We start from the raw sequence: 230,686 nt of genomic DNA on the forward strand, positions 1-230,686 counted from the left end.
TACGTCAAGCCGCCGTTCGAGCCGCACCGCAAACTGGCGGTCGGCCAGTTCGTCGACGTGCGCATCACCGCCGCCGACGCCCACGACCTGTGGGGCGCCGCCGAGTGATGTCGTCCGTGCTGATCCGGCGCGCGCTGGCAGCCGCGCCGCTGTTGCTGGCCCTGCATGCCGCATCGGCCGCCACCCTGCAGCAGGAGCTGATGACGCGCGCCATGGTGCTGCGCGGGGACATTGACGGTCGCACGATCCAGCTGACGCTGCAGCCGAAAAAGAATGAAGACGGGCTGGAAGGCCGTTATTTCTTCTTCGGTGGTTCGCCCGACATCCTGGTGGCGGGCGAGGTCGAAGGCGACGACCTGGTGATGGAAGAATCGGTCAACGGCCGGGATGTGTCGGGCCAGTGGGAAGGACATCGCCAGGGCAATGCCATTACCGGAACCTGGTCCAGCGCCGACGGTTCGGTGACCAAGCCGTTTTCTCTGCAGATCCCCTGAGCGACTTCCTGCGCCCGGCGCGCATCGATGCCAGACGCGGCTGCAGAAACGGCTGCAGAAGCGGCGACCTCCCGGTCGCCGTTTTTCATTTTCCCCTCTCAACTGAACGCTGCGCGGGCATTGCTGTGCGCGTATAGTGATGTTTTTTCGCGGCGGCGGCATCGGCGCATATCGCGCGCGGTGCCCTTGCCGGTCCTACGTCTTCAGAGGCAGATTCGTGTCAGAACAAAAGAATACCCCGCAGACTTCCCTGGTCCACAGCGCCTATCGCGCCCCCGATGGTTTCGAGGCTTTTCCGGTCGGGATCCATCATGCTTCCACCGTGCTGTTTCCCAATGTCGAAGCGATGCGCTCGCGCGACTGGCGCGAGAAGCTGGGCTATACCTACGGCCTGCACGGCACGCCGACCAGCTTCGTGCTGGAAGCGCGCCTGGCCGAGATCGAGGGCGGCACTTATTGCCGCGTCACGCCCAGCGGACTGGCGGCGATCGCCATGGTCAACTTCGCCTTCCTCAAGACCGGCGACGATGTGCTGTTGCCCGACAACGTCTACGGTCCCAGCAAGGACCTGGGGCAGTGGCTGCAGCGCGACTTCAATATCACGGCGCGCTTCTATGACCCGATGATCGGCGCCGGCATCGCCGACCTGATCGAGCCCAATACCCGCCTGATCTGGACCGAGGCGCCGGGGTCGGTGTCGATGGAAGTGCCGGACATCCCGGCCATCTGCCGCGCGGCGCACGACAAGAACGTGCTGGTGGCGATCGACAATACCTGGGCCGCGGGCTTGGCGTTCAAGGCGTTCGAGCATGGCGTGGACATCGTCATGCAGGCGGTCACCAAGTACCAGTCCGGCGGTTCGGACGTGCTGATGGGCGCGGTGATCGTGCGCGAGCAGGCGCTCAACGAACAGCTGGAACTGGCGCACATGCGCCTGGGATTCGGCGTCGGCATGGATGACGTCTACCTGGTGCTGCGCAGCCTGTCGTCGATGCGGCTGCGCTTCGATGCGCACGATGCGGGGGCGCGCAAGCTCGCGGCCTGGCTCAAGGGGCGCCCGGAGATCGCGGCGGTGCTGCATCCGGCGTTCGAGGACTGTCCCGGACATGAATTCTGGAAGCGCGATTTCACCGGAGCCGGCGGTTTGTTCTCGGTGATCTTCGATGCTCGCTTCAGCGAAGAACAGACCGACCGATTCGTCGACAGCCTGCAGCTGTTCAAGATCGGCTACAGCTGGGGCGGCGCGCACAGCCTGTGCGTGCCTTACCGCATGCGCGGCATGCGCAGGCAGTGGATGAGGGAAGGGCAGCTGGTGCGCTTCAACGTCGGCCTGGAGTCACCTGAGGACCTGATACGCGATATCGAGCAGGCGCTTGCCCGCATGTGATGGAAGGGTGTGGTGGCGAAGGAGGCGCGAGAAATTCCGCAATTTTCTTGTCTGCAATTGAATTGAAGGAAATGTTGCCTCTTCTTTGCCGCTTTGGCCCAGGCTTGCCTGCTCTACAATTGCAGTTGTCATGATCCTGTTGCGCAAACGGTGTAAGCGTTTGTAAAAAGATGCAAGTTTCCGTCCCCGTTTTCAGCAAAGAACTACATTGCTGGCTGCGGGCCTTGATGCGGTTTGCGGATGAGCTAGTCGTCCGGCAGCAACATCGGGGCAAGTTATGCGGATAATTTACATCTGCGTTTATTGAGGAAAAGATAATTTTTCCGAGGGGTTTCGCAGCGGAAATTTTTTTTAGCGAAAATTTGATTTCGACCTCGAAAGTCTTTCCCCGCCTGCCTTTGTTTTTTTATTTCTTAATTTTTTTGAAATAAAATTGAGATTTTGTAAGACAAAAACCTACAAATGACTCGGTGTCGTCTCTGACGAAAAATACCGATCAAGTCTAATTTCCCGCCTTTCGCCCCCCCCTCAGAATTGGCTTGCAGTCAAGTAAATGTAACTGACTGTAAGTAGTTTCCTATTGAGGCGGGGTGCAAATGAATACCAACGACATGATGGCGGAAATCCGCGATGCCAACCTGAGCTATCTCATGCTGGCGCAGCAGATGATCCGATCCGACAAGCCGACCGCGATTTTCCGTCTCGGCATCAGCGCGGAAATCGCCGACCTGATCGAAGGTCTCTCCAACGCGCAGATCATGAAGCTGGCCGCCACCAATATGATGCTGACGCGCTTTCGTTTCGACGACGGCGCCATTCTCGGCATGCTGACGAACTACAACAAGGACAAAAGCCTGGCCCAGTCGCATGCGGCCATACTGATGGCTTGTCAGCCCAGCGAACAAATTTCGTAAAACAACAAGACGAGCAGGACCGGCGTTGCAGTACGCAGTCAACGCGCCGGAGGGGAAGACGTTGAGCACTACATAAGTTGGTCTTGGAAGTTTGAAGCCTGATTCCCGCCTACAGGTGGATGGCGGGATGGGGTCAGGCAAGAGTCATTACGAAATCATCGGGGGTAGTAACATGGCTAAGAAAAGCGTTGTGACAGAGGCGCAGGAAATTCAGTTGGCCATAGAGCTGATCAATCTGGGGGCACGCCTCCAGTTGCTGGAGTCCGAAACTTCGCTGTCGCGCGAGCGGCTGCTGAAGCTGTACAAGGAGTTGAAGGGCGTTTCGCCGCCGAAGGGCATGCTGCCGTTCTCGACGGACTGGTTCATCACCTGGCAGCCGAACATTCATTCTTCGCTGTTCATCAACATCCACAAGTACCTGATCGAGCATGCCCGCATCAGCGGCATCGAAGCGGTCATGAAGGCCTACAAGCTCTATCTGGAGCAGGTCGGCCAGACCGATTCGGGCGAGCCGGTGCTGTCGCTGACCCGCGCCTGGACCCTGGTGCGCTTCTTCGAAAGCAAGATGCTGATGACCACGCCCTGCTGCAAGTGCAGCGGCCACTTCGTCGTGCACCGCCTGGACCTGCATCAGGATTACCTGTGCGGCCTGTGCCACATGCCCTCGCGCGCCGGCAAGACCAAGAAGGCCAAGGATGCCGTGGTGGTGCCGATGCACGAGCCTGCGATGCTGCCGGTGGCCGCCTCGGCGCCGCTGGCCGCTGTGGCCTGAGGATCGTCTTGTACGCTTTTGCAGCAGGCGCCGAGCATGGACCCGCATGAGGCCGGTTGCATAGATGTCTGAAGACCAGAACGACACCGGAGCCCGCCGCAGGCCACTGCTGCAGGCTCCGGCGATCCAGGCGCTGTTCCTTTTCTTCATCGGCCTCGTGGCCGCCAATGTGGTGGACGTGCTCGCCCAGCGCGCCGGCCTTTCTCCTTTCTCCCCGCTCCAGACGTCCCTGCTGCACGGCGTGATCGCCGCGCTGCTGGCCCGCCTGCGCCGCATGGCCGCGTGGTGGTGGTTCATCCTGCTGGTGTTCCCGGCTGCGGCGCTGGGCGTGGGCCGGCTGCAGCTGCCTCCCTGGCTGTTCCTGGCCGTATTCCTGTTCATGCTGGTCTTGTTCTGGTCCACCTTCCGCAGCCAGGTGCCGTTCTACCCGTCCGGCCTGCCGGCCTGGAACGCGGTGGCGGAGCTGCTGCCGCAAGGGCGGCCGGTGCGCTTCATGGATATCGGCAGCGGCCTGGGCGGCGCGGTGCTGAACCTCTCCAGGCGCCGTCCGGAGAGCGAATTCACCGGCATCGAGATCGCGCCGCTGCCTTGGCTGGTCAGCCGCGCGCGCGCGGCCCTGGCCGGCAACCACTGCCGCTTCGTGCGCGGGGACTACCTGCTGCTCGATTTTGCCGACTACGACGTGGTGTTCGCCTATCTGTCGCCGGCGGCGATGGTGGCGCTGTGGCAGAAGGCCAGGGCGGAGATGCGCCCGGGTTCGCTGTTGCTCAGTTATGAATTTCACATCCCCGGCGCGCCGCCGGACGTGGTGGTCCAGCCCGAGGGGGGCGGCCCGGTGCTGCACGGCTGGCGCATGTGAGCCAGGGCGGCAAATGGGGGCCGCGATACGCCGGCGATACGCAACGTATTAAGTTTGCGCAAATTCAGCCGTAAATCGAAAAGGAAGGACGTTTTTCGGATATGTATTCCCTCATTTGCTTGATTGGAATACATGTAATCTGACGAACGTGAAAATACACTCAACGCCACTGGGACGGGAGTAGGCACTTGTTAGTCATTATTGGATATTTAGTGGTCTGCGGATCCGTCTTCGGCGGGTTCGTGATGTCTGGGGGCCACCTGGCGGCGCTGATGCAGCCGCTCGAACTGCTGATGATCGGTGGCGCCGCGCTTGGCGCTTTCCTGGTCGGCAACAATAACAAGGCCATCAAGGCGACCATGAAGGCGCTGCCTACGGTGCTCAAGGGATCGACCTACACCAAGGCGCTCTACATGGAGCTGATGTCGCTGCTGTTCGAAATCCTTACCAAGTCCCGTAAGGAAGGCCTGATGTCGATCGAAGGCGACATCGAAGAGCCCGAGAACAGCCCGATCTTCAGCAAGTACCCCGGCGTGCTGGCCGACCATCACCTGATCGAATTCATGACCGACTACCTGCGCCTGATGGTGTCGGGCAACATGGATGCGTTCCAGATCGAAAACCTGATGGACAACGAAATCGAGACCCACCACCACGAAGGCGAGATCCCGGTGCATTGCATCGCCAAGCTGGGCGACGGCATGCCGGCGTTCGGTATCGTGGCCGCGGTGATGGGCGTGGTGCACACCATGGAATCGGTGGGCATTCCTCCTTCCGAACTGGGTATGCTGATTGCGCACGCGCTGGTGGGTACCTTCCTGGGTATTCTGCTGGCCTACGGTTTCGTGGGCCCGCTGTCCAGCCTGCTGGAACAGAAGTTGCACGAATCGACCAAGATTTACCAATGCGTCAAGGTCACCTTGCTGGCGAGCTTGAACGGCTACGCTCCGGCGCTCTCGATCGAATTCGGCCGCAAGGTCCTGTTCTCGACCGAACGTCCGACCTTCCTGGAACTGGAAGAGCACGTCAAGCAGGCCAAGAGCAAGTAAGCCGAGCCGGTGACGCATACCGATTCGAACCGCAACCACCAGTATTGAAGCAGGAGTAGAGACATGGCCGACGAAGGGCTACGTCCCATTATCGTAAAACGGATCAAGAAGGGCGGCGGCGGTCACCACGGCGGCGCCTGGAAGATCGCATACGCCGACTTCGTGACCGCGATGATGGCGTTCTTCCTGCTGATGTGGCTGCTGGGCTCGACCGCCAAGGGCGACCTCAACGGCATCGCCGAATACTTCAAGACCCCCCTGAAAGTCGCCATGGCCGGCGGTTCCGGCAGCGGCGACGCCAACACCGTGATCCCCGGCGGCGGCAAGGACCTGACCCGTCAGGACGGCCAGCTGCGCAAGGGCGAGAACGAAGTGGTCACCCGCAAGCAGACGCTCAAGCAGGCCCAGCAGGAGCTGGAGCGCGCCGAACGCGCCCGCCTGGAAGACCTCAAGTCGCGCATCGAAAAGGCGATCGACTCCAATCCGACGCTCAAGCAGTTCAAGAACCAGCTGCTCATCGACATCACCTCCGAAGGCCTGCGCATCCAGATCGTGGACGAGAAGAACCGTCCGATGTTCTCGCTGGCCAGCGCGCAGCTGCAGCCCTATACCAAGGACATCCTGCACGAGATCGGCAAGACCTTGAACGACGTGCCCAACAAGATCAGCCTGTCCGGCCACACCGACGCCACGCCGTATTCGAGCGGCGAGAAGGGCTACAGCAACTGGGAACTGTCCGCCGACCGCGCCAACGCCTCGCGCCGCGAGCTGATCCTGGGCGGCATGGATGAATCCAAGGTGCTGCGCGTGGTGGGCCTGTCGTCCGCCGTGCTGCTGGACAAGGAAGACCCGTTCAACCCCATCAACCGCCGTATCAGCATCATCGTGATGAACAAGAAGGCCGAGGAGCTGGTGGAGAAGGACAGCGGTTCGCTCAATGTGCCCACCGACGCCAGCGATGACGATGTGCAGCAGGGCCTGAGCGCTCCGGCCAAGAATTGATGCCGAAGTGTTTTAACTGACCAGGGGAAGAGAGCCGGATATGCCGACCAAGACAATGCTGCATGAGTTGAAGCGTTTGCTGCTCGACACGGCAAGCGGCGGCAGTCGCCAGTTGACGGAAGTGGAGTCGGACCTGGTCCAGACCAACATCCTGCTGGGCGAAGCCATCGGCAAGCTGGGCACCAGTTTCATGGACCTGCACCGCTCGGTGCAGACCCAGCAGGACATCCTCGAAGCGCTGATGAACGGGCATGAAGAACTCAATGCCGACAGCATCGCCAAGCTCAAGGAAACCCAGAACCAGGTCAGCCAGTATGTCAATGCGGCGGTGACCGGCCTGCAATTCCAAGACATGACCAGCCAGCTGCTGGAGCGTATCGTGCGCCGCGTGATCGGTCTGCGCGAGGCGCTGGGCGTGCTGAGCGCCAACAGTTTCGAGATTGTGCCTGAACAGGACCAGAGCGATGTCGAACTCGAAGCACTCCTGGCCAGTACGGTGAAATCCATCGAAGAACGCCTGACCGTGTTGGACAACGGCCTGTGGAAAGCGGTGCGCCAGACCCGGATGGAAAGCGGCGATATCGAGTTGTTCTGATGGAGGGGACGGCATGCAGTTGCAGGCCGACGGAGTGGGGCAAGGTTGAACTAGGTCATCCCGCCTGCCCGAAGCTCTGCGGTTGACGGCAATGCTGCGGCATAATTCGGTATCTCGATAGATGCCTTTTGAAGAAACAGGGAGTAACAATGTCCAAAACGATTCTCGCAGTAGATGATTCCGGATCTCTGCGTCAGATGGTGGTATTCAGTCTGAAGGCTGCGGGTTACAGCGTCACCGAAGCGGTGGACGGGGTGGATGCGCTTGAAAAAGCCAAGGTGCAGACTTTCGACCTGGTGCTGACCGACCAGAACATGCCGCGCATGGATGGCCTGACGCTGATCCGTTCGCTGCGCGAACTGACCAGCTATGCGCGCGTGCCCATCCTGATGCTGACCACCGAGTTCAGCGACGAAATGAAGGCCAAGGGCAAGGCCGCGGGCGCCAACGGTTGGCTGGTCAAGCCCTTCGACCCGCAGCGCCTGACCGAAGTCGTCAAGAAAGTGATTGGCTGACTCCAGCAAGAATAATAACGACACGTACCGCATTCATGACGGAGCCCAGGCATGAGCATTGATATGAGCCAGTTTTTCCAGGTCTTTTTCGACGAGGCCGAGGAAGGGCTCGCCGAGATGGAAAAGCTGCTGTTGGCCGTCAATGTGGCGTCGCCGGATCCTGAGGATCTGAACGCGATTTTCCGCGCCGCCCATTCGATCAAGGGCGGTTCTTCGACCTTCGGTTTGAGCGACATCGCCGGCGTCACGCACGTGCTGGAGTCGCTGCTGGACCGTATCCGCCAGGGTCAGATGGCCCTGACGGGCGAACATGTGGATGCCTTCCTGGCCGCCAAGGACGTGCTCAAGTCCATGCTCGACGGCCACAAGCACGGCGCTGAAGTGGACCAGGATGCGGTCGGCGACGTGCGCATGCTGCTGCAGTCGCTGTCCGAAGGCAAGAGCTCCGCGCCCGCCAAGGCCGCGGCGCCCGCCGGCGCGCAGCCGGCCGGTGCGATGGTCGGCCCGGGCGGCGTGCGCCGCTACCGCATCGAGATGCCGGTCATCACCGACAAGGATGCTGAAGCGCTGGCCGACGAGCTGGCCATGCTGGGCAAGATCGAGAAGTCCAAGTCGCCGGAAGGGCGCTGGGTGTTCATTCTCGACACGGCCGAACCGATCGATGACGTGGTCGCCATCTGCGCCTTCATCGTCAACGTGGCCGACCTCAAGATTTCGCAGGCCGTCGACCCCGTCCGTTCCAAGGAAGAGGAACAGGGTTACGGCTTCTTCGACAATTTCACGACCCAGGAAGAGCGCGAGAAGGCGCAGGGCTACGGCTTCTTCGACAGCCACACCGCCATCGAAGACAAGGAGCGCGAGCAGGGCTACGGCTTCTTCGCCCCCTTCGTGCCGCTGGACATCACCGCCAGGAAGGCGGAGGCCGAGAGCGAGCACCAGCATCCGGACGAGGCGCCGCTGCCGGTCACCGAGCAGGCCACCACCGAGAAAAAGGCCGCCAAGGCGGGCGGCGCGGCTGCCGCGGGTCACGAGTCCTCTTCCATCCGCGTCAGCGTGGAAAAGGTCGACCAGCTGATCAACCTGGTCGGCGAGCTGGTGATCACCCAGGCCATGATCGAGCAGCGCGTCGGCAAGCTCGACCCGATGCAGCATGAGCACCTGCTCAACAGCGTGAGCCAGTTGAGCCGCAACACGCGCGACCTGCAGGAATCGGTCATGTCGATCCGCATGATGCCGATGGACTACGTGTTCTCCCGCTTTCCGCGCATGGTGCGCGACCTGGCGCACAAGCTGGGCAAGCAGGTGGAGTTCGTCACCCACGGCGCCGCCACCGAACTGGACAAGGGCCTGATCGAACGCATCGTCGACCCGCTGACGCACCTGGTGCGCAACAGCATCGACCACGGCATCGAACTGCCCGACGCCCGCCGCGAAGCCGGCAAGAGCGAGGCGGGCACGCTGTCGTTGTCGGCCGAGCACCAGGGCGGCAACATCATCATCGAGGTCACCGACGACGGCGGCGGCTTGAACCGCGACAAGATCCTGGCCAAGGCCAAGTCGCAGGGCATGCCGGTATCCGACAACATTACCGACGCCGACGTCTGGCAGCTCATCTTTGAGCCCGGTTTCTCGACGGCCGAACAGGTGACCGACGTGTCCGGCCGCGGCGTGGGCATGGATGTGGTCAAACGCAACATTCTGGCCATGGGCGGCGCGGTGGATATCCGCTCCAGCAAGGGCTTCGGCACCACGATTTCGATCTCGCTGCCGCTGACGCTGGCGATCCTGGACGGCATGTCCATCCGCATCGGCGAGGAAGTTTATATATTGCCGCTGGGATATGTAGTTGAATCTTTGCAGCCGTTGGCGCAAGATATCAAGGAAATCAGCGGGCAGGGCCAAGTGCTGCGCGTTCGCGGGGAATACCTGCCGTTGATACCGCTTTATCAGATTTTCAACATCGTCCCTTCGTTCACCGACCCGTCCCAGGGACTGGTGGTGATTCTCGAATCGGACGGCAAGAAGGCGGCGCTGTTTGTGGACGACTTGATCGGACAACAACAAATTGTCGTCAAGAATCTTGAATCGAATTATCGCAAGGTAGCCGGCATTTCAGGTGCTACCATTCTGGGTGACGGCGGCGTTGCCCTGATTGTCGATGTGGCAGCCTTGCTGCGTTCCAGCCGCCAACTGAATGACGAATCTGTATTTTCCTGATTTTTAAAGGGCCTCAACATGTCTGACACTGCATCCAAGAATCTTTCCGGCTTCGGCGAAAAGACCGACAGCAACGGGAATGAATTTCTCGCCTTCACCCTGGGCAAGGAAGAATACGGCATCGATATTCTGAAGGTTCAGGAAATCCGCGGCTACGAAGCCGTGACCCGCATCGCCAACTCGCCCGACTTCATCAAGGGCGTGGTGAACCTGCGCGGCATCATCGTGCCGATCGTGGACATGCGCATCAAGTTCCAGCTGGGCGAGCCGACCTATGACCAGTTCACGGTCGTGATCATCCTGAACATCGGCGGCCGCGTGGTCGGCATGGTGGTCGACAGCGTGTCCGACGTGATCACCCTGACCCAGGAACAGATCAAGCCGGCCCCGGAAATGGGCACCACCTTCGACTCCGACTACCTGATCGGCCTGGGTACCCTGGAACAGCGCATGCTGATCCTGGTCGACATCGACAAGCTGATGTCGAGCGCCGAGATGGGCCTGATCGAAAAGCTGGCAGCCTAAGAGGCGACCGGCCCCGGCACTTCCGGATTCGGAGGAGACGAAGGCCGGATGAGGCGCCAGCCTTATTCGGGAAAAAGGGCGTGTCACGACATGCGCCCGATACAGAAAAGGAAAAGGCATCTGCCGTCATACGGCAGATGCCTTTTTTATTGCGCCGGCGGCAGGTGAGCTGCGCGCCGGGCGGCGGGCATCAGTGGAAGTGTCCGGCCGCAGGCGGCGTGTCTTCCGGCATCTCGGCATGCACCAGTTCGCCCTCCCGGTCCGGGAACAGCGGGGCGCCGCAGTCGTCGCAGAACTCCATCGTGAAGCGCTCCTCATGGTGCTTGATGTGCACGATGCCGGACTCCCGCAGCACGCCCAGGATCTCCTGCAGCGGATTGGCGGGCACGCCGGGGACGGTGGGCATCAACGTGATGTCCTCGCCGCTTTCCTGCTCGTACAGCGGCCAGACCGTGCCGTAGACCACGGTCGGGTCGCCGCCGATGGAAAAACCGATGCGGTACTCGTCGACCTGGCCGTTGATGTCTTCCGAGAAGCCGCCGATGCTGGCGTGCAGCTCCGAGGAGGAGATGTCCAGCGTCTGGGTCAGGAAATAGTCCGCCGCGCGGATGGAGGCGGGGCGAATGCGCTTGTCGGCTTCGCGGCAGCCGAAGTAATACGCCTGGGGCAGCAGCAGTTCGACGTTGCAGCCCGGCAGGATGCGCGTGAAGAGCGGGGTGACCTGCTGCTTCCAGGCGTCGAAGGCGGCCGTCTTGTTGGTGGAGAAATGGCTCTGCTGCTCGCTTTCCTGCCAGTGGAACAGGGCGCTGCCGGCGGGCACTACCACGGCGGCGATCACATAGCGGGTGTCGGCCAGGAAGGCTGCGGTGGGCTGCTGGTCGCCGCGCAGCTGCACCGGCGTGTTCTTCAGCGCCGCCTGGCCCATCTGGCGGGTCAGCGCGAAGACGTCGGTGTGGTAGCGCGGCAGCTGCTCGATGGCGAACAGCGAAGGCGCCAGCGCCAGTTTGGTGTCCTTGGCCAGCACGTGGGCGTGCAGGTGGGCGGCGATGGCCGCTTGCATGTCGCCGGCGATGGCGCCGGAGCCGATGGCAAAGCGGGTCCAGGCCATCACCGGCAGCACCAGCAGCTGGACGTCGTATTCACCGCCGTCGATCTCCAGCGTGGTCGATTCGCTGCCGGCTTCGACCGCCTCGATCAGGATGTCGTAGGCGTCCAGGTCGGCCTTGAAGAGATGGTCCAGGGCGGCGTCGATCAGGGGCTGGTGGCCGGTGCGCAGCAGCTTGTTGAGCAGGGCGTCCAGCGGCTTGAGCCAGGCCCGTTCCTCGAGCCGGCTGGAGGCCTGCGCGATGGCTTGCGCGAAGGTGACCAGATGCTGGCTGTCGGAAGAGAGCTTGGAAGAAGAACGTTTGGCGGGACGACGCATGGATGGGATTCTGTAGGAACGAAACTTTGTATTGTAGATGATTTGGCAGCAAATCCGGCCCGATAAGGCGAAGCTGCCCGGACACGGCGATCGGGCCGCAAGCGCCGGGTGAAAGAGCAATAAAAAAACGCCGGACGAATCCGGCGTTTTTCATTGCCGGCGACGCCCGCAGGCATCGCCGTGACGTCGCTGCTTAGGCTGCCAGCAGTTGACGCAGCACGAACGGCAGGATGCCGCCATGCTTGTAGTAGTCCACCTCGATCGGGGTGTCGATACGCAGCAGGACCTTGACTTCCTTGGTCTCGCCGTTCTTGCGGTGGATCACCAGGGTGGCGTCCTGTTGCGGCTTGATTTCGCCGTCCAGGCCCTTCAGGTCGAAGGTTTCGTCGCCGGTGATGCCCAGCGACTGCACGCTGTCGCTGCCCTTGAACTGCAGGGGCAGCACGCCCATGCCGACCAGGTTGGAGCGGTGGATGCGCTCGAACGAACGGGCGATCACGGCCTTCACACCCAGCAGCTGGGTGCCCTTGGCCGCCCAGTCGCGCGAGGAGCCGGTGCCGTACTCTTCGCCGCCGAACACCATGGTCGGGGTTTCTGCGGCGACGTACTTCATCGCTGCGTCGTAGATCGACATTTCTTCACCGGTCGGCTGGTGCAGGGTGATGCCGCCTTCCACGCGCGAACCGTCCGGCTTGGCCGGGATCATCAGGTTCTTGATGCGCACGTTGGCGAAGGTGCCGCGCATCATGATCTCGTGGTTGCCGCGGCGCGAGCCGTAGGAGTTGAAGTCCGCCTTCAGCACGCCGTTGGCTTGCAGCCACTTGCCGGCCGGGCTGGATTCCTTGATCGAACCGGCCGGGGAGATGTGGTCGGTGGTGATCGAGTCGCCGAACACGCCCAGCGCGCGGGCGCCGGTGATGCCGGCCGAGGTGATCTTCGGCTCTTCGGTGAAGTTCTCGAAGAACGGCGGCTCGGCGATGTAGGTGGAACCCGGCCAGTTGTAGACCTCGCCCTTGGCCACGCCCTTGATGGCTTCCCACAGCTTGCCCGGGGCACCCTTCACGTCAGCGTAGTTGTCCTTGAAGGTCTTGGCGTTCATCGCGAACTTAAGCAGCTTTTCGATCTCTTGCGAGGTCGGCCAGATGTCGCCCAGGAAGATGTCCTTGCCACCCTTGCCCTTGCCGACCGGTTCGGTCATCAGGTCGCGGGTGACGTTGCCGGCGATGGCGTATGCCACCACCAGCGGGGGCGATGCCAGGAAGTTGGCGCGGATGTTCGGGTGGATACGCGCTTCGAAGTTACGGTTGCCCGAGAGGACGGCCGCGGCCACCACGTCGTTCTTGACGATGGCTTCGTTCATGGCCGGGGTCAGGTCGCCAGCGTTGCCGATGCAGGTGGTGCAACCGTAAGCGGTCACGCCGAAGCCCAGCTTTTCCAGGTACGGCAGCAGGCCGGCGGCTTCCAGGTACTTGGTCACCACGCGCGAGCCGGGGGCCAGCGACGTCTTGATGTGCGGTGCGACCTTCAGGCCGGCTTCCACCGCCTTCTTGGCCAGCAGGCCGGCGGCCAGCAGCACGCTCGGGTTGGAGGTGTTGGTGCACGAGGTGATGGCGGCGATCAGCACGTCGCCGTTGTGCACGTCCACGCCGTCGGCGTTCTTGTAGGCCGCAGGCAGGTCTTCGGCCTTCTTGTTGAAGCCGTTTTCTGCGGTCGGCTTGGTGAACAGGTCGGAGAAGGTCGACTTGACGTTGCCGATTTCGATACGGTCTTGCGGACGCTTCGGACCGGCCAGCGACGGGGCGACCGAGCCCAGGTCCAGCGAGACTTCCTGGGTGTAGTCGATCTGGCCTGCCTTGGGCACGCCGTACAGTTCCTGTGCCTTGAAGTAGGCTTCGAAGGCGTCGATCTCGGCCTTGGTGCGGCCGGTGCCCTTGAAGTACTCGATGGTGGCGTCGTCAACCGGGAAGAAGCCCATGGTGGCGCCGTATTCCGGCGCCATGTTGGCAATGGTGGCGCGGTCGGTCAGCGACAGCGATTCGGTGCCTTCGCCGAAGAATTCGACGAACTTGCCCACGACCTTGGTCTTGCGCAGCAGTTCGGTGATGGTCAGCACCAGGTCGGTGGCGGTGACGCCTTCGCGCAGCGCGCCGGTCAGGTTCACGCCGACCACGTCCGGGGTCAGGAAGTAGACCGGCTGGCCCAGCATGCCGGCTTCCGCCTCGATGCCGCCCACGCCCCAGCCGACCACGCCGATGCCGTTGATCATGGTGGTGTGGGAGTCGGTGCCCACCAGGGTGTCAGGGTAGTACACGCCGGTCTTGTTGTGCACGCCGCGCGCCAGGTATTCCAGGTTCACCTGGTGGACGATGCCGAAGCCCGGGGGCACGACGCCGAAGGTGTCGAATGCCTGCATGCCCCACTTCATGAACTGGTAGCGCTCGTTGTTGCGCTGGAATTCCAGCTTCATGTTCAGGTCCAGCGCCTTCTTCTCGCGGAAGTGGTCGATCTGCACCGAGTGGTCGACCACCAGGTCCACGGGGACCAGCGGTTCGATGTTCTTGGGGTTCTTGCCCAGCTTGCTGGCGACGTTGCGCATGGCGGCCAGGTCGGCCAGCAGCGGCACGCCGGTGAAGTCCTGCAGCACCACGCGGGCGACCACGAACGGGATCTCGTCGACGCGGGCAGCCTTGGCGCCCCAGTTGGCCAGCTGCTTGACGTGCTCTTCGGTGACCTTCTGGCCGTCGCAGTTACGCAGGACCGATTCCAGCACGATGCGGATGGAAACCGGCAGGCGCGAGACGTTCACACCCAGCGATTTTTGCAGCGCGGGCAGGGAGTAGAACTTGCCTTTCTTGGAACCGGAAATCTTGAATTCCTTTAGGGTGTTCAATGTGTTGCGAGACATGGCCTCTTCTCCTTAGGTATGGCAATTAGTGATGTTAGCTAGTCGAATCCGGTTTGCGTTGCAATGGTCAAACTGCTGGGTGCTGCCTGATTCTGCTCTGTCCGTCTTCCTGCCACTGTTACGGCAGGAACGGGTAAATCCTGATGCTTGGTGTTAATTCTTGGGTGCTGCTGCCACGGCAGGCGCCTGGGCAGCGGCCGCGGCGTGCTGCTGTTCCGCGTTCTTGCATTCGTTGGCCAACTGCTGGCCCTTCTTCGAATCCAGCAGCAGGCCCTTGGCCGGGATGCCGATCCAAACCAGGCCAACCTTGCGGTTCTCGAAGCGGTTGGCGCCGGTGGTGGTTTCCACGCGGGTCAGGCGGTTGATCTTCTTGTTCCAGCGGATGGCGATGTGCTTGTCATCGGCTTCGTTCTTCCAGATGGTCAGCTTCTGGCCCAGTTCGCAGTTGAAGTCCGCGGACAGGGTGCCGCCCAGTTCGGGCTCGCTGTCGTCGTCTTCGGCGTCGGAGGAGAAGGGCATCTTGGCGGCCGGCGCTGCAGCGGCGGCAGCGGCTGCCTTCTTTGCCGGAGCCTTTTTCTTGGGCGCAGCCTTCTTTGCCGCCGGCTTGGCGGGAGTGGTGGTTTCGGCCTGCGCGGACGAGATGCCGGCTGCGGCGAACAGGGCGCCCAGCAGGGCAATGGCGGTCAGTTGCTTTTTCATGAACGGTAAATCGTTACGGTGAGGTTGAAGGGGAATCGCTGCCGGCGAACCAGCTGGCCGCCTCCGGCGGCAACGCCACGCCGGTGGCGTGGGCGCGCTGCAGGATGCTCCAGAAATAGCGATAGCTGGCCCGGTCGTGCAGATTCCCCTGGTGCTGGATCGGTCCCCATTGCACTGCCTGAGCCTTGAGCAAAATCTGTGCCGCTTGGTCTGCCTCCTCGGTGGAAGGCGACATGGACCGCACAATCGGCCGGATCTGGTCCGGATGTATGCTCCACATCCGGGTATAGCCGAATTCCTGTGCCGCGCGGCGGGCATCGTCGGCCACCGCTGCGGGATTCTTGATGTCGGTGGTCACGTTGTGCGACGGCACCTTGCCGTGCGCATGGCAAGCGGCGGAAATTTCCAGCTTGGCGCGGCGCACCAGCGGATGGTCGAACTGTCCGGGGGAGCGCATCGCGGCGCTCGGGATGGCGCCATAGTGCGCCGATACGAAGTCCATCACCCCGAAGGAAAGCGATTCGACCTGCGGCAAGGCCGCGATCTTCCAGACGTCGGCCAGCGCGCCGTGGGTCTCGATCAGCACGTGCAGCGGCAGCGCATGACGCCCGGCCGCAAGGCAAACGCGATTGATCGATTCCAGCGCGCGCACCACATCGTTGACGCCCTCCGGCTTGGGCAGCATGACGAAGGCCAGCTCGCGCGCCGCGGAGGAACAGATAATGGAGACGTCCTGCTCGAAGTGGGGGCTGCCGACGTCATGCACGCGCGCGCCGATGCGGCGGTGGCGGTTGTCGGGGCCGTTGACCAGGGAGGCGGCCAGCTGCGCGTGTTCGGCTTCATTGCCGGCCGCGGCGCCATCCTCGCAATCGAGCGTGATGTCGAATACCGGTCCGAGCTCCTGCTGCAGGGCGATCGACTTGCGCATCAGCTTTTCCGAGCCGGCGTAGTGATCGCAGACCGGAAGCGAAGCCGGCTGCTGTGCACCTGGGAACAAGACCTGGGAGGGATGCATTGCTGCTGAATGAGTGATTGTCGATTCAGTCGAAAATTCGGAACCGCGCGGCGGCGGTCGCCCGCCGCCGCGCACTGGTCAATTAGCCGACCAGGTGTTTGACGCCTTCGCGCTCTTCCATCAGCTCTTTGAGCGTGATGTTGATGCGCTCTTGCGAAAACGCGTCGATCTCCAGACCCTGGACGATCTTGTACTCGCCGTTTTCGGTGGTCACCGGGAAGCCGAACATGGTGCCTTCGGGGATGCCGTAGGAACCGTCGGACGGGATGCCCATGGTGGTCCACTTGCCGTTGGTGCCCAGCACCCAGTCACGCACGTGGTCGATCGCGGCGTTGGCGGCCGACGCTGCAGAGGACAGGCCGCGCGCTTCGATGATCGCAGCGCCGCGCTTGCCCACGGTCGGCAGGAACACGTTGGCGTTCCATTCCTGGTCGTTGATGGTGTCCTTGACCGATGCGCCGTCAGCGGTGGCGAAGCGGTAGTCGGCATACATGGTCGGCGAGTGGTTGCCCCACACGCACAGCTTCTCGATGGCCGAGACCGGCTTGCCGATCTTGGCGGCCACTTGCGACAGGGCGCGGTTGTGGTCCAGGCGCAGCATGGCGGTGAAGTTCTTGGCCGGCAGGTTCGGGGCCGACTTCATGGCGATGTAGGCGTTGGTGTTGGCCGGGTTGCCGACCACCAGCACCTTCACGTCACGCGAGGCCACGGCGTCCAGCGCACGGCCTTGCACGGTGAAGATCTGGGCGTTGGCTTCCAGCAGGTCCTTGCGCTCCATGCCGGGGCCGCGGGGACGGGCGCCGACCAGCAGGGCGACGTCGGCGTCCTTGAACGCGGTCATCGGATCGCTGTGGGCAGTCACGCCGGCCAGCAGCGGGAAGGCACAGTCGTCGATCTCCATGATCACGCCCTTCAGCGCCTTCTGGGCCTTCTCATCGGGGATTTCCAGCAGTTGCAGGATGACCGGCTGGTCTTTGCCGAGCAGGTCGCCGTTGGCGATGCGGAACAGCAGGGAGTAACCGATCTGACCGGCGGCGCCGGTGACGGCAACACGCTTGGGGGCTTTAGCCATGTTGAATCTCCAAAAGAGGTGATGAAAAAAAGCATTCCAGACTGCATCGGAAGCGCACGTTGCGGTCACGTCGCGCAAGGCGCGGCAGGGCCGTCTGCGGTTGCTTCTGGTTTGCGCAAATTGAATTGCGCGACTTCCTCGAATTCTTGTTAGACCGCCATGATACCGTCGAAAACGCAGTGAGTCAGTTGCTTTCGCGGAGTGTCGTGCCGGCGGCCCGAAAACCTGTCACACTCATGTTCAGCCGACATAAAAACGCGACGTGCAAACGGTCTAAATGCAATCGATTCTCGTTATCGTTGACCGGCCGGAAGTTCGCGTCACGCCTGCGTTGCGGCTTTTCAGGTTGCTCGCGAGTGTAGGCCTGCGAACGGCGGCTGTCAATCAATATCTTATGTCTTATATAAGACATATTATTGCATAGTTTTTGCTGGACGCCGGAAGGGGTTTTGTGGTGAAATTCGGGGTTATGAGCTCGATCCTGCCCAATTCAAACAGCGTCGACGCGCAAGGCGCGGGGACGGGTGTCGCCAGTCCGGCGCCCACCTTCAGTCCGCTGTACCAGCAGATCAAGGCGCTCATCATGCAGCGCCTTGAGGCCGGCGAGTGGAAGCCGGGCGAACTCATCCCCAGCGAAGTCGAGCTGGGCGGCCGGTTCAAGGTCAGTCAGGGTACGGTGCGCAAGGCCATCGACGAGCTGGCGGCCGAAAACCTGGTGGTGCGCCGCCAGGGCAAGGGCACCTTCGTCGCCACCCATCACGAGACCCAGGCGCAATTCCGCTTCCTGCGCCTGATGGCCGATAGCGACGAGCCGCAGCGTCCCGAGAACAAGATCGTCGAAGTCAAGCGCGTGCGCGCGTCCGCCGAAGTGGCGCGGCAGCTGGACATGAAGTCCGGCGACTCGGTCATCTTCATCCGGCGCGTGAAATCATTCAATGGCACTCCCATCATCCTCGAAGACATCTGGCTGCCCGGCGCCATCTTCAAGGGGCTGACGGCTGAGCGCCTGGTGGAATACAAAGGCCCGCTGTACGGCCTGTTCGAGTCGGAATTCGGAACGCGCATGATCCGCGCCGAGGAGCGCATTCGTGCCGTGGGAGCGGATCCGGAGTCCGCGGAGTTTCTGGGGGTGTTGCCCCAAACGCCGTTGCTGAGTGTGGAGCGCGCGTCATTTACCTACGGCGACAAGCCGGTGGAAATGCGTCGCGGCCTGTACTTGACGACGAATCACCATTATCAGAGCGAGTTGAGCTGACGCCCTTCCGGGGAATCGCAGGCGCGGCGCAGTGTGGCCGGCAGGCGGGGAAGGGCGGTGTCAAGCCTTTTTGGCATGTTGCGAAGCGCAATAATTGTTGATGGCAATTTGCAAAATCGGCGAAAATTGCAGGATTGTTTTAATCTGAGGAGAACCTTGTATGTCTGAAGCCGCTAAACCACAACGGCCGCAATTTCGTAACATACACCTTACCCAAATTGCTGGTTACCGCATGCCCCTGGCAGCACTGGTGTCGATCATGCACCGCATCAGCGGGCTATTCCTGTTCCTGATGCTGCCCTTCATCCTGTTCCTGCTGGACAGCAGCCTGCTCTCCGAAGGCACCTTCGAATACCTCAAAGGCTTCGCCTCCAACTGGTTCGTCAAACTGGTCATCCTCGCCCTGTCCTGGGCCTATCTCCACCACTTCTGCGCCGGCATCCGCCACCTGATCATGGACAACCACGTTGGCCTGGACAAGGACAGCGCGCGCAAGTCGTCGGCTACGGTCCTGGTCGTCAGCATCGCGCTGATGGTGGTGGTCGCATTGAAACTGTTCGGAGCATTCTAAAAATGGCTGATAACAATATCGGATCCAAGCGCCTCGTCGTCGGCGCCCACTACGGTCTGCGCGACTGGCTCGCGCAACGCGCCACCGCCGTCGTCATGGCGGTCTACACCATCATCCTGCTGGCAGTGTTCTTCACCTCGGTCGGCTTCAGCTACCAGGGTTGGGCTGCGCTGTTCTCGCACCAGTGGTTCAAGGTCGCGACCTTCGCGGTGTTCGCGGCGCTGTTCTTCCACGCCTGGATCGGCGTGCGCGACATCTGGATGGATTACGTCAAGCCGGTCGCCCTGCGCCTGGTACTGCAAGTTGCCACGATTCTGTGGCTGGTTGGTTGCGCTGGTTATGCCGCGCAGATTCTGTGGAGAAATTAAATCGTGGCTGCCATCAAATCCGCAATCACTACCCGTCGCTTTGACGCGGTCATCGTCGGCGCCGGCGGTTCCGGCATGCGCGCGTCGCTGCAACTGGCCGAAGCCGGCCTGAACGTCGCCGTCCTGTCCAAGGTCTTCCCGACCCGCTCGCACACCGTGGCTGCCCAGGGCGGCATCGGCGCTTCGCTGGGCAACATGTCGGAAGACAACTGGTACTGGCACATGTTCGACACCGTCAAGGGCTCGGACTACCTGGGCGACCAGGACGCCATCGAATTCATGTGCCGCGAAGCACCGAAGGCCGTCTACGAGCTGGAACACTTCGGCATGCCGTTCGACCGCAATCCCGACGGCACCATCTACCAGCGTCCGTTCGGCGGCCACACCGCCAACCTGGGCGAGAAGCCGGTGCAGCGCGCCTGTGCCGCCGCTGACCGTACCGGTCACGCGCTGCTGCACACGCTGTACCAGCGCAATGTGCGCGCCAAGACCCACTTCTTCGTCGAATGGATGGCGCTGGACATCATCCGCAACGAAGAGGGCGACGTCCTCGGCGTGACCGCGCTGGAAATGGAAACCGGCGAAATCATGATGCTGCACGCCAAGACCACCCTGTTCGCCACCGGCGGCGCGGGTCGTATCTGGGCCGCATCGACCAATGCCTTCATCAACACCGGCGACGGCATGGGCATGGCGGCACGCGCCGGCCTGCCGCTGCAGGACATGGAGTTCTGGCAGTTCCACCCGACCGGCGTGGCCGGCGCGGGCGTGCTGATCACCGAAGGCGTGCGCGGCGAAGGCGGCATCCTGATCAACAGCAACGGCGAACGCTTCATGGAGCGCTATGCGCCGACCCTGAAGGATCTGGCGCCGCGCGACTTCGTGTCGCGCTCGATGGACCAGGAAATCAAGGAAGGCCGCGGCGTCGGCCAGCACCAGGACCACGTGCTGCTGGACCTGCGCCACATCGGCGCCGACACCATCAAGAAGCGCCTGCCGTCGATCCTGGAAATCGCCCACAAGTTCGCCAACGTCGACGCCACCAAGGAACCGATCCCCGTCGTGCCGACCATCCACTACCAGATGGGCGGTATCCCGACCAACGTGTACGGCCAGGTGGTCGCACCCAAGGGCGGTTCGCAAAAGGAAGTGGTGCAGGGCATGTACGCCATCGGCGAATGCGCCTGCGTGTCGGTGCACGGCGCCAACCGCCTGGGCACCAACTCGCTGCTGGACCTGGTGGTGTTCGGCCGCGCGGCCGGCAACCACATCGTCGGCAGCAAGCTGCAGGACCAGAGCCACAAGCCGATTCCGGCCGGCGCCCTGGACCGCTCGCTGGAGCGCATCGCCCGCCTGGAAAGCAGCACCGGTTCCGAGCGCGTGCAAGATGTCGCCAACACCATCCGCGCCACCATGCAGAAGTACTGCGGCGTGTTCCGTACCGATGCGCTGCTGCAAGAAGGCTACAAGCAGATCATGGAGCTGGACGAGCGCCGCAAGCATGTCTCGTTCAAGGACAAGTCCAAGGTGTTCAACACCGCGCGCCAGGAAGCCCTGGAGCTGGACAACCTGATCGAAACCGCCAAGGCCACCATCACGTCGGCCGCCGCCCGCAAGGAATCGCGCGGCGCCCACGCGCACAGCGACTACGAGCAGCGCGATGACGTGAACTGGCTCAAGCACACGCTGTGGTTCTCCGAGGGGAATCGTCTCGACTACAAGCCGGTCAACATGCAGCCGCTGACCGTCGAGACATTTAAACCTAAAGCACGTACTTTCTAAGAGGTCGCAACATGACTCGCACTTTGAAATTCAAAATCTACCGTTACGATCCGGACAAGGACGAGAAGCCGTACATGCAGGATCTGACGGTCGAACTGAAGCCGACCGACAAAATGTTGCTCGACGCTCTGCAACGCATCAAGTCCGACGTGGATGACTCGCTGTCGCTGCGCCGCTCCTGCCGCGAAGGCGTGTGCGGCTCCGACGCGATGAACATCAACGGCAAGAACGGCCTGGCCTGCATCACCAACCTGAACGAGCTGACCGAACCCATCGTTCTGAAGCCGCTGCCGGGCCTGCCGGTCATCCGCGACCTGATCGTCGACATGACCAACTTCTTCAAGCAGTACGATTCGATCAAGCCTTACCTGATCAACGACAGCATCCCTCCTGAAAAGGAGCGCCTGCAGTCGCCCGAGCAGCGTGAAGAGCTGGACGGCGTGTACGAGTGCATCCTGTGCGCCTGCTGCTCGACTTCCTGCCCGTCGTTCTGGTGGAACCCGGACAAGTTCGTCGGCCCGGCCGGCCTGCTGCAAGCCTACCGCTTCATCGCCGACAGCCGCGACGAAGCCACCGGCGCGCGCCTGGACAACCTGGAAGACCCGTACCGCCTGTTCCGTTGCCGTTCGATCATGAACTGCGTCGACGTCTGCCCGAAGGGATTGAACCCGAACGCAGCCATCGGCAAGATCAAGGAACTGATGGTTCGCCGCGCGGTGTAAGCGCAAGCAAGGCTGCGGATCCGCCCGTACGAGGCCAACGGCCGCGGGTGTGGTCCGAAGCGGGAGGCAGGGCAGTGGGGCCTCCCGCCGCCGGTCCCGGAGCGAAAGCCCGGGATCCGGTAGTATCGAAGATGAATAAGTAAAAAAGTGAGCGAGTTCATGACTGAACGTCACCAGGAAGATCCGGCGAAACGGGCGCGTCTGCGCTGGCGCGCGCGCCGCGGCCTGCTGGAGAACGACCTGATCCTGACGCGCTATCTCGACGCCAATGAGGCGCAGATGAGCGACGAAGAGGTCGATGCGTTTTCGCGGCTGATGGACCTGTCCGATATCGACCTGATGGACTTGCTGTTGGCCCGCAAGGAGCCTGAGGCGGCGGTCGACCTGCCGCAGGTCCATGCGCTGCTGAAGAAGCTGCGTACGGCCTGATTTTTGCGCCTGGCCACAAGCCAGACGGATTTTGCTCGAACGCGGCCTGTTTTTATGCCACCCAGCGCATCGCAACCAGGATGTCGTCAGGCAGTGCTGCCGCGGTTTTGATTAACGGTTTCACCATCCCAGCAAAAGGAAAAGCTATGTCCAATACCGATATCAAAGCTACCCTGTCGTTCTCCGACGGGTCTCCGTCCGTAGATTTTCCTGTCTACAAGGGCACCATCGGCCCTGACGTGATCGACATCCGCAAGCTGTACGCCGGCACCGGCAAGTTCACCTATGACCCGGGCTTCATGTCCACCGCAGCCTGCAACTCGTCGATCACCTACATCGACGGCGACAAGGGCGAGCTGCTGTACCGCGGCTATCCGATCGAACAGCTGGCCGTGAACTGCGACTTCCTGGAGTCCTGCTACCTGCTGCTGCACGGCGAACTGCCGACCGCAGCCCAGAAGGAAGAGTTCACCGACACCGTGACCAAGCACACCATGGTGCACGAGCAGATGAACTTCTTCTTCCGCGGTTTCCGTCGCGACGCGCACCCGATGGCGGTGCTGACCGGCTCGGTGGGCGCGCTGTCGGCGTTCTACCACGACTCGCTGGACATCTCCAACGCCAATCACCGCGAAGTGTCGGCCATCCGCATGATCGCCAAGCTGCCGACCCTGGTGGCCATGGCCTACAAGTACAGCATCGGCCAGCCGTTCGTGTATCCGCGCAACGACTTGTCGTACACCGCCAACTTCATGCGCATGATGTTCGCCAATCCGTGCGAAGAGTATCAAGTCAATGAAGTGCTGGTGCGCGCCCTGGACCGCATCCTGATCCTGCACGCCGACCACGAGCAGAACGCCTCGACCTCGACCGTCCGCCTGGCCGGTTCCTCGGGCGCCAACCCGTTCGCATGTATCGCCGCCGGCATCGCCTGCCTGTGGGGCCCCGCTCACGGCGGCGCCAACGAAGCTGCACTGAACATGCTGGAAGAAATCGGCTCGGCCGACAAGATCCCCGAGTTCATCAAGCAGGTCAAGGACAAGAACTCGGGCGTGAAGCTGATGGGCTTCGGTCACCGCGTCTACAAGAACCACGACCCGCGCGCCAAGCTGATGCGCGAAACCTGCCACGAAGTGCTGAACGAACTGGGCCTGCACGACGACCCGCTGTTCAAGCTGGCCATGGAACTGGAAAAGGTCGCGCTGGAAGACGAATACTTCGTCTCCCGCAAGCTGTACCCGAACGTCGACTTCTACTCGGGCATCGTCCAGCGCGCGCTGGGCATCCCGACCTCGATGTTCACCTGCATCTTCGCCATGGCCCGTACCGTCGGCTGGATCGCCCAGTGGAACGAAATGATCTCCGATCCGGAACAAAAGATCGGTCGTCCCCGCCAGCTGTTCGTCGGTTCCGCACGTCGCGACGTGCCTGCCATCGACAAGCGCTAAGCACTTCCCGATGCCCGCAGGTCGATGTTGACCGGCGGGCAACAAAGCACGTTCGTGCGCTTGCTCTTTCTCATCCGCGAGGATCTGAGGGGAGGGGCTGGAGCCCCGTGCGGCGCGGCTTTGCGGGCGGATGTTGGTGGTTTGAAACGTCCGTTGCGAACGGCAGCAAATAAAAAAGCGAATCCCTCGGGATTCGCTTTTTTATTGGAAATAAGGATATATAATTCCGGAGCGCTGACTGGATGACGTACAGAATACAGAAGTTCAGGTAGACAAAAGTCCTTCCCCACAACTTGATGCAATCCGCTAACCGGTCAGGCCGTGTCGCGGAAGGTGTAGAAACCCGCTAATCTCGCGAAACGCGAAGAAAGGTGAGCAAATGACAAAGCTCTACGAGCAATACAACATCAACTCCTACCTCTTCGGTGGGAATGCTCCGTACATCGAGGAATTGTACGAAGCCTATCTGAACAATCCCGGATCCGTCCCCGACAACTGGCGCGCCTACTTCGACGCCGTCCAGCACGTTCCCGCCACCGATGGCTCGAACCGTCCCGACGTCGCCCACGCTCCCGTGGTTGCCTCCTTCGCCGAGCGCGCCAAGCAAGGCCCGATCCGCACCGTCATCGCTTCCGCCGACTCCGACATGGGCCGCAAGCGCGTCGCTGTTACCCAGCTGATCGCCGGCTACCGTGACCTCGGCTCCCGCTTCGCCAACCTGGACCCGCTGCAACGCCAGGAACGCCCCAGCATCCCTGAACTCGATCCGGCCTTCTACGGCTTCACCGATGCCGACCTGGACATCGTGTTCAACATCAACAACACCTACTTCGGCCCGGAAACCGCATCGCTGCGCGACCTGCTGCAGATGCTGCGCGACACCTACACGCGCACCATCGGCGCCGAATTCACCTACGTGTCGGACATGACCGAAGTGCGCTGGCTGGAAGAGCGCCTGGAGCCGACCCGTGCCGCACCCAGCTTCTCCGCCGAGAAGAAGAAGCACATCCTGGAGCGCCTGACCGCGGCCGAAGGCCTGGAACGCTACCTCCACACCAAGTACGTCGGCCAGAAGCGCTTCTCGCTGGAAGGCGGCGAGTCCTTCATCGCCTCCCTGGATGAAACCATCCAGCGCGCCGGCGAAAACGGCGTGCAGGAAATCGTCATCGGCATGGCCCACCGCGGCCGCCTGAACGTGCTGGTCAACATCCTGGGCAAGACCCCGCAAGAGCTGTTCTCCGAGTTCGAAGGCCGTCACGCCGACGACCTGCCGGCCGGCGACGTCAAGTACCACCAGGGCTTCTCGTCCGACGTCTCCACCCCTGGCGGCCCGGTCCACCTGTCGCTGGCGTTCAACCCGTCGCACCTGGAAATCGTCAATCCCGTGGTTGAAGGTTCGGTCAAGGCGCGTATGGACCGCCGCGGCGACAAGGACGGCTCGCAAGTGCTGCCGATCCTGGTCCACGGCGACGCCGCCTTCGCAGGCCAGGGCGTCGTGATGGAAACCCTGAACCTGGCGCAGACCCGTGGCTACGGTACCGGCGGCACGGTTCACATCGTCATCAACAACCAGATCGGCTTCACCACCTCCGACCCGCGCGACTCCCGTTCGACGCTGTACTGCTCGGACGTGGTCAAGATGATCGAAGCGCCGGTGCTGCACGTCAACGGCGATGATCCGGAAGCCGTCGTGTTCGCGACCCAGATCGCCGTCGACTACCGCATGAAGTTCAAGAAGGACATCGTCGTCGACATCATCTGCTTCCGCAAGCTGGGCCACAACGAGCAGGACACCCCGGCGCTGACCCAGCCGCTGATGTACAAGAAGATCGCCCAGCACCCGGGCACCCGCAAGCTGTACGCCGACAAGCTGGCTGCGCAGAAGACCATCGCCGCCGACGGCGGCGAAGAGCTGGTCAAGGCCTTCCGTACCGCCATGGACGCCGGCAAGCACACCATCGATCCGGTGCTGACCAACTTCAAGAGCAAGTACGCCGTCGACTGGCTGCCGTTCCTGAACCGCAAGTGGACCGACGCGGCCGAAACCGCCGTGCCGCTGGCTGAACTGAAGCGCCTGGGTTCCAAGATCACCACCATCCCGGAAGGCTTCAAGGCCCACTCGCTGGTGGAGAAGGTCATCAACGACCGCGCCGCCATGGCGCGCGGCGAAATGAACCTGGACTGGGGCATGGGCGAACACCTGGCCTACGCCTCGCTGGTGTCGTCGGGCTACGCAGTGCGCCTGACCGGCCAGGATGCCGGTCGCGGCACCTTCGTGCACCGTCACGCCGTGCTGCACGACCAGAACCGTGAGCGTTGGGACGCCGGCACCTACGTGCCGCTGCAAAACGTCGCCGAGAACCAGTCGACCTTCACCGTCATCGACTCCGTGCTGTCGGAAGAAGCGGTGCTGGGCTTCGAATACGGCTACTCGACCGCCGAGCCGAACACCCTGACCATCTGGGAAGCCCAGTTCGGCGACTTCGCCAACGGCGCCCAGGTCGTGATGGACCAGTTCATCAGCTCCGGCGAAGTGAAGTGGGGCCGCGCCTCGGGTCTGGTGCAGATGCTGCCGCACGGCTACGAAGGCCAGGGTCCGGAGCACTCCTCGGCTCGCCTGGAGCGTTACCTGCAGCTGTGCGCGGACAACAACATGCAAGTGGTGCAACCGACCACCGCCGCGCAGATCTTCCACGTGCTGCGTCGCCAGATGATCCGCCTGTTCCGCAAGCCGCTGATCATCCTGACGCCGAAGTCGCTGCTGCGCAACAAGGACGCCGGTTCGCCGCTGGCCGACCTGGCCAAGGGTTCGTTCCAGACCGTGATCCCGGAAGTCGACGAAACCATCGACGCCAAGAAGGTCAAGCGCATCATCGCCTGCTCGGGCAAGGTGTACTACGACCTGGTCAACGCCCGCAAGGAACGCGGCCAGACCGACACCGCCATCATCCGTGTCGAGCAGCTGTATCCGTTCCCGCACAAGACGTTCGCCGCTGCCCTCAAGCAGTTCCCGAACTTCAACGAACTGGTGTGGGCGCAGGACGAGCCGCAGAACCAGGGCGCATGGCTGCAGATCCAGCACAACATCTTCGAGAACCTGTCCGAAGGTCAGAAGCTGGCCTATGCAGGTCGTCCGGCCAGCGCCTCCCCGGCCGTCGGCTACTACGACAAGCACTACGCGCAACAGAAGGCGCTGATCGAAACCGCCTTCTCGAAGCTCAAGGGCTTTGTGCTGACCAAATAATCACTGTTGAGAACCGGACGCGCCGCGAGGGCGGCGCGTCCGTGTTTGATTGAACGAATTACCCGAAATCGGAGAATCATAAATGGCTCAAATCGAAGTTGTAGTCCCACAATTATCGGAATCCGTCGCTGAAGCGACCCTGCTGCAATGGCACAAGAAAGTGGGCGAAAAGGTCGTCCGTGACGAAAACCTGATCGATATCGAGACCGACAAGGTCGTGCTGGAACTGCCGGCTCCGGCCGACGGCGTGATCACCCAAATCATCTCCGCCGATGGCGCCACCGTGGTTGCCGGTCAAGTGATCGCCATCCTCGACACCGACGCATCGGCCCAGGTCGAGCCGGGTGAAGTCAAGGCCGCGCCGGCCCCGCAACCGGGCAACGAGCCGACTCCGGTCGCCGCTCCCGAACTGGCCAACAAGGGCGACGTCGCCATGCCGGCCGCTGCCAAGCTGCTGGCCGACAACAACCTGTCGACCTCGCAAGTCACCGGCACCGGCAAAGATGGCCGCGTGACCAAGGGCGATGTGCTGGGCGCGCTGTCGGCTCCCGCCGCCGCTCCTGCCGCAGCTGCCAAGCCGGCGCTGGCCGCCGTTGCCGCACCGGTCAAGGCCGGCCTGGAAAGCCGTCCGGAACAGCGCGTGCCGATGAGCCGCCTGCGCGCCCGCGTGGCCGAGCGTCTGGTGCAGTCGCAGTCGACCAACGCCATCCTGACCACCTTCAACGAAATCAACATGCAGCCGGTCATCGACCTGCGCAACAAGTACAAGGACAAGTTCGAGAAGGAACACGGCGTGAAGCTGGGCTTCATGTCCTTCTTCGTCAAGGCGGTGGTTCACGCCCTGAAGAAGTACCCGATCGTCAACGCCTCGGTCGACGGCAACGACATCGTCTACCACGGCTACTTCGACATCGGCGTGGCAGTCGGTTCGCCGCGCGGCCTGGTGGTGCCCATCCTGCGTGATGCGGACCAGATGTCCATCGCCGACATCGAGAAGAAGATCGGTGAATTCGGCCAGAAGGCCAAGGACGGCAAGCTGTCGATCGAAGAACTGTCGGGCGGCACCTTCACCGTGTCCAACGGCGGCACCTTCGGTTCCATGCTGTCGACCCCGATCATCAACCCGCCGCAATCGGCGATCCTGGGCATTCACGCCACCAAGGATCGCGCCGTGGTCGAAAACGGCCAGGTCGTGGTGCGTCCGATGAACTACTTCGCGCTGTCCTATGACCACCGCATCATCGACGGCCGCGAAGCCGTCCTGAGCCTGGTGGCCATCAAGGAAGCGCTGGAAGATCCGGCCCGCCTGCTGCTGGACCTGTAATGACCGCCGGAGGGGCTACTGCGCAACCCGATCTCGCTGCTGCGATGCTCGCCGTACGACAGTACGGCTGCGCTTCTCGCAGCGACCTCGGGCTGCTCGCTACGCCCCTCCGACGGCCCACAGAGTCAACTAGGCGCTGAAAAGCTCAAAGCGTTCAGCGCTTTTTTGTATCCGCGGATAGCTTGTCCGCGACAAACAGAATTGGAAATAACATGAGCAAGAATTTTGACGTAGTCGTCATCGGTGGCGGCCCCGGCGGCTACATCGCCGCCATCCGCGCAGCCCAGCTGGGTTTCAACACCGCCTGCATCGACGAGTGGAAGAACGAAAAGGGCGGCCCCGCACCGGGCGGCACCTGCACCAACGTCGGTTGCATCCCGTCCAAGGCGCTGCTGCAATCGTCCGAGCACTATGAGCACGCCAGCCACGGCTTCGCCGAGCACGGCATCGAAGTCAAGGGTCTGGGCCTGAACCTGGAAAAGATGCTGGGTCGCAAGAACACCGTGGTCAAGCAGAACAACGACGGCATCCTGTACCTGTTCAAGAAGAACAAGGTCACCTTCTTCCACGGCCGCGGCTCCTTCACCAAGGGTGACGCCAACGGCTACGAGATCAAGGTCGCCGGCGCCGCTGAAGAAAGCATCACCGCCAAGCACGTGATCATCGCCACCGGCTCCAATGCCCGCGCACTGCCGGGCGTGCCGTTCGACGAACAACTGATCCTGTCCAACACCGGCGCGCTGGCCATCACCGAAGTGCCGAAGAAGCTGGGCGTGATCGGCGCCGGCGTGATCGGCCTGGAAATGGGCTCGGTGTGGCGTCGTCTGGGCGCGGAAGTGACCGTGCTGGAAGCGCTGCCCGCCTTCCTGGGCGCGGTTGACGAACAGATCGCCAAGGAAGCGCAGAAGCTGCTGACCAAGCAGGGCCTGAACGTGAGCCTGGGCGTGAAGATCGGCGAGATCAAGACCGGCAAGAAGAGCGTGACCGTCGAGTACACCGATGCCAAGGGCGATGCGCAAAAGGGCGAGTTCGACAAGCTGATCGTCTCCATCGGCCGCACCCCCAACACCATCGGCCTGAACGCCGAAGGCGTGGGCCTGAAGCTGGACGAGCGCGGCTTCATCGCCGTCGACGGCGACTGCAAGACCAACCTGCCCAACGTGTGGGCGGTGGGCGACGTCGTGCGCGGCCCGATGCTGGCGCACAAGGCGGAAGAAGAAGGCGTCGCGGTTGCCGAGCGCATCGCCGGCCAGCACGGCCACGTCAACTTCAACACCATCCCCTGGGTCATCTACACCTCGCCGGAAATCGCATGGGTGGGCAAGACCGAACAGCAACTGAAGGCCGACGGCGTGCAGTACAAGGCCGGCACCTTCCCGTTCCTGGCCAACGGCCGCGCACGCGCGCTGGGCGATACCTCGGGCATGGTCAAGTTCCTGGCCGATGCCAAGACCGATGAGATCCTGGGCGTGCACATCGTCGGCCCGATGGCCTCCGAGCTGATCTCGGAAGCCGTGGTCGCCATGGAGTTCCGCGCATCGTCGGAAGACATCGCCCGCATCTGCCACGCTCACCCGTCGCTGTCCGAAGCGACCAAGGAAGCGGCCCTGGCGGTCGACAAGCGCTCCCTGAACTTCTGATGCGCGATCAATGCGACAATACGCGTCGCCCATGCCAGTCATGCAATACGCGTATTGAGCATTGATGAAGCTTTACCGATGGGCGAGCCTGGCTCGCCCATTTTTGTTTTGACGATTTGCAGATTTGAACACCGGTTCCCGTCGCGTCGGGAACAGAGGCAGCGGCCGCAAGGCGAGGGGAGAACCCGCTGTCCGCACACAGAATAAAGACCACACCATGGATGTCCGCCAATTCTACGAGCACTCGCTGAGCGAGCGCGGCTACCAATCCGACGAGGCGCAACTGCGCGCCATCGACCGCCTGCAGCGCGCGTACGAGGAATGGGTCGCCTACAAGGCGCAGCGCGCTTCCACCTTCAAGCGCCTGATCAGCCGACCGGCCGTGCCGCGCGGCGTCTACATGTGGGGCGGCGTGGGCCGCGGCAAGTCCTTCCTGATGGACAGCTTCTATTCGGTAGTGCCGGTGGTGCGCAAGACGCGCCTGCACTTCCATGAATTCATGCGCGACGTGCACCGCCAGCTCGATGAGTTGAAGGGCATCGCCGATCCGCTGGACGAGGTCGCCAAGCGCATCGCCAAGAAGTACCGCCTGATCTGCTTCGACGAATTCCACGTCTCCGACATCGCCGACGCGATGATCCTCTACAACCTGTTGAAGGGCCTGTTCGACAACGGCGTGTCCTTCGTCATGACGTCCAACTACGAGCCCGGCACGCTGTATCCGGAGGGCCTGCACCGCGACCGCATGCTGCCCACCATCGCGCTGCTGAAGGAAAAGCTCGACGTCATGAACATCGACGCCGGCATCGACTACCGCAAGCGGGTGCTGGAGCAGGTCAAGGTCTACCACACGCCGCTCAACGCCAAGACCGATGAAGAGTTGCGCGCCGCTTTCAGCGCCGTCGCCGAGGCCGCCGATGAAGACCCCCGCGTGCACATCGAAGCGCGCGAGATCCGTTCCCTGCGCCGCGCCGGCAGCGCCATCTGGTTCGACTTCGCCACGCTGTGCGGCGGCCCGCGCTCGCAGAACGACTATCTGGAGCTGGCCAGCCGTTTCCAGACGGTAATTCTGTCGGGCATCCCGCGCATGTCGGCCGCGATGTCCTCGGAGGCGCGCCGTTTCACCTGGTTGATCGACGTTTTCTACGACCACAAGGTCAAGCTGATCATGTCGGCCGAGGTCGAGCCGGACGAGCTTTACACTGTCGGCACCCTGTCGAACGAATTCCACCGCACCGTTTCACGTATCATTGAAATGCAGTCGAAGGAATATCTGGATGCGGACCGCCGCACCATCGCCGACCGGCTGTCATGAACAACAACCAGATGGACAAGAACTACATGCAAGGTTTTTTCGCTGACGCCAATGCCGTTTCCCGACTTTCCTGTGCGCTGATGCTGGCATGGGCCGCAGGCGCGGCCTCGGCCCAGAGCAGCCAGCCGGCCGGCGTGCCGGCCGCGCAGCCGGCGGCTTCCGCCACCCAGGCGGCGCCCGCCGTCCAGGGCCCGGCGCCCATGACCAAGGCGCGCCTGGATGAGCTCGAGGAGCGCGCGCCGTTGAGCCAGCGCTATCCGACCGGCTCCATCAAGTCGGACGAGGCCGCGCAGAAGGCGCTGGACGAGGCGAAGGAAGACCGCCATGCTGCGGAAGTGCGTTATGTCATCGACCAGCGCGCCTGCTACAAGAAATTCCTGGTGGCCAGCTGCCTGGAACAGGCCAAGGAGCGCAAGCGCGTCGCCGAGAAGGGCATCAAGCAGGTCGAGAACGAGGCCAACGTCTACCAGCGCCAGGCCACGGTGGACGAGCGCGACCGCTCGCTGGCCGAGCAAAAGGTGAAGGACGACCAGGACGCCGCGCGCCGCCTGGAAGAGCAGAAGCAGAAAGAAGCCGATGCCGCGCGCAAGGTGAAGGAAAGCAACGCCAAGAACCGCCAAGTCCAGCAGCGCATCGACCAGAACAAGGATGTGCCGCCCGACTTGCGCATCCGCGAACATGAGGCGAAGGTGCGCCAGCAGCAGGCCGAGGAGGCCGCCAAGGCGCCCGAGCGCGCCGCCAATGCCGCCGCCCGCGAGCAGCGCATCAAGGACGCCGAAGCCCATCGCCTGGACGTCGAGCGCAAGAAGGCCGAGAACGAGCGCGAGCGCGCCGAGCGCAAGAAGAACCAGGAGCAGTCCGGCGCCGCGCCTGTCGTCAAGTAATCCGTTCGCGGTGGGGCGACCCGGCCCCGGAGTGTCGGGTTGCCGCCACCGGCGGCGTGCGCCGGAGTACGGCGCCGGTTGGCGCGCCGCCGCCGCTGGATTACACTAGCACCATTCCCGAGAGGCAAGTTCCGGCGGCAGCCGGGCCCATCGATTCGGACCCGAAGCCAGACACGCAACCAGCCATCCACCATGACCAGCACGCATCGCGAAGACATCCAGCGCCGCATCATCGAACTCGAAGTCGAGCACCGCGACCTCGACAACGTGATCGATCTGCTCCTGCGGGATGAGCGCTCGGAAGACCTGCAGATCCGCCGCCTGAAGAAGCGCAAGCTGCAGCTCAAGGACCACATCGCGCTGCTGAAGATGCAGCTGGTGCCTGATATTCCCGCTTGAGTCGCGCCGAATCGCACTGAATCACGCTGAATTGCGCCGGATCACAAGCATTCATCGCGCCCGTTTCATGCGCCTGCGCGGCGCGCCGGACCCCGAACCGGCGGGCATCTGCGAGCCCCGGGCAGACTGCGCGTAAAATAGCGTTTTTCCCGACATGTTCGACCGTCCGGAACCAGCCGCAAGGCGCCGGTTCCGCCGTCCATTTTCCCTTCCTACAGGTTTGCCGCAGTGAGCGTTCCCGAAGATACCGCCGTTCCCGAAACACCAGGTATCCATGATGCCGAGATCGACGAGCTGTTCGGCCCCGGCGGACCGCTGGGCGGCGCCGTGGGCAGCTACAAGCCGCGCCATTCGCAGACCGCCATGGCCAAGGCGATCGCCTCGGCCATCGACAGCCAGGGCACCCTGATCGCCGAAGCCGGCACCGGCACCGGCAAGACCTTCGCTTATCTGGTGCCGGCGCTGTTGTGGGGCGGCAAGGTGATCGTCTCGACCGGCACCAAGACCCTGCAGGACCAGCTCTACAACCGCGACATCCCCACCGTGCGCCGCGCGCTGCACGCGCCGGTATCGGTGGCGCTGCTCAAGGGGCGCAGCAACTATGTCTGCCATTTCCATCTCGAGCGCACGCTGCAGAACGGCCGGCTGACGTCGCGCGAGGATGTCGGTTACCTGCGCGAGATCTCGCGCTTCGTGAAGACCACGTCGTCGGGCGACAAGGCCGAGCTGACCAAGGTGCCCGAGACGGCGTCGGTGTGGAATCTCGTGACGTCCACGCGCGATACCTGCTTCGGTTCCGAATGCCAGTACTACCAGGACTGCTTCGTGATGAAGGCGCGCAAGGAGGCGCAGCAGGCCGATGTGGTGGTGGTGAACCATCACCTGTTCTTCGCCGATGTGGCCTTGAAGGACACCGGCATCGCCGAGCTGCTGCCGTCGGCCAATACCGTGATCTTCGATGAGGCGCACCAGCTGCCGGAAACCGCCACGCTGTTCTTCGGCGAGACCGTCTCCACCTCGCAGGTGCTTGAGCTGTGCCGCGATGTGCTGGCCGAAGGCCTGTCGCACGCCCGCGACGGCGCCGACTGGGCGCGCGTGGTGGCGCCGGTGGAGCGCGCCGCGCGCGACCTGCGGCTGGCGTTTCCCGAGGATTCGGTGCGGCTGGCGCTGAACCAGATTGCCCCGTCCGCCGCCTTCTTCCCGGCGCTGGACACGCTCAAGGACTGCATGGACGACATGATCACCGTGCTGGAGAAGCAGGCCGAACGCGCCGAGACGATCCAGCAGTGCCGCGATCGCGCCAACGAAATCCTGCGCCAGCTGGAGACCTGGAACGCGCCCGAAGCGCCCGCCGCCAAGCAGCCTTCCAAACCGCCCGCCAAGACACCGGCGCCGGCTCCTGCGGCCGACGCCGAAGGGCAGGCGCCGGCGCCCGAAGAAAAACCGTTCTACGTGCTGTGGGTGGAGGCGTTCTCCTCCTCGCTGCAATTGCACCGCACGCCGCTGTCGATCGCGCCGATCTTCAACAAACAGCGCGAAGGCACGCCGCGCTCGTGGATCTTCACCTCCGCCACGCTGGCAGTGAAGCGGGACTTCAACCACTATGCCGCCCAGATGGGTTTGTGGAACGCGCCCGCGCAATCCTGGCCGAGCCCGTTCAACTACGGCGAGCAGGGCCTGCTCTACGTGCCGCAGAACCTGCCCCAGCCCAACTCTTTCGAGTACACCGACGCCGTCATCGATGCCGCGCTGCCGACCATCGAGGCCGCCGGCGGCCGTTGCTTCTTCCTGTGCACCACGCTGCGCGCCGTCAACCGCGCCGCCGAACGCCTGCGCGCGGAGTTCGAGGCGCGCGGCCTGGCTTTCCCGCTGTTCGTGCAGGGCGAGGCGGGGCGCACCGAATTGCTGGATCGCTTCCGCGCCGCCGGCAACGGCGTGCTGATCGGCAGCCAGAGCTTCTGGGAAGGCGTGGACGTGCGCGGCGATGCGCTGTCGCTGGTGATCATCGACAAGCTGCCGTTCTCGCCGCCGGATGACCCGGTGCTGGCCGCGCGCATTGCGGAGATGGAAAAGCAGGGCCTGAACGGCTTCGTGCATCACCAGCTGCCGTCGGCCATCATCAACCTCAAGCAGGGCGCGGGCCGCCTGATCCGCGACGAGGGCGACCGCGGCGTGCTGATGATCTGCGACCCGCGCATCATCACCAAGAACTACGGCCGCCGCATCTGGCAGAGCCTGCCGCCGTTCAAGCGCACGCGCGAGCTCTCCATGGTGCAGGATTTCTTCCGCGAGCAGGATGAGCGCCGCGCCCAGGCCGCTCAGGCGAGCGCTCCCGCAGCAGTCCAGCCGGAGCCGGATCTGGCCTGAGCGCGCGCAGCGGCCAGTTCATGCAAATGCTGCATGAAACTGGATTTTTGGTTAATGTAGTGGCTATTCCAACAACAATGCATTCGCCGGCCCGCCGCATGGCCGCGAGGGAAACGACATGTCCAGTTCGACTTCACTGGTGCCGGTACGGGCTTCCGAACTGATGCTGGGAAAGGCCGCCCCCTGGCCCATCTACAACGAAGCGGGCAAGCTGCTGCTGGCCCGCGGCACCGTCATCGAAACCCAGGACCAGCTGGAAGGCCTGGTTGAAAACGGCCTCTACCGCAACGCCAATTGGGTCAGCGAGCCGGATACCGAGTCGGTGCCGCTGCCCAAGGCGCGCGACGTGCTGCGCAAGAAACTGGGCGACAAGAAGCCGCTGCGTCCGCCGGCCTCGGTGCGCGGCACGGAGAGCGTGATCACGATCGACGAGGTGCGCTGGCAGATCGGCGACACCTTGTGGCTGCAGTTCGCCGACGACGCCAGCCAGCGCTATGCGGTGAACCTGGTCGGCAGCCTGCCCAACCGCAGCATCCTGGTGACGGCGCCGGTCAAGGAGGGCAAGCAGCTGTTCGTGCGCGACGGCCAGAGCTTCGTGGTGCGCGCGCTGGCCGGCAAGCGCGCCTACGCTTTCGGCGCCCAGCTCATCAAGTACCAGCAGACGCCTTTCGTCTACATGCATCTCTCCATTCCGCGCGAAGTGCGCAGCACGGTGATCCGCCAGGATGCGCGGGTGCCGGTCGGCGCCGAGGGTTTTCTGGCGCTGGGCGGCGCCAGTCCGCTGCCGGCCAGCGTGATCGACCTCAGCATGGGCGGCGCCTCGCTGGTGGCGCCGCCGTTGCCGGGCAAGGTGGCAGCGCAGAAGGGCGCGACCGGCCAGCTGCGTTTCGTGGCGTCGGTGGCCGACCAGCAACTGAGCCTGGATCTGCCGCTGGTGCTGCGCACGGTGGAAGCCATCGGCGACCCCAACTACCTCAAGTACGGCGTCGAGTTCGCCGGGCTGCCGGCGCGCGACCGGCTGGTGCTGTCGGCCTACGTCTACCAGGAACTGAGCGTGCAGGAGTAATCGCGCGCACCGTCATGACGGCGCTTTCCGCGGGCTTCATTTTGTCTTGCGGGCGGCGGATTTTTGGACCTTGGCTTCGGTTAAAATGCAGGCCATGAAAATCCTGATCAGCAACGACGACGGCTACCTCGCTCCCGGCATCATGGCCCTGGCCGAGGCGCTTGCGCCCATCGCAGACATTACCGTCGTCGCCCCGGACAGCAACCGTTCGGGCAGCTCCAATTCCCTGACGCTGGATCGCCCGTTGTGGGTGGAGCAGGCGGCCAACGGTTTCTACTATCTCAACGGCACGCCGTCGGATTGTGTCCACGTGGCATTGACCGGCTTGCTGAAGGAGCGCCCCGACCTGATCGTCTCCGGGATCAACCAGGGACAGAACATGGGCGACGACACGCTGTATTCGGGCACCGTCGCCGCCGCGACCGAGGGTTTCCTGTTCGGGATCCCGTCGATCGCCTTCTCGCAACTGCACAAGGGCTGGGCCGAGCTGAAGTCGGCCGCGCGCATCGCGCGTGAAGTGGTGGAGCGCCAGTTCGATGCGCTGCCCAAGCCTTACCTGCTCAACGTCAATATTCCCAACTTGCCCTATGACGAGCTCAAGGGGGGCGTGGCGACCCGCCTGGGCAAGCGCCACATGTCGGAGCCGGTCCACAAGCTGACCGATCCGCACGGCCGCGACCTGTATTGGATCGGCCCCGCCGGCGCGGCCAAGGACGCGGGCGAGGGCACCGATTTCCATGCCACCTCGAACGGCTACGTATCGATCACGCCGTTGCAGATCGACCTGACCCACAACGCCCAGCTGGACAACCTGAAGAAAGCGCTTGCATGAGCGACAAGCCGAGCCGCTTTCCGTTGAGCCTGTCTTCGGTGGTGGACAAGAAGAAAGCCGGCGCCGGCCAAGGCAGCGCCGGCGGACGGGCGCAGGCCACCACGCAGACGGCGGCCAAGAACGCGGCGCAGTCGTCGCAGAATGTGCCGCGCGCGCCGCTCAAGCCGGTGCAGCAGGGTTTGTCGCAGGCCTTGCGCGCCCAGCCGGCGCCGCTGCCGGCGGCCAATCGCCCCGTGGCGCTGAGCCAGCCGCTGCTGAGCGCGGCGCCGGCGCCCAGGACTGCAATCAAGAACGTGATGACGGTCACCCAGACCAACAATTCCAGCCACGCCTCGCCGCTGGCCTCGGAAGCGGTGCGCCGCGCCATGGTGGCGCGCGTGGCCAAGCAGGGCGTGGCGGACGCCAAGGTGCTGGCGGCGCTGGAGGCGGTGCCGCGCCATATGTTCGTGGAGCCGGGGCTGGCCAGCCAGGCCTATATCGACGCCTCGCTGCCGATCGGTCATCACCAGACCATTTCACAGCCGTATATCGTGGCGCGGATGATAGAAATCATGCGCCAGAACAACAAGGGCGGAAAACTGGAGCGGGTGCTGGAGATCGGCACCGGATGCGGTTACCAGGCGGCGGTGCTGTCGCGCGTGGCGGGCGAGGTGTATTCGATCGAACGCATCAAGCCCTTGCACGAACTGGCCAAGACCAACCTGCGTCCGCTGCGCATCGCAAATATCCGCTTGCATTACGGAGATGGTATGCTTGGTTTGCCGCAGGTGGCGCCGTTCGACGGCATCATTCTGGCCGCTGCGGGCCTTGAAGTGCCGCAGGCGCTGCTGGAGCAGCTTGCCGTCGGCGGAAGGCTGGTGGCGCCGGTTGGCGGGCGCCAGCAGATGCTGGAACTGATCGAGCGCGTCGGCCAGCGTGACTGGCGCAGCACGACCATGGAGCAATGCCATTTCGTGCCGTTGCGGCCCGGAACGGTCTGATCGGGCGGCGCGTGCCGCCTACTGGCTCGTTATAGGTCGGAATCGCTCAGGTATCAAGATCTGTTGCGAATTGTCGAAACAGGGAAGCAGGCGGTCATCGAGAACGCGTCATTGCGACCGCTGCGACTGAAAGAAGATGCCGCAATGGCAATGGCGGACACACAAGGGCGCCGGGTTTCCCTGATGAACTCTCACGCTGGCTGCGGGTCAACTAGCGTTGTACAAAATTTAACGTAAGAGCATGAAGAAAATTCGTTTGGCCGTGTTGGGGAGCGTAGTAGGTATGCTGGCTGCTTGCAGCTCGACACCAAATCAGCAGGCGCCCGTCGTGGAGCGCACGACCAGCACCGTCAAGCCGGCTGAGGTGGCGTCGGCGGCGCCGGCCGCTCCCGCGCCGTCGGGACGCGGCTACTACACGGTCAAGAAGGGCGACACCCTTTACCGGATCGCGCTGGAAGTGGGGCAGAGCTACCGCGACATCGTCGCATGGAACAACCTGACCAATCCGAACGACATCAAGGTCGACCAGGTGCTGCGCGTGGCGCCGCCGGGTGCGCCGGGCACGGCGCAGACCGCGACCGTGGCGGCCACGCCCGCCACCGGCATCGAGGTCAAGCAGCTGGGCGCCCCGGGCGCGGCTGCGGCGCCGTCCGCTGCTGCGGGCGCAACGAACAAGACCGGTCCGCGTGGCGACAAGCGCGCCTATTCGGAAGGCGCGCTGGCCGAACTGGAAAAGCCTGACTCGGCCAGCAATTCGGCGCCGGCGGCCGTGGCCGCAGCGCCTGCCGCGCCGGCCAAGGCCGAGCCCGCGCATCCGGCCGACAAGCCTGTCGCTGCTGCGGCAACGCCGTCGGACGACGAGGGCGTTTCGTGGATGTGGCCGGCCGAAGGCAAGGTGGTCGGCACCTTCGACGGCGGCAAGAAGGGCCTGGACATCTCCGGTAAGTCCGGACAGCCGGTGATGGCGGCCGGCGCCGGCAAGGTGATGTATGCGGGCAGCGGCATCCGCGGCTACGGCAACCTGGTGATTATCAAGCACACCAACAACCTGCTGTCGGCCTATGCGCACAACAAGACCATACTGGTGAAGGAAGGCCAGAGCGTTACCAAGGGACAGAAGATCGCTGAAATGGGCAATTCGGACAGCGACAGCGTCAAGCTTCACTTCGAGATTCGCCAGCAGGGCAAGCCTGTCGATCCGTCCAAATACTTGCCGCCACGCTAAGCGTGTCATGAGTTGTTCCAGCCACCGGGTTCGAATGAGAAGGGAAGCCATGCAAGCGCAGCAGCGTCGCAATGCGCCGTTCTCGTCCGGGCCTTCGGGGCCGTTGCGGGAAGGTGCCGTCTGTCGTATTGCTCCTCCTTGCCGTAGCGCCGCTACGGCACGTCGTCGTGCCTTGCATCCGGCCCCATCCCGGGGCTGCGCGGGGGATGAAATCACTCATAACGCGCTCTTATGACAAGCAATCACCGTGATCACTTGCCAGACCAGGACCCTCGCAACGAGGATGTTGACGATCCCATTGATGAGATCGAAGAACCGGAAGTGATCGACGGTGATTCCGCCGCCGAGCAGCAGCAGGAGCCGGCAGCGACGGAAGGCGTGGACGAGCTCAAGAAGGTGCTCGCCGCCGAGCTCTCCACCGACACCACCCAGCATTACCTCAACAAGATCGGCGCCAAGCCGCTGCTGACTGCGGCCGAAGAGCTGCATTTCGCCACGCTGGCCAAGCAGGGCGAGTTCAATGCGCGCCAGAAGATGATCGAGCACAACCTGCGGCTGGTGGTGTCGATCGCCAAGCATTACATCAACCGTGGCGTCGCCTTGCTGGACCTGATCGAAGAGGGCAACTTGGGCCTGATGCGCGCCATCGACAAGTTCGAGCCTGAGCGCGGTTTCCGGTTTTCCACGTATGCCACCTGGTGGATACGCCAGAGCATCGAGCGCGCCATCATGAACCAGGCGCGTACGGTGCGCCTGCCGGTGCACATGGTGCGCGAACTGAACCAGATCCTGCGCGCCAAGTACCACATCGAGGCGCAGCAGCGCGACGGCCGCGACGCCAGCGCCGAAGACATCGCCCACCTGGTCGAGCGCCCGGTGGAAGAGGTGCAGGATGTGCTGGCCCTCTCCGAGCACGCCGCCTCGCTGGACACGCCGCTGGACAACGATCCGCAGGCCAGCCTGATGGACCTGTTGCCCAGCGCGGTCGAAGAGCATCCCGATACCCGCGCCGAGAGCCACGAGATGGCGATCCTGATCCGCGAATGGCTCAAGAGCCTGTCCGAAAAGCAGCGCGTGGTGGTGGCGCGCCGTTTCGGCCTGGACAATGACGACCCGTCCACGCTGGAGCAACTGGCCGGCGAGATGGGCATCACCCGCGAGCGCGTGCGCCAGGTGCAGCAGGAGGCGCTGGTCAAGCTGAAGCGCCTGCTGACTTCGCGCGGCGTGGGACGCGACGCCCTGTTCTGAACCGGCGCCGCCGCGGCTGCGGCGGCGCATTTCCCGCCTGTTTTGCCTGCCCGCGTTGCGCCGAGTGCGCAACGCGCTTCCCTCCGGCTGCCGGATCGCGGACAATACCGCTTCTTTTGTTCTTCGGCAGCGGACAAATGACGCACAAGCGTCCTGGTCCCACCCTGCGGTTTCCCTCATGCAACAAGACATCACTATCGAAATCAAGTCGCTCGACATGGACGGGCGCGGCGTCGGCCACCTCGAAAACGAGGACGGCACGCAAGGCAAGGTCATCTTCGTCGAGGGCGCGCTGCCCGGCGAGCGCGTCAGCTTCCAGTCCTATCGCAAGAAGCCCAAGTGGGAAGCCGGCGTCATGACCGCGCTGCACAGCGAGTCCTCGCTGCGCGTGAAGCCGCGTTGCGACTACTTCGGCACCTGCGGCGGCTGCGCCATGCAGCACCTGGAGCCGTCGGCGCAGGTGGCGATGAAGCAGCGTGTGCTGGAAGACAATCTGTGGCATCTCGGCAAGACCAAGGCCGAGGTGATGCTGCGCCCGATCTACGGTCCGACCTGGGGTTACCGCTACCGTGCGCGGATCTCGGTGCGCCATGTGGCCAAGAAGGGTGGCGTGCTGGTCGGCTTCCATGAAAAACGCTCGTCCTTCATCGCCGACATGAAGACCTGTGAAATCCTGCCGCCCAATGTGTCGGCCATGCTGGTGCCGCTGCGTGAGCTGGTGGCAGGCCTGTCGATCCGCGACCGCATGCCGCAGATCGAGCTGGCCGTGGGCGAGGGCGACGACGGCGCCAAGATCACGGTGCTGGTCCTGCGCATCATGGATCCGCTGAGCCCGGCCGACGAGGAATTGGTGAAGGCCTTCGCCGATCAATGGAAGGTCGAGTGGTGGCTGCAGACCAAGGGGCCTGACACCGCCGCTCCCTACTATCCGGCGCAGTCGAAGCTGCAGTACACGCTGCCGGAGTTCGGCATCCGCATGCCGTTCAAGCCGACCGACTTCACCCAGGTGAACCACCAGATCAACCGCGTGCTGGTCGCGCGCGCGCTGCGCCTGCTGGATGTGCAGCCGCAAGACCGCGTGGCCGACCTGTTCTGCGGCCTGGGCAACTTCACGCTGCCGCTGGCCACGCAGGCGCGCGAAGTGGTGGGCATCGAGGGCAGCACCGCGCTGACCGAGCGCGCGCTGGAGAATGCCAAGGTCAACGGCGTGGATGCCAAGACCACGTTCTACTGCCGCAACCTGTTCGAAGCCAAGCCCGAGGATTTTGTCGCGCTGGGCAAGTTCGATCGCATGCTGATCGACCCGCCGCGCGAAGGCGCGATGGAAGTCTGCAAGGCGCTGGTCGAGCTGCCACCCGAGCAGCAACATCTGAAGCCCAAACGCATCGTCTATGTTTCGTGCAACCCGGCGACCCTGGCGCGCGACGCCGGCGTGCTGGTGCATCTTGGCGGCTACGCGCTGAAGTACGCGGGCGTGGTCAACATGTTCCCGCACACCGCCCACGTCGAGTCGATCGCCGTGTTCGATCTGCCTGAGTGAAGTTGTTGCCTGGAAAGCAAAAAAGCCGGCTTGCGCCGGCTTTTTTGTTGTATCAATATAAACGTCAGTCGCGATTGCCGCCGACGATGCCCAGGATCGACAGCAGGTTGACGAACACGTTGTAGACGTCCAGGTAGATTGCCAGGGTGGCCGAGATGTAGTTGGTCTCGCCGCCGTTGACCACCTGCTGCACGTCGAACAGGATGTAGGCCGAGAAAATCGCGATGGCGACCACCGAGATGGTCAGCTGCAGGGCGGGCAGGTGCAGGAAGATGTTGGCCAGCGAGGCCACCAGGATCACCAGCACGCCGGCGAACAGCCATTTGCCCAGGCCCGAGAAGTCGCGCTTGGAGACGGTGGCGATGGTCGCCATGCCGCTGAAGATGATGGCGGTGCCGCCGAAGGCTGTCATGATCAGCCCGGCGCCGTTGGAAAAGCCCAGCGTGAACTCGATCAGGCGCGACAGCATCAGGCCCATGAAGAAGGTGAAGCCCAGCAGCACGGCGACGCCGAGGCCGGAGTTCTTGGTCTTCTCGATGGCATAGAAGAAGCCGAAGGCGATCGCCAGGAACAGCACGAAGCCGATCATCGGGCTGCCCGAGAACAGGCTGAAATGCAGCTGCACGCCCAGCCAGGCGCCCAGCACGGTCGGGATCATCGACAGCGCCAGCAGCCAGTAGGTGTTGCGCAGCACGCGGTTGCGAGCGGCCGTGTTCACGTTCGAGTGGCCGAAAGTCGTGTCCAGATGTTGATTCATTTGTCCTCCGATTGCGTTGAAATGCGAGTGAGAGCATAGCACGGCAAGCCACGGCTAAGACAAGTTGCCGGGCGGTCAAGTTCGAGCGGGAACGGTAATATGAGCGATATCAAGCGTAAAGGCCGTCCTTGTGTCTCGAATTGCCATGTTATTTGATGGTTTCATGCTAAAATACAAGGTTCATTGGATTATCAATTCTTGGCTTTAAGCCATTATTTTTATTGGAGTTTTTCTCATGGCAATTGAACGCACCCTGTCGATTATCAAGCCGGACGCAGTGGCCAAGAACGTGATCGGCCAAATCTACACCCGTTTCGAAAACGCCGGCCTGAAGATCATCGCTTCGCGCATGACCCAACTGTCCCGCGCTGAAGCCGAAGGCTTCTACGCCGTGCACCGCGAGCGTCCTTTCTTCAAGGACCTGGTGGACTTCATGGTTTCCGGCCCGGTCGTGATCCAGGTGCTGGAAGGCGAAGGCGCGATCCTGAAGAACCGCGACCTGATGGGCGCTACCGACCCGAAGAAGGCTGAGAAGGGCACCATCCGCGCCGACTTCGCCGACTCCATCGACGCCAACGCCGTGCACGGCTCGGACGCCGAAGAGACTGCCAAGGTCGAGATCTCCTACTTCTTCCCGGCACTGAACGTCTATTCGCGTTAATCTGTACCTGTTTTTATCGGTTGCCATGGCCAGAGCAGGAACCGGCGCGGCGTTCATGCCATACCTTCCTGCCCTGACCACACCGACAGCATCATGACTACAGCTCTCACCAATCTGCTGGATCTGGATCCCGCGCAACTCGTCGCTTACTGTGGCGAGTTGGGTGAGAAGCCGTTTCGCGCCAAGCAGTTGCAGCGTTGGATACACCAGTTCGGCGTCGCTGATTTCGATCAGATGACCGACCTGGCCAAATCGCTGCGCGAAAAGCTGAAGACCCGCGCCGAAGTTCGCGCGCCGGCCATCATCAGCGACCATACCTCCACCGACGGCACGCGCAAGTGGCTGGTCGACGTGGGGCAGGGCAACGCGGTGGAAACCGTGTTCATCCCCGAAGAAAACCGCGGCACGCTGTGCATTTCCACGCAAGCGGGCTGCGCCGTCAATTGCCGTTTCTGCTCGACCGGCAAGCAGGGCTTCAACCGCAACCTCAGCGTGGCCGAAATCATCGGCCAGCTGTGGATGGCGGAATTCGAGTTGCGCAAGACCAAGGGCATCGAAGGCGGCCCCAAGGGCGAGCGCCAGATCACCAACGTGGTGATGATGGGCATGGGCGAGCCGCTGCTCAATTTCGAGCCGACCGTCACCGCGCTGCGCCTGATGCTCGACGACAATGCCTACGGCCTGTCGCGCCGCCGCGTCACGCTGTCCACCAGCGGCGTGGTGCCGATGATCGACAAGCTGTCGCAGGAATGCCCGGTGGCGCTGGCCGTGTCGCTGCACGCGTCCAACGACGCGCTGCGCGACGCGCTCATTCCGCTGAACCGCAAGCATCCGCTGCGCGAGCTGATGGCGGCCTGCAAGCGCTATCTCGAGTTCGCGCCGCGCGACTTCATCACCTTCGAATATTGCATGCTGGATGGCGTCAACGACAGCGACGACAACGCCCGCGAACTCATCGAACTGGTGACCCGGGGCGATACCGCCATTCCCTGCAAATTCAACCTGATTCCGTTCAATCCCTTCCCCGAATCGGGTTTGAAGCGCTCGCACAATCCGCGCATCAAGGCGTTCGCGCAGATCCTGATGGATGCCGGCATCGTCACCACCGTGCGCAAGACGCGCGGCGACGATATCGACGCCGCCTGCGGCCAGCTGGCCGGCGAGGTGAAGGATCGTACCCGCGTGCAGGAGCGCATGCAGAAGATGGCGGAGTACCAGAACAAGTTCGGCAAGGATTTCGGCCGCATCGTGGAGATCTCCGGGTGACGGCAAGTTTGCTGAATACTCCTGCCGGTGTCGTCGCCCAGGTCCTCGCCAGAGGCACCCGGGCCTGCCCGGCAAGAACCGCAGTCCAGATTTCAGAAGTACCCGCGAGGATGCCGGCGACGCGCTTTTCCGCCGTTGCCATGCGTCCTCTTTGTGTTTTTGTTGAATGTTTCCTCGCTGTCGCGGTTGTGGTGCGGCAGCTGAAGTTGTCGAATTTCCCGGGAGGGGCGCGGCAGGCGTCGCGCCGGGACGCTCCAGAAGAATCCGGCCTGGTCCGGTTTAAAAAAAGCTTTTCCATGTGGAGCATTTGATGAGTGATCAACAAATGAACGAAGTGTCTTCGCAGCAACCGCAAGAGGGCGGGCAGCCTGCCCAGCCGCCCGCTGCGGCGCTGCCGGGCGCTGCGTTGGCCGCTCAGCGGCAGAAGAAGGGCTGGTCGGTGGAGCAGGTGGCCAGTCTGGTGAAGTTGTCGCCGCGCCAGATTCAGGCGATTGAAGCGGACAATTATTCGGCCTTGCCGGGCCTGGCGGTGGCGCGTGGTTTCGTGCGCAGCTACGCCAAGGCCCTGGGCCTGGACGCCAATGCGTTGACTGCGGCCATGCCGCAGGAGTCGCCGGTGGCGCAGCGCGACCACATCGTGCCGCATCATTCGCTGTCGACGCCGTTCTCCGAAGGCCCGTTGCCGGCCATGATGATGAGCACCCGCGGCAATACCTCGCCGATGGCGGTGATCGCCGGCGTGGTGGTCATTGCGCTGGTGGCGGGCGCCGCCGCCGTGCGCTGGACCGAGCTGGGCGACAACGTGCCGCAGCTGGCCTGGCTGAAGGCGCACAAGGGCGACGCTGCGGCCGCTCCCGACACTGCCGCCGACGGCGCTGCCGCGTCTGCCGACGGGGCTGCCTCGACCGATACGCCGGTGAATGCCCGCGTTGAAACGATCACGCCGAACGCGGCCGACGATGCCGCCAAGCTGGCCGGCCCGGCTGCGTCGGAACCCGCGCCCGCCGCGCCCACGCCGGTGACTGAAGCGCCTGCGGTCGTCAAGGCCGCGCCGCCGGCCGCCGCCGTGCCTGCGCCTGCCCCCGCTGCTGCAGCGCCTGCTGCGCAGCCTTCCGCGGCATCAGCGCCCAGCGGCCTGAACATCGTCAACAGCAAGGACCTGCTGCGCCTGACCTTCCGCGAAGATTCGTGGGTGGAGATTCGCCGCGCCGACAAGACCACCATCATTTCGCGCCTGCTGAAGGCGGGAACCACCGAGGCCTTTGACGTATCGGACGCCTCGGTCCTGGTGATCGGCAATGCGGCCGGCGTGGACGCCACGCTGCGCGGCCAGCCGCTGGACCTGAAAGCCCCCGGTGGCAGCAATGTCGCCCGCCTGAACCTGAACTGAGCAGTTAACTGAACCGAACGAACGCCATGTCTTCCTCTCCGATCGCTTCCGGGCCGCTGGTCCGCCGCAACAGCCGCCGCGTGGTGATCAGCCAGGGCGCGCGCGAGATCGTGGTGGGCGGCGGCGCGCCGGTGATGGTGCAGTCGATGACCAACACCGACACCGCCGACGCCATCGGCACCGCGATCCAGATCAAGGATCTCGCCCGCGCCGGTTCCGAAGTGGTGCGCCTGACGGTCAATACGCCTGAAGCCGCAGCGGCCGTGCCGGCCATTCGCGAACAGCTCGACCGCATGGGCGTGGATGTGCCGCTGGTGGGCGACTTCCACTACAACGGCCATACGCTGCTGACCGAATATCCGGACTGCGCCATGGCGCTGGCCAAGTACCGCATCAACCCGGGCAACGTCGGCAAGGGCGCCAAGCGCGACACGCAGTTCGCGCAGATGATCGAGGTCGCCTGCAAGTACGACAAGCCGGTACGCATCGGCGTCAACTGGGGCAGCCTGGACCAGGCGCTGCTGGCGCGCATCATGGATGAGAACGCCGGCCGTGCCGAACCGTGGTCGGCGCAGGCCGTGATGTACGAGGCATTGGTGACCTCGGCCATCGAGAACGCCCAGCGCGCCGAAGAACTGGGCATGGCGGGCGACAAGATCATCCTCTCGTGCAAGGTCTCGGGCGTGCAGGACCTGATCGCGGTATATCGCGAACTGGCCCGCCGCTGCGACTACCCGTTGCACCTGGGCCTGACCGAGGCCGGCATGGGCAGCAAGGGCATCGTCGCCTCGACGGCGGCGCTGTCCGTGCTGCTGCAGGAAGGCATCGGCGACACCATCCGTATTTCGCTCACTCCGGAACCGGGCGGCGACCGTACCAAGGAAGTCGTGGTCGGCCAGGAAATCCTGCAGACCATGGGCCTGCGCAAGTTCACCCCGATGGTGATCGCCTGCCCGGGTTGCGGCCGCACCACCTCGACCGTGTTCCAGGACCTGGCCGACAAGATCCAGACCTACCTGCGCGACCAGATGCCGGTATGGAAGGGCAAGTACCCCGGCGTGGAAGGCATGAACGTCGCCGTCATGGGGTGCATCGTCAACGGTCCCGGCGAATCCAAGCATGCCAACATCGGCATCAGCCTGCCTGGCACCGGCGAATCGCCGGCCGCTCCGGTGTTCATCGACGGCGAAAAGAAGATGACCCTGCGCGGCGAGCGTATCGCCGAAGAATTCCAGAGCGTGGTGCTGGACTACGTGCAGACGCGCTACGGCCAGGGCAGCCAGGCCTGAGTCTCGAATTTCCTTCCGGCGGAGCGCCGGATGCGATGCAGTACACTTGCGCCTGCCGCGCGTGTTCAACGCGGGGCAGGCCTGCCATTTTGAATTGAGTACAACACTATCCGGTATCGGTATGTCAGAGCAAAAGAAAGTCGAAAAGATCGTTGGCGTGAAAGGGATGAACGACATCCTGCCCGCCGATGCGCCGCTGTGGGAGCTGTTCGAGAACACCGTGCATTCGGTGCTCAAGAGCTACGGTTTCCAGCAGATCCGCACGCCCATCGTCGAGCCGACCGCGCTGTTCGCGCGTGGCCTGGGCGAGGTGACGGACATCGTCGAGAAGGAGATGTACTCCTTCACCGATTCCATGAACGGCGACAACCTGACGCTGCGTCCGGAAAACACCGCCGGCGTGGTGCGCGCCGCGCTGGAGCACAACCTCACCTATGACGGTCCGAAGCGCCTCTGGTACGTCGGCCCGATGTTCCGCCACGAGCGTCCGCAGCGCGGTCGCTATCGCCAGTTCCACCAGGTCGGCGCCGAAGCCGTGGGCTTCACCGGTCCGGACATCGACGCCGAGCTGATCATGATGTGCCAGCGCCTGTGGGATGACCTCGGCCTGTCGGACATCCGCCTGGAACTGAACTCCATCGGCAATGCCGAAGAGCGCAACAAGCACCGCGCCGACCTGATCGCCTACTTCGAGCAGCACAAGGAGATCCTGGACACCGACGCCCAGCGCCGCCTGCACTCGAACCCGCTGCGCATCCTGGATACCAAGAATCCGGCGATGCAGGCAATGGTCAATGCCGCGCCGCAGCTGCTGGACTACCTGGGCGAGGAGTCGCGCGCGCACTTCGAGGGCGTGCAGAAGATCCTGCGCCACAACAACGTGCCGTTCACGATCAACCCGCGCCTGGTGCGCGGCATGGATTACTACAACCGCACCGTGTTCGAATGGGTGACCGACCAGCTCGGCTCCCAGGGCACGGTCTGCGGCGGTGGTCGCTACGATCCGCTGGTCGAGATGTTCGGCGGCAAGCCGACCCCGGCCTGCGGTTTCGCCATGGGCGTTGAGCGCCTGCTGGAGCTGATGAAGGCCAGCGGCGAGCAATATGCCCCGAACCAGTGCGACGTCTACCTGGTGCATCAAGGCGAAGATGCGCAGATGCAATCTTTCGTATTGGCGGAGCGTTTGCGGTCTGCCGGGCTCGATGTTGTGCTACATTGCGCATCGTCGAACGGCGGCGGCAGCTTCAAGGCGCAGATGAAGCGCGCCGACGGCAGCGGCGCCGCCTTCGCGGTGATCATCGGCGAAGACGAAGTCAAGGCCGGCACCGCCACCGTCAAGCACATGCGCGAGGGCGATGCCGAAGAGGGCAAGGCCAACCAGAGCAACATGGCGTTCGATGCGGTGGTCGACTACATCGTGGACCAGATCGTGGGCGATCACGATCATGACCACGATCACGTGCACTACCATCCTTAATAGTTACGTTTTTTCTGAGTTACATGGCATACGATCTCGAAGAACAAGAACAGCTCGACTCCATCAAGGCATGGTGGGCGAAATACGGCAATCTGGTTACCTGGCTGGTGATCATCGCGCTGGCGGCCTACGCCGGCTGGACCGGCTGGAACACCTGGCAGGGCCGCCAGGCCGGCCAGGCCTCGGTGTTGTACGAAGAACAGCAGAAGGCGCTGGCCGGCAAGGACAACGCCAAGGTGCAGCGCGCCGCCGGCGACATCCAGGACAAGTTCGGCGGCACCGCCTATGCCGAGATGAGCGCGCTGGTGGCCGCCAAGTCGGCCTTCGACGCCAATGACGGCGAGACCGCGAAGAAGCAGCTGCAATGGGTGATCGACAACGGTCGCGGCAAGGAGTACAAGGCGATCGCCGCCGTGCGCCTGGCCGGCGTGCTGCTGGACGCCAAGGCTTACGACGAAGCCCTGAAGGTACTGTCGGGCGACTACCCGGCCCAGTTTGCCGGTGCCATCGCCGATCGCAAGGGCGATGTCTTGCTGGCCCAGGGCAAGCGTGACGACGCCCGCGCAGCCTACAAGCTGGCGCTGGAAAAGACCGAAGCCAAGGACCCGGGCCGCCAGCTGATCCAGATCAAGCTGGACGCCATCGGCGGCGAAGCGCCCAAGGCCTGAAAAGAATAATGCATGCGCATCCGGCCGGTCCGGATGCGTTCCATCCGCAGGCAGGCGCGGATGCGCATCGCACAGCGATGCAACGGCCGTTTGTGCGGCCAGGAATTCAACCGCAATCCCACCGCGAACCTATCCATCGCTTAGAGGAACAACAATATGCGTAGTGTGACAGCGACTGCTGCCAAGGCAACATCCTTTGCTCGATCCCAGTCCGCCGGCAAGCTGGCGCTGAAGCTGGCCGCCGCAGCGGCGATCGTGACCCTGTCGGGCTGCTCGTGGTTTTCCAGCAAGAAAGATCCGAACCCGCCGGCGCCGCTGGTCGAGTTCGCACAGAAGCTGCGCGTGCAGACCGCATGGTCGGTGTCGGTCGGCAAGGCCGGCAACTTCACCTTCACCCCGGCTTATGCGGCCGGCAGCGTGTTCGCCGCAGCCAATGACGGCACCGTCATGCGCATCAACGCCCAGAACGGCCAGACCGTCTGGCGCATACGCACCGATACGCCGCTGACCGCGGGCGTGGGCACCGACGGCAGCACCGTGGTCGTGGTGGGCGAGAAGGGCAAGATCCAGGCCTTCGACGCCTCCGGCAAGCCGACCTGGAACGCGCAGGCGCCCAGCGAAGTGCTGTCTTCCCCGGCCGTGGGCGAAGGCCTGGTCGTGATCCGCAGCATCGACAACCGCGTGACGGCCTATGACGCCGACAACGGCAGCCAGCGCTGGATGGTCCAGCGCAATGTGCCGTCCCTGACCCTGCGCAATGCGCCGGGCATCGTGGTCGGTTCGCAGACCGCGTTCGTGGCGCTGCCGGGCGGCCGCCTGTCGGCGCTGGCGCTCAACAACGGCGGTCCGCGCTGGGAGGTGCCGGTCGGCGATCCGCGCGGCACCACCGAGCTGGAACGCATCTCCGATGTGTCGGGCGTTCCCGCCCTGGGTTCGCGCGACATCTGCGCGGTGGCTTATCAGGGCCGCATCGGCTGCTTCGATTTGCTCAACGGCAATGTGCGCTGGATCAAGGAGTTTTCCAGCGACGTGGGCGTGACGCTGGATGACAGCTACGTCTATGCCGCCGACGTCGGCGGCGTCGTCACCGAGTTCGCGCGCGACACCGGCGCGGCCGTGTGGCGCAACGACAAGCTGAAGAACCGCATGCTCTCGAGCCCGATCAGCGCCGGTCGCGCGGTGGCGGTGGGCGACTACCAGGGGTATATTCATTTCCTGTCGCGTGAAGATGGCTCCTTCGTGGCGCGTCTGTCCAGCGACGGCAGTCCCATCCAGGCTCCGCCGGTTTCTGCCGGCCAGTCTGTCGTTTTCCAAACCAAATCAGGAACCGTGGTCTCTGTCGTGACAGAGTGACCCGAAGAATCAATCGAAATGAAACCGGTAATTGCACTTGTAGGCCGTCCCAACGTCGGCAAATCGACGTTGTTCAACAGGCTCACCCGCAGCCGTGATGCGCTGGTGGCGGACCTGCCCGGCCTGACGCGCGATCGTCACTACGGCGAAGGCCGGGTCGGCGAACGCCCGTTCCTGGTGATCGATACCGGTGGTTTCGAGCCCGTCGCCAAGGACGGCATCATGTACGAGATGGCCAAGCAGACCAAGCAGGCGGTGGTCGAGGCCGATGTCGTGGTGTTCATCGTCGACGGTCGCCAGGGCCTGACGCCGCACGACAAGACCATCACCGACTTCCTGCGCAAATGCGGTCGTCCGGTGCTGCTGGTGGTCAACAAGTCCGAGGGCATGAAGTACACCTCGGTGACGGCCGACTTCTATGAGCTGGGCATGGGCGATCCCTACGTGATCTCCGCGGCCCACGGCGACGGCGTGGCCGATCTGGTGCAGGAAGCGCTGGATGTGGCCGAGGCGCAGCGTGCGCCCGAGCCGGAGCCGGAAGACCCCGCCGTGCGCGGCACCAAGATCGCCATCGTCGGCCGCCCCAACGTGGGCAAGTCGACGCTGGTCAATACGCTGCTGGGCGAAGAGCGCGTGATCGCCTTCGACATGCCGGGCACCACGCGCGACTCGATCGAGATTCCCTTCGAGCGCGAAGGCCGTCATTACACCCTGATCGACACCGCCGGCATCCGCCGCCGCGGCAAGGTGTTCGAAGCCATCGAGAAATTCTCGGTGGTCAAGACGCTCAAATCGATCTCGGACGCCAATGTCGTGCTGCTGCTGCTGGATGCCCAGCAGGATATTTCGGAGCAGGACGCCCACATCGCCGGCTTCGTGCTGGAATCCGGCCGCGCGCTGGTGGTGGGCGTGAACAAGTGGGACGGCATGCAGAGCGACCAGCGCGACCAGATCAAGATGGATCTGGAGCGCAAGCTCAACTTCCTGTCGTTCGCCAAATTCCATTTCATCTCGGCGCTCAAGTCGACCGGCATCGGCCCGCTGATGAAGTCGATCGATTCCGCCTACGCGGCGGCCATGGCCAAGCTCAGCACGCCACGCCTGACCCGTGCGCTGGAAGAGGCGCTGGAGCACCAGCAGCCGCGCCGCAAGGGCTCGATCCGCCCCAAGATGCGCTACGCGCACCAGGGCGGGCAGAATCCGCCGGTGGTGGTTATCCACGGCAATGCGCTGGATGCCATCGATGACAACTACAAACGCTATCTGGAAAAGCACTTCCGGGAAACTTTCTCCCTGGTTGGCACTCCACTGCGTATCGAGTTCCGTTCTGGCAAGAATCCGTTTGCCCGACAAGAGAAATAAGTCGAAATAATGCTGTAATTTAGTTAATGATTTTTTGCGTTATAGGGAAAATCGTTTAAATTGATAAAGCATAATTGGTAAAGCACTTGATATTCATTAAAGTGCCTCCAAGTCCTAATCACAACAACACCGTGGAGCTGCCATGAGCAACAAAGGGCAATTGTTACAAGACCCATTTCTGAACGCATTGAGAAAAGAGCACGTTCCCGTCTCTATCTATCTGGTCAACGGCATCAAGCTGCAAGGCCATGTGGAGTCTTTCGATCAATACGTGGTCCTGCTGCGTAACACCGTTACGCAAATGGTTTACAAACACGCCATTTCCACCGTCGTGCCTGCACGTGCGGTCAACCTGAGTCTCGAATCCTCGTCCGACAACGAATAATGGTCTACCAAGCCGGCTCTACGCCGTGTGCATCTTGATATGCGTGCCGCGCTAGTCGGCCTGGACTTCGGCAAGAACGACTTCGCCGCAAGTCTGGATGAATTATTCCTGTTGGCAAAATCGGCCGGCGCGGAACCGGTGATCACCATCACCGGGCGTCGCGCCAGTCCTGATGCAGCTCTTTTTGTCGGCTCCGGCAAGGCACAAGAAGTCGCCGACGCCGTTGCCGATCTTCAGCTCGAACTCGTCATCTTCAATCACGCCTTGTCGCCCGCCCAGCAGCGCAACCTTGAGCGCGTGCTGAAAGCGCGTGTGCTCGACCGTACCAGCCTGATCCTCGATATCTTCGCCCAGCGTGCCAAAAGCCACGAGGGCAAGGTTCAGGTCGAACTGGCGCAGTTGCAGCACCTGTCCACCCGTCTGATTCGCGGCTGGACTCACCTTGAGCGGCAGAAGGGCGGTATCGGCCTGCGCGGTCCCGGCGAAACACAGCTGGAAACCGACCGACGCCTGCTCGGGGAGCGGGTCAAGGCATTGCGGGCGGTGCTGGCCAAGCTGCGACGCCAGCATGCCACGCAGCGACGCGCGAGAGGGCGCAGCGAGACTTTCTCGGTCTCGCTGGTCGGCTATACCAACGCCGGCAAATCGACCATTTTCAACACGCTGACGAAAGCCGGCGTGTACGCCGCCAACCAGCTCTTCGCGACCTTGGACACCACCTCGCGCCGGGTCTACCTGGGCGAGGTCGGGCATGTCGTCATCTCGGACACCGTCGGCTTCATCCGCGAACTGCCCCACCAGCTGGTGGACGCATTCCGGGCCACGCTGGAAGAGACCATCCATGCAGACCTGCTGTTGCATGTGGTCGACGCCGCCAGCCCGGTGCGCATGGAGCAGATCGAGCAGGTCAACGAGGTCTTGCGCGAGATCGGCGCCGACCACGTGCCGCAGATCCTGGTCTGGAACAAGATCGATTCGGCCGGGCTGGAACCGGCGGTCGAGCATGACGAGTATGGTAAAATCCAGCGGGTTTTCGTCAGTGCGAAGTCTGGTGCTGGCTTGGATCTGCTGCGCGAGGCGATCGCCGCTTCGCTGAAGGCCGCCTTGGAGGCCCGGGGTCGCAGCCGTTCCGAGCCTGTCGATTCCGAAGACATGCACGCCTGAGCTGTTTCGAGGGAACGGCTCCGTACGTTCCTGGCGCGCATTCCTCCTTGATTCTCTTAATCAATAACTACAGCCGGATCGCAAACGCATGCTTGTGTCTTTATTCAAGAAAATCGGTGTGAAGTTTTCGTTGAACGATCCCCAATGGGGGCGTGGTTCGCAAGACGACAACCGCGAGAATCAGAATAACGGAAGTAACGGCGACAACCGACCCGACAAGCGACCTGAAAAGCCGTCCGGCGGCAACGACGGTCCGCCGGATCTCGACCAGCTCTGGCGCGACTTCAACCAGCGCCTGTCCGGCATGTTCGGGCGCAAGGGCGGCGGCTCTTCCGACGGCGGCGGTGGCGGTTTCAATCGCGGCGACGTCAAGGGCGCCGGCATCGGCGTGGGCGTGATCGCCATCATCGTCGCTTTCCTCTGGCTGGCCAGCGGCTTCTTCATCGTGCAGGAAGGCCAGACCGCCGTGGTCACCACCTTCGGCCGCTACAGCCACACCACGCTGCCGGGTTTCAACTGGCGCTGGCCGTACCCGATCCAGGGCCATGAGATCGTCAACATGTCGCAGGTGCGTACCGCCGAGATCGGCTACCGCGGCAACGTGCGCAACAAGCAGCTCAAAGAGTCGCTGATGCTGACCGACGACGAGAACATCATCGACATCCAGTTCGCCGTCCAGTACAAGCTCAAGAACGCCGCCGAATGGCTGTTCAACAACCGCGACCAGGACGACTCCGTGCGCCAGGTCGCCGAGACCGCCATCCGCGAGATCGTCGGCCGCAGCAAGATGGACTTCGTGCTCTACGAGGGCCGCGAGAAGGTCGCCCTGGACGTGAGCCAGCGCATGCAGCAGATCCTGGATCGCTACAAGTCCGGCGTGCAGATCACCAACGTCACCATGCAGGGCGTGCAGCCGCCGGAGCAGGTGCAGGCAGCCTTTGACGACGCAGTCAAGGCCGGCCAGGATCGCGAGCGCCTGAAGAACGAAGGCCAGGCTTACGCCAACGACGTCATCCCGCGCGCATCCGGCGCCGCATCGCGCCTGCTGGAAGAAGCCGAGGCCTACCGCTCGCGTGTGGTGGCCAACGCCGAAGGCGACGCCGCGCGCTTCCGCCAGGTGCTGGACGAATACCAGAAGGCCCCGGCCGTGACGCGCGACCGCATGTACATCGAAACCATGCAGCAGATCTTCGCCAACACCACCAAGGTGATGGTGGACGCCAAGACCGGCAGCAACCTGCTGTACCTGCCGCTGGACAAGCTGATCCAGCAGACCGACGGCGCGGCTCCGGCCGCCAAGCAGCCGGCCCAGTCTTCGGGGGCGCCGGCCTCCGGCGCGGCGGCATCGAACAACTCGACCTCTGGAACTGACACTGTGTATTCCTCTGACGTGATGCGCGATATGAGAACCCGGGATCCGCGCGAGTCGCGTGAAAGGGAGGTGCGCTGATGGGCCGCCTCGTCACATCCGTCATCGTCGCCGTCGTGGCGATCTGGCTGGCTTCCTCGACCATCTTCGTGGTCGACCAGCGCTCCTCCGCCATCGTGTTCGCACTGGGCGAAGTCAAGCAGGTCATCAGCGAACCGGGGCTGCACTTCAAGCTGCCGCCGCCGTTCCAGAACGTGATGTACCTCGACAAGCGCATCCAGACCCTGGATACGCCTGACGCCGACCGCTTCATCACCGCCGAGAAGATGAACGTGCTGGTCGATGCCTACGTCAAGTGGCGCATCGTCGACCCGCGCCTGTACTTCGTCAGCTTCGGCGCCGACGAGCGTCGCACCCAGGACCGCCTGTCGCAGATCGTCAAGGCCGCGCTGAACGACGAGATCACCAAGCGCACCGTGCGTGAAGTGATTTCCAGCCAGCGCAACGCCGTCATGGATGCGATCCAGGCGCGTACCGCGGCCGAGGCCAAGCAGATCGGCGTCGAGGTGATCGACGTGCGCCTGCGTCGCGTGGATTACGTCGACCAGATCAACAACTCCGTCTTCGAGCGCATGAAGTCCGAGCGGGTGCGCGTGGCCAACGAGCTGCGTTCCACCGGCGGCGCCGAATCCGAGAAGATCCGTGCCGATGCCGATCGCCAGCGTGTGGTGATCCTGGCCGAAGCCTACCGCGAGTCCGAGAAGGTGCGCGGCGCGGGCGACGCCAAGGCTTCGCAGATCTATGCCCAGGCTTTCGGCCAGAACCCGGATTTCTACAAGTTCTACCGCAGTCTCGAGGCCTACCGTGCCAGCTTCAAGAATCGCCACGATGTGATGGTGGTCGATCCGAGCTCGGAGTTCTTTAAATATTTCAAAGGTGTCGGCAACAGCAACAGCTCTTCCAAGAAGTAAACCGACAACGAGGACAGGCCCGCGCCGCTGAAGCAACAAGGCGAAGCGGGCGCAAGGAGGGATGCCGCTGGTAAAGGGCATCTTTCCTTTTTGTCCGGCGCATTGTTCCGGATCGGCAAGTTTCCCGGAGCATGAGATTGGGGCGGCGATAATTTTCCGGCTGCCCCGGTTTTTCGTCCGGACCCTGTGTGATGTTGTAGGATGCGCCGATTGCCGGACCGAACGTCCTGATTTTTCCCTGCTTATCTTTTTGTCTATGCCTAACTGGCTTCTTCCTGAAAACATTGCCGACGTCTTGCCGTCCGAAGCGCGCAAGATCGAGGAACTGCGCCGCCGGCTGCTCGATAATTTCCGCCTCTACGGCTACGAAATGGTCATGCCGCCGCTGTTGGAATACCTGGAGTCGCTGCTCACCGGCGCCGGCCAGGATACCGACCTGCGCACCTTCAAGCTGGTGGACCAGCTGTCCGGCCGCACGCTGGGCGTACGCGCCGACATGACCACCCAGGTGGCGCGCATCGACGCCCACCTGCTGAATCGCGCCTCGGTGACCCGCCTGTGCTATGCCGGCAGCGTGCTGCATACCCGTCCCACCGGCCTGCATGCGACCCGCGAGCCGATCCAGATCGGCGCCGAGATCTACGGCCATGCCGGCATCGAAGCCGACGCCGAGATCCAGGAACTGGCGTTGAATTCGCTGGCCCTGGCCGGCATGAGCACCATCCGCCTGGACCTGTGCCACGTCGGCGTGCTGCGCGCCATCATCGCCAACGATCCGGCCGCCAAGCGCCAGGAAGCCCAGCTGTTCGGCCTCCTGGAAGCCAAGGACGTGCCTGGCCTGCAGGAGATCACCGCCGGCTACCAGGAAAACACCCGCAAGGCGCTGCTGGCGCTGCCCAACCTGTACGGCGACATTGCCGTCATCGCACGCGCGCGCATCACGCTGCCGGCCTTGCCGGGCATCGCCCAGGCGTTAGACGAGCTGCAGGCCCTGGTCGAACTGGCCGCCGGCCACGAAGGCGCGGCCGTGACCATCGATCTGGCCGACCTGCGCGGTTATCATTACCACAGCGGCGTGATGTTCTCCGCCTATGTTCCCGGCCTGCCCAATGCGGTGGTGCGCGGCGGACGCTACGACCACGTGGGCGAGGCCTTTGGCCGCGCCCGTCCGGCCACCGGCTTCTCGATGGACCTGCGCGAGCTGGCCCGCCTGATGCCGGGCGCCGAAAGAAAGCGCGCAATCCGCGCGCCATGGGGCACCGAAGCCGGTCTGCGTGAGAAAATAGCGCAATTGCGGCAGGCGGGAGAAATCGTGATCCAAAGCCTGCCGGGCCACGAAAACGATCAGGATGAGTTCGATTGCGACCGCGCCGTCGAATTCAGCAACGGAAACTGGATTATCAAAAACTTGGGTTGAGTCATGTTACAAAACAGCAATGCAAAGAACGTCGTCGTTATCGGTACCCAGTGGGGCGATGAAGGCAAGGGCAAGATCGTCGACTGGCTGACCGATCACGCGCAAGGCGTGGTGCGCTTCCAGGGCGGCCACAACGCCGGCCACACGCTGGTCATCGGCGGCAAGAAGACTGCGCTGCAGCTGATCCCCTCGGGCATCATGCGCGAAGGCGTGGCCTGCTACATCGGCAACGGCGTGGTGCTGTCGGTGCCCGACCTGCTGCGCGAGATCGACAAGCTGGAAGCGGCCGGCGTGGAAGTGTGCTCGCGCCTGAAGATCTCCGACGCCTGCCCGCTGATCCTGCCTTACCACGTCGCACTGGACGTGGCCCGTGAAGCCGCCCGCGGCGACGCCAAGATCGGCACCACAGGCAAGGGCATCGGTCCGGCCTACGAAGACAAGGTGGCGCGCCGCGCCATCCGCGTGGCCGACCTGCTGAATGAAAAGCGCTTCGCCGAGAAGCTGCTGGCCAACCTGGACTACCACAACTTCGTCCTGACCAACTATCTGAAGACCCAACCGGTCGACTACCAGAAGACCCTGGACGAAGCGCTGGCCAACGTGCCGCGCATCAAGCCCATGGTCACCGACGTCTCCAGCGACCTGTACGCCGTGCACAATGCCGGCGGCAAGATCCTGTTCGAAGGCGCGCAGGGCAGCCTGCTGGACGTCGACCACGGCACCTATCCGTTCGTCACCTCGAGCAACTGCGTGGCCGGTAACGCCGCCGCAGGCGCCGGCGTGGGCCCGGGCATGCTGCACTACATCATGGGCATCACCAAGGCCTACACCACCCGCGTCGGTTCCGGCCCGTTCCCGGCCGAACTGCCGACAGATGCAGGCGTGGGCAAGCACCTGGCCTCCGTCGGTCACGAATTCGGCACCGTCACCGGCCGTGCGCGCCGCTGCGGCTGGTTCGACGCCGCGCTGCTGAAGCGCTCGGTGCAGATCAATGGCGTCTCCGGCATGTGCCTGACCAAGCTGGACGTGCTGGACGGCATCGAGTCGCTCAAGCTGTGCACCGGCTACAAGCTCAACGGCAAGACCGTCGACATCTTCCCGGTCGGCGCCGAAGAAGCCGCCGCCTGCGAGCCGATCTACGAAGAAATGCCGGGCTGGTCCGAGACCACCGTCGGCGCCAAGTCGCTGGACGCGCTGCCGGCCAATGCACGCGCCTACATCAAGCGCATCGAAGAGCTGGTGGGCGTGCCCATCGACATGATCTCCACCGGTCCTGACCGCGAAGAGACCATCGTCCTGCGCCACCCGTTCAAGTAATCCACGTACCAAGCAACACGAGCAACACGAAGCAAGAAACACAACATGAAGATCTCCGATGACAAAGACCTGTGGGTCTCCTGGGAAGACTACAACCGCCTGATCGAACGTCTGGCGCTGAAGGTCTATGAATCCGGCTACCAGTTCGACCAGGTGCTGTGCCTGGCGCGCGGCGGCCTGCGTCCGGGCGACGTGATGTCGCGCATTTTCGACGTCCCGCTGGCGATCCTGTCGACCAGCTCCTATCGCGAAGCCGCCGGCACCATCCGCAGCTCGCTGGACATCGCCAAGTACATCACCATCACCAAGGGCACCCTGGGTGGCCGCATCCTGCTGGTGGACGACCTGGTCGATTCCGGCGTGACGCTGCAGAAGGTGATGGTGCACTTGAAGGAGCATTACCCGGCCGTCACCGAGATCAAGAGCGCCGTCGTGTGGTGGAAGGCTTGCTCGATCGTGGAGCCGGATTATCACGTCGACTACCTGGCGACCAACCCGTGGATCCACCAGCCGTTCGAAGACTACGACGGCCTGGGCCCGCACCAGTTGGCGGCATGGATCAAGAAGGGCGGCGGCGCCTGAGCGGTTTCCGGCGTTTTCGCTTTCCTGCGTTCCAATGAAAAAGAGCTTGCTGCGGCAAGCTCTTTTTTTTGTGTCGGCGCGCCGGCCCAAGGCGCAGGACTCAGGACCAGGGAATCACCTTGCGTTCCCTGAACTCGTCGAACAGGCGATAGAACATCTGTTCCGTCTCCACGTACTCATGAAAGCCGTAGCGCCGCGCCTTGGAGCCGTCGCCGAACATGTCGTAGTCCCAGGAGAACACGAAGTCGGCGAAGCCCCAGGACGACAGCGATTCATAGGAATGCGCTTCCAGCCCGTGCGCCTCGGCGATGCGTTGCCACAGCGGCGCCTTGTCGCTCATCACGTCGGCCAGCGCCAGCGGCAACGGCGGGCCGACCTCCATGCCGAAGTACTGCGCGATCCTGGGCCACATCTCGCTCCAGCGGAAGATGTCGCCGTTGCCGATGTTGAACGCCTGGCCGGCGCCGTTTTCGCTGGTGGCGGCCCAGACCGTGGCGCGGGCCAGCAGGCCGGCGTCGGTCATCTCCACCAGCTTGTCGTAGGCGCCCGGCTTGCCCGGAAAGCGCAGCGGCAGGCCCAGCGTCTTGGAAATCGTCGCGTACACGGCGATAGCCAGCGCCAGGTTCATCGGATTGCCCAACGCCGCCCCGCCGACCACCGCCGGGCGGATCGCCGACCAGCTCCAGCGCTCGCCGGATTCGGCCTGGCGCTGTTCCAGCCAGCGCTGCTGGTCGAACATGAACTCCGGCGGCATGAACTGGGCATCGGTTTCGCGCGCCGGCGTCTTGAACGGGCCGAGATGGCCGCCGTAGACCTTGTAGCCCTGCATCAGGCTGACGTGTCGCAGCCCGGGGGCGATGGCGTCGACGGCTTCCACCGTATTGCGCAGCATCGCCAGGTTGGGCGCGACCAGTTCGCTCCAGCTGGGGCGATGCTGGTAGGCCGCGTAGAAGAGGTGGGTAACATGCTCCAGCGGCGCCAGCTTCTTGCGGGTATCGGCGGCGTCCAGCAGGTCGACCGCGACATGGCGCAGCCGGCCGTCCCGGCTGTCCTGTCCGCCGCGGCGCGAGAGGCCGATGACCTTCCATTCGGGCCGGGTGGCAAGGTGGGCGATCAGCTGGCTGCCGATGACGCCGTTGGCGCCGACGACCAGGGCGGTCTGTGGGGTGAGGCTTGAAGTGGACATGCTTGTCTCCGGTTAGGTCCAGGATGTGCGGTCCCGGCGCGGAGCCGGGACCATCGCTTGCTGCAAAAGCCCGGTTCAGCAGGCTTCGACGCCTTGCGCGGCACGCGCGCCGGCGCTCTTGCCATCCATCTTCCAGCTCACCAGCGCCACCGCGATGCCGGCGATCGGCAGCAGGGCGGCCACATAGGGCACCGCGTGCAGGCCGGGGCCATGGTCGATGGTCAGGCCGCCCAGCCAGGCGCCGGCGGCGTTGCCCAGGTTGAAGGCGGCGATATTGGCCGAGGACGCCAGGTTGGGCGCGCCGGTGGCCTTTTCCAGCACGCGCATCTGCAGCGGCGGCACGGTGGCGAAGGCGGCCATGCCCATCAGGCCGACGCCGATGATGGAGGCGATCTTGTGTTCGTTGGTCAGGCCGAACAGCACCAGCACCGCGGCCAGCGCCACCATGCTGCCGATCAGCGTGGCCATGAGCTTCTTGTCGGCCAGCTTGCCGCCCAGCAGATTGCCGATCACCAGGCCCAGGCCGAACAGCAGCAGGATGGGCGAGACCGCGGCCGGCGGGAAGCCGCTGATGTCGGTCAGGATGGGGGCGATATAGGTGAAGGCCGCGAATACGCCGCCAAAGCCCAGCACCGTCATCGCCAGGCCCAGCATCACCTGCGGGCGGGCCAGCACGCGCAGCTCGCGGCCGAAGTCGGCTTCTTCGCCGCCCTGCGAGCGCGGCACCAGCAGGCCGGTTGCCGCCAGCGCGACCACGCCGATGGCGGTCACCGCCCAGAACGTGGCGCGCCAGCCGTACATCTGGCCCAGCCAGGTGCCGAAAGGCACGCCCAGCACGTTGGCCACCGTCAGGCCGGTAAACATCAGGGCGATGGCGGAGGCCTGCTTGTCCTTGGGCACCAGGCTGGTGGCGACCACCGAGCCGACGCCGAAGAACGCGCCGTGGGCGAAGGACGCGACCACCCGGCCGATCATCAGCGTGGCATAGCCCGGCGCCACCGCACAGGCGAGGTTGCCGATCACGAACACCACCATCAGCGCCATCAGCAAAGTCTTGCGCGGCAGGCGGCCGGTGGTGGCGGTGACCAGCGGCGCGCCGACGAACACGCCCAGCGCATAGCCGGTCACCAGCAGGCCGGCCGAAGAGAGGCTCACGCCCAGGTTGGCCGCCACTTCAGGCAGCAGCCCCATGATCACGAACTCGGTGGTTCCGATCGCGAATGCGCTGATGGTCAGCGCCCAGAGTGCAATTGGCATTTCTATCCTTCCCCGATGCCCGAGGCGGGCATGCGTCATAAAAAGTTGATGAACCGGCAAGCGTTCGAAAAAATCGCTCTGCCAGCGATGGGAAGGATTGTGCCTCGGGCTTTTGTTGAGAAAAATACCGTTAGAATCAAAGAATATTTGATCTGGAGTCAAAGATGACGATTCAATCGGAAGAACTGCGCACCTTCGTCGCGGTGGTGGAGGCCGGCACGCTGTCGGCCGCCGCCGAAGTGCTGGAGCAGACTACCTCGGGCGTGAGCCGCGCGCTGTCGCGGCTAGAGGAGAAGCTGGGCGCCAGCCTGCTGACCCGCACCACGCGGCGCATGGACCTGACCGAAGAAGGCCAGGCCTTTCTCGAGCAGGCGCGCAGCATCCTGGCGGCCATGGAGGCGGCCGAGGAAACCGTGCGCATGCGCACGCAAAAGCCGGTCGGCAAGCTGCGGGTGGACGCCGCCGTGCCGTTCATGATCCATTGCGTGGTGCCGCACGTGGGCGCCTTCCGCGAGGCCTATCCGGACATCGAGCTGGAGCTGACCACCAACGACCGCTTCATCGACCTGGTGGAGCAGCGTACCGACATCGCCATCCGCATCGGCGAGCTGCAGGATTCGACGCTGCACGCCAAGCCGCTCAGTTCGGCGCGCTTGAACATCATCGCCAGTCCCGGCTACGTCGCCCGCCATGGCGAGCCGACATCGGTGGAAGACCTGGAGCATCATCGCCTGATCGGTTTTTCCCAGCCCGAGTCGCTGAACCACTGGCCCTTGCTGCATGCCGGCGGCGACCGTTATCCGACCAGGCCCGCCATCCGCGCCTCCAGCGGCGAGACCATCCGCCAGCTGGCGCTGCACGGGCAGGGCATCGCCTGCCTGTCCAACTTCATGTCGGACGCCGACATCGCCACCGGGCGCCTGGTCAAGCTGCTCGAGCCGGCCTACAGCGGCTACCAGCAAAAGATCTCGGCGGTCTACTATCGCAACACCCAGCTGTCGAGGCGCATCAGCTGTTTCCTCGATTTCTTGCAATGCAAGCTGTAGTCGCGCAACGTTTTGCCGTAAATCAGGTCTGAGCGCCAGCGATGCCGCAAGGGGGAAAACCTGTGGCCGCCCATACAACAAGATCAGCAGGATATCTTCCGGAGAACAAGATGAATCAAACGGAGGCCGGCATGGCCGCAGGCTGGAGCGCGACGCGCCAACAATATCAATCCCCCCGGCTTGAATCCGGCATTGCCGCCAAGGCATGGCGCGTCGCCGGGCTGTGGCTGGCGGCCGTCATGGCGCTGCCGATGTCTACGGCGCAGGCGGCCAATGTCACCGTCACCGGCTTCTCGCCGCAGGGCGAGGTGGCGAAGATCCGGCAGGTGCGGGCGCGCTTTTCCGAATCCATGATCAAGTTCGGCGATCCCAAGGCGGCTTCGCCGTTCGATGTCGATTGCCCGGTGGCCGGCGTCTCGCGCTGGGCCGACGACAAGAACTGGATCTTTGACTTCGAACGCGACCTGCCACCCGGCACCAGCTGCAGCTTCAGCGTGCGCACCGGCGTGAAGTCCGTCGCCGGCAACGCCATGGGCGGCAAGGGCCGCTTCCAGTTCAGCACCGGCGGCCCGGCGGTGACGCGGGTGCAGCCCTATGCCGATTCGCGCATCGCCGAGGACCAGGCTTTCATCCTGTTCCAGAACGGCGCCGCGACCGAAGCCTCGGTGCGCGAGCATCTGTATTGCGAGGCCGAAGGCATCAACGAGCGCATTCCCGCCAAGGCCGTCGGCGACAGCGACCGCAAGGCCTTGCTGCAGGAATTCGCCAAGGGCGTGGATCCGGCCGCCGTGACCATCGTGCAATGCCAGCAACGCCTGCCCAACGACGCGCATGTGAAGCTGGTGTGGGACCGCGGCATCGCCGCCGCCAACGCGCCGGCCGTGCTCAGTTCACAGCCGCAGGTGTTCAAGTTCCAGGTGCGCAGCGAATTCGTCGCCGGCTTCTCCTGTCAGCGCGAGAACGCCAATGCCGCCTGCTCGCCGATCCTGCCGGTGACCCTGTCGTTCTCCTCGCCGGTGCCGCGCAAGCTGGCCGAGCAGGTGATGCTCAACGCCACCACCGGCAAGATCAAGCCGACGCTGGACAGCAACCAGAGCGAGTCGGTCAGCGACATCACGTTCAAGCCGCCTTTCCCCGAGAAATCCGAGTTCACCATCACGCTGCCCTCCGGCTTCAAGGATGAGGACGGCCGCACGCTGGGCAACGCCTCGTCGTTCCCGCTGAAATCCGCGCTGGCCGATTTCCCGCCGCTGGCCAAATTCCCGGCCGCGCCGTTCGGCATCATCGAGCTGAACGCCGACCCGACCCTGCCGGTCACGCTGCGCCGGGTCGAGGCCGGCCTGCAGGTGCGCGGCACGGACGGCCGCGCCATGCCGGGCAAGGTGGCCGACCTCAAGGTCGACGCCGGCCGGGGCGACCAGGGCGTCATCGCCTGGCTCACGCGCCTGAACAAGTATCACGAGAAATGGGGCGACCCGAAGAAGGTCGACTCGCGCAGCGTCAGCCTGCTGGCTAAAGAACCGGGCGCCAAGAAGCTCGATCTGCCGGCGCTGAAGGATGCGAAGGAGGGCGAATGGCCGTTCGAAGTGATCGGCATTCCGTTGAAAGACCCGGGCTTCTACGTGGTCGAGCTGGAGTCGCAGAAGCTGGGCGCGTCGCTGCTGGGCAAGCCGCAGCCGATGTACGTGCGCACCAGCGCGCTGGTGACCAACCTGGCGGTGCACGTGAAGCTGGGCCGCGCCAACGGCGCCGTGTGGGTCACCCGGCTGGACAACGCCAAACCGGTGGCCGAGGCCGAGGTGCGGGTTTCCAATTGCGACGGCACGCAGATCTGGCAGGGCAAGACCGACGCCCGCGGCGTGGCGGTGCTGCCGGCGCTGGAAGACGCCTGCGCCAATCGTCCTTACAGCCAGGACAACGCCGACAAGATCAACGGCCTCTTCGTCAGCGCCCGCAAGGCCGACGAGAAGGGGCGCGCCGACATGGCCTTCGCGCTGACCTCGTGGAACGACGGCATCGAATCCTGGCGCTTCAACGTGCCGACCGATACCGACCGCGCCGCCACCATGCGCGCCACGACCGTGTTCGACCGCACGCTGTTGCGCGCCGGCGAGACCGTCTCGATGAAGCATGTGATGCGCACCGAGACCATGCAGGGCTTCGGCCTGATGAAGAAGGAAGACCTGCCCACGCGCGTGCGCATCACGCACCAGGGCAGCGGCCAGGAGTATCAGTTTCCGCTGAACTGGCGCGGCGGCAAGAGCGCCGAGACCACGTTCAACCTGCCCAGGGAAGCCAAGCTCGGCAGCTATGAAGTGGTGCTCGACCAGGGCCGGGTGAACGCCAACAGCCAGGCTGCCGACAACAATGGCAACGACGAAGAGCGCGGCTGGTATGGCCGCGGCACGTATTACACCGGCAGCTTCCGGGTCGAGGAATTCCGCCTGCCGCTGATGCAGGGCCGCATCACGCCGCCCAAGGGGGCGCAGGTGGCGATCAAGGAACTGCCGCTGGACCTGCAGCTGAACTACATCAACGGCGGCGGCGCGGCCAACCAGCAGGTGCGCGTGTCCAGCCTGCTGCGTTCGCGCCCGGTCAACGTGCCCGGCTATGACGGCTTCTCGTTCAGCACGCCGCGCAGCGATGACGACAGCAATGCCGAGGATCAGAAGATCGTCGCCGACAAGCTGGCCGTCACGCTGGACAAGAACGGTGCCGGCAAGACCGTCATCGCCAAGCTGCCGCCGGCGCAGCGCGCGCAGGAGCTGCTGACCGAGATGACCTACAGCGACCCCAACGGCGAAGTGCAGACGGTCTCCACCGTCACGCCCTTGTGGCCGTCGGGCGTGGTGGTCGGCCTGCGCGCCGGCAACTGGATCTCGGTGAAGAAAAAGCTCACGCTCACCGCCGTCACGCTCGATACCGCGGGCAAGCCGCAGGCTGGCGTGCCGGTCGAGATCCGCGCCACCGCGCGCAAGACCAATTCGCACCGCAAGCGCATGGTCGGCGGCTTCTACGCCTATGAAAACGACCAGAGCACCCAGGACCTCGGCAAGCTGTGCTCGGGCAAGAGCGACGAGCACGGCATGTTCATGTGCGACACCGAGCTGTCCGAGGCGGGCAACGTGGAGCTCACCGCCAGCGCCAAGGACGCGCGCGGCAATGCGTCCTCGGCCTATTCCTCGGTGTGGGTGACGGGGCGCGACGAACTGTGGTTCGACGGCGAGAACCAGGACCGCATCGACATCCTGGCCGAAAAGAAGAACTACCAGCCCGGCGAGACGGCCAAGTTCCAGGTGCGCATGCCGTTCCGCTACGCCACCGCGCTGGTGGCGGTGGAGCGCGAAGGCGTGATCGATACGCAGGTGATGCAGCTGTCGGGACGCGATCCCACCATCAGCGTGCCGGTGAAGGCGGAGTACGGACCGAACGTCTATGTGTCGGTGCTGGCCGTGCGCGGTCGCATGCGCGAGGTGCCGTGGTATTCCTTCTTCGTCTGGGGCTGGAAGGAGCCGGTCAACTGGTGGCACGAGTTCCGCGAATACCAGGCGCCGGGCCCGATCGTCGATCTCTCCAAGCCGGCCTGGAAATACGGCATCGCCGAGATCAATGTCGGCGACGCCGGCCACAAGCTGCAGGTGGCCGTGACGGCCGACAAGTCCGCGTACCCGATCCGCGCCACCGCCAAGGTGCAGGTGCAGGTCAGGCTGCCTGACGGCAAGCCCGCCGCCGGCGGCGAGTTCGCGCTGGCGGCGGTGGACGAGGCGCTGCTGGAGCTGCAGCCCAACGGCAGCTGGGACGTGTTGCGCGCCATGCTGCAGCGGCGCAGCTACGGCGTCGAGACGTCGACGGCGCAGATGCAGGTGGTCGGCAAGCGCCACTACGGCAAGAAGGCCACGCCGGCCGGCGGCGGCGGCGGTCGCGCGCCCACGCGCGAGCTGTTCGACACGCTGCTGCTGTGGAAGCCCAGCGTGGTGCTCGACGCCGACGGCCGCGCCACGCTGGAGGTGCCGTTGAACGACGCGTTGACGTCGTTCCGCATCGTCGCCGTGGCCGAGAGCGGCGCCAACTACTTCGGCACCGGCAGCGTGAGCATCCGCTCGACGCAGGACGTGCAGCTGATCTCCGGCCTGCCGCCGCTGGTGCGCGAAGGCGACAGCTTCAATGCCGCGGTCACGGTGCGCAACACCACCACGCACGACATGAAGATCCGCGTGGCGGCGCGCGCGCAGGGCGGCACGCCGGCCGCACCGCTGAGTCTGCCGGAGCGCGACGTCACTGTCGCCGCGGGACAGTCGGCCGAAGTCGTCTGGCCGGTGCAGGCGCCGGAAGGCGTGACGCAGCTGGCCTGGGACATCAGCGCCCAGGAGCAGGGCGCCCAGGGCGCGAAGGACGCGATGAAATTCAGCCAGCGGGTGGCGCCCGCCGTACCGGTGACGGTGCAGCAGGCCACGCTGTTCCAGCTGGACAAGAGCGCCTCGCTGCCGGTCTCCCAGCCGCCGGGCAACCTGCCGGGACGCGGCGGCCTGGCCGTGGCCTTGAAGCCCAGCCTGGCCGGCGGCAGCGAGGCGCTGACGCGCTACTTCGCCGACTATCCCTTCTCCTGCCTGGAGCAGAAAACCTCGAAGTCCATCGGCCTGCGCGATGAAGCGGCGTGGCAGAAGGTCGCGGCGGAGTTGCCGACCTATCTCGACGGCGACGGCCTGGCGTATTACTTCCCGCCGGCCGACAGCGGCGCGCGGCGCGGCAGCGACACGCTGACGGCCTACCTGCTGGCGGCCACCAGCGAAGCCGGCTATGCGATTCCCCAGGCCAGCCGCGACAAGATGCTGGACGGCCTGGCCGGTTTCGTCGAAGGCCGCATCACCCGCGACTTCTGGTCGCCGCAGAGGGATCTCGACGTGCGCAAGCTGGCCGCGCTGGAAGCGCTGTCGCGCTACGGCCGCGTGCAGCCGTCCATGCTCGGGTCGCTGCAGGTCAATCCCAACCAGTGGCCGACCTCGGGCCTGCTGGACTGGATCGCCGTCCTGCAGCGCGTGACGGCCATTCCGGAGCGCCAGAAGAAGCTGGACGAGGCCGACCAGATCCTGCGCGCCCGCCTGAACTTCCAGGGCACGCGCATGGGCTTCTCCAACGAGGAGGGCGACTACTGGTGGTGGCTGATGAGCAGCGGCGACGCCAACGCCAATCGCCTGATCCTGCTGCAGCTGAACAACCCGGCCTGGCGCGACGACATGCCGCACCTGGTGGCCGGCGCCATCAGCCGCCAGCAGCGCGGCCATTGGGGCACCACCACGGCCAACGTCTGGGGCAGCCTGGCGCTGGAGAAATTCGCGCGCAAGTTCGAGTCCGAGCCGGTGACCGGCAGCACGCGCGCAACGGTGGAGCAGGGCGGCGCCACCGTCGGCAGCCAGAGCCTGGCGTGGAGCGGCGCGGCCGGCGGCGGCAAGCTGCAGCTGCCGTGGCCCAAGGCTGACGGCGCCGCCGCCACGATGCGCTTTGCGCAAGAGGGCAGCGGCAAGCCCTGGGTGACGCTGCAAAGCCTGGCTGCGGTGCCGCTGAAGCAAGCGTTCTCCAGCGGTTATCGCATCACGCGCAAGATCGAGGCGGTCGAGCAGAAGCAGGCCGGCGTCTACACGCGCGGCGATGTGTTGCGCATCACGCTGGACATCGACGCCCAGACCGACATGACCTGGGTGGTGGTCAGCGATCCGGTGCCGGGCGGCGCCACCTTGCTGGGTTCCGGCCTGGGCCGCGATTCCGTGATCGCCCAGGGCAACCAGGACAGGTCGCGCGACCGAGACCGCGGCCTGGGCTGGCTGGCCTACGAGGAGCGCAGCTTCGAGGCCTATCGCGCCTACTACGAGTCCATGCCCAAGGGCCGCACCAGCATCAGCTACACGGTGCGCCTGAACAACGTCGGCGAGTTCAACCTGCCGCCGACGCGGGTGGAGGCGATGTATGCGCCGGAGATGTTCGGCGAGATCCCCAACGCCAGGCTCGTCGTCAAGGCGGCGCAGTAAGTGATGCGGAGCGATCGATGAACGCAGGCATGAAGTCCCCGGGCAGGCTGGCCGCCGCGTTGCGGGCGCTGGCCCTGGGCGCCGCGCTGCTGTTGCCCGCGGCGGCCGGCGCGGTGCCCTCGTTCGCCGAGGTGCAGCGCGATTTCCTGCCGTCGGAGGCCAGCCTCTATGACCGTTACGGCGAGCTGCTGCAGCGCATGCGCCTGAACATGGACGAGCGCAAGCTGTCCTGGGTCAAGCTGGAGGACGTGTCGCCGGCGTTGCGCAGCGCGCTGGTGGCGTCCGAGGACCGGCGTTTCTACCAGCACAGCGGCGTGGACTGGAACGCGGTGGCGGCTTCCGCCTGGGGCAACCTGTGGCATACGCGCACGCGCGGCGCGTCCACCATCACCATGCAGCTGGCCGGCCTGATCTATGACGACCTGCGTCGCAAGTCCGGCGCACGCTCCTTCACGCAGAAAGTGTCGCAGGCCTTCATCGCCCAGGCGCTGGAGCGCTCCTGGCGCAAGGACCAGATCCTCGAGGCCTATCTCAACATGGTGGCTTTCCGCGGCGAACTGGTCGGTGTGCACGCGTTGTCGCGCGTGATGTTCGGCAAGCATCCCAGCGGCCTGAACCAGGGCGAAGCGGCGATCGCCGTGGCGCTGATCCGCGCGCCCAACGCCGCGCCGCGCCGCGTGGCCGAGCGCGCCTGCGCGATCCTGAAGGAAGAGGGCGTGCCGCAGCAGTGCAACGGAATGGACGGCGCGACGGAACTGGCGCTGGCGCGCGCGGCCGCCCGCCGCGACCTGCCGGGCGCCAGCGATGCGCCGCAGCTGGCGCCGCACCTGGCGCGCAAGCTGCTCAGCCGCCCCGGCCAGCAATTGCGCTCCACCCTGGACGCCCCGCTGCAGCGCTTCGCGGCGCAGACGCTGCGCCACCAGCTGGCCGGCCTGGCGGAGCGCAATATCGAGGACGGCGCGGTGATCGTGATCGACAACGCCAGCGGCGACGTGCTGGCCTGGGTCGGCTCCAGCGGCAGCCTGTCGGCCGCCGCCAATGTCGACGGCGTGGTGGCGCAGCGCCAGGCCGGCTCCACGCTCAAGCCCTTTCTCTACGAACTGGCGATCGAGAAGAAATGGCTGACCGCCGCGTCACTGCTGGACGACTCGCCGGTCAACCTGGCCACCTCGGCCGGACTCTACATTCCGCAGAACTACGACAAGCAGTTCAAGGGCCTGGTGAGCCTGCGCACCGCGCTGGGTTCCTCGCTCAACATCCCGGCGGTACGCACGCTGGTGATGGTGTCGCCGGAGCGCTTTTTCCAGCGCCTGCAGGCGCTGGGAATGAACCTGCGCGAGAGCGGCGACTATTACGGCTACAGCCTGGCCCTGGGCAGCGCCGACGTCACGCTGGCCAATCTGGCCAACGCCTACCGCGCGCTGGCCAACCAGGGACGTTATTCGCCGCTGCGCACGCGCTTCGATGAGGCCGGCGCGCCGCCCCGCTTCAGCCGGGCGATGGATCCGGATGCGTCCTTCATCATCGGCGACATTCTCTCCGACCGCAGCGCACGCGCGCGCACCTTCGGCCTCGAGAACGCCTTGTCCACCCGCATGTGGACGGCGGTGAAGACGGGCACTTCCAAGGACATGCGCGACAACTGGTGCGTCGGCTATTCGGCGCGCTACACGGTCGGCGTGTGGGTCGGCAATGCGTCGGGCGCGCCGATGTGGGACGTCTCCGGCGTCACCGGCGCCGCGCCCGTGTGGCAGGAGCTGATGCAGTACCTGCATGCGCGACGGCCGGACGCCGCGCCGCAAAAGCCGGCCGCCGTCGAGGCGCGCGCGATCCGCTACGAAGACGAGGTCGAAGCGGCGCGCACAGAATACTTCCTGCCCGGCACCGCGCAACCGGAGATCCGCATCGTGCGCGCACGCGAGATTCGTCCGTCGATTTCCTATCCGACGGCAGGCATGCTGACCGCGCTCGACCCGGACATTCCTCCGGCGCGCCAGCGCATCCGTTTTCGCGCGCAGGGCGTGTCAGCCGGAAGCCGCTGGGTACTGGACGGAAAAGCGATGCCGGACGCCATTCTGAAAGGGGGCCAGCCCCGGATGCAGCGCATCGCCGCGAACGCCAGCGACGACCTGGCCTACGACTGGATGCCGTGGCCGGGCAGGCATGTGCTGGTGTTGCAGGATGCGGCGGGGCAGGAGCTGGACCGCGTGCGGTTCGAAGTGCGCGGCGCGGTGGAACGGCCGCGCGCGGATGCGAAGAAGAAATGAGGTCGTGAGCGCATTGCTTGCGCGAAGCCGAATCCCCAAAACCGGATCTGCAAAAAGAAAAAAGCCGGCAGTGCATCTTGCGCTGCCGGCTTTCATTTTTTGTGGTTCCGGATCGGGATCCGGAAACGTAAAAGGTCGCCAAAAACGCAAAAGGCCGATTAACTTTCGTTAATCGACCTTTTATGTTTTGGTGCCCACGGAGGGACTCGGTCACGTACCTCGACCCCGCCCGGCCTTGCAAGGCCGGGCTTTCGAGTCCCACCCGCAAAGCGCGCAGGCGCTTTGCTCGTGTACCCCAAAACGCAAAAGGCCGATTAACTTTCGTTAATCGACCTTTTATGTTTTGGTGCCCACGGAGGGACTCGAACCCCCACACCTCGCGGCACATGGACCTGAACCATGCGCGTCTACCAATTCCGCCACGTGGGCCTTCTGCACTGCGTTGCTGCTTTGTTGCCGTGCTTGAAAGAGGCTGCATATTAAGGGTAATTCTGCAGGTGGTCAACAGCTAATTTGAATTTTTTACGGATTTTTTTTCGAGTGGTTCAGATCAGCTGTTTTCACTCTGGTTTTTGCCGCTGCGCCACCGCCGGGAAGCGCGAGATTCGGTGGTGCTGGTGGCGTGTCGATATCAGCGCAGCGACGCCGGATCCTGGCTATCGCAAAGACGGCAAGACGCGATAGCCGCCACCTCTGCACGCGTTGCTCGCCTCAGCACCCGTCGTCCCCGCGAAGGCGGGGACCCAGTGACGTTTGTTGCGCGTAAAGAGCCGCAGAGCGATCCAGACAACCGGCACAAAGAAAAACGGCGACCGCCAGGGTCGCCGTTGTCCATTGCACCTGGCAGGCGTGCAGATCAACCGCCCAGATAAGCCTCGACCACCTTGGGATTGCCCAGCAGGTTGGCGCCGCTGTCTTCCAGCACGATCTTGCCGGTCTCCAGCACGTAGCCGCGTTGCGCGATGCGCAGCGCCTGGCGCACGTTCTGTTCCACCAGCAGCACCGTCATGCCGGTCTTGTTGATCTCCTGCACGATGCGGAAGATCTCCTGGATGATCAGCGGGGCCAGCCCCATCGACGGTTCGTCCAGCAGCAGGACCTTGGGCTTGGCCATCAGCGCGCGGCCGATCGCCAGCATCTGCTGCTCGCCGCCGGAGAGGTTGCCGGCGAGACCCGCGGCGCGGTTCTTCAGCACCGGGAAGAGGGAATACACCCACTCCAGGTCGCGCGCCACGCCGTCCTTGTCGCGACGGGTGTAGGCGCCCAGCGCGAGGTTTTCCTCGACGGTGAGCGTGGTCAGTGTGGCGCGGCCTTCGGCCACCTGCACCACGCCGGATTCGACGATGCGGTGCGGCGACAACCTGGTCAGGTCTTCGCCGTTGAACAGCACCTTGCCGCGGGCCGCCTTCACCAGTCCGGAAATGGCCAGCAGCGAGGTGCTCTTGCCGGCGCCGTTGGCGCCGACCAGCGCGGTGATCTCGCCTTCGTTCAATGTCAGGCTGATGCCCTTGACCGCTTCGATGTGGCCGTAGGCGACGGCCAGGTCCTCGACCTGCAGGATGGGTTTGGTGGCGCCTGTCATGCTTCTTCCTTGCCGAGGTAGGCCTCGATCACTTCCTGGTTGTTCTTGATCTGGTCCGGCGTGCCTTCGGCGATGATCTTGCCGAAGTTGAGCACGGCGATGCGCTCGCACAGGCCCATCACGAAGCGCATGTCGTGCTCGATCATGAAGATCGAGAAACCGCGCTGCTTGATGTTGACGATCTCGGCCATCAGTTCGGTCTTCTCCGACGGATTCATGCCGGCCACCGGTTCGTCCAGCAACAGCAGCTTGGGCTTGGTGGCCAGCGCGCGGGCGAACTCCAGCTTGCGCTGCTCGCCGTAGGAGAGGCTGTCGGCCAGCATGTGCGCCTTGTGATCCAGGCGCACCCACGACAGCAGCTCCAGCGCGCGCTCGCGCGCTTCTTTCTCTACCTTGCGGAAGCCGCCCAGGTTGAACAGCATGCTGGCCACGCCGTAGTTCAGGTGGTCGTGCATGCCGACCACGACGTTTTCCAGCAGCGTCATTTCCTTGAACACGCGGATGTTCTGGAAGGTGCGCGCGATGCCGCGTTCAGTGATCTTGTGCGGGGCGACTTCGCCGATGTCTTCGCCGTTGAAGCTGATGCTGCCCGAAGAGGCGCGCAAAAGGCCCGTGATGAGGTTGAAGACCGTGGTCTTGCCGGCGCCGTTGGGGCCGATCAGGCCGAAGATCTCGCCTTCGTTGACGTTGAAGTTCACGCCCTGCAGCACCTGCAGGCCGCCGAAGTTCTTGCTGATTTGCTTGAGTTCTAACAGCATCACTTCACCTTCTTTCCTGCTTGGTCAGCAGCGTTGCGGCCCAGGAACGCGCGGATGCGGCGCGGGTCCCAGATGCCCTTGGGCAGGTAGAGCACCACCAGGATCAGGATCAGGCCGTTGATGGCCAGGCGGAAGTCCTTGAAGTGACGCAGCACTTCCGGCAACAGCGACAGGATGGTCGAGCCGATCATCGGGCCGATCAGGTTGCTGGTGCCGCCGAAGACCGCCATGGTCAGGATGTCGACCGCGTTCTCGAAGCCGTAGTTGTTGGGGCCGATGGTGAACGTGAAGTGCGCGTTCAGGCCGCCGGCCACGCCGGCAATGGCCGCCCCGATGACGAAGGCCAGCAGCTTATAGCCGGCCACGTTCACGCCCATCAGGCGCGCCGCCACTTCGTCTTCCTTGATCGCCTCGAAGGCGCGGCCGGTCTTGGAGCGGCGCAGGCGCGCCAGCGCGTAGATGGTCACGCCCAAGAGCAGCACGATATGCCACCACTCGGTCAGCGGCGGCACGCCGTTCAGGCCCATGGGGCCGCCGGTGATGTCGAGGTTGAGCACGATCACGCGCACCACTTCGCCGAAGCCCAGCGTGGCCATGGCCAGGTAGACTCCGGACAGGCGCAGCGTCGGGATGCCGATCACCAGCGCCACCAGCGAGGGCAGCACGCCGCCGGCGGCCAGCGCGATGGGCAGCGGCAGGTCGTATTGCATCGTCAACAGCGACGCGGTGTAGGCGCCGATGCCCATGAACGCCGCGTTGGCCAGCGACAGCAGGCCGCACGAGAGCGTCACGTAGATGGAGAGGGCCAGCATGGCGTTGACGCCGATGCTGAAAATGACGGTGTTGTAGGTGGCCCAGAAGCCATCCCACCATTCCATAAAGCTCATGGTCTTATGCCTTTCTTTCCAGCACTTTGCCAAACATGCCGGACGGCTTGACCAGCAGGATCAGGAACAGGAGGCCAAAGGCCACCGCGTCGCGGAAGTCGCTCGAGATGTAAGCCACGGTCAGCACCTCGGCGAAACCGAGGAACAGCCCGCCGATCATCGCGCCGCGGATGTCGCCCATGCCGCCCAGGATGATCACGGCGATGCCCTTGTGCAGCATCGGCTGGCCCATGAAGGGCGAGATCGCGTTGAAGGACACGCCCACCAGCACGCCGGCAGCTCCCCCGAGCGCCGCTGCGGCAAACGAGGTCAGAAGGAACAGGCCCTCGACGTTGATGCCCAGCAGGTAGGCCGCCTTGGGCGACTCGGCGATGGCGCGCAGCGCGCGGCCGAGCTGCGTCTTGCGCATCACGCCCAAGAGCACCACCATCAGCACGAAGGCGATCACCACGATCGCCACCTGCACCGCGGTGATGTGCAGGTTGCCCAGGCTCACGCTCTCCTCGGGGATGGTGCCCACCGGGAAGCGCTTGTTCTCGGCACCGAAGATGCCCTGCGAAATGTTGGTGATCATGATGGCCACGCCGATGGTGGCGATCATGGGAATCAGGTGGGGCGCATTGCGTTTGCGCAAAGGCTTCAACACCAGCACGTCGACGATCAGGCCGATCAGGCCGGTGGCGATCATGGCCAGGATCAGCGCCAGCCAGAGCGGCAGCGCCATTTGCTCGACCAGCAAGAGGGCGGCGTAGCTGCCCAGCATGAAGATCGCGCCGTGCGAAAGATTGATCACGCCCAACACGCCGAAGACCAGCGTGAAACCGAGCGCGAAGAGCGCGTACACGCTGCCCAGCGAAAGGGCATTGATGAGCTGTTGTTCTAACATAGGGCCTGCATTAGGTGGTGGGTTCGCTCCCGCGCATGACGTATCCCTCGGCAGGCGGGCGATGTATCCCTCGTTACATCGTCGGAACTGCGGCCTTTGAAGAGCCGCCGGCAAAACGTCGCGGCGCTTCCCGCGTGCGGCGTTTTGTCGGCCACTCTTGGTGAGTCTTCAGGCCTGTTCTGTATTCCGTACTTTTAGGAACCGGATTGGCAGCCGGTGATGCTTGCGCGCCTTCGGGTGCGGCACGACCGCCCGGAGGGCGGCCGCGCCGTACTTGCGGAGGAGAGCTTCGCTGCGTAGCCGAATCGCTTCGGCGATTACTTCAGCAGGACGAACTTGCCGCCCTTGGCGATGTTGACGATCGCTTCCTGGTCGGCGTCGAAACCGACCTGCTTGCCCGCAACCGGGGGCGCAGCGCGGAAGGCGAACTTGCCGGTGGCGCCGTCGATCTTCACGGCCGGCAGCGCTTCACGCAGGGCGTCGCGGTCCTTGGCCAGGTTGCCGGACAGCTTCACGTTCTTCAGCGCTTCGGCCACGATGTACAGGGCGTCATACGCTTGCGCGGCGAACTGGTCGGGATCGGAACCGAACTTGGTCTTGAAGGCCGCGATGAACGCCTTGTTGGCCGGGGTCAGGTTTTCCGACGACCAGGGGCTGCCCATCAGGGTGTTGTCGCCGGCGTCCTTGGCGATCTCGAACAGCTTCGGCGAGTTCAGGCCGTTGCCGCCGATGAACGGCTGCTTCATGCCCAGCGCGCGGGTCTGCAGGATGATGTTGGCGGCTTCCTCGGCCAGGCAGGAGCAGACGATGGCGTCCGGGTTGCCGGCCTTGATCTTGGTCAGCTGGGCCTTGAAGTCGACGTCGCCCTTGGCATAGGCCTCGGTGGTGGTGGTCGGGATCTTCTGCTGTTCCAGGGTGGCCTTGAAGACGTCGTAGCCGGACTTGGTGAAGGCGTCGTCGTTACCGTAGATCACGGCGACCTTCTTGATGCCGAAGTGCTTCACGGCGGCCTTGACGGTGACGGGCAGCACGTCGGCTTCCATCACGGAGTTGCGGAAGGTGAAGGGGCCCATCGCGGTGATGCCGTCAGCGGTGTTGCTGGTGCCGAAGGCCACGACCTTGGCGGCGTTGGCGATCGGGTCGGCGGCGAAGGCCGAGTTCGACAGGGTGGGGCCGAACACTGCCAGCACCTTGTCCTGGAAGATCAGTTTCTTGAAGACGTTGATGGCTTCTTCTTTTTTGCCTTGTTCGTCTTCGACGACCAGGGCCAGCTTGTTGCCGTTGACGCCGCCCTTGGCGTTGATCTCTTCGGCGGCCAGCGTGAAGCCGTTCTTGATGGCCACGCCGTACTTGGCGGCCGGGCCGGTCAGCGCTTCGGCGACGCCCAGCTTGATGTCGGCGGCGACGGCGCCGTGCGCCAGGGTTGCGCCCAGCAGCAGCGCGGGAATGGTCTTGAGCATGGTATTGATTTGCATCGAGTTCTCTCCTCAGTTAGATATTTTGGAACCGGACGTCCACGCCCGCGCAGCCCGGCGCGAGTGTCTACGGCGATTCCTTCATCGAGGATGATGCAAAAGGCGCCCGGGATAACGGGACTTGTGCTCCATCCTCTGAAGGCCGTTTTGCGGCCCCTTTCGATACAGCCGGCACAGCATACCTCAAAAAGAGGCGCCGGACCGGCTTCTACAACCCGCGGCAGGGCTCCCGGGTAGGGAACCATGCCGCGGCATGCGAATGACCGTTCCCGAGGGAACGGCGGGTGGTGCTTATTTCAGTTCGTTGCGGATATGCGCGATGGCCGCACGCACCTGGTTGGGCGCGGTGCCGCCGATGTGGTCGCGCGCGGCGACCGAGCCTTCCAGCGTCAATACCTCGAACACGTCTTCGCCGACCAGCGACGAGAACGCGCGCAGTTCATCCAGCGACAGGTCGGCCAGGTCGCAGCCGCGGTCCACGCAGGTACGCACCGCGTGCGCGACGGCTTCGTGGGCGTCGCGGAAGGGCAGGCCCTTCTTGACCAGGTAGTCGGCCAGGTCGGTGGCGGTGGCGTAGCCCTGCAGCGCGGCGGCGCGCATGGCTTCAGGCTTGACGCTGATGCCGCGCGCCATGTCGGCGAAGATGCGCAGCGTGTCGGTCAGGGTGTCGACGGTGTCGAACAGCGGTTCCTTGTCTTCCTGGTTGTCCTTGTTGTAGGCCAGCGGCTGGCCTTTCATCAGGGTCAGCAGCGAGATCAGGTGGCCGTTGACGCGGCCGGTCTTGCCGCGGGCAAGTTCGGGCACGTCCGGGTTCTTTTTCTGCGGCATGATCGACGAGCCGGTGCAGAAGCGGTCGGCGATGTCGATGAAGCCCACGCGCGGGCTCATCCAGATCACCAGCTCCTCGGACATGCGCGAGATGTGGGTCATCACCAGCGCGGCGCTAGCGCAGAATTCGATGGCGAAGTCGCGGTCAGAGACGGCGTCCAGCGAGTTGCGGCAGACGTCGTCGAAGCCCAGGGTCTTGGCCACGCGCAGGCGGTCGATCGGGAAGGTGGTGCCGGCCAGCGCGGCGGCGCCCAGCGGCAGGCGGTTGATGCGCTTCCTGGCGTCGGCCATGCGTTCGGCGTCGCGGCCGAACATCTCGACATAGGCCAGCACGTGGTGGCCGAAGGTGATCGGCTGCGCCACCTGCATGTGGGTGAAGCCCGGCAGGATGGTGTCGGCGTGCTGCTCGGCCAGGTCCAGCAGGGCGCTGCGCAGTTCGCGCAGCAGGCCGATGATGTCGTCGACCGCGCCGCGCATGTAGAGGCGGATGTCGGTGGCGACCTGGTCGTTGCGCGAGCGGCCGGTGTGCAGGCGCTTGCCGGCGTCGCCGACCAGTTCGGTCAGGCGCTTCTCGACGTTGAGGTGGACGTCTTCCAGGTCCAGCAGCCACTCGAACTTGCCGGCGTCGATTTCGCCCTTGATCTGCGCCATGCCGCGCTGGATCTCGGCGTAATCGGCGGCGCTGATGATGCCCTGGTGCGCGAGCATCTCGGCGTGGGCCAGCGAGCCCTGGATGTCGACCTGGGCCAGGCGGTTGTCGAAGAAGACCGATGCGGTGTAGCGCTTGACGAGGTCGGAAACGGGTTCAGAAAAGCGAGCCGACCAGGCTTCGCTCTTTTTCGAAAATTGGTCTGTCATATTGGGAATTCCGGAGAATGGGCGATTATAGCAAGCGCTGCCGCGCCAAGCCACGCCGCCGCAGTGGGAAATGCTGATCAATGCGGTTTTTTCGCATCCGCCGCGCTGTCTTGCGCACGCTTTTTCCATGTCCCGGGAAGCCGTTTTTCCATCAGTGATGAGCTGAGAATTTGTGATGTTTCCGCATGGCATTGTTTGTGCTTGTTGTTTCGGCGCAGTCTCTCCCGTAAAGCACAAAAAGCTTGCCCGAGTGGCAAATTTGGCCGCTATACTCGAATCGCGATGACTAACTTGGCAGTTAAGCGAGGAAGTTAAGAAGCGCTGAAGAAAGCAAGATGTTTGGGGGTCGTCTTACAGGTCTTACAGGAGAGAAGGTCATGAATTTGGAAGCACTGTTTCAGCAGCAAACCGCATTGCCCAGCATTCCCAAGGTGGTGCAGGAAGTCATCGAGAGCTTCAACAACGAATCGGTCTCCATCGAGGAGATCGGCAAGAAACTGGCGGCAGATCAGGTGCTGAGCGCGAAGATCCTGCGCCTGGCCAATTCCTCGTATTACCACGTCTCGCGCACCATCGGCACCGTCGAAGACGCCGTGCTGATGCTCGGTTTCATGACCGTGCGCACGCTGGTGGTGTCCACCGGCATGGCGGGCAGCTTCAAGAAGCTGCCGGGCGTGGACCTGAAGCTGTTCTGGCGCTACAGCCTGGATACGGCCGTCGTGGCCAAATGGCTGGCCAAGCGCATCAAGGTCAATTCCGATTTCGCCTTCACCGTCGGCCTGATGCACGCCATCGGCCAGCTGGTGATGCACGCCGGCATGCCCGAGCAGGCGCTGCAGGTGGACAAGGTCGCAGGCCCACTGGATGCGCGCCGCCTGGATGTGGAGCGCAAGTCCTTCGGTTACGACTTCTCCGACGTCGGCGCCGAGCTGGCCAAGCGCTGGCGCTTCCCGGACGAGTTCTCGCAGGTCATCAAGTCTTTCCCGCAGCCGCTGGAAGGCAAGTTCGACCAGTTCGCCGCGATCGTCCACCTGGCTGCCTGGCGCGCCCGCGCCGAGGAGAACAAGTATTCCGCCGATGAACTGGAGTCGACCTTCCCGGCCGACGTGGCCGAGAAGCTGGGCCTGAAGTTCGACGTCTTCACCGAAGAAATGCCGCCGCTGGCCGAGCTGAGCGAGGGCATGCAGGAACTGATCAACTGAAGCGAGTGATGCGGGCTCGCCGTTGCGGCGGGCCTTGCAAGCAAAAATGCCGGCGCACGCAAGTGGCCGGCATTTTTTATTGGCGCGTCCGATCAGTGACCGGCGGTCAGTAGTTCAGCTTGGCGTCCAGGAAGTTCAGCATCGAACGATAAGCCAGGGCCCGGGCATCCGGGTTGGCGCCGCTGGTCACGCCTTCGCCGGGCTTGCCCACGCCGGCGATGTCCATGCGCACGTGCACCGGCATGCCGGGCGCGTCGAAGTCATGGTAGGTGTCCGGATAGAGGCGCAGCGCGATCTCGGTGTCGGCGCCCTGCATCTTCTTCTGCATCGCCTCGCAGGCCTGCGGCGGCGTCCAGTCGTCGTTCTCGCCCATCAGGATCAGCAGCGGCGAGGCCGGTTTGAACGGTTCGCTGGGCTTGGCGTAGGGGCGGCAGTCCGGATAGAAGGCCACGGCCGCACGCGGCTGGATCTTGCGCACGGCCACATCGGTGTCGGCCAGGTTCAGCGACGCGAGGATGGTGGAGGCGCCATGCGACCAGCCCAGCAGGGCCAGGCGGGTGGTGTCCACATCCTTTTGCTGCGACACCCAGTGCAGGGCGGCTTGCACGTCGTAGCGGCGGTTCTGGGCGCTGGCTTCGCGCTGGGACAGGCTGTCCTGGCAGGTCGAACGGCGGCCGCGCGGCGTGAAGCTGTCCGGGAACAGGACGTTGTAACCGGCGTCCGTGAGCACGCGCGCCATCGCCAGGTGGCGCGGCGTGAATTCGCCCTTGCCGTCGCGCACCATGCTGTAGAGGCCGCCGCAGCCGTGCATGGCGATGACGGTCGGGAACTTGCCGTTCTTGTCGGTGGCAAGCGAGGTGCGGGCCTTGATCCATACGCCGTACAGCGAGGTGGCGCGGCCGCCCTTGCCGTCGACGCTGGTCAGCGAGACGCGCTGGGCCACCAGCGGCGGAGGCGGCGCCGAATTGGGCGCGGCGTGGACGAGCGTGGAGGCGGCTGCGAAAAAGAGAGCGCCGAAGCAAAGCGAGACGAGAGATTTTCCCCGGATACGCATGTTTGTGTGATTCCCCGTGTCGATACCCGCGCCGCCGTTCTCGATGCGTCCCCATGCGCCGTGAGGTTGATTCTTCGATAAAGAATCCACGTCCGGCTGCGGCGGCTGCGGTTTGATCCTTGTTGAGGTTCTATTTTACAAAATGAAGCCCGTTCGTGTCGGGCCAACCGTGTTTTTGCAACGCAAAAAAACTGATCCAGCTCAGGAAGCGGCGTCGCCTGTCCGGCCCGCGCAACACAGTTGCCGGGGCGTCAAATGCCATCCTGATCATAGGTTATCGGCATGCTAACGCGGTTCTTGAGACGCAGCGTTTCATCCATTTCCTGAATTGTCCGCGGGCAATGAAAAAAGCCCCGCCGAGTGGTCCTCGACGGGGCTTGCCGGACGGCTCGGCCATCGGCCGTGGCGGCGTGCTGTCGGCGTCAGCCGGTGTTGCGCAGGCCGGCGGCGACGCCGTTGATGGTGAGGTGGATGCCGCGCTGCACGCGTTCTTCCGGCGTGCGTTTGGCGGCCACGGTGGCGCGGTGGCGCTTGATCAGTTCGACCTGCAGGTGGTTCAGCGGGTCGAGGTAGGCGAAGCGGTTCTTGATCGAGCGCGCCAGTAGCGGGTTGGCCGACAGGCGTTCCTTGCTGCCGGTGATCGAGGACAGCAGGGCGCTGGTGCGCTCGTGCTCGTCGGTGATGCGGCCGAAGATCGTGTTGCGCAGCTTGCGGTCGGCCACCAGTCCCGCGTAGCGCGAGGCCACGGCGAGGTCGGTCTTGGACAGCACCATGTCCATGTTGGACAGCAGCGCCGCGAAGAACGGCCATTCCTTGCACATGGCGCGCAGCGTGGCCAGGCGCCTGGCGTTTTCCTTGGCGTTGCCGGCGTCTTCCAGCCAGCCCGAGACCGCGCTGCCGAAGCCGTACCAGCCCGGGAACAGCAGGCGACACTGGCCCCAGGAGAAGCCCCAGGGAATCGCGCGCAGGTCTTCGATGCGCTGGGTCGCCTTGCGCGAGGCCGGGCGCGAGCCGATGTTGAGCTGCGCGATTTCGGCGATCGGCGTGGCGGCGAAGAAGTAGTCGGTGAAGCCCGGGGTCTCGTAGACCAGGTTGCGGTAGGCGCGGTAGGCGCGTTCGGACAACTCTTCCATCACGCGCTCGAACTCGGCCAGCTTCCTGGCCTCCTTGCCGTCGGCCGCATGCGGCATCAGGCTGGCTTCCAGGGTCGCGGCGACCAGCAGTTCCAGATTGCGGCGGCCGATTTCCGGATTGGAGAACTTGGAGGCGATGATCTCGCCCTGTTCGGTCAGGCGGATCTGGCCGTTCACGGTGCCCGGCGGCTGCGCCAGGATGGCCTGGTAGCTCGGGCCGCCGCCGCGGCCGACGGTGCCGCCGCGGCCGTGGAACAGGCGCAGCTTGACGCCTGCCTCGTTGAACAGCTCGACCAGCTGGTTCTCGGCCTTGTAGAGCTCCCAGTTGGAGGTCAGGAAGCCGCCGTCCTTGTTGGAATCCGAATAGCCCAGCATCACTTCCTGCAGCTTGCCCTGCTTGGTGATCAGCGGCTTGACCTGCGGCAGCGTCAGCCAGCCGCGCATGATCTCGGCGGCGCAGCGCAGGTCGGGGATGGTCTCGAACAGCGGGATGACCATCAGCTCCAGTTCCTTCAGCTGGTTGCCTTCGATGTGCAGCAGGCCCGTCTCCTTCTGCAGCAGCAGCACTTCCAGCAGGTCGGACAGGGTCTCGGTGTGCGAGATGATGTAGTTGCGGATGGCGCGCTCGCCGTAACGGCGGCGGATCTCGCGCGCGGTGCGCAGGATGGCGAGCTCGGAATTGGTTTCGTCGGCGTAGTCCAGGTAGGGCGAATACAGCAGGCGCGGCCTGGACAGTTCGCCCAGCAGCAGCGCGACCTTGCGTTCCTCGCTCAGCGCCGCGTAGTCGTTTTCCACCTGCGCCTTGGCGAACAGCTCGGCCAGCACGCGCTCGTGGATGTCGGAGCTCTGGCGCATGTCCAGCGTGGCCAGGTGGAAGCCGAAGATCTCGACAGCGCGCTTCAAGCCCGCCAGGCGCGGCTTGACCAGCGCGGCGCCGTGGTTGGCCTGCAGCGAGGCCACCAGCACCTCCAGCTCGGCCACGCAGTCGGCCGGCGCGGCATAGGGCGCTGCGGCGCCCACTTCCTGGCGCAGGATGTTGACCACGCCCAGCGCGCGGGCGGTGGCGGCCAGGCGCGCGTACACGCCGATCAGGGCGCGGCGGTAGGGCTCGTCGGCGCGGTGGTCGGAATGGTCGGGCGAGGCGTCGGCCAGCTTTTGCAGCTCGGCGCTGGCGTCCACCATCAGGGTCGAGATCGAGAGCTCGGCGCCCAGCGTGTGCACCTCTTCCAGGTAGTAGTCGAAGATGGTGGCCGACTGGCGCTTCAGCGCATGCTGCATGGTGCCGGCGTTGACGTTGGGATTGCCGTCGCGGTCGCCGCCGATCCAGCTGCCCATCTGCAGGTAGGGCGGCAGTTCGGCCGCCGCGCGGGATTTGCCGCGCGAGGGGAACTGGCTGTCGATCTCGGCTTCGACGTCGTCGTACAGCGCCGGCAATTCGCGCAGGAAGGTGATGCGGTAGTAGGAGAGGGCGTTTTCGATCTCGTCGGCCACCGTCAGCTTGGTATAGCGCAGCATGCGCGTCTGCCACAGCGTGGCGATGCGCGCGCGCAGCAGCTCGGTGTTGTGGCGCAGCTCCTTGGGCGTGAGCGGATTGTCGCGCTCGGCCACCAGGCGGGCGATCTCGCGCTCGGCGTCCAGGATGCTCTTGCGCTGCACTTCGGTCGGGTGGGCGGTCAGCACCGGCGAGACCAGCGCATCCTTGAGGAAGTTGCGCACCTGGGCGCCGGACACGCCGGCGTCATCCAGGCGCGACAGCGCATACGCCACGCTGCTGGGCTGCGGCGCGGAACCCGCCAGCAGGTGCGCGCGGCGGCGGCGGTTGTGGTGCTGGTCCTCGGCGATGTTGGCCAGGTGCGAGAAATACGAGAAGGCGCGCACCACCGAATTGGTCTGGTCGCGGGTCAATTTCTTCAGCAGCTTGTCGAGCTCGGCGCCGGCCTTGGCGTCCGACTCGCGGCGAAAGCGCACGGCGGTCTGGCGGATGGTCTCGACGACCTCGAAGACTTCGTCGCCTTCCTGTTCGCGCACGACCTCGCCCAGCAGGCGGCCGAGCAGGCGGATGTCTTCTTTGAGCGGCGCGTCCTTGTCGACGCCGCGAACGGTCTTGCTGGCGGCGGGTGTGGATTTTGCGTCGCCGGAACGGGAGTTGGAGGAAGCGGAGCGGGCACTGCGTTTAGTTGGATTTGTAGTTGCCATGATCAACGTTTGCTGCGGTTTTCGAGGGAGAAAGTCGTGCTTGTGGATCGGTGCTGCATGCTAGAATTTGCGTCGATATTTTTGTCTCTGTCTAATTATTTTCAGTCTGAAATCACCGGCCGCCTGCTTTCCCTGTCTCCTCTGCCGCGGGTGCCACGACTGAATCGGAAAGCCCGTCTTGAAAGAATTCCCTCCTTCCAAAATCGTCATCGTCTCGCGTGAGAGCCGCCTTGCCATGTGGCAGGCCGAGCACGTGCGGGACCGGATCCAGGCATTATATCCGCAGTGCAGCATAAGTATCCTCGGAACCACCACCCGCGGCGACCAGATCCTCGATCGCACGCTGTCCAAGGTGGGCGGCAAGGGCCTGTTCGTCAAGGAGCTGGAGGTGGCCATGGCCGAAGGGCGCGCCGATCTCGCGGTGCATTGCCTGAAGGACATGCCGATGGAGCTGCCGGAAGGATTCGAGCTGGCCGTCATCATGGAGCGCGAGGATCCGCGCGACGCCTTCGTCTCCAACGACTACGCCTCGCTGGACGCGCTGCCGGCCGGCGCCGTCGTCGGCACCAGCAGCCTGCGCCGCCAGGCGATGATTGCCGCGCGCTACCCGCATCTGGTGGTCAAGCCGCTGCGCGGCAACCTCGACACCCGCCTCTCCAAGCTCGACCGCGGCGACTACGCGGCCATCATCCTGGCCGTGGCCGGGCTGAACCGCCTGGGCCTGAAGCAGCGTATCCGCTTCTACCTCGAGCCGGAGCAGAGCCTGCCGTCGCCCGGCCAGGGCACGCTGGCCATCGAGATCCCGGCCGGTCGCGAAGAGCTGCGCCGCTTCCTGGCGCCGCTGCATGACGAGGCCGCCGCCGTGGCCTCGGCCGCCGAGCGCTCGGTGTCGCGCATCTTCGGCGCCAGCTGCCAGATCCCGCTGGCGGCCTACGCCACCGTGGACGGCGCGCGCGTGCGCCTGCGCGCGATGATCGCCACGCCCGACGGCAGCCGCAGCGCCGCCGCCGAGGCCGAAGGTTCCGCCGACGCGCCGGAAGCGCTGGGCGAACAGGTCGCGGCCCTGCTCAAGGCCAAGGACGCCGACGCCATCCTTGCCGCCTGCAAGGCGCAGGCCGATGCCGAATCGTCCTGATAGCGGCCGGGCTGCGCCGGTCGTGGTGACGCGGCCGCTGCAGCAGGCGCAGGCTTTCGCATCCCGCGTCGAGGCGCTGGGGCGGCAGGCCGAGATATTTCCCTTGCTGGCCATCGAGCCGGTCGACGACCCCTCCGAACTGCAGGCCGTGCTCGGCCGGCTGGAAGACTTCGCGCTGGCCGTGTTCGTCAGTCCCAACGCCATCGATGCGGCTTTTCGCTGCCTCGGCACTTGGCCTGCCGGCGTGCCGATCGGCATCGTCGGCGAAGGCAGCCGCGCAGCCTTGCGCGCGCATGGCGTCGACGAGCGCAATGCCGTCATCTTCGCGCCGCAGGGCGACGGCAAGATGGATTCCGAGGAGCTGCTCAAGGCGCTGCCGCTTGCGCGCCTGCGCGGCGGGCGGGTGCTGGTGGTGCGCGGCCAGAGCGGCCGCGACTTCCTCACCGAGGCCTTGCAAGAGCAGGGCGTGACGGTCGAGCACGTGACCGCCTACCGCCGCCTGGCGCCCGCGCTGGACGAGCGCAATCGCGCGCGCTTGCTGGCTTTGGCCGACCACGGCGCGGACTGGGTGGTGACCAGTTCCGAGGCATTACGCAATTTGATCGAGATGACAAGACTAGCCGGAGGCGATGATCGTGTGGTAAAACTGCAACGACAACGGATCATCGTCTCGCACCACAGGATCGCGCAGACCGCCCAGTCGCTGGGCTTTTGCGCAGTGATCCTGGCCGGTTCGGGCGACGAACGACTACTTGCCGCGTTACAATCCAGCCCATGAACGAACAGCAATCCACCCCAGAGTCCAATCTGCCGGAGACCAAGCCGGAGGCGAGCTACAACAACGCATCCGCGTCTTCCGCATCCTCCTATTATTCCTCGGCTCCCGACGGCACCGCGCCGCTGCGCCGGCGCCAGCGCGTGCTGACCATCCTGCTGCTGCTGGTCATCATCGCCCTGGGCGCCCAGTGGTGGCTGTCGCGCACCGAGCTGCGCGACCTGCGCAGCGAAGTCGCGCAGCGCCTGCAGACCGGCGACAACAGCAACAACGAGCTCAAGGGCGTGCTCAAGTCGGTTCAGGAAAACACCAAGGAACTGCAATCCAAGGTCAGCGTGCTCGACAGCAAGCAGGCCGAGTCCCAGAGCCAGCAGCTGGCGCTGGAGCAGATGTACCAGGACCTCAACAAGAACCGCGACGACTGGGCGCTCTCCGAGATCGAGGAAGTGCTGTCCACCGCCGACCAGCAGCTGGAGCTGGCCGGCAACGTGCAGGGCGCGCTGATCGCCCTGCAGAACGCCGACAAGAGCCTGTCGCGTTCGGACAAGCCGCAGTTCATCGCCATCCGCCGCGCGATCGCGCGCGACATCGACCGCTTGAAGGCGCTGCCCACCGTGGATATCGCCGGCATCGCCGTGCGCCTGGACAGCGCCATCGGCCAGATCGACAACATGCCGCTGCTGGTGGACGAGAAGCCGGTCGAATCGGCCAACGAACCCAAGCCGCGCATGGCGCCGCAACCGGCCGCCAAGCCGGCGGCAAAGGCCGCGGCCAAGAACGGCAAGGCGCAGGCGGCCGACGCCCCGGCCGAACCGTCGGCCTGGTCGCAATGGCTGGCCGGCGCCCAGGACAAATGGCAGAGCATGAGCACCGAGATGTGGGCCGAGCTGCGCCAGCTGGTGCGCATCCGCGAAGTGCAGACGCCCGAGGCGATCCTGCTGTCGCCGGGCCAGGCCTACTTCGTGCGCGAGAACCTGAAGCTGCGCCTGCTCAACGCCCGCCTGGCGCTGCTGTCGCGCAATGAGTTCGCCTTCCGCAACGACCTGTCGGCAGCGCAAGACAGCATCGCCAAGTATTTCGACACGCGCGCCAAGCAGGTGCAGACCACCCAGGCGCTGTTGAAGCAGGTGCAGGGCAGCAACCTGGCGATCCAGATGCCGACGCTGGCCGAGAGCCTGAACGCGGTGCGCAACTACAAAGCGCGCCACTGAGCGGGACAGGACAATCGATATGAAAATCCTGCTCTGGCTTCTCACCCTGTTCGCGTCCGCCATCGGCCTGGCCGTGCTGGCGCGCTTCAATCCGGGCAACGTGGTGCTGTTCTACCCGCCGTACCGGATCGATCTTTCGCTGAATTTCTTCATCTTCGCGATCCTGGCGATCTTCCTCGCCATCTACGTGGTCATCCGCGCCGTGCGCCTGACGCAGAAGCTGCCCGGCCGCGTGATCGCCTATCGCCGCGCCAAGCGCGAGAATGAGAGCAACAAGGCCCTGCGCGACTCCCTCAAGGCCTATTTCGAAGGCCGTTTCGGCCAGGCCGAGAAGTCTGCCACGCGCGCCTCCGACCTGCCGGACAACGCCGGCATCGCCGCGCTGATCGGCGCGCGCGCCGCGCACCGCATGCGCCAGGGCGACCGCCGCGATATCTGGCTGGCCAGCACCGAAGTCGATCCGACCCTGAAGGCGGCGCGCCTGATGACGGCGCTGGAGCTGCAGGTCGACGAGCATCACTTCAAGCAGGCGTTGGAAACGGTCGAAGAGCTCAACGCCAACGGCACCCGCCACATCCAGGCGCTGCAATGGGCCCTGAAGGCCAACCAGCAAGCCAAGAACTGGCCCGAGGTGCTGCGCCTGGTGCAGACGCTGGACAAGCGCAATGCGCTGCATCCGGCGCTGTCGAACCGCCTGCGCGAGATGTCTTACGATGCGCTGATGTCGGACCGCGCGCACGACGCCGAGTCGATCCGCCTGCTTTGGTCGGGCGTGCCCAGCGCGGACAAGCTCAAGCCCTTCATCGCGGCCCGCGCGGCGCATGCCTTCTCGACCCGCGGCCTGCACGACGAGGCGCGCACCTTGCTGGAACGCGCGCTGGCCGCCGACTGGGACATCCGCCTGCTGCGCGCCTACCGCGAGTCGACCGCGGAAGCCGGTTCGGCCGCGTTGCTGGCGCAGATCGAGCATTGCGAGGCCTGGCTGGCCAAGAACCCGACCGACGCCGAGCTGGCCCTGACCCTGGGCATGTTCTGCCTGCGCCAGAAGCTGTGGGGCAAGGCCCAGCGTCATCTGGAGCAGGCCCTGTCGGACGCCATCGAGCCGCGCACCGTGCGCGAGTCGCACCTGGCGCTGGCGCAATTGCACGAAGCACTGGACCAGCCCGAACAAGCCAGCGCGCACTACAAGCAATGCGCGCTGGCTACGGCGATCCGCTGAACCAATTCGCCGGTATCGGAACAAAGGCGGAAGCGGCTGCGGCCCTTCCGCCTTTTTTCATGCCTGCCGGCGCTGTCATGCTGGCGTAAGTTGCCGCCGCTAAGGTGGCGCCAGGCCTGAGCCCGTTGGCCGCGCGCATGCAGGTTGGCGCGCGGAAACGGTCCGGCAGAGCTTTTCCGGGCGTACGAGGTCGGAAGCTTGGCAGAATGCCGCTATAATTGCGGCTTTCTGCGATTTCCGCGCTTTATGCGCGGATTGGCGCCGATCCAGAATTCCGCTTTTTCGTTTTCTTTCCCCCTTAGTGAGAATCCCATGAGCCTGAACAACGTTCCCTCCGGCCGCGACCTGCCGAATGATTTCAACGTGATCATCGAGATCCCGATGAACGCCGATCCGATCAAGTACGAAGTGGACAAGGATACCGGCGCGATCTTCGTCGACCGTTTCATGGGCACCGCCATGCACTATCCGTGCAACTACGGCTACATCCCCCAGACCCTGTCGCAAGACGGCGACCCGGTCGACGTGCTGGTGATCACCCCGTTCCCGCTGATCCCGGGCGTGGTGGTGCGCTGCCGTCCGATCGGCGTGCTGAAGATGTCCGATGAGTCGGGCATCGACGCCAAGCTGCTGGCCGTGCCGGTCGACAAGATCCTGCCGATCTACACCCACTGGCAAAAGCCGGAAGACCTGAACGAACTGCGCCTGAGCCAGATCAAGCACTTCTTCGAGCACTACAAGGACCTGGAAAAGGGCAAGTGGGTCAAGGTCGAAGGCTGGGAAGGCCCGGACGCGGCCCGCGAAGAAATCCTGGCAGGCGTGGAAGCCTACAAGAAGGCTGCCAAGTAAGCTGCAGTTGCTTTGCGAAGGCAAAAAGCCGGCCCTGCGCCGGCTTTTTGCTTTTTTGATGTGTTGTTTTGGTGGATGCCGATGCCGGTACAGGAAAACGTCGCTGGATCCCGGCCTGCGCCGTGATCACACGTAGGCGGTCATTCACACGCGAGGCGCTTCAAGTTGCTTTCGACGATGAAGCTCCGGCCCTAAGTGGTCGGAATCGCCTCCCCGGTGTCGTCCTGACGAAAGTCAGGACCCAGTGTCGTTCGTCGCGCGCGAAGGTCGGCATTGACTGCGCAGCCAACGCCACTGGATCCCGGCCTGCATCGGGATGGCGGAGGAGATGTGGCAGCGCCGATATCCCGGCATGTGCGGCAAAAACAAAGACGCCCTGTCAGGCGGCCTGACAGGGCGTTTTTCAGTACATGGCGACGAAATTCAATCCAGCTTCGCTGCATGCTCCCGCGTCGCATGGAACACCACCTCCGGCCAGCGCTCCTGCGTCAGGCGCAGGTTCACGCCCGAGCTGGCAAGGTAGGCCAGGTTGCCGGCGGCGTCGACCGCCAGGTTGGCGCCGGCCGAGGATTTCTCGAAGTCGGCCAGTTTCTTCTTGTCCTCGCAGGTGATCCAGCGCGCGCTGCTGATGCTGGTGCCTTCGAAGACTGCGTCCACGCCGTACTCGTTGAGCAGGCGGCTGGCCACCACTTCGAACTGCAGCACGCCCACCGCGCCCAGGATCAGGTCGCTGCCGGTGACCGGCTTGAACACCTGCACTGCGCCTTCTTCACCCAGCTGCTGCAGGCCCTTGTGCAATTGCTTGATCTTCAGCGGATTGCGGATGCGCGCCACGCGGAAGAAGTCCGGCGCGAAGTAGGGGATGCCGGTGAACTGCAGCATCTCGCCTTCGGAGAAGCTGTCGCCGATCTGCATGTTGCCGTGGTTGGGCAGGCCGATGATGTCGCCGGCGTAGGCTTCTTCCACCTGTTCGCGGCTCGAGGCCATGAAGGTCACCACCGAAGACACCTTGATGTCGCGGTTCAGGCGCAGGTGCTTCAATTTCATGCCGCGCTCGAAGCGGCCCGAGCACACGCGCAGGAAGGCGATGCGGTCGCGGTGCGCCGGGTCCATGTTGGCCTGGATCTTGAACACGAAACCGGAGAACGGTTCTTCCACCGGCTTGACTTCGCGCACCGTCGCATCGCGGCCGCCCGGGCCCGGGGCCCAGTCCAGCAGCGCGTCGAGAATCTCGCGCACGCCGAAGTTGTTGACCGCCGAGCCGAAGAACACCGGGGTCTGCACGCCGGCCAGGAAGTCCTCCAGGCTGAAGGGATGCGAGGCGCCATGCACCAGCTCCACTTCCATCTTCAGTTGCTCGATTTCCATCGGGAACATCTCGGCCAGCTTGGGATTGTCGATGCCCTTGATGATTTCCACGTTGCCGTTGGCGCGCTCTTCGCCGGCCTTGAACAGCATGATCTCGTCGCGCAGCAGGTGATACACGCCGCGGAAGTTCTTGCCCATGCCGATGGGCCAGGTCACCGGCGCGCACTGGATCTTCAGCACCGATTCCAGCTCGTCCAGCAGTTCCAGCGGATCGCGGGTTTCGCGGTCCAGCTTGTTCATGAAGGTGATGATCGGGGTGTTGCGCATGCGGCAGACGTTGAGCAGCTTGATGGTCTGCTCTTCCACGCCCTTGGCCGCGTCGATCACCATCAGCGCGGAGTCGACCGCGGTCAGCACGCGGTAGGTGTCTTCCGAGAAGTCCTGGTGGCCCGGGGTGTCGAGCAGGTTCACCACGTGGTCGCGGTATTCGAACTGCATCACCGAGCTGGCCACCGAGATGCCGCGCTGCTTTTCGATCTCCATCCAGTCCGAGGTCGCATGGCGCGCGCTCTTGCGCGCCTTCACGGTACCCGCCATCTGGATCGCGCCGGAGAACAGCAGCAGCTTTTCGGTCAGCGTGGTCTTGCCGGCGTCGGGGTGGGAAATGATGCCGAAGGTGCGGCGGCGCTTTACTTCGCGCGCGATCAGGTCGGTCGAGACTTTACGCTCGCCGGAATCGGCGGCGCCTGCAGTAGCGTCGATGTCGGCGCCATTGATGTCGTTGCTGGGTTCTTGCATGTCGGATCTGTCGGTTCGGGGCAAAGCGCCGTCACATGGCCCGGGGAAGGCCAATGAAAAAAGGGCTGGAAAATCCAACCCTTGATGGCCTCGCATGCGCGACCTTGCGGGCGCGCGCGGCATGTTCGGAAAACTCTGGAAAGTGCAGGATTATACCCGATCCGGATCGCGCCAAGCCCGGTTTTCCGGCGGGCAACAGGTCCCGCCGGAAACGCCAGGAAGCCGCTCGCCTGGCCGCTCACTTGCCATCGTCGCGACGGTCGTTGCGCGACTGTTGCTCGCGCCTGGCTTGCTCTTGCTGGTGCCGGCCCTGTTCCTGCTGCTGGCGTGCCTGCTCCTGTTGCTGGCGCTGCTGCTGCTGCTGCTGCTGCTGCTGCGCCTGGCGTTGCTGGTCCCGCGCCTGCTCGGCCTGGCGCGCCTGCGTATCGTGCATCTGCTGCTGGCGCTGCTGCACCTGGCGCTCCTGGGCCTGCTGCTGTTGGCGCTGTTCGCGCACCATCTGTTCCCGCTGGCGCTGCTGGTCGTTGGCTATCTGCTCGCGCTGGCGTTGCTGATCATGCGCCTGCTGCTCACGTTGATGCTGCTGGGCCTGGGCTTCGCGCGTCTGGGCAGCCTGTTGCTCCCTGGCCTGGCGCTGGCGCTCCTGATCCTGCTGGATCACGCGCTGCTGCGGGCCGGGCGCTGCAGCCGGCGGTGGCGGCAGGGCAGCGGCCGGGCGCGCCTGCGGAGCCGACGGCACTTGTGCCTGCGCCTGTTGCGGGGCCGGCGAGCGCGGCGGCTCGGCCCGGCCATTGTTGGCCTGCGGCGGGTTCGGGTGCTGCTGGTAACGCTGGCCGCCATAGCGCGCGTCGTGGTGCCATGCCACCGGGCGCTGGTTCACGGTGACGTTGCGGTTGACCGTGACATTGTTGGTTACGTTGTTGTTGGTGACGTTGGTGATGCGCGTCTGCGTCACCATCACCTGGCGCTGGCGCCAGTCGGGACGCGCATCGCCGAAGGCCGCGCGCATCACACCGATGCCGCTGCTGAAACTGATGCTGGCCGTCACGCCCGGGCTGTAGTGCGGCGGGCGATAGCGCGGCGGCGGCGTCCACACCACCGGCGGCGCCGAAGGCCACCACCAGCTGCCGTAGACCACCACCGGATTGTAGTAGGGCACATAGACCACCTGCGGATCGACCGGCTCGATCATGATCAGCCCGTCATCGGCCAGCACGCGCTGCTGCGGGCTGGACTGCAGGCTGCCGGCAACCTGTGCGCGTTCGCGCAGGTTCTGCACCGTATCCATCACCGGGCCCTGCTGCGCGAGGAAGGCCTGGCCCAGCTGCTGCATCCAGTCCAGCCGGTCATTCATCATCGCCAGCACCGAGGGGAACTGCACCAGCGACTTCACGCTGGGATCCCAGGGCATCGGCGCCACCGCGCGCGCCAGGCCGTCGCCCTGCAGGCCGGGGCGCGCCTCGACGAAGCGCTGCGCCTGCACCACTTCCAGCGGATAGGTGGCCGCCATCAGCACCTGCGCCAGCAGGGAGTCGGGGTAGAGCGCCACCGGCGCCAGCATCTGGTCCAGCTGCTCCTGGGAGTAAGACGCCGGCGGCGGCGGATAGGCGGATTGCGCCTGCGCTGCGGGCATGCCCGATACCAGCGAGAATACGAGGCAGGCGGCCCAGGCCAGAGTTTTCTTGTTCACGTTGCCCTCCTGAATTGTTGTGCCGCGCCGGGGAGGGATACACAAGCGAACCCCGGCGCATGAACGGTGATCCTATGTTCGGCCAGTAGCGCTGAAGGAGGTGTAACGGAATTGCAAGCGGTGTTTCAAGCCTTGGACGCCGCGCGCGATGTTGCCGGCTTGGCAAGTGATGTCGCCGGCCGACCGGCTTTGTGCTGGCGCAGCATTGGCGCAAAAGCTAAACTGTTTCTACTACAACATTCCAATCATTCATTGAAGCAAGGGAAGAGCATGAGCCAACACCTGATCTGGCGGCGGGATGATTTCCTCATCGATACCGATCCCGACCGGCTGGACATCCCATTGATCCATAGCGTGCTGACCGCTTCCAGCTGGTCGCCCGGCATCGACCTCAATACCGTACGCACGGCCATCGCCAACAGCCTGTGCTTCGGCGTCTATCGCGGCAGCCAGCAGATCGGCTTCGCCCGCGTCGTGACCGACCACGCCACCTTCGGCTACCTGTGCGACGTCTTCATGATCGAAGACCTGCGCGGTCACGGCCTGGGCCGCTGGCTGATCGAATCCTGCAACCAGCATCCGACGCTGCTCAAGTTGCGTCGCGTGATGCTGACCACCTCGACCGCGCCGTGGCTGTATGCGCGCTGTGGTTTCGAGGCGATCAACCGCGGCGATTTCGTCTGGCACATTTCGCGGCCGGATATCTATACCTCGCAGGGCCAGTGATTCCCTCCTGAAAGCGGCCTGCTCAGGCCGCCACGTCGAAGGCTTCAGCCGGCAGCCCGGCCGCGCGCCGCTGGTGCATGTGGACATACGCGTGCTCCAGGTGGCGGGTGAACAGGCTGCTGTCGAACAGCGGCGACGACAGGCGCTGCTGGTCCAGCCGGTGCCTGAATGCCGCCAGCTTTTCACGGTCGCGCGCCAGTTCCAGCGCCAGCGCCTGATACTCCTCGTTGCTGTGGGTGATGAGTTCCGGTACGCCCGCAGCGCTCAACAGGCTGGCCGCCACCCGGCCGGCGAATGAATGGCCGGCCCGGGTAACGACCGGCAATCCCATCCAGAGCGCATCGCTGGCATTGGTGTGGGCGTTGTAGCTGAAGGTGTCGAGGAACAGGTCAGCCATCCGGTAGCGCGCCAGGTGTTGCGACGGTTCGATGAAGGGGGCGAACACCAGCCGCTCGGCAGCCACGCCCCGGCGCCGCGCCTCTTCGCGCAGCCTGTCGCAGGCGTCGGAATCCGTATGCAGCAGCCACAGCACGCTGCCGGGCACTTCATGCAAAAGGCGCATCCAGATGTCGAAGCTCTCCGGCGCCAGCTTGTAGCCGTTGTTGAAGCTGGCGAAGACGAAGCCGTCTTCCGGCAGGCCCAGTTCGGTTCTCGAGAAGCGTTTGTCGCTGATCGTGCGCGCGCGGTCGTTGACCTGGTAGGAATGCGGCAGTCGCACCACCTGTTCCGCGTAGTGCGCCTCCGAGCCCGCCGGGATGACAACGCCGTCGCCGATGATGTAGTCCATATAGGGCACGCCGAGCGTGCCGGGGTAGCCCAGGTAGCTGACCTGCACCGGCGCCGCGCCGCGCGCGAAGATGCCGATGCGGTGCTCGCCCGTATAACCCTTCAGGTCAACGGCGATATCGATGCCCGCGGCGCGCGCCATCGCGGCGATCTCCTGGTCATTCTTTTCGCGCACGTCGATGAAGCTGTCCATTGCCGCCACCGCGCGCTTGCGCATCGCATCCTCGACCGGCGGACCGTACGAAAAGCCGACGATCTCGAAGCGCGACTTGTCGTGCTTCTCGAACAACTCCGCCATGAGGTGCATGGTCGCGTGGTTGTGGAAGTCGGCGGAAAAATAACCGATCTTGATGCGTTCGCCTGCGGCCGGCAGCGGCCAGGCTGCGCCGTCGCGCCGATCCGGGAAGAGGGCGGCGGCATACAGTCCGGCGCCCAGCAGCTCCAGTCGGGGATCGTCGAAGGCGGCGACTACAGGGAACGGATCGGTGCCGGGACGGCCCTGTTCGATGGTGGCTTGCACCCTGGCCAGCGCATCCTCCAGCCCCGACCAGTCCCACGCGCTCAACTTGCTCAGCAGCCAATGGCCGAGGGCATAGAGCGCGCCCGGCTCCTCGCCCTGCGCCATGGTTGCCTCATAGACGGAAGCGGCCTCGGCAAAGCGCTTCTGGCTGAACAGGCACATGCCCTTGCACAGCAAGGCCAGCGTGAAATCCGGACGCAGCGCAAGGGCCCGATCAAATGCCTCCAGCGCTTCCGCATGACGCTGCAGGTCCGCCAGGATCTCGCCCTTGATGCTCCACACTTGCGCATCGTCGGGGCGCAGGTCGATCGCGCGCTGGACGGCATCGAGCGCCGGCGCGTTCCAGCGCAATTCGCGGAAGGTGAGGCAGGTCTGCAGCCAGACGTCGGCATTCGACGGATCGATTCCGAAGGCCTGGTTGTAGGCTTGCAGCGCTTCCTGGAAACGGTCCTGCTTGCGCAGCACGGCGCCCTTGTTGACCCAGGCTTCGATCAGTTGCGGGTTGAGCGACAAGGCCTTGTCCAGCGCCTGCAGCGCCTCCTCGTAGCGCTCCAGCTTGTGCAGCACCAGGCCGAGATTGGACCAGGCCTGGAAGTAATCGGGGTGGAAGCCGATCAGCCTTTCGTAGCAAGCCGCCGCATCGGCCGGCCGGTCAAGCGCGCTGAGCGACACCCCGTAGTTCAGCCATGCATCGGCATGCTGGGGCGCCAGCTGCACCGCTTTCTTGTGGTGGGGAATGGCCTCTTCGTCCTTGCCGGTTTCAGACAGGGCCTTGGCCAGGTTGAATTGCGCCCAGTTGTTGTTGGGCTCGGCGACGACCGCTTTGCGGAACAAGCGGATGGCTTCCTGCTGCTCGCCCTTGATGCCCTTGATCACGCCCAGGATCAGCAGCGCGTCGAAATTCTTGGCGTGCATCTGCAGCACCTTGTTGAGGAGCTGTTCGGCCGCATCAAGATTGCCCTGATCGAAATACTGGACGGCTTGAGGCAGCAGCGATTGAATCTGGGGCGTCATGGTTCGTGTCGGAAAAGAAGGGCCGCGGCGCGAAGCGCACAGGGCGTGACGAAACCGGTGATTGTAAAGGAGATCGGCTATGCCCCGGAAACTGGGGGCTGTCAGATCAGAGCGCGACTACTACACGTTATTACCTTTATTGGACAGCGGAACGGATCTTAGTCTTTAAACTTCCAGATGGGACCGAATATGCCTTGTTCCGTCACCTTTCAGATGCACGTTTTGAATATCTGCGAGATGGGCTGCGATTCGTGATTGTTTCAGCCGAGAAAAGAGACGGCAGTACCCCCACGGATATTGAACGATGCGGATGCACGATAAAACCGGGGCGTTGTTGCACGAAGTTTCCTATTTTTCGCAACGATATCTGCAGCTCTACATGATGGATATCACACCTTTTACGGATAGAGATCTTGGAACATGGGATTTCTTTGTTGCGCTCAAAGAGGCTGTCGAGAAAATAAGCGAGAAATTCTCAAGCGAGCCGAACGAAAATCAGCTTGCAGCCAGGATCCGAGCTAGAACTGGAGATATCTGCCCGCTAGATGGTTTTTGGTTGGTAGCCAATTCCGTGGATTACCGGATAGAGGCCAAACAGGGGGGAATGCCATCCAGTTAAGGTCGCAATGTGAGTTGGGAATGGATTTCTCGTGAACTAATTCCTGCCGCCCTTTTCGCCGACTAAAAAATGGGGACGCTCACCACAATAAAGCTCCCCTGGGAATCATTGAGGGAAGTAACAATAATGCGCAATTTTCAGCACCACACGGCTTGTGAAATCATTGATTTTGAAGCAGATGGTCAGCATAACGAACCGAGGAACGGTGAAGATGGAGCGCCCGGCAGATCCAACATTCAGCGAGGCTCAAACTTATTCTGATATGGGCCACTGCTTGGCGGCGACGTGCCAGGCTCAAACGTTTCCCCGACCGACCTCGCGTAATATCTGGTCACCGATGATGGCATCCGAAAGATCCCCGTAAGATCTGTCACGCCGTATCGCGTGGTGCGCGTCACCGTAACTACTCAGACTGCCGTTACAGGCCGCCGGCATAGAGCCGTCGCTCCAGAAAGACGGAATTCATCGCGCGCAGCGATTGCCGGACTACTTGTCCAGGCTTCCGAAACACTGTCCATCTAGTTTCGATCTGAGTGTCCAGCTCAGACCGAACCCGATGTTCAGAAGCATCCGAAATATGCAAGGAAAATTACAAAAAGCGCCAATCCGCTTTTTATCTGGCTGTCCTCACATTCACTCCTGACGGTGTTTTCCATGGATTCCTCTGAAGTACCTCAGTCCAAGACCATCCCAGAGCGCATTCGCAGCGGCTCGGTTGTGCTTTTCGTGTCGGGCCTGCTGCTATGGGCGCCATTTCCACTGGCGTTCCTGGCTGTGTCGTCGGCCAGCTTCAGTGCCAGCGGCATGGCCGGCCTAGGTGCTGTCTACTTGTTACAGGGGCTATCCGCCATTATTTGGCACTGCGCTTTTGTCAGTGCGCTACTGCTAGTGGCCTACGTTTTTATCCAGAAACCTTGGAAAAGGAAGCCAATATCGATTCTGTTCGTATTGCAATTGCTTTCCCTAGGGGGAATGGCGGTCATGGCAGACAAGGCGGGCCTGGCGATCTTCGGTCCTGCAACAACCTTCGTTGACTATGCTACCGACACATCCCATCGCTGGAGTGATCCCTCGTCGCGGTTCATGCAAGCCCTGGGTACGCCCGATTGGAGCGTGTCGCCACTGCATCAACCCAGTGACGTTGCAGTAGCGCGCAGGCTATACAAGTCCAGCACATCGCTGCGCCGACAGTTACAAGAAAATGGCAATATGTTCTGCAAATTGGCGCTATATATCGACCCGCAGGGCCTGGAGTTCCTTACCAAGGAGGTGTGGACCACACCGCCGCCTTCTTGCTCTTTAGCCGATGCGGCGGAAAATGCGATGAGGTATAACAACTATCCGGCTGCAACCTGGCTGGTCGAGCGGGTTGACGTGGCTGATTTACCTCGACTGGCTGAGGCACTGCAAGAATCTACGAAACACATTACTTCGATGAACGGGGATACAGCCAATGTCGACAATGAATCACGCGTCTTGCCGGTGTTCGAACTGATGTTCAAGCGTGGATTGCGTGCTGATTCCAAGCCAAATGGACGTTCGCTGCTCTCAAGAGCCACGCAGGACAGGAAAGCGAAAATTGTCGCGATGCTGCTGGCACATGGCGCAGACCCCAATGAAGTGGTAGGAAAGACACCGCTATTGCATAAAGCCATTAGCTTGGGATCCGCCTTTACCAAGGCCTTTCTGGCCGCGCCAAGCGTGCGCGTGAACGTGTCTGGTTACGATGGGGGCTCCACCATGTATGTCGCCATGCTCTATGCCAATCCCGACACCATCGCGGCACTCCTGGATGCGGGCGCTTCTCTATCGGCGTCGTCCGAAGAGCTGGTGATGGCCGAGGATGCGAAAGTCCTGCAATTGTTGCTTGATCATGGGGCCAATCCGCGCTGGCGCGACCAGGAGGGTAATACCCTGTTGGCTTACTTGTACATGAAGGAGAATTTCTCTGAGATGGCCGCCATCCTGGTCAAGGCAGGCTTGCCATTGAATGCGCGCAACAGGTATGGGGCCACGATCTTGAATTACCTGCGCAGCGCCAACAAGCTTGAAGGCGATGCACGAAAAGCATTGATCGATCTGGGCGCGCAGCAGGGTAAGGCGGACCGGAGACTGACGCTGATCTATGACGGAGGACAGCTGATCGTGAACGCCAATTATGTAATTCGCTTGCACAGTGGAAAGGAGATCATCGGCAGTACGGATCTGTTTGGCAAGACAAACTGGGTCCCTGACGGCACCCCCTATGAAGTCGAGCTTGCCGGCCGTCCGCCGTTGTAGCCCCGGGCGGGGACGACAAGCTGATGATCGCCGCGCTCGCTGTGGCAATCGCAGCCAATAAGGAAAGCCCTTCCGACGGCACGACCGACGATGACGCCGCATATGACCAGCACCGTCGGCGTCATCACGCGTCTGTGACCATCGTGGCGTTGCGGGCCGATTAGTGACCTGAGACGAATTTTGTAGCCACCGGGTAAGTGAGTTCTTTATGCTAACGTCAAGGAGAACTCAATGAAGAAGCGATTTGCGGAGGAACAGATCATCAGCATCTTGCGGAAAACAGAGAGCAAAGAGATTGCGACGGTAGATCCGTGCAAGCGCCACAACATTACGGAGCAAACCTTTTCCGCTGGAGAAATAAGTTTGGCGGTATGGATGTATCGGATGCCCGGCGGCTCAGAGAGCTTGAATCCGAGAACGACAAGCTCAAACGCATGATGGCGGAACAGTTGCTGGTGATTGATGGCTTGAAGGAGCTAAGCCGAAAAAAATGATGACCTCCGCGGGCCGGCGCGAAGCGCTGGAAGTCCTTACTCGTCGGGGGCTGTCGCAACGCAAGGCATGTCGTTATCTGGAACTGAGCCGGCGGGTAGCGGGTTATCAGTTGCTACAACCTGAAAAGGACCGGAGTCTGACGCAGCAGCTCATCGCGGCATCGCAAGAGGTCCCTCGCTTCGGCTATCTACGTATGTCTGCTTAGCTGGCCTTGGGCGAGTCCCGAGTGCGATGGCTCTGGAGCGAGCTCAAACTGGGCATTCCACGAAAGCGGCCTTGGAGGCGTCGATGCGGCAATGATATTCGGCTACCTGGAGCAACCAAGCCTAATTCGGTCTGGAGCTACGACTTTGTTCATGACCAGATGGTAGACGGGCGCCCGTTGAAGATGCTGTGCGTGATCAATGAATACACCCGGGAATGCCTGGCCATCGAAGTTGCCGCGCAGTTTGCGCTCCCAGGATGTCATCCTAACGCTATCGCGGTTGGTGCGGTTACATGGAAAGCCAGCCTATGTAAGGTCGGACAACGGAGCCGAATTCACAGCGGCCAAGGTCATGCGATGGCTACGGGATGCCTCCGTTGGACCTGCCTTCATCGCACCAGGCAGTCCATGGCAGAACGGATTCGTGGAAAGCTTCAATGGCAAGTTACGTGACGAACTGCTTAACAGGGAGTGGTTTCGCAGCCGGGCCGAGGCGAAAGTGCTGATCGAAAGATGGCGTCAGTTCTACAACGAACGCAGGCCGCATAGTGCACATCAGTACCAACCTCCAGCTACGGTCCGTCGAGCCTGGCTGGAATCGAATATGATCGACAACCGACTCACTGCCTAACTGGATGCAAATTGCCGACGCAGGTCAGCGCAGTTTACATTCTGCCCTAATTCTCGTTAATACCCCAATATCACACCGAAATGGACGTGGTAGGTTTGGTGCAGTGATCCTGTAAAATTCCGCTTTCATCTTGGCGAAAGCGTCCCGCCGGATAATGTCCTAAGTGCCTGATCTGCAAGGGGAAACTGTCAGAAGAATTGGCCTGCCCTAAGGGAATCGAACCCCTAACCTACGGCTTAGAAGGCCGTTGCTCTATCCGGTTGAGCTAAGGGCAGAGACGGAAGCGTTTTTGAACCGCGGGAACGAAAAACGATTCCGGAAAAGAAAACGGGCTGTCATCGACAGCCCGTTTAATGTGTGGTCGGAGTACAAGGATTCGAACCTTGGACCCCCTGGTCCCAAACCAGGTGCGCTACCGGGCTGCGCTACACTCCGAGAGGCGAGATAATAGCCCGATGCGGCGCTCAGGTCAACTTTCTTGTTGATTCTATTGCTTTGCGCCGGTTTCCGGGCTCAAGACGGCCTGGCCGTTCGTGCCTCCACCGGCTACTGGCTTGCATCCTTTGGCCGATATTCGCGCGCCGCGTCTTGCTTCTGCCGCCGGATGAATGCCGAATCGAAACACCCTCCGTCAATCTTGCTCCCCAGGAAAGCCGCGGCATTGCATGCGGCCATTTCTCCGAACGCTTCGCCCCGCGAGACGGATGGCATCAGGCGCGGGAAGGGCGCTGCCGGCAGGTCCTTGCTTTGCTCGGCAAAATCGCGCAGCGGGACGCCATTGGTCCATCTTGCTGTGTCGCTGCCGAGGCTCGTTTCGGCGCGGACCTGCGACGGCGCTTCGGCGAGCGCGAGGTTCGCGAGGCTGCCGAGCAGGAAGAGGACGATGGGGTAAAAGGAAGTTGGCATGCCGTGCTCCGAGTGATGTGGAGGCTTAGGTGCGGACGGCGAGGGTTTGTTTGGTAGGTTCCAAATAAAGATTGAAAAATCGAATAAATTCTAGATAAGTCCAATAATCAAACGGAGGTCGTCACCCGGACTTCTACCAGCAGCTTCTTGATCTCCGGCACGCAGGAGCCGCAGTTGCCGCCGGCCTTCAGGCAGGCGGTGACCTCGCCGACTTCCTTCAGGCCTTTTTCGCGGATCGCGTTGCAGATGGTGTTGCGGCCCACGCCGAAGCACGAGCACACCGTCGGGCCGGTGTCGGCGCCTTTTTCGATCGGCTGGCCGACCAGCAGGCCGACGCGGTCGGCTTCTTCCAGCCGGTCCTTGGCGAACAGGCCCGACAGCCACGAGCGCGAGGGCAGGTCGGGGCGGGCCGACATGAACAGGCACATGTCGATGCGGTCGTCCACCACATGCACGGCGCGATAGCTGCCGTCGGTCAGGTCTTCATATTCCAGCCAGTCGGCGTCCAGGTCGCTGACGCCCAGCAGCTTGCGCGCCCATCCAGAGTGATCGGCGATGTGGCTGCGGCCGGCCAGCTCATAGCGGGTGAAGTCGCGGCCCTGCACGCGCGTCCAGTGCGTGATGTCGTCCAGCGCCAGCGCGTGCCGGGTCAGGATGAAGCCGTGCCAGGACACGCGGAATTCTTCGATCGCCACCGGCGTGTGCTTGAACTCGGGCTCGCCCGACACCGGATCCACCACCGGATTGACCAGCGCGCCCACCCGCGCGTCGGAAGCCGACTGGTTGTTCCAGTGGATAGGCACGAACACGCTGCCGCGCGGGATGCCGCCGCCGTGCTGCACCCGCGCCACCATGGCGCCCCAGCGGCTGGATACACGCGCCAGCCCGCCTTCGCGCACGCCATACAACAGGGCGTCCTGCGGATGGATGTCGATGAAGGCTTCCGGGATGTGGCTGGCCAGCGTGGCCGACTTGCCGGTGCGCGTCATGGTGTGCCAGTGGTCGCGCACACGGCCGGTGTTGAGCACCAGCGGGAATTCTTCGCAGGCCAGGTTGGCCGGGCCGCGCGGCGCGGTCGGCACGAAGCGGGCGCGGCCGTCGGCGTGGGTGAAGCGCAGGTCTTCCAGCACGCGCGCGGTGCCGGCCGCGCTGCCGTCGGACAGGCGCTGCACCGGCCACTGGATCGGCTGCATGGCGTCGTAGCCCTTCTTGTCCATGCGGGTCAGTCCCGACAGGTTCAGCACGCGGCGCGCCTTGGTGGGGTCCGCATCGCCGTTGCGATGGGCGCTCAGGCGGGCATGCTCGTCGAAGATCTGGTGCGGTCCGTCGAAGTCGAAGCCGTTAAAGCCCATGCGCTGCGCCACGTCGCAGATGATGCGCCAGTCCGCGCGCGCCTCGCCCGGCGCCGTGAGGAAGGCGCGCTGGCGCGAGATGCGGCGCTCGGAATTGGTCACGGTGCCGTCCTTCTCGCCCCAGGCCAGCGCCGGCAGCAGCACATGGGCGAAGGCGTTGGTGTCGGTCTGCTCGATCACGTCCGACGACACCACCAGTTCGCATCGTTGCAGCGCGCGCTGCACCAGGTCGGCGTCCGGCAGGCTGACCATGGGGTTGGTGGCCATCACCCACACCGCCTTGACGCGGCCGGCCTCGATCTCGTGGAACAGGTCGACCGCCTTCAGGCCGACCTTGTCGGCCATGCGCGGCGATGCCCAGAAGCCTTGCACGATGTCGCGGTGCAGGGCGTTGTCCAGGTCCATGTGCGCGGCCAGCATGTTGGCCAGGCCGCCCACTTCGCGCCCGCCCATCGCATTGGGTTGTCCGGTGATGGAGAAGGGCCCCATGCCGGGCTTGCCGATGCGGCCCGTGAGCAGGTGGCAGTTGATGATGCTGTTGACCTTGTCGGTGCCGGCCGAGGACTGGTTCACGCCCATCGAGAAGCCGGTGACGACTTTCTCCGTTTCGGCGAAGGCCTGGTAGAAGGCCAGCAGGTCCTCAAGGTCGACCTTGCAGATGCGCGCCACCGTGGCAGGATCGGCGCAATCGGCGTCGGCCACCGCCAGCGCCTCGTTCAAGCCGTTGGTGTGGGCGTCGATGAAGGCGTTGTCGCGCGCGCCGCGATGCGCCAGGTAGCTCATCAAGCCGTTGAACAGCCAGACGTCGGTGCCGGCCTTGACCGGCAGGTGCAGGTCGGCCAGCTCGCAGGTGGCGGTGCGGCGCGGGTCGATCACCACCAGCCTGGCGTGGGGGCGCGTCTCCTTGATCTTCGCGATGCGCTGGAACAGGATGGGATGGCACCAGGCCGCGTTCGACCCGACCAGCACCACCATGTCGGCCAGTTCCAGGTCCTCATAACAGACCGGCACCAGGTCTTCGCCGAAGGCGCGCTTGTGGCCGGCCACCGCCGAGGACATGCACAGTCGCGAATTGGTGTCGATGTTGGCGCTGCCGACGTAACCCTTCATCAGCTTGTTGGCGATGTAGTAGTCCTCGGTCAGCAGTTGGCCGGAGACGTACAGCGCGACCGCGTCGGGGCCGTGCTCGGCGATGATGGACGAGAACTTCGACGCCACCGCGTCGAGCGCATCGTTCCACGCCACGCGGCGCATCTGGCCGTCGGCGCCGCGCATCTTCGGATGCAGCAGGCGGCCGTCGAGGTCGACCGTCTCGCCCAGCGCCGAACCTTTCACGCACAGGCGTCCCTTGTTGGCGGGATGCAGCTCGTCGCCCTTGACGGCGATGTTGCCGTCGTCCTTCATCGAGGCCGACACGCCGCAGCCCACGCCGCAGTAGGGGCAGGTGGTCTGGGTGGTGGCGACGGCGATCGCGATCGGGGTCTGGGACAAATTCACGTGGGCTATCCTTTAATGCGGCTTATGCTGCTTGCTTGCACATCGCTTCGCCGAAGGGCAGCTCGCGGCGGAAGGCGGAGACGTCGCGCCCGGTCTGGATCAGGTCGAAGTACCAGGGGCCGTCCTTGACGTCGCCGTACAGCACCGCGCCTACCAGCCGGCTGCCGCGCAGCACCAGGCGCTTGTAGACGCCGCGCCGCGGGTCGCGTACCACCAGGTCTTCGGTATCTTCGCCGCCGATGAAGTCGCCCGCCGAGTACAGGTCGACGCCGGTGACCTTCAGCTTGGTCGCCGTGGCCTGTTGTACATAGCGGCGATGGCCGGCGCCGGCCAGGTGGGCGCCGCACACGCGCGCCTGGTCCCAGATCGGCGCCACCAGGCCGAAGGTGGCCTTGCGGTGCTGCACGCATTCGCCCACGGCATAGACGCGCGGGTCGTAGGTCTGCAGCGTGTCGTCGACGATGATGGCGCGCTCGCAGTGCAGGCCGGCCGCCTTGGCCAGGCCGATGTTGGGCCGCACGCCGGCGGTCATCACCACCAGGTCGGCGGGGATCTCGGTGCCGTCCTTGAAACGCACCACCGTCACGCGCTCCGGTCCGACGATCTCGGCGGTATTGGCGTTGAGCAGAAAGCGCAGTCCCTTGGCTTCCAGCGCCTTTTTCAGCAGGGCGGCGGCGGGTTTGTCCAGCTGCTGGTTCATCAGCGTGTCCGAGACATGCACCACGGTCACATCCATGCCCTGGCGCATCAGGCCGTTGGCCGCCTCCAGGCCGAGCAGGCCGCCGCCGATCACCACCGCGTGGCGATGCGTGCGCGCCGCCTCCAGCATGGCGTCGACGTCCTGGATGTCGCGAAACGCGATCACGCCCGGCAGCTCATGGCCGGGCACCGGAATGATGAAGGGCGTGGAGCCGGTGGCCAGCAGCAGGCGGTCGTATCGCACCTCGACGCCGCTTCTTGCGCGCACCGTGCGGCGGCGGCGGTCGATCTGCTCGACCGGATCGCCGGCGTGCAGGGTGATGCCGTTCTCGGCATACCACTCGCGGGTGTTGAGCATGATGTCGGCGATGCTCTTGTCGCCGGCCAGCACCGGCGAGAGCATGATGCGGTTGTAGTTGCCGTGGGGCTCGGCGCCGAACACCGTGATGTCGTACAGCTCCGGAGCGAGCTTGAGCAATTCCTCGACCGTGCGCATGCCGGCCATGCCGTTGCCGATGACTACCAGCGACGGCTTGCCTGCCTTGTTGGCCGGGGCGCTCATGTCAGGCGCCGATCCAGACCTGGCCCGCCTCGATGCGCGCCGGCCAGGCCGGGACCGAGTTGGCCGGTTCTTCCAGGCACTCGCCGGTCTGCAGGTCGAAGTGCTGCTTGTAGATCGGCGAGGCAACCACGATGCGCTCGCCCAGGTTGCCCACCAGGCCGCGCGACAGCACGGCCGCTTCCGAGTTCGGATCGTAGTTGCCGATGGCGAACACGCGCGTTTCGTGCGCGCCGCCGGTGCTGTCGATGACGTGGAACACCGCCACCTGCTCGCCGTTCACCAGCGCGCAGACGCCGGTGTTGGGCACGATGTCGGCCAGGTCGCAGATGGGGGTCCAGTGCTGGATTTGTTGGTCGCTGTGCATGCTGACTCCTGTTGCTGTTTGCTTAGGCCGGTTCGGCCACCACCGGGATTTCCAGCAGCTTCTTCTCCGCCGTCGTCGCCGGGCGGATCTGGCCGCGTTCTTCCACGAACCTGATGTTGCCGTCGGCGGCGCGGCTGTTGACGAAGTGGCGGAAGCGCTTGCGCGTTTCAGGATCGGTCACGGCCTTCTTCCATTCGCACTCGTAGGTGTCGACCACGTGCTGCATGTCGGCTTCCAGTTCGGCGGCGATGCCGAGGCGGTCGTCGATGACCACGCTCTTGAGGTACTCGATGCCGCCTTCCAGGTTTTCGCGCCAGGTGCTGGTGCGCTGCAGGCGGTCGGCCGTGCGCACGTAGAACATCAGGAAGCGGTCGACATAGCGGGTCAGCGTTGCTTCATCGAGGTCGGAGGCGATCAGCTCGGCGTGGCGCGGCTTCATGCCGCCGTTGCCGCATACGTAGAGGTTCCAGCCTTTCTCGGTGGCGATGATGCCCACGTCCTTGCCTTGCGCTTCGGCGCATTCGCGGGTGCAGCCGGAGACGCCGAACTTGATCTTGTGCGGCGAGCGCAGGCCCTTGTAACGGTTCTCCAGGCGCACCGCGAAGCCCACGCTGTCGCCCACGCCGTAGCGGCACCAGGTCGAGCCCACGCAGGACTTCACCGTGCGCAGCGACTTGCCGTAGGCGTGGCCGGTCTCGAAGCCGGCGGCGATCAGCTCTTCCCAGATGTCGGGCAACTGGTCTACGCGCGCGCCGAACAGGTCCACCCGCTGGCCGCCGGTGATCTTGGTGTACAGGCCGTACTTCTTGGCGATGCCGCCGACGGCGATCAGTCCGTCCGGCGTCACCTCGCCGCCGGCCATGCGCGGCACCACCGAATAGGTGCCGTCCTTCTGGATGTTGCCGAGGAAGTAGTCGTTGGAGTCCTGCAGGCCGGCGTGTTCCTTCTTCAGCACGAAGTCGTTCCACACCGAGGCCAGGATGTTGGCCGCCATCGGTTTGCAGATGTCGCAGCCCAGGCCGCGGCCGTGTTTTTGCAGCAGCTCCTCGAAGCTCTTGATCTTGCCCACGCGCACCAGGTGGTGGACTTCCTGGCGCGAATAGGGGAAGTGCTCGCACACGTGGTTGTTCACGGCCAGGCCCTGCTTCTTCATCTCGGCCTTCATCACCTGCGTGACCAGCGGCACGCAGCCGCCGCAGGCGGTGCCGGCCTTGGTGCAGGACTTCAGTTCGCCGATGGTGGTCACGCCCGAGGCCACGGCCGCGCACAGCTGGCCCTTGGAGACGTTGTTGCAGGAGCAGATCTGCGCCGAGTCGGGCAGGGCGTCCACGCCCAGGCCGGGTTTCGCCTTGCCGTCGGATTGCGGCAGGATCAGGAACTCGGGCGACTCCGGCAGCTCGATCTTGTTCAACATCATCTGCAGCAGCGTGCCGTACTCGGCGGCGTCGCCCACCATCACCGCGCCCAGCAGGTGCTTGCCGGATTCGGAGACCACGATCTTCTTGTAGATCTGGCGACGCTCGTCGGTGAACTGGAAGGAGCGGCTGCCGGCTTCCTTGCCGTGGGCGTCGCCGATGCTGGCCACGTCCACGCCCATGAGCTTCAACTTGGTGCTCATGTCGGCGCCGTTGAACTGCGGCACCTCGGCGGCATCGTCCAGGTGCGACAGCAAGTGCCTGGCGGCGATGCGCGCCATGTCGTAGCCGGGCGCCACCAGGCCGAAGATCTTGCCGTTCCACAGCGCGCATTCGCCGACGGCGTAGATGCTGGGGTCCGAGGTCAGGCAGGCGTTGTCGATCACGATGCCGCCGCGGTCGCCCACCTTCAGGCCGGCCTCGCGCGCCAGTTCGTCGCGCGGGCGGATGCCGGCGGAGAACACGATCATGTCGGTCTCGAGATGGGAGCCGTCCTCGAAGTTCATGCGGTGAGTATGGGTCTTGCCGTCGACGATCTCGAGCGTGTTCTTTTGCGTGTGGGCGGTCACGCCGAGGTCGGCCATTTTCTGGCGCAGGATGCGGCCGCCGCTCTCGTCGATCTGCACCGCCATCAGGCGCGGGGCGAACTCCACCACGTGGGTGTCGAGCTTCATGTCGCGCAGGGCCTTGGCGCATTCCAGCCCCAGGAGGCCGCCGCCGATGACCACGCCGCTCCTGGCGCGGCTGCCGCATTCCAGCATCGCCTCCAGATCTTCGATGGTGCGGTAGACGAAGCAGTCACGACGCTGGTTGCCTGCCACCGTCGGCACAAAAGGGTAGGAACCGGTGGCCAGGATCAGCTTGTCGTAGGACAGCGTTTCTTCCACACCGCCGACGTTGACCACTACGCTCTTGGCCACGCAGTCGATGCGCTGGGCCTTGGCGTTGAGCTTAAGGTCGAACTCGACCGGGCTGCGGCCGGCGTCGAAGAAGCCCGGCGCCACCAGCGACAGGTCTTGGGCGCTCTTGCCGGAGAAGAATTCGGAGAGGTGCACGCGGTCGTAGGCCGGGCGCGGCTCCTCGCACAGGATGGTGACCTTGAGATGAAGGCCCGGCGTGCCGCTCTCGGCCATGCATTCCAGGAACTTGTGGCCGACCATGCCGTGGCCGATGACGATGATGTTCATTGCGCTCATTTGGGTTGCTCCTCAGTCCTCAGGCTGCCACTTTGTTGTCGACCAGCGCCGGCTCGTCGTTCTTGTCCGATGCCGTGAAGCGCACCGCCACCGCGCACAGCGCCGAGATGGTGACCAGCACGCCCAGCATCGACAGCGTCTGTTGCGTGTTGCCGAGGCCTTTCATCAGGAAGCCCGCCGCCACCGCGCCGACGTTGCCGCCGGCGCCGATGATGCCGGCCACGCCGCCCAGGGCGCGACGGTCGATGAAGGGCACCAGCGCGTAGGTCGCGCCGCAGGCCATGTGGGTGAACAGGCCGAAGCACAGCATCGCGATCACCGCGCCGGCGACGCTGCCGGCATGGGCGAACCACAGCAGGCCCAGGCCTTCGCCCAGCATCATCACGAACAACAATGTGGCGCGGCGGTTCAGGCCGCCGGAGAGCGCCACCTTGTCGGAGATGAAGCCGCCCAGCGCGCGCGCGAACAGGGCCAGGAGACCGAAGCTGGCGGCGGCGATGCCGGCCGCTTCCAGCGACAGCTTGAAGTGCTCCACGTAATAGATGGCGGCGATGTTGTGGATGAAGATCTCCACGCCGAAGCAGGCGCCGTAGGTGACGAACAGCATCCACACGCGGTAGTTGCCGGCGGCCATCCTGAAGCTGGCCCAGCCGCCTTTCTTGCCGCTTTCGATGCTCACGCCGGCGGCGCGCAGTTCATCGAAATTGCCTTCCGGGCAGTCCTGGGTGTAGCGCCAGTAGAGCGCGGCCATGACGATCATCAGCACGCCCGGCACCAGCAACGCGACGCGCCAGCCCCAGCCGTGCGACACGCCCAGCATGATCAGCGCCGCCATCAGCAGCGGCATCAGGCCCTGCGCCACGCCGCCGCCGGCATTGCCCCAGCCGGCGGTGGCCGCGTTGGCGGTGCCCACCACGTTGGGGGCGAACATCACCGAGGTGTGGTACTGCGTGATCACGAAGCTGGCGCCGACCGCGCCGATCAGCAGGCGGAAGAACAGGAAGCTTTCATAGCTCTGCGCGAAGGCCACGCCGATGACCGGCACGGCGCCCGCCAGCAGCAGGCCGGTATAGGCCTTGCGCGGGCCGAAGCGGTCGCACATCGGGCCGATGACCAGGCGCACCAGGATGGTCACGGCCACGGCGGCGATATTAATGTTGGCGATCTGTCCGGCGCTGAGGTTGAACTCGCCCTTGATGACAGGCATCAGCGGCGCGCAGGCGAACCACGCGAAAAAGCAGATGAAGAAGGCCATCCACGTCAGGTGGAAGGCGCGCATCTGGGGCGTGCCCAGCGAAAACAACGCGATGCGGTTGGCTTTGGTCATTTCCCGTCCCTTGAAAGCAAAAAGGCGCCCGCCTGATTCCGGGCATTGCCTCGGGTCAAGCGGACGCCATTGTCCTTGTGCGTTGCGGATCCATCGTTAGACCAGCATCAGTAATTGGTGGGATCGCCTTTGATCCTGATGTCGTATGAGCAAAGCCCGTGCCAGCGACGCGGATATGCCGCAAAGCGCCGTCCGGAAAGGGTTTTCAGAGGAGAGCGGGGATCAGGAAGATGCCGCGCAGGGAAGAGCGATGCGCCGGATATATATCATTTCATGATGTATTGCGGTGCGGGGTGCGCGCAGATGGTGCACTGCATTGCACCAGCGCAGGCAGCAGCATGGGCGGAAATGATGCGCCGCTTTCTTGCTCCCGTTTCTTGCCGGAAAGGCAATGCAGGGGAGTGTATGGGAGGGCGGCGTACTTCAGCGCGGCTGGAAGGCGATGATGCCCATGCCCGCCAGCGCCACCGCCATGCCGGCCACATCCCATGCCGAAGGGCGCACGCCGTCCACCAGCCACAGCCAGACGATGGCCACGGCGATATAGACCCCGCCATAGGCCGCATAGACCCGCCCGGACGCGGCCTCATGCAAGCTCAGCAGCCAGGCGAACAGCGCCAGGCTGGCGGCGCCCGGCAGCAGCAGCCAGACCGAGCGGTCCTGCCTGAGCCACAGCCAGGGAAGATAGCAGCCGACGATCTCGGCCAGGGCGGTGCAAAGATAGAGCAGCAGCGTTTTCATCGGCGGGGCGGCTCAGTCTTCTTCGCGCGAACTGATGTCGGCGCGTTCGACGTCGCTCTTGCGCATCCATTGCCGGTGCAGGAAATGCTCGACCCGGCGGCCCACGGTAAACAGCAGCAGGATCAGTGCCGTGGCCATCAGCGCCACGCGCCACCAGCCCACGCCGCAGACGATGCCCACCGCCGCGGTGACCCAGATCGAGGCCGCCGTGGTCAGGCCGCGCACCTTTTCGGAAGACTGCTCATGGATGATCACGCCCGCACCCAGGAAACCGATGCCGGTGATCACGCCCTGGATCGCGCGGCTGACCGCGTCATGGTAGCCGTCGGCGTCGAGCGCGAAATTCATCGCCGCCATGGTGACCAGCGCCGAGCCCAGCGCCACCAGGCCCAGGGTTTTCATGCCGGTGGGCTTGCCGCGCAGGTTGCGGTCGATGCCGATGGCGCAGCCGATCAGCATGGCGATGAGGAGGCGGTAAAAGATTTCCAGGTGGTCGGTCATGGCCTTGGCGAAGAGATCCCGGCGCGCTCGCCGTGGTGAGGCCAGATTGTAACCTTGCGCGCCGTGCAGGCCGACGCAAAAAAGCCCCGCCAGTCAGGGCGGGGCAATCAGGCATGGCGGGACTAGGTGGAGGCTACGCCATGCCTCGCTCAAGCAAATGTCGCGCGGGCGCCGGGTTCACGATGCCCTCGCAGTTCATTGGTTGCCGGCGGCCTTACTGGCTGCCCGAACCGGACGCGCCCGAGGTGCCGCTGTTGCCGCCCGGCGCGGTGCCCAGCGGGCCGTCCTTCATGTCCTTGGCATTCGGATTGGCCTTGGAGCTGTTGTCCTTTTCCGCCTTGTGCTTGCGCATGCCCTTGTGGGTGGACTTGCTGCCGCTGTCGCTGTTGGCGGCAGCGCCGGAAGTCGGCGCGCCGTTGTCAGGGGCCGCGCCCGGTGCGCTGGAGGCCTGGGCCATGGCGCCGGTGCTGAAGGCGGCCGCCACGATGGCCGCGCCGAGGAATTTCAAAGTCGCTTGCGATGACATATGGGTCTCTCCTTGTCTGGTTGCAGGCGTCCCGCGTTGTGCGAGCCGTTGAGACCATGCTAGACCTCGTGGCCCCGCGTGGCAGTCGGACGCACATCGAAAGCGGTGTCGGCGCTTTCGTACCTGGATGACGGCGCTTGCTGCTGAGCCTGCGCGCGTGCGTCGCGTGGGCGGCTCATCCGTGGGGGCTCATCATTGCCCGCTGTTCTTGGCCGGCGATGTGCGGTGAACGTGCAGTGCGCGCGCGTTGAGGGCGCGGATCGTGCGGATCGTGCGCGTTCATGGATGCGCTTGCCCGGATTGCGGGCAGGCGAAACGGCGGCGCGGCGCCTGCCCCGGACCGTGCCTGGTTGCCCGATAGCCGCAGCCGGCGCGGATTGCCGGCCAGCGGGCGAGGGTGGGGGTAGTCGCTGCAGATGGCTGGCATGGCTCGTGCTTATGAATGCATTATGCATTATGCATAATCTGATCGGGCCATCACTTCGACTCGCCGCCAGGCCGGGCCGGCATCTTCGGGAGCACATGTTGGAGAACCGTCTTGAAGTCAGCAACCTCAGCCATGCCTTCATCAAGAGCAACGATGAAGAGATCCGCATATTCCAGAACCTCAATTTCAGCGTCGGCAAGGCCGAGATCGTGGCCATCGTCGGCCGCAGCGGCGCCGGCAAGAGCACGCTGTTCAACCTGATCTCGGGCCTGCTCAAGCCCACCGCCGGCAAGATATCCCTGGGCGCGCGCGAGGACGGCCGTCCCGGCGCCATCGCCTACATGCTGCAGAAGGACCTGCTGCTGCCCTGGCGCACCATCCTCGACAACGCCGTGCTGGGCATCGAGCTGCAGCGCGACGTGACCGACGCCGACCGCAGCCGCGCCCGCGCCATGCTGGCGCGCTACGGGCTGGAATCGGTGGCCGGCGCCTATCCCCATTCGCTCTCGGGCGGCATGAAGCAGCGCGTGGCGCTATGCCGCACGCTGCTGGCCGATCCGACCGTGGTGCTGCTCGACGAACCGTTTTCCGCGCTCGACTACGAGACCCGCCTGATGCTGGAGAACGACGTCATCAGCCTGACGCGCAGCGAGGGCACCAGCGTCATCCTGGTGACGCACGACATCGACGAGGCCATCGCCATGAGCAACCGCATCGTGGTGCTGGGCGGCCGTCCGGCCAAAATCATGCGCGAGGAGCACATCGTGCTGACGGTGGAGGGCAGCAACGGCGCGCGCGATGCCGTCACCGCGCGCGGGGCGCCGGAGTTTCCGCGCTATCACAAGGAAATCTGGAACGCGCTGCGCGCCAGCGACGTCGCCAACGCGGCGGTCCAACCGGCCGTGAACGCCTGAGCGGGGGAAGCATGAAAAGCAAAAACACCGGCGCCACCGCCATCGTCTCCACCATCCTGGTGGTGGCGGTCGTACTGTGGCAGATGGCCGCGCAGGCCAACCTGATCAACGGCCAGCTGCTGGGCTCGCCGCTGGGCATCTACAAGTCGGCGGTGATCGGCTTCACCCAGGGCCAGCTGCTCTACGACACCTGGGTCACGCTGTGGGAAACCCTGCTCGGCCTGCTTGTGGGCAGCGGCCTGGGGATCGTGCTGGGACTGGTGCTGTGGTTCTATCCGCGCACCTCGGCCATCGTCGAGCAGTTCTCCATCCTGTTGAACAGCATCCCCAAGATCGCGCTGGGTCCGCTGATCATCATCTGGTTCGGCTCCGGCATGATTTCCAAGATCTGGCTGGCCGGCATCTCCACCTTCGCGGTGGCGATCATCTCCTCGTGCGCGGCGGCGCAGGAGGTCGACCGCGACCTGCTCAATCTCTTCAAGTCGTTCAAGGCGCAGCGCGCCAAGGTCTTCAAGAAACTGATCCTGCCGGCCTCGGTGCCGTGGATCTTCTCCATCTTCCGCATCAACATCGGTTTCGCGCTCATCGGCGCGGTCGTGGGCGAATTCATCGCCTCCGAGAACGGCCTCGGACACGCAGTGTTCGTCGCCGGCTCGCTGTTTGACCTCAATACCGTCTGGCTCGGGGTGATCATCCTCACGCTGATGGCGGCCTTGCTCACCTGGGTTGTACAACTGACAGAAGAAAGGGTTATTTCATGGAAAGGCGAACAATGAAGTCCATCCGCAATGCCGCCGCCGGCGCGCTGCTGGTTCTCGGCTGCGCCGCGTCGCTGCCGTCGATGGCGGCCGAGAAGGCGGTGATCTACCAGGCGTTCCAGTCGATCCAGTACCTGCCGCTGTACGTGGCGATGAATGAGGGCCTGTTCGCCAAGCGCGGCCTGGAGGTGCAGAAGGTCACCGCCGGCGGCGGCGCGCAGGGCGTGGCGGCGGTCATCGGCGGCCATGCCGATTTCTCGCTGCAGGATCCCATGACCGCGGTGCTGGCCAACCTCAAGGGCGCCTCGCTGATCAACGTCGCCATGGTGGTGTCGGGCGTGCCGGTGTGGACGGTGGCACCGGGCAATTCGACGGTGAAGTCGATCACCGACCTCAAGGACCAGACCATCTCCACCGCGATCCCGCCCACCACCAGCACCTACCTGCTGCAGGCGCTGCTCAAGCAGAAGGGCATCGATGGCGCGGTCAAGCTCAACACGGTCGCCATCGGCACCGAGATTGCGCCGGTGACGGCCGGCCGCGCGGCGGCGGCGACGCTGTACCAGCCGCAGGTCGAGCAGGCGCTGGCCAGCGGCTACAAGATCGTGCACGACTTCGCCAAGCAGTATGACGGCGTGTACGCCTTCTCCACCATCGACACCCTGAAGTCGACCATCGAGAAAAAGCCGCAGATGGTGCAAAGCTTCGTCTCGGCCATCGCCGACGCCGAGAAGCTGATGCAGACCACGCCCGAGGTCGCCTACAAGGTGGCCATCGCCGAATTCCCGCAGCTCGAGCAAAGCGTGGTGCGCGCGGCGGTGAAGCGCATGCTGGACCAGAAGATCTACCCGGCCACGCCGTCGATTTCCAAGGAAGCCTTCCAGGCCGGTCTCGACCTGCAGATTTCCATCGGCAATATCAAGCAGGGCCAGGTAAGCTACGACAGCGCGGTCGACAACAGCTTTGCCGAGAAGGCCGGCAAGTAAGCAAGCAAGCGCGACGCATGCCATGGCGGACCTGCTCAGGCGAGCGGTTCGCCATGCATTCATCCGAGACATTCGGGAACAGGAAACAACATGAGCTCATCCCAGACAGATACGCCAGCGGTCTCGCCGCTGGCCGCCGCCATCGCCGCCGCCGACAGGATCGACGGCAGCCTCAAGGCCTTCATCCATCGCCCGTCTTCCTATGCGGCGCCGGCCGGCGGCGACGGCCCGCTGGCCGGCATCCCGGTCGCAGTCAAGGACCTGATCGACACCGCCGACATGCCGACCTGCTACGGCTCCAGGGTGTTCGAAGGCCATCGCCCGCAACAGGATGCCTGGATCGTCGCCAGGCTGCGCGCCGCCGGCGCCGTCATCTTCGGCAAGACGGTGACCACCGAATTCGCCTGGCGCGACCCCGGCGCCACGGTCAATCCCTGGAACCCGGCGCATACGCCTGGCGGTTCCTCCAGCGGATCGGCGGCGGCGGTCGGCGCCGGCATCGTCGACATCGCGCTGGGCACGCAGACGGTCGGCTCCATCATCCGCCCGGCCTCGTATTGCGGCGCCTGCGGCTACAAGCCCACCTACGGCCTGATCCCCACCGAGGGCGCGCACGAGCTGGCCGGCTCGCTGGACCATCTGGGCTTCATCACTTCCAGCGTCTACTGGGCCGCCGTGGCCCATGCCGTGATCGCGCGCGACGGCAAGCTCGCGCCGCCGGCCTCGCCCCAGGCCTTCGCTGCGGGCGTCAAGCCGCGCAAGCTGGGCGTCTATCGTTCGTCGAAATGGTCCGGCGTGCAGCCCGAGGTACAGCAGAACTTCGATGGTGTTTTGCGTCGCCTGGAGGCGCAGGGCGTGCAATGCGTGCCGGTCGAACTGGGCGCTGACATCGCCGAACTGCACGAGCTGACCAACGGCATCCTCGCCTACGAGGCGCGCGCGGCGATCGCCGCCGACATCGCCGGCAAGGAGGCCCTGGCCGGACCCAATATCCGCGACCTGATCGCCCTGGGCGCGGGCATCAGCCAGCAGCAGCATGCCGCCATGCTGGCCCGGCTGGCGGCACTGCGCGTGGCGCGCGACACGGCGTTCGGCGAACTCGACGCGATCCTCACCATCACCTCGCCGACCACTGCATTGCCCGGTTTCGAGAAGACCGGCGACGCCATCTTCTGCTCGCCGGCCACCCTGCTGGGCCTGCCGGCGGTGACGGTGCCGTCCGGTTTCTCGGCCGACTTCCTGCCGTTCGGCCTGCAGATGATCGGGCGCGGCGACCAGGACCAGGCCCTGCTGCAGACCGCGCAATGGGTCAGCACCATCCTGCCCCGGTCGCGTCCGGCGCCGCTGGGCTGAGCCCGACGGCAGGCTTGCACGGCAACCCCATGCACGCCACAATATCGGCACAGGCCCGGCCAGCCGGGCGCCAGAGCGGGCGGGGCGGATAGCGTGAAGCTGCCGCCCTAGCCCGCCGACCGAGACAACTCCCGATAGCCGCGCATGCCAAAAGCCTTCAAAACGATAGAGCAGCAGGTCCTGAGCCTGTTGCGCAACGACATCCTCTCGGGCAAGTACCGCCCCGGCGACAAGTTGCGGCAGGACGAAGTGGCGCGCCGCTTCGAGGTCAGCACCACCCCGGTGCGCGAAGCCTTCCGCGGGCTGCGCTCGGAAGGCCTGGTCACCATCGACGCCAACAAGGGCGTGGTGGTCAAGGGCCTGTCGGTGGAAGACGTGGCCGAGATCTACGAACTGCGCATCCTGCTCGAACCCCTGCTGGCCAAGAAATCGGTGGCCTCCATCACCGACGAGTCGCTGCACGCCGCAGCCGGCATCCACGAGCAGATGTGCGCCGCCAGCGACCCGCACGAATGGGCCGGGCTGAACTGCGACTTCCACATCAAGCTGATGAGAAGCGAGGAGCAGTCGCGGCTCTACGAGATGGTGAAGAACCTGCTGGTCGTGGCCGCGCCCTATGTTTCGCTGTCCATCTACATGCATCCCCAGATCCAGCAGACCGACAACGAAGAACACGCCATGATCCTCGACGGCTACCGCAAGAAGAACGGCAAGCTGGTTGAGAAGATCGTGCGCCAGCACCTGCAACAGACGCTGGAGACGATCGAAGACTCGGTCAACGAGAAGACGCTGGGGCAGGCGTATTCCTGAATCCCCATGCGCCATGCAAACGGGCCCCGCAAGGAGGCCCGTTTTGCTTTTCACCACGGCCGCATCAGCGTGGATCAGCGGCATTCGTTGAGGTACTGCGACTCCAGTCGGCCGGCTTCGCCATAGGGCGAGTTGCGCGGAATGCCGGAGGTGTAGCCGCCTTCGCGGGAGAGGCGCGGCGCGAAATTGTTCTGCGTCGGCTCCGCGGTGCGGGCGCGATCCATCTGGATGCGCAGCGAGCGGCAGGCCGACGACTCGCGGTTCAGGTCCATCACCTTCACCGCCGCCGGGGCGGCCGTGCCGGGCGCATCCGCCAGCGCCATCTTCACTGCCGAAGAGTAGGGCGACATGGCGCGGTCCAGCTCGCTTTGCGAGGAAGCGGCGTGGGCGGTGGAAGTGGAAATCCAGGCGAAGGCGAGGACGAAACAGGTCAGGAAGAATGAACGCATGGCAGCTCCGAATCATCAGGTATCGACATGAGGGCAAGGCTTGGGGATCGTGGCCGGCTTTGCCGTTCGCCCATCGGTGTCTGGGCTTGGGATGAAGTTTGGGCTGGCTGCGTTAGCGGGATATTGCAGAATCGGCGCCGCAGGTTTCAATTGAAACAATCTCGGCGCAGGCGCTGGGCACAAGGCGCGCGGCATCGCGCACCGGGGCGCGCCTTCACTTGCGTGTGTTGATCTCCCGGATCGCCGCCTCCAGGCTGGCGACATAGTCGGCCCTGGCCTTGGCGGCCAGCGCCGGCCATTCGCCGTGCGGCAGGCTTTGCGGGGCATTGCCGGCGGCACCGGCATCGGTCTCGTCGCCGTGGAGGTTGATCCAGCGCTGATCGTAGTTGTGCGGCGTTGCCTCGTCCCAACGCACGACCTCGTCGACGATCCTGCGCAGCTTCTGCAGATCGTCGAACTGCGTTCGCAGCAGCTCGCGCGGAACGACGCTCATGATCGCCCGCGCCGCAGGCCTTGCGCTCGCATCGGCGCAGCGCAGCGCATCGTAGTTCGCGCGCAGCCGCGCGGCGCTCAGCCAAAAGATCGCCTCATCGGTCTTACCCTGCTGATACAGCACCAGCGTCAGCGCGACCAGGGCGGGCGGCTGGTAATCGCCGGCGTTCTTCTGGATCTCGGCGATCAGCGCGTCATTTTCGTGACCGGTGGTCGAAGCCAGCTTTTCGAGAACCCGCGCGGTGCGTGCCGTGTCGATCGCTGAAAACTCGTCCTGCCCGGAGACTGGAGCAGGAGCAGGAGCAGGAGCAGGAGCAGGAGCAGGTGCAGTTGCAGTTGCAGTTGCAGTTGCAGTTGCAGGGCTCACGGGGGGCGCCGCTTCCGGGACGTTCGCCGGGCAAGGATAGCTTTCGCCGAAGGCCGCGAGCGCGCTCTGGCCGCCGATGACGCCTTCCAGTTCGGGATGGGCCTGCTTGTACCGTGCGATCACATTGGCGTAGTCCTCGAACTGCGCACCGGCGGGCACGCAGAAGTCCCGCCCGTTATGGACGCGCACGAAGTTCCTGAGCCAGCCGAGTTGTTCGCCGGCGCCCTGGGCCATCGATGCCGACGCCGGCCAGGCAAGCGCAAGCGACAGGCAGGTGAGTTGCAACGGCTTGAAAGCGGCGAGATGGCGCACGATACGTCCCCGGATTTTTTTATGGATGGCGCTCAGGGAGCGCGGCTCCGCCTTGTCTTGTGCGGGGGCGTCCTGAGGCTTGTTGTCAGCATGCGCAGATTAGCAAATCTTGCCGCGGAGGGCGAGTGTGCCGGACACTGCCACGCCGGCTCGTTTGTCGCGGGAAGACATGCGTCGCTAGCATGAAAAACGGGCCCTCGTCGGGGCCCGTTCATATGGTGTTCTGGCGGAGGCTGTGAGATTCGAACTCACGGACGGATCACTCCGTCGGCAGTTTTCAAGACTGCTGGTTTAAACCGCTCACCCAAACCTCCTTGGTCGGCGATGCCTGCAGTCGCAGGCATCGCGAGGGGCGCATTATACATCACTTCGCGACTTGCTCTACGCCCAACTCTTGCCGGGTTGAAAGTTTCCCGGTGCGACGGCCATGCGGTGCGCGCTTAGAAGGTGCCCGGGTAGGCGCCGCCGTCCATCAGCAGGTTCTGGCCGGTGATGAAGCCGGCCTGGGCGCTGCACAGGTAGGCGCAGGCGTCGCCGAACTCGGCCGGCTGGCCGAAGCGGCCGGACGGGTTTTGCTTGCGGCGCTCGGCCAGCACGTCGTCCACGCTCCTGCCGCTGTCGTTGGCCGCGCCCACGGCGGTGGCGCGCAGGCGGTCGGTTTCGAAAGGGCCGGGCAGCAGGTTGTTGATGGTGACGTTGTGGGCCACGGTCTTGCGCGAGAGGCCGGCGACGAAGCCGGTCAGGCCCGAGCGGGCGCCGTTGGACAGGCCGAGGATGTCGATCGGCGCGCGCACCGCGCTGGAGGTGATGTTGACGATGCGGCCGAAGCCGCGGGCGATCATGCCGTCGACCGTGGCCTTGATGAGCTCGATCGGGGTCAGCATGTTGGCGTCGACGGCGGCGATCCAGTCGTCGCGCGACCAGTCGCGGAAGTCGCCCGGCTTGGGGCCGCCGGCGTTGGTCACCAGGATGTCCGGGCTGGGGCAGGCGGCCAGCGCCAGCGCGCGGCCTTCGGGAGTGGTGATGTCGCAGGCCACGGTGGTGATCGTTGCGCCGGTCTCGGCGCGGATTTCCGCTGCGGCCGCTTCCAGCGCCTCGGCGCCGCGCGCCAGCATGGTCACGGCCACGCCTTCGCGCGCCAGCGAGAGCGCGCAGGCGCGGCCCAGGCCCTTGCTCGATGCGCATACCAGCGCGGTTTTACCTTTGAGTCCCAGATCCATTGTTGTCTTTCCTTTGCATGAGGTGGTTGGCGGTTTTGCGATGCCGCTTGTTGTGCTTGTGCTGTCGTTTTTGCTACGTCATGCATGCCATTGCACTGAGGAGATCTGTCGCGAGGCGGCGCGGGCATTGCCCCGGCTTGTGACAGCAGGGGGCGGGCTGCGCTACACTGGCGGGCTTGGCGGAGCCTGCGGGACGATGGGATATCCCGGCCGGCCTACTTCTTGACCACCATGTAGACAGCGATCGCGATGATGGCGACCACGCCCATTTCCAACGCGAATACGATGGCGCCGCTCATGACAGTCTCCTTTTCTGATTTGATCGCCGCACGGCTCAGCAAATGAGCCATGCGGCAGACGCATAACTTTACACCGATGATGGATTCCTTGTTTTTGTCGAGCCTGCTCAACTTTTTGCTGGGAGGGTTGCTGGGCGCGATGGGCGGCTTGTTCGGCATCGGCGGCGGGCTGATCGCCATTCCGGTGCTGGGCTATCTCTACGGGATGGACCAGCAGCTGGCGCAGGGCACCTCGCTGGTGATGATCGTGCCCAACGTGGTGATCGCCTTCTGGCGCTACAAGCAGCGCAACAGGATCGAATGGAGTTCGGCCGCGATGATGTGCGTGCCGGCGGTGATCACGAGCTACTTCTCGGCGCGCGTGGCCACCAGCATCGACGCGCGCAGCCTGCATTTCTGCTTCGCCGCCTTCATGGGCCTGCTGGCGCTGTACTACCTCTGGACCCTGCTGCGCAACAAGCGCAGCGCGCAGACCACGATCGTGCTGCCGCGCAAGTACATCTTCGCGGTGGGCATGTCGGCGGGAGCGTCGGCGGGATTCTTCAGCGTCGGCGGCGCCATCGTCGCCGTGCCGATGCTGACCGCCTTCTTCGGCGCCACGCAGACGGCGGCGCAGGGGCTGGGCCTGGCGATGGTGACGCCCGGCACGCTGGTGGCGCTGTGGACCTATGCGCAGGCCGGCCACGTGAACTGGGCGGTGGGGATTCCGATGGCGCTGGGCGGGGTGCTCAGCATCTCGTGGGGCGTGGCGCTGGCGCACCATCTGCCGGAGCGACGCTTGCGCATCCTGTTCTGCGGGGCGCTGCTGGTGCTGTCGTTGTGGATGATGATCGAGGGTTGACCCGCCGCGCAGGTCCCTTATCAGGCGCCTGACATGTTCAGGCGCTTTTCTTTTCCCGCACGCCTTTCTTCTTCACCGCATCGGCAATGGCGCTGACCTTGCCGTCGTCCGCCGCCGGCTGCGCCATCTGCTCGCGGATGAAGTCCACCAGGCCGCGCGCATGCGGCGACAGGGTGTCGATATCCTGGAACACCATGCTGCGCTCGCGCACGCTCCACGGATCGCTCAATTCCACGATCGCCAGCTGCATCGTCTGCTGGTGGCGCTGCGCCGCCGAGAGCGGCACGATGCCGATGCCCACGTTGGTCTCGATCATGCGGCACATCGCTTCGAAGCTGCGTACCTGGATGCGCAGCTTCAGGCGCTGGCCGCCTTCGGAGACGATGCGGTTGAGGAAGTGGTGCAGCGTGCTGCCCTCGTGCAGGCCGACGTGCTCGTACTCCAGCGTGTCGACGAAGGGCAGGCTGCCGGCGCCGGCCAGCGGATGTTCCAGCGCGGTCGCCAGCACCAGGCGGTCGGTCGAGAAATTGAGGATCTCCAGCCCGTCGCCCTGCACCGGGCCTGCGACGATGCCGATGTCGGCCGTGCCTTCCTGGATGCCGCGCATGATGTCGTGGTTCAGGCGCTCCTCCAGCGCGACGTTGACCTGCGGATGCTGCGCCAGGAACTTGCCCAGGATCTCCGGCATGAATTCGGTCACCGCCGTGGTGTTGGCGAAGATGCGGATGTAGCCCTTGATGCCGTTGTTGTACTGCTGCATGTCGCTCTTGAGGTGCTCGACCTGCTGCATGAACAGCTGCGCATGATGCAGCAGCGTCTGGCCGGCCGGCGTCAGCTGCACGCCCTTGCTCTCGCGATAGAGCAGCCGCGTGCCGAAGCGCGTCTCCAGTTCCTTGATGCGGTTGCTGGTGGCGGCCAGCGACAGGTTCATGCGCTCGGCGCTGCGCGTCAGGCTGTTGAGTTCGGCGATCAGGATGAAAAGCCGCAGGTCGGTGAGGTCGAAGAGCATGTCGTGGTCCGGCTGAGGTTGCAGGGTTGCCGATGATGCCGATGTCGGCGAGGCGGGGAGGGCGTTTGCGTCGCGCGGCTTGATGCGCTGCGCGGAAATTCTTGTCGTGGGCGTCTCCCTGATGGGTCTTCATGTTACGCCGATTCTTTGGTCCTTACCCGCGCTTTGCTTGCTGCGCCGCCGCATCCGCATGCGTTCCGCGAGGCGGAACATTCGTGCGCTGACTTCACTCTCGCGAAAGCCCCCCTTCAAAAAATACAGATTGTTCTGCAGCCAATGCGGGAACAGACTTGCCTCCGATCAAAACGACAAGAACCAAGAGGAGCGCATGTCCAATCCCGACCTCGACCTGTCCATGTTGCGGCAATGGGTCGACAAGACCGAGAGCCGCGACGACCACATCAACCCCGCCTTCGCCGCCGCGCTGGCCGCCACCATCGACGGCCCGCAGCAGCCGCTGGCGGGCGATGCGCTGCCGCCGCTGTGGCACTGGATCTATTTCTGGACCGTCTGCAAGCAGTCCGAAGTCGGCGACGACGGCCATCCCAAGCGCGGCGGGTTCCTGCCGCCGGTGCCGCTGCCGCGTCGCATGTGGGCCGGCGGTCGCCTGCGTTTCGACGCGCCCCTGCCGGTTGGCAGCGCGGCGCAGAAGACTTCCCGCATCGCCAGCGTGGACGTGAAGCACGGGCGCACCGGCGCGCTGGCTTTCGTCACCGTCAAGCATGAGATCGGCCATGGCGGCCAGGTCTGCATCCACGAAGAACACGACATCGTCTATCGCGAGATGCCGCAGCCGGGCGCCGCGCCCGTTGCGCCCAAGGCCGCGCCGGCCGACGCGCAGTGGAAGCGCCGCGTCGATCCCGATCCGGTGCTGCTGTTCCGTTACTCGGCGCTGACCTTCAACGGCCATCGCATCCATTACGACCGCAGCTACGTCACCGGCGTGGAGGGCTATCCCGGCCTGATCGTGCACGGCCCGCTGATCGCCACCTTGCTGGCCGACCTGCTGGCGCGCGAGATGCCGCGCGCGGTGCTGCGCGAATTCAACTTCCGCGCCGTCGGCAGCCTGTTCGACATCGAAGGCTTCGAGCTGTGCGGCAAGCCGGCCGCCGACGGCAAGTCGGTCCAGCTGTGGGCCCAGAACCTGCGCGGCGAGCTGGCGATGCAGGCCGAGGCCATCCTGGGCTGACCCGATTTTCATCATTCATCCATTACGTTTCGGAGATTCAATATGTCGTATCAGGCGCCCAATGACGCTTATGGCGATCTGCGCGATGCAGTGCGCGATCTGTGCAATACCTTCCCGCCGGAGTACTGGCGCAAGGTCGACGAAGCCCGCGGCTATCCCGAGGAGTTCGTCGACGCGCTGACCAAGGCCGGCTGGCTGGCCGCGCTGATCCCGCAAGACTACGGCGGCTCCGGCCTGGGCCTGACCGAGGCCTCGGTGATCATGGAAGAGATCAACCGCACCGGCGGCAACTCCGGCGCCTGCCACGGCCAGATGTACAACATGGGCACGCTGCTGCGCCACGGCTCCGAGCAGCAGAAGCAGCTCTACCTGCCCAAGATCGCCAGCGGCGAGCTGCGCCTGCAGTCCATGGGCGTGACCGAGCCGACCACCGGCACCGACACCACCAAGATCAAGACCGTGGCGGTGAAGAAGGGCGACCGCTATGTGGTGAACGGCCAGAAGGTGTGGATCTCGCGCATCCAGCACTCGGACCTGATGATCCTGCTGGCGCGCACCACGCCGCTGGACCAGGTGAAGAAGAAGTCCGAGGGCATGTCGATCTTCATCGTCGACCTGAAGGAGGCGATCGGTCGCGGCATGGAAGTGCGCCCCATCCTGAACATGGTCAACCACGAGACCAATGAACTGTTCTTCGACAACCTCGAGATCCCGGCCGAGAACCTGATCGGCGAAGAGGGCAAGGGTTTCAAGTACATCCTCGACGGCCTGAACGCCGAGCGCACCCTGATCGCCGCCGAGTGCATCGGCGACGGCTACTGGTTCATCGACAAGGCCGCGCAGTACGCCAAGGAGCGCGTGGTGTTCGACCGTCCGATCGGCATGAACCAGGGCGTGCAGTTCCCCATCGCCGACAGCTTCATCGAGCTGGAAGCCGCCAACCTGATGCGCTACAAGGCCTGCGAACTGTTCGACGCGCACCAGCCCTGCGGCGCCCAGGCCAACATGGCCAAGTTCCTGGCGGCCAAGGCCTCGTGGGAGGCGGCCAACGTTTGCCTGCAGACGCACGGCGGCTTCGGTTTCGCCTGCGAATACGACGTCGAGCGCAAGTTCCGCGAGACGCGCCTGTACCAGGTCGCGCCGATCTCGACCAACCTGATCTATTCCTACGTGGCCGAACACATCCTCGGCCTGCCGCGTTCCTTCTGAACCGGCGCACAACAACAAGGAGACGCCCGTGAGCCCGACCACCGATTCGCCATCCCGCACCCTGGCCGCCTTCCTGGCCGGCCTGCGCTATCAGGACATCCCGCCGGCGGTGATCGCCCGCACCGAAGACCTGTTCCTCGACTGGTTCGCCTCGGCGCTGGCCGGCAAGGGCGCGCGCCAGATCGAGATCATCGAGCGCTACGCCGCGACGATGGGGCCGAAGGAGGGCAGCGCCACCATCCTCACCAGCCGCAAGTCCAGCTCGCCGTATTTCGCGGCGCTGGTCAACGGCGCCTCTTCGCACCTGGTGGAGCAGGACGACGTGCACAACGGCTCGGTGTTCCACCCGGCGGCGGTGGTGTTCCCGGCGGCGCTGGCGGCTGCGCAGGATCTCGGCAAGTCCGGCGCCGACCTGCTGGTGGCGGCGGTGGCGGGCTACGAGGCGGGCATCCGCATCGGCGAATTCATGGGCCGTTCGCACTACCGCGTGTTCCATACCACCGGCACCGTCGGCACGCTGGCCGCTGCCGTCGCGGTGGGCAAGCTGATGGACTTCGACACCGGGCAATTCCTGCACGCGCTGGGTTCGGCCGGCACGCAGGCGGCCGGCCTGTGGGAGTTCCTGCGCGACGCCGCCGACTCCAAACAGCTGCACACCGGCAAGGCCGCCGCCGACGGTTTGCTGGCCGCGTATTTGACGCGCGACGGCTTCACCGGCGCGCAGCGCATCCTGGAAGGGGCGCAGGGCATGGCCGCCGGTATGTCGTCCGACGCCGATCCGGCCAAGCTGACCGACGGCCTGGGTTCGCGCTGGGCGACCGCCGAGACTTCATTCAAATTCCACGCCTCTTGCCGCCACACCCATCCGGCGGCCGACGCGCTGCAGGTGCTGATGCAGCGCGAGGGCCTGCGCCACGACCAGATCGCCGCCGTCAACACGCGCGTGCACCAGGGCGCCATCGACGTGCTGGGTCCGGTGGTCAATCCGCAGACGGTGCACCAGGCCAAGTTCTCCATGGGCACGGTGCTGGGCCTGATCGCGGTGCACCAGCAGGCCGGCCTGACCGAGTTCGAGCAACAGGCATTGCAGGATCCGCGCGTGGCGCAGTTCCGCGAGAAGGTGAAGATGACGCTGGACCGCGAAGTCGACGGCGCCTATCCGGCGCGCTGGCTGGGCCGGGTCGAGGTCGAGACCACCGACGGCCGCAAGTTCTCCGCCGCCGTGGACGTGCCCAAGGGCGACCCCGACAACACGCTCTCGCGCCCCGAGCTGGAGCACAAGGCGGCCAAGCTGATCGCTTTCTCCAGCGCCGCCAGCGATGCCGAAATCAGCAACATCATCGCCCGTGCCTGGCGCCTGCATGAAGAGCGCGAGCTGAGCGAACTGTTCTGACGCAATAGCAATAGCAATAGCAATAGCAAGCCATATAGGAACCGACATGCTGCAATCCACCCGGCCCCTGGAGGGCATTACCGTCATCAGCCTCGAGCACGCCATCGCCGCGCCGTTCTGCACCCGCCAGCTGGCCGACCTCGGCGCGCGCGTGATCAAGATCGAGCGCCCCGGCGTGGGCGATTTCGCGCGCGGCTACGACACCCGCGTCTCGGGACTCTCCTCGCACTTCGTCTGGACCAACCGCTCCAAGGAAAGCCTGACGCTGAACCTGAAGGACGAAGACGGCAAGAAGATCATCGCCAAGCTGCTGGAAGAAGCCGACGTGCTGGTGCAGAACCTGGCGCCGGGCGCGGCCGCCGGCCTGGGCCTGTCGGCCGCGGTGCTGCACAAGAAGCACCCGCGCCTGATCGTGTGCGACATCTCCGGATATGGCGAAGACGGCCCCTATCGCGACAAGAAAGCCTACGACCTGCTGATCCAGAGCGAGGGCGGTTTCCTGTCGGTGACCGGCACCCGTGACGACATGGCCAAGGCCGGCTGCTCGATCGCCGACATCGCCGCCGGCATGTATGCCTACTCCAACATCCTGGCTGCGCTGATCAAGCGCGGGCGCGACGGCAAAGGCAGCCATATCGACCTCTCCATGCTGGAGGCGCTGACCGAGTGGATGAGCTTCCCGATGTACTACGCCTACCAGGGCGCGTCGCAGCCGGTGCGTTCCGGCGCCGAGCACGCCACCATCTATCCCTACGGCCCGTTCACCGCCGGCGACGGCAAGGTGGTGATGCTGGGCCTGCAGAACGAGCGCGAGTGGAAGGTGTTCTGCGAGGTGGTGCTGCAGGACCCGGCGCTGGCGGCCGACGAGCGTTTCTCCAACAACTCGCGCCGCCATGAGAACCGCGACGCGCTGCGCGCACTGATCCTGAAGATGTTCGCCGACATGACGGCCGAGCAGGTGGTGGCGCGGCTGGACGAGGCGCAGATCGCCAACGCCCATGTCTCCACCATGCAGGACATCTGGGACCATCCGCAGCTGGCCGCGCGCGGCCGCTGGACCGAGGTCGGCTCGCCGGCCGGCGCGCTGCCGGCATTGCTGCCGCCGGGCGTCAACGACAGCTACGACTACCGCATGGATGCGGTGCCGGCGCTGGGCCAGCACACCGACGGCATCCTGGCCTCGCTGGGCTACGGCGCCGAGCAGATCGCGGCGATGCGCGAACGGGGCGCGGTGTGATGGCCTCGCGCGTGGCCGCCGCCAGCGCCTACCTGTTCGTGCCGGCGAACCGGCCGGACCGCTACGCCAAGGCGCTCGACAGCGGCGCCGACGCCGTCATCGTCGATCTTGAAGATGCGGTGGCGCTGCCGCTGAAGGAACAGGCGCGCGCCACCCTGGCGCAGTGGATACGCGACAACGGCCCGCAGCCGCGGCTGTGGGTGCGGGTCAACGCGGCCGACACGGTCTGGCATGCCGACGACGTGGCCGCTTTCGCCGCGCTGCCGCTGGCCGGCATCGTGCTGCCCAAGGCCGAAGATCCGAAGGCGGTCGGCGCCATCGCCGCAAGGCTGCCGGAAGGCTCGGGCGTGATCGCGCTGATCGAGACCGCCACCGGCCTGGCCGACATGCGCCAGATCGCGCGCGTGCCCGGCGTCGCGCGGCTGGCGTTCGGCTCCATCGATGCCCAGGTCGACCTGGGCATGCAGTGCGGGCCGGAAGAAGAAGAGCTGCTGCACCTGCGCGTGGAAATGGTGCTGGCGTCGCGCCTGGCGGGCATCGCGCCGCCGGTGGACGGTGTGACCACCGCCTTCGATGACGAGGCCTTCCTGGCGAAGATGGTGCTGCGCGCGCGCAGGCTGGGGTTCGGCGCCAAGCTGTGCATCCACCCGAAGCAGGTGGCGGGCGTGAAGCAGGGATTCATGCCCACGCCGGCCGAACTGGCCTGGGCGCGCGAAGTGATGACCGCGGTGCGCGCCAGCGACGGCGGCGCCATCTCGCTGAACGGAAAGATGGTCGACAGGCCAGTGATCATGCAGGCCGAGAAGTTCCTGCACCAGGCCGGCGAATTGCAGGACTGATCCGAGGGAAGAAGACGCAGAAAGAAGACGAAGAAAGAAGACGAAGAAAACAGCAGGTCGAGAACAGAGCGCCGGCGCCATGCCGGCCGATACGCCAGATCGGGGCGCCGCTTGCGGGTATGAACGCGCGTGCCGACACGAAATGCCATGCGGTAAAGCTGAACAGAAGCAGAACAACAAAGCAGTAGCGCCCCGGGCCGGTCAGCCGGCCGGGGCGCGGATTTGCAGTCGCAGCAGGGCAGTGCGGCGATCCGGGAGAGACACCGGGCGCCGGTTCAACCAGCAAAAACAAGAGCGCAAGCAGCGGATGCCGTCGGGGATGGGCCCGGGGCGGATGCATCCAACCATCTGGAGGAGACATGTTCAAGAAAAAACTTATCGGCACGATGCTGGCCGCGGTATCCGCGTTCGCTTTCTCGCAAGGCGCGCTGGCGCAATCCAAGCCCGCCGAACTGAAGATCGGCATCACCACCTTCACTTCCGGCCCGGCCTCGGTGTTCGGCGTGCCGGCCAAGCAGGCGGCGGAACTCTACCTCGAAGACCTCAACGCCAAGGGCGGCATCAACGGCGTGAAGGTCGTCCCCACCTTCATCGACGAAGGCGTGGGCGGCGACAAGCTGCTCTCCGAATATCGCCGCGTGGTGCAGGAGCAGAACGTGCACGTGATGCTGGGCTCGATCTCCAGCGGCAGCTGCAACACGCTGGCGCCGGTGGCCGAAGACCTGAAGGTCCTGAACATCCTGTGGGACTGCGGCACCGAGAAGGTGCTGGAGGAGCGCCGCTACAAGTACGTCGTGCGCACCCAGGCCAACGCCACCACCGAGATGGTGGCCAGCGTGCTCTACCTGCTGCGCCAGAAGCCCAACTTCAAGACCATCGCCGTGGTGAATCAGGACTACGCCTGGGGTCGCGACTCCTGGGAGCTGTTCTCGCAGACCCTGAAGATCCTCAAGCCGGACGTCAAGGTGGTGGCCGAGCTGTTCCCCAAGTTCGGCGCCTCTGACTTCTCGACCGAGATCAGCCGCCTGCAGGCGCTGCGCCCGGACGTGATCCTGTCGACTTCGTGGGGCGGCGACCTGGACACCTTCGTGCGCCAGTCGGCCCAGCGCGGCCTGATCAAGAACTCGCAGTTCGTGCTGCCGCTGGCGGAAAGCTCGCTGGAGCGCCTGGGCACGACCCTGCCTGACGGCGTCATCATCGGCGCGCGCGGCGACCACTACTTCCTGCACCCGGTGCTCAAGGACGATCCCAAGCTCAAGGGCTTCGTCGACAAGTTCAAGGCCAAGACCGGCGCCTATCCGATCTACTCGGTCTACCACATGATCCAGGCGCTGGACGGCCTGGTGGCGGGGTATGACAAGGCGATCAAGGCCAACAAGGGCCAGTGGCCGAGCACCGAGCAATTGGCCTCGGCCATGCACGGCCTGAAGTTCCGCGGCCTGACCGACGAGGTGACCATCCGCGACGACGGCCAGGGCCTGGAAGACCAGCTGCTGGGCACGACCAGGAAGACCGCCGGCTATCCTTTCCCCATCCTGGACAAGATCGAGATCTACCCGGCTGAAATGGCCATCGCCCCGGTCGGCCAGAAGTCGGTGGACTGGGTGAAGACGATCAAGCCCGAGATCCTGAAAGACCCGCGCATCAAGACGTTCCCTCCGGTGAAGTGAGCGGACGACGGCCATGAATCAGGAACTATTCCTGCTGGCGGTGCTTGACGGCATCTCCTACGCGGCGCTGCTGTTTCTGGTGGCGCTGGGTATGACGCTGGTGTTCGGCGTCATGCGCATCCTCAACATGGCGCACGGCAGCCTCTATGCGTTCGGCGGCTATTTCGCCGCCACGCTGGGGCTGTGGGCGGTGGCCAAAGGGCTGTCGCCGGCGTGGTCCTTCCTGTGGCTGGTGCTGGCCGCGCTGGTGATCGGCGCGGTGCTAGGCACCGTCATGGAAGTGCTGCTGCTGCGTCGCATCTATCACAAGGAGCAGATCCTGCAACTGCTGGTGACGTTTGCGGCCTTCATGATCTTCGAAGACCTGCAACGCATGATCTGGGGCGCCCAGCCTTATTTCGTCTCCGACATCGTCAACTATCTCGGCGTGGCCGAGGTGCTGGGCATCACCTATACCCGCTACCAGCTGATGGTGCTGCCGGGCGTGGCGCTGGTGGTGTTCTTCGGGCTGCGCTGGTTCCTCAAGTCCAGCCGCACCGGACGCCAGATCGTGGCCGTGGCGCACAACCGCGAGGTGGCGACCGCCATGGGCATCGACGCCAAGCGCATCTGCCTGCTGACCTTCGTGGCCGGCTCCATGCTGGGCGCGCTGGGCGGGGCCCTGGCGTCGCCCACGACCTCGCTGGTGCCGGGCATCGGCGCCGAGATGATCGTGCTGTCGTTCGCCGTGGTGGCGACCGCCGGGCTGGGGCAGATCGAGGGCACGCTGGTGACGGCGTTGCTGATCGGCCTGGCGCGCTCGTTCGCGGTCTACCTGCAACCCGAGATGGAGGTGCTGGTGCCTTACCTGATCATGGTGGCGGTGCTGCTGTTCCGTCCGCAGGGACTGTTTTCCGTGGCGCAAGCGAGGAGGGTGTGATGACGCGAGCCAATCTTGCCGGCCTGGCGCTGGCCCTGATCGCGCTGGCGGCGCCCCTGGCCTGGCCATGGCTGAAGACGCCGGTGGTGATCGCGGCCAGCTTCGGCGTCGCCGCGCTGGGCGTATCCATTTTGATCCGCGCCGGCCAGCTGTCGTTCGGCCATGCGATGTTCTCCTGCGCGGCCGGTTATGCCGCGGCCTTCCTGGCGCGCGCCATGCCGCAGCTCGACAGCGCCTTGCTGCTGCTGGTGGGCATGGCGTGCGGAGCGGTGATGGGCATGGTGATCGGCCTGTTCGTGGTGCGCTACCGGGCGATCTTCTTCGGCATGCTCAACCTGGCGCTGTCGATGGTGCTGTTCTCCATCCTCGGCAAGTTCTACAGCTGGACCGGCGGCACCGACGGCATCCGCCTGGCGCGCTCGACCTTCTTCGGCATGCAGCTCGACCGCGACGGTTTCGAGACGGCGTTGCTGGTGGTGGCGGTGCTGTGCTCCATCGTGCTGGCGCTGGTGGTGCAACGCTACCAGCAATCCATCGCCGGACAGGCGCTGGCCGCGGTCAAGACCAACGAGACGCGGCTGGAATACATCGGCCTGTCGGCCAACAAGGCGCTGTGGATCGGCTATGTGATCTCGGCTTCCCTGTGCGGCCTGTCGGGCGCGATGTTCGCGCTGATGCAGGGGCTGGTGACGCCGGAGATGGGGTATTGGGTGCGCTCGGGCGAGATCGTCTTCATCTCCATCCTGGGCGGCGTCGGCCATCCGGTCGGGGCGTTCCTGGGGGCGGTGGTGTTCGAGTTCGTCAAGCTGTATTCGGCAGCGCTGTTTACCGGCGCCTGGCAGATGGTGCTGGGCTTCGTGCTGATCGGCCTGGTGTTCTTCGTGCCCAGCGGCCTGTCGGGATTGCTGTTTCGCAAGAGCAAGCCGGTGGCCGAGACGCCGGCAGCGGACAAGAACGACAAGGGCGCGGCCATTGCGTCCGCCATCGAGGAGGTGCGTTCATGAGCGCCCTGTTACAGACCCGCGGCCTGCAACTTGCCTTCGGCGGCGTGGTGGTGGCCGACAGCATCGACTTCGCGCTGGAGCAGGGCGAGCGGCTGGCGGTGATCGGCCAGAACGGCGCCGGCAAGACCACCTTCATCAACATCTGCACCGGCTTCATCCGGCCCACCGGCGGCAGCGTGCATTTCGACGGCAAGGAGATCACCAGGATGGCGCCGCGCGCCATCGTCCAGCGCGGCATCGGACGCTCCTTCCAGCTGCCGCAGCTGTTCCTGGAGCACACGGTGCGCGACTGCATCCGCCTGGCGGCGGCCGGGCGCACCGGCGTGCTGCGCATGTGGACGCCGCTGTCGCGCGTGCTGCCGGAGTCCGAGATCGAGCGGATCCTGGAGCTGGTGGGCCTGCGCCAGCGCGCCGACGATCCCTGCTCGCTGCTGCCCGAAGGCCAGCGCAAGCTGCTCGACATCGCCATGGCGCTGGTGCTGCAACCCAAGCTGCTGATCATGGACGAGCCCACCAGCGGCGTTTCCACCGAGGAGAAGCACGGGCTGATGGCGATCATCATGCGCGTGCTGGACGAGCAGAAGATCACCTCGATCTTCGTCGAGCACGACGTCGACATCGTCACCCGCTACGCCACCCGCGTGGCGGCGTGGATCTCGGGCCGCATCGCCGCCGACGGCAAGCCGCAGGACGTGCTCGGCAATCCGGACATCCGCCGCAACGTGATAGGGGAGTGAGATGCTGAAGATCAACAGGATCAGCGCGCGCATCGCCGGCATCACGGTGCTGCGCAAGATCGACACCGAGTTCCCGGCCGGCAGCCTGCTGGCCGTGGTGGGGCGCAACGGCGCCGGCAAGACCACCTTGCTGCGCGCCGTGATGGGGCTGATGCCGCTGCAGGAGGGCAGCATCAGCTTCGACGGCCGCGACCTGGCGTCGGTGCCGGCGCACGGCAGGGCGGCGCTGGGCATCGGTTACGCCCCGGAAGACCGGGTGATGTTCCCGACCTTCACCGTGGAAGAAAACCTGCGCCTGCCGTGCGACGTGCTCAAGCTGCCGCGTGCGGAGATCGACCGTCGCCTGGAAAAGGCGGTGGCCGTGGTGCCGCAACTCAAGGACATGCTGCCGCGTTCCGGCGCGGCGCTGTCCGGCGGCCAGGGCAAGATCGCCGCGCTCGGACGGGCGCTGATGGCCGGCACGCGGCTGGTGCTGCTGGACGAGCCTTTCCAGGGACTGGCGCCGGTGCTGGCGTCGCAATACGGCGAATCGCTGCGCCGCCTGCGCGAGATGGACAGCGAGGTATGCGTGGTGGTGACCGAATCCAACCGCAGCCTGCTGCGCGACCTGCCCGACGCCACCCTCACGCTGGAGCGCGGCGAGCTGGCGGTGGGCGAGCCGGCCGCGGCCCACTGAAGCGCAATGCATTTTTCCGATTTCCTTTTCCCCCACAGGACAAGCACATGACATCCCCCAAGACCCTGCTGATCGACGGCCGCTGGCAAGCGGCCCAGGACGGCCAGGCGATCGACGTGATCGATCCCAGCAACGCCAAGGTATTCACCCAGATCTCGCGCGGCGGCAAGGCCGACATCGACCTCGCCGTGGCGGCGGCACGCCGGGCGCTGTCCGGCGAGTGGGGGCGGCTGACCGCCACCGAGCGCGGCCGCCTGCTGGTCAAGCTGGGCGACCTGATCCTCGCCAACGCCGAAGAGATCGCCCAGCTGGAAGCGCGCGACACCGGCAAGCCCATCACCGTGGCGCGCAACGACGTCAAGGTGGTGGCGCGCTACTTCGAGTTCTACGGCAGCGCCGCCGACAAGATCCACGGCGAGACCATTCCCTATCTCGACGGCTACAACGTCAGCCTGGTGCGGGTGCCGCACGGCGTGACCGCGCACATCATTCCGTGGAACTACCCGGCGCAGATGTTCGGCCGCTCGCTGGCGCCGGCGCTGGCCATGGGCAACGCCACGGTGATGAAGCCGTCCGAAGACGCCTGCCTGTCCGGCATCAAGCTGGGCGAGCTGGCGCTGGAGGCGGGGTTCCCGCCGGGTGCGCTCAATGTCGTGACCGGCTATGGCCATGAGGCCGGGGCGGCGTTGACGGCGCATCCCGGCATCGATTTCGCTACCTTCACCGGCTCGCCGGAGGTGGGCGTGATGGTGCAGGAGGCCACCGCCAAGAACCATATTCCCTGCGTGCTGGAGCTGGGCGGCAAGTCGCCGCAGATCGTGTTCGACGACGTCGATGTCGAGAAGGCGCTGCCGGTGATCGTCAAAGCCATCACCCAGAACGCCGGCCAGACCTGCTCGGCCGGCAGCCGCCTGCTGGTGCAGGAGAGCATCTACGACAGCTTCGTGGCCAAGGTGGCGGAGCGCTTTGCCCAGGTGCGCGTGGGCACGCCGGAGATGGACCTGGATTGCGGCCCCATCGTCAACCGCAAGCAGCGCGATCGCGTGCAGGGCTTCATCGACGAGGCGGCGGCATCGGGGATCCCGGTGCTGGCGCAGGGATCGCTGGGCGCGGGCGTGTCGGCCGAGGGCTACTTCGTCCGGCCGACGCTGTTCGGCCGCGTGCCGCGCGACCACAAGCTGGCTTGCCGCGAGGTGTTCGGCCCGGTGCTGTCGGCGATGTCCTTCAAGGACGAGGAAGACGCCATCGCATTGGCCAATGCCACCGAGTACGGCCTGGCCGCCGGCATCTGGACCGAGAACGGCGGCCGTCAGGCGCGGCTGGCGCAGCGCGTGCTGTCGGGCCAGGTGTTCATCAACTGCTACGGCGCCGGCGGTGGCGTGGAGCTGCCGTTCGGCGGCGTCAAGAAGAGCGGCCACGGCCGCGAGAAGGGCTTGCTGGCGCTGGAGGAAATGAGCACCACCAAGACCATCGTCCACCACTACAAATAAGGAGAACGCGATGCCGCAACTGGAAGGCAAGGTCGCCATCGTCACCGGCGCGGCCGGCGGATTCGGGGCCGAGATCGCCCGCGCTTATGTGCGCGAAGGCGCCCGCGTGCTGATCGCCGACATCAACGCCGCAGGCGCGCAGGCGCTGGCTGGCGAGCTCGGGCCGCAGGCCGCGGCCGCCGCCTGCGACGTCACCAGCGCCGATCAGGTCAATGCCGCCGTGCGCCTGTGCGTGGAGCGCTTCGGCATTCCCGACATCGTGGTCAACAACGCCGGCGCCACCCACAAGAACCAGCCCATGCTGCAGGTCGACGAGAAGACCTTCGACCGCGTCTTCGCCATCAACGTCAAGTCGATCTTCCACATGACGCACGCGGTGGTGCCGCTGATGCGCGAGCGCAACCAGGCCGAGCCAGGACGCGGCGGCGTGATCCTCAACGTCGGCTCGGTGGCCGGCATTCGTCCCCGGCCCGGGCTGACCTGGTACAACAGCTCCAAGGGCGCGGTCAACATGCTGTCCAAGTCGATGGCCGTGGAGCTGGCGCCGGACCGCATTCGCGTCAACGCGATCTGTCCGGTGATGGGCGCCACCGGTTTGCTGGAGCAGTTCATGGGCATGCCCGACACGCCGGAGAACCGCGCCCGCTTCATTTCCACCATTCCGCTGGGGCGCATGTGCGAGGGCACCGACGTGGCCAACGTGGCGCTGTTCCTGGCCACCGACGCCTCGCATTTCCTGACCGGGATGGAAGTGCCGGTGGATGGCGGTCGTGTAATCTAGGCGTTCCTGACATTTGACCCACACACCAAGGAGCGAGACATGAAAATCCAGGCCGCCGTATTGCGCGAGATGACCGACGTCCACCCGTTTGCGCAGAGCCAGCCGCTGAAGATAGAAGAACTGGAACTGGACCCGCCCGGCCCGGGCGAAGTGCTGGTGAAGATGAAGGCCGCCGGCCTGTGCCATTCGGACCTGTCGGTGATCACCGGCGTGCGACCGCGCCCGGTGCCGATGGCGCTGGGCCACGAGGCCTCGGCCGAAGTGGTGCAGGTGGGCAGCGGCGTGACCGACCTGCGCGCCGGCGACCTGGTGGTGCTGGTGTTCGTGCCCAGCTGCGGCCACTGCATGCCCTGCATGGAGGGCCGGCCGGCGCTGTGCGAACCGGGCGCCGCCACCAACACGCTGGGCGAGCTGCTCTCGGGCCAGCGCCGCCTGCACAAGCAGGGCGGGCATGTGAACCATCACATGGGCGTCTCGGCCTTCGCCGACCATGCGGTGGTGTCGCGCCGCTCCTGCGTCAAGGTGGAAGCCGACATCGATCCGGTGGAAGCGGCCCTGTTCGGCTGCGCGGTGCTGACCGGCGTGGGCGCGGCGGTCAACACGGCCGAAGTCAAGGCGGGCACCAGCGCCGTGGTGCTGGGCCTGGGCGGCGTCGGCCTGTGCACCATGCTGGGGGCGCTGGCCTCCGGCGCGCGCGAGGTGATCGCGGTCGACCTGCACGACAGCAAGCTGGAAGTGGCGAAGTCGCTGGGCGCCACCGCCACCGTGAACGCGCGCGACCCGGATGCGGTAGAGAAGGTCAAGGCCTTGACCCGCGGCGGCGTCGACTACGCGTTCGAGATGGCAGGTTCGGTGCAGGCGATGGAGATGGCCTACCGCATGACGCGCCGCGGCGGCATGACGGTGACCGCCGGCCTGCCGCCGCCGGACGCGCGCTGGCCGCTGCAGCAGGTCAGCCTGGTGGCCGAGGAACGTACCGTCAAGGGCAGCTACATCGGCTCCTGCGTGCCGCTGCGCGACATCCCGCGCTACATCGGGTTGTACCAGGCCGGGCGCCTGCCGATCGACAAACTGATGGGCGAGCGCATGGCGCTGGCCGATATCAACCGTGGCTTCGACCGCCTGCACAGCGGCGAGGGACTACGGGACCTGATCGTGTTTTAACGCCTTCGCAAGGAGGCATCACAAGGAGGAGACCCAAGCATGACCATAAAAACATTCAGCAGCACGAGAAGGGCCATCCAGGCCGCCATCGCCATGGCCGGCCTGGGCACCCTGGCGCTGCACTCGCCATTGAGCTACGCGCAGCAGCAGATCGTCATCAAGTTCAGCCACGTGGTGGCCAACGACACGCCCAAGGGCAAGGGCGCGGAGCGCTTCAAGGAGCTGGCCGAGAAGGCCACCAAGGGCCGCGTGAAGGTGGAGGTCTATCCCAACAGCACGCTGTACAAGGACAAGGAAGAACTGGAGGCGCTGCAGCTGGGCTCGGTGCAGATGCTGGCGCCGTCGCTGGCCAAGTTCGGCCCGCTGGGCGTGAAGGAGTACGAGGTCTTCGACTTGCCGTATATCTTCCCCAACACCACGGTGCTCAAGCGCGTCACCGAGGGGCCGGTCGGCCAGAGCCTGTTCCAGAAGCTGGAATCCAAGGGCATCAAGGGCCTGGCCTACTGGGACAACGGCATGAAGGTGATGACCGCCAACAAGCCGCTGCACAAGGTCTCGGACTTTCGCGCGCTGAAGATGCGCATCCAGTCTTCCAAGGTGCTGGACGAGCAGTTCCGCGCCTTGAAGGCCAACCCGCAGGTGCTGGCCTTCTCCGAGGTCTATACGGCCATGCAGACCGGCGTGGTGGACGGCAGCGAGAACACGCCTTCCAATGTCTACACGCAGAAGATGCATGAGGTGCAGTCCAACCTGACCGTGTCCGACCACGGCTACATCGGCTACGCGGTGATCGTGAACAAGAAGTTCTGGGACTCGCTGCCGGCCGACGTGCGCACCCAGCTCGAAGGCGCGATGAAGGAAGCCACGGTCTACGCCAACACCATCGCGCAGAAGGAGAACGACGACGCGCTGGCGGCCATCAAGGCCTCGGGCAAGACCAAGGTCTATTACCTGAGCGACGAGGAAAAGACCGAATGGCGCAAGGCGCTCATGACGGTGCACAAGAGCATGGCGCCGCGCGTGGGCAAGGACCTGATCGACGCGATCTACAAGGAAAGCGAGGCCGCAGGCGTGAAGATGAACTGATGCCGGCATGACGCCGCACCCGCAACGGCCCGCAGCGATGCGGGCCGTTTTCGTTTCTCATTGCGCCGGGCTGCTGCCCCTGTCTGTGCCAGCGCTGGCAGCGGCAGGCCGGCGCATCATCCGCCACAGCAGCGCCGCCGCCAACGCGATGGCCAGCGCGCATGCCGCCGACAGCCACAGGCCGGCGCGCTCGCCCGCCGCATCCATCAGCCACGCGTACAGGACTGGCGCCGCGGCCGACAGAAGGAATCCCGGCGCCACCAGCCGCCCGACCAGCCGGCCGTAGCTGCGATGGTCGAACAGCAGCAGCGGCAGGGTGCCGCGGGTGATCGAAAGCAGGCCGTTGCCGGCGCCGTAGAGCAGGGAAAAGGCCAGTCCCGCCGCCGGCGAGTCCCCGGCTGCCAGCGCGATGGCGAAGGCCGGCGGCAGCAGCAGGCAGGCCGCCAGATTGAGCGCGACCGGGTCCAGCCTGGCGCCTAACAGGACTTCCGCCATGCGCGCCGCCGACTGGCCGACGCCGCGCATGGCCGCGATCCAGACGGCCGCTACGCCGCCGATGCCCAGCGCGGCGAGGATGGGGATCATGTGCGCCGACATGCCGGCATTGACGAAATTGGCCAGCGTGGTCAGCAGCGCGAAGAGCAGGCCGGACAGCATCAGTTGCCTGCGCCCTTGCGCGGGAATTGACGGCACGGGCGGCTGCGGTGACAGCACCGCTTCCGCCTGCCGCGGTACAGGCGCACGGCCCGCGCCGGCCGGGAGCGTCCCGTGCAGCGGCAGCGTGCACAAGGCCAGCGCGGCATAGGTCCACAATGCGCCGCGCCAGCCGGCAGCGTCGCTCAAGGCCTGTCCCAGCGGCCAGAACAGCGTGGCCGAGAGACCGCCCGGCAGCGTGATCTGCGACATCGCGCGGCGCGCCCCGGCGCCGGCGGCGCCGGCCAGCGCGGCAAAGGCGGCGTCGTACAGCGTGCAGCGCATGCCCAGTCCCAGCAGCAGCCAGCCGGCGTAGTACAGCGGCGCCCCTTGGCTCATGGCCAGCAGAGAGCAGCCGGCCGCGTTGAGCAGCGATCCCGCGCACATCACCGCGCGTCCGCCGTGGCGGTCGCTCATGGCGCCGATCCAAGGCGAACACAGTCCCGTCGCCAGCAGGGCGAGCGCGAAGCCGCCCTGAATCGCCGCGCTGCTCCAGCCCAGGCCTGCACTCATGGCCCGGCCCAGCGCACCGACCAGGTAATAGGTGATGCCCCAGCTGATCATCTGCCCCAGGCCCAGGCAGAGGACGATCTTTCTCATGCGGCGCCGGGCGCCATGGCCGCACCCGGTCCCAGCGGGCGTTGCATCAGCACGGTGTCGATCCAGCGGCCGTGCTTGTAGCCGACGTGCTTCAGCAGGCCCGCCCGTTCAAAGCCGAACTTGCTGTGCAGCGCCATCGACGCCGCGTTGCCGGTCTCGTTCGGCATGGCGATGACTGCCAGCATCTGCCGCCACGGCCCGCGTTCGCAGCGCTCGAGCAGGGCCTGCATCAGCAGGCTGCCGATGCCCAGTCCGCCCGAGCCGCGCGCCAGGTAGACCGATTCCTCAATGGTGTGGCGATAGGCCGGGCGCGGGCGGTAGGGCGTGGCGTAGCAGTAGCCGGCGAGCGCGCCGGCATGCTCGGCCACCAGCCATGGCAGGCCCGCCTGCAGCACCGCGCTGCGGCGCGCGGCCATGTCGGCGGCCGAGGGAGGCTCCAGTTCGAAGGTGGCCAGCTCGTGCAGCACGTAATGGGCGTAGATGGCCTGGATGGCGGGCAGGTCGGCGTCGGTGGCGTCGCGGACGATGACGGGGGCGTCGGCAGCTTGCATGGTGTTTTCCGTGGTGGGGGACGACCATGATGCTGCGCCGGATGGTATAAAAGAAGCCTTGCCTGCTTATGCGATGCATAAGCAATTATTTGAGTTGGGAATAGCGCAGATGAAGAACTTCAATCTCGATCACCTGCAGACCTTCGTTGCGGTCATCCGCCACGGCAGTTTTTCCGCCGCGGCCGACAGCATGGACATTTCACAACCGGCGGTGAGCCAGCAGGTCCGCCAGCTGGAGCGCACGCTGGGAACGCCGCTGGTGGAGCGCGTCGGCCGCCGCGCGCGGGCCACTGCGGCGGGGCAGGAGTTGCTGGGCCATGCGGCGCAGATCGAGGCTGCCGTCGATGCCGCGGTGGAGGCGGTGTCGCGCCGCGCCGGCAGCGCCGCCGGGCGCGTGCGCCTGGGCACCGGGGCGACGGCCTGCATCTTCCTGCTGCCGGCGGTGCTGAAGGATTTGCGCCGGCGCTTCCCGGCGCTGGAGATCACGGTATCGACCGGCAACACCGCCGACATCGCCAAGGCGGTGGAAGACAACCTGCTCGATGTGGGCCTGGTCACCATGCCGGTGTCGGGGCGCATGTTCGAGATCACGCCGGTGCTGGACGACGAGTTCGTGCTGCTGGCGCCGCCGGGCATGGCGCTGCCGGCGCGGGTCACGGCGGCGGCGCTGGCGGACCAGCCGGTGCTGCTGTTCGAGCCCGGCGGCAACACCCGCCGTATCACCGACGAATGGTTCGCGCGCGCCGGCGTACGGCTGGCGCCGGTGATGTCGCTGGGCAGCGTGGAGGCGATCAAGGAGCTGGTGTCGGCCGGGCTGGGATGCGCGATCTTGCCTGCGATGGCGGTGCCGCAGGCAAAGCCGAAGGGCGGGATGACGGTGCACCCCTTGTCGCCGCGCCTGCAGCGCCGGCTGGCGGTGGTGATACGGCGCGACAAGCGGCTGCACGCCGGACTGGCCGACGTGGTGCGCAGCCTGGAGCAGCTGGGACGAAAACCGGGGCGATAAGACGCAGGGGCCGGGCGGGCCGGACAGGATTATTTCTTGCGCGCGGCGACGTATTGCTCGGCGGCACTGACCGCATTCTGCAGCGCCTCGACCTTGGTCTTGCCGGGCTGGAAATCGCCGAAGTCGTGCGTGGTGCGGTCGGGAAAATCGATGTGCACGAAGGCCGACCATTTGCCGTCGGTGCGCAGTACGGGAGTGAGGTTGATGGTGGCGCCCATGTAGCTTTGGGCGACTTTGCCTAACGGTCCGTTCATGTTGCCTGATGGAATGTTGCTGGGAGAATGTAACTGGAATTCAAGCTCATGCTTGAGTCAACGCGCGGTCATGCGAAGCATGCGAACGGCGATGATGCCACAGCCCGCAAGTTCTTGCAGGTTCTCGTTTCCATGGATGAGCCCCGATTTGCGAGTGATCAAGAAAGGGCGCCGCGCTGAGCGGCGCCCTGGTCTTTTTTGCGCGGGATGTCAGGCCTTGAGCGCGTCGCGCACCGACGCGAGCCACAGTCCGACGGCATGCGCGCCCGGATCCGGATGGCCCAGCGCGCGCTGGCCGATGTAGCTGGAGCGCCCGCGGCGCGGCGTCATGGCGGAGGTGGCGGCCGCGCCCTGTTCGGCTGCCGACACCGCGGCGTCGAGCGCAACGGCGGTGGTCTCGCCGGCGTCAAGCGACGCCTGCAGCGCCTGCGCCGCCGGCAGCAGCGCATCGACCATGGTGCGGTCGCCGCCCTTGGCGCCGCCCAGCTCCATGACGCCCTTGACCGCTTCGGAAAACGCCGCGGCCCAGGCCGGGGCGTTGGCGTGCCACTGTTCTTCGAGGCTGGCCGCCGCGCGCATGAGCAGGATGGCGTAGAGCGGACCGGAGGTGCCGCCGACCACGCGGCGCACGGTGGCCGACATCGCGCGCAGCACCGCCGCCGGCTGCTGCTCCGAAGGCCAGCCGGCAAGGTCTTCCCGTATGCCTTGCGCGGCGCGCGCCATGCTGATGCCGAGGTCGCCGTCGCCGACCTTCTGGTCCATGTCGGTGAGCAGCGCTTCGGCCTGCTGCAGGCGCGCGCATACCGCTTCGATCACGCGGCGCAGCGGCGCATCGGCCGACATGCGCGCGCCATCCTGCGCGGTGGGCGTGACCGGCGCGGCCGCCGCTGCATGCACCGATTGCGTCCCGGCGGCGATGCGGCCGTCCCCGGCCGGCCAGGCCGGCGCCTGCGTGGCCGCGTCCAGCAGGGCCAGGCGACGCTCGTCCACGCGCAGCAGCGTGAGCGAGATGCCGGCCATTTCCAGCGCCGACAGGAAAGTGCCGGCCCAGGCGCGCTCGACCTTGATGTTCTGTTTCGCCAGCTGCGCCAGCGCCGATCCGGCGACGATGTCCAGTTCGCTGGCCGGCGTGCCGCCCAGGTTGTTGACCAGCAGCGCGACGTGCTCGCCCGCTTGCAGCGCCAGGTCGCCGGCGATCTGCTTGAGCAGGCGGGCCGCGACATCGGCCGCCGGCACCAGCGTGCCGCGTTCCACGCCGGCTTCGCCGTGGATGCCTAGGCCCCATTCGATTTCGGCCTCGTCCAGCGTGAAGCCCGGCTTGCCGGCCGCCGGCACGGTGCAGGGCGTGAGGGCGACACCCATGGTGCCCAGCGCGGCCGCAGCATCGCGCGCGGCCTGTGCGACTTCGGCCAGCGGGGCGCCGCCGGATGCTGCCGCGCCCGCGATCTTGTGGACCAGCACGGTGCCGGCCAGGCCGCGGCGTCCGGCATGGTCGCCGTTGGCCGACAGCGCGACGTCGTCGGCCACCACCACCATCTCCACGGCGATGCCTTCGGCGCGCGCGATCTCGGCTGCGAGGCCGAAGTTGAGGCGGTCGCCGGTGTAGTTCTTGACGATCAGCAGCACGCCGGCCCGGCCTGCGACGGCGCGGATGGCTTCCAGCACGGCGTCGGTGGAGGGCGAGGTGAAGACTTCGCCGGCCACGGCGGCGCTGAGCATGCCCGCGCCGACATAGCCGCCGTGCGCCGGTTCATGGCCTGCGCCGCCGCCGGAGATGAGCGCCACCTCGCCGCGCGCGGCGGCTTCGCGGGCGTCGGCGCGCAGCACGATGTTCTGGCCCTGCAGCAGGGCCAGTTGCGGATGCAGCGCGGCCAGGCCGGCCAGCATGTCGGGCACGACGTGCGCGACTTCGTTGATGAGCTTTTTCATGCGTCTCCTTCCTCGTGGCGGGGAAGCGGCGCGCATGGGATTGGAAAGCCTGTTGTGATGAGGCGCGCCGCGATGCGGAGATTCTAGACCATCCGCAGCGCGTGTTCAGGAGGACAGCTGCGCATGGTTGGCCGACATGGCGCGCAGCGCTTCGGCGGTGCCACCGTCGGCCGGCAGGAAGGTCTCCACGGCCAGCTCGGAGAGCGTGATGTCCTGGGGTGTTCCGAACACCATGGTGGTGCTGATCAGCGACAGCTGCTCGCCGGGCGCGCCGGGCGCGTGCAGCTGCAGCGGCACGGCGATGGCGTCGATCTCGCCATGCGCGGGCTGGCCGGCGCTGAAGCCGTTTTCATCCGGGTAGGCGGAAAGTTCATCCAGCAGCGCCGACAGGAAAGGGTCGGCGGTCTGTTGCGCCTGGTGCGCCAGCCGGTGCAGCAGGTGTGCGCGCCATTGCTTCAGGTTGACGATGGCCGGCGCCACGCCGCGCGGATGCAGCGACAGGCGCAGGACATTGACCGGGCCTTGCAGCAATCCGGGATCGACGCCCTGCAGTAGCGGCGCCAGCGCGCGGTTGGCCATCAGCATGTGCCAATGACCGTCGACCGCCAGCGCGGGATACGGCTCGTGCGCATGCAGGATGGCTTCGATCGCGTTGCGCGTCTGTTGCAGGGCCTGGTCGTCCAGGGCCCTTTCGCGATAGCGCGGCGCATAGCCGGCCGCCAGCAGCAGGCTGTTGCGGTTGCGCAGCGGGATCTCCAGTTGCTCGGCCAGGCGCAGCAGCAGATCGGCGCTGGGCTGCGCGCGCCCGGTTTCGATGAAGCTGAGATGGCGGGTGGAAATGCCGGCGTCGCAGGCCAGGTCCAGCTGGCTCAGGCGGCGCTGCCGGCGCCAGTGGCGCAGGTGGTCGCCGATGGTGGAGGGAGAGGTGTCCATGCCGCGCAGGATAGCGCAGCGCCGGGAAGGCAGTCCATTACCTGCGAGGTAAGGCGGGTCAGCGCCTCAGGATTCCCCTGATGGAGGCGCCGGGCCGGGCGGACTATGCTGCTCTACAGTAGGGGGGAGAACATCATGTGTACAAATGCGCAAAGCATTGCCGGCCGGCATGTGCAGATCGTCCGGCGGCTGGGGGAAATGGCTGAAAACGGCGAGCAGGTGGACCAGCTCGTGCGGGCGACCATCAGGAACTGCTTCACGGCGATGCGAACGGCGGGCACGGACGCCACCGAAGCGGTGGAGATCATCTGCGGCCTCCTGGAGGCGGAGCTGGCTGCGCCCGGCGCCGAGCGGGCCGGATGCAGGAACGTGCTGGAGTCGGCTGAAATGCACGCCGAATACCTGCTCTTCACCGAGCAGAGATCCTTGCACTGAGGGCTGGCGGGAATGGCGGGACTTTTTCCGGGCAGGCGGCCCGGGGAGTCGGCATTTGGCAATCGGAAATTGGAAATTGGAAATTGGAAATTGGAAATTGGAAAGCAGGATGCGGCGGCTTTCATTACCTCGCAGGTAATCGACCGGCCTCGCGAATGCGGCGATAGTTCACTCACCGTGACCAACGGCAGCAGTTTGAAACGAGCCTATCCATCCCAAGCCAAGGAGCATGACATGAGCAACGCCGCCACCACTTCCACCAACGCCGCCATCATCGCCCACAGCTACCTGGACACCTGGAACGCCGCCGATCCGCAACAGCGTCGCGCCTTGCTGGAGTCCGCCTGGAGCGAGGAGCCCCGCTACGTCGACCCGATGATGAGCGGCGCCGGCCGCGAGCAGATCGACGGTTTGATCTCGGCCGTGCAAAATCGCTTCCCGGAATGGAAGTTCAGCCTGCTGGGCACGCCCGACCTGCACGGATCCTATCTGCGCTTCTCGTGGTCGCTGGGGCCGGCGGGCGCGGACGGCCCGGTCAAGGGCACCGATTTCGTGGTGCTGGAGGACGGGCGCATCAAGGACGTGACGGGCTTCCTCGACCAGATCCCCGAGCACGCCTGAGCGCATCGGCGATCGCCCGAAACGACAATGCCGCCGGCAGGACGCCGGCGGCATTTTTTATTGCCGATGCCCGCGCGCGGACATCACGCGCCCCGCAGCATGAGGTCCAGGTTTTGCACCGCCGCGCCGGAAGCGCCCTTGCCCAGGTTGTCGAACACCGCGCACAGCAGCAGATGGCCGTCGTCGTCGTTGCCGAACACGCCCAGCGTCATGTCGTTGCTGTTGTTGTGGATGGTGGGATCGAGCCTGTCGGTGGCGGCGGCCTGTTCGGCCGACAACACGCTGACGTGGCGCGCGCCTTCGTAGTGGCGTTGCAGCGCCGCGCGCAGGGCTTCCTTGTTCGCGCCGGCGGGCAGCAGGCGGGCCTGCAGCGCGATGGAGACCACGATGCCCTGGCGGAAGGCGCCGTAGGACGGCACGAACACGGGGCGTTGCGACAGGCCGGCGTGCAATTGCATCTCCGGCGGATGCTTGTGCTTGAGCGCCAGGCCGTAGACGGTGAACGGCGCGGCCTGGGCGGCATCGGGGCCTTCGTATTGTTCGACCTGGGCGCGGCCGCCGCCCGAATAGCCGGACACCGCGTTGATCGTCAGCGGATAGTCGGCCGGCACCAGGCCGGCTTTCACCAGCGGGCGCAGCAGCGCGATGGCGCCGGTGGGGTAGCAGCCGGGATTGGTCACGCGCAGCGCGTTGGCGATGCGCTCGGACTGGCTGGGCGACATTTCCGGGAAACCATAGATCCATTCGGCGTCGGTGCGGTGCGCCGAACTGGCGTCGATCACGCGTACTTTGGGGTTCTCGATCAGCGACACCGCTTCGCGCGCGGCCGCGTCGGGCAGGCACAGCAGGGCGATGTCGGCGGAGTTGATGGCTTCGGCGCGGCGCAGCGCGTCCTTGCGCTCGGCCGCCGGCAACGTCAGCAGGCGCAGGTCCTTGCGGCCGCGCAGGCGTTCATGGATCTGCAGGCCGGTGGTGCCCTGGTCGCCATCGATGAAAATCAGCGGAAGATTGCTCACGGTAGTTCTCCTGTCGCTGCGCCGGTGAAGAAGTGAGCCGCAGCGGCGCGATCTTGCCGGCTCGGAAGCAATGTTGCGACAAATCGTATAATCGTAAAAGTTGAATATCGCAAAGGCCTGATTCAGTTTTTCTGAATCAGGCAGATTTCAATATCCGCCAGTCAATATTTCCCCGGAGCCAAGCCCATGCGCGAACTCAGCCTCGACCGCCTGCGCACCCTGGTCGTCATCGCCGACCTGGGATCCTTCGCCGCCGCCGCGCGGGCGCTGAACCTGGCGCCGCCCACGGTGAGCCTGCACATCAGCGAACTGGAGAGCCGGGTCGGCGCCACCTTGCTGCTGCGCCAGCGCGGCCAGGTCCGGCCGTCGGGCGTGGGCGAGACGCTGATCGCGCGTTCGCGCCAGCTGCTGGCCGATGCCGAGCAGGCGCTCGATGAAGTGAAGCGGCAGGTGCTGGGGCTGGAGGGGCGGGTGCGGCTGGGCGCGTCGACCGGCGCCATCGCCTATCTGCTGCCGCAGGCGCTGGAGAAGGTGGGCCAGAGCCATCCCGGCATCGATGTGCAGGTGATGGTGCTGACCTCGGAGGAGACCTTGTCGCGCCTGTCCGGCGGTGCGCTGGACATCGGCCTGGTGGCGTTGCCGCAGGCCTCGGTGGACGGCCTGTCGGTCAAGCCGTGGCGGCGCGATCCTGTCATGGCTTTTCTGCCTGCGGGCTGGGCCGCGCCGCGCGTGGTCACGCCGCAATGGCTGGCGGCGCAACCGCTGATCCTGAACGCGCCCAACACGCGGCTTTCGCGCCTGACCGCGGAGTGGTTCGGCGCCGCCGGCGAACATCCGGCGGCGCGCATCCAGCTCAACTTCAACGATGCGGTGAAGAGCCTGGTGGCGGCCGGTTACGGCGCCACGCTGTTGCCGCACGAGGCGGGCGAACAATCGGGCGTGCCGCCTGCCGATCCGCGCATCGTCATGCGGCCGTTGCGGCCCCGGTTGTGGCGTCCGCTGGGCATCGCGCATCGCGCCGGCCAGCCGGAGCCGGCCACGCAGTATGTGCTGGACGCCCTGTGGGCGCTCAAGCAGCTAAAGCCGTCCTGAACGCCTGCAGCGACTGGCGTTGCCGGCCTTCGGCGTCGAAGTTGCCGGGCTCCAGCCAGCGCTCGAAGGCGCCGCGCAGCACCGGCCATTCGCCGTCGATGATGGAGAACCACGCGGTGTCGCGATTGCGGCCGCGGTAGACGATGGCCTGGCGGAAGATGCCTTCGAAACTGAAGCCCAGGCGCAGCGCGGCGTTGCGCGAGGGGGCGTTGAGGCTGTCGCATTTCCACTCGTAGCGGCGGTAGCCCAGCGTCTCGACGGCATAGCGCATCAGCAGGAATTGCGCCTCGGTGGCCACGCGGGTGCGCTTGAGCCGGCGCGAGAGCGCGATGTGGCCGACTTCGATGACGCCATGTCTGGGTTCGATGCGCATCAGCGACATGGTGCCCACGGCGCGGCCGCTGGCGCGCTCGATGACGGCGTAGTGCAGCGGATCCTCGCTTTTCTGCAGCGCCTCGGCGTAAGCCCGGTAGGACGCGAGGTCGGGAAAGGGGCCGCTCATCATGTAGGTCCAGTCGCTGCCGTCGGGCGCGGCGGCGTAGGCTTCGTAGAGGTCGGCGCTGTGGCGCGCGGCGTCCACCGGCTCCAGCCGGCAGTAGCGTCCTTCCAGGGCGATGCGCTGCGGGCGCGGTCGTTCCTGCCAGTCCGGCAGGGGAAATCCGACCGGCTGTTTCCATTCGTTGGCGGTGGGCTTGTGCGGTTCTGTCATGGCGTCCGGGCTTTTGTTCAGGTTGGAATAGCCAGACGATAGCGTTTTCGTGGCATCATAAAAAGCGCCACATGATGACATTCTCATGGGGCCACGATTTTCCCCTCATGGTGCCATGACCCATTCCCTGATCTTCTCTCCACTGGCCACCGGCCCCGGCGCGCCGTCGCGCCAGCAGCAGCTGCTGGCGCGCTTCAAGCAGGCGATACTCGGCGGCCAGCTGGCCGCCGGCGGCAGGCTGCCGTCCTCGCGCGCGCTGTGCGAGGAGCTGCAGGTATCGCGCAATACCGTGCTGGCGGTCTATGAGCAACTGGTGGCCGAGGGCTATGCCCTGGCCGACCGCCAGGGCACACGGGTGGCGCCCCTGGCCCATGCCTCGGGCGCGGCGCCGGCGTCGCACGCGCTGAAGACATTGCACCCAGCGCCTGCGGCGCAGGTTGCGCCCGGCGCTGCGAAGCAGCGTGTCGGCGCTACCGGCGCATCCGGCCGCCAGTCGCGCCGCGTGTCGACGATGACGCCCACGCGCGACGCCGGCGACCGTTCGCTGCCGCTCACGCCGGGCATGCCGGCCCTGAACCGCTTTCCCGTCAACGCCTGGCTGCGTGCACAGGAGCGCGCGCTCAAGCAGGCGCCTTCGCATGTGCTGGGCTATGGCGACCCGCTGGGCGAGCCGGCGCTGCGCGAGGCCATCGCCCAGTACTTGCGCGTGGCGCGCGGCGTGCGCTGCGAGGCTTCGCAGGTGGTGGTGACCGAGGGCGCGCAGGGCGCCTTGTCGCTATGCGTGCGGCTGTTTTCCAATCCGGGAGAAACGGCCTGGATGGAAGATCCGGGTTATGGCGGCGTGCGCGCGGCCTTTCATTCGGGCGACCTCAAGATGGTGTCGATGCCGGTCGACGGCGACGGCATCGTCATTCCCGAGCGGCTGTGGCGTACGCGTCCGGCGCGGCTGGTGCACGTGACGCCGTCGCACCAGTATCCGACCGGGGCGGTGCTGTCGCTGGCGCGGCGGCTGGAGCTGATCGCGCGGGCGCGCGAGGCGGGCAGCTGGATCATCGAGGACGACTACGACAGCGAGTTCCGCCATCGCGGCCATCCGGTGCCGGCCATGCAGGGCTTGCTGCCGGACGCGCCGGTGCTGTATGTGGGGACCTTCAGCAAGACCATGTTCCCGGCCCTGCGCATCGGATTCCTGGTGTTGCCCGAATCGGCGGGTGAGGGCGCATGGCCGGCGCTGGCCGAGATGCTGCGAGGCGGCCATCGGCTGGAGCAGCTGGCGCTGGCGGAGTTCATCGCGTGCGGGCAGTTCTCGCGTCACCTGGGCCGCATGCGGCGCCTGTATCGCGATCGCCAGCAGGCCTTGCGCGAGGCGCTGGCGCAGAACCTGGACGTGCCGCATGAAGTGCTGGGCGGCGATGGCGGCCTGCACCTGACGGCGCGTCTGCCGCTGCGCTACGAGGATACGGTGATCAGCGCCGCGGCGCGCGCGGCAGGGATGAACGTGGGGGCGCTGTCTTCGTTTTCGTCGGCGCGCCGGCAGGCCGCCAGCAACGGGCTGGTGATCGGCTACGGCAATACGCAGGAAGAACAGTTCGCGGGGCTCGTGCGCCGCCTGGCGAAGATCGTGCGCGGGCTCGGCTGAGCCGGCCTCAGTGCACCGGCTCGTAGAGGCGCGAGCGCACGCAGCGGGTGATTTCGCGCATGTAGTCGGCCGGGTCTGCGGACTTGGCGGCGTACCAGATGCGGCTGTCCTGGTCGATGCTGAAGTCGCTGCTCAGCGGCGACGAAGTGAACAGCACCAGCGGGATATGGGAAACGGCTTCATAGATGCACAGCGTGCGCAGCAGCTCGTAGCCTTCGGCGCCGGGGAAGTTGCGCGGATCCAGCAGGATCAGCGCCGGCAGGTCCTTGGAGCGGCACAGCGCGTGGGTGAGCAGCGAGGCGTTGGCCAGCTCGGCATCGTCGAACCATTCGAAACGGCAGGCCAGGTCGCTGCGCCAGAGGGCGAAACGGGCCAGTTCGATGGCATCCAGGTTGGAATCGATGACCAGGACTTTCGGTGTGATGTAGGGCATGACGGCCTCCTTGCTGTGTTGAATCCATCTTGGCAGACGGACCACAGGCGGGCTATCAGGAGCTTCCTGATGTGGCGTCCGTGTCCTGGATTTTGCGGGAGGCGGAAATGAAAAGGGCGCCGTGGAAGGCGCCCTTGGGGTCATGCGGTCTCGCCGGGAGACGGGTTCTCGAACTGGCTGGCATACTCGGCCCGGCGCGCCTGGTCGGATTCGATCAGCAGCCGGTAGCGGGTCTCGGAAACCCGTTGCTGCAGCACCGCGGCATAGCGTTCGCGCTGCAGCCATTCGATGATCAGCGAGGCGGTGGTGATGATGATGGTGTAGACCAGGATCATGAAGATGTCCTTGTCGTTCAGGCCGTCCATCGTATAAAAGGGTTTGCGGAAGAAGAACATCGCGGTGGGGATGCTGATGGCCAGCAGGGTCAGCGAATACACGTAGCCGAACAGGTAGCTGATGATGATGCAGTTGACGGCGAAGAACAGCATCGACAGCGATTCGTCGACGAAGGGCGCCAGCGCATAGCGCAGGCCGAAGGCGGCGATGAAGCCCAGCGCGCTGATGTAGATCGGGCGGAAGCCCTGAGGTCGCCAGCTCTTCGCATTTTTAAGTTTGATCAGGCTCATGATGGCTCTGGAAGGGGATCGTGTCGAATCCATCTTTGCTTGCATTGCGCAAAAGCGCAATTCCCTCATGTTAAGAATGCAGTCTGTCAAAACACTTACGGAAGAGCTTCAATCGTCCGCAGTGTTGTATTTCCATGCCGCGCGGCTTACTGGCGGCGGTCCTTCAGCGGCGACGAATGCGCCAGGTACTTGCGCGACAGTTCGTTGCCGTGGATCTCGATGCTGCGCTTGATGAACATCACGGTCTCGTTGGTAACGATTTCGCGCTCGTTGTCGACGGTGATGATGTGGTAGCAGTCGCCCAGCCAGATCACCTTGCGCACTTCCGAGCCGATGCGTTGCAGGATCACCTCGGCATTGCGCGGCGAAGCGGTCTCGTCGTCGATGGAATGGATGATCAGGGTATCGGCCCGCACCAGCGGCAGCGCGTCCCGCACATAGGAGATCATGCGCAGCGCGGCGCGCAGGTGGCGGGCGGGGATCGACGCCGCGCCGACGGCGGCCACGCCGTCCTTTTCGAGCGCGCTGGCCACGCGGCGGCGCATGTCGAAGTTCTTGATGCCGTAGGGTTCGCTCTCCTTGTAGGACCAGTTGCGGATGCCCAGGTCGTAGACCACGGTCAGCAGCTTCTGGTACCAAGGGACCGACCAGCCGTCGTACTGCAGCACCGGTGACAGCAGCACCACCGACAGCAGTTCGCTGCTGCGCGCGGCCACCGCCAGCGCCAGCGTGGCGCCCATCGACAGGCCGCAGATCGAGACGGTCTTGAACTCTTCCTTCAGGCGGGCGATCTTGCTCTCGACCACCGAGCACCATTGCTCCCAGTCCGGCGAGACGCGCGGGTTGGTCAGCGAAGCCGAGTAGTTGTCGATCGTCATCGGGATGACGGTGCAACCGGCCTTTTTCAATTGCTTGGGAATGGAGCCCATTTCGAGCTGGGAGCCGCACAGGCCGTGCAGCAGGATGACCGCATGGTCCTTGTGGGGACCTCCCTGGCGCGCCTCTGCGGAAGCGCCAGTAATGAGGTCGATGGTGTCAGTGGATGACAGTGAGTCCATAAATCGATAAAACTGCATTCGAGCCGGCAAGCTCATCTTGGCGAACCGTTCGCCCCCCGTTGCATGGCAGGCCGGCGGCGTCCTTCGCGCGCACTCTGTTTCCCGGATGCATCCAAACGCGCCGCTGATCGCGTGCGTGCTTTTTTGTAAAGTCTAACTGCGCGGCAGAAATGTTGCCAGCGCTAACCGTTTCCATTTACCAGATGGGAGTGATTTCATACTCCGGAGTTTCATTGGCCGGGAATTCCGGCGTCGTTGTGTCAATAACGCGGTACAACAAGCTTTGGTGTACGTATTGGAAATATTTCTTCTGGTTAATCCTTCGCCAGACTCGCGGCACCAAGCAAAAAAGCCCTTCGAGGCGACTCGAAGGGCTTTCCAGGGGAAGGTGGGGCCGGATTTAACCGCGGCCCTCCAGGCGACCGTTGACCACGCGCACCTGATCGCCGACACGCCATTGTTCGGACGTTTGCGGGAAGCTGCGCGACTTGCCGTTTTCCATGCGCACATCGACCACGTAGCTGGTGGTGGTGCGGGCGCGCTTCTCGACTTCGTTGCCGGCATAGCCGCCGCCGACGGCGCCGGCGATGGTGGCCAGGGTGCGGCCGGTGCCGCCGCCCACCTGGTTGCCCAGCAGGCCGCCGACCACGGCGCCGCCGGCGATGCCTACGCCGCTGGTGTTGGGCGTGTGCTGCACGGCGCGCACGGCGACCACTTCACCGCAGCTGCTGCAGATGGCGGGGGCGTGCTGGGCCGGGGCCGCCGATTGTGCCGGATAGGCTTGCGCCGGTTGCCGGGTCGGGACTTGCTGTGCGGCAGCCTGCTGCTGTTGGGCCGCATTGGCATCCATGGCCGCCATTTGCTGTTGCGGCGAATTGGAGCTGTTCGAACTGGGCAGCAAACCGGTCATGGCCGCCACGCCGATCAGGCTGACCAGCATGACCGCGATGGCGGCGCCGGCGACCAGGGGATGAATACGAGTGGATGACGATTTAGCGACGGTGTTTTCCATGATGGCCTCTCCGTTATTGGTGTTGATGTTGGAGTGATTATGGAGTGGCGAAACGCGAAAAAAAATCCCGATAATGTGTCAGTTGTAAGTTCTTGTAATGACGATCGCATGCTCTTTTGCGCTTGCGGACATCGTTGCCGCAGGCGGCGCGGACATGTCGTCTTGCGCCGCCGTGGCATTGGGAGTCAGAGCAATTCTTGTGAAAATCTCAATATGATGAATTCGGCGGGCCTGCTTGCGGCCAGTTTGATTTGCGCAATCATCCGGCCGGCGGCTATGTCGTCGTCGTCCATTGTTTCGTCCTTGCCGAGCGCGACTTGATATCCTTGTTCCGGGCGGCTTCCCTTGAGGCCGCCCTGGCTCCAGATGTCGTGAAGATATGCGTCGACGATCGACTTCGCCCGCGTCCACGTGTCCTGGGTGTTGGGCGCATCGGCGAAGTGGCGCATCAGTTCGCCGATGTCGCGCTGGATCTTGTTGAACAGCCGGCGCACCGAGACGTAGCGCCATTGCTCGGAGTCGACCGCCAGCGTGCGTGCGCCGAAGATGACCGTCTTGCCGTTCATCTTGCGGATGATGTTGACGCCTTTTTCATTCCATTTTCCATGATCCTTCTCGGGAATGATGCTGTACGGCTCGGCATCGTTGATGACGATATTGGCCGGGGCCTTCCACACGCCGCGTTCGCGATCGGTCCTGCAATAAGCGGCTGCGACGGCGGGGCCGGGGCTGACTGCAATGGTCTTCAATGCGGCCAGTCGTTCCTTGATCAGCGCATCCGCCTTGGCATAGAGCGCCGGTGACGCAGTCTTCAGTTTGGCCAGCGTATCGATGCTGCTGTCGGAGTAACCGCTGACCGTGGTCTCGGCGTCGTCGCGCCACAGGCGGCTGGTGAGCGTCAGGTACGGATGGTAGCTGCCGATGTCCTGGACGGGGCCATCCGGGATAAAAGGGCTAAAGCCCCGCGCTGAGGCAGTGGCGACGAAGAATCTTCCCTTGCCGTCTTCCAGCAGGGGTTTCAGTTCTGTCATCAGAGCGGGCAGCCCAATATTATCGTTAGCAAATGTCGTTGTAATAAGGGTTATGTCCTCATGCTCGCGTATGTAATCTGCCATTCCGGTCACGTTCGCGGAATAGGGGAGAATGTAGCAAGGACCGCCTCCGTTCTCGAAGTAGTGGTTGATGGCAATTGCGCCAGGTTGTATTGAAGATCCGCTGAGGCTTACATCAGCGCCGCTGATTTTTACAGGCGCGGGAACCGTGTTGGCGAAGTACTGGCGCAACTCCAGGGCATTGTTGAATCTGATGCATCCGGTGGAGATGGGTAAGACATTGCCGGTTTTTTTATTGTAGAAGTAGCCAATGAAAACAGGCACCGTCGCGCTGCTCCGCACGGATGCCGCGGTCAAGCCGACTTCTTCAATCGTCACTCCGGGCGCATTCATCATCCGATCCTTTCAAAGTGGGTTTGGGAGCGGGCGTGGGCATCGTCTCGGGTGCAAGGCCTGCGATCGCGCTCGGTTGTCGAAATGATTATTTTGGCAACATTTGTTGCTTGTCCGGGAGGAATGCTTACGCTTTGCTGTAGATGCGAAAAAATTTGTCCGGGTATCAAATTAATTTCGATCTGTCTTGCCGCAAGCCGGCAAAAATGCTGGCCAAAAGCAACAAAGGCCACCCGATGATCCCGGGTGGCCTTTGCCTTGTGCGAAGCTGATTGTTGTTCGGATCGCTCCGTATCGTCAGTCCTCGCGACGCAGGTGTGGGAACAGGATCACGTCGCGGATGTTGGGCGAATCGGTGATCAGCATCATCAGGCGGTCGATGCCGATGCCGCAGCCGCCGGCCGGCGGCATGCCGTATTCCAGCGCGCGGATGTAGTCGGCGTCGTAGTACATCGCCTCTTCGTCGCCGGCGTCCTTGGCGGCGACCTGCGCCTGGAAGCGCGCGGCCTGGTCTTCGGCGTCGTTCAGCTCGGAGAAGCCGTTGGCGATCTCGCGGCCGGTGATGAACAGCTCAAAGCGTTCGGTGATGCCTGCCACGGTGTCGGAGGCGCGCGCCAGCGGCGAGACTTCGACCGGGTAATCGATGATGTAGGTCGGGTCCCACAGCTGCGACTCGGCGGTTTCTTCGAACAGCGCCAGTTGCAGTGCGCCGATGCCGGCCTTGGCCAGCGGCGCCTGGTCGGTCTTGACGCCGAACTTCTTGAGCTCGGTGCGCAGGAACTCGATGTCGTTCAGTTGCGCTTCGGCGTATTGCGGTGCGTATTTCATGATCGCGCCGTTGATGGTCAGGCGATCAAACGGCTTGGACAGGTCCAGCTCGCGGCCCTGGTAGGTCAGGGTGGCGGTGCCGTGCGCGTCGATGGCGGCCTGGCGGATCACCTGCTCGGTGAAGCCCATCAGCCACTGGTAATCCACGTAGGCGGCGTAGAACTCCATCATGGTGAATTCCGGATTGTGGCGCGGCGACACGCCCTCATTGCGGAAATTGCGGTTGACTTCGAACACGCGCTCGAAGCCGCCCACCACCAGGCGCTTCAGGTACAGCTCGGGGGCGATGCGCATGAACATCTGCATGTCCAGCGCATTGTGGTGGGTGATGAAGGGCTTGGCCGCGGCGCCGCCCGGGATCGGGTGCAGCATCGGGGTTTCGACTTCCATGAAGCCGTTGGTCTCCATGAAGCGGCGGATCGACGACATCGCGGCGGTGCGCGCCTTGAAGGTGCGGCGGGTTTCCTCGCTCATGATCAGGTCGACGTAGCGCTGGCGGTACTTCATTTCCTGGTCGGCCAGGCCGTGGAACTTGTCGGGCAGCGGACGCAGCGACTTGGTGATCAGCTTGAGCGTGGTCACCTTGATCGACAGTTCGCCGGTCTTGGTCTTGAACAGCGTGCCTTCGGCGCCCAGGATGTCGCCCAGGTCGTAGTGCTTGAAGGCAGCCATGGCTTCGTCGCCGGTCACGTCCTTGGTCACATAAAGCTGGATGCGGCCGTCGGCGCGCGCGCCCGAGGCGTCCTGCAGGGTGGCGAAGGCCGCCTTGCCCATGACGCGCTTCAACATCATGCGGCCGGCCACCGAGACGTTCACCGGATTGGCTTCCAGCGCTTCGTTGTCGAGCTCGTCGTACTTGGCGTGCAGGTCGGAGGCCTTGTCGGCCGGACGGAAATCGTTGGGGAAGGCGACGCCCTGTTCGCGGATGGCGGCCAGCTTGGCGCGGCGTTCGGCGATGATGCTGTTCTCGTCAGCTGCCGGTGCCGGCTGGGCGGCGTTGTTGTTTTGCGTGGTCATGGTTGGAATTCTTGAATGTTGAACGGTCGGTCGGAGGAGTCGCGCCGCAGGGCAGGGCCCCGCGGCGCTTGACGTCAGACGCCCTGTTTCAGCGAAGCGGCGATGAAGTCGTCGATGTCGCCATCGAGCACCGCCTTGGTGTTGCCGGTTTCAAAGTTGGTGCGCAGGTCCTTGATGCGGGACTGGTCCAGCACGTAGGAGCGGATCTGGTGGCCCCAGCCGACGTCGGTCTTGGAGTCTTCCAGCTTCTGCTGCTCGCTCATGCGCTTGCGCAGTTCCAGTTCGAACAGCTTGGCGCGCAGCATGTCCCACGCCTCGGCGCGGTTGCGGTGCTGGCTGCGGTCGTTCTGGCATTGCACGACGATGCCCGAAGGCGCGTGCGTCAGGCGCACCGCGGAATCGGTCTTGTTGATGTGCTGGCCGCCGGCGCCGGAGGCGCGATAGGTGTCCACGCGCACGTCGGCCGGGTTGATGTCGATCTCGAAGGATTCATCGACTTCCGGGTAGACGAACAGGCTGGAGAACGAGGTGTGGCGGCCGTTGCTGGAGTCGAACGGCGACTTGCGCACCAGACGGTGCACGCCGGTTTCGGTGCGCAGGAAGCCGTAGGCGTACTCGCCCTCGACCTTGATGGTGGCGGTCTTGATGCCGGCCACTTCGCCGTCGGACTGTTCCAGGATCTCGGCCTTGAAGCCCTTGCGCTCGCAATAGCGCAGGTACTGGCGCAACAGCATCGAGGCCCAGTCTTGCGCCTCGGTGCCGCCGGCGCCGGCCTGGATGTCGATGAAGCAGTTGTTGGCATCCATCTGCCCGCTGAACATGCGGCGGAACTCCATGCCTTCCACCAGCTTCTTCAGCTCTTCGGTATCGGCTTCGATGGCGACGATGGTGTCCTCGTCCTTTTCCTCACGCGCCATGGCGAACAGGTCGCGGGCGTCATTGAGCTCGCCGTCGATCTTGATGAGGGTATGGACGATCGCTTCCAGCGATTTCTTTTCCTTGCCGAGGTCCTGGGCCCGTTTCTGGTCGTTCCAGACGTTCGGGTCTTCCAGTTCGGCGTTGACTTGCTCGAGTTTCTCCGACTTCACATCGAAGTCAAAGATACCTCCGAAGCTCGGTGGCGCGGGTGGCCAGGTCGTCGAGCAGGGATTGGAGGGAATTGAGGCGTTCTGCTTCCATGATGATTTCTTTTTCGATCAAACCTCACATTATACAAGAGGGCGGGGCCGGATTGCCTACTTGCCGGCTGTCCGTCACGAAGCCGTCATTTTCGGCCGCTACCATCGCAGCGCTTTGCATGACTGACAAAACGCTGACGCCGCCGGGCAGCCATGCCGCGGGTCATCCATGTTGATACGGAGAAATATCGATGAGACAGCCCGCCCCCGACGCCATCCAATCTTCCCTTCCTGACGCCCAGCCGCAGAGCGGCCGCCGCAGCCTGCTCAAGGCCCTGGCCGCCGCGCCGCTGCTGCCGCTGACCGGCGGCGCTGCGGCCCTGTTGTCGGCCTGCGCCACGCCGGGCGCGGGCAAGCCTTTCGCCTCGGCCCGCTTCACCGGCATGCCGGCGCCGACGCTGGCCGATCCGGCCGCGATGGCCTCCACCACGGTGGGTTCGGCGCTGGAAGTGGCGTTCGCCGACGGCAGCAAACAGACCTACAAGCTGGCTTACCAGCCGTTCTTCATGACCGGCGACATGGTGCCGGACGGTCGCGGCGCCACCATCCTGGCCGGCGGCTACGTCGACATCAACAACCGTCCGATCATCGACCGCTCGGTGCCGGGCCGCGAACGCCAGTTCTTCTCGGACTGCCCGGACGGCTCGTCGCTGCTGACCATGAAGGGCGCGAGCGTGCCCGGCGTGAAGGGCAACACGGTGTTCGCCGTGGTGCAGTTCGAGTACACCACACGCGACCAGAAGCAGGCCGCCATGTACGGCCAGTTGCCGTCGCCGATCGCCGTGCTGACGCTGGACCAGGATCCGTCCTCGGGCAAGCTCTCGCTGGTGAAGTACCACAACGTCGATACTTCGCAGGTGCACGGCCTGTGGATCACCTGCGGCGCCAGCCTGTCGCCGTGGAACACCCACCTGTCGTCGGAAGAGTACGAGCCGGACGCCTCGGCCATCGCATCCAACCCGCAGTTCAAGGGTTTCAGCCGCAACCTGTACGGCGATGAGGCGAAGGCCAATCCCTACCACTACGGCCACCTGCCGGAAGTCACCGTCAACGCCGACGGCACCGGCTCCATCAAGAAGCATTTCTGCCTGGGCCGCATCTCGCACGAGCTGGTGCAGGTCATGCCCGACCGGCGCACCGTGCTCATGGGCGACGACGCCACCAACGGCGGCCTGTTCATGTTCATCGCCGAGCGCGCCGCCGACCTGTCCGCCGGCGCGCTGTACGTGGCGCGCTGGGAGCAGGTGTCGGGCGTCGGCCCGGGCGCCGGCAAGCTGTCGTGGGTGAAGCTGGGCAGCGCCACCAGCGAAGAGATCCGCGCCATGGCGGACCGCTACAAGGCGGCCGACATCATGGACATCCGCACCAGCGATCCCGCCGACGGCTCGTTCTCCAAGATCCCGTTCAACGGCAAATTCAACTGGGTGCGCGTCAAGCCGGGCATGCAGAAGGCCGCGGCCTTCCTCGAAACCCACCGCTACGCGGCCCTGGCCGGCGGCAGCCTGGGCTTCACCAAGATGGAAGGCACCACCGTCAATGCGCGCGACAAGGTCGCCTATTCGGCCATGTCCTATGTGCAGACCTCGATGCTGGACGGCTCCGGCCACATCAAGGTACAGGGCCCCAAGGCCGGCGCCGTGTACGCGCTGAACCTGCGCGGCGGCCAGCGCGACGCTGCGGGCGCGGCGATGGACAGCGAATGGGTGCCGGTGGACATGGCGCCCCCGGCCGAACTGGTGGGCGTGGACCTGAAGACGCCGGACGCGCTGGGCAACCTGGCCGAGCAGGACCGCATCGCCAACCCGGACAACATCAAGTTCTCCGAGAAGCTGCGCACGCTCTTCATCGGCGAGGACAGCGGCATGCACGTCAACAACTTCCTGTGGGCCTACAACGTCGACACCAAGGCCCTGACGCGCGTGCTGTCCTGCCCGGCCGGGGCCGAATCGACCGGCCTGCACGCGGTCGACGAGATCAACGGCTGGACCTACGTGATGAGCAATTTCCAGCACGCCGGCGACTGGGAGAAAGGCCTGCACGACAAGGTCAAGGACACCCTCGACCCGCTGGTGCGCGCCAACTACAAGGACCGCTTCGGCGCGACGGTCGGCTATCTGACCGGGCTGCCATACTCCGGCGCCTGATGTCGCCGCGGGCATGAACGACGGCGGGCCGCGCGGCCCGCCGTTTCATTTTCGGCCCGGCGACGGCGCGCAATCGGCGCGCTGGCAGTGAACGCAATCTGCTAGGATCAGTCCTATCAGCTTGCTTGCCCCGCCTGCCGATGACAATAACCACAACGAGACCGCTGATTGCCTTGCTGTTATGCGCCGCCGCCCTGGCCGGCTGCGCCAGCTCCCCGTCGCCGCACGGCGAGGTCAAGGGGGCGTCGGCCAGTTCGCGCGAGATGGGGCAGTCCGACACCAACCGCATCGCCACCCTGGCCATGCGCGCCAACCTCGATGGCCTTTACCTGCTGATGGACAAGCTCTATCGCCGCAACCCCGGCGAATGGAAGAAGACCGCCATCGGCCGCGAAGAGGCGGAGAAGAAGGTGAGGGAAGCGGTGGAGACGCGCCAGCCCTGGCCGGAGCTCCAGGGCAAGCGCGACATCCAGGCGATGGCGCTGGCCTTGTCGCCGGACTTCAAGGGCGACCGCGTGGCCGCCTTCATCCATGCCACGGCTGACATGATCGTGGTCGCCCACGGCAACAAGATCGAGTTCTTCCTGGTCGACGGGCTGGATGCGCAGCGCCTCTACAACGCCGCCCGCAACGTCGAGATCGGCGCCTGGATCCTGGCCAGCCGGCGCAACGCGGCGGGCGCGCCGCTGCTGCTGTCCGACGAGATCGGCGGCGACGTGCGCAACCTCAGTTTCGAGCGCGAGTTCGGCAAGATCGTCGGGCGGCTCGACCTGATGGCCGAATTCCTTACCGAGAAATACCGCCGCGCCGGGATCAGCTACGTTCAGAACCTGCTGGGTGGTTCGTTCCTTCAGTTCCTTCCCGTGCGCTGATGGTCACGTGGCCGCAGCCGATGCCGTCCGGCGCGAACACGTAGCAGCCGCGGCCGCCGGCCTTGGCGTCGTACATCGCCTTGTCGGCCGCCTGCAGCAGGCTGTCGGGATCACAGCGGCCGTCGCATACGGCGATGCCGATGGAGACCCCCAGCCGGCATTCGGCCGCGCCCAGCACCAGCGGCTCCGACACCGCCTTGATGCATTTTTCGGCCAGGACGCGGGCGCCGCGCTCCAGCGGCAGCTCCAGGTCGGTCGCCAGCAGCACGAACTCGTCGCCGCCGACCCGCGCCAGGGTATCGCTGCGGCGCGCCACCTGGCGCAGGCGCTGGGTGATTTCCTGCAAGACCTGGTCGCCGGCCTTGTGGCCCAGGCGATCGTTGATGGGCTTGAAGCCGTCCAGGTCGAGGAACAGCAGCGCGATCCCGCTTTCCAGGCGCCGCGCGCGCGCCAGCGCCTCTTCCATGCGATCGGCCAGCATCATGCGGTTGGGCAGGCCGGTCAACACGTCATGGTGGGCCTGGTGCTGCAGTTCGGACTGGTGCTGCTTGAGCCGTGCCAGCAGGCCGTTGAAGGCCATGGTCAGGTGGCCGACCTCGTCGCGCCGGATCACCGGCAGCGGCGACAGCGGGATCTCGCCGCGCGTCATGCGGTCGGCCAGGGCCGCGGCGCGGCGCAGGGGGCGGAAGAACCAGAAATAAGCCAGCACCACCAGCATGAAGATCACCCCGGCCTGGACCAGCCCGCCGCGCGCGATCAGCGCGCGCATGCGATCCACCGTCGGCAGCGCCGACGCCAGCGGCAGGTTGGTCACCACCAGCCAGTCGGTGCCGGGGACCGAGGCGTAGGCCTTGATCTCGTCCACGCCGTTGGCGCTGCGGCCGATGCCGTTGCCGCGCCAGCCTTTGAGCGCGCGGTCCAGCATCGGATCGGCGATGGCCGTGGGCACGGGGGTGAACACCAGCACCGGATCGTTGGCGGCCACCACCACGCGCTGCGCCGGCGACACCAGCATGAAGCCGCCGGAAGGACCCAGGCGGGCCTGTTGCAGATGTTCGAGGAAGCCCGGCGCATCCAGTTCGATGGTGCCGCCGAGCACGCCGCTGACCTGGCCGGAGGCGTCGCGCACCGGGGTCAGCATGGGCAGGGTGGGATGGCCGCTGGCCGGGCTCAGCAGCGGCTCGCCGAGCACCGTGGCGCCGGCCAGCACGCGCTGGTAGTCGGGATAGGCGGTCAGCGAGATGGCCCGGCGGCCGTTCATGGTCGGATAGTCGACCACGATGGTGCCGGCGCTGTCGGCCAGGAACAGGCCCTGCGCGAACAGCGGCTGCAGCTCTTGGTGCTCGCGCAGCCATTCGCGCATCGCCGCCGGATCGGCCGACAGGCCGGGCGGGATGTGCGCGGACAGGCGTTCCAGATAGGTTTTGCGTTCAGCGATGCGGTAGCCGATGTCCTGGGCCAGGTAGCTGGCGATGGTGCTTTGCTGCTCGGCGGCCACCTTGGCCTGGTCGTTCTCGAGGAAGTTGATCAGGATGTTGTAGCGCAGGATGGCGCTGGCGACGACGACAAAGATGCCGAACAGCACAAGGCGTGTGATGAGGCTGCTGGCAAAGCGATGGATCTTCATCGGCGGTTTGGTCTTGTTGTCTGCCGGGACGGGCGCGTTCCCTGTTTGCGCCCGTACCGCTCTCCCCGTTGAAAAGCGGTGCATTGCCGTCATTGTGCCATCAGGCGGGAAATTTGTCGGCGCGATGTGAGGGCATTGCCACAACGATTTCTTTACATCTTCCCCGCCGGCGCGCCTCAAGCCGGTTCGGCGTGCTCCACCATCAGCTGCACCGTGGTCTTGCCGTTGTACTCGTTGGCGTCCAGCCGGAACGCCACGTTGGCGTAGTCGGGCAGGGCGTCGGCGTGGCCGAACCAGATGGCGTCGTACTTGCGGCCGTCCTTCTCCAGCTGCAGCTTCAGGTGCTTTTCCTTGAGGATGCGCTGGTTCACCACCCTGAAGGTGTCGCAGAACACCGGCGGCGCGAAGCCCTGGCCCCAGACCTGTTCGTCCATCACGCCGATGAACTGCACGGAATAGTAGGCATCCTCCAGCACGCCGTCGGTCTCGATCACGCGTTCCAGCTGGTTCTGCGTGAGCCATTCCTGGCCGACCGCCTCGAAGGCGGCGCTGAAGGCGTCGAAGGCGTGGGCATGGATGGTCAGGCCGGCGGCCATCGCATGGCCGCCGAACTTGGTCATCACCGACGGCGCGTGCTTGGACACCAGGTCCAGCGCGTCGCGCAGGTGGAAGCCGGCGATCGAGCGGCCCGAACCCTTGATGAAGCCTTCGTCGCCGGGCGCGAAGGTGATGGTGGGGCGATAGAACCTGTCCTTCAGGCGCGAGGCCACGATGCCGATCACGCCCTGGTGCCAGGACGGATCGAACACGGCGATGGTGCGGCGATCCGCCGGGTTGAAGTCGTCCAGCAGGTTCAGGGCGGTGTCCTGCATACCGGCCTCGATGTCGCGCCGCTCGCGGTTGATGGCGTCGAGCTGCTGGGCGATGGCCCAGGCGCGGCCCTCATCGTCGGTGGTCAGGCATTCGATGCCCAGCGCCATGTCGGCCAGGCGGCCGGCCGCGTTCAGGCGCGGGCCGACGGCGAAGCCGAGGTCGAACGGCGTGGCGCGGCGCGCCTCGCGGCCGGCGGCACGGAACAACGCGGCGATGCCGGCGTGCATCTTGCCGCTGCGCATGCGCTTCAAGCCCTGCGCCACCAGGATGCGGTTGTTGGCGTCCAGCTTGACCACGTCGGCCACCGTGCCCAGCGCCACCAGGTCCAAGAGCGACGCCAGGTTGGGCTGGCTGGCGGCGTCGAAGAGGCCGCGCTTGCGCATTTCCGCGCGCAGCGCCAGGAGCACGTAGAACATCACGCCCACGCCGGCCAGGTTCTTGCTGGGGAAGCCGCATTCGGGCTGGTTCGGGTTCACGATCACGCGCGCTTCGGGCAGGGAGTCGCCCGGCAAATGGTGGTCGGTCACCACCACGTCGATGCCGCGCCGGTTGGCCTCGGCCACGCCGTCGATGCTGGCGATGCCGTTGTCGACCGTGACGATCACGTCCGGCGTCTTCTCGCGCACGGTCAGTTCGACGATCTCGGGCGTGAGGCCATAGCCGTATTCGAAGCGGTTGGGCACGATGTAGTCGACCCGGGCGCCCAGCATGCGCAGCCCGCGCAGGCCGACGGCGCAGGCGGTGGCGCCGTCGCAGTCGTAGTCGGCCACGATCACCAGCTTCTTGTTGGCGGCGATGGCGTCGGCCAGGTAGGCCGCGGCGGCGTCGATGTGTTTCAGGCCGGACGGCGCGATCAGGGCGTTGAGTTCGCTCGCGAGTTCACGCGCGCTGGACAGGCCGCGCGCCGCATAGACGCGCGCCAGCACCGGGTGCACGCCCTCGGCGATCAGCTGTTCGGCCTGGGCGACGGAATAGGAACGGGTGGCGATGCGGATCATGCGGACAGCCTGGCGAGGGAAGGTTTGTGCCAGAACCTGCGCAGCGCGCCGCGCGTGACGGCGGTGTGCGCCAACCGGTCGGCGCCGGTCAGCACCAGGTTGACGGCGTCGAAGGAGCCGGCCTTGAGCGCGTCCAGCAGCGGCGCCAGCCAGTCGCGGTCGAGTTCTTCCATGCGTTGCAGCCACAGGCCCCATTCTTCGGCCAGCGCGACTTCGATCAGGGTATCGAGCACCAGCAGGCGATGGCCGGAGCCTTGGGCGATCTCGGCCGCACCGGAGACGGCGGTTTCGCCGAAGGCCTGCATCCAGCCGCGCAGGCCGTAGCAGGCGCTGTAGCCGGGCTGGATCATGCCCGCCGTGGCGGCATCGGCGCCGCCCCAGATCCAGATCGAGTTGACGGCTTTCTGGCCGCGCATTTCCCGCTCTTCGTTGAGGGATTCCGAGAACCACTGCATCTGCACCTCGTTTTGCAGCTTGCGCCAGGCTAGTTCGCCCGGGCCTTCCGGCATCCAGATGTCAACGTTGCGACCGCTGGCGGCCGACGGCGTGGAGGTGCGCAGGCCGCTCCAGGCGTCGGCACGGATGAACCAGGTGCGCGCGTCGCCATAGACCAGCTCATGGCCTATCTCGGTAAACAGCGGCAGGGCGGAGTCGAACAGCTTGCGCGACTGCGCCTCGTCCAGCTCCAGCTGGGCCACGTCGGTGAGCACCAGATGGTCGCGCGCGACGTGGATGTGGGCCGGATGCAGCACGAACCACAGGCCGGCCTGCGGCGCGTGGCCCAGGCCGCGCATCAGCGCGGCGGCGGCCGCCGGGCTGCTGTCCTGTTCAGGCTGCGGCAGGCCGAAACGCCGCGCCAGCCAGTGCTCGTGCGGCAGCGCGCGGGAAAACGGATCGTGCGCTTGGGGCGCCGCGGCAGCCTTGCCGCGTCCCAGCAGCATCGCCAGCGCCGGCGCCCGGCACTGGCGCAGCAGGTCGCGCGCCAGCTCGGCCGGGGGCAGGGCGAAGGGGATGAGGATGTCGAGTTGATTCATGGGGCGCTATTTTATCCGGTGGCGGGCTTGTTGACGCGGCGTCAAGGCCGGGGCGGGGGCGGCGGGTGTGCTGAAACCGGCGCGAAGCGCGGCAGACGTCGCCGGTCGCCGTCCTGCACAACCGAGGGCGCCGCCGACCTGCCTTTCGTCATCCTGTCGTCCCGTCGCCGGCCGGGACGTGGCGGCTCAGGGCGTTTCAGCTCTTCTTCCAGGCGTTCTTCGCCCGTTGCCGCACCAGCATCTTCACGCTCTCAGGCACCGGCGTGCGCGCGCCGTTGGTTTCGGCCGACAGCCACAGGCTGTCCTCGAAATGCGGCAGCATGCGCGGCGTGACGAACCGGCTGCGGATGGCGTTGACGTGGCGGTCGCCCTGCGGCGTCTGCTGGGTGATGTAGAAGCGCTGCGGCACCACCAGGTGCAGATGTTCCCTGGCGCGCGTCATGGCCACGTAGAGCAGGCGGCGCTCCTCGGCGATCTCTGCTTCGTTGCCGGTGGCCAGGTCCGACGGGATGCAGCCGTCCACCACGTTGAGCACGTGTACCGAGCGCCATTCCTGGCCCTTGGCGGAGTGGATGGTGGACAGCGTCAGGTAGTCCTCGTCGCGGTAGGGCGGGGCCGAATAGTCGCTGCTGGACTCGGGCGGATCGAGCGTGAGCTCGGTCAGGAATTTCTCGCGCGAGGCATAGCCGCCGGCCAGCGCGGCCAGTTGCTCGATGTCGGCGGCGCGCGCGGTGGCGTCCTCGTATTTGCGTTCCAGCTGCGGCAGGTACCAGTCGCGCGCGGCGTTGATGTCGGTCGGCCAGGGTTCGGCCGCGCGCCGCATCAGGGCATAGGTGTCGGCGAAGGCCTGCCACTCCAGCGCCACGTTGGCCGGCGCCGCGAAGTTGAGCAGGGTGTCGGCCGGGTCGGGGGCGGCTGCCATCAGGTCCAGCACCTTCTTGGCGGTGGCCGGCCCCACGCCGGGAATCAGCTGCAGCGCGCGAAAGCCCGCCATGCGCCCGCTCGGGTTGTGCGCCAGGCGCAGCAGCGAGAGCAGGTCCTTGATGTGGGTGCTTTCCAGGAATTTCAGGCCGCCGAACTTCACGAAGGGAATGTTGCGCCGGACCAGCTCCAGTTCCAGCGCCGCGCTGTGGGTGGCGGTGCGAAACAGCACCGCCTGGCTCTTGAGCGTCATGCCCTGTTCGCGATGCGCCAGCACGCGGTTGGCGACCCAGCGGGCCTGCTCGACCTCATCGGGGATCAGCACCAGTTGCGGCTTCTGCGAGGACGCCTTGTCGCTCCAGAGGTTCTTGTGGTGGCGCTCGGGCGCCTCGGCGATGACGGCGTTGGAGGCTGCCAGGATGGGCTGGGTGGAGCGGTAGTTCTGCTCCAGCGTGACCACCCGCGCCGGCCTGGAAAACAGCGCGGGGAAGTCGAGGATGTTGCGCACCGTGGCGCCGCGGAAGGAATAGATCGACTGCGCGTCGTCGCCCACGGCGGTGACGCCGGCGCCGTCGGGCTTCATGCGCTGGAGGATCTCGGCCTGAAGGCGGTTGGTGTCCTGGTATTCATCCACCAGCACATGGTCGAAACGTTCGCCGGCCAGGCGCGCGATTTCCTCGTCGGACAGCATGTCGGCCCAGAACAGCAGCAGGTCGTCGTAGTCCAGCACGTGCTGTTCTTCCTTGGCGTCGACGTAGCGCGAGAACAGCTCGGCCAACTGCGCCTCCCATTCCCGGCACCAGGGGAAATGCGTCTGCAGCACCTGGCCCAGGTCTTCACGGGTATTGACCGCGCGCGAGTAGATGTTCAGGCAGGTGGCCTTGAGCGGGAAGCGCTTGTCGGTGGCCGACAGGCCCATCTCGTGGCGCAGCAGCCCCATCAGGTCTTCGGAGTCGCCGCGGTCCTGGATGGTGAAGTCCTCTTCCAGCCCGATCTGCGCCGCATAGTCGCGCAGCAGGCGCGCGCCGATGGCGTGGAAGGTGCCCGACCACGGCAGCTCCGGCGGTGCCGCCGACGGCGACAGTCCCATCACCTGCCGGATCACCTGGCCGACGCGGCGGTCCATGTCGGAGGCGGCGCGGCGCGAGAAGGTCAGCAGCAGGATGCGGTGCGGATCGGCGCCGTCCAGGATCAGTTTGGCCACCCGGTGCGCCAAAGTGTTGGTCTTGCCCGAGCCGGCGCCGGCCACGATCAGCAGCGGGCTCTGCTGCGCGGCAGGCAGCTTGCTGTCGTGTTCGACGGCCGAGCGCTGCTCGGCGTTGAGCCTGGCGAAGGGATCGGCCTCGGGCACCTCGCCGGGCGGGGAGACTTCAGGTTCGGCAGGGGCGAGATCGGGTGGCATGGTCGTGTGGCGCAGGAGGCGTGAAGCGGGCAGGGCGGAAAGTCGGATACTGTATATATAACCAGTTCTGCCCGCAATATGCCCGGCGCGCTTGTTACCAAATCGCCGCAAAAAACGCCGCAGGAAAGTTGCTGTGCAGACAATCCGCCTGGCCGCCGCTTCCGGTGCAAGTGTAAGAGTTCATGTCGCCGGCGAACCTCTGCAGCAAAGCACGCTCTATCCGGCACGGCAGGCGGGAGGGCGCGGCCAGGGATGGGCCGCCTCTGCATTCTGTGGCAAACTTCGCGCTTCGCCCGTCGAAACGCGTCGGCTTGTTCTTGCCGCAATGGCAACGCCGCGCCGCATTTCATTGGCCCCTCTCTCGGAGCAATTTTGAGTCTGATAAAAAACCTGCCGTTCGAATGGCTGGTCGGCATCCGCTACACGCGCGCCGGCAAGCGCAGCGGCCGCAACAGTTTCATTTCTTTCATTTCCCTGATTTCCATGGCCGGCATCGCGCTGGGCGTAGCCGCCCTGATCGTGGTGCTGTCGGTCATGAACGGCTTCCAGAAGGAAGTGCGCGACCGCATGCTCTCGGTGCTGGCGCATATCGAGGTGTTCGACGCCTCCGGCTCCATGCGCGACTGGCAGGCCGTGGCCAAGCAGACCTTCCAGAACAAGGAAGTGCTGGGCGCGGCGCCCTACGTGGCGGCGCAGGCCATGATGACCCGCGAGGACAACGTGCGCGGCGTGCTGGTGCGCGGCGTGCTGCCTGAAGAAGAGCCCAAGGTCTCGGATGTGGCCAAGCAGATCAAGCAGGGCAGTTTCAGCTCCCTGAAGCCTGGTGAATTCAACATCGTGCTGGGCGGCGAGCTGGCGCGCGGCCTGCGCGTGGGCATCGGCGACAAGGTCACGCTGATCGCGCCGCAAGGCCAGGTGACGCCGGCCGGCGTGCTGCCGCGCCTGAAGCAGTTCACCGTGGGCGGCATCTTCGAGGCCGGGCACTACGAGTTCGATTCGTCGCTGGCCTTCATCCAGATCCAGGACGCCGAGACCCTGTTCCGCCTCGACGCCCCCACCGGCGTGCGCCTGCGCATCCGCGACATGCTGCAGGCGCCGCAGGTGACCCAGCAGCTGGCCAATACGCTGACCGGCGACCTCTACCTGCGCGACTGGTCGCAGCAGAACAGCAACTGGTTCGCCGCGGTCAAGACCGAGAAGCGCATGATGTTCATCATCCTGACGCTGATCATCGCCGTGGCCGCCTTCAACCTGGTGTCCACGCTGGTGATGACGGTGACCGACAAGCAGGCCGACATCGCCATCCTGCGCACGCTGGGCGCATCACCGGCCTCGATCATGAAGATCTTCGTGATCCAGGGCGCGCTGGTGGGCCTGATCGGCACTGCCATCGGCGTCGGCCTGGGCGTGGCGGTGGCACTGAACATCGACGTGGTGGTGCCGGCCATCGAGCGCGCCTTCCATGTGCAGTTCCTGCCCAAGAGCATCTATGTGATTTCCGAACTGCCGTCCGACCTGATCTGGTCAGACGTCTACACCATCGGCGGCGTGGCGGTGGTGCTGGCCTTCCTGGCGACGCTGTACCCGAGCTGGTCGGCCGCGCGCGTCAAACCGGCGGAGGCGCTGCGCTATGAGTGATGCGATGAATACCAACAATGAAGTAGTGCTGGCCGCGCGCGGCCTGGGCAAGACCTTCACCCAGGGCAAGTACTCGGTGAAGGTGCTGGGCGGCATCGACATCGACGTGCGCCGCGGCGAGCAGGCGGCCATCGTCGGCGCCTCCGGTTCCGGCAAGTCGACCTTGCTGCACCTGCTGGGCGGGCTGGATACGCCCAGCAGCGGCTCGGTCACGCTGCTGGGCAAGGATTTCGCCAGCCTGGGCGAGTCGGCGCGCGGCGAGCTGCGCAACAAGACCCTGGGTTTCGTCTACCAGTTCCACCACCTGCTGCCCGAGTTTTCGGCGCTGGACAACGTCGCCATGCCGCTGATGATCCGCCGCATGAAGCGCGACGAAGCCCAGGCCCAGGCGCGCGAGATGCTGACCCGGGTCGGCCTGGAGTCGCGCGTGACGCACGTGCCGGGCGAGCTCTCCGGCGGCGAACGCCAGCGCGTGGCGCTGGCGCGCGCGCTGGTCACGCGACCGGCCTGCGTGCTGGCCGACGAGCCCACCGGCAACCTCGACCGCGGCACCGCCGACAAGACCTTCGAGCTGATGATCGAACTGTCGCAGACGCTGGGCACGGCTTTCGTGATCGTGACCCACGACAACGACCTGGCCGCGCGTTGCGGGCGGGTGCTGCGCCTGTCGGACAAGGGGCTGCAGCAGGACTGACATCCCGGCAAGCCGGGTAACTTCAATCGCGACGGGGGGAGCGATGCATACAACAACGATCAGGCGGGCGGCGCTGGCCGCCATGCTGGTTTGCAGCCTGGACGCCGGGGCTGAGGTTTTTCGCGTGCAGGTGCCGGCGCAATACGCCGACAACGCGCCGGTGGTGGAGAGCGTGCGCGATCAATGCGCGGTCGAAGACATGGTGGGCAATTACGTCTTTCGCCATGTCTCCAGGAAGTATCCGGATGCCTTGCAGGTATCGGACCCGGCCGAGCTGGATAAAGGTCGCGTGCTCAAGCTGACCATCCTGTCCGTGCAAGGCGTGGGCGGCGGCGGCTGGAGCGGATCCAAGGCCATCCTGGTGCGCGGCGACCTGATGCAGGACGGGCAGGTCGTGCGCACTTCGGTGCAGCGCGACCATTCGCGCGGCGGCATGCTGGGCGGGATGCGCGGCACCTGCGCGATTCTCGAAATCGTGGCCGAGTCGCTGGGCAAGCAGTTCACCGCCTGGCTGGGCGTGATGGAGGGGGCGCTGCCGCCAGGCACTGCAGCCGCGCCTGCGCCCAGGCCTGAAACCGTCCCCGCCGTGGCCGAAACACCGGTCGCGGGCGGCAATGCGCAATCAGCGCCATAATGTCGGCTTGCGCCCATGCCTCACGCAGGACAATCCCTTTTATTAGTTGAGTAGCACAAGATCATGATGAATACCCGCCAATGGCTAGAAACGCTGGTCGGCTTTGACACCACCAGCCGCAATTCCAACCTCGAGCTGATCGCCACCCTGCGCGACAGCCTGGAGCAGCAGGGCATCAAGTCCTGGCTGGCCCACAACAAGGAAAAGACCAAGGCCAACCTGTTTGCCACGCTGCCGGCCACGGCCGGCGCCAATGCCGGGACCACCGAAGGCGGCATCGTGCTGTCAGGTCACACCGACGTGGTGCCGGTGGACGGCCAGAAGTGGGATACGGATCCGTTCAAGCTGGTCGAGAAAGACGGCGCCCTGTTCGCCCGCGGCAGCTGCGACATGAAGGGCTTCATCGCCACCGCAATGGCGATGGTGCCGGAATACATCGCCATGCCGCGCGCCAAGCCGCTGCACCTGGCGTTTTCGTACGATGAAGAGATCGGCTGCATCGGCGCTCCGGTGATGCTGGAGGAAATCGTCAAGCGCGGCATCAAGGTCGACGGCTGCGTGGTGGGCGAGCCGACCAGCATGAACGTGGTGGTGGCGCACAAGGGCATCAACGTGTTCGCCTGCAAGGTGCACGGCAAGTCGGCCCACTCCTCGCTGACCCCGCAGGGCTGCAACGCCATCGAGCACGCGGCGCGCCTGATCTGCGCGATTCGCGACTTCGCCGACGGCTACAAGGCGAACGGCCCGTACGACCAGTTCTTCGACGTGCCGTTCACCACCATGACGACCAACCAGATCCGTGGCGGCATCGCGGTCAATACCATCCCCGAGCTGTGCGAATTCACCTATGAGTTCCGCAACCTGCCGGGCATGACCGTGGCCGACATCCAGGCCCGTATCGACGCGTACGTCAAGGACGTGCTGTTGCCCAAGATGCGCGCCGAGTTCGCCGACGCCCGTATCGAGATCGACAACTTCGCCGGCAGCCCGGCGCTCGAAGCGGTCGAGCAGGCGGCGATCACCGAGCTGGTGCGCGCGCTGACGGGCGACCGCGAGACCCGCAAGGTGGCCTACGGCACCGAGGCCGGCCTGTTCCAGAAGATCGGCATCCCGACCATCGTCTGCGGCCCCGGCGACATCGGCAACGCCCACAAGCCCAACGAGTTCGTGACCTTGGTGCAGATGGAGCGCTGCGAGCAGTTCCTGCGCAAGCTGGGCAAGTCGCTCGAAGCGGTCTGATCGGCCCGGGCCGCAAGGCCCGGCGCTTACAAGGCTCAGGAAAAAAGGACGCAAGGGATTGCGTCCTTTTTGTTTGCATCATGCGGGTTTGTGCTGTCTCGGGTTAAATTCGGTTTGCGCGATTCTTTACTCATGTTAAGAGTTGCAAGCCGCTGTTAAACGGTAAACTCCCGCTTCTGGCCCCGGTCCGAAACCGGGTATGCTGCACAAAAACAATACGCTTCGGGGGAAGCATGCCAAATCGACAATGGCATAGGCGCCCTTGGTGCGTGCGCCGGCGCTTCAAACCGGCGAATTGATCGGATCTTCCAGGTTCACGCCATACCAGCAAGCACATGTGGGTCGATACGCACTGTCATCTCGACGCCGGGGAATTCGGCGGCAACTCCGCCTGCGTCGCCGATGACGCGGCGCGGGCAGGCGTGCGCGCGATCGTGATCCCGGCCATTGCCCGGGTGAACTTCGGCGCCGTGGCGCAGCTGGCGCGCGAGGTCGGCAACGGCGTCTATGCCCTGGGCATCCATCCGCTGTACGTGCCGACGGCCAGGGAGTCCGATCTTCAGGCGCTGCGCAGCGCCATCGAGGCGGCGCTGGACGATCCGCTGTTCGTCGGCATCGGCGAGATCGGGCTCGATTTCTTCGTGCCGGCGCTCAAGGAGGCGCCGCTGCGCGAGAAGCAGGAGTTCTTCTTCGCCGAGCAGCTGAAGCTGGCGCGCGACTTCAATCTGCCGGTGCTGCTGCACGTGCGCCGCTCCCAGGACATCATCCTCAAGCACCTGCGCCGCATCCGCGTGCCGGGCGGCATCGCCCACGCCTTCAACGGCAGTTTCCAGCAGGCGCAGACCTTCGTCGAACTGGGCCTGCACCTGGGCTTCGGCGGCGCCATGACGTTTGCGCGTTCGCTGCAGATCCGCCGCCTGGCGGCCGAGCTGCCGCTGTCGTCCATCGTGCTGGAGACCGACGCGCCCGACATCTCGCCGGCCTGGCGCCATCCCGAGGCCAACACGCCCGACCAGATCCCGCGCATCGGCGAGGTGCTGGCCGAGCTGCGCGGCATGCCGCTCCATGAGGTCGCAGCTGTCACTTCCGCCAATGCCCTGGCCGCCTTGCCGCGGCTGGCCACTTCCGGATTGAGCCTCTGATGCGCAGTCTGATCATCGGTTTTGCCATCGGCGTGGGATTGCTGCAGATGCAGCCGCAGTTGCCCGGCATCGAATGGTATGCGGCCGGGCTGACGCTGGCGGCGCTGCTGGGCTTCACCGCCTGGAAATTCTGGCAACCCTTCCTGCGCGTGCCCTTGCTGCTGACCTGCGGCGCCTGGCTGGGCTTTCTGTGGGCGGGCGCTTTCGCCTTGTACTACCTGGACCAGGAACTGCCGGCCGCATGGGAGGGCAGGGACATCACGGTGATCGGCACGGTCGCCGACCTGCCGGACCGCAACGAGAACGGCGTGCGCTTCCGCTTCGACGTCGACCACGTGGAGCTGCAGGGCGCGGTCAAGCCGCCGGTGCCGCCCCGCCTGGCGCTGGCCTGGTACGGCAACCGCCGCTTCCAGGCGCCGGTCGAGGATGGCGAGCAGGCCGCGCCGGCGCGCATCCTGGTGCCCGACGTCAGTCCCGGTTCGCGCTGGAAGCTCACGGTGCGGCTGAAGCGTCCGCACGGCAACGCCAATCCCGACGGTTTCGACTACGAGGTCTGGCTGCTGCAGGATGACGTGCGCGCCACCGGTTACGTGGTCGGTGCTGCCGCCCCGGTGCGGGCGCCGGAAAGCGCGACCAACCGGCGCCTGGAGGAATTCGTCTGGACACCCTCCAACGCCGTCGAGTACGGTCGCGGCTGGCTGCGCGACCGCATCTTCGCGGCGTTGCCGGGAGAACCCTATGCGGCGGTGATTGCGGCCCTGGTCATGGGCGACCAGCGCGGCATCACCCAGGCCGACTGGAGCATTTTCAACCGCACCGGCGTGGGCCACCTGGTGGCGATCTCCGGCCTGCACATCACCATGCTGGCCGCGCTGTTCGGCGGGCTGGCCAGCTGGCTGTGGCGGCGTTCCTTCTTCACCGGCGCGCAGCTGCCGCTGTTGCTGCCGGCGCAAAAGGTGGCGGTGCTGGCCGGCATGCTGACGGCGGTCCTGTACGTGCTGCTGGCGGGATTCGGCGTGCCGGCGCAGCGTACCCTGTACATGCTGGTCGTGGTCGGCATCGCCTTCTGGCGCGGCCGCATCCTGCGCGTGTCGGTTGTGCTGTGCCTGGCGCTGGGGCTGGTGCTGCTGCTGGACCCGTGGTCGCTGCTGTGGCCGGGGTTCTGGCTGTCCTTCGGCGCGGTGGCGCTGCTGCTGTACGGCACGGTCGGGCGCATGCAGCCGCGCCATTCGATGGCGGCCGCCGCCAGCCGGCAGTGGTGGCAGAAGCTGTGGGTGGCGATCAAGGAGGGCGCGCGGGCGCAGTACATCGTCACGCTGGGCCTGGTGCCGCTGACGATGCTGCTGTTCGGCCAGTATTCGCTGGTCAGCCCGATCGCCAACGCAATCGCCATTCCGCTGGTAGGCCTGGTGATCACGCCGCTGGCGCTGCTGGGCAGCCTGATGCCGGCCCTGGTGGCGCAGTACTTCCTGCAGTTGCCGCACCAGCTGCTGGCCTGGCTGGCGGATTTCCTGCAATGGCTCAATGCCATGCCGTTCGCCGTATGGGAAACGCCGCTGCCGAGCTGGTGGATGTTCATGCTGGCCCTGGGCGGCACCTTGCTGATGCTGGCGCCGCGCGGCTGGCCGGCGCGCTGGCTGGGCCTCTTCGGCTGGCTGCCGCTGATCCTCAACGCGCCGACGGCGCCGGTGGACGGCAGCATGCGGGTGACCGCGTTCGACATTGGCCAAGGCATGGCCGTGCTGGTGGAAACGCCGACCCATCGGCTGCTGTACGACACCGGCCCGTATTACACGCCGGAGTCCGACGGCGCCACCCGCGTGATCCTGCCTTACCTGCGCTCGCGCGGCATCGACCGGCTGGACCGGGTGGTGATCTCGCACAGCGACAACGACCATTCCGGCGGCGCGTTGTCGATCTTCAAGGGGATACAGGTCGACAGCCTGTATTCCTCGCTGGCCGACGGCAGCCCGATCCTGAAGGCCGCGCCGGCGCACCGGCGTTGCGCGGCGGGCCAGTCGTGGAACTGGGACGGCATCGGCTTCACCATGCTGCACCCGACGCCGGACAGCTACAACAGCGACAAATGGAAACCCAATGCACGCAGCTGCGTGCTGAAGGTGCAGATCGGCCGCCAGTCCATCCTGCTGGCCGGCGACATCGAGGCGGTGCAGGAGGACGAGCTGCTGCACGGCGCGATGGCCGAGCAACTGCCCTCGACCGTGCTGCTGGCGCCGCATCACGGCAGCGGCACTTCCTCGACCGAGCCCTTCCTGCGGGCGGTGCATCCGGAGCTGGGGGTGTTCCAGGTCGGCTACCGCAACCGTTTCAACCATCCCAAGGCGGAGGTCTACGAGCGCTATCAGCGGCTGGGAATCCGCCGCCTGCGCACCGACGAATCCGGGGCGATCATCATGAACCTGGGCGACCAGCTGGAAGTGGCGCAATACCGCCACGCGCATCCGCGCTACTGGTACGGGCACTGAGGATGCGGAGGCTGAGGGCGGCGGGGGCATCCCGGCCGTCCTCGCCTTTTTCGCCCGCATTTCGCGATCCGGGAAAATAGCACGCTCGGGGCGCGCGGCATTTTGCTATCCTGCCGCCACAGCCTTTCCCAGCGTGTTTTCCATGAGTTTGCCCATCCTCCATTTCGCCCATGCCAACAGCTACCCGGCGGGTACCTACGGCATGTTCTTTGAACAACTGCGCCGCCACTACGACGTGCGGGCGCTGGCCATGCATGCGCACAACCCGCGCTATCCGGTCGACGACGGCTGGCGCAAGCTGACCCGCGAACTGGTCGAGGAGCTGGAAAAGAGCTATCGCGAGCCGGTGATCCTGGTCGGCCACTCCATGGGCGGCATCCTGTCGCTGATGGCCGCGCGCAAGCGCCCGGACCTGGCGCGCTGCGTGGTGCTGCTGGATTCGCCGGTGGTGGCCGGCTGGCGCGCCCAGTTGTTGCGGGCGGCCAAATTCCTTCGCTATGAGAGCAAGCGCTCGCCGGCCATGGCCTCGGTCAAGCGGCGCAACGCCTGGCCCGACATGGAGGCGGCCTATCAGCATTACGCCGCCAAGGCGATGTTCGCCGCCTGGCCGCAGCGGGTGCTGCGCGACTATGTCGAACACGGCATCGAGCCGCACGAAGAGGGCGGCGTGCGCCTGCGCTTCACCCGTGAAGCCGAAACCGCGGTCTACCGCACCATCCCGCACCATCTCGGGTGTCTTACCCGGCGGCCTTACCCGGTGCCCATCGGCTTCGTCGGCGGGACCGATTCGGTGGAATGCCGCCTGGCCGGGCTGGACGCCACCCGGCGCCTGGTGGGCACGCATTTTCGCCAGATTCCGGGCGGCCATCTGTTCCCGATGGAGTCGCCGGCGGCGGCCGCCGAGGCCGCCCACCAGATGATCGCGGAGTTGCTCAAAAGGGACGCGCGGCAGAACTAAGCCCGCCGCGCCCGGTCAAGACGGGGAGCCCCAAGCAGCCCCGGGCGCGCGGTGTTTTCCTTGTGCAAGTTTCGTCGCGGCGAGACACTTATCCGATGCGGGGATTAAAAATACGAGCGCTTTTGGGGTATAATTTGAATTTCCCGCATGTGCCGTCCGGCACTCATCTGTAATGACCAAGTTTGTATTTGTCACTGGCGGCGTCGTGTCTTCCCTCGGTAAAGGGATTGCCGCCGCGTCTCTGGCTGCGATCCTCGAATCGCGCGGCCTCAAAGTCACCCTCCTCAAGCTCGACCCCTACATCAACGTCGACCCCGGCACGATGAGCCCGCTGCAGCACGGCGAAGTGTTCGTCACCGACGACGGCGCCGAGACCGACCTCGACCTGGGCCACTACGAGCGTTTCATCTCCGCCAAGATGAAGAAGGTGAACAACTTCACCACCGGCCAGGTGTATGAATCCGTGATCCGCAAGGAACGCCGCGGCGAGTACCTGGGCAAGACCGTGCAGGTGATTCCGCACATCACCAACGAGATCCAGGAATTCATCCATCGCGGCGCCGAAGGCTATGATGTGGCGCTGGTGGAAATCGGCGGCACCGTCGGCGACATCGAGTCGCTGCCGTTCCTGGAAGCCGCGCGCCAGCTGAGCCTGCGCTCGGGCCGCAACGCCGCCGCCTTCGTGCACCTGACCCTGGTGCCGTACCTGGCCTCGGCCGGCGAACTCAAGACCAAGCCGACCCAGCACAGCGTGCAAAAGCTGCGCGAGATCGGCATCCTGCCCGACGCGCTGCTGTGCCGCGCCGACCGCCGCATCCCCGACGACGAACGCGACAAGATCTCGCTGTTCTCCAACGTCGCCGCCGATGCCGTCATTTCGGTCTGGGACGCGGATACCATCTATAAGATTCCGCAGATGCTGCACGACCAGGGTTTGGATACCATCATCTGCGAAAAACTGGGCCTGTCGCCGAAGGCGGCCGACCTGTCGATGTGGGACAAGCTGATCGACGCGCAGAACAATCCTTCGCACGAAGTGACCATCGGCATGGTCGGCAAGTATGTCGACCTGACCGAGTCGTACAAGTCGCTGACCGAAGCGCTGCGCCACGCCGGCATCCATACCGGCAGCCGCGTGAACATCGAATACTTGGACTCCGAAGAGATCGAGGCCAACGGCACCGACACCCTGGCCAAGTACGACGCCATCCTGGTGCCGGGCGGCTTCGGCAAGCGCGGCGTGGAAGGCAAGATCGCCGCCGCCCGCTACGCCCGTGAAAATCAGGTGCCTTACCTGGGCATCTGCCTGGGCATGCAGGTGGCGCTGCTGGAATACGCGCGCAACAAGGCGGGCCTGGCCAAGGCCAACTCGACCGAGTTCGATCCGGAAACCGAACAGCCGGTCGTCGCGCTGATCGACGAGTGGCAGAACCACGACGGTCGTGTCGAGCGCCGCGACGCCAACTCGGATCTCGGCGGCACCATGCGCCTGGGGGCGCAGACCTGCTCGGTGAAGCCGGGTACGCTGGCAGCTGAAATTTATGGGGATAGCGTGACCGAGCGTCACCGCCATCGTTACGAAGCGAACAATTTTTATCTCGGCCGCGTGGAAGAGGCCGGCATGGTCGTGTCGGCGCGTACGCCGTCCGAAGACCTGTGCGAAATCATGGAACTGCCGCGCACCGGCGAGAACGCCCACCCGTTCTACATCGGCGTGCAGTATCACCCGGAGTTCAAGTCGACCCCGCGTGACGGCCATCCGCTGTTCATTTCGTACATCCGTGCCGCGCTGGCTCACCACGACGCAGCCGCAAAGGGCAAAGCATGAAACTCTGCGGTTTTGAGGTCGGCCTCGACCAGCCGTTCTTCCTGATCGCCGGCACCTGCGTGATCGAGTCCGAGCAGATGGCGCTCGACACCGCCGGCACCCTGAAGGAAATCACCGGCGAACTGGGCATCCCGTTCATCTACAAGTCCTCCTTCGACAAGGCCAACCGTTCCTCGGGCAGCTCGTTCCGCGGACTGGGCATGGAGAAGGGCCTGGAGATCCTGGCCAAGGTGAAGAAGGAAATTGGCGTGCCGGTGCTGACCGACATCCACGAGATCGACGAGATCAAGCCCGTCGCCGCCGTGGTCGACGTGCTGCAGACCCCGGCCTTCCTGTGCCGCCAGACCGACTTCATCCGTGCCTGCGCGCAGTCGGGCAAGCCGGTCAACATCAAGAAGGGCCAGTTCCTGGCGCCGCACGACATGGTCAACGTGATCGACAAGGCCCGCGCTGCCGCCAAGGAAGCCGGCCTGCCGACCGACCAGTTCATGGCCTGCGAGCGCGGCGTGTCCTTCGGTTACAACAACCTGGTGTCGGACATGCGCAGCCTTGCCATCATGCGTGAGACCGGCGCCCCCGTGGTGTTCGACGCCACCCACTCGGTGCAGCTGCCGGGCGGGCAGGGCACGTCTTCGGGCGGTCAGCGCGAGTTCGTGCCCGTGCTGGCGCGCGCGGCGATTGCCACCGGCGTGTCGGGCGTGTTCATGGAAACCCACCCGAACCCCGCAGAAGCCAAGTCGGACGGTCCCAATGCCGTGCCGCTGGCGCGCATGAAGGATTTGCTGGGCACGATGATCGACCTCGATCGGATCGTGAAAAAAGCGGGCTTCCTGGAAAACAACTTTTCCTGATCGCACCTGAAACGGCTGCCGCCCGGCGGCCGTTTCGTCATGGGAAGGGCCAAAAGCCCGTCCGCCGCCGGACCTGGGTTGCCGGTCCCCCAAGGCCCATGACGCCGACAATTTTTAAAACCTCGATGGAGATGTGGAATGAGTGCAATCGTTGATATTATCGGCCGCGAAGTGATCGACTCGCGCGGCAATCCCACCGTGGAATGCGACGTGCTGCTGGAGTCGGGCGTGCTGGGCCGCGCCGCCGTGCCGTCGGGCGCATCCACCGGTTCGCGCGAGGCGATCGAGCTGCGCGACGGCGACAAGAGCCGTTACTTCGGCAAGGGCGTGCTGCAAGCCTGCGAGAACATCAATACCGAGATCTCGGAAGCCATCATGGGCCTGGACGCCAATGAGCAAGCCTTCCTGGACCGCACCCTGATCGACCTGGACGGCACCGAAAACAAGAGCCGCCTGGGCGCCAACGCCATGCTGGCGGTGTCGATGGCCGTGGCCAAGGCCGCCGCCGAAGAATCGGGCCTGCCCCTGTACCGCTATTTCGGCGGCAGCGGCTCGATGCAGATGCCGGTGCCGATGATGAACGTCATCAACGGCGGCGCACACGCCGACAACAACCTGGACATCCAGGAATTCATGATCATCCCGGTGGGCGCACCGAGCTTCCGTGAAGCCCTGCGCTACGGCGCCGAGGTGTTCCACACCCTGAAGAAGATCCTGCACGACCGCGGCCTGGCCACGTCGGTGGGCGACGAAGGCGGCTTTGCGCCCAACGTCTCCAGCCACGAAGAAGCCATCAAGCTGATCATCGAAGCGATTGAAAAGGCCGGCTACGAGCCGGGCACCCAGATCGCCCTGGGCCTGGACTGCGCCGCTTCCGAGTACTACAAGGACGGCAACTACCACCTGGCCGGCGAAAACATGGTGCTGACCCCGGCGCAGAAGACCGGCCTGCTGGCATCGTGGTGCGACAAGTACCCGATCATCAGCATCGAAGACGGCATGGCCGAGAACGACTGGGCCGGCTGGAAGCTGCTGACCGAAACCCTGGGCAAGAAGGTGCAGCTGGTGGGCGACGACCTGTTCGTCACCAACACCAAGATCCTGAAGGAAGGCATCGACAAGGGCATCGGCAACTCGATCCTGATCAAGATCAACCAGATCGGCACCCTGACCGAGACCTTCGCCGCCATCGAAATGGCCAAGCGCGCCGGCTACACCGCCGTGATCTCGCATCGCTCGGGCGAAACCGAAGACTCGACCATCGCCGACATCGCCGTGGGCATGAACGCGCTGCAGATCAAGACCGGTTCCATGTCGCGTTCGGACCGCATGGCCAAGTACAACCAGCTGCTGCGTATCGAAGAAGACCTGGGCGACATCGCCACCTACCCGGGCCGCGCTGCGTTCTATAACCTGAAGTAAAAGCATGGCGGCGCCTTGCCCGGATCCCGGGCGATGCGCCGCGCTGAGAGCTCCCGGCTATGCGCCTGATCATTCTTTGCCTGTCCCTGTTGCTGGTGCTGATCCAGTATCCGCTTTGGCTGGGCAAAGGTGGCTGGTTCAAGGTCTGGGAGCTTGATCGCCAGGTCCAGCAGGCGCGCAAGAAGAACGATGAGCTCAAGGAGCGCAACGACAAGCTGGCCTCCGAAGTCGACGACCTGAAGCAGTCCAAGGGCGCGGTCGAGGAGCGTGCGCGTTTCGAGCTGGGCATGATCAAGCAGAACGAAGTCTTCATCCAGGTGCTCGACGGCGCCTCGGGCAAGCCGTTCGCTTCGCCCAATCCGAATCCCTACATGCCTGGTTCCGGCCAGCCCAACAGCGTCTCGGTGCCTGCTGTGGCGCCGCCTTCGGCTGCTGCCGGCGAGGCGCCCAAAACCGGCCGCTAGGCGATACTGCGACGGCATGGCCGGCATGCGCCGGATATGCTGTCCTGTCCTTTTTTCAATTCCTTTCCAGTTTCCGAGCCGAATGTCCATCGATACGCCGCTGTCGCTGTTCGGCCTCTCCACCACGCCGCTGGAGCTGCTGTCCTTCCTGCTGTCGGTGCTGACGGTCTGGCTGAACATCCGCCAGAACCATTGGGCCTGGCTGTTTTCCATCCTCGCCTCGCTGCTGTATGCCGCCGTGTTCGCCGATGCGCGCCTGTATGGCGACGCCGGCCTGCAGTTCGTGTTCGTGGCGGTGTCGGTATGGGGCTGGTACCAGTGGCTGCGCGGCGGCGACCAGCATCGCCCGCTGCAGGTGTCGCGCCTGGCGCGCTCCGGCTGGCTGGTGATGGCCGTGGCCTGGGCGGCGGGTTTCTTCGTGCTGTCGTGGTTCCTGCATCGCTATACCGACACCGACGTGCCGCATATGGATGGCTTCCTTACCGCGGGCAGCCTGGTGGGGCAGTTCCTGCTCTCGCGCAAGAAGATCGAAAACTGGCTGGTGTGGATCGCGGTGGATGTGCTCTACGTCGGCCTGTACCTGTACAAGCACCTGACGCTGACCGCCATGCTGTACGCGCTCTTCGTGGTGATGGCCGCGGCCGGCTGGCGCAGCTGGCGGCGCTCGCAAAGCCAGGGCCGGGACGCGGTTCCGGCCTGACCCAGGGCTGATCCGGCTCGCCTGCAGCGGACAGGGCGAAAGGCGGAACAGGGATGGCAGCGGGAGAGGGCGAAGATGCCCCTCAGGCTGCCGGCAGGGCGTCCGGCGCCGGCGGGTCGGCGAACACGATGCGGTTCTTGCCGGCGTTCTTGGCCCGGTACAACGCCACGTCGGCGCGCTTGAGCAGCTCGGCCTGGCTCTCGCCCTTGTAATGCACGGCCACGCCGGCGCTGAAGGTGATCAGCAGGCGCTGGCTCTCATGCATGAAGATGCGCTTGGTCAGCTCGCGCTGCACGCGGGTGATGATCTGCACGGCGTCTTCCGGATTGGTTTCCGGCATCAGCACCAGGAACTCTTCGCCGCCAAAGCGCGCGATCACATCCAGCTTGCGCAGCGTTTCCTTGATGACCTTGACCATGTGGATCAGCACTTCGTCGCCGGTGGCGTGGCCATGGGTGTCGTTGATGCGCTTGAAGTCGTCCAGGTCGAGCAGGGCGATGCACAGCGGCGTCTCGCGGCGCTCGGCATTGGTGATCTCGCGGTCCAGCGACTCGTCCATGCCGCGCCGGTTCAGGCTGCCGGTGAGCTGGTCCTCGCGCACCAGCTCGCCCATCTGCACCAGCTGGTTTTCCAGCGCATGGATGCGGGCTTCGGCCTTTTCCACTTCCTGGCGCGCGCCTTCCATGGCGTCGCGCGAGCGGGTCGCTTCTTCCTGCGCGGTCTGGGTTTCGCGCATGATCTCGTTCAAGACCGAGTTCAGGTCGGCGATGTTGCCGGCCTGGCTGATCTGCTGCGAGAAGCCGCTGATGGTCTTCTGGTAGTTGTCGGTGGTGGAGACCATCGCCGACAGGCGGTCGACGAAGGTCAGCATCATGTTCTTGACCACCACCTTCTCTTCGGACAGGGTGTTCTTCAGCAGGCCCTGCTTGTAGATCACTTCCTTCAGGTTCTTGGTGGCATCGGCCAGCGAGGTCTGGCTGATCGGGCCGGTGATCAGGGTCTGCACCGTCTCGATCTGGCTCGACAGCCACGACCCCTGTTCCAGCAGGCCGTTGATGTTTTCCAGCAGCAGCTGGAACAGGCGCATCAGCAGTTCCTGCTGCTGCGCCATGTCGTCGGTCTTGAGTTCGATCTGGAAGCTGAGCTGCTTGATGCGGGCGATGACCTCGTTCATGGCCTGCTCGGAGAAGGCCATCTTGATGTCCTGGCCGTTCGAGCGGGATTCGTTGGCCAGCTCCGGCGCGTTCTCCAGCAGCGAGGGCAGGTTGAACACCAGCACCCGCGCCAGCACCTCGCGCAGCATCTTTTCCTTCTTGCTGTCGCGGATGAACTGGCGCTCCAGGTCGACCGGCACCAGTTCTCCGTGCGGCACGATGGGACGGCTCTGCCAGTTCAGCTCGGCGAACTCGGTGAGCTGGCGGTCGTATTCCATCCAGTCGCCGTTTTCCTGCGCGCGCACCAGGCGCGTGCCCAGCAGGCCGTTCTCGCCCGGCTGCTTGGCCAGCTTGGCGGCGAACCCCGCCAGCACCGCTTCCGTGCTCAATGCGGGCAGCTCGTCGCCCTGGATTTCTTCGTAGGCGATGCGATAGGCCTCCGGGGTCGGGGCGATGCGGCGGGTGCCGAGGCGTTGAAAGGCCTCGCGAGCGATTTCGACGGGCGTGAGCGTGGACGATTTCTTGGACATGCCGGCTGACAATGTTGTTTGCTTCTTCGTATCAAAGCGACACGGGGAGTTCTGTTTCTTGTAACGGCCGCAATGCGCGCCGCTTGAGTCATGCCGCTTTCCATCTCCTCCCCGGGTACGGCGCGGCCTGTTCGGGCCGCTCTCGGGCGACTCGAAAAATGTCGAATCATTTTACGTCAAGCGTTTTCGCCGTGAGTGCTTTTTAAAGCGGGAACAGAGAGGGAAAAGCCCGCAAACAGGGGCTTGGGAGAGAGTGTCTCTTTTATTCCACCAGGTCGTTCTTGAGCGCGTAGTGGGTGAGTTCGGCGTTGTGGCGCATCTTCATCTTGGCCAGCACGCGCGAGCGGTACATGCTGATGGTCTTGACCGACAGCAGCAGTTCGGCGGCGATGTCGCTGACGGTCTTGCCGGAGGCGATCATGACCATGGTCTGGTACTCGCGGTCGGACAGGGTTTCGTGCAGCGGCGTGTCGTGGTCGAAGCCGATCTGGTTGGCCAGTTCCTGCGCCAGAGAAGGGCTGATGTACTTGCGGCCGGCGGCCGCCTGGCGGATCGCGGCGAGCATTTCCGACGGCGCCACCTGCTTGTTCAGGAAGCCGGCCGCGCCGGCCTTGAGCGCGCGGATCGCGTACTGGTCTTCGCGGTGGATGGACAGCACCAGCACCGGCAGCTTGGGCTGTTCCTTGCGGATCTGCTTGAGGATGTCGATGCCGTTGCGGTCGGGCAGGATGATGTCCAGCAGCATCACGTCGCCGTTGCCCACGCGGGCCAGCTTGATCGCTTCCAGCGCGTTGGCGGCATTGCCGGCCACGACGATGTCCTTGGTGCCGGCGCAGATCTGGCGCAGGCCTTCACGCACGATGGCATGGTCGTCGGCGATCAGGACTTTGATGGCTGCGGTGGCTTTTTTGCTCATGGACGGGATGCGTCGATCCTCTCTGTGTTGCGAGCCGGTATTCTATAGCGTTCGCTCAGCGAGCGACAGGCGCGACGACCGTGATCGTCGTGCCTTTTCCCTGTACGGTGTCGAGCTGCAGGGTTCCCTGCAGCGCCTGCGCGCGCCGCCGCATGTTGCCCAGGCCGCTGCCGTTGCGGGCCGCCGAGGCGAGGTCGAAGCCGCGCCCGTCGTCCTCGATGCGCAGCGTGAGCACGTCGCCCTGGCGTTCTACGGTGATGAGCGCATTCTCGGCATGCGCGTACTTGGCGACGTTGCTCAAGGCCTCCCGCACGATGCGAAAGAGCGTGATCACTTCGAATTCGCCCAGCTCGTCCAGGCCGTCGCCGCAGCGCTGGCGGCAGACGATGCCGGTCTGGCGGGTGAACATGCGGCTTTGCCATTGCAGCGCTTCAGCCAGGCCGAATTCCACGATGGGCGGGCACAGGTCGTCGATGATCCCATGCATGGCGTCGCCGGCCTCGTCGATCAACTGCTCGGCATAGCGCGCCTGCTCCAGCGGCTGCTCCGGTCCTTGCGCGCGCGCCAGGCTTTCGCGCAGCAGGCCCAGCGCCATCTTGATGCCGGTCAGGTGGGCGCCGAGTTCGTCATGCAGGTCGCGGGCGATGCGCGCGCGTTCTTCTTCGCGGACTTTTTCGGCCAGGGGCAGGGCTTCCGGATGACGGTCGCCGGAGATGATGTCATGAGGCATGTCGGGCGTGGCAGGCAATGGAAAGGGCCAATGATATCCGGCAAGCCGGGCCCGGTCATCAGGCAGGTGCAAAGAGCGCAAAGGGCGGGCCGGCGGCGCAGGCAGCGGAATTGCGCGGGACAATCGATTGCGGAATAGAAATTTTACGCAGAGGGCTTCCCTTCATCAGAATCTTGGTGCTATAATTTCATTTTTCGCGGCTGTAGCTCAGCTGGATAGAGTACTTGGCTACGAACCAAGGGGTCGTGGGTTCGATTCCTGCCAGCCGCACCAGATATAAAGGGTCCATCGCAAGATGGGCCCTTTTGTCTTTTCTGCCTTCCGTTTTTCCTTCCCCTCCCTGCATTTCCGTGCTGCCCTCGTGACGTTCATGTCGGGGCGGGCCGGCCTTTCTTGCGCCGGATTGATGTTTTTTCGACAGCTGTAAAGAAAAAGCTGCAAGAGGCGAGGCCTTGCGCAGGCACGGATAAATTGGTCCGGCTTATTAACTGCCGGCTAGTTCTTCGTATCAGCAGATAATTTCAACTAATTGTCGTTATCGCCCCAAAGCCACACTCGCGCGGCTGCTTATTGACGAAAAATAAACGCTTGCTTATGCTCCGTCTCGATCGGCAGCAGCGATTGTTTTCTCGCCGTTTAGTTTCAGCTTCTCTTCAATTTTCTCCTTCATTCAATAAAAAAGGACATCCCATGTGGCCTCAGCTTGCGCGATTCGCAACCCTTTTGCTGGCGTCGGCATTGATTCTCAGCGGCTGCGCCAGCCGTGCTCCGGCTGTGAACCCCGATGCCTCGGTCCAGCCTGAGGCCCGTGACTACCGCATCGGCCCCGGCGACACGCTCAACATCATCGTCTGGCGCAATCCCGAAGTGTCGCTGGTGGTCCCGGTTCGTCCGGACGGCAAGTTCTCGACCCCGCTGGTGGAAGACATCGCGGCCAGCGGCAAGACCGCGACCGCGCTGGCGCGTGAAATCGAGACGTCCCTCGCCAAGTTCATCCAGGATCCGGTGGTGACGGTGGTCGTCACCAACTTCGTCGGCACCTACTCCGAGCAGATCCGCGTGATCGGCCAGGCGGCCAAGCCGCAGGCGCTGCCTTACCGCAAGGAGATGTCGCTGCTGGACGTGATCATCGCAGTCGGCGGCACCACCGAATTCGCGGCCGGCAACAAGGCCAACGTGATCCGCAATGTCGACGGCCAGCAAAAGCGCATCGCCGTTCGCCTGGACGACCTGATGAAAGACGGCGACATCTCGGCCAACATGACCATGCGCCCGGGCGACATCCTGGTGATCCCCGAAAGCATCTTCTGATCCCGACCGGTTTTCGGACATGAAAAACGCCACAGCAATGTGGCGTTTTTTTTCGTCTGCCGCGCAGGGAAGAAGCGCAGTCAATCGGCCTTTTTCGGCGCGCGCGGAACGATGGCGAACTGCGGCCCGAGTCCGTAATCGGGCTTGACCGAGCGCTTCATGAACAGCTCCCAGGCAGCAGCGGCCCCGGCCGCCTCGCCGTCGACGCCATAGGCCAGCGCCGGTTGCAGGTTGGACGGGAAGCCGGTGGCCTCGGCCGAATAGCCGCTCATTTCACCCGTGCGCAACTTGAGCGCGTCGGCCATGGCGGCGCCTGCGCAGGGCAGCGAGGCCAGCGTCGCCGCCTGGCTCGGATAGGTCGCCTGCAGCGACGAGGCGTAGGCCTGGTCGATGCCGGTGTAGAGCGGGGCGGTCGGCGTGGGCCGTACGTTGATGCTGTACATCGCGCCGAAGATCCAGCAGAAGCCCGGTTGCGTCATGCGCGCGACCGGAAACTTCGCCTTGTAGCGCAGCAGCGGGGCGGCGTTGGCAAATCCCAGCTCGGCGGCGCGGCCGACGGCGGAGGTGAAGAAGTCGTCCATCCACGGCGCGATGCCCAGCTTGTTGTTGTACTCGATGGCGTTGTCGACGTTGATGCCCAGGCTGTTGGCGTTCGCGTTGTTGCTGTAGTTGGCGTTGTACCAAGCGAGGTTGTTCGCCATCAGGCGCAACAGCTGCGGCTTGAGCGGGTCCTGGTCGGGGGTGATGTAGGCGGCGTCGGCGATATTGCGCAGGCTCCATGCCTGGTCGCGGACCTGGGCCCGGTGCACCAGGCCCTGTACGTTGCCGCGGTAGCCGGGGTTGGTCTTGAAGACCGCCCACAAGGTCCAGAACTGCAGTTCCTCGAGCTGGTAGTAGTCGCCGCTGAGCAGGTAGGGCAGGAAATTGAAGGCCGGCATGTGGGCCGAGTCGGCGACATTGGGATTGCTGCAATCCTGGCAGGGCGGAAACGCCTCGGACTTCCCGGTCTTCGGATTGATCGCGTCGCTCGCATGGCCCAGCAAGGTCATGTAGGGGTAGCTCTCCAGCGTCACCGGCCGGTCGGTCTTCTGGTCGCGATAGTGGATCGACCAGCTGCCGGCCAGGCTGGCGGTGCCCAGCGCGGCGTCGCGCGCGCGCCGGTCCATGCTCAGCAGCCAGGTCACGCCCCAGCCGGGGATCAGGCCGATGTCGGGGCGCCCGCCGGTGGTCGGCATGCCCGGGTTGGCGGCGCCCGACGCCATCGGCTCGGTCTTGGCGCCGTTCCAGCCGGCGCCGATGGCCCGCAGCGTCAGCTCCGAAATGAAGGTCTTGCGGTCGTAGTTCGGCACCGCCTTGGAGTCGATCAGGTAGGCGACATTGCTGCGCACGTTGACCTGCGGCGCCTCGCCCCACCAGAAGACCTTGCGCCAGCGCGCGTGGTGGTAGTGGGTGAGGCCGGACCGGGCGTAGACATTGTGGCCGGCAATATCGATCAGCACATCGTAGGTGAAATTCTGCGGCGCGGCCTGGAAGGCCCAGTCGTTTTCCACCGTCGCGTCCACGCGCGTGCCGCGGCCGTCGGCGTAGTCCCGGATGGCGTAGCGCACGTGCAGGTGAGGGTGGGCGGCGCCGCGCTCGTCGAGCAGCGGCGCCGTCACCAGCCATTCGGCTGCCACCGGTCCGGCCAGCCAGCTGCGGTAGCGACCTGCCGCCAGCGCGGGCCGGGCGGCTGCGGTATAGACCTGGCCTTCCAGCATGATCCTCACCGTCGCGTCAAAGTCGGTTGCCAGCAGCCGGGCCGGCGTGAGGTTCGCGCCGGCCGGCGCCGACGACGTGGACTGCGCTCGCGCCAGCGCGAGGGTCTGCGTCTTGTTGCCGGGGAGTACTGGAAAAATTACCGACACTATCGCGTGGCGCACCGAGCCATCGGCGTGGCTGGCCTTGATATCGACCTGCAAGGGCAGCCTGCGGCCATCGGCCGTGACGCCCAACAGGCTCGCCCCGGGGCGCAGGTCGCCCGGCGCGAACACCTGCCCGAAGCTGACCGGCACCGCGTTTTGCGCCGCCGGCAAAGGGTTTTCCAGCCCGACGTCGGTCAGCGCGACGACATCGGTCGTTTGCGCCGCGGCCGGCGCATGCGACTGGAAAGCGGCGACGAGAAAGGCCAAAGACAGGATCCCCCGCTGCCGGATTTTTTGACAGAAACTCATAAAAATCACATTCTTTACATTTAAGTGTTTGATTTTTAAGTACTTTGCTTTGTGGCACGGCTGTTGCTTAGAAGGTGGCAGCAGCAAGTTTCCGAAAGTGTAATCCCTCCCCCTGACCGAGGCCTCCAAATGAAAAAAATATTGTCCTTGCTTACATCCTGCGCGGCAGCCCTGAGTTTCATGGCCGCGGCGCCCGCATCGGCGACCGTACTGACCACCCCGTGGCAATCGGCGGAATTCAGCCTGGATAGCATCGATGCCAGCCAGAACCTGAGCTTCACCGGCTTTGACTCCACGCTGGGCACCCTGATCGGCGTGGTGATCAAGTTCACCATGAGCGAAACGCTGGTCGATACCATCTACAACTTCACCAGCCACTTGGTTACCGTCGGCGTCCCCAACGGCGTATCGGCGACCTCGACCGTCACCGCCAGCGGCCCGCTGGGACTGCAAACCGTCAACCAGCTGACCACCACCCCTTACACGGGCACCATCGCAGCCGGCGCCAACAATCCGGTGACCGCTACCCTGAACGACGTGAATTCGGGGCCGTCCAGCATCAGCGGCAATCCCTCGAGCCTGGCGGCATACATCGGCGGCACCAACAGCGTGACCATCGCCGTGTCCAGCGTCGGCAGCCAGAGCGGTTCGCTGCAACCGGGCGTACTGACCGGCTATGACGGCTCTTCCCGCGGCGTGGTCTACCTGCAATACATCTACGACATCCCCGAACCTGCCTCCATCGCCCTGTTCGCGCTGGGCCTGCTGGCGCTGACCCAACTGCGTCGTCGCAAGAACTTCTGATTCCCCGGATTCAGAGGGATGCCGGTGCGCGCCGGCATCCGGGCGCCGTGCAGTGCTGATGGCGTCGCTTTATCGGAAAGAGCGGTAAAACCTGATGGCAAATACAGTGTTCACTGCATTTGCCATTTTTTACAGCCAAGCCTTTTATTAATGAATAGACAATAAAATGAAACGACTTTCTCTTGGCATCTTCTCCCTGTTTGCCGTGTTCCTTTCCGCCACGGCAGCAGCCACTCCGGTGACCATCGGTTTCGACCCGCTGACGGTTGCCGGCACCGGCTGGACCAGCATCGTGCACAACGTCTCGGCGACCGAGACGTCCTACACCGAAAGCGGCTTCGTGCTGTCGACCACCGGCAATACGCCGGGCCAGTCGGGTTTCGGCTCGGCGCACACCGGGCAGACCGACTACTACTTCGGCTCGACCAGCCTGTTCAATGACGACACCAATGGCGGCGTGACCGTGCTGAGCAAGCAAGGCGGCGGCAGCTTCTCCCTGATCTCGATGAAGATCGCGGCGATGACCAACACCTGGAGCTTCTACCCCGGCCAGGAATACGTGGTCTTCACGGGCCTGCTGGCCAGCGGAGGCACCGTGTCGCAAAGCGTGCTGCTGCTCAACAACACGAGCTTCCAGACGGTCGATTTCTCCGGCTTCACTGATGTGGTGTCGGTCAGCTGGGCCCAGGGCAGCGCTGCCACCAAGGCATTCAGCCAGTTCGACGACATCGTGGTCGACGCCAGCCCCGCCGCGCCGGTCGATGTGCCGGAGCCGGCATCGATCGCCTTGCTCGGCGTCGGCCTGCTGGCGCTGACGCGCAAGCGCGGCAAGTCCGATACGGCCGCCTGATCGGACAGCCGCCAGCTTGTTGCGACAGCGGTTCGCATGAGCTGGAGAGGATGCGCAAGCGGCTTTGCCTCTCCCGGAAATTGGGCGCCTTCGGCAACGAGGGCGCCCTTTTCATTGGCGGCTCAATGCGAGAGGGGCGGGTGGCCAGGCTGTCGGGATTCCTTACAAAGTCTTGACGATTTTTCATGGCCACTTCGTAAGTCAATGATTTTTAATAGAATTTTTTCTGGCCCGGTATTTGCTAATAAGGGTAGGAAAGCCAATTTGGCTGCCTACTTCAAGTGAATCGAGGAATGTTCATGAAAAAGAAAATCGTCTCGCTGCTGTCCGCCTTCGCCGCCACCTTCGCGCTGCTGGGGCCTGCTCCCGCATCCGCCACGGTGCTGACCACCGACTGGCAATCCGCTTCGTTCAATTTCAGCTCGGTCAATGCCAGCGCCAATCTCGCATTCGACGGCTTCAACTCCAGCCTGGGCAGCCTGATCGGCGTCGTGATCAAGTTCACGCTCAATGAAGTCCTGAACGATCGCGCGTTCAACTTCTCCGACAGCCCAGCCCAGGTCGGCGCCCCGAACCCGGTGAGCGCAACCTCCACCATTACCGCCAGCGGTCCGCTGGGCCTGACCAGCGTCAACCAGCTGACCACTCCCGGTTATACCGGCACGGTCGCAAGCGGCCTGACCACCATCGGCAGCGCCAGCCTGACCAACTTCCTGGTTGGCCCGGTGCAGCTCAACGGCAACCCGGTTTCCCTGGCCAACTACATCGGCGGCACCAACAGCGTCACCATTGCCATGACCGGTGCCGGTACGCAAAACGGCTCGCTGTCGCCGGACGTGATGACCGGCTACCTGGGAACTGCCAGCGGCATCGTCTACCTGCAGTACATCTATGCCATCCCGGAACCGGCCGCGATCGCCGTGTTCGCAATGGGCCTGCTGCTGTTGAGCGTGGCGATGTGGCGTCGTCGCCAGCAGTAAGCGGCGCGCAGGGCACAACAAAAAAGGCATCTTCGGATGCCTTTTTTCATGTCCGCGAGGTGCGGCAACGGTCCTGCGATGATTGGACGAAATGCCGCGCTAGCGCCGCCGGGCGCGCATCCAGGTGATGACCGCGGCGGCGACCTGGTCGCGCCAGTCGCGGGTCGAGAAGGTGTGATTGGCGTCGGCCAGCTCCAGGCGCTCGCTGCGCGGAGGATGCTGCAAGGCATGCCAGCGGCTGCCGGGAACGGCCAGGTCGGCGAACTCGCGCGCGGTCAGGTCGTTGCCGCAGAGGACCAGCAGCACCGGACCGCGAAAACGCTCATAGGCTTGCCGCAGCCGGTCTGGCAGCGATGGCGGGGCATCCTGGCCGGGGGCGCTGTCGGCCGCGCGCCGCAACTGGGCGATGAAGGAGCGCAGCGCGCCGGCGGCGTTGAAGCGGCCGCGCAGGATCTTGCCCCACAGCGCCTTGCTGAACAGGTGCGAGCGATAGTAGTGGCGCAGATAGGCCTGGGCCTGTCCCGACTCCGTCCTGGCCCAGGGATTGACCAGCGCCATGCCGTCGACGCGGCGGTCGTGCGCGGCATGCAGCAATGCCGCGGAAGCGCCGTCGCACAGGCCCCACAGCGTCACCCCGGCCAGGCTGGGTACCTCCTGCATGAAGTGCGTCAGGGCGCAGTCGATGTCGGCGCCGACGGACTCGAAATCGCGCTGCTCGCCCTCGCTGTCGCCCATGCCGCGAAAGTCGAAGCGCAGCACCGCGATGCCGGCCGCGGCGAAGGCGCGCGCCAGCAATGTGAATTGGCGATGGCTGCCGGCACGGTACTGGGCGCCGCCCACCAGCATCAGGATGCCTTGCGTCGGCGCCGCGGCGGGCAGGCTCAGCACGCCGACCAGCCGCTCGCCGTGGCAATCGAAGTGGCAGGCGCGCTCTTCGTAGTCGACCGCCTCCATGGAAGCTATCGCATCAGGCATCGCGAAGACCCTCCAGCGCCAGCGCGCAACTCAACTCGATCAGGGGCTGGCAGCTTGTGATCTCGGGCGTGGACCAGAATGCCGGTCCGGCTACCTGGTGCAGGCGCGCCGGCGCCTGCCGCGCGTGCCATTGCTCGAGTACCGCGCTCTGGGCGGGAGCGGGCGGGGCGTCGGCATCGCGCACCACCTCCAGCCAGTGGCAGGGAATGGGCGGCGGCGTCAGCGCCGATGCCTGCAGCGCGTCGATGGCATGCGCCAGCGCCGGATTGAGGTCGTAGCCGGCGATTTCCAGCATCTGTCCGGCCTCCAGCTGCGCGCGCAGGTCCTTCACGCCGCCGGCGGGAGCGCCCTGGCCATGCGCGCCGGTCAGTCCGGCGGCCAGGCGCAGGCGCAGGAACTGGGTCATGAAGGATTTTCCGTCGAGCACCGGGTTCCACAGCAGCAGCGCATCGACTTCATGCGGCTGCATGCGCGCCACGTCCAGCGCCAGCAGGGCGCCCAGGCGCAGGCCCCAGAGCCCGACCGGGGCCTGCAGCTGCGAGCGCAGCCAGCGCAGCGCCAGCAAGACGTCCGCCTGCCATTGGGGCCAGGTGGCATCGCCGCTGTCGCCGCTGCTGTCGCCGCAGCCGAGAAGATCGATCACCAGCACGCCGAACCCGGCCTCGGCCAGCGCCGCAGCCTGCAAGGATGCCATGCGGCGGCTGCGGTTCATTTCCTCGGCAAACGGCTGCACATAGACGAAACCGCCGCGGCAAGCGCGCCCGGGCGCCGGCGCGTGATACAGGCAGAAGCGCGCTCCCGGCGTCGCCGGCAGGAACATCGGCAGCATCGACGATCGCGGCAGGCGTCCGGCTTGCCCGCTCATCGTCCCAGCTTGCGGTCGACGAAGGAGGCCAGGCTGCCCACCGTCTCGAACAGGGCGGCGTCGATCTCCTCATCGTCGATGCTGATGCCGTAGCGTTCTTCCAGCGCCGTGAGGATGTGGATCACCGCCGCCGAGTCGAGTTCGGCGACGCTACCTAGGAGCGGCGAGCCGGCCTGGAGTTCGGCGGCCCTGGACCCCAGGCCCAGGGTTTCACCCAGCAGCGTCTTGATGTCTTCGATGGTATGCATGGTGCGACCGGGGATGGTTACAGTTTCTTCAGGAGGGCCTTGGCCTCGTCGCTCTGCGGGAAGGGCTTGTTGCTGGCCAGGAGCTTTTCCAGCTCGCTGCGCGCACGCGCCTTGTCCCCCGACTGCAGCAGCGCCAGCACCAGGTGATAGTGGATATCCAGCGCCTCCGGCGCGGCGGCGACCGCCTTCTGCAACAGCGGCAGGCCGCGCTCGACATTGCCTTTCTCCACCAGCATCCAGCCCAGCGTGTCGATCACCGGCGCACTGTCGCCGGCGGCGGCATAGGCCTTCTCGGCGGTTTCCAGCGCGCGCGGGTCATGCTCCTGCTGGTAGGCCCAGGCCAGGTTGTTGAGGGCGCCGGCGTTGTTGGGTTGCTGGCGCAGGGCTTGCTGGTAATGCTCGATGGCAGCCTTGTTCTGCTTTTGCGCCAGATAGCTTTCACCCAGATACAGGTGCAGGGCGACGTCGTTGGGGTGGGCCTTGAACCACTGCGCCGCCAGCGCCTCGGCTTCCCGGTTCTTCCCGGACAGCATCAGCGAGCCGTGCAGCTTCATCAGCAGGCGCACGTTCTGCCTGTCGCCTTCGTAGGCCTTCTCGAAGGCCTTGGCAGCCAGGTCCGGCTGCTTCTGGAAGGCCTGGATATTGCCTTCCAGCTCGTAGCCGATCAGCGCCTGCGACGGCTGCTTCTGCATCTGCCGCGCGACCGTCAGCGCCTTCTGGTTGTCGCCGCTCTGCGTGTACAGCGTCGCGCGGAACACTTCCGCGTCGGCAAAGTCGGGCTGCAGTTCCAGCGCCTTGCGGGCGGCGTCGGCCGCCGCGTTGAGGTTGTTGGTCGCCATGTAGAGCGAGGCCAGGCGCAGTTGCGCCGGAGCCGAGTCGGGCACCAGCACCACCAGGCGCTGGTAGCTGCTCAGCGCGCCTTGCTTGTCGTCGTTGGCGAACTGGGCCTGGGCCAGTATCTCCAGCGCGCCGGCATCGGTCGGGTTGACCGACTGCAGATTGCGCGCCTTGGTCAGTGCCTTCTGTTTTTCGCCGATCTGCAGATAGCGAGAGATCAGCTGGGTGTTGGCCAGGATCGAGTCGGGATTTTCGTTGACCGCGCGCTCCAGCCATTGGGTGGCTTCCTGCGGATGCTTGTCGCGATCGGCCATCGCGGCCAGTGCGGACATGGCCGGGATATTCTTCTTGTCCTTGGCCAGGATCGCCTCGAAGCGCTTGCGCGCGGCCTCGGGCTTGTTCTCCTTGATGTCCATCTGGGCCAGGTTGGCCACCGCGGCGAAGTAGGCCGGGTCGAGCGCGTTGGCCTTCTCGAAGCTGGCGCGCGCCCTGGCCGGATCGTTCTTGTTCATGTACAGCCCGCCCTTGAGGTTCTGCACCAGCGGGTTATTGGGCTGTTCCTTCTCCAGCGCTTCGGCGGCGGCCAGCGCCTTGTCGAATTCCTTGAGCCGCATGTGCGTCATGATCAGCAGGATGCCGGCCTGCGGCGACTTGGTGTCCAGACTGGCGGCCGTCTCGAACTGCGAGACCGCCGTGGTGCTCTGGCCGCGGCCCAGGTTGCTCAGGCCCAGGCCCATGTGATAACGGGCGCTTTGCGGCGCCAGCACGCTGGCCTTTTCATAGTATTCGGAGGCCTTGCCGAAGTCCTTGTTCTCCATGCTGATCTCGCCCGCCAGCGCCAGCATCTCGGGATCCTGCTGGTTGGCCTGGAGCGCTGGCGACAGCGTGCCCATGGCCTTGGACTTCTGGCCGTTCTTCAACTGCACCGAGGCCAGCAGCTTGCGCGCGTACTGATCGTCGGGATTCTTCTCCAGGTACTTCAGCAGATGCAGGTCGGCCTGCGGCATCGAGCCCAGCGCGTACTGGATCGCGCCGGCCAGCAGCACGCCAGGCATGTAGTCCGGCGCCGCCGCCAGCACTTTCTGCACATCGGTCAGGGCGTCGGCGTTCTTGCCCTGGGTGAACTCCAGCACCGCCATCATGTAGGTCGGCAGCAGGTTCTTGGGCGCGGCTTTCTGCGCGGCCTGGATGTCGTCGCGGGCGACGTCGAACTTGCGTTGCCGGATCTCGATGTCGGCGCGGCCCAGGCGCGCTTCGACCAACTCCGGTTTGAGGGCCAGCACCTGGTTCAGCGTCGCCACGGCTTCATCGAGCTTGCCCTGGCCGCGCAGCAGGTTGGCCTTGAACATCAGCACTTCGGTGTTACCCGGATTTTTTGCGATGGCGTCTTCGGTGTAGCGATTGGCGCTGTCCAGATCCTTGTCCAGCAGGGCGCTGCGCGCCATGCCGATGAGCGCCAGCGGCAGCTTGGGATCGCTCTGCAGCGCGGCGTTGAAGGCGTTCTTGGCGTCGGCCGATTTGCCCAGGCCGAGATAGGCGTTGCCGCGCAGGGCGGCGATGTCGCCCTGCAGCGGCAAGGAACGGGTTTCTTCCAGCAGCTTGTCGAACTGGCCTTCGATGAGCAGGGCGCGCGCCAGCGACGGCAGCACCAGCTCGGGCTTGGTGCCCAGGCCAAGCGCGCGCCGCAATTCCTTGTCGGCCGAAAGCGCGTTGCCGCTGTCGAGATAGATCTTGCCCAGCATCAGGCGCGCTTCGGCGTTGTCCGGATCTTTTTGCAGCGCGTTCTTCAGCTGGATTTCAGCCGCGGCGTTGTCGCCTTTCTGCTGATATTGCTTGGCTTCGGAAAGCAGGGAGTCGGCCGACTGGAAACGGCCGCAGGCCGTGATGCCAGAGCACGCCAGAATGACTGCGCAGGCCGTAGCCGTGAATTTCCATGTGCGTTTTTTATCTACCATCTTGCGTCCCATTTCATCATCCCCGGATCAATATCGTCCCTGTTGCAATCTTGCATTCCGGATAAGATCCGGCGTGCGCCACTATAGCTTATTTATCAACTTTTTTGCTGCCCCGGTCTCGCGCCTGCAAGCCTTTTGCCAATTGGCCTGCAGCGATATGGCGTGAGTCGGAATTACGTTTCTCCAGGCCTATCTTTCGGGCCTGTCGAGTGTCAATTTTTCCGACATCGGCGGCGTCGCCTTTGTCGTTTCATCGGCCGTCGCCCAGTGCTGGTTCAGGTAGCGCCGCACCGGTTTTTCCAGCAGGTAATAGGAGCCGATGCCGGCGGCCACGCTCAGCGGCGCGGCCAGCCACGACGACATGCCGTGCCAGTAGTGCTCGAGGTAGAGCGGCTGCTGCCACAGGTAGATCGAGAACGACCACAACCCGAGCTGGCGCAACGGCGCCAGGCAAAGCAGCTGACGGATCGCCGCCGGCGCTGCCGGCAGCAGGTTGAGCAGCAGGGCCATGGCGCCTACGCTGAGCGTCATGCCCACCGGCAGCGGCACCGACCACCAGTTCGGCACCAGCGCCAGCAACGCCAGCGCCGGGTAGCACCAGGCGGGCAGGCGCGGCATGCGCACGCGCTGGAACAGCAGCAGGAAAAAGGCCGAGGCGAAGATCCCGTAGCCCGCGATCTCGGTGTGGTACCAGAGCTGGAACTCGAGCGTGGCGCTGTCGTAGGCATGCCAGTACCAGAACGCCGCGGCGATACAACCGATGCTCGCCAGCGACATCACCGGCAGCGCGCGGCACCAGCCGCGGCGCACGCCGAGGGCGACCAGCGACAGCAGCACATAGGATTGCTCCTCCACCGACAGCGACCAGATGTGGCCGAAGGGCATGACCGCGTGGCCGACATGGGTGAACACGTAGTTGTTCAGGAACAGCGCGGCGGTGACCGTCTCCATCCAGTCGATCGGCCCCGATACCCACCAGCGCGTGGCCAGCGTCAGCCCGATCAGCGCGAACAGGGCGGGAAAAATGCGCGAGATGCGGCGCTTGTAGAACAGCGGCAGCGGAGTCGCCTTGATGAACAGCAGCCGCGCCATCAGCAGGCCCGAGAGCACAAAGAACAGGTTGACGCCGATACGCCCCAGGTTGAAGCCCGGCACCGGGAAGAAATGCCCGAGCAGCAGCAATCCGATGGCCAGTCCGCGCCAGCCGTCGAGGTAGTCGAGATGGGCGAGTCCGCCGGCGTCGGTCTTATCCATAGCGTCGGCGCAGCGCTTGCTGCGCGATCCGGTGGCCGGTCTTCCACAGCGGCGAAGTCAGCACCGGCGGTTGCGCCGTCACGGCGGCAGGCGCGAGGTCGTGGAAGCCGCGCATGCGGAACTGCCCGCGATGGTCCGCCATGAAGCGGCAGAAGCGCGCGAAGCGGCGGATCATGATCGGATCGGGCCGGTTGCGCGCGGCATTGAGCAGCTCGAAGTTGTGGGAGAGCATCATGAAGGACTGCCGGCCCTGGCGCAGCGCCTGGCGCATCAGGCCTTCCAGCTCGTGGTTGGAGCACGCGCCCAGCTGCACGTGGCGCAGCTTGCCGGTGCCGTCGTTGAACACGCTCATCGGATACTCGAACACGCCGTCGCATTGCACCACGTCGAACAGTTGCTCGCCGGGGCTCACCCCGCTGTCGGGGCCGAACATGGTGCAGTTGTAGCTGCTGTCGAAAGCGATGCCGTTGGCCGCCAGCGCCGTCAGCGAATCGCGGTTGAAGCCGAAGCTGCCGGCGCGGAAGGCGTTGATCTCGCCGCCGCCGGCGCGCTCCAGCAAGGCCTTGCCGGCACCGATGATGGTGGTCTGTTCCTCCAGCGAAAACTGGCGCAGGAACTGGCGGCGCGGCTTGGCCTGCGCGATCAGCGGCACATGCGACTCGCACACCCATTCGGTGTGCAGGTGCTGCTGGACCTCCTGGCCGTGCTCGCGGATGAGGCCGACGATCTCGTCGAGCGGACCCTGGCCGAAGCGCGTGGCGAACAGGGGCTCGACGAAAAATACGCCGTGCAGGCCATGCTCCTGCAAGCGCTGCAGCTTGTAGCGCAGCGCGCCTTCGCCGTGGACGTAGTTGCGAAAAGCCGCCGGAAAGCGCGCATCGATATCGTGCCATCCGTTGCACCAGATTTCGACGTCCACGGTGAAAAAGACATTGAGCATGATGGTCAGCCGATGTTGTCGATCTTGTCGTAGAGCTGTTCCAGCATCAGGCCGTCCATGAAGAACTTGGTGGCCCAGTTGGGATAGCGGTAGGTCATGTAGCCGCCGTTGACCGGATGCGAACCCTTGAGCGCGCCGCGTACATTGAGGTCGTCGGTGCGCAGGTCCTGGATGCTCATGTTGAAGCGGTTGGCGCGGCGCGCGTGCTCGATCAGCCCGGTCTCGCCGGTGATGCGCGCCAGGCGCAGCCAGTTGATCGCCATCTGCGAATTGCCGGTCACGCAGGACCAGTTGCCGCGGGTGCGCCAGTCGGGCGTGTAGTAGGCGGGCAGGGCGCCGTCCCGGCGCTGGCCTGCGGCCACCCGCCTGGCCATCCGCAGGGCGCGCTCGATATGGTCGTCGCGGCCGGCCGCCAGGCCCACCTCGAGGATGCCGCGGATCGAATAGGCCAGCGTATGCGTCAACGCCGACTGGTCGGGATTTTGCGCCAGGCAGTTGTCGGGCAGCCAGTCGTTCTCCTGGGCCCGGCCCAGCGTCCAGTCGACGTTGGCGACGGCGCCCTGCAGATAACGCTCGTCGCCCAGCGCCTGGGACGTGCGCACCAGGCCGAACGCCGAACGGGTGTTGTAGCTGTTGAGCTTGGAGGTGGTGAACGGCGACGCGAAGCGGCGCCATGCGCCATCCTCGTCCTGCGCCGCCAGCAGCCAGTCGGCCGCGCGCGTGAGCGCCACGCGGAAGCCTTCCTCGCCGGTTTCGGTATAGGCGCTGGCCCAGCCGAACAGGGCCTGGCCGGTGTTGAAGATGGTGGGCGCGACGATCTCTGCGTCCATGGTGCCGGCGCGCACGCCGCCGTCGGCCATCTGGATGTCGCACTCCCAGCGCGTCATGCGGTAGGCGGCCTGGGCGTATTGCGGCGCCTGGTAATGGCGGGCGTAGTCGTACAGCGTCGGGATGATGTAGCCGGTGGTCTCGGGGTAGGAGGCGTTCCATTTGCCGGCGCGGATATCGTAGCTGTGCGCCACGCCGTCGTCGGGGGTGCCGCGCTGCGCCTGCAGCAGCCAGTCGGCGGCCGCCTTCAGGTGCTGTTCGATCGCTTGCGCCGGCTGGCTGCTCGCGCCCAGTTTGTCTTTGATCAGTTGTTTGATGTGTTGCACGGTATGGCTTTCAGTAATGCGTTTTTCTGCGGGTAACGGGGTGGGCGTGAAGACCTGGCGAGCTCATGCGGTGCGTCGCATCCGAACGTGCATCAGCGCCGTCAGGCGCCCGGCCATGTAGTCGATCCACGGCAAGGGGTCGTTCCAGCGCAGGTAGGCGTCCATGACCTTGTGGCCGGCGGAGCGCATGTCGGGTTTGCCGCCGCCTTCTTCGAAGGCCCATTTGTCGGCCTGCGGGTCGCGCCAGATATGCGCCGGCGGCGCGGCGGGCGCCTCCGGCATCGGCAGCGCCGGCAGCCCGGCTTCGTGGCGATAGGCCGCCAGCGGGATGTTGACGCCGTTCAGGGTCGCCACTTCCTGCTGGTAGTCGGTGCGTCCCACGGTCGGTTCGACCATGTAGAAGCGGCCGTCGCGGCGGTCGCGCTTGTATTCCATGCTGCCCATGCCGACGAAGCCGGTGCGGGTGAAGAAGTCGAGGGTGGTGGCGGTCAGCTCGGCATGGAATTCCCAGGCCGCGGTGCAGCTGGCGGTGCCTCCGATGTGCAGCGGCCACGAACGGATCTTGCGGCCGACGAAGGAAGTGACCAGCTGGCCGTCGCGGCCGATGTATTGCAGGCAGAAGTAGATCTCGTCGTCTTCGCCCTCGATCCATTCCTGCGCCACCATGTCGGCCAGCACCGGTTCGATCTCGGCATAGAGCGCGGCGACCTCGCCGGCATCGCTCACCTTGTAGGCCTTCTTGAAGCGCGCGCCGTAGCCATAATCCTTGTGCGCCGGCTTGAACACGCAGGGAAAGCGCAGTTGCCCCAGCGACGGCAGGTCCGCGCGGCTGCCGATCTGCACGGTGCGCGGCACCGCCGAGGCGCATGCCTCGGCCAGTTCGGCAAAGCCCTGCTTGTGCATCAGCTGCATCAGCCGCTCGTGGCCGGGCAGGCGCAGCAGGTAAGGGCCGGCCAGGCGCTCGCGCTGGGCCGAGATGGTGTTGACGCCTTTTTCCTCGGTCACGAACAGCATCGCCGGACGATGGAACCGCGTCGCAAGCGCCAGCAGATGTTCCGTCAGCGCATCGCCTTCGAGCGACGCGGCCAGCGATTTGCCTCCATAGCGCGAGCGCATGGCGGGCGACTTCGGATCTTCATCCACCACGGTCAGCGCAACGCCGGCCGCGCCCAGGCTGCGCACGATGCCCAGGGCGTTGAGACCGCCGCCGACCACCACGGCATGAGTGCGCTGCGCGCGCGGAACGAAATGGGTATGGGTCATGATCGGCTCGCACGGATGAAGGGCCAGCGCTCGAAGCGCGAGGCCGGCGCTCCGAGGTCGATGAGGATTTGCCGGATCTCCTGCACCGCATTGCGGTCCACGAAGATGATCCAGGCCAGGTAGGCCAGCACGCCGGCCGCGATTTCAAGCAACAGGATCGCCGCAACCGGCAGGCCCAGCGCGTACAGCAGCTGGCGCACCAGCAGCACTGCCGCCACCATCGCCAGCGCCCCGCACAGGATGGGCAGCAGGCAGCGATAGTAGGCGCGCATCGACATGCCGGTCAGGCGGCAGACGTCGCGCAGCAGCTTGACCGACAGCAGCGGATACACCAGCACCCAGGCCGCCGACACGCCGCGCAGGCCGTCCAGCAAGGCGCCGGCGGCGAAGGCGAGCGACATCACCAGCGCGCACAGCGCGGTGTAGGCGGCCAGTTTCTTGACGTTGCCGATGCTGGTGAGCACCTGGGAGAGCAGCGGGTCGACCGACTTGATCAGCCCCATCAGGCACAGCGCGCCGAAAGGCACCTGGCACTCGATCCACTTGGGGCCCAGCACCACCAGGATCAGCTCCTGCGAGCAGGCCAGCATGCCGAGCAGCGCCGGATACGTGACGTAGGCGATGCCGCGCGTCATGTGGATGACCACCGCGTTGAGGCGGTCGAACTCGCGCTGCAACTTGGAGAACAACGGCGAGGCCACATTGGTCACCAGCGAGGTGATCTGGCTGCTGGGCAGCGTGGCCAGCGAGAACGCCATGCCGTAGACGCCCAGCGAAGCCGCGCCCAGCAGCTTGCCGACCACCGCGCGGTCGGCATTGCTGTAGAGGAACCAGAACACCCGGCTGGTGGTGACGTGCATGCCGAACAGGGCCAGGTCGACCGCCTCCCGGATCCCGTAGCGTCCGCGCGGGCGCCAGGGCGACAGCAGGAAGAACCCGATGCTGCAAACCGCCGCCGCCACCAGCGAGCCCCACACCAGCGACCACACGCCCAGGCCGGCCAGGGCCAGCGCCACGCTGATCACGCTTTGCAGCAGGATGGAGAGGATGTTGACCCCGGCGATGGCCTTGAACTGCATCTCCTTGCGCAGGAAGGCTTCCGGTATCGCGCCGAAGGACCCGATGACGAAGCCGACCGCCAGCGTGGAAATCATCGCCGCCAGCTCCGCATGCTGGAAGAAGTCGGCGATCAGGCCGCTCAGCAGCAGCGTGCCCAGCAGCAGCACCAGGCTCAGCAGCACCGCGATGGCGAAGCAGCCGTTGACCTCGGCCTGCTTCAGGTCGCGCTTTTGCACGATCGCCGCGCCCATGCCGATCTCGTTGAAGAAGCCCACGAAGCTGATGAACATCATGGCGATCTCCATGAGCCCATAGTCCGCGGGGCTCAGCAGGCGCGCCAGCAAGAGGGTGGTGCCCAGCGAGATGAGCTTGCCCACGGCGCTGCCTATGCCCAGGTGGCTGATCGCCTTGACCGTTTTTGAACGAAGATCGTTTTGCATGGAGGGCCGCTTATCGGACAGGTCTGCTGCCCGCCGGGACAGCGGGGCTGGTGGTGCTCTGGTCGAACAGCTGCGCCAGCTGGCGCGCACGATGGGTGCGGGACGAACTCGCCACGAGTTCATCGTCGGCCACATGCGCGCTGCCGTCTTCGATGGCGTTGACGAAACGCTCCAGCACCGGCGCGATGGCCTCGCGCGAGGTCATCGCGGCGATGTCGTGGAAGCCCGCCGCGATGAGCGTGCCGGCGGTTTCCCCGGCCGGGTCGAGCAGGCCCAGGATGGGTTTGCGGGCACGGAAGTATTCATAGATCTTGGCCGGGATCTGCTTGTTGAAGGGCGTGCCCTGGAACACCAGCAGGCCGTCGGCGTCCAGCATTTCGCGCAGCGCCTCGCGGTAGGGAACGGGCGGCTCCACCGCCACCATGTCGGCCACGCCGCAGGACTCCACCAGCGCCTGGAAATACGCAATCTCGCTGGGCGCGCGCAGCACTACCCGCAGGCGCCCGGCGTCGATGCGGCCTTGCCGGCGCAAATCGGCGATGGCGTTGAGGAAGGCGCTCGGGTCGCGGCCTTCGGTATAGAGCACGCCGCTGTGCACCAGCGTCACCGGCCGCTGCCCGGGACGGCGGGCCGGCGGTGCCGGTTCGGCGCCGTCGAGCGCGAAGGACTGCTCGTCGTAGCCGTTCTCGATCACCTGGAACTTGGCATGCAGATGCGCCGGAAAGCGTGCCTTGTACGACTCCAGCGCTCCCCGGGTGGTGAAGGTGGCGCAGGTGCAGCGCTCGATGGCGCGTCGTTCGATCCAGGCGAACATCCTGCGTTGCAGGGGATTGCTGGGGAAGTCCACCTGCAGCATGGGGTCGCGGAAATCGGCGATCCAGGGCAAGCCGGTCAGGCGCTGCAGGGTCAGGCCGATCAGGTGCGCGGTGGCGATCGGGAAGGTCGACCAGATCACCGCCGGCTTGTGCTTGCGCACCATCGCCAATGCGACGGGCACGGCGAACAGCCACCAGCTGATCCAGCGATCGGGCAGGGCCAGCAGTTGCGGATACCGGCCACGTATGCCCAGGTGGCGCTTGGCGTCCAGCGCCAGCGGCCGGCGCACCTCGATGTCGGCCGGCACGCTGGCCAGCTGCGACGCATTCTTGCGCTCATAGGCCATCGGCGCGGCCGAGACCACCATCGGCTTCCAGCCGAAGCTGCCCAGGTTCCGGGCGAAGCTCAGGGTTCGCTGGATCCCGCTGCTTTCCGACTGCGGCGGAAAATGGAACGCGATCAGCAATGCGCGGTTTTGCATGTTGGCCACAGGGTGAGATGAATGAGGTTGGTTCGACATGGCTTCAGGCTCCTCGCTGGGCCAGCCAGCGCAGCAGGCGCAGGCCGAACATGATGGGGGTGCGATCCCAGGGACGCCCGCGCGGGATCTCGTAGCGGGCGCTGTCGGGACCGGCGGACCCGCCGGCGGTGGTGAACGCGGCGTCATAGCCGGCCGCGCCGATCATGCGCACATGGCGCATGTCGTAGTCGACTCCGGCCTTGCCGTTGGGATAGGCGAACAGGCGCAGCGGCTGCCGGACGATCTGTTCCAGCGCATGCTTGTTGTCGACGATCTCGCGCAGGGCATGTTCGTCTTCCACCTTGCTGAGGATGGGATGGGTCACGGTATGGCCGCCGATCTCGTTGCCCGCGCGGGTCAGCGCCACGATCATGGCGCGGTCCAGCATCAGGTCGGCAGTGTCCGGGTTACCCGCGCATTGTTCGAGCGCGGCGATCACCCGCAGGCGCTCAGGCGGGGGCATGTACTTCGCATATTCGTTGATCACGGTGGCGATGTGCAGCCGGCTTTCGGCATCGCTCACCACGCCGCCCTTGCGGCCGGCCGCAAGCGCCGGCGGCAGGCCCAGCGCCTCCCAGTCGAAGGCGCCTTCGGGCAGGCGCCGCACCGCCTCGAGGATGCGGTCGTTCCACATGCTGCCGTCGTCGAGATGGGCGGTGGTGGCGAAAATGGTCGCCGTCAGGCCGAACTCCTGCAGCACCGGCAGCGCCAGCTCGCACACCGAGCGATAGCCGTCGTCGAAGCTGATGCACACCGCGCGCGGCGGCAGCGTGCCCTGGCGCATGCGCTGCAGCGCTTCCGGCAGCGGCAGCACGTTGAAGCCGTCGGCCAGCAGCCGCATCTGCCAGCGGAAGCTGGCGAGGTCGACCTCCGATTCCAGCAGCGGATCCGGGCGCTCCAGGATGCGGTGGTAGGTCAGGATGCACAGGCGCCGCCGGCGTCTTCCGGCCAGCGCGATGAGGTTGCCGCCCAGGCGCAGGAGCAATGCCAGCGGGCCGTGGCCGCGTGCGCGCCGGGTCATGGCCGCCTCTCCGGCGCGGCATCGGCCGCCGGCGCCTGGTGGGGGTCATGGGCCTCGTAGGTGCGCGGCGCCATGGCCGCGTACGGGGACGGACCGGCCTTGACCACGCATTTCTCCAGCACCACCAGCAGCACGATGATGTAGTAGTACAGGTCGAAGTAGGTCAGCGAAAGGAAGGCGCCGCCCACCGCGTAGCCGACCACGCTGACCTGCGCCATGGCGGCGAGGTCGCCCGCCCACTTGAGTTCGGGCCTGCCTTTGCAGTATCGGATGATGCGCCCGCCGCAGCGCCAGGTGCACCACATCAGCACCAGGAACAGCAGCAGGCCGACCGGGCCCTGTTCGCCCAGCGCCTGGAAGTAGATGCTGTGGGCCACGTGGAAGTCCAGCGGATTGGGCGCATACAGGTAGAAGATCTCCGGCGAGAACACCTTGAAGCCGCCGCCCAGCACATGATGCGTGGCCACGTTGACGGCGAAGTGCCAGGCATTGATGCGGCCCAGCGCCGAGGCGTCCTTGTTGTAGGAGTCGATGGTGCTCATGCGCGCGAACCACTGGTCCGGCATCACCGTATAGACCAGCGGGATCAGCAGCAGCACGATCAGGCCGGTGGTGAGCTTCTTGCGGCTCTTGAGCCACAGCATGGTCAGCATCACGCCGCCGCCCAGCAGGGCGCCGCGCGAATAGGAGCCGACCACCGACACCACCGTCAGGATGCACACCGCCAGCATGGCCAGCCTGACCCAGCGCCGGGTAGCCTGCATGTGCAGGCCCCAGAGCAGGGGCAGCACCGTGAGCAGCGCCAGGGCGAGGTCGTTGTTGTCGGCGATGAAGCTGTCGGGCGGGCCGTACACGTGGTCGCCGCCGCCCGAGAGCAGCGTGAAGACGCCGCCCTTGACGCCCCAGAACCCCAGCGACAGGCCGATCACCCAGGCGAAGTCGCGCGCGTCGCGCTCGGTGTTGAGCGCGGCCATGCTCACCAGCACCATGAACATGGTCTTGATGACGGTGTTCCATTCGCCCCAGACCAGCTTGGGCTGCAGCCCAAAGAAGCAGGTGAAGGTGATCCAGAAGATGAACATCATCAGCACCACCGTCGTGCTTTGCAGCGGGAAACGCTTGGGCTGCTTCGACAGCATCAGGCTGACCAGCGTGGTACCGGCCACCAGGGCCGCGAACGGGAAGTCGTAGGCGAAGCCGTAGGTGAGCCGGTGCGGGTTCATCAGGCTGAGCCAGACGTAAGCCATCACGCCGGCGGCCGGGCGCTTCAGGATGTAGGGCAGGGTCGCCATGACCATGGCGAAGACCAGGTAATCACGCATGAACTCAGCCGGCCTTTCCGATGACGTCGCGGAACAGGCGCAACTGGCCGGCGGTGGTGTCGTCCCAGCTGAAGCCCTCGGCATAGCGGCGGGTGGCGGCGCGCTCGGGACCGGCAGCCAGGAGCGCGCGCACGGCCGCGGCGATGCCGGCGGCGCTGCGCTCCTGCATCAGCACACCGGCGTCGGCGTGCGCCACCACCTCGGGCGTGCCCCAGACCTTGCTGGCGGCCACCGGCGTGCCGCAGGCCATGGATTCCAGCAGCACGTTGGCCCATCCTTCGCGGCTGGACGAGAGCACCATGACGTCGGCCGCGCCGTAGTAGTCGCGCAGCGTCGCCTGCGGCAGCGGACCGAGGAAGCGCACTCGCCCGGCAACCTGGAGCTGGTCCGCCAGCGCCTGCAGGCGCGCGAGTTCCGGGCCGCTGCCGGCGATCAGCAGCGTGGCCTCCTTCAGTTCGGTCAGGGCGGCGATGGTCAGCTCGTGGCCTTTGACCGGCACCAGGTTGCCCACCGACAGCAGCGTCAGGCCGTCCATCTGCAGCTGCTTGCGCAGCGCGGCGCGGTCAAGCGGAGGACGGAACAGTTCCAGGTCCACGCCGTTGCGCAGCGACACCACCTTGGCCGGATCCGCGCCCAGCGCGAGCAGCTCCTCGCGCAGCGCCGCGCATACGGTGATGACGCCGGCGGCGTTGTCGGCGGCCCAGCGGATCATCCTGCCCGGCCATTTGTAGCCGGGCAGCAGTGTGATGTCCGAGCCGCGGGCGGTGATCACCACCGGCTTGCGGAAATACTTGCCCAGCATCATGGCAGCCACGCCGTCCGGATAGAAATAGTGGGCGTCGATGGCGTCGAAGTCGAAGCCCTCGTCGATCAGCTTGCGCAGCACCGGTTTCATGGCGCGGGCCATGAGCAGCGGCGCCGGCGTCATGCCGACTTTGGGCAGCAGCAGGTAGCGCGGATGCAGGACCTGGATGCCGGAGCGCACCTCGGCCGCCGGAACGCGCGCAAAGCGGCCATAGCTGCCGAAACGCGCATGCCGCAGCGGAAACCAGGGCACCGGCGCCACCACGCGCGACTCCACTTCGCCGCTGGCCACCAGCTGGCGCAGGCGGGTCTCGACGAAGATCCCGTGGCCGGGGCGTTCGTGATTGGGAAACAGCGTGGAAAACGTCAGCAGCTTCATGGCGCGGCGGGAGAAACAAGGCGTGGATAGATGTTCTGGTAGCGCGCCACGCTTGCGGCCCAGTTGCGTTCGGTTTCGACGAAGTGGCGTCCGGCCGCGCGCAGCTGCGGCCATTGCTGGGGCGCGGCGAGCAGCGCCAGCACCTTCTCGGCCAGCGCCTCGGGGGCGCCGGCGGCGAACAGCACGCCGGTCTTGCCGTCGACGATCAGCTCGCGATGGCCGCCGACGTCGGATGCCGCCACCAGGCGTCCCTGCGCCATCGCCTCGAGCGGCTTGAGCGGCGTCACCAGGTCGGTCAGCCGCATCTTCAGGCGCGGATAGACCAGCACGTCGATCAGGTTGTAGTAGCGCTGGACCTGGTCGTGCGCCACGCGCCCGGTGAACACGACCTTGTCTTCGATGCCCAGCTGCGCGGCCAGCGCGCGCAGTTCCTTGTCCTGCGGGCCGCCGCCGACCAGCAGCAGGCGCACATCGGGATTGCCCGCGAGCATCGCCGGCAGCGCCTTGAGCAGCACCGGCAATCCCTCGTAGGCATAGAAGGAGCCGATGAAGCCGAGCAGGGTCTTGCCCTCCAGGCCCAGCTCGCGCGCCAGCGCCGGATCGGCCGCCTGGCCCAGCGTGAAATCCTCGATGTTGACGGCGTTGGGGATCACCGTCATCTTGGCCAGCGGCACGCCGCGCGCGGCAATGTCGGCGCGCAGGCCTTCGCAGATGGTGGTGACCGCGTCGGCGCGCTTGAGCGCATAGGTTTCCAGGGCGCGCGTGATCCGGTAGCGCAGCCCGCCTTCGGTGCTGGTGCCGTGATCGACCGCTGCATCCTCCCAGAACGCGCGCACTTCATACACCACCGGGATGCCCAGGCGCCGGCCCACGCGCAGGGCGGCGATGGCGTTGAGCGCGGGCGAGTGGGCGTGCAGCACGTCGGGGCGAATGCGGCGGGCCACTTCCTCCAGCCGCTTGGCCAGGCTTTCGATCACCGCCAGCTGGTTCAGCACCGGCAGTCGCGCCAGCGGCCCCGACGAGAGCGGCGTGCGGAAGAAGCGCCAGCCGTCGACGTCCTCTTCCAGCGCGGCGATGGCGCCATGCTTGGTGCTGGTGATGTGCGACGTGGTCCAGCCCAGCGCGCGTTGCTGCTGCAGGATCGACAGCGTGCGGAAGGTGTAGCCGCTGTGCAGCGGAATCGAGTGGTCGAGGATGTGCAGGATATGCATGATCGGGTATCCGTGTGGTGAGCGGTCAGGCGACGCGGGCCGCCGGCAGCTCCGCCGCGGGGCTGGCGTGCAGCACGTTGCGCAGGAAGGAGGCGAACATCAGCAGCGCCCACAGCGGCGCCGCGTAGTCGCGCCGGCCGGACTGGTGCTGGCTCACCATCTCTTCGATGAAGGCCATGTCGAAGATCCCGGTCTCGCGCAGCAGCGGTCCCAGCAGGCTGTCGCCGAGGGTCTGGCGCAGCGGGCCGCGGAACCAGCTGCCCAGCGGGATCGAGAACCCCATCTTCTTGCGGTAGAGGATGTCGTCGCCGAGGGTGCCTTCCAGCGATTTCTTGAAGATGTACTTGCCTTCGCCCTCGCGCAATTTCATGGCCGGCGGCAGCGACGACACCCATTCGACGAACTGGTGGTCCAGCAGCGGCACCCGCACTTCCAGCGCATGCGCCATGCTGGCGCGGTCGACCTTGGTCAGGATGTCGCCGGGCAGGTAGGTCTTCAGGTCCAGGTATTGCAAGAGCGAGAGCGGGTCGTCGGTCGGCGATTGCGCCGCGTGGCCGCGCATGACTTCGATGGCGTGGTAGCCCTGCAGCTGCCGGCGAAAGCCCGCGCTGAAGAGCCTGCTGCGCACGCGGTCCGGCATGATCGACACGCCGTGGAAATAACCCTCCACCGTGTCGCGCGCCAGCGCCTCGAAGGTGGTCTTGGCCCGCAGCACGCGCGGCGCCCAGTCGGCCTTGGGGTAGTGGCGGCCGAGGAAGCCGAATACCGGCTTGCGCAGGCTGTCGGGCAGCGAGGAGCGCACCCTTTCCTCGGCCATGGCGTAGCGGTAGCGGCGGTAGCCGGCAAAGTTCTCGTCGCCGCCGTCGCCCGACAAGGCGACCGTCACGCGCTGCTTGGCCAGCTGGCAGACGCGGTAGGTGGGGATGGCCGAGCTGTCGGCGTACGGTTCGTCGTACAGGTTGGCGAGGATGTCGATCAGGCCGTAGTCGTCCTTGTCGACGGTTTCGACATGGTGGCGGGTGTGGAACTGCTGCGCCACCTGCGCCGCGTACTGCGACTCGTCGTAGGCCGGATCGTTGAAGGCGATGGAGCAGGTATTGACCGATTCGCCGGTCAGCTGCGACATCATGGCCACCACCGCGCTGGAGTCGACGCCGCCGGAGAGGAATCCTCCCAGCGCCACATCGGTCACCAGGTGGGTGCCCACGGTCTCGCGCAGCCGCTCCAGCAGTTCGGCCGCGACCTCGTCGACCGGCCGCGCGCTGCCGGGCTTGAAGGGGACGTCCCAGTATTTGCGCTGCTGAGGTTCGCCGCCCTGGTCGCGGCGCAGCAGGATGGTGTGGCCCGGGCTGAGCTTGTGCACGCCGGCGAAGATGGTGCGCGGCTCCGGCACGTAGCCGTAGGCGAAATAGTCTTCGACCGCGCAGGGGTCGAGCTGGCGCGGCAGGGCCGGATCGGCCAGCAGCGACTTGAGTTCGGAGCCGAACAGCAGGCGACCGTCAGGCAGGGCGGCATAGAACAGCGGCTTGATGCCCAGCCTGTCGCGCGCCAGCAGCAGCGTCTGCTGCGCGCGGTCCCACAGGGCGAACGCAAACATGCCGCGCAGGCGCGTGACGCAGGCCTCGCCCCATTGCTCCCAGGCGTGCACGATGACTTCCGTGTCGCAGCGCGAGCGGAAGACGTGGCCCAGCGCCGTCAGCTCCGTCATCAGCTCGCGGTAGTTGTAGATCATGCCGTTGAACACCACCACGACGCTGCCGTCTTCGTTGAACAGCGGCTGCTGGCCGCTCGACAGGTCGACGATGGAAAGGCGGCGATGCCCCAGGCCGACGCCCGGCTCCAGGTGCATGCCGCCTTCGTCCGGTCCGCGATGATGCTGGGTCTCGTTCATCCGGTCGAGCAGCGCCCGATCGATGTCGGGGTTTCCGCGCAGGGCAAAGATGCCGGTGATTCCACACATGGTTGAACGGGTCCTTATACGGTATCGCGGCGTTGTTTGGCGGCCAGCATGCGGTCGTACATGCCGGCGTAGGCTTGCAGCATGGCGTTCATGCTGTACTGGCGCTGGCTGCGCTCGTGGCCGGCGGCGCCGTGGCGCGCGGCCAGGTGCGGCTGCTCGACGTAGGCGGCCATCGCGCGCGCCATGGCCTGCGGGTCCGACGGCGGCACCAGCGTGCCGGTGACGCCGTCGACCACCACCTCGGGAACGCCGCCGACCCTGGTCGAAATGACCGGCAGTGCGCTGGCCATGGCCTCGAGGATGGTGACCGGCGTGCCCTCGGCAATCGAGGACAGGGTGAACACCGAGAAGCTGCGCATGAGCGCATCGACGTCCATGCGGCCGCCGGGCAGCCACACCAGGTCCTCGATGCCGGCGGCGGCGATCTTTTGCTTCAGCGCCGGCAGCAGGGGGCCTTCGCCGACGATGGCCAGGCGCAGCCGCGAGCGCTGTTGCGGCAGCAGGGCCAGCAGCGCGATGAAGGCATCGACCAGGCCGGCATGGTCCTTGACGTCCTGGATGCGGCCCACGGTGCCAAAGACGAAACATCCCGCGGGAAGCTGCGCCATGGCCTGCCGCACGCCGCCCTCGACCGGGCGGAACTTGCCGGTGTCGACGCCGTTCTCGAGCAGCAGGTTCTTGCGGTCGGGCACGCCGATGGTGTTGCGCAGCCAGTCGCGCAGATCGGCCGAGACCGCGTAGTAGCAGTCATAGAACGGCAGCACCAGGCGGCGCAGCAGGTTGTGCCGGCGATTGGTGCCTTGCGGGTCGCGCGCATCGCGTCCGTGCTCGCCGTGCACCCGCACCGGCACGCGCGCCAGCGCCGCCGCCGGCGCATATTCGATGGCAGGAAGGTTGTAGGTGTGCAGGATCGCCGGACGCAGGCGCCGCAGCAGGCGCCAGAGATGCAGGTGCGTGGCCGGCGCCAGGCCGGGCGGCTTGTGCAGCGCGTGCAGCGACACGCCGGGCTTGCGGATCTTGCCGGCGAATTCCGTGTAGTCGGTCAGGCAGACCACGGCGTGCCGGTACCGGTCGTCCGGCATGCCGTTGATGCAGTCGATGAGCAGCGTTTCCAGTCCGCCGAAATCGAGCCGGTAGATCAGGTGTACTACCAATGGGGGAGAGTGGTCCACGCTGTTCCTAAGGCTTGCCGTTGTTGTTCAGGGCCGTCGCGATGGCGGCCAGGTTGTCGTTCAGGTAGCTGCGCAGCGTCTGGCGCGCCTGCTCCGGTCCGTCGCTGATCGGGGTGAAGACAAATACCGCCGCGCCGTCGTCGCCGCGCATCTCCAGCTGGCTCTTGGTCTGCAGCAGCTTGGCCAGGTAGTCGTTCTCGACGAAGCGCCGGTCGATCCAGTACCAGCGCCAGATCAGCGTCGAGCCGGTCGGGCCCTGGATGATTTCCTCGCGCACGCTCAGCGCCTGTCCGGCAGGCCCGGCAATCGCTTCGCTGCGCACGGTGTTGCCGGTGCGCGTCCACGGGCTGCCCTTTTCCGGCAGCACGCGGTTGACCGAGCTGACCAGGGTGGCGCCGGGGCGTTGTTCGCGGTAGTAGCGCAGGTACACGCCGACCTGCATGCCGTCGCTGCGATAGAAGCGGTTCAGGTCGGCCACGCCGGGATGGAAGGCGGGAGTCCAGTAGGTGAAGGCGATGCCGTCGTTCCAGCTGGGCGAATGCAGCTCGAGCCTGACCGGCGCGCCGGCGGAGTCCAGCCGGTTCATGTAGCCGGCGTAGACCGGGCCGATGCCGATGCCGGCGACGGTGAGCACGGCGCACAGCAGCAGGCGGGCGTTCCCGGGGCCGGCGAAGCCCAGCGCCGGCGTCGGCACGGGATGGTGCGCCTGCTCCGGTGGCGTCGGCGGCGCCGCCTTTTTCGGGTCGATCCAGAAGCCGCCGATCCAGAACATCAGGAACATCACCAGGCCGAAGAACAGCCAGCCGTAGATCAGGTGGTCGACGCCGACGGCCAGCTGCATGCTGCTCAGGTGGCCGATCATCACGATCAGGTAGGCGCGCAGCCCGTTGGCGATCACCGGCACCACGACCGACAGCAGGATGAACGCCGCCTGGCGCCAGCGCGAACGATAGCTGAGATGGGCATACAGCACGCCCAGCGTGATCGACGCGATCAGGTAGCGCACGCCGCTGCAGGCCTCCACCACCGACCAGCGGCCGGAAGGAATGACGAAGGTGGTGCCCTCGCGCCAGACCGGGATCCCGGTCATCTGCAGGGCCCCGATGGTGAAATCGGCGGTGAACTCGATCAGCGGCTCGATCAGGATCTCGCCGGCGGGGACGGCGAACAGCAGGAACGCCAGCGGGAAGGCGATCACCCGGGCGATGCGCAGGCCCAGGAGGGTGATCACCGAGCTGATCATGATGCAGACCAGGGCGAAGTGCTTGACCACCTGCACATCGGCCAGTTCGCCCAGCAGCCAGCCGAATCCGCATACCGCCACCAGCGCCAGGGCCGGTAGGAAAGGCGCCGGCGCCAGGCCCCGCAGCTCGCTGCGCTGGCGCCACATCAGCCACAGGCTGATGGGCAGGATCAGGTATTGATGGGTGAAGGTTTCCGAGCGGTTCCAGATCGCCACCATCGACATCAGCGTGTCGCGGTAGGCCAGCAGCGGCGCGGCCAGGGCCAGCGCCAGCAGCAGCATGGCGGAGGTCGAGAGGCGTTGGGCGAGCGGGAGGTCGGCGGGGCGCATGGATAGCCTTACGAAGCGTGGAGTTGAACGTCGGGCCGGTGTTCGAGCAAGGTATCCAGCACCGCCAGCTGGCGATCCCAGCCGTACTTCTCTTCGATGGTGGCGCGGGCGCTGGCCGCAAGGCTGGCGCGCGGGCCGTCCGGCAGTGCGTCCTGCAGCAGCCGCACGGCAGCCTCGGCGAAGGCGGCGGCGCCGTCGGCCACCAGCAGATCCCGTCCCGCCGCTGCGGAGATGCCTTCAAAGGCCTGCGGAGACGCCAGCACCGGCATGCCCATGGCCATGGCTTCGAGCACCTTGTTCTGGATGCCGCGCGCCACGCGCAGCGGCGCCACCGCGAAGCAGGCGTGGGCGAGGTAAGGGCGCACGTCCGGGACGGTGCCCGTCACGCGCACGCCGGGCAGATTAGCCAGCGCCTGGACTTGCGCGGACGGACGCGAGCCGACGATGTAGAACAGCGCCTGCGGATGGCGCGCGCGGATCAGCGGCAGGATCTCGCCGGCGAACCATTGCACGGCGTCGATGTTGGGCCAGTAGTCCATCGCCCCGGTAAACACCATCACGGGGCCGGCGTCTTCATAGGGATTGTCGAGGCGATGCTGCGGCGAAAAATAGCCGGTGTCGACGCCGTTGTTGAGGAATCCGATCTTGTGCGCGCTGGCCGGCGCCATCCCGCGGAACAGCTCGGCCTCGGCCTGCGACACGAACAGCGACACGTCGGCGCCGGCGGCCACGCGCTGCTCGTACTGCAGCAGGCGCCGGCCTTCGCGGCGATACACCCAGTTCATCGGCCAGGCCTTCTTGGCGGCATATTGCGTCCACTTGTCGGAGTCGACGTCGACGAAGTCGACCACGCTGCGCTTGAGCCGCGCATCCTGCGCGTATTGCGCCATCACCGACGAGAACACCAGCACCCGCGAGATCGGCGCGGCATCGAGCTGGCCGCTGACCCAGTCGCGCAGGCCGCGGTTGCGGTAGTAGTCCAGGCTCAGCGCCCGTGTCGATGCCAGCGCAGGCAGGCTGCGCAGGCGCGCGCGCATGCCGTCGAGACGGGCGAAATGCGCGGCATGGCAGTAGCCCTTGACCGTGTCGGCGTATTGCCAGTCGGCGGCATCGTCGATGAACGTGGCCAGGTGCACGTGATAGCGCTGCGCCAGGTGCTTCAGCAAATGGAACGAGCGTATCTTGTCGCCCTTGTTGGGCGGATACGGAATGCGGTGCGCCAGGAAAAGCAGGTGTTCCACGTCTTAACCCAGGTTCTTCACGATATGCGGACCGATCATGTTGGCCGCCCACAGGGGCATGCGCTTCCAGGTCTTGATCATCAGCTGGTATTTCGGGTTCAGCGGATTGGTGTCCGGCACCGACTGGGCGCGCAGCAGCTGGTATTCATAGTGCAGCGGCTGCGGCGTGAAGCCCCAGTTCTTCTTGAAGTCGAAGGAGCCGGTGCCCTGCTTGCTGCGCCCGAAGTCGAAGATGCGGATGCCGCGGGCGGCGGCGCGCCGCATCAGCTCCCAGTACATGAAGTCGTTGGCGGCCAGATCGCGCGCGCTGGCGTTGCCGCCGCCGTAGTAGGGCAGCACCTCGTCGCGGAAGTAGAAGCTCATCACGCTGCTCACGGTCTGGCCGTCCTTGGTGATGGTCAGCACTTCGCAGTCCTGGCCGAACACTTCGGCCAGCACGCGGAAATACTTGCGCGAGAACACCGGGGTGCCCAGGCGGTGCACGCTGGCCGAGTAGGCCGCGAAGAAGCGCTCGGTGTCGTTGTCGATCTCGCTTTGCAGGCCGAACTTGATGCCCTTGCGCACCATGGCCCGCTGCTTGCGGGGGATGGCTTGCATATTGGCTTCGTCGTCGGCTTCGATCTCCTTGCGGAAGGTCACATACAGCGCCTTGGACGGCCAGTCGGCGTGCTGCGGCTCCAGGTTGCGATATTCGAGATGATCCACGCCCAGCTCGCGCGCCAGCCGGATCGCGGCCTGGTCCAGCGCGGCCCTGGCCGGCGCATGATCGCCGGCCACGCCGCCGTAGACGCAGAAGGGCAGCGACGACAGCGAGTTGCCGAACAGGCGGCTCCTGATGTGGGCCAGCGGCAGCACGGCGCAGATGCGACCCGCCGCTTCGGCATACATGAAGTAGGCGCGATGGCCGAACGCGCGCTCGATGACTTCCTTCCAGCCGGCGCGGTGGAAGAAGGTGGCCTGCGGGCATTGCATGACGAATTCATCCCAGCGACGCTCGTCGCCCGCCTGCAGCAGGTGCACGGTGACGGGGGCGTCCTGCGTGGCCGCGGGCTGCAATTCATGAAGTTGTATCGTCGCGTTCATTGGGCGCCCAGGTAGATGCGGTCCATGCGGTCCCACTTGAAGTCTGCGGCCAGCGCCTGGATGCGGGCTTCGGTCCGGTGCAGGTTGACGTAGTGGCGAAAGCGCGTCTTGGCGCTGATGCCGGCCTGGCGCGGCTGTTCCGGATCCAGCTCCCAGGGATGGAAGTAGAAGATCGCGGGCTGGCCATCGCGCTGGTTCACGCGCCGCAGCAGCCAGCGCGAGAGCTCGTAGGGGAAGAAGCGGAAGAAGCCGCCGCCGCCGGCGGGGTAGTTCTTGTCGCCGAAGCGCACCGTGCTCACCGGCACCTCCAGCAGGCCTTGCGGGCCGTTGGGACGGTAGGCGAAGCGCGGCGCATCGGGTACGCCGTAGTGGTCGTGCTTGACCGGGTAGATGCTGGAGCTGTAGCGATAGCCCGCTTCGTACAGCGCGTCCAGCGCCCACATGTTCTGTTTGCCGATGGAAAAGCTGGGCGCGCGGTAGCCCAGCACCGGCTGGCCGCCGATGTCTTCCAGCAGGGCCTTGCTGCGCACGATGTCGTCGCTGAACTGGGCGCGCGTCTGATCGCTGGCGCGCAGGTGGCCGTAGCCGTGGCTGGCCAGCTCGTGGCCCTGGTCGACGATGCTGCGGACCAACGCCGGATAGCGCTCGGCGATCCAGCCCAGGGTGAAGAAGGTGGCCTTGATGCCGTGCTCCGAAAAGATGGCAAGGATCTTTTCCATGTTGCGTTCGACACGGCAGGGCTGGCGATCCCAGCTGTCGCGCGAGATGGTGCCGGCGAAGGCGGAGACCTGGAAGTAGTCTTCCACGTCCACCGTCATGGCGTTGCGAATGCCGGCCTGTCTGCCTTGCGTCATGTCTTGCTCCTTGTCAGGTGGCGTTGCGGCGCTGGTCCAGCCACACGCACAGTTCCTGCGCGATGCGGTCGGCGGCGTGGCCGTCCCAGAATTCCGGCACGCGGCCGGCCTTGCCGCCATGGGCCATGACGTCGCGGAAGATCTCGAGAATCTTTTCCGGATCCTGGCCGGCGATGGTGTTGGTGCCCTGGTCGACCGTGATCGGGCGCTCGGTGTTGTTGCGCAGGGTGATGCAGGGCACGCCAAGCGCGGTGGTCTCTTCCTGGATGCCGCCGGAGTCGGTCAGCACCACGCGCGCGTCCTGCATCAGGCCCAGCATTTCCAGATAGCCCATGGGCGGCAGCTGGAGAATTTGCGGGATGTCGATCAGGCCGGACAGTCCGAACTTCTCGATCATGCCGCGGGTGCGCGGATGCAGCGGGAAGACCACGGGCAGGGTGTCGCTGATGGCGCGCACGGTCTGCAGCAGCTTTTGCAGCACTTCCGGATCGTCGACGTTGGACGGGCGGTGCAGCGTCAACACCGCATAGCCGCCGGCATGGTCGAAGCCGCTGCGGTCGTTGGCCTCCAGGATCTGCGGCAGCTTGATGGCGCGCGGCAGGTTCAGGCGCAGCGTGTCGATCATCACGTTGCCGACGAAGCGCACGCGCGAGGCATCGATGCCTTCGCGGGTCAGGTTGTCCAGCGCGCCGGCTTCGGTGGTGAACAGGATGTCGGAGATCTGGTCGGTCAGGATGCGGTTGATCTCCTCCGGCATGGCGCGGTCATAGCTGCGCAGGCCGGCCTCGACGTGGATCACCGGAACGCCTTTCTTGGTCGCCACCAGGGCGCAGGCCAGGGTCGAGTTGACGTCTCCCACCACCAGCACGGCCGAGGCGTCGGCGGCGTCCAGCGCCGGCTCGAAGTGATGCATCACCGCCGCCGTCTGCACGGCGTGGCTGCCGGAGCCGATCTCCAGGTTGATGTCCGGCGAAGGGATGCCCAGTGCTTCGAAGTACTGGTGGTTCATCGCCACGTCATAGTGCTGGCCGGTGTGCAGCAGGGTCGCCTGCACCTTGTCTCCCAGCGCGGCGAACGCGGCCATGATCGGCGCGATCTTCATGAAGTTGGGGCGGGCGCCGACGATGCAGAGGATGCGGTGGGGCGCTGGGGACGCGGCTGGGCTCATGGTTTGGTATCCGGGCTGTTGTATTTGGATGACGACGACGTGATGTCGCGCAGGATCTTCAGGATCGAGGTGGTGGTTTTTTCCAGCTTGGTCAGGCGCTCCTGCATATCTTCCAGCGCGTCGGCCGAGAACTGGCGCTCCACCGAACTCAGTTCGGCCATGGCCTGCTGGTTGCCGTCGGGCAGGGGCAGCTCGAACTCTTCCTGGATGTCCTTGACCACTTCTTCCACTTCTTCGGCGCCGAAGGCGCGCAATTCCTCCAGGTAACCCATCAGCAGCAGGCGGTCGCACAGCGAGTTGATCTTGCGCGGTATGCCGCCGGTGTGGGCATAGATCGCCGCGTAGGCGGCGGCGTTGAACGACGGATCGTTCTCCCAGCCGACGGTGCGCAGGCGATGCTGGATGTAGGTGACGGTCTCTTCCTCGTCCATCGGGCCCAGGTGATAGGTGGCGATGACGCGCTGGCGCAGCTGCAGCATGCTGTCGCTGTGCAGCGTGACGCGGAACTCCGGCTGGCCCAGCAGGAAGGTTTGCAGCAGCGAGCGGTCGCCGCTCTGGAAGTTGGACAGCATGCGCAGCTCTTCCAGCGTATGCGGCGTCAGGTTCTGCGCTTCGTCGACCACCAGCAGGGCGCGGATGCCCTTTTGCTCGCAGTGCAGGAAGAACTGCTCCAGGCTGGTGAGCAGCGAGGCCTTGCTGGCGCCTTCGGCCTGCAGGCCAAAGGCGCTGGCCACCATGCGCAAGGTGTTGTCCGGGTCGAGGTGCGTATTGACCAGGTGCGCCGAGATGATCTGCATGGGATTGATCTTGCCCAGCAGCTTGCGCACCAGCGTGGTCTTGCCTGCGCCCACTTCGCCGGTGATGATGATGAAGCCCTCGCCTTGCGACAGGCCGTACTCCAGATAGCTCATGGCCCGCTTGTGGCCCTTGCTGCCGAAGAAGAAATTGGGATCCGGCCTCAGTCGGAACGGCTTGTCCCGCAGGCCGTAGAAAGATTCGTACATGCGACGGTCGACTCCGGTTATAGCTGCATGTTGAGATAGGCGCCGATCGCGTTCTCGCGATAGTCCACGCCGGCCTGGGTCGACTGGCCCTGGTTTCTGCGCAGTTCCACCGTGCCGCGTACCTTGGACGACAATTGCTTGCTCACGCCTACGCGCAGCGTCTGGGTGTTGTCCACGCGGCCGCTGGTGAGCGACTTGACCCGGGTTGCGACCAGGGAGGCGTTGGCACGCGTGAGCGAGGTCAGGCGGCGCGAGAGCACGGCGCTGGCGCCGATCTGCTCGGTCTTGTCGTTGGCCGGACCCAGCAGCGAACCCAGGCTGTTGTCCGACAGCGGCTCGCGGCGGGTGTCGAACACCGACAGCAGCAGCGTGGTCTTGGGGCTGCTCAGCATGACCGATGCCTGCAGCTGCTTTTGCAGGAACACCGTGTTGGTGAAGGAGTTCACCGAACTGGTCAGGGTGCTGGGCAGGTTGCCGTCCTGGATCAGCTGCGCCACCGCCGCCGCGCGCGCGGTCGGGTCGGTGATCGACGACGACAGCAGCTGGCTCAGGAAGGTGGCGGTGTTGACCGTGGTCGGCTGCGCGAACTGCGCCGGCGTGGTGGTCACATCTTCGGCGTAGCCCAGCATCCAGTTGGCCACCCGGCTGCGCGTGGCGGCCGACAGCGAGAAGGTGCTGCCGTAGTACTTGTGGCCGACGGCGGCGTTCAGGCTGGTGCGCTGGCTGACTTTCCACTCGAAGCCGCCGCTCCAGGAGTAGCCCGAGGTGGAGTTGCTGGCCACCGAGTAATCGTTGCGGTCGTAGCCCAGCGTGCCCACCAAACGAAAGCGCGGCGCCAGCAGATAGGTGAGGCGGCCCAGGATGTTCTGCAGCTCGACGTTGTTCTGGCTGGTATAGCTGGTGGTCTGGTCGCTGTATTGCAGGCCCCAGCCCAGGGTCTGGAATGCCGGGCCGCTGTCGGCCCTCAGCGAGAGGGTGTCGGTGTGGCTGTTGGAGAGCCCGCCGCTGCTGGCCGATACCGAGTCGCGCGTGTAGCGCAGCTCGCCGCTGGCGTCCGAGCCGAACTTGCGGCTCAGGTAGGGGCTGACGTGGGTGGTGCGCACGCTGGTGCGGTTGCCGTTGCCATTGGTGTTGTCGACCGCCTGCGCGCCGAAGGCCGAGATGTTCTGCTGCGTGATCGAGGCCGCGCTGTCGAGGAACAACAGGTTGTCGATCAGCTTGGCTTTGGCGTCGGCATGCAGCTGGTTGGTCAGCGAGGAGCCGGCGTTGTGGTTGCCGTAATAGATCTCCTGCAGCCCGTAGTCGGCGTTGACGACCAGGTTGGGGCCCTTGGCCTTGATGCCCAGCGACGGCGTGACCATGGTGACGAAGTCGCTTTTGGCCTGCGGCTGCAGGTTGACGTTGTCGGTGTAGGTCTCGCTGACATTGAGAGACGGCGTGAAGGTCCACTCCGCGGCCTGCGTGCCCGATGACAGCAGCAGCGCGGCGGCGGCCGCCAGCGCGTGGCGGCGCAAACCGGCCGGGCCATGGCCGGCGGCGACGAGGTCAATAGCCATAGCCATATCCGTATCCATAACCTTGCGTGCCTGAGAAGGCCATGCTCTTGTTGTAGATGAGATTGACGTTGCGGCAGCCCTTGAGCTGGTCCAGCGAGGACCTGACGGCCTGCTGCGAGGTGTCTTCGGCCGCCACCACCATCACGATCTGGCCCATCTTGCTGGCCAGCACGTTGGCTTCGCTGGTCACCAGCAGCGGCGGCGAATCGAAGATCACGATGCGGTCCGGGTAGCGCGTGGCGATTTCTTCCAGCAGCACGTGCATGGCCTGGCTGGCCAGCAGTTCGGACGAGTGGCTGTGCTTGCTGCCCACCGGCAGTACGCTCAGGGTATCGACGTTGGTCTTGAGCATCACGTCGCCCATGTCGATCTTGCCGTCCAGCAGCACGTCGAGCAGGCCGGCTTCATTTTCGGTGTCGATGTCGAAGGTGCGCAGCACCGACGGCCGGGCCACGTCGGCATCTACCAGCAGCACCGTGTGATCCAGTTCCATGGCGATGCTCAGGGCCAGGTTGATGGAGCAGAAGGTCTTGCCCTCGTTGGGCAGCGAGCTGGTCACCATGATCAGGTTGCCGGGATTGGCATCGGCGTCGCGCGGCGCGAAAGCCTGCTTGAGCAGCGGGCGCTTGATCATGCGGAACTGTTCCGAAATCAGCGAGCGGCCACCCGGCGTCAGGAAGCCCATGCCGGCCAGGCGCTCCAGGTTGATGTCGATCTGTTTGGACTGGCGCGCGCGCGCTTCCTGCGGCTCGGAAGCGCGGGCAGCGGTGGCCGGCGCCGTGGCGCTCTTGACCGGCGTGGCGGGCGTGGCGGGCAGGCTGGAGCGCAAGGCGGCGCCTGCCGGCGCCGGAGCGGCGGCTGCGACCACAACGGGGGCGGCAGGGGCCACAGGTGCTGCAGGTGCCACTGGTGCGACAGGTGCCACAGGCGTCAAAGGTGCGGCAGCGACGTCAGCCGCCTGCACCTTGGCCAGTTCAGCCGGCGACAGGATCTCGGATGATCCGGCCGGTTTGCTGTCGGCATTGCTTTTGAGGCGACCGGCGGCTCGTTCGATGATGCTCATGCGTGCTCTCCAGGTGTTGCGTCGGCGGCGTGGTGCTGGCTGCAATGAATAGGGCGGGGGCGGGGGCGTCTCATCATGCCCTCAGCAGAAGGAAGGCCATCGTCACGATGAAGACGATGAAGAAGGCGGCCACCACCGCGATGAACTTGCGCAGGCCGCGCTTGCGCCTGGCGATCTCGGCATCGGTCCAGTTCATCGCGACCGCGCCCAGCACAGGCAGGCCGGTGACCTGTTGCAGCTGGTGCTGGGTGATGAAGGACGGGCGAACCTGGCTCATGACGAAGGTCACGCCGATGCCCGCCGCCAGCGCCGCGACGAACAGCAGCGCCAGCAGGCGCGGGCGGTTCGGGCCGGCCGGCAGGCGCGGCACGATGGGCGGGTCGATCACGCGGAAGGTCATGAGGTCGGTGGCCGAGCTGAGGTCGCCCGAGAGTTTCGCGGCATCGCGCCGGGCCACCAGCTTCTCGTAGTTGTCCTTGTTGATCTGGTAGTCGCGGTTGAGCTGGGTGAACTGCGCCTCGACGTCCGGCGCGGCGATGCTCTGGGCCTTCAGGCGCGCATAGCGGGCGGCGTATTCGTCCACCCGCGCGCGCATGCTCGCCGCCTTGGCGCGGGCATCCGACAGGGACACGCTGAGCTGCTGCATCATCGGGCTGTAGTTGGCGCCCGGGTCGGCGCCCGGCTTGCGGTTCTTGGCTTCGTCGCTCTTGCGCTTTTCCAGTTCGGCGATCAGGCGGCGGGTGCCGACCACGTCCGGGTGCTGCTCGGTGTATTTGGTGCGCAGGTCGTCCAGGTGCTTGTTGGCGGCCTGCAGGCGCGAATCGATTTCCGGCGTGGGCATCAGCGGCATGTCGTCGCCGCTGCTGGGCGCGCCGCCGGTCAGCTGCTTCTGGATCGCGCTGCGGGCCTGTTCGGCCTCGGCCAGCTCCAGTCGCGCCTGGCTCAGCGCGTCTGCCGACTCCTGCAGCTTGCTGCCGTAGTCGCTGCCCTGGCGCGGCAACAGTTCGGCGTTCTTCTGCTTGAACTCCTTCAGGGCGTTTTCGGCGTTGGAGAGCTTCTCTTCATAGCTCTTGATCTGGTCGCCGATGAAGCGCACGGCCTTGTCCGAGTCTTCCTTCTTGTCGCCCACGCTGCCTTCAACGAAGATGGTCAGCAGCGACTGCACCACGTCCTTGCCCAGCTTGGGGTTCTCGTTGTTGTAGGTGATGGTGTAGATGTCGTCGCGGCCGGTTTGCGTGATCTTGATGCGCGAGGCCAGTTCATCGACCTGCTTTTCCTTGTCGCTGACGGTTTGCGCCTTGATGTCGAGATCGGCCATGCGGGTGACGCGCTCGAGGTTGGGGCGGCTGAGCAGCGTGCGGCTCATGATCGAGACCTGCTGCTCGATGTTGGGCACGGTGGTCATGCCCGACAGCAGCGGCTTGAGGATGCTCTGGGTGTCGACGTAGACGCGCGCCGACGCCTGGAAATCGTTGGGCAGGCGGAAGATCACGATGCTGCCTATCAGCAGCAAAGCCCAGGCAATCGAGATGGCAATCCAGCGATGCTTCCAAACGCCCTTCAGGAGCGACAAGAGTTGCGATATTAAATCCGCCATGTGAGCAGTTTCCCCGTGCTTTCCGAACTTCAGTGAATATGTGTTGAAACGCGCCTGTGCCAGCTGCGGATGCAAATCATCCGCGCACGGCCGACCCAAACCGGCCGGTCATGTTTGTCCTGGGCAACAGCGTGAATTCCCCTGATGTGGTGTGATCGTCCCGAACGATTTTCTTACCCGCCCCCCGGCGGCCTCCCGCAATTTTTTCTTGGTGTCTCAGCGAGAGACTCGGCGTCTTCCGCGCGTAATAATGGTTATTTGGCAATCGCTGGATCATAACATCAGGACTCATTTTTTCGACGCGTCGAACGCGACAATTACGCTGCAATTTGCATCGCCGGTGACCACAGCGGGTGCGCCGGAAAGCCGCGCCGGTGCTGGGTTTTTCTTTCCATGCTGCAAGAGTGTCGACATGCTTTTCGGCAACTGGCGCAGCACCCGCGGCGCGCAGTGGCGCAGGGCGCCGAAAACCCCGCCGACGGTGCGCAGGTTGAACGCCATCAGGCCCCATCGCTCGCGCCGGTGAGACATCCAGTCTTGCTTGTAGGCATCGTCTCCCATCAGGTAATCCACCTCGCTCACGCGGTCGATGTCGATCACGTGGCGCATCATCGCCGCGGTCAGCGCCGACCCCGCCGACAGCGCCGCGAAGCGCGCGTCGTAGGCCAGCTTGTAGATGGCGGCCACGCCGTTGTGGACGATCCAGATCTGCGCCGCGGCCGGCTCGCCGCCGATGCGCAGCACGCCCAGGCGCAGGCTGCCCTGGCGCGCGCACAGCCGGATCAGGCCGGGGATGAAGTCGGGGAAGGGCTCGGGCTTCTTCCAGCTGGCGCGGTAGATCCGCAGGTAGTCCTCGATGCCGCGCTCCAGCGCCGCGCCGCCTTCGATGATGTCTAGTCGCGTCTCGCCCTCCGCTTGCAGCTGTCGAGATTTGCGCGCCAGCGTGTTGCGCAGCCTGGACGGCAAGGACGCGTAGTACTGGTCATAGCTGCGTCCTCCTACCTGCAGGTACCAGTTGCCGAAGCAGAAGTAGCGCTGCACCTTCATCCCGGCGTCGCGCAGGGCCTGCTCCAGCGTGCCGAAGACGGCGCCGTCCAGCGGCAGCGGCCGCAGGTCCACGCTGGACCAGCGCGGACGCTCGGCGGCAATGGCCGCCACGATCTCGCGCACGGCGGTCGCGCCGGCTTCGCCTTGCGCGCCCAGCGGACCGGCCAGCGCCGAGTAGTAATTGGCCTGCGAGCTCAGGCGGCGCGAGAAGGGCCATGCGCCGCGCGCCGTCTCGTACATCGGCAGCAGCGCGGCGCCGTCCGCGCGTTGCAGGCAGTAGATCCGCAATTGCTGGTTGGCGTCGCGGGCGGTGTCGGCAAGATGGCGCAGCCAGTCCGGCGTCAGCGAAAAGTCGCTGGCGTTGCCGGCCGCTTCCAGGCGTTCCAGCAGGGGCGCCGGAATGTCCTCGAAGCGGTGGTAGAGATGGATGCCGTTCATGCCTGCCGCGGGTCGCCGATCAGTGGTCGCCGGCCAGGTGCTCGATGTACCAGGCCATGGCTTCCTTCAGGCCTTCGCGGATGCGGTGCGTGGGCGCGTAGCCCAGCATCTCGCGCGCGCGGCCGATATCGGCCTGCGAATCGCGGATGTCGCCGGCGCGAAAACCCACATACTGCGGCTGGTGCTGGCGCAGGTGAGGGAAGCGCTCCTGCAGCAGTTCGCGCATCATCTGGTACAGCTGGTTCAGGCTGGTGCGGTCGTTGAGCGCGATGTTGTACACCTTGCCGGCGGCCTGTGCATCGGCCGTGGCGGCCAGCAGGTTGGCCTGGACCACGTTGTCGATGTAGCAGAAGTCGCGGCTGGTCTCGCCATCGCCGTTGATGCGCAGCTCGCTGTTGCGGATCATCGCCGTCACCCATTGCGGGATCACCGCCGCATAGGCGCCGTGCGGATCCTGGCGGCGGCCGAACACGTTGAAGTAACGCAGGCCCGCCGTTTCCAGGCCGTAGCAGCGGCCGAACACGTCGGCGTACAGCTCGTTGACGTACTTGGTCACGGCATAGGGCGAGAGCGGCTTGCCGATCACATCCTCGACCTTGGGCAGGCCGGGATGGTCGCCGTAGGTGGAGCTGGAGGCGGCGTAGACAAAGCGTTTGACCTTGGCGTCGCGCGCGGCGACCAGCATGTTCAGGAAGCCGTTGACGTTGCTGTCGTTGGTGCGTACCGGATCCTCGATGGAGCGCGAGACCGAACCCAGCGCCGCCTGGTGCAGCACGAAGTCGGCGCCGGCGCAGGCGCGCGCGCAATCCTCGGCGCTGCGGATGTCGCCCTCGATGAAGGTGAAATTGCGCCAGGCGTCTTCCCCGACCTCGGCGCGCACTTCGTCCAGGTTGGCCTGGTGGCCGGTGATGAAGCTGTCCAGCCCGGTCACCTGCTGGCCCAGCGAAAGCAGGCGGGCCAGCAGGTTGGAGCCGATGAAACCGGCCACGCCGGTGATCAGCCAGCGCTGCGGGCGCAGCTTGAGTTGCTCGGATAAGTCGTCGTATCTGCTCATTGTCTGCTTGCGTTGATGTGTCTTCAGGGCGTCGATATCGCGTTGCCGGTGGGGCCGGCCTTACAGGCGCCAGACGCTGTAACCGGCCTCGCGCAGCGCATTCTGGTCGAACAGCGACTTGACGTCGACGAAGCAGCCGTTGTCTTTCAGCTTGGACTGGATGTCCTGCAGCGGGCGCGCCAGCAGCTCCTTGTGCGAGACCGCGGCCACCACGGCATCGGCGCGCGGCAGGTCGGACCAGTTCTCCAGCGCGATGCCGTACTCGTGCTCGGCGTCCGCCGCGGCGGCCACCGGGTCGTGCACGTGCACTTCGACGCCGTAGGACTGCAGCTCGGTGACGATATCGACCACCTTGGAGTTGCGCAGGTCGGGGCAGTTTTCCTTGAAGGTCAGGCCCAGGACGTTGACCTTGGAGCCCTTGATCGGGAAGCCGGCGGCGATCATCGACTTGACCGTCTTCTCGGCCACGAACTTGGCCATGCCGTCGTTGATGCGGCGGCCTGCCAGGATCACCTGCGGGTGATAGCCGACCATCTCGGCCTTGTGCGTCAGGTAGTAGGGGTCGACGCCGATGCAGTGGCCGCCCACCAGGCCCGGGCGGAAGGGCAGGAAGTTCCACTTCGTGCCCGCCGCCTGCAGCACTTCCAGCGTATCGATGCCGATCTTGTCGAAGATGATGGACAGCTCGTTCATCAGTGCGATGTTGAGGTCGCGCTGGGTGTTCTCGATGACCTTGGCGGCTTCGGCCACCTTGATGCTGGAGGCGCGATGCACGCCCGCGGTGATGATCGACTCGTACAGCGCCGCGATCTTTTCCAGCGTGTCGGCGTCATCGCCGGAGACGATCTTCAGGATGTTGGTCAGCGTGTGCTGCTTGTCGCCCGGGTTGATGCGCTCCGGCGAAAAGCCGACGTGGAAGTCCTGCTTCCACTTCAGACCGGAGTGCTTTTCAAGGATGGGGACGCAGACTTCTTCGGTGGCGCCGGGATAGACGGTCGATTCGAAGATCACGATCGCGCCGCGCTTCATGACCTTGCCGACGGTCTCGCTGGCGCCGGCCAGCGGGCCGAAGTCCGGGTTATGCGCCTCGTCGACCGGGGTGGGCACGGCCACCACGATGTAGTCGGCATCGGCCAGGATCGCCGGATCCACGCTCACGCTCAGTTGATCGGAGGCGCGCAGCTCCTCGCTGGTCAGCTCCCCGGTCGGATCGATGAACTTCTTGTAGTTCTCGATTTTCGTCTTCGACAGGTCGAAGCCCACGGTCGGCCGCTTCTTGCCGAATTCGACCGCCAGAGGAAGGCCGACATATCCCAATCCAACGACTGCAACGATGCTCATAGCTGACATCCCCCAAATATAAGTAATGACCGGGCTATCCCCATTGATCGCCCGTTGCTTCATCGCAGCGCCGCGTGATGCGGTGCTGCGTCCTTCCTTGTCCCGATTGGACGTTCAGGCCTATCTGGCCTGCGGCCGCGTACAGGCCGCGAAGTCCTCGAAGGCCCCGTACGACACCGTTCCCGTGCGCATCCCCTGGCACAGGTCCGGTATCTGTTCGCTCATGTTTTCCCTGACGGCGGGCTTGTCTTTCCAGCTGAAATCGAGCGCGCCGGGCGCCTTGAACAGGGCGCGCACCGGATGCCGGCCCAGGTACAGGCTGATCGGCCCGGTCACTTGGTTTTCGGCGGTGCGCAGCAGGCCCTCGTCGCGCGAACGCACCACGCTGTCGACCAGGTTGCCTTCGACATCCGCGCTGCTCTCGGGGAAGCGCACGGTGATGCCGCCGGTGTCGACCAGGGTGTTGTGAAGAATCTTGCTGGCTGCGGCGCGGTTGAGATAGATGCCGTCGTCGGAGCACGAGGCGATCAGGTTGGATTGCACCACGCCGCCATCCTGCTCGGTGATGCAGCGGCGGTCGCGGCAGTACTGCGGACCGGTGCCGCCGCCGCCCAGCGACAGGCCGACCTGCGCGCCGCGGTTGCCCTGCAGCAGGTATTCGCACAGGACGATGTTTTGCTCGATGCGGTTGTCGCTGCCGCCGCCCTTGACGAAGGCGCCGTAGCTGATGCGGTCGCCGTCGGCCTTGATGAAGTCGCTGATCTGGTTGCGCGCGATGCGCCAGTGGCTGGCCGCCACCAGGTCGATCGGGGTGACCGGGCTGATCGTGCGGCGCGGCGCGGTGTTGGTCAGCGTATTGCCCTCGATGACGCCGTAGTCGGGGAAGTTGCCGTCTTCGCCGTTGATCTTGAAGTGCGCGTTGAAGTTGACGATCAGGTTGTTGCGCGCCGTAAAGTGCGCGCCGCGGCCGGCAACGTGGAAGGCGTGCTGGCAGAACTCCTGGGTCTGGCACACGCCCTCGATGTTGAGGTTTTCAAAGCGCCAGTAGGGCGCATCGACCTTGAAACCTTCGCCGGCATTGAGTTCGATGAACACCGTGGCGGGCCGCTCGGCGCGCACCACGATCGGGGCTTCGGCGGTGCCGGCCTGGCGGATGTCGAGCGAGCCGTCGCCGTCGATGCGATAGTGGCCCGGCATCAGCGTGATGGCCTGGCCCGGGCGGGCCTGCGCCAGCGCCTGCTTCAGTTCGACCGCGGTGGACACCATGACGACTTCGGCGCCGGCGCCGCTGGTCTTGGTCGCGACGGCGCCCGCGCCGATGTTCCAGCGTTGCGGCGTATGCACTTCGCGCGTGCCGCGATCAAGCTGCTGCAAGCCGTCGGTCAGGCGCACGGCCAGTTCCACCACCGCCGGCTGGTGTCCTTCGGCGCGTCGCTCCAGATAGGGCGCCAGCTGGCGCGGCGGGATGTTCAGCCGGTCCAGCATGAAGGCTGCGGCGCCGACGGAAACGAAGCCGGCCGCCAGCAGGAGCCAGAAGAAACGCTTGAGTCGCTTGGAAGATGTGGTCATGGATGCTCGGTCTGCTGGCGTGGTCAGGTGCGGGACGCAGGGTTCAGCCGCAAGGCGTACCACAGCAGTCCGATCCATTCGTAGCTGGCGTAATAGGAACGGCGAAGGCCCTCCGCGCTGGGCAGCAGCGATTGCGCATCGAAGCCGGTGCTGCGGAAGAACATGGTGGGCGCGGCGATGGCCTGCAGGCCGGTCTGGGCGAAGGCCAGCATCGCGCGCGGCATGTGCATGGCGTCGGTCACCACCAGCACGCGGTCGATGCGCTCGCCGCGCAGCATCTCGGCGGAGAACAGCGCATTCTGCTCGGTGTTCTCGGAGCGGCCCTCGATCCAGCGCACCGGAGTGCGAAAATCGTCGCGCAGCGCCGCGGCCATGGCGCGCGCCTTGGAGTTGTCCGGCTCGCCCGCCGGCACGTTGCCGCCCGACACCAGTACCGGCAGGCCGGTCTCGTGTTGCAGTCTGGCCGCATAGCGCAGTCGCGCCAGCGCCACATAGTCGGGGATATCGGCGCCGCCGTACTCGGGCGCGCGCTCAAGCCTGCCGGCGGCCAGCACCACGATGGCTTGTCCCTGCGCGCGCGCGGCCGCCGTCAGCGGGGCGGTCATGTCTTCCAGCGGGCGCACCATCAGGTCGGCCACGGCCGGCATGGACAGCAGCGCCAGCAAGGCGACCCCGATGCCCGCCATCGCCCGCCCGGTCCTTGCGCACCACCGGGAAAGCACAAAACCTGCGGCTGTAAACAGCAGCAGGTTGAGTGGTGGCAACAGCAAGGATCTTGCTACTGCGGAGAGCCAGGCCGGTGCGCTCATGAAACGTGATCAGCGCAGCGTGGATGACGGCAAGTGTCGCGGGGTTTCAGCCGGCCCGGACGGTTTCGATGCGGTACTCATGGTCGGTCATGCTTTGTCTTTGGCGGACGGTCATTGTGTGTCGATGAAAATCAAAACACCCCGGTCGGCACATCCTCCCTGTTTGCAGGGAGGCGGCCGACCGGGGCGGAGCCTGGCGAATCAGGTTCAGGCAGACATCTGCTCCTTGCGCTTGCGCCATGCGAGCAGCGCCAGCAGGCCCAGTCCCAGCAGGGCGATCGAGCCCGGTTCCGGCACGGCGCTCGGCACCAGGATGGAGGCCGAGAAATAGACCGTGTTGCGATCGTCGCCGTTGTTGCTGTAGTAGTTCCAGATCCATTGCGGCACCAGCTGGTCGTAGCCGCTGCGCGTGCCCCACGGGCCCACGCCGTTGGCGCCTTCGGAGACGGTGGCGTTGCCGGCGGAGCCGAAGCCGCTCAGGTTCTGGGTGATGCCGGCGTCGCCGGTCAGCAGCGTTTGCGTGCCGTTGGCGAACACGAAGCTGGTGTCTGACAGCGTGAACGCGCCCAGCAGGCCGCCGGGGCCGCCGACGTTGTTCACCACGATATGCAGGAAGTTGGTTACGCCCGCAGTCAGCTGCGAGGTGAAGTTGTAAGTGTTGCCCCAGGTGTCGCCGCTGCCGACCAGGGTGCCCAGCGTGTTGTTGCTGGTGCTGACATAAAGCTGAAAGATGTTGTCGGCGTTGAGCGTGGACGAGATCGTGGTCGCATTCGCCGGGGTCGAACCGATATTGGCCATCAGAAACAAAACTGCGAGCAGATACTTTTTCATGGTGTTTGCTTTCGGAAAGTTGTCCCGGTGCGGGGGTGTTCGATGTCGATATAGCAATTTATGTGCCCAAATTAAAAGCACTGTAATTTCATGAGCTTGCGTTCGACTCGAAAATTTTTTTCACAAAACTGTAAATTTTTCCGACAGTTTTTAGAAATCAATGCTGGTCACTTTTTTGCTGAATATCGGTTACGCGACCAACTTTTCCGTACGGAAAATGCGCACGAAAATTCATAAGCTAATTCGCGTGGAGAGCGCATGATCAAAGGCGATGCGCCGTTTCGATGCTGCTCGGAAACCTTTGAATTTTCTTCGAATTTAATATTGCAAATGGCTCTAAAAAAGTTCATTCTTCGTCGCTGTGAAAGTTGACGGCAGTTTTCTGAAAACTCAAAAAACTTCACAAGCGCATTCGCGTTCTTTTGAAAAAAATGCGAAACCACATGCGCGGCCAAGGGGATTGGCCTGATCGCTCCACCGCCCGGTGGAGGAGACAAGTAGCAATGAAAAGTTTTGGGATGGTGGGGGATCAATGCTGAGAATTTCAAACCACTACGTGTCAAAGGTGGTGACGGTACTGCTTGTGCTCGAATTTGGCGTGATGTTCTTGGCGGGTTACATCGGCGTGAACCTGCGCTTCATGGGCGAGTACGCACAGGTCATCGACTTCCATAAATTCCTGATGCCCATGACGGTGGTGGCGATGTCGATCGCCATCGGCATGAGCGCGGTGGGTATGTACCAGCGCAACATCATCGAAAGCCCGCGCCTGACCTTCCTGCGTCTGATGCCTTCGTTCGGGATCGCCTTGCTGATGATGCTGGTGATCTTCTATGCCGCGCCCGACATCTCCCTGGGCCGCGGCGTGCTGGCGATCGTGCTGCTGCTGTCGGCCATCGGCGTGTTCGGCGTGCGCACGATTTTCTTCAAGCTGGTGAATTCGCGCATGCTGGTCTCTCCCATCCTGTTCCTGGGCAGCAGCGAACTGGTCAAGGATTGCATCGAGACCTCGCGCAACAACGTGCGCAATCACAAGTACAACATCGTCGGGTCGATTCCGGTGGCGGGCGAGGACAGCAGCCATGCATTGACCGTGCTGGTCGAGCCGGCGGGAACGCTGCTCGAAACCGCCCGCAAATACAAGGCGGAGGAAATCGTCGTGGCGGTGCAGAATCGCCGCGGCGGCGCACTGCGCATCCAGGAGCTGCTCGAGTGCAAGATGAAGGGCGTGCGCGTCACCGACGCCGCCGGCTTCTTCGAGCGCGAGGCTTGCCAGATCCGTCTCGATTCCCTGCATCCCAGCTGGCTGGTGTTCGGCAGCGGCTTTGACCAAAGCCTGATCCGGACCTTCATGAAGCGCGCATTCGACGTCATCATCAGCGCGCTCATGTTGCCGCTGCTGTCGCCGGTCATGCTGGCCGCCGTGGTCAGCATCTGGCTCGAGGACCGCGGCCCCATCCTGTATCGGCAGGAGCGCGTGGGCAAGAACGGCGAAACCTTCCTGGTGCTGAAGTTCCGCAGCATGCGCGTCGATGCCGAGCAGGCGGGGATGCCGCAGTGGGCCTCTTCCAACGATCCGCGCATCACCGCCGTCGGCAATGTCATGCGCAAGTTCCGCGTCGACGAATTGCCGCAGCTCTTCAACGTCCTGCGCGGCGACATGAGCTTCGTCGGTCCGCGTCCGGAGCGGCCGTTCTTCGTGCAGCAGTTCGCCGACGAGATCGCCTTCTACAACGTGCGCCACAGCGTCAAGCCGGGCATCACCGGCTGGGCGCAGGTGCGCTACAAGTACGGCTCGTCCAAGGATGACGCCGTGCAGAAACTGCAGTACGACCTTTACTACGTGAAGAACAACAGCCTGTTCCTCGACATGCTGATCCTGATCGATACGCTCAATGTCGTGATCTTCGGAGCCGGGACCTAGGATGACGCGATGCTCGGCATGCTGAAGGAAGTGGCGCTGGCCAGCTATCTGGCGGCGGCTTCCACCTTCCTGTTGTTCGGCCTGTTCCTCTTTGCGCGCAACGGAGGGCAGCTTCGGCGTCTCGCCCTCGGCGTGGCCTGCTGCATCAATGCCGGCTGGGCCATCCTGCTGGTGGTGCAGCTGTTCCTGCCCGCGCGCTGGCCGGTGCTGGTGGCCGTCTTCGAATCGCTGCGCAACGCTTCCTGGGACGTGTTCCTGCTGCTGCTGATCGGCGTCTTCGGCAAGGACCGGCGCACCACGATTTTCAACGCGAACCGCTGGGTGCTGGCGGTGGCGGTGTTCTACGCGGTGATGCTGGCCTGCACGCTCAGCGTGTCCTGGCAGAACGGCTATCCGGTGCTGGCCGGCGATTTCATCGCGGTGACGGTGCTGCGCACGGGCGCGGCCATCCTCGGGCTGTTCCTGGTGGAGCAGCTCTATCGCAATACGCTGGAGGTGCAGCGCTGGGGGATCAAGTTCGCGTGCATCGGCATGGGCGTCATGTTCGCGTACGACTTCTACATGTACAGCGACGCGCTGCTGTTCCGCCATTTCAATCCGGACGCCTGGGTGGCGCGCGGTTTCATCAACGCGCTGGCGGTGCCGCTGATCGCCATCTCGACGCTGCGCAATCCGCGCTGGTCGCTGGGGATCACGGTGTCGCGGCATGTCCTGTTCCATTCGGCG

General features: G+C 65.1%; 192 protein-coding genes, 5 tRNA genes and 1 pseudogene (2 of these 198 cut by a window edge). 108 read left to right on the forward strand and 90 right to left on the reverse strand.

The window, feature by feature from the left end; genetic code table 11:
• The 12 genes from rimO to CEJ42_RS07320 form a co-directional block, all read left to right on the forward strand.
• A protein-coding gene (gene rimO, locus CEJ42_RS07265; RefSeq protein WP_079214463.1) for a 30S ribosomal protein S12 methylthiotransferase RimO crosses the window boundary here: on the forward strand, positions 1–108 show its final stretch. Its footprint begins 1,269 nt before the window's first position; 108 of the gene's 1,377 nt are visible here — the last part of the coding sequence; its start codon lies beyond the left edge, outside the window; its stop codon occupies positions 106–108.
• Positions 108–494 carry a hypothetical protein gene (locus tag CEJ42_RS07270; RefSeq protein ID WP_088750495.1) on the forward strand — a complete coding sequence of 129 codons (387 nt, stop codon included), beginning with the start codon at positions 108–110 and terminating at the stop codon, positions 492–494. The genes rimO and CEJ42_RS07270 overlap by 1 nt, the downstream gene beginning before the upstream one ends.
• Before the next feature lie 217 nt (positions 495–711).
• The gene (locus CEJ42_RS07275) at positions 712–1,881 is read left to right on the forward strand and encodes a cystathionine beta-lyase (RefSeq protein WP_079214465.1); all 1,170 of its coding nucleotides are present in this window, start codon (positions 712–714) and stop codon (positions 1,879–1,881) included.
• Positions 1,882–2,477: 596 nt separating this feature from the next.
• Positions 2,478–2,795: a flagellar transcriptional regulator FlhD gene (flhD, locus tag CEJ42_RS07280; RefSeq protein ID WP_017451773.1), complete on the forward strand. Its 318-nt coding sequence runs from the start codon at positions 2,478–2,480 to the stop codon at positions 2,793–2,795.
• A 172-nt stretch (positions 2,796–2,967) separates the two neighbouring features.
• The gene (gene flhC, locus CEJ42_RS07285; protein ID WP_079214466.1) at positions 2,968–3,567 is read left to right on the forward strand and encodes a flagellar transcriptional regulator FlhC; all 600 of its coding nucleotides are present in this window, start codon (positions 2,968–2,970) and stop codon (positions 3,565–3,567) included.
• A 64-nt stretch (positions 3,568–3,631) separates the two neighbouring features.
• Positions 3,632–4,426 (forward strand): class I SAM-dependent methyltransferase, encoded by a 795-nt coding sequence (locus CEJ42_RS07290; protein ID WP_079214467.1) that lies wholly within the window; start codon positions 3,632–3,634, stop codon positions 4,424–4,426.
• Positions 4,427–4,614: 188 nt separating this feature from the next.
• Positions 4,615–5,475, forward strand: a complete 861-nt coding sequence (gene motA / locus CEJ42_RS07295; protein ID WP_079214468.1) for a flagellar motor stator protein MotA — start codon at positions 4,615–4,617, stop codon at positions 5,473–5,475.
• Positions 5,476–5,538: 63 nt separating this feature from the next.
• Positions 5,539–6,477 (forward strand): flagellar motor protein MotB, encoded by a 939-nt coding sequence (gene motB, locus CEJ42_RS07300; protein ID WP_079214469.1) that lies wholly within the window; start codon positions 5,539–5,541, stop codon positions 6,475–6,477.
• A gap of 40 nt (positions 6,478–6,517) precedes the next feature.
• Positions 6,518–7,072 (forward strand): chemotaxis protein, encoded by a 555-nt coding sequence (locus tag CEJ42_RS07305; protein WP_079214470.1) that lies wholly within the window; start codon positions 6,518–6,520, stop codon positions 7,070–7,072.
• Between the two features lie 149 nt (positions 7,073–7,221).
• Positions 7,222–7,587, forward strand: coding sequence for a response regulator (locus tag CEJ42_RS07310; protein WP_079214471.1), 366 nt, complete (start codon positions 7,222–7,224; stop codon positions 7,585–7,587).
• Positions 7,588–7,638: 51 nt separating this feature from the next.
• Positions 7,639–9,804, forward strand: coding sequence for a chemotaxis protein CheA (gene cheA, locus CEJ42_RS07315; RefSeq protein WP_088750496.1), 2,166 nt, complete (start codon positions 7,639–7,641; stop codon positions 9,802–9,804).
• Between the two features lie 18 nt (positions 9,805–9,822).
• Positions 9,823–10,329: a chemotaxis protein CheW gene (locus CEJ42_RS07320; protein ID WP_013234939.1), complete on the forward strand. Its 507-nt coding sequence runs from the start codon at positions 9,823–9,825 to the stop codon at positions 10,327–10,329.
• Between the two features lie 190 nt (positions 10,330–10,519).
• On the opposite strand, the gene CEJ42_RS07325 is transcribed toward CEJ42_RS07320, so the two are convergent.
• The 5 genes from CEJ42_RS07325 to CEJ42_RS07345 all read right to left on the reverse strand — a co-directional run bounded on the left by CEJ42_RS07325 (position 10,520) and on the right by CEJ42_RS07345 (position 17,443).
• The gene (locus CEJ42_RS07325) at positions 10,520–11,752 is read right to left on the reverse strand and encodes a DUF2863 family protein (RefSeq protein WP_088750497.1); all 1,233 of its coding nucleotides are present in this window, start codon (positions 11,750–11,752) and stop codon (positions 10,520–10,522) included.
• Positions 11,753–11,945: 193 nt separating this feature from the next.
• Positions 11,946–14,657 (reverse strand): aconitate hydratase AcnA, encoded by a 2,712-nt coding sequence (acnA, locus tag CEJ42_RS07330; RefSeq protein WP_079214474.1) that lies wholly within the window; start codon positions 14,655–14,657, stop codon positions 11,946–11,948.
• A 153-nt stretch (positions 14,658–14,810) separates the two neighbouring features.
• Complete coding sequence (locus tag CEJ42_RS07335; RefSeq protein WP_079214475.1) at positions 14,811–15,356, reverse strand: hypothetical protein; 546 nt, start codon at positions 15,354–15,356, stop codon at positions 14,811–14,813.
• Positions 15,357–15,369: 13 nt separating this feature from the next.
• Positions 15,370–16,371, reverse strand: a complete 1,002-nt coding sequence (locus CEJ42_RS07340) for an HpcH/HpaI aldolase/citrate lyase family protein (protein WP_088750498.1) — start codon at positions 16,369–16,371, stop codon at positions 15,370–15,372.
• 82 nt (positions 16,372–16,453) lie between these two features.
• Entirely contained in the window at positions 16,454–17,443 is a 990-nt protein-coding gene (locus CEJ42_RS07345) for a malate dehydrogenase (protein WP_088750499.1), read from the reverse strand.
• Positions 17,444–17,912: 469 nt separating this feature from the next.
• Here CEJ42_RS07345 and CEJ42_RS07350 point away from each other — a divergent pair, with 469 nt between their 5' ends.
• The 20 genes from CEJ42_RS07350 (at position 17,913) to rlmD (ending at position 42,082) form a co-directional block, all read left to right on the forward strand.
• On the forward strand, positions 17,913–18,698 hold the full coding sequence (locus tag CEJ42_RS07350) for a GntR family transcriptional regulator (RefSeq protein ID WP_079214478.1): 786 nt from the start codon (positions 17,913–17,915) through the stop codon (positions 18,696–18,698).
• Between the two features lie 160 nt (positions 18,699–18,858).
• Positions 18,859–19,269 (forward strand): succinate dehydrogenase, cytochrome b556 subunit, encoded by a 411-nt coding sequence (gene sdhC / locus CEJ42_RS07355; protein WP_088750500.1) that lies wholly within the window; start codon positions 18,859–18,861, stop codon positions 19,267–19,269.
• Between the two features lie 2 nt (positions 19,270–19,271).
• Positions 19,272–19,637 carry a succinate dehydrogenase, hydrophobic membrane anchor protein gene (gene sdhD / locus CEJ42_RS07360; protein ID WP_079214480.1) on the forward strand — a complete coding sequence of 122 codons (366 nt, stop codon included), beginning with the start codon at positions 19,272–19,274 and terminating at the stop codon, positions 19,635–19,637.
• Between the two features lie 3 nt (positions 19,638–19,640).
• Positions 19,641–21,419, forward strand: a complete 1,779-nt coding sequence (sdhA, locus tag CEJ42_RS07365) for a succinate dehydrogenase flavoprotein subunit (RefSeq protein ID WP_079214481.1) — start codon at positions 19,641–19,643, stop codon at positions 21,417–21,419.
• Between the two features lie 11 nt (positions 21,420–21,430).
• The gene (locus CEJ42_RS07370) at positions 21,431–22,141 is read left to right on the forward strand and encodes a succinate dehydrogenase iron-sulfur subunit (RefSeq protein ID WP_050467913.1); all 711 of its coding nucleotides are present in this window, start codon (positions 21,431–21,433) and stop codon (positions 22,139–22,141) included.
• 159 nt (positions 22,142–22,300) lie between these two features.
• A complete protein-coding gene (locus tag CEJ42_RS07375; RefSeq protein WP_079214482.1) occupies positions 22,301–22,570 on the forward strand; it encodes an FAD assembly factor SdhE in 270 nt (89 codons plus the stop codon).
• A 146-nt stretch (positions 22,571–22,716) separates the two neighbouring features.
• On the forward strand, positions 22,717–24,018 hold the full coding sequence (gene gltA / locus CEJ42_RS07380) for a citrate synthase (protein ID WP_088750501.1): 1,302 nt from the start codon (positions 22,717–22,719) through the stop codon (positions 24,016–24,018).
• A gap of 379 nt (positions 24,019–24,397) precedes the next feature.
• Positions 24,398–27,262, forward strand: coding sequence for a 2-oxoglutarate dehydrogenase E1 component (locus tag CEJ42_RS07385; RefSeq protein ID WP_079214484.1), 2,865 nt, complete (start codon positions 24,398–24,400; stop codon positions 27,260–27,262).
• An 82-nt stretch (positions 27,263–27,344) separates the two neighbouring features.
• On the forward strand, positions 27,345–28,586 hold the full coding sequence (gene odhB, locus CEJ42_RS07390) for a 2-oxoglutarate dehydrogenase complex dihydrolipoyllysine-residue succinyltransferase (RefSeq protein ID WP_088750502.1): 1,242 nt from the start codon (positions 27,345–27,347) through the stop codon (positions 28,584–28,586).
• Between the two features lie 212 nt (positions 28,587–28,798).
• Positions 28,799–30,226 carry a dihydrolipoyl dehydrogenase gene (lpdA, locus tag CEJ42_RS07395; protein ID WP_088750503.1) on the forward strand — a complete coding sequence of 476 codons (1,428 nt, stop codon included), beginning with the start codon at positions 28,799–28,801 and terminating at the stop codon, positions 30,224–30,226.
• Positions 30,227–30,443: 217 nt separating this feature from the next.
• The gene (gene zapE / locus CEJ42_RS07400; protein WP_079214487.1) at positions 30,444–31,541 is read left to right on the forward strand and encodes a cell division protein ZapE; all 1,098 of its coding nucleotides are present in this window, start codon (positions 30,444–30,446) and stop codon (positions 31,539–31,541) included.
• Entirely contained in the window at positions 31,538–32,425 is an 888-nt protein-coding gene (locus tag CEJ42_RS07405; protein WP_338064251.1) for a hypothetical protein, read from the forward strand. Before zapE ends, CEJ42_RS07405 begins: the two co-directional genes overlap by 4 nt.
• Before the next feature lie 192 nt (positions 32,426–32,617).
• Entirely contained in the window at positions 32,618–32,824 is a 207-nt protein-coding gene (locus CEJ42_RS07410) for a YdcH family protein (RefSeq protein ID WP_079214488.1), read from the forward strand.
• A gap of 228 nt (positions 32,825–33,052) precedes the next feature.
• A complete protein-coding gene (locus CEJ42_RS07415) occupies positions 33,053–35,191 on the forward strand; it encodes a DNA repair helicase YoaA (protein WP_088750504.1) in 2,139 nt (712 codons plus the stop codon).
• A 118-nt stretch (positions 35,192–35,309) separates the two neighbouring features.
• On the forward strand, positions 35,310–36,257 hold the full coding sequence (locus CEJ42_RS07420) for a flagellar brake protein (protein WP_088750505.1): 948 nt from the start codon (positions 35,310–35,312) through the stop codon (positions 36,255–36,257).
• A 94-nt stretch (positions 36,258–36,351) separates the two neighbouring features.
• Positions 36,352–37,089: a 5'/3'-nucleotidase SurE gene (surE, locus tag CEJ42_RS07425; protein WP_088750737.1), complete on the forward strand. Its 738-nt coding sequence runs from the start codon at positions 36,352–36,354 to the stop codon at positions 37,087–37,089.
• Positions 37,086–38,069, forward strand: coding sequence for a protein-L-isoaspartate(D-aspartate) O-methyltransferase (locus CEJ42_RS07430; RefSeq protein ID WP_088750506.1), 984 nt, complete (start codon positions 37,086–37,088; stop codon positions 38,067–38,069). The genes surE and CEJ42_RS07430 overlap by 4 nt, the downstream gene beginning before the upstream one ends.
• Before the next feature lie 241 nt (positions 38,070–38,310).
• The gene (locus CEJ42_RS07435; RefSeq protein WP_088750507.1) at positions 38,311–39,294 is read left to right on the forward strand and encodes a peptidoglycan DD-metalloendopeptidase family protein; all 984 of its coding nucleotides are present in this window, start codon (positions 38,311–38,313) and stop codon (positions 39,292–39,294) included.
• Positions 39,295–39,525: 231 nt separating this feature from the next.
• A complete protein-coding gene (gene rpoS / locus CEJ42_RS07440; RefSeq protein WP_088750508.1) occupies positions 39,526–40,542 on the forward strand; it encodes an RNA polymerase sigma factor RpoS in 1,017 nt (338 codons plus the stop codon).
• 178 nt (positions 40,543–40,720) lie between these two features.
• Positions 40,721–42,082, forward strand: coding sequence for a 23S rRNA (uracil(1939)-C(5))-methyltransferase RlmD (rlmD, locus tag CEJ42_RS07445; RefSeq protein WP_079214494.1), 1,362 nt, complete (start codon positions 40,721–40,723; stop codon positions 42,080–42,082).
• 64 nt (positions 42,083–42,146) lie between these two features.
• Here rlmD and CEJ42_RS07450 read toward each other — a convergent pair whose 3' ends face one another.
• Entirely contained in the window at positions 42,147–42,839 is a 693-nt protein-coding gene (locus tag CEJ42_RS07450) for a Bax inhibitor-1/YccA family protein (protein WP_079214495.1), read from the reverse strand.
• 235 nt (positions 42,840–43,074) lie between these two features.
• Between CEJ42_RS07450 and ndk the strand changes: the two genes are divergently transcribed.
• The 15 genes from ndk (at position 43,075) to CEJ42_RS07525 (ending at position 59,510) form a co-directional block, all read left to right on the forward strand.
• Positions 43,075–43,500 carry a nucleoside-diphosphate kinase gene (gene ndk / locus CEJ42_RS07455; RefSeq protein ID WP_079214496.1) on the forward strand — a complete coding sequence of 142 codons (426 nt, stop codon included), beginning with the start codon at positions 43,075–43,077 and terminating at the stop codon, positions 43,498–43,500.
• A gap of 93 nt (positions 43,501–43,593) precedes the next feature.
• Positions 43,594–44,766 carry a dual-specificity RNA methyltransferase RlmN gene (gene rlmN, locus CEJ42_RS07460; protein WP_088750509.1) on the forward strand — a complete coding sequence of 391 codons (1,173 nt, stop codon included), beginning with the start codon at positions 43,594–43,596 and terminating at the stop codon, positions 44,764–44,766.
• Positions 44,767–45,076: 310 nt separating this feature from the next.
• Positions 45,077–46,156, forward strand: a complete 1,080-nt coding sequence (locus CEJ42_RS07465; RefSeq protein ID WP_088750510.1) for a helix-turn-helix domain-containing protein — start codon at positions 45,077–45,079, stop codon at positions 46,154–46,156.
• 26 nt (positions 46,157–46,182) lie between these two features.
• The gene (ispG, locus tag CEJ42_RS07470; protein WP_079214499.1) at positions 46,183–47,445 is read left to right on the forward strand and encodes a flavodoxin-dependent (E)-4-hydroxy-3-methylbut-2-enyl-diphosphate synthase; all 1,263 of its coding nucleotides are present in this window, start codon (positions 46,183–46,185) and stop codon (positions 47,443–47,445) included.
• A gap of 121 nt (positions 47,446–47,566) precedes the next feature.
• Positions 47,567–48,922, forward strand: a complete 1,356-nt coding sequence (gene hisS / locus CEJ42_RS07475; protein WP_079214500.1) for a histidine--tRNA ligase — start codon at positions 47,567–47,569, stop codon at positions 48,920–48,922.
• A 23-nt stretch (positions 48,923–48,945) separates the two neighbouring features.
• Positions 48,946–49,590 (forward strand): YfgM family protein, encoded by a 645-nt coding sequence (locus CEJ42_RS07480; protein ID WP_079214501.1) that lies wholly within the window; start codon positions 48,946–48,948, stop codon positions 49,588–49,590.
• Between the two features lie 156 nt (positions 49,591–49,746).
• On the forward strand, positions 49,747–50,943 hold the full coding sequence (bamB, locus tag CEJ42_RS07485) for an outer membrane protein assembly factor BamB (RefSeq protein ID WP_079214502.1): 1,197 nt from the start codon (positions 49,747–49,749) through the stop codon (positions 50,941–50,943).
• 18 nt (positions 50,944–50,961) lie between these two features.
• Positions 50,962–52,305: a ribosome biogenesis GTPase Der gene (gene der, locus CEJ42_RS07490; RefSeq protein WP_088750511.1), complete on the forward strand. Its 1,344-nt coding sequence runs from the start codon at positions 50,962–50,964 to the stop codon at positions 52,303–52,305.
• A 142-nt stretch (positions 52,306–52,447) separates the two neighbouring features.
• Positions 52,448–52,690 (forward strand): RNA chaperone Hfq, encoded by a 243-nt coding sequence (hfq, locus tag CEJ42_RS07495; protein ID WP_079214504.1) that lies wholly within the window; start codon positions 52,448–52,450, stop codon positions 52,688–52,690.
• Between the two features lie 39 nt (positions 52,691–52,729).
• Positions 52,730–53,854, forward strand: a complete 1,125-nt coding sequence (hflX, locus tag CEJ42_RS07500; protein ID WP_079214505.1) for a GTPase HflX — start codon at positions 52,730–52,732, stop codon at positions 53,852–53,854.
• Between the two features lie 88 nt (positions 53,855–53,942).
• Positions 53,943–55,304 carry an FtsH protease activity modulator HflK gene (gene hflK, locus CEJ42_RS07505; RefSeq protein WP_079214506.1) on the forward strand — a complete coding sequence of 454 codons (1,362 nt, stop codon included), beginning with the start codon at positions 53,943–53,945 and terminating at the stop codon, positions 55,302–55,304.
• Entirely contained in the window at positions 55,304–56,194 is an 891-nt protein-coding gene (gene hflC / locus CEJ42_RS07510; RefSeq protein ID WP_079214507.1) for a protease modulator HflC, read from the forward strand. Before hflK ends, hflC begins: the two co-directional genes overlap by 1 nt.
• A gap of 256 nt (positions 56,195–56,450) precedes the next feature.
• The gene (locus CEJ42_RS07515; RefSeq protein ID WP_079214508.1) at positions 56,451–57,611 is read left to right on the forward strand and encodes an ATP phosphoribosyltransferase regulatory subunit; all 1,161 of its coding nucleotides are present in this window, start codon (positions 56,451–56,453) and stop codon (positions 57,609–57,611) included.
• Positions 57,612–57,614: 3 nt separating this feature from the next.
• Positions 57,615–58,928, forward strand: coding sequence for an adenylosuccinate synthase (locus tag CEJ42_RS07520; RefSeq protein ID WP_079214509.1), 1,314 nt, complete (start codon positions 57,615–57,617; stop codon positions 58,926–58,928).
• 45 nt (positions 58,929–58,973) lie between these two features.
• Positions 58,974–59,510 carry a phosphoribosyltransferase gene (locus CEJ42_RS07525; protein WP_079214510.1) on the forward strand — a complete coding sequence of 179 codons (537 nt, stop codon included), beginning with the start codon at positions 58,974–58,976 and terminating at the stop codon, positions 59,508–59,510.
• Between the two features lie 100 nt (positions 59,511–59,610).
• On the opposite strand, the gene CEJ42_RS07530 is transcribed toward CEJ42_RS07525, so the two are convergent.
• Together CEJ42_RS07530 and CEJ42_RS07535 are read right to left on the reverse strand one after the other, a co-directional pair.
• Positions 59,611–60,696 (reverse strand): SDR family oxidoreductase, encoded by a 1,086-nt coding sequence (locus CEJ42_RS07530; protein ID WP_088750512.1) that lies wholly within the window; start codon positions 60,694–60,696, stop codon positions 59,611–59,613.
• A 75-nt stretch (positions 60,697–60,771) separates the two neighbouring features.
• Positions 60,772–61,953, reverse strand: coding sequence for an MFS transporter (locus tag CEJ42_RS07535; protein WP_079214512.1), 1,182 nt, complete (start codon positions 61,951–61,953; stop codon positions 60,772–60,774).
• Positions 61,954–62,117: 164 nt separating this feature from the next.
• On the opposite strand from CEJ42_RS07535, the gene CEJ42_RS07540 reads away from it, so the two are divergent.
• The 3 genes from CEJ42_RS07540 (at position 62,118) to pbpC (ending at position 71,289) form a co-directional block, all read left to right on the forward strand.
• Positions 62,118–62,999 carry a LysR family transcriptional regulator gene (locus CEJ42_RS07540; RefSeq protein ID WP_079214513.1) on the forward strand — a complete coding sequence of 294 codons (882 nt, stop codon included), beginning with the start codon at positions 62,118–62,120 and terminating at the stop codon, positions 62,997–62,999.
• A gap of 239 nt (positions 63,000–63,238) precedes the next feature.
• Positions 63,239–69,022 carry an Ig-like domain-containing alpha-2-macroglobulin family protein gene (locus CEJ42_RS07545; RefSeq protein WP_243397830.1) on the forward strand — a complete coding sequence of 1,928 codons (5,784 nt, stop codon included), beginning with the start codon at positions 63,239–63,241 and terminating at the stop codon, positions 69,020–69,022.
• 17 nt (positions 69,023–69,039) lie between these two features.
• Entirely contained in the window at positions 69,040–71,289 is a 2,250-nt protein-coding gene (gene pbpC / locus CEJ42_RS07550) for a penicillin-binding protein 1C (RefSeq protein ID WP_088750514.1), read from the forward strand.
• Between the two features lie 344 nt (positions 71,290–71,633).
• On the opposite strand, the gene CEJ42_RS07555 is transcribed toward pbpC, so the two are convergent.
• The 7 genes from CEJ42_RS07555 to argH form a co-directional block, all read right to left on the reverse strand.
• Positions 71,634–71,718, reverse strand: a tRNA-Leu gene (locus tag CEJ42_RS07555).
• Positions 71,719–72,145: 427 nt separating this feature from the next.
• Positions 72,146–72,871: an ABC transporter ATP-binding protein gene (locus tag CEJ42_RS07560; RefSeq protein WP_088750515.1), complete on the reverse strand. Its 726-nt coding sequence runs from the start codon at positions 72,869–72,871 to the stop codon at positions 72,146–72,148.
• The gene (locus CEJ42_RS07565) at positions 72,868–73,629 is read right to left on the reverse strand and encodes an ABC transporter ATP-binding protein (protein WP_079214517.1); all 762 of its coding nucleotides are present in this window, start codon (positions 73,627–73,629) and stop codon (positions 72,868–72,870) included. The genes CEJ42_RS07560 and CEJ42_RS07565 overlap by 4 nt, the downstream gene beginning before the upstream one ends.
• The gene (locus CEJ42_RS07570; RefSeq protein ID WP_079214518.1) at positions 73,629–74,516 is read right to left on the reverse strand and encodes a branched-chain amino acid ABC transporter permease; all 888 of its coding nucleotides are present in this window, start codon (positions 74,514–74,516) and stop codon (positions 73,629–73,631) included. The genes CEJ42_RS07565 and CEJ42_RS07570 overlap by 1 nt, the downstream gene beginning before the upstream one ends.
• A gap of 4 nt (positions 74,517–74,520) precedes the next feature.
• On the reverse strand, positions 74,521–75,402 hold the full coding sequence (locus CEJ42_RS07575) for a branched-chain amino acid ABC transporter permease (protein ID WP_079214519.1): 882 nt from the start codon (positions 75,400–75,402) through the stop codon (positions 74,521–74,523).
• A gap of 317 nt (positions 75,403–75,719) precedes the next feature.
• Positions 75,720–76,877, reverse strand: a complete 1,158-nt coding sequence (locus tag CEJ42_RS07580) for an ABC transporter substrate-binding protein (protein ID WP_079214520.1) — start codon at positions 76,875–76,877, stop codon at positions 75,720–75,722.
• 291 nt (positions 76,878–77,168) lie between these two features.
• Entirely contained in the window at positions 77,169–78,563 is a 1,395-nt protein-coding gene (gene argH, locus CEJ42_RS07585) for an argininosuccinate lyase (protein WP_088750516.1), read from the reverse strand.
• Between the two features lie 377 nt (positions 78,564–78,940).
• Between argH and CEJ42_RS07590 the strand changes: the two genes are divergently transcribed.
• Entirely contained in the window at positions 78,941–79,765 is an 825-nt protein-coding gene (locus CEJ42_RS07590; RefSeq protein WP_079214522.1) for an HDOD domain-containing protein, read from the forward strand.
• A gap of 106 nt (positions 79,766–79,871) precedes the next feature.
• On the opposite strand, the gene CEJ42_RS07595 is transcribed toward CEJ42_RS07590, so the two are convergent.
• Entirely contained in the window at positions 79,872–80,708 is an 837-nt protein-coding gene (locus tag CEJ42_RS07595; protein ID WP_243397813.1) for a dienelactone hydrolase family protein, read from the reverse strand.
• A 533-nt stretch (positions 80,709–81,241) separates the two neighbouring features.
• Positions 81,242–84,148, reverse strand: coding sequence for a phosphoenolpyruvate carboxylase (gene ppc, locus CEJ42_RS07600; protein WP_088750739.1), 2,907 nt, complete (start codon positions 84,146–84,148; stop codon positions 81,242–81,244).
• A 178-nt stretch (positions 84,149–84,326) separates the two neighbouring features.
• On the opposite strand from ppc, the gene hemC reads away from it, so the two are divergent.
• The 5 genes from hemC (at position 84,327) to ppa (ending at position 89,337) form a co-directional block, all read left to right on the forward strand.
• A complete protein-coding gene (hemC, locus tag CEJ42_RS07605; protein ID WP_088750518.1) occupies positions 84,327–85,283 on the forward strand; it encodes a hydroxymethylbilane synthase in 957 nt (318 codons plus the stop codon).
• A complete protein-coding gene (locus CEJ42_RS07610) occupies positions 85,267–86,061 on the forward strand; it encodes a uroporphyrinogen-III synthase (protein ID WP_088750519.1) in 795 nt (264 codons plus the stop codon). The genes hemC and CEJ42_RS07610 overlap by 17 nt, the downstream gene beginning before the upstream one ends.
• Complete coding sequence (locus CEJ42_RS07615; protein ID WP_088750520.1) at positions 86,058–87,269, forward strand: uroporphyrinogen-III C-methyltransferase; 1,212 nt, start codon at positions 86,058–86,060, stop codon at positions 87,267–87,269. The genes CEJ42_RS07610 and CEJ42_RS07615 overlap by 4 nt, the downstream gene beginning before the upstream one ends.
• 19 nt (positions 87,270–87,288) lie before the next feature.
• Positions 87,289–88,488: a heme biosynthesis protein HemY gene (locus CEJ42_RS07620; protein ID WP_079214527.1), complete on the forward strand. Its 1,200-nt coding sequence runs from the start codon at positions 87,289–87,291 to the stop codon at positions 88,486–88,488.
• A 312-nt stretch (positions 88,489–88,800) separates the two neighbouring features.
• The gene (gene ppa / locus CEJ42_RS07625; RefSeq protein WP_079214528.1) at positions 88,801–89,337 is read left to right on the forward strand and encodes an inorganic diphosphatase; all 537 of its coding nucleotides are present in this window, start codon (positions 88,801–88,803) and stop codon (positions 89,335–89,337) included.
• Between the two features lie 423 nt (positions 89,338–89,760).
• Here the strand turns inward: ppa and CEJ42_RS07630 are convergent, their stop codons facing one another.
• Together CEJ42_RS07630 and CEJ42_RS07635 are read right to left on the reverse strand one after the other, a co-directional pair.
• A complete protein-coding gene (locus CEJ42_RS07630; protein WP_079214529.1) occupies positions 89,761–91,443 on the reverse strand; it encodes a peptide chain release factor 3 in 1,683 nt (560 codons plus the stop codon).
• A gap of 238 nt (positions 91,444–91,681) precedes the next feature.
• Positions 91,682–93,133 carry a DUF3300 domain-containing protein gene (locus CEJ42_RS07635; RefSeq protein ID WP_207760398.1) on the reverse strand — a complete coding sequence of 484 codons (1,452 nt, stop codon included), beginning with the start codon at positions 93,131–93,133 and terminating at the stop codon, positions 91,682–91,684.
• A gap of 270 nt (positions 93,134–93,403) precedes the next feature.
• On the opposite strand from CEJ42_RS07635, the gene CEJ42_RS07640 reads away from it, so the two are divergent.
• On the forward strand, positions 93,404–93,859 hold the full coding sequence (locus CEJ42_RS07640) for a GNAT family N-acetyltransferase (protein ID WP_088750521.1): 456 nt from the start codon (positions 93,404–93,406) through the stop codon (positions 93,857–93,859).
• A 22-nt stretch (positions 93,860–93,881) separates the two neighbouring features.
• On the opposite strand, the gene CEJ42_RS07645 is transcribed toward CEJ42_RS07640, so the two are convergent.
• Positions 93,882–96,179 carry a tetratricopeptide repeat protein gene (locus CEJ42_RS07645; RefSeq protein WP_088750522.1) on the reverse strand — a complete coding sequence of 766 codons (2,298 nt, stop codon included), beginning with the start codon at positions 96,177–96,179 and terminating at the stop codon, positions 93,882–93,884.
• Positions 96,180–96,489: 310 nt separating this feature from the next.
• On the opposite strand from CEJ42_RS07645, the gene CEJ42_RS24440 reads away from it, so the two are divergent.
• The 5 genes from CEJ42_RS24440 (at position 96,490) to CEJ42_RS25460 (ending at position 100,409) form a co-directional block, all read left to right on the forward strand.
• Positions 96,490–96,798 carry a hypothetical protein gene (locus tag CEJ42_RS24440; protein ID WP_129587683.1) on the forward strand — a complete coding sequence of 103 codons (309 nt, stop codon included), beginning with the start codon at positions 96,490–96,492 and terminating at the stop codon, positions 96,796–96,798.
• A 654-nt stretch (positions 96,799–97,452) separates the two neighbouring features.
• Positions 97,453–99,078 carry an ankyrin repeat domain-containing protein gene (locus tag CEJ42_RS07650; protein WP_129587684.1) on the forward strand — a complete coding sequence of 542 codons (1,626 nt, stop codon included), beginning with the start codon at positions 97,453–97,455 and terminating at the stop codon, positions 99,076–99,078.
• Between the two features lie 311 nt (positions 99,079–99,389).
• Entirely contained in the window at positions 99,390–99,572 is a 183-nt protein-coding gene (locus CEJ42_RS25450; RefSeq protein ID WP_476729724.1) for a transposase, read from the forward strand.
• Between the two features lie 365 nt (positions 99,573–99,937).
• Positions 99,938–100,231 (forward strand): hypothetical protein, encoded by a 294-nt coding sequence (locus CEJ42_RS25455; protein WP_476729725.1) that lies wholly within the window; start codon positions 99,938–99,940, stop codon positions 100,229–100,231.
• Positions 100,131–100,409, forward strand: coding sequence for an integrase core domain-containing protein (locus CEJ42_RS25460; RefSeq protein WP_476729726.1), 279 nt, complete (start codon positions 100,131–100,133; stop codon positions 100,407–100,409). Before CEJ42_RS25455 ends, CEJ42_RS25460 begins: the two co-directional genes overlap by 101 nt.
• Positions 100,410–100,607: 198 nt before the next feature.
• On the opposite strand, the gene CEJ42_RS07660 is transcribed toward CEJ42_RS25460, so the two are convergent.
• From CEJ42_RS07660 to CEJ42_RS07710, 11 genes are all read right to left on the reverse strand, one after another.
• Positions 100,608–100,684: transfer RNA gene (locus tag CEJ42_RS07660), tRNA-Arg, on the reverse strand.
• A gap of 83 nt (positions 100,685–100,767) precedes the next feature.
• Positions 100,768–100,844 (reverse strand) — tRNA-Pro (locus tag CEJ42_RS07665).
• 111 nt (positions 100,845–100,955) lie between these two features.
• Positions 100,956–101,315 carry a hypothetical protein gene (locus CEJ42_RS07670; protein ID WP_088750524.1) on the reverse strand — a complete coding sequence of 120 codons (360 nt, stop codon included), beginning with the start codon at positions 101,313–101,315 and terminating at the stop codon, positions 100,956–100,958.
• Between the two features lie 107 nt (positions 101,316–101,422).
• Positions 101,423–104,164 (reverse strand): nitrate reductase, encoded by a 2,742-nt coding sequence (locus CEJ42_RS07675; protein WP_088750525.1) that lies wholly within the window; start codon positions 104,162–104,164, stop codon positions 101,423–101,425.
• 22 nt (positions 104,165–104,186) lie between these two features.
• The gene (locus CEJ42_RS07680; protein ID WP_088750526.1) at positions 104,187–105,425 is read right to left on the reverse strand and encodes an NAD(P)/FAD-dependent oxidoreductase; all 1,239 of its coding nucleotides are present in this window, start codon (positions 105,423–105,425) and stop codon (positions 104,187–104,189) included.
• A gap of 1 nt (position 105,426) precedes the next feature.
• Positions 105,427–105,789, reverse strand: coding sequence for a nitrite reductase small subunit NirD (gene nirD / locus CEJ42_RS07685; RefSeq protein ID WP_088750527.1), 363 nt, complete (start codon positions 105,787–105,789; stop codon positions 105,427–105,429).
• Between the two features lie 22 nt (positions 105,790–105,811).
• Entirely contained in the window at positions 105,812–108,391 is a 2,580-nt protein-coding gene (nirB, locus tag CEJ42_RS07690; RefSeq protein WP_088750528.1) for a nitrite reductase large subunit NirB, read from the reverse strand.
• A gap of 28 nt (positions 108,392–108,419) precedes the next feature.
• Positions 108,420–109,727, reverse strand: coding sequence for an MFS transporter (locus CEJ42_RS07695; RefSeq protein ID WP_088750529.1), 1,308 nt, complete (start codon positions 109,725–109,727; stop codon positions 108,420–108,422).
• 423 nt (positions 109,728–110,150) lie between these two features.
• A complete protein-coding gene (locus CEJ42_RS07700; RefSeq protein WP_088750530.1) occupies positions 110,151–110,468 on the reverse strand; it encodes a YnfA family protein in 318 nt (105 codons plus the stop codon).
• Between the two features lie 12 nt (positions 110,469–110,480).
• A complete protein-coding gene (locus CEJ42_RS07705; RefSeq protein ID WP_079214545.1) occupies positions 110,481–110,969 on the reverse strand; it encodes an MgtC/SapB family protein in 489 nt (162 codons plus the stop codon).
• Positions 110,970–111,183: 214 nt separating this feature from the next.
• Positions 111,184–111,495: a hypothetical protein gene (locus CEJ42_RS07710; RefSeq protein ID WP_079214546.1), complete on the reverse strand. Its 312-nt coding sequence runs from the start codon at positions 111,493–111,495 to the stop codon at positions 111,184–111,186.
• Between the two features lie 522 nt (positions 111,496–112,017).
• On the opposite strand from CEJ42_RS07710, the gene CEJ42_RS07715 reads away from it, so the two are divergent.
• The 5 genes from CEJ42_RS07715 (at position 112,018) to CEJ42_RS07735 (ending at position 116,743) form a co-directional block, all read left to right on the forward strand.
• Positions 112,018–112,836, forward strand: a complete 819-nt coding sequence (locus CEJ42_RS07715) for an ABC transporter ATP-binding protein (RefSeq protein ID WP_079214547.1) — start codon at positions 112,018–112,020, stop codon at positions 112,834–112,836.
• An 11-nt stretch (positions 112,837–112,847) separates the two neighbouring features.
• Positions 112,848–113,612, forward strand: a complete 765-nt coding sequence (locus tag CEJ42_RS07720) for an ABC transporter permease (protein ID WP_207760400.1) — start codon at positions 112,848–112,850, stop codon at positions 113,610–113,612.
• Positions 113,609–114,580 (forward strand): ABC transporter substrate-binding protein, encoded by a 972-nt coding sequence (locus CEJ42_RS07725; RefSeq protein WP_088750531.1) that lies wholly within the window; start codon positions 113,609–113,611, stop codon positions 114,578–114,580. Before CEJ42_RS07720 ends, CEJ42_RS07725 begins: the two co-directional genes overlap by 4 nt.
• Positions 114,581–114,670: 90 nt before the next feature.
• Positions 114,671–115,933, forward strand: coding sequence for an amidase (locus CEJ42_RS07730; protein WP_088750532.1), 1,263 nt, complete (start codon positions 114,671–114,673; stop codon positions 115,931–115,933).
• 144 nt (positions 115,934–116,077) lie between these two features.
• Entirely contained in the window at positions 116,078–116,743 is a 666-nt protein-coding gene (locus tag CEJ42_RS07735; RefSeq protein ID WP_088750533.1) for a GntR family transcriptional regulator, read from the forward strand.
• 74 nt (positions 116,744–116,817) lie between these two features.
• Here CEJ42_RS07735 and CEJ42_RS07740 read toward each other — a convergent pair whose 3' ends face one another.
• The 5 genes from CEJ42_RS07740 to CEJ42_RS24980 form a co-directional block, all read right to left on the reverse strand.
• Positions 116,818–117,192, reverse strand: coding sequence for a hypothetical protein (locus CEJ42_RS07740; protein WP_088750534.1), 375 nt, complete (start codon positions 117,190–117,192; stop codon positions 116,818–116,820).
• A 214-nt stretch (positions 117,193–117,406) separates the two neighbouring features.
• The gene (locus CEJ42_RS07745) at positions 117,407–118,363 is read right to left on the reverse strand and encodes a Rap1a family protein (RefSeq protein ID WP_129587685.1); all 957 of its coding nucleotides are present in this window, start codon (positions 118,361–118,363) and stop codon (positions 117,407–117,409) included.
• A gap of 224 nt (positions 118,364–118,587) precedes the next feature.
• Positions 118,588–118,677, reverse strand: a tRNA-Ser gene (locus CEJ42_RS07750).
• Positions 118,678–118,803: 126 nt separating this feature from the next.
• Positions 118,804–119,583, reverse strand: a complete 780-nt coding sequence (locus CEJ42_RS07755; protein WP_079214554.1) for an SDR family oxidoreductase — start codon at positions 119,581–119,583, stop codon at positions 118,804–118,806.
• A 215-nt stretch (positions 119,584–119,798) separates the two neighbouring features.
• Positions 119,799–119,993 (reverse strand): hypothetical protein, encoded by a 195-nt coding sequence (locus CEJ42_RS24980; protein WP_165774401.1) that lies wholly within the window; start codon positions 119,991–119,993, stop codon positions 119,799–119,801.
• Here CEJ42_RS24980 and CEJ42_RS07760 point away from each other — a divergent pair.
• The gene (locus tag CEJ42_RS07760) at positions 119,959–120,723 is read left to right on the forward strand and encodes a sulfite exporter TauE/SafE family protein (RefSeq protein WP_088750536.1); all 765 of its coding nucleotides are present in this window, start codon (positions 119,959–119,961) and stop codon (positions 120,721–120,723) included. The genes CEJ42_RS24980 and CEJ42_RS07760 overlap by 35 nt on opposite strands.
• A 37-nt stretch (positions 120,724–120,760) precedes the next feature.
• Here the strand turns inward: CEJ42_RS07760 and CEJ42_RS07765 are convergent, their stop codons facing one another.
• The gene (locus CEJ42_RS07765) at positions 120,761–121,732 is read right to left on the reverse strand and encodes a LysR family transcriptional regulator (protein ID WP_088750537.1); all 972 of its coding nucleotides are present in this window, start codon (positions 121,730–121,732) and stop codon (positions 120,761–120,763) included.
• A gap of 328 nt (positions 121,733–122,060) precedes the next feature.
• Here CEJ42_RS07765 and CEJ42_RS07770 point away from each other — a divergent pair, with 328 nt between their 5' ends.
• The 14 genes from CEJ42_RS07770 (at position 122,061) to CEJ42_RS07835 (ending at position 137,126) form a co-directional block, all read left to right on the forward strand.
• Positions 122,061–122,921: an HTD2 family dehydratase gene (locus CEJ42_RS07770; RefSeq protein ID WP_079214557.1), complete on the forward strand. Its 861-nt coding sequence runs from the start codon at positions 122,061–122,063 to the stop codon at positions 122,919–122,921.
• Between the two features lie 42 nt (positions 122,922–122,963).
• Entirely contained in the window at positions 122,964–124,130 is a 1,167-nt protein-coding gene (locus tag CEJ42_RS07775; protein ID WP_079214558.1) for an acyl-CoA dehydrogenase family protein, read from the forward strand.
• Between the two features lie 28 nt (positions 124,131–124,158).
• Positions 124,159–125,523, forward strand: coding sequence for an MmgE/PrpD family protein (locus CEJ42_RS07780; protein ID WP_088750538.1), 1,365 nt, complete (start codon positions 124,159–124,161; stop codon positions 125,521–125,523).
• 46 nt (positions 125,524–125,569) lie between these two features.
• Positions 125,570–126,760 carry a CaiB/BaiF CoA transferase family protein gene (locus tag CEJ42_RS07785; RefSeq protein WP_079214560.1) on the forward strand — a complete coding sequence of 397 codons (1,191 nt, stop codon included), beginning with the start codon at positions 125,570–125,572 and terminating at the stop codon, positions 126,758–126,760.
• A complete protein-coding gene (locus CEJ42_RS07790; protein WP_088750539.1) occupies positions 126,760–127,599 on the forward strand; it encodes an HpcH/HpaI aldolase/citrate lyase family protein in 840 nt (279 codons plus the stop codon). The genes CEJ42_RS07785 and CEJ42_RS07790 overlap by 1 nt, the downstream gene beginning before the upstream one ends.
• 359 nt (positions 127,600–127,958) lie before the next feature.
• Complete coding sequence (locus tag CEJ42_RS07795) at positions 127,959–129,269, forward strand: ABC transporter substrate-binding protein (RefSeq protein WP_079214562.1); 1,311 nt, start codon at positions 127,959–127,961, stop codon at positions 129,267–129,269.
• Between the two features lie 13 nt (positions 129,270–129,282).
• On the forward strand, positions 129,283–130,188 hold the full coding sequence (locus tag CEJ42_RS07800) for a branched-chain amino acid ABC transporter permease (protein ID WP_088750540.1): 906 nt from the start codon (positions 129,283–129,285) through the stop codon (positions 130,186–130,188).
• A complete protein-coding gene (locus tag CEJ42_RS07805; RefSeq protein ID WP_088750541.1) occupies positions 130,188–131,192 on the forward strand; it encodes a branched-chain amino acid ABC transporter permease in 1,005 nt (334 codons plus the stop codon). Before CEJ42_RS07800 ends, CEJ42_RS07805 begins: the two co-directional genes overlap by 1 nt.
• A complete protein-coding gene (locus tag CEJ42_RS07810) occupies positions 131,189–131,929 on the forward strand; it encodes an ABC transporter ATP-binding protein (protein WP_088750542.1) in 741 nt (246 codons plus the stop codon). The genes CEJ42_RS07805 and CEJ42_RS07810 overlap by 4 nt, the downstream gene beginning before the upstream one ends.
• A 1-nt stretch (position 131,930) precedes the next feature.
• Complete coding sequence (locus tag CEJ42_RS07815) at positions 131,931–132,605, forward strand: ABC transporter ATP-binding protein (RefSeq protein ID WP_079214566.1); 675 nt, start codon at positions 131,931–131,933, stop codon at positions 132,603–132,605.
• Between the two features lie 47 nt (positions 132,606–132,652).
• Entirely contained in the window at positions 132,653–134,095 is a 1,443-nt protein-coding gene (locus CEJ42_RS07820; protein ID WP_088750543.1) for an aldehyde dehydrogenase family protein, read from the forward strand.
• Positions 134,096–134,105: 10 nt separating this feature from the next.
• Positions 134,106–134,876 (forward strand): glucose 1-dehydrogenase, encoded by a 771-nt coding sequence (locus CEJ42_RS07825; RefSeq protein WP_079214568.1) that lies wholly within the window; start codon positions 134,106–134,108, stop codon positions 134,874–134,876.
• Between the two features lie 39 nt (positions 134,877–134,915).
• Positions 134,916–136,040 carry a zinc-dependent alcohol dehydrogenase family protein gene (locus CEJ42_RS07830; protein ID WP_088750544.1) on the forward strand — a complete coding sequence of 375 codons (1,125 nt, stop codon included), beginning with the start codon at positions 134,916–134,918 and terminating at the stop codon, positions 136,038–136,040.
• Between the two features lie 93 nt (positions 136,041–136,133).
• Entirely contained in the window at positions 136,134–137,126 is a 993-nt protein-coding gene (locus CEJ42_RS07835) for a TRAP transporter substrate-binding protein (protein WP_088750545.1), read from the forward strand.
• A gap of 57 nt (positions 137,127–137,183) precedes the next feature.
• On the opposite strand, the gene CEJ42_RS07840 is transcribed toward CEJ42_RS07835, so the two are convergent.
• Together CEJ42_RS07840 and CEJ42_RS07845 are read right to left on the reverse strand one after the other, a co-directional pair.
• The gene (locus CEJ42_RS07840; RefSeq protein WP_088750546.1) at positions 137,184–138,419 is read right to left on the reverse strand and encodes an MFS transporter; all 1,236 of its coding nucleotides are present in this window, start codon (positions 138,417–138,419) and stop codon (positions 137,184–137,186) included.
• Positions 138,416–138,970, reverse strand: coding sequence for a GNAT family N-acetyltransferase (locus CEJ42_RS07845; RefSeq protein ID WP_088750547.1), 555 nt, complete (start codon positions 138,968–138,970; stop codon positions 138,416–138,418). Before CEJ42_RS07845 ends, CEJ42_RS07840 begins: the two co-directional genes overlap by 4 nt.
• A 109-nt stretch (positions 138,971–139,079) precedes the next feature.
• Between CEJ42_RS07845 and CEJ42_RS07850 the strand changes: the two genes are divergently transcribed.
• Positions 139,080–139,976: a LysR family transcriptional regulator gene (locus CEJ42_RS07850; RefSeq protein ID WP_088750548.1), complete on the forward strand. Its 897-nt coding sequence runs from the start codon at positions 139,080–139,082 to the stop codon at positions 139,974–139,976.
• Positions 139,977–140,005: 29 nt separating this feature from the next.
• Here CEJ42_RS07850 and CEJ42_RS07855 read toward each other — a convergent pair whose 3' ends face one another.
• The 3 genes from CEJ42_RS07855 to CEJ42_RS07865 all read right to left on the reverse strand — a co-directional run bounded on the left by CEJ42_RS07855 (position 140,006) and on the right by CEJ42_RS07865 (position 143,092).
• A complete protein-coding gene (locus tag CEJ42_RS07855; protein ID WP_079214574.1) occupies positions 140,006–140,230 on the reverse strand; it encodes a hypothetical protein in 225 nt (74 codons plus the stop codon).
• 210 nt (positions 140,231–140,440) lie between these two features.
• Positions 140,441–142,159 carry a dihydroxyacetone kinase subunit DhaL gene (gene dhaL, locus CEJ42_RS07860; protein WP_088750549.1) on the reverse strand — a complete coding sequence of 573 codons (1,719 nt, stop codon included), beginning with the start codon at positions 142,157–142,159 and terminating at the stop codon, positions 140,441–140,443.
• Between the two features lie 105 nt (positions 142,160–142,264).
• Positions 142,265–143,092: a helix-turn-helix domain-containing protein gene (locus CEJ42_RS07865; RefSeq protein WP_088750550.1), complete on the reverse strand. Its 828-nt coding sequence runs from the start codon at positions 143,090–143,092 to the stop codon at positions 142,265–142,267.
• Positions 143,093–143,227: 135 nt separating this feature from the next.
• On the opposite strand from CEJ42_RS07865, the gene CEJ42_RS07870 reads away from it, so the two are divergent.
• Both CEJ42_RS07870 and CEJ42_RS07875 read left to right on the forward strand, forming a co-directional pair.
• Positions 143,228–143,527: a hypothetical protein gene (locus CEJ42_RS07870; protein ID WP_079219038.1), complete on the forward strand. Its 300-nt coding sequence runs from the start codon at positions 143,228–143,230 to the stop codon at positions 143,525–143,527.
• A gap of 234 nt (positions 143,528–143,761) precedes the next feature.
• A complete protein-coding gene (locus CEJ42_RS07875; RefSeq protein WP_088750551.1) occupies positions 143,762–144,148 on the forward strand; it encodes a nuclear transport factor 2 family protein in 387 nt (128 codons plus the stop codon).
• Between the two features lie 83 nt (positions 144,149–144,231).
• Here CEJ42_RS07875 and argC read toward each other — a convergent pair whose 3' ends face one another.
• Complete coding sequence (argC, locus tag CEJ42_RS07880) at positions 144,232–145,164, reverse strand: N-acetyl-gamma-glutamyl-phosphate reductase (protein ID WP_088750552.1); 933 nt, start codon at positions 145,162–145,164, stop codon at positions 144,232–144,234.
• Between the two features lie 186 nt (positions 145,165–145,350).
• Here argC and CEJ42_RS07885 point away from each other — a divergent pair, with 186 nt between their 5' ends.
• Complete coding sequence (locus tag CEJ42_RS07885; protein WP_088750553.1) at positions 145,351–146,256, forward strand: LysR substrate-binding domain-containing protein; 906 nt, start codon at positions 145,351–145,353, stop codon at positions 146,254–146,256.
• Here the strand turns inward: CEJ42_RS07885 and CEJ42_RS07890 are convergent.
• Positions 146,240–146,965, reverse strand: a pseudogene (locus CEJ42_RS07890) (GNAT family N-acetyltransferase); the annotation flags it as partial. The gene CEJ42_RS07885 and the pseudogene CEJ42_RS07890 sit on opposite strands and share 17 nt — an antisense overlap.
• A gap of 115 nt (positions 146,966–147,080) precedes the next feature.
• Here CEJ42_RS07890 and pdxR point away from each other — a divergent pair.
• The gene (gene pdxR, locus CEJ42_RS07895) at positions 147,081–148,604 is read left to right on the forward strand and encodes a MocR-like pyridoxine biosynthesis transcription factor PdxR (protein ID WP_088750555.1); all 1,524 of its coding nucleotides are present in this window, start codon (positions 147,081–147,083) and stop codon (positions 148,602–148,604) included.
• A 7-nt stretch (positions 148,605–148,611) separates the two neighbouring features.
• Here pdxR and CEJ42_RS07900 read toward each other — a convergent pair whose 3' ends face one another.
• From CEJ42_RS07900 to prfB, 7 genes are all read right to left on the reverse strand, one after another.
• The gene (locus CEJ42_RS07900; RefSeq protein ID WP_079214582.1) at positions 148,612–149,037 is read right to left on the reverse strand and encodes a response regulator; all 426 of its coding nucleotides are present in this window, start codon (positions 149,035–149,037) and stop codon (positions 148,612–148,614) included.
• A gap of 140 nt (positions 149,038–149,177) precedes the next feature.
• Complete coding sequence (locus tag CEJ42_RS07905; protein WP_243397814.1) at positions 149,178–149,663, reverse strand: DUF4118 domain-containing protein; 486 nt, start codon at positions 149,661–149,663, stop codon at positions 149,178–149,180.
• 146 nt (positions 149,664–149,809) lie between these two features.
• Complete coding sequence (locus tag CEJ42_RS07910) at positions 149,810–150,721, reverse strand: alpha/beta hydrolase (RefSeq protein ID WP_088750557.1); 912 nt, start codon at positions 150,719–150,721, stop codon at positions 149,810–149,812.
• Positions 150,722–151,121: 400 nt separating this feature from the next.
• On the reverse strand, positions 151,122–151,733 hold the full coding sequence (locus CEJ42_RS07915; RefSeq protein ID WP_088750558.1) for a glycine zipper 2TM domain-containing protein: 612 nt from the start codon (positions 151,731–151,733) through the stop codon (positions 151,122–151,124).
• Positions 151,734–151,918: 185 nt separating this feature from the next.
• Positions 151,919–153,178, reverse strand: a complete 1,260-nt coding sequence (locus CEJ42_RS07920) for a phage tail sheath family protein (RefSeq protein ID WP_165774403.1) — start codon at positions 153,176–153,178, stop codon at positions 151,919–151,921.
• A gap of 297 nt (positions 153,179–153,475) precedes the next feature.
• On the reverse strand, positions 153,476–155,023 hold the full coding sequence (lysS, locus tag CEJ42_RS07925; RefSeq protein WP_088750560.1) for a lysine--tRNA ligase: 1,548 nt from the start codon (positions 155,021–155,023) through the stop codon (positions 153,476–153,478).
• 74 nt (positions 155,024–155,097) lie between these two features.
• Positions 155,098–156,202, reverse strand: a protein-coding gene (prfB, locus tag CEJ42_RS07930) for a peptide chain release factor 2 (protein WP_122984517.1) whose coding sequence is annotated in 2 segments (ribosomal slippage) — positions 155,098–156,120 and positions 156,122–156,202 — 1,104 coding nt in all. Because the reading frame shifts where the segments join, the coding sequence is not laid out codon by codon here.
• A 190-nt stretch (positions 156,203–156,392) separates the two neighbouring features.
• Here prfB and CEJ42_RS07935 point away from each other — a divergent pair.
• Positions 156,393–158,345, forward strand: coding sequence for a PhoX family protein (locus CEJ42_RS07935; protein ID WP_165774404.1), 1,953 nt, complete (start codon positions 156,393–156,395; stop codon positions 158,343–158,345).
• Positions 158,346–158,485: 140 nt separating this feature from the next.
• Positions 158,486–159,217, forward strand: a complete 732-nt coding sequence (locus CEJ42_RS07940) for a hypothetical protein (protein ID WP_079214588.1) — start codon at positions 158,486–158,488, stop codon at positions 159,215–159,217.
• Here CEJ42_RS07940 and CEJ42_RS07945 read toward each other — a convergent pair.
• The 4 genes from CEJ42_RS07945 to CEJ42_RS07960 all read right to left on the reverse strand — a co-directional run bounded on the left by CEJ42_RS07945 (position 159,159) and on the right by CEJ42_RS07960 (position 166,072).
• Entirely contained in the window at positions 159,159–160,844 is a 1,686-nt protein-coding gene (locus CEJ42_RS07945) for a bifunctional diguanylate cyclase/phosphodiesterase (protein WP_088750561.1), read from the reverse strand. The genes CEJ42_RS07940 and CEJ42_RS07945 overlap by 59 nt on opposite strands.
• A gap of 176 nt (positions 160,845–161,020) precedes the next feature.
• Positions 161,021–162,715, reverse strand: a complete 1,695-nt coding sequence (gene recJ, locus CEJ42_RS07950) for a single-stranded-DNA-specific exonuclease RecJ (protein ID WP_088750562.1) — start codon at positions 162,713–162,715, stop codon at positions 161,021–161,023.
• Positions 162,712–163,749 (reverse strand): hypothetical protein, encoded by a 1,038-nt coding sequence (locus CEJ42_RS07955; protein ID WP_088750563.1) that lies wholly within the window; start codon positions 163,747–163,749, stop codon positions 162,712–162,714. Before CEJ42_RS07955 ends, recJ begins: the two co-directional genes overlap by 4 nt.
• A 196-nt stretch (positions 163,750–163,945) precedes the next feature.
• Entirely contained in the window at positions 163,946–166,072 is a 2,127-nt protein-coding gene (locus CEJ42_RS07960) for an ATP-dependent helicase (RefSeq protein WP_088750564.1), read from the reverse strand.
• A 372-nt stretch (positions 166,073–166,444) separates the two neighbouring features.
• Between CEJ42_RS07960 and CEJ42_RS07965 the strand changes: the two genes are divergently transcribed.
• The 12 genes from CEJ42_RS07965 (at position 166,445) to pnuC (ending at position 180,128) form a co-directional block, all read left to right on the forward strand.
• Complete coding sequence (locus CEJ42_RS07965) at positions 166,445–167,710, forward strand: lipoprotein-releasing ABC transporter permease subunit (protein WP_079214593.1); 1,266 nt, start codon at positions 166,445–166,447, stop codon at positions 167,708–167,710.
• Between the two features lie 4 nt (positions 167,711–167,714).
• The gene (gene lolD / locus CEJ42_RS07970) at positions 167,715–168,404 is read left to right on the forward strand and encodes a lipoprotein-releasing ABC transporter ATP-binding protein LolD (protein WP_420809762.1); all 690 of its coding nucleotides are present in this window, start codon (positions 167,715–167,717) and stop codon (positions 168,402–168,404) included.
• Positions 168,405–168,447: 43 nt separating this feature from the next.
• On the forward strand, positions 168,448–169,038 hold the full coding sequence (locus tag CEJ42_RS07975) for a hypothetical protein (RefSeq protein WP_129587687.1): 591 nt from the start codon (positions 168,448–168,450) through the stop codon (positions 169,036–169,038).
• Between the two features lie 66 nt (positions 169,039–169,104).
• Complete coding sequence (argE, locus tag CEJ42_RS07980; protein WP_088750746.1) at positions 169,105–170,277, forward strand: acetylornithine deacetylase; 1,173 nt, start codon at positions 169,105–169,107, stop codon at positions 170,275–170,277.
• Between the two features lie 335 nt (positions 170,278–170,612).
• Positions 170,613–171,419: a TatD family hydrolase gene (locus tag CEJ42_RS07985; protein ID WP_088750566.1), complete on the forward strand. Its 807-nt coding sequence runs from the start codon at positions 170,613–170,615 to the stop codon at positions 171,417–171,419.
• Positions 171,419–173,905, forward strand: a complete 2,487-nt coding sequence (locus CEJ42_RS07990) for a DNA internalization-related competence protein ComEC/Rec2 (RefSeq protein ID WP_088750567.1) — start codon at positions 171,419–171,421, stop codon at positions 173,903–173,905. Before CEJ42_RS07985 ends, CEJ42_RS07990 begins: the two co-directional genes overlap by 1 nt.
• 142 nt (positions 173,906–174,047) lie before the next feature.
• Positions 174,048–174,863 carry an alpha/beta fold hydrolase gene (locus tag CEJ42_RS07995; RefSeq protein WP_079214598.1) on the forward strand — a complete coding sequence of 272 codons (816 nt, stop codon included), beginning with the start codon at positions 174,048–174,050 and terminating at the stop codon, positions 174,861–174,863.
• A 172-nt stretch (positions 174,864–175,035) separates the two neighbouring features.
• Positions 175,036–176,691 carry a CTP synthase gene (locus CEJ42_RS08000; protein WP_088750568.1) on the forward strand — a complete coding sequence of 552 codons (1,656 nt, stop codon included), beginning with the start codon at positions 175,036–175,038 and terminating at the stop codon, positions 176,689–176,691.
• On the forward strand, positions 176,688–177,542 hold the full coding sequence (gene kdsA / locus CEJ42_RS08005; protein WP_079214600.1) for a 3-deoxy-8-phosphooctulonate synthase: 855 nt from the start codon (positions 176,688–176,690) through the stop codon (positions 177,540–177,542). The genes CEJ42_RS08000 and kdsA overlap by 4 nt, the downstream gene beginning before the upstream one ends.
• A 138-nt stretch (positions 177,543–177,680) precedes the next feature.
• Positions 177,681–178,964, forward strand: a complete 1,284-nt coding sequence (gene eno / locus CEJ42_RS08010; protein ID WP_079214601.1) for a phosphopyruvate hydratase — start codon at positions 177,681–177,683, stop codon at positions 178,962–178,964.
• Positions 178,965–179,023: 59 nt separating this feature from the next.
• Entirely contained in the window at positions 179,024–179,428 is a 405-nt protein-coding gene (gene ftsB / locus CEJ42_RS08015; protein ID WP_079214602.1) for a cell division protein FtsB, read from the forward strand.
• 82 nt (positions 179,429–179,510) lie between these two features.
• A complete protein-coding gene (gene pnuC / locus CEJ42_RS08020; protein WP_088750569.1) occupies positions 179,511–180,128 on the forward strand; it encodes a nicotinamide riboside transporter PnuC in 618 nt (205 codons plus the stop codon).
• Positions 180,129–180,210: 82 nt separating this feature from the next.
• Here the strand turns inward: pnuC and CEJ42_RS08025 are convergent, their stop codons facing one another.
• The 3 genes from CEJ42_RS08025 to CEJ42_RS08035 form a co-directional block, all read right to left on the reverse strand.
• Positions 180,211–181,812, reverse strand: a complete 1,602-nt coding sequence (locus CEJ42_RS08025) for a GGDEF domain-containing protein (protein ID WP_079214604.1) — start codon at positions 181,810–181,812, stop codon at positions 180,211–180,213.
• 262 nt (positions 181,813–182,074) lie between these two features.
• Positions 182,075–182,728, reverse strand: coding sequence for a response regulator (locus CEJ42_RS08030; protein ID WP_079214605.1), 654 nt, complete (start codon positions 182,726–182,728; stop codon positions 182,075–182,077).
• 55 nt (positions 182,729–182,783) lie between these two features.
• Positions 182,784–183,458: a sensor histidine kinase gene (locus CEJ42_RS08035; protein ID WP_088750570.1), complete on the reverse strand. Its 675-nt coding sequence runs from the start codon at positions 183,456–183,458 to the stop codon at positions 182,784–182,786.
• A 196-nt stretch (positions 183,459–183,654) separates the two neighbouring features.
• Between CEJ42_RS08035 and CEJ42_RS08040 the strand changes: the two genes are divergently transcribed.
• Together CEJ42_RS08040 and CEJ42_RS08045 are read left to right on the forward strand one after the other, a co-directional pair.
• A tRNA-Arg gene (locus CEJ42_RS08040) sits at positions 183,655–183,731 on the forward strand.
• Positions 183,732–184,148: 417 nt separating this feature from the next.
• Entirely contained in the window at positions 184,149–184,769 is a 621-nt protein-coding gene (locus tag CEJ42_RS08045) for an XrtA/PEP-CTERM system exopolysaccharide export protein (protein ID WP_079214607.1), read from the forward strand.
• Positions 184,770–184,849: 80 nt separating this feature from the next.
• On the opposite strand, the gene CEJ42_RS08050 is transcribed toward CEJ42_RS08045, so the two are convergent.
• Positions 184,850–186,937 carry a hypothetical protein gene (locus CEJ42_RS08050; RefSeq protein WP_243397815.1) on the reverse strand — a complete coding sequence of 696 codons (2,088 nt, stop codon included), beginning with the start codon at positions 186,935–186,937 and terminating at the stop codon, positions 184,850–184,852.
• 183 nt (positions 186,938–187,120) lie between these two features.
• Between CEJ42_RS08050 and CEJ42_RS08055 the strand changes: the two genes are divergently transcribed.
• The 3 genes from CEJ42_RS08055 (at position 187,121) to CEJ42_RS08065 (ending at position 189,613) form a co-directional block, all read left to right on the forward strand.
• Positions 187,121–187,783, forward strand: a complete 663-nt coding sequence (locus CEJ42_RS08055) for a choice-of-anchor E domain-containing protein (protein WP_243397816.1) — start codon at positions 187,121–187,123, stop codon at positions 187,781–187,783.
• 166 nt (positions 187,784–187,949) lie between these two features.
• Positions 187,950–188,633, forward strand: a complete 684-nt coding sequence (locus tag CEJ42_RS08060; RefSeq protein ID WP_088750572.1) for a PEP-CTERM sorting domain-containing protein — start codon at positions 187,950–187,952, stop codon at positions 188,631–188,633.
• Positions 188,634–188,932: 299 nt separating this feature from the next.
• A complete protein-coding gene (locus tag CEJ42_RS08065; RefSeq protein WP_088750750.1) occupies positions 188,933–189,613 on the forward strand; it encodes a choice-of-anchor E domain-containing protein in 681 nt (226 codons plus the stop codon).
• A 99-nt stretch (positions 189,614–189,712) separates the two neighbouring features.
• On the opposite strand, the gene CEJ42_RS08070 is transcribed toward CEJ42_RS08065, so the two are convergent.
• From CEJ42_RS08070 to CEJ42_RS08220, 31 genes are all read right to left on the reverse strand, one after another.
• Positions 189,713–190,588, reverse strand: a complete 876-nt coding sequence (locus CEJ42_RS08070; protein ID WP_243397818.1) for a hydrolase 1, exosortase A system-associated — start codon at positions 190,586–190,588, stop codon at positions 189,713–189,715.
• On the reverse strand, positions 190,581–191,453 hold the full coding sequence (locus CEJ42_RS08075; RefSeq protein ID WP_243397819.1) for a hydrolase 2, exosortase A system-associated: 873 nt from the start codon (positions 191,451–191,453) through the stop codon (positions 190,581–190,583). The genes CEJ42_RS08070 and CEJ42_RS08075 overlap by 8 nt, the downstream gene beginning before the upstream one ends.
• Positions 191,450–191,701, reverse strand: a complete 252-nt coding sequence (locus tag CEJ42_RS08080; RefSeq protein WP_088750575.1) for a phosphopantetheine-binding protein — start codon at positions 191,699–191,701, stop codon at positions 191,450–191,452. Before CEJ42_RS08080 ends, CEJ42_RS08075 begins: the two co-directional genes overlap by 4 nt.
• 17 nt (positions 191,702–191,718) lie before the next feature.
• Entirely contained in the window at positions 191,719–194,493 is a 2,775-nt protein-coding gene (gene prsT, locus CEJ42_RS08085) for an XrtA/PEP-CTERM system TPR-repeat protein PrsT (RefSeq protein ID WP_165774405.1), read from the reverse strand.
• A gap of 189 nt (positions 194,494–194,682) precedes the next feature.
• The gene (locus CEJ42_RS08090; RefSeq protein WP_088750577.1) at positions 194,683–195,747 is read right to left on the reverse strand and encodes an acyltransferase family protein; all 1,065 of its coding nucleotides are present in this window, start codon (positions 195,745–195,747) and stop codon (positions 194,683–194,685) included.
• A complete protein-coding gene (locus CEJ42_RS08095; RefSeq protein WP_079214614.1) occupies positions 195,740–196,687 on the reverse strand; it encodes a polysaccharide deacetylase family protein in 948 nt (315 codons plus the stop codon). Before CEJ42_RS08095 ends, CEJ42_RS08090 begins: the two co-directional genes overlap by 8 nt.
• 5 nt (positions 196,688–196,692) lie before the next feature.
• Complete coding sequence (locus CEJ42_RS08100) at positions 196,693–197,841, reverse strand: YyaL domain-containing protein (protein ID WP_088750578.1); 1,149 nt, start codon at positions 197,839–197,841, stop codon at positions 196,693–196,695.
• 63 nt (positions 197,842–197,904) lie between these two features.
• Complete coding sequence (locus tag CEJ42_RS08105) at positions 197,905–199,104, reverse strand: carboxylate--amine ligase (RefSeq protein WP_088750579.1); 1,200 nt, start codon at positions 199,102–199,104, stop codon at positions 197,905–197,907.
• Positions 199,101–200,603: a lipopolysaccharide biosynthesis protein gene (locus CEJ42_RS08110; RefSeq protein WP_158522493.1), complete on the reverse strand. Its 1,503-nt coding sequence runs from the start codon at positions 200,601–200,603 to the stop codon at positions 199,101–199,103. The genes CEJ42_RS08105 and CEJ42_RS08110 overlap by 4 nt, the downstream gene beginning before the upstream one ends.
• Before the next feature lie 10 nt (positions 200,604–200,613).
• Entirely contained in the window at positions 200,614–201,939 is a 1,326-nt protein-coding gene (locus CEJ42_RS08115) for a glycosyltransferase (RefSeq protein WP_243397820.1), read from the reverse strand.
• Positions 201,940–201,943: 4 nt separating this feature from the next.
• Entirely contained in the window at positions 201,944–202,960 is a 1,017-nt protein-coding gene (locus tag CEJ42_RS08120) for a polysaccharide deacetylase family protein (protein ID WP_079214619.1), read from the reverse strand.
• A complete protein-coding gene (locus tag CEJ42_RS08125) occupies positions 202,957–204,282 on the reverse strand; it encodes a putative O-glycosylation ligase, exosortase A system-associated (RefSeq protein WP_165774406.1) in 1,326 nt (441 codons plus the stop codon). Before CEJ42_RS08125 ends, CEJ42_RS08120 begins: the two co-directional genes overlap by 4 nt.
• A 4-nt stretch (positions 204,283–204,286) precedes the next feature.
• Entirely contained in the window at positions 204,287–205,465 is a 1,179-nt protein-coding gene (locus CEJ42_RS08130) for a glycosyltransferase family 4 protein (protein WP_088750582.1), read from the reverse strand.
• Positions 205,462–206,676: a TIGR04063 family PEP-CTERM/XrtA system glycosyltransferase gene (locus tag CEJ42_RS08135; RefSeq protein ID WP_079214622.1), complete on the reverse strand. Its 1,215-nt coding sequence runs from the start codon at positions 206,674–206,676 to the stop codon at positions 205,462–205,464. Before CEJ42_RS08135 ends, CEJ42_RS08130 begins: the two co-directional genes overlap by 4 nt.
• Before the next feature lie 25 nt (positions 206,677–206,701).
• Entirely contained in the window at positions 206,702–208,636 is a 1,935-nt protein-coding gene (locus CEJ42_RS08140; protein WP_088750583.1) for an XrtA/PEP-CTERM system amidotransferase, read from the reverse strand.
• A 14-nt stretch (positions 208,637–208,650) separates the two neighbouring features.
• Positions 208,651–209,808, reverse strand: coding sequence for a TIGR03088 family PEP-CTERM/XrtA system glycosyltransferase (locus CEJ42_RS08145; protein ID WP_088750584.1), 1,158 nt, complete (start codon positions 209,806–209,808; stop codon positions 208,651–208,653).
• A gap of 7 nt (positions 209,809–209,815) precedes the next feature.
• On the reverse strand, positions 209,816–211,381 hold the full coding sequence (gene xrtA, locus CEJ42_RS08150) for an exosortase A (RefSeq protein WP_088750585.1): 1,566 nt from the start codon (positions 211,379–211,381) through the stop codon (positions 209,816–209,818).
• 8 nt (positions 211,382–211,389) lie between these two features.
• Positions 211,390–212,622 (reverse strand): TIGR03087 family PEP-CTERM/XrtA system glycosyltransferase, encoded by a 1,233-nt coding sequence (locus CEJ42_RS08155; protein ID WP_088750586.1) that lies wholly within the window; start codon positions 212,620–212,622, stop codon positions 211,390–211,392.
• Positions 212,623–212,625: 3 nt separating this feature from the next.
• The gene (locus CEJ42_RS08160) at positions 212,626–213,705 is read right to left on the reverse strand and encodes a FemAB family XrtA/PEP-CTERM system-associated protein (RefSeq protein WP_088750587.1); all 1,080 of its coding nucleotides are present in this window, start codon (positions 213,703–213,705) and stop codon (positions 212,626–212,628) included.
• Complete coding sequence (locus CEJ42_RS08165; RefSeq protein ID WP_079214628.1) at positions 213,702–214,559, reverse strand: XrtA system polysaccharide deacetylase; 858 nt, start codon at positions 214,557–214,559, stop codon at positions 213,702–213,704. The genes CEJ42_RS08160 and CEJ42_RS08165 overlap by 4 nt, the downstream gene beginning before the upstream one ends.
• A gap of 13 nt (positions 214,560–214,572) precedes the next feature.
• Positions 214,573–215,727, reverse strand: coding sequence for a non-hydrolyzing UDP-N-acetylglucosamine 2-epimerase (gene wecB / locus CEJ42_RS08170; RefSeq protein WP_088750588.1), 1,155 nt, complete (start codon positions 215,725–215,727; stop codon positions 214,573–214,575).
• Positions 215,724–216,731, reverse strand: a complete 1,008-nt coding sequence (locus CEJ42_RS08175; RefSeq protein WP_079214630.1) for an XrtA/PEP-CTERM system-associated ATPase — start codon at positions 216,729–216,731, stop codon at positions 215,724–215,726. Before CEJ42_RS08175 ends, wecB begins: the two co-directional genes overlap by 4 nt.
• 17 nt (positions 216,732–216,748) lie before the next feature.
• Complete coding sequence (locus tag CEJ42_RS08180) at positions 216,749–218,287, reverse strand: TIGR03016 family PEP-CTERM system-associated outer membrane protein (RefSeq protein ID WP_165774407.1); 1,539 nt, start codon at positions 218,285–218,287, stop codon at positions 216,749–216,751.
• The gene (locus tag CEJ42_RS08185; protein WP_088750590.1) at positions 218,277–219,350 is read right to left on the reverse strand and encodes an XrtA-associated tyrosine autokinase; all 1,074 of its coding nucleotides are present in this window, start codon (positions 219,348–219,350) and stop codon (positions 218,277–218,279) included. The genes CEJ42_RS08180 and CEJ42_RS08185 overlap by 11 nt, the downstream gene beginning before the upstream one ends.
• Positions 219,351–219,423: 73 nt before the next feature.
• Positions 219,424–220,947, reverse strand: a complete 1,524-nt coding sequence (locus tag CEJ42_RS08190) for an XrtA system polysaccharide chain length determinant (protein ID WP_079214633.1) — start codon at positions 220,945–220,947, stop codon at positions 219,424–219,426.
• Between the two features lie 288 nt (positions 220,948–221,235).
• Positions 221,236–222,432: a GNAT family N-acetyltransferase gene (locus CEJ42_RS08195; RefSeq protein ID WP_088750591.1), complete on the reverse strand. Its 1,197-nt coding sequence runs from the start codon at positions 222,430–222,432 to the stop codon at positions 221,236–221,238.
• 19 nt (positions 222,433–222,451) lie between these two features.
• Complete coding sequence (locus CEJ42_RS08200) at positions 222,452–223,486, reverse strand: SDR family oxidoreductase (RefSeq protein WP_079214635.1); 1,035 nt, start codon at positions 223,484–223,486, stop codon at positions 222,452–222,454.
• A 60-nt stretch (positions 223,487–223,546) separates the two neighbouring features.
• Positions 223,547–224,827: a nucleotide sugar dehydrogenase gene (locus CEJ42_RS08205; RefSeq protein ID WP_079214636.1), complete on the reverse strand. Its 1,281-nt coding sequence runs from the start codon at positions 224,825–224,827 to the stop codon at positions 223,547–223,549.
• Between the two features lie 120 nt (positions 224,828–224,947).
• Entirely contained in the window at positions 224,948–226,396 is a 1,449-nt protein-coding gene (locus CEJ42_RS08210; protein WP_088750592.1) for a chondroitinase-B domain-containing protein, read from the reverse strand.
• A gap of 23 nt (positions 226,397–226,419) precedes the next feature.
• Positions 226,420–227,082, reverse strand: coding sequence for a YdcF family protein (locus tag CEJ42_RS08215; protein ID WP_237772467.1), 663 nt, complete (start codon positions 227,080–227,082; stop codon positions 226,420–226,422).
• Positions 227,083–227,412: 330 nt separating this feature from the next.
• The gene (locus tag CEJ42_RS08220; RefSeq protein WP_088750593.1) at positions 227,413–228,036 is read right to left on the reverse strand and encodes a PEP-CTERM sorting domain-containing protein; all 624 of its coding nucleotides are present in this window, start codon (positions 228,034–228,036) and stop codon (positions 227,413–227,415) included.
• A gap of 532 nt (positions 228,037–228,568) precedes the next feature.
• On the opposite strand from CEJ42_RS08220, the gene CEJ42_RS08225 reads away from it, so the two are divergent.
• Both CEJ42_RS08225 and prsK read left to right on the forward strand, forming a co-directional pair.
• Positions 228,569–229,960, forward strand: a complete 1,392-nt coding sequence (locus CEJ42_RS08225) for a TIGR03013 family XrtA/PEP-CTERM system glycosyltransferase (RefSeq protein ID WP_079214640.1) — start codon at positions 228,569–228,571, stop codon at positions 229,958–229,960.
• 9 nt (positions 229,961–229,969) lie between these two features.
• A protein-coding gene (gene prsK, locus CEJ42_RS08230) for an XrtA/PEP-CTERM system histidine kinase PrsK (RefSeq protein WP_088750594.1) crosses the window boundary here: on the forward strand, positions 229,970–230,686 show its 5' portion. The gene runs 1,398 nt beyond the window's last position; the window shows 717 of its 2,115 coding nt (coding positions 1–717); it begins with the start codon at positions 229,970–229,972; its stop codon lies beyond the right edge, outside the window.

Source organism: Herbaspirillum robiniae (assembly GCF_002213415.1).
GTDB classification, from domain to species: Bacteria; Pseudomonadota; Gammaproteobacteria; order Burkholderiales; family Burkholderiaceae_D; genus Herbaspirillum; species Herbaspirillum robiniae.

Bases quoted from the DNA above. Each gene is read 5' to 3' on its own strand.
- CEJ42_RS07270 (WP_088750495.1), top strand. From the start codon at position 108: ATGTCGTCCGTGCTGATCCGGCGCGCGCTGGCAGCCGCGCCGCTGTTG.
- flhD (WP_017451773.1), top strand. From the start codon at position 2,478: ATGAATACCAACGACATGATGGCGGAAATCCGCGATGCCAACCTGAGC.
- flhC (WP_079214466.1), top strand. From the start codon at position 2,968: ATGGCTAAGAAAAGCGTTGTGACAGAGGCGCAGGAAATTCAGTTGGCC.
- CEJ42_RS07290 (WP_079214467.1), top strand. From the start codon at position 3,632: ATGTCTGAAGACCAGAACGACACCGGAGCCCGCCGCAGGCCACTGCTG.
- motB (WP_079214469.1), top strand. From the start codon at position 5,539: ATGGCCGACGAAGGGCTACGTCCCATTATCGTAAAACGGATCAAGAAG.
- CEJ42_RS07305 (WP_079214470.1), top strand. From the start codon at position 6,518: ATGCCGACCAAGACAATGCTGCATGAGTTGAAGCGTTTGCTGCTCGAC.
- CEJ42_RS07310 (WP_079214471.1), top strand. From the start codon at position 7,222: ATGTCCAAAACGATTCTCGCAGTAGATGATTCCGGATCTCTGCGTCAG.
- cheA (WP_088750496.1), top strand. From the start codon at position 7,639: ATGAGCATTGATATGAGCCAGTTTTTCCAGGTCTTTTTCGACGAGGCC.
- CEJ42_RS07320 (WP_013234939.1), top strand. From the start codon at position 9,823: ATGTCTGACACTGCATCCAAGAATCTTTCCGGCTTCGGCGAAAAGACC.
- CEJ42_RS07325 (WP_088750497.1), bottom strand. From the start codon at position 11,752: ATGCGTCGTCCCGCCAAACGTTCTTCTTCCAAGCTCTCTTCCGACAGC.
- acnA (WP_079214474.1), bottom strand. From the start codon at position 14,657: ATGTCTCGCAACACATTGAACACCCTAAAGGAATTCAAGATTTCCGGT.
- CEJ42_RS07335 (WP_079214475.1), bottom strand. From the start codon at position 15,356: ATGAAAAAGCAACTGACCGCCATTGCCCTGCTGGGCGCCCTGTTCGCC.
- CEJ42_RS07340 (WP_088750498.1), bottom strand. From the start codon at position 16,371: ATGCATCCCTCCCAGGTCTTGTTCCCAGGTGCACAGCAGCCGGCTTCG.
- CEJ42_RS07345 (WP_088750499.1), bottom strand. From the start codon at position 17,443: ATGGCTAAAGCCCCCAAGCGTGTTGCCGTCACCGGCGCCGCCGGTCAG.
- CEJ42_RS07350 (WP_079214478.1), top strand. From the start codon at position 17,913: ATGAGCTCGATCCTGCCCAATTCAAACAGCGTCGACGCGCAAGGCGCG.
- sdhC (WP_088750500.1), top strand. From the start codon at position 18,859: ATGTCTGAAGCCGCTAAACCACAACGGCCGCAATTTCGTAACATACAC.
- sdhD (WP_079214480.1), top strand. From the start codon at position 19,272: ATGGCTGATAACAATATCGGATCCAAGCGCCTCGTCGTCGGCGCCCAC.
- CEJ42_RS07370 (WP_050467913.1), top strand. From the start codon at position 21,431: ATGACTCGCACTTTGAAATTCAAAATCTACCGTTACGATCCGGACAAG.
- CEJ42_RS07375 (WP_079214482.1), top strand. From the start codon at position 22,301: ATGACTGAACGTCACCAGGAAGATCCGGCGAAACGGGCGCGTCTGCGC.
- gltA (WP_088750501.1), top strand. From the start codon at position 22,717: ATGTCCAATACCGATATCAAAGCTACCCTGTCGTTCTCCGACGGGTCT.
- CEJ42_RS07385 (WP_079214484.1), top strand. From the start codon at position 24,398: ATGACAAAGCTCTACGAGCAATACAACATCAACTCCTACCTCTTCGGT.
- odhB (WP_088750502.1), top strand. From the start codon at position 27,345: ATGGCTCAAATCGAAGTTGTAGTCCCACAATTATCGGAATCCGTCGCT.
- lpdA (WP_088750503.1), top strand. From the start codon at position 28,799: ATGAGCAAGAATTTTGACGTAGTCGTCATCGGTGGCGGCCCCGGCGGC.
- zapE (WP_079214487.1), top strand. From the start codon at position 30,444: ATGGATGTCCGCCAATTCTACGAGCACTCGCTGAGCGAGCGCGGCTAC.
- CEJ42_RS07405 (WP_338064251.1), top strand. From the start codon at position 31,538: ATGAACAACAACCAGATGGACAAGAACTACATGCAAGGTTTTTTCGCT.
- CEJ42_RS07410 (WP_079214488.1), top strand. From the start codon at position 32,618: ATGACCAGCACGCATCGCGAAGACATCCAGCGCCGCATCATCGAACTC.
- CEJ42_RS07420 (WP_088750505.1), top strand. From the start codon at position 35,310: ATGTCCAGTTCGACTTCACTGGTGCCGGTACGGGCTTCCGAACTGATG.
- surE (WP_088750737.1), top strand. From the start codon at position 36,352: ATGAAAATCCTGATCAGCAACGACGACGGCTACCTCGCTCCCGGCATC.
- CEJ42_RS07430 (WP_088750506.1), top strand. From the start codon at position 37,086: ATGAGCGACAAGCCGAGCCGCTTTCCGTTGAGCCTGTCTTCGGTGGTG.
- CEJ42_RS07435 (WP_088750507.1), top strand. From the start codon at position 38,311: ATGAAGAAAATTCGTTTGGCCGTGTTGGGGAGCGTAGTAGGTATGCTG.
- rpoS (WP_088750508.1), top strand. From the start codon at position 39,526: ATGACAAGCAATCACCGTGATCACTTGCCAGACCAGGACCCTCGCAAC.
- rlmD (WP_079214494.1), top strand. From the start codon at position 40,721: ATGCAACAAGACATCACTATCGAAATCAAGTCGCTCGACATGGACGGG.
- CEJ42_RS07450 (WP_079214495.1), bottom strand. From the start codon at position 42,839: ATGAATCAACATCTGGACACGACTTTCGGCCACTCGAACGTGAACACG.
- ndk (WP_079214496.1), top strand. From the start codon at position 43,075: ATGGCAATTGAACGCACCCTGTCGATTATCAAGCCGGACGCAGTGGCC.
- rlmN (WP_088750509.1), top strand. From the start codon at position 43,594: ATGACTACAGCTCTCACCAATCTGCTGGATCTGGATCCCGCGCAACTC.
- CEJ42_RS07465 (WP_088750510.1), top strand. From the start codon at position 45,077: ATGAGTGATCAACAAATGAACGAAGTGTCTTCGCAGCAACCGCAAGAG.
- ispG (WP_079214499.1), top strand. From the start codon at position 46,183: ATGTCTTCCTCTCCGATCGCTTCCGGGCCGCTGGTCCGCCGCAACAGC.
- hisS (WP_079214500.1), top strand. From the start codon at position 47,567: ATGTCAGAGCAAAAGAAAGTCGAAAAGATCGTTGGCGTGAAAGGGATG.
- CEJ42_RS07480 (WP_079214501.1), top strand. From the start codon at position 48,946: ATGGCATACGATCTCGAAGAACAAGAACAGCTCGACTCCATCAAGGCA.
- bamB (WP_079214502.1), top strand. From the start codon at position 49,747: ATGCGTAGTGTGACAGCGACTGCTGCCAAGGCAACATCCTTTGCTCGA.
- der (WP_088750511.1), top strand. From the start codon at position 50,962: ATGAAACCGGTAATTGCACTTGTAGGCCGTCCCAACGTCGGCAAATCG.
- hfq (WP_079214504.1), top strand. From the start codon at position 52,448: ATGAGCAACAAAGGGCAATTGTTACAAGACCCATTTCTGAACGCATTG.
- hflX (WP_079214505.1), top strand. From the start codon at position 52,730: ATGCGTGCCGCGCTAGTCGGCCTGGACTTCGGCAAGAACGACTTCGCC.
- hflK (WP_079214506.1), top strand. From the start codon at position 53,943: ATGCTTGTGTCTTTATTCAAGAAAATCGGTGTGAAGTTTTCGTTGAAC.
- hflC (WP_079214507.1), top strand. From the start codon at position 55,304: ATGGGCCGCCTCGTCACATCCGTCATCGTCGCCGTCGTGGCGATCTGG.
- CEJ42_RS07515 (WP_079214508.1), top strand. From the start codon at position 56,451: ATGCCTAACTGGCTTCTTCCTGAAAACATTGCCGACGTCTTGCCGTCC.
- CEJ42_RS07520 (WP_079214509.1), top strand. From the start codon at position 57,615: ATGTTACAAAACAGCAATGCAAAGAACGTCGTCGTTATCGGTACCCAG.
- CEJ42_RS07525 (WP_079214510.1), top strand. From the start codon at position 58,974: ATGAAGATCTCCGATGACAAAGACCTGTGGGTCTCCTGGGAAGACTAC.
- CEJ42_RS07530 (WP_088750512.1), bottom strand. From the start codon at position 60,696: ATGTCCACTTCAAGCCTCACCCCACAGACCGCCCTGGTCGTCGGCGCC.
- CEJ42_RS07535 (WP_079214512.1), bottom strand. From the start codon at position 61,953: ATGCCAATTGCACTCTGGGCGCTGACCATCAGCGCATTCGCGATCGGA.
- CEJ42_RS07540 (WP_079214513.1), top strand. From the start codon at position 62,118: ATGACGATTCAATCGGAAGAACTGCGCACCTTCGTCGCGGTGGTGGAG.
- CEJ42_RS07545 (WP_243397830.1), top strand. From the start codon at position 63,239: ATGGCGCTGCCGATGTCTACGGCGCAGGCGGCCAATGTCACCGTCACC.
- pbpC (WP_088750514.1), top strand. From the start codon at position 69,040: ATGAACGCAGGCATGAAGTCCCCGGGCAGGCTGGCCGCCGCGTTGCGG.
- CEJ42_RS07560 (WP_088750515.1), bottom strand. From the start codon at position 72,871: ATGACAGGCGCCACCAAACCCATCCTGCAGGTCGAGGACCTGGCCGTC.
- CEJ42_RS07565 (WP_079214517.1), bottom strand. From the start codon at position 73,629: ATGCTGTTAGAACTCAAGCAAATCAGCAAGAACTTCGGCGGCCTGCAG.
- CEJ42_RS07570 (WP_079214518.1), bottom strand. From the start codon at position 74,516: ATGAGCTTTATGGAATGGTGGGATGGCTTCTGGGCCACCTACAACACC.
- CEJ42_RS07575 (WP_079214519.1), bottom strand. From the start codon at position 75,402: ATGTTAGAACAACAGCTCATCAATGCCCTTTCGCTGGGCAGCGTGTAC.
- CEJ42_RS07580 (WP_079214520.1), bottom strand. From the start codon at position 76,877: ATGCAAATCAATACCATGCTCAAGACCATTCCCGCGCTGCTGCTGGGC.
- argH (WP_088750516.1), bottom strand. From the start codon at position 78,563: ATGACAGACCAATTTTCGAAAAAGAGCGAAGCCTGGTCGGCTCGCTTT.
- CEJ42_RS07590 (WP_079214522.1), top strand. From the start codon at position 78,941: ATGAATTTGGAAGCACTGTTTCAGCAGCAAACCGCATTGCCCAGCATT.
- ppc (WP_088750739.1), bottom strand. From the start codon at position 84,148: ATGGCAACTACAAATCCAACTAAACGCAGTGCCCGCTCCGCTTCCTCC.
- CEJ42_RS07610 (WP_088750519.1), top strand. From the start codon at position 85,267: ATGCCGAATCGTCCTGATAGCGGCCGGGCTGCGCCGGTCGTGGTGACG.
- CEJ42_RS07615 (WP_088750520.1), top strand. From the start codon at position 86,058: ATGAACGAACAGCAATCCACCCCAGAGTCCAATCTGCCGGAGACCAAG.
- CEJ42_RS07620 (WP_079214527.1), top strand. From the start codon at position 87,289: ATGAAAATCCTGCTCTGGCTTCTCACCCTGTTCGCGTCCGCCATCGGC.
- ppa (WP_079214528.1), top strand. From the start codon at position 88,801: ATGAGCCTGAACAACGTTCCCTCCGGCCGCGACCTGCCGAATGATTTC.
- CEJ42_RS07630 (WP_079214529.1), bottom strand. From the start codon at position 91,443: ATGCAAGAACCCAGCAACGACATCAATGGCGCCGACATCGACGCTACT.
- CEJ42_RS07640 (WP_088750521.1), top strand. From the start codon at position 93,404: ATGAGCCAACACCTGATCTGGCGGCGGGATGATTTCCTCATCGATACC.
- CEJ42_RS07645 (WP_088750522.1), bottom strand. From the start codon at position 96,179: ATGACGCCCCAGATTCAATCGCTGCTGCCTCAAGCCGTCCAGTATTTC.
- CEJ42_RS24440 (WP_129587683.1), top strand. From the start codon at position 96,490: ATGCACGATAAAACCGGGGCGTTGTTGCACGAAGTTTCCTATTTTTCG.
- CEJ42_RS07650 (WP_129587684.1), top strand. From the start codon at position 97,453: ATGGATTCCTCTGAAGTACCTCAGTCCAAGACCATCCCAGAGCGCATT.
- CEJ42_RS25455 (WP_476729725.1), top strand. From the start codon at position 99,938: ATGGTAGACGGGCGCCCGTTGAAGATGCTGTGCGTGATCAATGAATAC.
- CEJ42_RS25460 (WP_476729726.1), top strand. From the start codon at position 100,131: ATGCGATGGCTACGGGATGCCTCCGTTGGACCTGCCTTCATCGCACCA.
- CEJ42_RS07670 (WP_088750524.1), bottom strand. From the start codon at position 101,315: ATGCCAACTTCCTTTTACCCCATCGTCCTCTTCCTGCTCGGCAGCCTC.
- CEJ42_RS07680 (WP_088750526.1), bottom strand. From the start codon at position 105,425: ATGAGCGCCCCGGCCAACAAGGCAGGCAAGCCGTCGCTGGTAGTCATC.
- nirD (WP_088750527.1), bottom strand. From the start codon at position 105,789: ATGCACAGCGACCAACAAATCCAGCACTGGACCCCCATCTGCGACCTG.
- nirB (WP_088750528.1), bottom strand. From the start codon at position 108,391: ATGAACATCATCGTCATCGGCCACGGCATGGTCGGCCACAAGTTCCTG.
- CEJ42_RS07695 (WP_088750529.1), bottom strand. From the start codon at position 109,727: ATGACCAAAGCCAACCGCATCGCGTTGTTTTCGCTGGGCACGCCCCAG.
- CEJ42_RS07700 (WP_088750530.1), bottom strand. From the start codon at position 110,468: ATGAAAACGCTGCTGCTCTATCTTTGCACCGCCCTGGCCGAGATCGTC.
- CEJ42_RS07705 (WP_079214545.1), bottom strand. From the start codon at position 110,969: ATGACCGACCACCTGGAAATCTTTTACCGCCTCCTCATCGCCATGCTG.
- CEJ42_RS07710 (WP_079214546.1), bottom strand. From the start codon at position 111,495: ATGTCATCGCAAGCGACTTTGAAATTCCTCGGCGCGGCCATCGTGGCG.
- CEJ42_RS07715 (WP_079214547.1), top strand. From the start codon at position 112,018: ATGTTGGAGAACCGTCTTGAAGTCAGCAACCTCAGCCATGCCTTCATC.
- CEJ42_RS07720 (WP_207760400.1), top strand. From the start codon at position 112,848: ATGAAAAGCAAAAACACCGGCGCCACCGCCATCGTCTCCACCATCCTG.
- CEJ42_RS07725 (WP_088750531.1), top strand. From the start codon at position 113,609: ATGAAGTCCATCCGCAATGCCGCCGCCGGCGCGCTGCTGGTTCTCGGC.
- CEJ42_RS07730 (WP_088750532.1), top strand. From the start codon at position 114,671: ATGAGCTCATCCCAGACAGATACGCCAGCGGTCTCGCCGCTGGCCGCC.
- CEJ42_RS07735 (WP_088750533.1), top strand. From the start codon at position 116,078: ATGCCAAAAGCCTTCAAAACGATAGAGCAGCAGGTCCTGAGCCTGTTG.
- CEJ42_RS07740 (WP_088750534.1), bottom strand. From the start codon at position 117,192: ATGCGTTCATTCTTCCTGACCTGTTTCGTCCTCGCCTTCGCCTGGATT.
- CEJ42_RS07755 (WP_079214554.1), bottom strand. From the start codon at position 119,583: ATGGATCTGGGACTCAAAGGTAAAACCGCGCTGGTATGCGCATCGAGC.
- CEJ42_RS07760 (WP_088750536.1), top strand. From the start codon at position 119,959: ATGATGGATTCCTTGTTTTTGTCGAGCCTGCTCAACTTTTTGCTGGGA.
- CEJ42_RS07765 (WP_088750537.1), bottom strand. From the start codon at position 121,732: ATGCTCTTCGACCTCACCGACCTGCGGCTTTTCATCCTGATCGCCGAA.
- CEJ42_RS07770 (WP_079214557.1), top strand. From the start codon at position 122,061: ATGTCCAATCCCGACCTCGACCTGTCCATGTTGCGGCAATGGGTCGAC.
- CEJ42_RS07775 (WP_079214558.1), top strand. From the start codon at position 122,964: ATGTCGTATCAGGCGCCCAATGACGCTTATGGCGATCTGCGCGATGCA.
- CEJ42_RS07785 (WP_079214560.1), top strand. From the start codon at position 125,570: ATGCTGCAATCCACCCGGCCCCTGGAGGGCATTACCGTCATCAGCCTC.
- CEJ42_RS07790 (WP_088750539.1), top strand. From the start codon at position 126,760: ATGGCCTCGCGCGTGGCCGCCGCCAGCGCCTACCTGTTCGTGCCGGCG.
- CEJ42_RS07795 (WP_079214562.1), top strand. From the start codon at position 127,959: ATGTTCAAGAAAAAACTTATCGGCACGATGCTGGCCGCGGTATCCGCG.
- CEJ42_RS07800 (WP_088750540.1), top strand. From the start codon at position 129,283: ATGAATCAGGAACTATTCCTGCTGGCGGTGCTTGACGGCATCTCCTAC.
- CEJ42_RS07805 (WP_088750541.1), top strand. From the start codon at position 130,188: ATGACGCGAGCCAATCTTGCCGGCCTGGCGCTGGCCCTGATCGCGCTG.
- CEJ42_RS07810 (WP_088750542.1), top strand. From the start codon at position 131,189: ATGAGCGCCCTGTTACAGACCCGCGGCCTGCAACTTGCCTTCGGCGGC.
- CEJ42_RS07815 (WP_079214566.1), top strand. From the start codon at position 131,931: ATGCTGAAGATCAACAGGATCAGCGCGCGCATCGCCGGCATCACGGTG.
- CEJ42_RS07820 (WP_088750543.1), top strand. From the start codon at position 132,653: ATGACATCCCCCAAGACCCTGCTGATCGACGGCCGCTGGCAAGCGGCC.
- CEJ42_RS07825 (WP_079214568.1), top strand. From the start codon at position 134,106: ATGCCGCAACTGGAAGGCAAGGTCGCCATCGTCACCGGCGCGGCCGGC.
- CEJ42_RS07830 (WP_088750544.1), top strand. From the start codon at position 134,916: ATGAAAATCCAGGCCGCCGTATTGCGCGAGATGACCGACGTCCACCCG.
- CEJ42_RS07835 (WP_088750545.1), top strand. From the start codon at position 136,134: ATGGCCGGCCTGGGCACCCTGGCGCTGCACTCGCCATTGAGCTACGCG.
- CEJ42_RS07840 (WP_088750546.1), bottom strand. From the start codon at position 138,419: ATGAGAAAGATCGTCCTCTGCCTGGGCCTGGGGCAGATGATCAGCTGG.
- CEJ42_RS07845 (WP_088750547.1), bottom strand. From the start codon at position 138,970: ATGCAAGCTGCCGACGCCCCCGTCATCGTCCGCGACGCCACCGACGCC.
- CEJ42_RS07850 (WP_088750548.1), top strand. From the start codon at position 139,080: ATGAAGAACTTCAATCTCGATCACCTGCAGACCTTCGTTGCGGTCATC.
- CEJ42_RS07855 (WP_079214574.1), bottom strand. From the start codon at position 140,230: ATGAACGGACCGTTAGGCAAAGTCGCCCAAAGCTACATGGGCGCCACC.
- dhaL (WP_088750549.1), bottom strand. From the start codon at position 142,159: ATGAAAAAGCTCATCAACGAAGTCGCGCACGTCGTGCCCGACATGCTG.
- CEJ42_RS07865 (WP_088750550.1), bottom strand. From the start codon at position 143,092: ATGGACACCTCTCCCTCCACCATCGGCGACCACCTGCGCCACTGGCGC.
- CEJ42_RS07870 (WP_079219038.1), top strand. From the start codon at position 143,228: ATGTGTACAAATGCGCAAAGCATTGCCGGCCGGCATGTGCAGATCGTC.
- CEJ42_RS07875 (WP_088750551.1), top strand. From the start codon at position 143,762: ATGAGCAACGCCGCCACCACTTCCACCAACGCCGCCATCATCGCCCAC.
- CEJ42_RS07885 (WP_088750553.1), top strand. From the start codon at position 145,351: ATGCGCGAACTCAGCCTCGACCGCCTGCGCACCCTGGTCGTCATCGCC.
- pdxR (WP_088750555.1), top strand. From the start codon at position 147,081: ATGACCCATTCCCTGATCTTCTCTCCACTGGCCACCGGCCCCGGCGCG.
- CEJ42_RS07900 (WP_079214582.1), bottom strand. From the start codon at position 149,037: ATGCCCTACATCACACCGAAAGTCCTGGTCATCGATTCCAACCTGGAT.
- CEJ42_RS07905 (WP_243397814.1), bottom strand. From the start codon at position 149,663: ATGAGCCTGATCAAACTTAAAAATGCGAAGAGCTGGCGACCTCAGGGC.
- CEJ42_RS07910 (WP_088750557.1), bottom strand. From the start codon at position 150,721: ATGGACTCACTGTCATCCACTGACACCATCGACCTCATTACTGGCGCT.
- CEJ42_RS07915 (WP_088750558.1), bottom strand. From the start codon at position 151,733: ATGGAAAACACCGTCGCTAAATCGTCATCCACTCGTATTCATCCCCTG.
- CEJ42_RS07920 (WP_165774403.1), bottom strand. From the start codon at position 153,178: ATGAATGCGCCCGGAGTGACGATTGAAGAAGTCGGCTTGACCGCGGCA.
- lysS (WP_088750560.1), bottom strand. From the start codon at position 155,023: ATGACCACGCAAAACAACAACGCCGCCCAGCCGGCACCGGCAGCTGAC.
- CEJ42_RS07935 (WP_165774404.1), top strand. From the start codon at position 156,393: ATGAGACAGCCCGCCCCCGACGCCATCCAATCTTCCCTTCCTGACGCC.
- CEJ42_RS07940 (WP_079214588.1), top strand. From the start codon at position 158,486: ATGACAATAACCACAACGAGACCGCTGATTGCCTTGCTGTTATGCGCC.
- CEJ42_RS07945 (WP_088750561.1), bottom strand. From the start codon at position 160,844: ATGAAGATCCATCGCTTTGCCAGCAGCCTCATCACACGCCTTGTGCTG.
- recJ (WP_088750562.1), bottom strand. From the start codon at position 162,715: ATGATCCGCATCGCCACCCGTTCCTATTCCGTCGCCCAGGCCGAACAG.
- CEJ42_RS07955 (WP_088750563.1), bottom strand. From the start codon at position 163,749: ATGAATCAACTCGACATCCTCATCCCCTTCGCCCTGCCCCCGGCCGAG.
- CEJ42_RS07960 (WP_088750564.1), bottom strand. From the start codon at position 166,072: ATGCCACCCGATCTCGCCCCTGCCGAACCTGAAGTCTCCCCGCCCGGC.
- lolD (WP_420809762.1), top strand. From the start codon at position 167,715: ATGAATACCAACAATGAAGTAGTGCTGGCCGCGCGCGGCCTGGGCAAG.
- CEJ42_RS07975 (WP_129587687.1), top strand. From the start codon at position 168,448: ATGCATACAACAACGATCAGGCGGGCGGCGCTGGCCGCCATGCTGGTT.
- argE (WP_088750746.1), top strand. From the start codon at position 169,105: ATGAATACCCGCCAATGGCTAGAAACGCTGGTCGGCTTTGACACCACC.
- CEJ42_RS07985 (WP_088750566.1), top strand. From the start codon at position 170,613: ATGTGGGTCGATACGCACTGTCATCTCGACGCCGGGGAATTCGGCGGC.
- CEJ42_RS07990 (WP_088750567.1), top strand. From the start codon at position 171,419: ATGCGCAGTCTGATCATCGGTTTTGCCATCGGCGTGGGATTGCTGCAG.
- CEJ42_RS07995 (WP_079214598.1), top strand. From the start codon at position 174,048: ATGAGTTTGCCCATCCTCCATTTCGCCCATGCCAACAGCTACCCGGCG.
- CEJ42_RS08000 (WP_088750568.1), top strand. From the start codon at position 175,036: ATGACCAAGTTTGTATTTGTCACTGGCGGCGTCGTGTCTTCCCTCGGT.
- kdsA (WP_079214600.1), top strand. From the start codon at position 176,688: ATGAAACTCTGCGGTTTTGAGGTCGGCCTCGACCAGCCGTTCTTCCTG.
- eno (WP_079214601.1), top strand. From the start codon at position 177,681: ATGAGTGCAATCGTTGATATTATCGGCCGCGAAGTGATCGACTCGCGC.
- ftsB (WP_079214602.1), top strand. From the start codon at position 179,024: ATGCGCCTGATCATTCTTTGCCTGTCCCTGTTGCTGGTGCTGATCCAG.
- pnuC (WP_088750569.1), top strand. From the start codon at position 179,511: ATGTCCATCGATACGCCGCTGTCGCTGTTCGGCCTCTCCACCACGCCG.
- CEJ42_RS08025 (WP_079214604.1), bottom strand. From the start codon at position 181,812: ATGTCCAAGAAATCGTCCACGCTCACGCCCGTCGAAATCGCTCGCGAG.
- CEJ42_RS08030 (WP_079214605.1), bottom strand. From the start codon at position 182,728: ATGAGCAAAAAAGCCACCGCAGCCATCAAAGTCCTGATCGCCGACGAC.
- CEJ42_RS08035 (WP_088750570.1), bottom strand. From the start codon at position 183,458: ATGCCTCATGACATCATCTCCGGCGACCGTCATCCGGAAGCCCTGCCC.
- CEJ42_RS08045 (WP_079214607.1), top strand. From the start codon at position 184,149: ATGTGGCCTCAGCTTGCGCGATTCGCAACCCTTTTGCTGGCGTCGGCA.
- CEJ42_RS08060 (WP_088750572.1), top strand. From the start codon at position 187,950: ATGAAACGACTTTCTCTTGGCATCTTCTCCCTGTTTGCCGTGTTCCTT.
- CEJ42_RS08065 (WP_088750750.1), top strand. From the start codon at position 188,933: ATGAAAAAGAAAATCGTCTCGCTGCTGTCCGCCTTCGCCGCCACCTTC.
- CEJ42_RS08070 (WP_243397818.1), bottom strand. From the start codon at position 190,588: ATGCCTGATGCGATAGCTTCCATGGAGGCGGTCGACTACGAAGAGCGC.
- CEJ42_RS08075 (WP_243397819.1), bottom strand. From the start codon at position 191,453: ATGAGCGGGCAAGCCGGACGCCTGCCGCGATCGTCGATGCTGCCGATG.
- CEJ42_RS08080 (WP_088750575.1), bottom strand. From the start codon at position 191,701: ATGCATACCATCGAAGACATCAAGACGCTGCTGGGTGAAACCCTGGGC.
- prsT (WP_165774405.1), bottom strand. From the start codon at position 194,493: ATGGTAGATAAAAAACGCACATGGAAATTCACGGCTACGGCCTGCGCA.
- CEJ42_RS08090 (WP_088750577.1), bottom strand. From the start codon at position 195,747: ATGGATAAGACCGACGCCGGCGGACTCGCCCATCTCGACTACCTCGAC.
- CEJ42_RS08095 (WP_079214614.1), bottom strand. From the start codon at position 196,687: ATGCTCAATGTCTTTTTCACCGTGGACGTCGAAATCTGGTGCAACGGA.
- CEJ42_RS08105 (WP_088750579.1), bottom strand. From the start codon at position 199,104: ATGACCCATACCCATTTCGTTCCGCGCGCGCAGCGCACTCATGCCGTG.
- CEJ42_RS08110 (WP_158522493.1), bottom strand. From the start codon at position 200,603: ATGCAAAACGATCTTCGTTCAAAAACGGTCAAGGCGATCAGCCACCTG.
- CEJ42_RS08115 (WP_243397820.1), bottom strand. From the start codon at position 201,939: ATGTCGAACCAACCTCATTCATCTCACCCTGTGGCCAACATGCAAAAC.
- CEJ42_RS08120 (WP_079214619.1), bottom strand. From the start codon at position 202,960: ATGACCCGGCGCGCACGCGGCCACGGCCCGCTGGCATTGCTCCTGCGC.
- CEJ42_RS08125 (WP_165774406.1), bottom strand. From the start codon at position 204,282: ATGCGTGATTACCTGGTCTTCGCCATGGTCATGGCGACCCTGCCCTAC.
- CEJ42_RS08130 (WP_088750582.1), bottom strand. From the start codon at position 205,465: ATGAAGCTGCTGACGTTTTCCACGCTGTTTCCCAATCACGAACGCCCC.
- CEJ42_RS08135 (WP_079214622.1), bottom strand. From the start codon at position 206,676: ATGCATATCCTGCACATCCTCGACCACTCGATTCCGCTGCACAGCGGC.
- CEJ42_RS08140 (WP_088750583.1), bottom strand. From the start codon at position 208,636: ATGTGTGGAATCACCGGCATCTTTGCCCTGCGCGGAAACCCCGACATC.
- xrtA (WP_088750585.1), bottom strand. From the start codon at position 211,381: ATGCGCCCCGCCGACCTCCCGCTCGCCCAACGCCTCTCGACCTCCGCC.
- CEJ42_RS08160 (WP_088750587.1), bottom strand. From the start codon at position 213,705: ATGAACGCGACGATACAACTTCATGAATTGCAGCCCGCGGCCACGCAG.
- CEJ42_RS08165 (WP_079214628.1), bottom strand. From the start codon at position 214,559: ATGACGCAAGGCAGACAGGCCGGCATTCGCAACGCCATGACGGTGGAC.
- wecB (WP_088750588.1), bottom strand. From the start codon at position 215,727: ATGAGCCCAGCCGCGTCCCCAGCGCCCCACCGCATCCTCTGCATCGTC.
- CEJ42_RS08175 (WP_079214630.1), bottom strand. From the start codon at position 216,731: ATGTACGAATCTTTCTACGGCCTGCGGGACAAGCCGTTCCGACTGAGG.
- CEJ42_RS08180 (WP_165774407.1), bottom strand. From the start codon at position 218,287: ATGGCTATTGACCTCGTCGCCGCCGGCCATGGCCCGGCCGGTTTGCGC.
- CEJ42_RS08185 (WP_088750590.1), bottom strand. From the start codon at position 219,350: ATGAGCATCATCGAACGAGCCGCCGGTCGCCTCAAAAGCAATGCCGAC.
- CEJ42_RS08190 (WP_079214633.1), bottom strand. From the start codon at position 220,947: ATGGCGGATTTAATATCGCAACTCTTGTCGCTCCTGAAGGGCGTTTGG.
- CEJ42_RS08195 (WP_088750591.1), bottom strand. From the start codon at position 222,432: ATGAACGGCATCCATCTCTACCACCGCTTCGAGGACATTCCGGCGCCC.
- CEJ42_RS08200 (WP_079214635.1), bottom strand. From the start codon at position 223,486: ATGAGCAGATACGACGACTTATCCGAGCAACTCAAGCTGCGCCCGCAG.
- CEJ42_RS08205 (WP_079214636.1), bottom strand. From the start codon at position 224,827: ATGAGCATCGTTGCAGTCGTTGGATTGGGATATGTCGGCCTTCCTCTG.
- CEJ42_RS08210 (WP_088750592.1), bottom strand. From the start codon at position 226,396: ATGACCACATCTTCCAAGCGACTCAAGCGTTTCTTCTGGCTCCTGCTG.
- CEJ42_RS08215 (WP_237772467.1), bottom strand. From the start codon at position 227,082: ATGGCGGGCATCGGGGTCGCCTTGCTGGCGCTGCTGTCCATGCCGGCC.
- CEJ42_RS08220 (WP_088750593.1), bottom strand. From the start codon at position 228,036: ATGAAAAAGTATCTGCTCGCAGTTTTGTTTCTGATGGCCAATATCGGT.
- CEJ42_RS08225 (WP_079214640.1), top strand. From the start codon at position 228,569: ATGCTGAGAATTTCAAACCACTACGTGTCAAAGGTGGTGACGGTACTG.